Annotated in this window: 187 protein-coding genes, 6 pseudogenes and 1 riboswitch; of the genes and pseudogenes, 90 read left to right on the top strand and 103 right to left on the bottom strand. The window is 71.5% G+C overall.

Features of this window, described 5'->3' with window-relative positions:
• Positions 1 to 129 precede the first annotated feature (129 nt).
• The 8 genes from AB0M88_RS00005 (at position 130) to AB0M88_RS00040 (ending at position 8,623) form a co-directional block, all read left to right on the top strand.
• Positions 130 to 1,359, top strand: a complete 1,230-nt coding sequence (locus AB0M88_RS00005; RefSeq protein WP_364092993.1) for an ABC transporter permease — start codon at positions 130 to 132, stop codon at positions 1,357 to 1,359.
• A 73-nt stretch (positions 1,360 to 1,432) separates the two neighbouring features.
• A complete protein-coding gene (locus tag AB0M88_RS00010; RefSeq protein ID WP_364092996.1) occupies positions 1,433 to 2,143 on the top strand; it encodes a response regulator transcription factor in 711 nt (236 codons plus the stop codon).
• Complete coding sequence (locus AB0M88_RS00015; RefSeq protein WP_364092999.1) at positions 2,140 to 3,954, top strand: HAMP domain-containing sensor histidine kinase; 1,815 nt, start codon at positions 2,140 to 2,142, stop codon at positions 3,952 to 3,954. Before AB0M88_RS00010 ends, AB0M88_RS00015 begins: the two co-directional genes overlap by 4 nt.
• A 118-nt stretch (positions 3,955 to 4,072) precedes the next feature.
• Complete coding sequence (rph, locus tag AB0M88_RS00020) at positions 4,073 to 6,658, top strand: rifamycin-inactivating phosphotransferase (RefSeq protein WP_364093002.1); 2,586 nt, start codon at positions 4,073 to 4,075, stop codon at positions 6,656 to 6,658.
• A gap of 4 nt (positions 6,659 to 6,662) precedes the next feature.
• Positions 6,663 to 7,316: a helix-turn-helix domain-containing protein gene (locus AB0M88_RS00025; protein ID WP_364093005.1), complete on the top strand. Its 654-nt coding sequence runs from the start codon at positions 6,663 to 6,665 to the stop codon at positions 7,314 to 7,316.
• 35 nt (positions 7,317 to 7,351) lie between these two features.
• Positions 7,352 to 7,696, top strand: a complete 345-nt coding sequence (fdxA, locus tag AB0M88_RS00030) for a ferredoxin (protein ID WP_364093008.1) — start codon at positions 7,352 to 7,354, stop codon at positions 7,694 to 7,696.
• Complete coding sequence (locus tag AB0M88_RS00035; protein ID WP_364093011.1) at positions 7,693 to 8,019, top strand: cupin domain-containing protein; 327 nt, start codon at positions 7,693 to 7,695, stop codon at positions 8,017 to 8,019. The genes fdxA and AB0M88_RS00035 overlap by 4 nt, the downstream gene beginning before the upstream one ends.
• A gap of 19 nt (positions 8,020 to 8,038) precedes the next feature.
• Entirely contained in the window at positions 8,039 to 8,623 is a 585-nt protein-coding gene (locus tag AB0M88_RS00040) for a DUF2249 domain-containing protein (RefSeq protein ID WP_364093014.1), read from the top strand.
• A gap of 70 nt (positions 8,624 to 8,693) precedes the next feature.
• On the opposite strand, the gene AB0M88_RS00045 is transcribed toward AB0M88_RS00040, so the two are convergent.
• Together AB0M88_RS00045 and AB0M88_RS00050 are read right to left on the bottom strand one after the other, a co-directional pair.
• Entirely contained in the window at positions 8,694 to 9,119 is a 426-nt protein-coding gene (locus AB0M88_RS00045; protein ID WP_364093017.1) for a hypothetical protein, read from the bottom strand.
• Positions 9,120 to 9,356: 237 nt separating this feature from the next.
• The gene (locus AB0M88_RS00050; protein ID WP_364093020.1) at positions 9,357 to 10,028 is read right to left on the bottom strand and encodes a MerR family transcriptional regulator; all 672 of its coding nucleotides are present in this window, start codon (positions 10,026 to 10,028) and stop codon (positions 9,357 to 9,359) included.
• A gap of 84 nt (positions 10,029 to 10,112) precedes the next feature.
• Between AB0M88_RS00050 and AB0M88_RS00055 the strand changes: the two genes are divergently transcribed.
• Positions 10,113 to 10,589, top strand: a complete 477-nt coding sequence (locus tag AB0M88_RS00055; protein ID WP_364093023.1) for a DUF4188 domain-containing protein — start codon at positions 10,113 to 10,115, stop codon at positions 10,587 to 10,589.
• Positions 10,590 to 11,052: 463 nt separating this feature from the next.
• Here AB0M88_RS00055 and AB0M88_RS00060 read toward each other — a convergent pair whose 3' ends face one another.
• From AB0M88_RS00060 to AB0M88_RS00075, 4 genes are all read right to left on the bottom strand, one after another.
• Complete coding sequence (locus tag AB0M88_RS00060; RefSeq protein ID WP_364093026.1) at positions 11,053 to 13,686, bottom strand: trehalase family glycosidase; 2,634 nt, start codon at positions 13,684 to 13,686, stop codon at positions 11,053 to 11,055.
• A gap of 722 nt (positions 13,687 to 14,408) precedes the next feature.
• Positions 14,409 to 14,864 (bottom strand): leucine zipper domain-containing protein, encoded by a 456-nt coding sequence (locus AB0M88_RS00065; protein WP_364093029.1) that lies wholly within the window; start codon positions 14,862 to 14,864, stop codon positions 14,409 to 14,411.
• 168 nt (positions 14,865 to 15,032) lie between these two features.
• Positions 15,033 to 15,830, bottom strand: a complete 798-nt coding sequence (locus AB0M88_RS00070) for a hypothetical protein (protein WP_364093032.1) — start codon at positions 15,828 to 15,830, stop codon at positions 15,033 to 15,035.
• On the bottom strand, positions 15,830 to 16,144 hold the full coding sequence (locus AB0M88_RS00075; protein ID WP_364093034.1) for a PadR family transcriptional regulator: 315 nt from the start codon (positions 16,142 to 16,144) through the stop codon (positions 15,830 to 15,832). Before AB0M88_RS00075 ends, AB0M88_RS00070 begins: the two co-directional genes overlap by 1 nt.
• A 247-nt stretch (positions 16,145 to 16,391) precedes the next feature.
• Between AB0M88_RS00075 and AB0M88_RS00080 the strand changes: the two genes are divergently transcribed.
• Entirely contained in the window at positions 16,392 to 18,608 is a 2,217-nt protein-coding gene (locus AB0M88_RS00080) for a ricin-type beta-trefoil lectin domain protein (RefSeq protein ID WP_364093036.1), read from the top strand.
• A 64-nt stretch (positions 18,609 to 18,672) separates the two neighbouring features.
• On the opposite strand, the gene AB0M88_RS00085 is transcribed toward AB0M88_RS00080, so the two are convergent.
• Positions 18,673 to 18,948, bottom strand: coding sequence for a GlsB/YeaQ/YmgE family stress response membrane protein (locus tag AB0M88_RS00085; protein ID WP_364093039.1), 276 nt, complete (start codon positions 18,946 to 18,948; stop codon positions 18,673 to 18,675).
• Between the two features lie 354 nt (positions 18,949 to 19,302).
• Between AB0M88_RS00085 and AB0M88_RS00090 the strand changes: the two genes are divergently transcribed.
• Positions 19,303 to 19,791: a DUF6232 family protein gene (locus AB0M88_RS00090; RefSeq protein WP_364093042.1), complete on the top strand. Its 489-nt coding sequence runs from the start codon at positions 19,303 to 19,305 to the stop codon at positions 19,789 to 19,791.
• 17 nt (positions 19,792 to 19,808) lie between these two features.
• Here AB0M88_RS00090 and bluB read toward each other — a convergent pair whose 3' ends face one another.
• Together bluB and AB0M88_RS00100 are read right to left on the bottom strand one after the other, a co-directional pair.
• Positions 19,809 to 20,432 carry a 5,6-dimethylbenzimidazole synthase gene (gene bluB, locus AB0M88_RS00095; RefSeq protein WP_364093045.1) on the bottom strand — a complete coding sequence of 208 codons (624 nt, stop codon included), beginning with the start codon at positions 20,430 to 20,432 and terminating at the stop codon, positions 19,809 to 19,811.
• Positions 20,433 to 20,445: 13 nt separating this feature from the next.
• Positions 20,446 to 20,646, bottom strand: a riboswitch (cobalamin riboswitch).
• A 10-nt stretch (positions 20,647 to 20,656) separates the two neighbouring features.
• On the bottom strand, positions 20,657 to 23,494 hold the full coding sequence (locus AB0M88_RS00100; RefSeq protein WP_364093048.1) for a glycoside hydrolase family 3 C-terminal domain-containing protein: 2,838 nt from the start codon (positions 23,492 to 23,494) through the stop codon (positions 20,657 to 20,659).
• Between the two features lie 218 nt (positions 23,495 to 23,712).
• Here AB0M88_RS00100 and AB0M88_RS00105 point away from each other — a divergent pair, with 218 nt between their 5' ends.
• Positions 23,713 to 25,179: a cytosine permease gene (locus AB0M88_RS00105; RefSeq protein ID WP_364093051.1), complete on the top strand. Its 1,467-nt coding sequence runs from the start codon at positions 23,713 to 23,715 to the stop codon at positions 25,177 to 25,179.
• A gap of 570 nt (positions 25,180 to 25,749) precedes the next feature.
• Here the strand turns inward: AB0M88_RS00105 and AB0M88_RS00110 are convergent.
• The 3 genes from AB0M88_RS00110 to AB0M88_RS00120 form a co-directional block, all read right to left on the bottom strand.
• Positions 25,750 to 27,117: a hypothetical protein gene (locus AB0M88_RS00110; protein ID WP_364093054.1), complete on the bottom strand. Its 1,368-nt coding sequence runs from the start codon at positions 27,115 to 27,117 to the stop codon at positions 25,750 to 25,752.
• A 95-nt stretch (positions 27,118 to 27,212) separates the two neighbouring features.
• Entirely contained in the window at positions 27,213 to 29,009 is a 1,797-nt protein-coding gene (locus tag AB0M88_RS00115; protein ID WP_364093057.1) for a caspase family protein, read from the bottom strand.
• A gap of 2 nt (positions 29,010 to 29,011) precedes the next feature.
• Positions 29,012 to 29,782, bottom strand: coding sequence for a hypothetical protein (locus AB0M88_RS00120; protein WP_364093060.1), 771 nt, complete (start codon positions 29,780 to 29,782; stop codon positions 29,012 to 29,014).
• A gap of 64 nt (positions 29,783 to 29,846) precedes the next feature.
• Between AB0M88_RS00120 and AB0M88_RS00125 the strand changes: the two genes are divergently transcribed.
• The gene (locus AB0M88_RS00125; protein ID WP_364093063.1) at positions 29,847 to 31,679 is read left to right on the top strand and encodes a caspase family protein; all 1,833 of its coding nucleotides are present in this window, start codon (positions 29,847 to 29,849) and stop codon (positions 31,677 to 31,679) included.
• On the opposite strand, the gene AB0M88_RS00130 is transcribed toward AB0M88_RS00125, so the two are convergent.
• From AB0M88_RS00130 to AB0M88_RS00200, 15 genes are read right to left on the bottom strand one after another with little or no spacing between them, the layout of a single operon-like run.
• Positions 31,669 to 32,352 carry a GntR family transcriptional regulator gene (locus AB0M88_RS00130; RefSeq protein ID WP_364093066.1) on the bottom strand — a complete coding sequence of 228 codons (684 nt, stop codon included), beginning with the start codon at positions 32,350 to 32,352 and terminating at the stop codon, positions 31,669 to 31,671. The two genes, AB0M88_RS00125 and AB0M88_RS00130, sit on opposite strands and share 11 nt — an antisense overlap.
• Positions 32,349 to 33,158: a DUF4438 domain-containing protein gene (locus AB0M88_RS00135; RefSeq protein WP_364093069.1), complete on the bottom strand. Its 810-nt coding sequence runs from the start codon at positions 33,156 to 33,158 to the stop codon at positions 32,349 to 32,351. Before AB0M88_RS00135 ends, AB0M88_RS00130 begins: the two co-directional genes overlap by 4 nt.
• A complete protein-coding gene (locus AB0M88_RS00140; protein WP_364093072.1) occupies positions 33,155 to 33,988 on the bottom strand; it encodes a DUF4438 domain-containing protein in 834 nt (277 codons plus the stop codon). Before AB0M88_RS00140 ends, AB0M88_RS00135 begins: the two co-directional genes overlap by 4 nt.
• The gene (locus AB0M88_RS00145; protein ID WP_364093075.1) at positions 33,985 to 35,325 is read right to left on the bottom strand and encodes a TldD/PmbA family protein; all 1,341 of its coding nucleotides are present in this window, start codon (positions 35,323 to 35,325) and stop codon (positions 33,985 to 33,987) included. Before AB0M88_RS00145 ends, AB0M88_RS00140 begins: the two co-directional genes overlap by 4 nt.
• Complete coding sequence (locus tag AB0M88_RS00150) at positions 35,325 to 36,794, bottom strand: TldD/PmbA family protein (RefSeq protein WP_364093078.1); 1,470 nt, start codon at positions 36,792 to 36,794, stop codon at positions 35,325 to 35,327. Before AB0M88_RS00150 ends, AB0M88_RS00145 begins: the two co-directional genes overlap by 1 nt.
• A complete protein-coding gene (locus AB0M88_RS00155; protein WP_364093081.1) occupies positions 36,791 to 37,912 on the bottom strand; it encodes a Gfo/Idh/MocA family oxidoreductase in 1,122 nt (373 codons plus the stop codon). Before AB0M88_RS00155 ends, AB0M88_RS00150 begins: the two co-directional genes overlap by 4 nt.
• A gap of 18 nt (positions 37,913 to 37,930) precedes the next feature.
• Positions 37,931 to 38,857, bottom strand: coding sequence for an ABC transporter permease (locus AB0M88_RS00160; protein ID WP_364093084.1), 927 nt, complete (start codon positions 38,855 to 38,857; stop codon positions 37,931 to 37,933).
• Between the two features lies 1 nt (position 38,858).
• On the bottom strand, positions 38,859 to 39,764 hold the full coding sequence (locus tag AB0M88_RS00165) for an ABC transporter permease (protein ID WP_364093087.1): 906 nt from the start codon (positions 39,762 to 39,764) through the stop codon (positions 38,859 to 38,861).
• Positions 39,761 to 40,582, bottom strand: coding sequence for an ATP-binding cassette domain-containing protein (locus AB0M88_RS00170; protein WP_364093090.1), 822 nt, complete (start codon positions 40,580 to 40,582; stop codon positions 39,761 to 39,763). Before AB0M88_RS00170 ends, AB0M88_RS00165 begins: the two co-directional genes overlap by 4 nt.
• Positions 40,579 to 41,556, bottom strand: coding sequence for an ABC transporter ATP-binding protein (locus AB0M88_RS00175; RefSeq protein ID WP_364093092.1), 978 nt, complete (start codon positions 41,554 to 41,556; stop codon positions 40,579 to 40,581). The genes AB0M88_RS00170 and AB0M88_RS00175 overlap by 4 nt, the downstream gene beginning before the upstream one ends.
• A 58-nt stretch (positions 41,557 to 41,614) precedes the next feature.
• Positions 41,615 to 43,237 carry an ABC transporter substrate-binding protein gene (locus AB0M88_RS00180; protein ID WP_364093095.1) on the bottom strand — a complete coding sequence of 541 codons (1,623 nt, stop codon included), beginning with the start codon at positions 43,235 to 43,237 and terminating at the stop codon, positions 41,615 to 41,617.
• Between the two features lie 27 nt (positions 43,238 to 43,264).
• The gene (locus AB0M88_RS00185) at positions 43,265 to 44,371 is read right to left on the bottom strand and encodes an aminotransferase class I/II-fold pyridoxal phosphate-dependent enzyme (protein ID WP_364093097.1); all 1,107 of its coding nucleotides are present in this window, start codon (positions 44,369 to 44,371) and stop codon (positions 43,265 to 43,267) included.
• Positions 44,368 to 45,117, bottom strand: a complete 750-nt coding sequence (locus AB0M88_RS00190; RefSeq protein WP_364093100.1) for an SDR family oxidoreductase — start codon at positions 45,115 to 45,117, stop codon at positions 44,368 to 44,370. The genes AB0M88_RS00185 and AB0M88_RS00190 overlap by 4 nt, the downstream gene beginning before the upstream one ends.
• Positions 45,114 to 46,019, bottom strand: a complete 906-nt coding sequence (locus AB0M88_RS00195; RefSeq protein ID WP_364093102.1) for a dihydrodipicolinate synthase family protein — start codon at positions 46,017 to 46,019, stop codon at positions 45,114 to 45,116. The genes AB0M88_RS00190 and AB0M88_RS00195 overlap by 4 nt, the downstream gene beginning before the upstream one ends.
• A 27-nt stretch (positions 46,020 to 46,046) precedes the next feature.
• A complete protein-coding gene (locus AB0M88_RS00200) occupies positions 46,047 to 47,036 on the bottom strand; it encodes a D-2-hydroxyacid dehydrogenase (protein WP_364093105.1) in 990 nt (329 codons plus the stop codon).
• 164 nt (positions 47,037 to 47,200) lie between these two features.
• Between AB0M88_RS00200 and AB0M88_RS00205 the strand changes: the two genes are divergently transcribed.
• From AB0M88_RS00205 to AB0M88_RS00220, 4 genes are all read left to right on the top strand, one after another.
• Positions 47,201 to 47,524: a hypothetical protein gene (locus tag AB0M88_RS00205; protein ID WP_364093107.1), complete on the top strand. Its 324-nt coding sequence runs from the start codon at positions 47,201 to 47,203 to the stop codon at positions 47,522 to 47,524.
• An 83-nt stretch (positions 47,525 to 47,607) separates the two neighbouring features.
• A complete protein-coding gene (locus AB0M88_RS00210) occupies positions 47,608 to 48,849 on the top strand; it encodes a hypothetical protein (protein WP_364093109.1) in 1,242 nt (413 codons plus the stop codon).
• Between the two features lie 110 nt (positions 48,850 to 48,959).
• On the top strand, positions 48,960 to 52,379 hold the full coding sequence (locus AB0M88_RS00215; protein WP_364093112.1) for a BTAD domain-containing putative transcriptional regulator: 3,420 nt from the start codon (positions 48,960 to 48,962) through the stop codon (positions 52,377 to 52,379).
• The gene (locus tag AB0M88_RS00220) at positions 52,376 to 53,539 is read left to right on the top strand and encodes a hypothetical protein (RefSeq protein WP_364093115.1); all 1,164 of its coding nucleotides are present in this window, start codon (positions 52,376 to 52,378) and stop codon (positions 53,537 to 53,539) included. The genes AB0M88_RS00215 and AB0M88_RS00220 overlap by 4 nt, the downstream gene beginning before the upstream one ends.
• A gap of 155 nt (positions 53,540 to 53,694) precedes the next feature.
• Here AB0M88_RS00220 and AB0M88_RS00225 read toward each other — a convergent pair whose 3' ends face one another.
• On the bottom strand, positions 53,695 to 54,762 hold the full coding sequence (locus AB0M88_RS00225; protein ID WP_364093118.1) for a serine hydrolase domain-containing protein: 1,068 nt from the start codon (positions 54,760 to 54,762) through the stop codon (positions 53,695 to 53,697).
• Between the two features lie 136 nt (positions 54,763 to 54,898).
• Between AB0M88_RS00225 and AB0M88_RS00230 the strand changes: the two genes are divergently transcribed.
• Complete coding sequence (locus AB0M88_RS00230; protein ID WP_364093121.1) at positions 54,899 to 55,933, top strand: YcxB family protein; 1,035 nt, start codon at positions 54,899 to 54,901, stop codon at positions 55,931 to 55,933.
• Here the strand turns inward: AB0M88_RS00230 and AB0M88_RS00235 are convergent.
• From AB0M88_RS00235 to AB0M88_RS00255, 5 genes are read right to left on the bottom strand one after another with little or no spacing between them, the layout of a single operon-like run.
• Entirely contained in the window at positions 55,914 to 56,723 is an 810-nt protein-coding gene (locus AB0M88_RS00235) for a PaaX family transcriptional regulator C-terminal domain-containing protein (protein WP_364093124.1), read from the bottom strand. The genes AB0M88_RS00230 and AB0M88_RS00235 overlap by 20 nt on opposite strands.
• 4 nt (positions 56,724 to 56,727) lie before the next feature.
• Positions 56,728 to 59,055 carry a bifunctional salicylyl-CoA 5-hydroxylase/oxidoreductase gene (locus AB0M88_RS00240; protein WP_364093127.1) on the bottom strand — a complete coding sequence of 776 codons (2,328 nt, stop codon included), beginning with the start codon at positions 59,053 to 59,055 and terminating at the stop codon, positions 56,728 to 56,730.
• Positions 59,052 to 60,620, bottom strand: a complete 1,569-nt coding sequence (locus AB0M88_RS00245) for an AMP-binding protein (RefSeq protein WP_364093138.1) — start codon at positions 60,618 to 60,620, stop codon at positions 59,052 to 59,054. The genes AB0M88_RS00240 and AB0M88_RS00245 overlap by 4 nt, the downstream gene beginning before the upstream one ends.
• A 14-nt stretch (positions 60,621 to 60,634) precedes the next feature.
• Positions 60,635 to 61,534, bottom strand: a complete 900-nt coding sequence (locus tag AB0M88_RS00250) for an acyl-CoA thioesterase domain-containing protein (RefSeq protein ID WP_364093141.1) — start codon at positions 61,532 to 61,534, stop codon at positions 60,635 to 60,637.
• On the bottom strand, positions 61,531 to 61,965 hold the full coding sequence (locus tag AB0M88_RS00255; protein WP_364093143.1) for a cupin domain-containing protein: 435 nt from the start codon (positions 61,963 to 61,965) through the stop codon (positions 61,531 to 61,533). Before AB0M88_RS00255 ends, AB0M88_RS00250 begins: the two co-directional genes overlap by 4 nt.
• A 78-nt stretch (positions 61,966 to 62,043) precedes the next feature.
• Here AB0M88_RS00255 and AB0M88_RS00260 point away from each other — a divergent pair, with 78 nt between their 5' ends.
• Entirely contained in the window at positions 62,044 to 62,463 is a 420-nt protein-coding gene (locus AB0M88_RS00260; RefSeq protein WP_364093146.1) for a RidA family protein, read from the top strand.
• Between the two features lie 58 nt (positions 62,464 to 62,521).
• A complete protein-coding gene (locus tag AB0M88_RS00265) occupies positions 62,522 to 64,273 on the top strand; it encodes a protein kinase (RefSeq protein ID WP_364093149.1) in 1,752 nt (583 codons plus the stop codon).
• Between the two features lie 4 nt (positions 64,274 to 64,277).
• On the opposite strand, the gene AB0M88_RS00270 is transcribed toward AB0M88_RS00265, so the two are convergent.
• Positions 64,278 to 67,736 carry a ricin-type beta-trefoil lectin domain protein gene (locus tag AB0M88_RS00270; RefSeq protein ID WP_364093152.1) on the bottom strand — a complete coding sequence of 1,153 codons (3,459 nt, stop codon included), beginning with the start codon at positions 67,734 to 67,736 and terminating at the stop codon, positions 64,278 to 64,280.
• A 40-nt stretch (positions 67,737 to 67,776) separates the two neighbouring features.
• On the opposite strand from AB0M88_RS00270, the pseudogene AB0M88_RS00275 reads away from it, so the two are divergent.
• Both AB0M88_RS00275 and AB0M88_RS00280 read left to right on the top strand, forming a co-directional pair.
• Positions 67,777 to 68,058: pseudogene (locus AB0M88_RS00275) on the top strand (Rrf2 family transcriptional regulator); the annotation flags it as partial.
• Positions 68,059 to 68,218: 160 nt separating this feature from the next.
• Positions 68,219 to 68,398 (top strand): annotated as a pseudogene (locus AB0M88_RS00280) (hemin transporter); the annotation flags it as partial.
• Between the two features lie 79 nt (positions 68,399 to 68,477).
• On the opposite strand, the gene AB0M88_RS00285 reads toward AB0M88_RS00280, so the two are convergent.
• Complete coding sequence (locus tag AB0M88_RS00285) at positions 68,478 to 69,842, bottom strand: FAD-dependent oxidoreductase (RefSeq protein WP_364093155.1); 1,365 nt, start codon at positions 69,840 to 69,842, stop codon at positions 68,478 to 68,480.
• Between the two features lie 71 nt (positions 69,843 to 69,913).
• Here AB0M88_RS00285 and AB0M88_RS00290 point away from each other — a divergent pair, with 71 nt between their 5' ends.
• The 3 genes from AB0M88_RS00290 to AB0M88_RS00300 are packed head-to-tail and all read left to right on the top strand — an operon-like array spanning position 69,914 to position 72,167.
• Positions 69,914 to 70,813: an AraC family transcriptional regulator gene (locus tag AB0M88_RS00290; RefSeq protein WP_364093158.1), complete on the top strand. Its 900-nt coding sequence runs from the start codon at positions 69,914 to 69,916 to the stop codon at positions 70,811 to 70,813.
• Positions 70,814 to 70,842: 29 nt separating this feature from the next.
• Complete coding sequence (locus tag AB0M88_RS00295; RefSeq protein ID WP_364093161.1) at positions 70,843 to 71,337, top strand: VOC family protein; 495 nt, start codon at positions 70,843 to 70,845, stop codon at positions 71,335 to 71,337.
• A complete protein-coding gene (locus AB0M88_RS00300) occupies positions 71,334 to 72,167 on the top strand; it encodes a metallophosphoesterase (protein ID WP_364093164.1) in 834 nt (277 codons plus the stop codon). The genes AB0M88_RS00295 and AB0M88_RS00300 overlap by 4 nt, the downstream gene beginning before the upstream one ends.
• 3 nt (positions 72,168 to 72,170) lie before the next feature.
• Here AB0M88_RS00300 and AB0M88_RS00305 read toward each other — a convergent pair whose 3' ends face one another.
• Positions 72,171 to 72,812, bottom strand: a complete 642-nt coding sequence (locus AB0M88_RS00305; protein WP_364093167.1) for a 4'-phosphopantetheinyl transferase superfamily protein — start codon at positions 72,810 to 72,812, stop codon at positions 72,171 to 72,173.
• A gap of 27 nt (positions 72,813 to 72,839) precedes the next feature.
• Between AB0M88_RS00305 and AB0M88_RS00310 the strand changes: the two genes are divergently transcribed.
• Together AB0M88_RS00310 and AB0M88_RS00315 are read left to right on the top strand one after the other, a co-directional pair.
• Positions 72,840 to 73,820: a BadF/BadG/BcrA/BcrD ATPase family protein gene (locus AB0M88_RS00310; protein WP_364093170.1), complete on the top strand. Its 981-nt coding sequence runs from the start codon at positions 72,840 to 72,842 to the stop codon at positions 73,818 to 73,820.
• A gap of 171 nt (positions 73,821 to 73,991) precedes the next feature.
• Positions 73,992 to 75,098: a hypothetical protein gene (locus AB0M88_RS00315; protein WP_364093173.1), complete on the top strand. Its 1,107-nt coding sequence runs from the start codon at positions 73,992 to 73,994 to the stop codon at positions 75,096 to 75,098.
• Between the two features lie 29 nt (positions 75,099 to 75,127).
• On the opposite strand, the gene AB0M88_RS00320 is transcribed toward AB0M88_RS00315, so the two are convergent.
• From AB0M88_RS00320 to AB0M88_RS00335, 4 genes are all read right to left on the bottom strand, one after another.
• On the bottom strand, positions 75,128 to 76,390 hold the full coding sequence (locus AB0M88_RS00320; RefSeq protein ID WP_364093176.1) for a hypothetical protein: 1,263 nt from the start codon (positions 76,388 to 76,390) through the stop codon (positions 75,128 to 75,130).
• 132 nt (positions 76,391 to 76,522) lie between these two features.
• On the bottom strand, positions 76,523 to 76,768 hold the full coding sequence (locus tag AB0M88_RS00325) for a hypothetical protein (protein ID WP_364093179.1): 246 nt from the start codon (positions 76,766 to 76,768) through the stop codon (positions 76,523 to 76,525).
• Positions 76,769 to 76,832: 64 nt separating this feature from the next.
• Positions 76,833 to 77,057, bottom strand: a complete 225-nt coding sequence (locus tag AB0M88_RS00330; protein WP_364093181.1) for a hypothetical protein — start codon at positions 77,055 to 77,057, stop codon at positions 76,833 to 76,835.
• A 572-nt stretch (positions 77,058 to 77,629) separates the two neighbouring features.
• Entirely contained in the window at positions 77,630 to 78,271 is a 642-nt protein-coding gene (locus AB0M88_RS00335; RefSeq protein WP_364093184.1) for a TetR family transcriptional regulator, read from the bottom strand.
• 73 nt (positions 78,272 to 78,344) lie between these two features.
• On the opposite strand from AB0M88_RS00335, the gene AB0M88_RS00340 reads away from it, so the two are divergent.
• Entirely contained in the window at positions 78,345 to 79,310 is a 966-nt protein-coding gene (locus AB0M88_RS00340) for a zinc-binding dehydrogenase (RefSeq protein WP_364093186.1), read from the top strand.
• Positions 79,311 to 79,395: 85 nt separating this feature from the next.
• Positions 79,396 to 79,590 carry a hypothetical protein gene (locus AB0M88_RS00345; protein ID WP_364093189.1) on the top strand — a complete coding sequence of 65 codons (195 nt, stop codon included), beginning with the start codon at positions 79,396 to 79,398 and terminating at the stop codon, positions 79,588 to 79,590.
• Between the two features lie 366 nt (positions 79,591 to 79,956).
• Here the strand turns inward: AB0M88_RS00345 and AB0M88_RS00350 are convergent, their stop codons facing one another.
• The 5 genes from AB0M88_RS00350 to AB0M88_RS00370 are packed head-to-tail and all read right to left on the bottom strand — an operon-like array spanning position 79,957 to position 87,107.
• Positions 79,957 to 82,938 (bottom strand): glycoside hydrolase family 38 C-terminal domain-containing protein, encoded by a 2,982-nt coding sequence (locus tag AB0M88_RS00350; protein WP_364093192.1) that lies wholly within the window; start codon positions 82,936 to 82,938, stop codon positions 79,957 to 79,959.
• 11 nt (positions 82,939 to 82,949) lie between these two features.
• Entirely contained in the window at positions 82,950 to 84,113 is a 1,164-nt protein-coding gene (locus AB0M88_RS00355; RefSeq protein WP_364093195.1) for a glycosyl hydrolase, read from the bottom strand.
• Entirely contained in the window at positions 84,110 to 84,967 is an 858-nt protein-coding gene (locus AB0M88_RS00360) for a carbohydrate ABC transporter permease (RefSeq protein ID WP_364093198.1), read from the bottom strand. The genes AB0M88_RS00355 and AB0M88_RS00360 overlap by 4 nt, the downstream gene beginning before the upstream one ends.
• Positions 84,964 to 85,842 (bottom strand): sugar ABC transporter permease, encoded by an 879-nt coding sequence (locus AB0M88_RS00365; RefSeq protein ID WP_364093201.1) that lies wholly within the window; start codon positions 85,840 to 85,842, stop codon positions 84,964 to 84,966. The genes AB0M88_RS00360 and AB0M88_RS00365 overlap by 4 nt, the downstream gene beginning before the upstream one ends.
• The gene (locus AB0M88_RS00370; protein ID WP_364093204.1) at positions 85,839 to 87,107 is read right to left on the bottom strand and encodes an extracellular solute-binding protein; all 1,269 of its coding nucleotides are present in this window, start codon (positions 87,105 to 87,107) and stop codon (positions 85,839 to 85,841) included. The genes AB0M88_RS00365 and AB0M88_RS00370 overlap by 4 nt, the downstream gene beginning before the upstream one ends.
• Positions 87,108 to 87,289: 182 nt before the next feature.
• Between AB0M88_RS00370 and AB0M88_RS00375 the strand changes: the two genes are divergently transcribed.
• Positions 87,290 to 88,306, top strand: a complete 1,017-nt coding sequence (locus tag AB0M88_RS00375) for a LacI family DNA-binding transcriptional regulator (protein ID WP_364093207.1) — start codon at positions 87,290 to 87,292, stop codon at positions 88,304 to 88,306.
• On the opposite strand, the gene AB0M88_RS00380 is transcribed toward AB0M88_RS00375, so the two are convergent.
• Entirely contained in the window at positions 88,303 to 90,924 is a 2,622-nt protein-coding gene (locus AB0M88_RS00380) for an EAL domain-containing protein (RefSeq protein WP_364093210.1), read from the bottom strand. The genes AB0M88_RS00375 and AB0M88_RS00380 overlap by 4 nt on opposite strands.
• A gap of 257 nt (positions 90,925 to 91,181) precedes the next feature.
• Between AB0M88_RS00380 and AB0M88_RS00385 the strand changes: the two genes are divergently transcribed.
• The 4 genes from AB0M88_RS00385 (at position 91,182) to AB0M88_RS00400 (ending at position 96,589) form a co-directional block, all read left to right on the top strand.
• A complete protein-coding gene (locus tag AB0M88_RS00385; RefSeq protein WP_364093212.1) occupies positions 91,182 to 92,600 on the top strand; it encodes an aromatic amino acid lyase in 1,419 nt (472 codons plus the stop codon).
• Between the two features lie 193 nt (positions 92,601 to 92,793).
• Positions 92,794 to 94,314: a putative Ig domain-containing protein gene (locus tag AB0M88_RS00390; protein ID WP_364093214.1), complete on the top strand. Its 1,521-nt coding sequence runs from the start codon at positions 92,794 to 92,796 to the stop codon at positions 94,312 to 94,314.
• Positions 94,311 to 94,973 carry a prepilin-type N-terminal cleavage/methylation domain-containing protein gene (locus AB0M88_RS00395; RefSeq protein WP_364093217.1) on the top strand — a complete coding sequence of 221 codons (663 nt, stop codon included), beginning with the start codon at positions 94,311 to 94,313 and terminating at the stop codon, positions 94,971 to 94,973. The genes AB0M88_RS00390 and AB0M88_RS00395 overlap by 4 nt, the downstream gene beginning before the upstream one ends.
• Positions 94,970 to 96,589, top strand: coding sequence for a ricin-type beta-trefoil lectin domain protein (locus AB0M88_RS00400; protein WP_364093219.1), 1,620 nt, complete (start codon positions 94,970 to 94,972; stop codon positions 96,587 to 96,589). Before AB0M88_RS00395 ends, AB0M88_RS00400 begins: the two co-directional genes overlap by 4 nt.
• A 2-nt stretch (positions 96,590 to 96,591) precedes the next feature.
• On the opposite strand, the gene AB0M88_RS00405 is transcribed toward AB0M88_RS00400, so the two are convergent.
• Positions 96,592 to 98,139 (bottom strand): GGDEF domain-containing protein, encoded by a 1,548-nt coding sequence (locus AB0M88_RS00405; protein ID WP_364093221.1) that lies wholly within the window; start codon positions 98,137 to 98,139, stop codon positions 96,592 to 96,594.
• Between the two features lie 42 nt (positions 98,140 to 98,181).
• Positions 98,182 to 100,869 carry a TIM-barrel domain-containing protein gene (locus tag AB0M88_RS00410; protein ID WP_364093223.1) on the bottom strand — a complete coding sequence of 896 codons (2,688 nt, stop codon included), beginning with the start codon at positions 100,867 to 100,869 and terminating at the stop codon, positions 98,182 to 98,184.
• A gap of 226 nt (positions 100,870 to 101,095) precedes the next feature.
• Here AB0M88_RS00410 and AB0M88_RS00415 point away from each other — a divergent pair, with 226 nt between their 5' ends.
• Positions 101,096 to 101,794 carry a class I SAM-dependent methyltransferase gene (locus tag AB0M88_RS00415; RefSeq protein WP_364093226.1) on the top strand — a complete coding sequence of 233 codons (699 nt, stop codon included), beginning with the start codon at positions 101,096 to 101,098 and terminating at the stop codon, positions 101,792 to 101,794.
• Positions 101,795 to 101,837: 43 nt separating this feature from the next.
• Here AB0M88_RS00415 and AB0M88_RS00420 read toward each other — a convergent pair whose 3' ends face one another.
• On the bottom strand, positions 101,838 to 102,098 hold the full coding sequence (locus AB0M88_RS00420; RefSeq protein ID WP_364093229.1) for a hypothetical protein: 261 nt from the start codon (positions 102,096 to 102,098) through the stop codon (positions 101,838 to 101,840).
• Between the two features lie 83 nt (positions 102,099 to 102,181).
• Between AB0M88_RS00420 and AB0M88_RS00425 the strand changes: the two genes are divergently transcribed.
• The 3 genes from AB0M88_RS00425 to AB0M88_RS00435 are packed head-to-tail and all read left to right on the top strand — an operon-like array spanning position 102,182 to position 104,468.
• Complete coding sequence (locus AB0M88_RS00425) at positions 102,182 to 103,273, top strand: M20/M25/M40 family metallo-hydrolase (RefSeq protein WP_364093232.1); 1,092 nt, start codon at positions 102,182 to 102,184, stop codon at positions 103,271 to 103,273.
• Positions 103,274 to 103,294: 21 nt separating this feature from the next.
• Positions 103,295 to 103,900, top strand: coding sequence for a response regulator transcription factor (locus tag AB0M88_RS00430; RefSeq protein ID WP_364093235.1), 606 nt, complete (start codon positions 103,295 to 103,297; stop codon positions 103,898 to 103,900).
• 19 nt (positions 103,901 to 103,919) lie between these two features.
• Positions 103,920 to 104,468 (top strand): VanZ family protein, encoded by a 549-nt coding sequence (locus AB0M88_RS00435; protein WP_364093504.1) that lies wholly within the window; start codon positions 103,920 to 103,922, stop codon positions 104,466 to 104,468.
• 101 nt (positions 104,469 to 104,569) lie between these two features.
• On the opposite strand, the gene AB0M88_RS00440 is transcribed toward AB0M88_RS00435, so the two are convergent.
• Positions 104,570 to 105,343, bottom strand: coding sequence for a hypothetical protein (locus tag AB0M88_RS00440; protein WP_364093238.1), 774 nt, complete (start codon positions 105,341 to 105,343; stop codon positions 104,570 to 104,572).
• Between the two features lie 65 nt (positions 105,344 to 105,408).
• On the bottom strand, positions 105,409 to 105,654 hold the full coding sequence (locus AB0M88_RS00445) for a hypothetical protein (RefSeq protein WP_364093240.1): 246 nt from the start codon (positions 105,652 to 105,654) through the stop codon (positions 105,409 to 105,411).
• A gap of 161 nt (positions 105,655 to 105,815) precedes the next feature.
• Between AB0M88_RS00445 and AB0M88_RS00450 the strand changes: the two genes are divergently transcribed.
• Positions 105,816 to 106,952 carry a serine hydrolase gene (locus tag AB0M88_RS00450; RefSeq protein WP_364093243.1) on the top strand — a complete coding sequence of 379 codons (1,137 nt, stop codon included), beginning with the start codon at positions 105,816 to 105,818 and terminating at the stop codon, positions 106,950 to 106,952.
• Positions 106,953 to 107,089: 137 nt separating this feature from the next.
• Positions 107,090 to 107,479 carry a hypothetical protein gene (locus AB0M88_RS00455; protein WP_364093244.1) on the top strand — a complete coding sequence of 130 codons (390 nt, stop codon included), beginning with the start codon at positions 107,090 to 107,092 and terminating at the stop codon, positions 107,477 to 107,479.
• A gap of 78 nt (positions 107,480 to 107,557) precedes the next feature.
• On the opposite strand, the gene AB0M88_RS00460 is transcribed toward AB0M88_RS00455, so the two are convergent.
• Entirely contained in the window at positions 107,558 to 109,462 is a 1,905-nt protein-coding gene (locus AB0M88_RS00460; protein WP_364093247.1) for a carbohydrate-binding protein, read from the bottom strand.
• Between the two features lie 98 nt (positions 109,463 to 109,560).
• Positions 109,561 to 110,727 carry an ROK family transcriptional regulator gene (locus tag AB0M88_RS00465; protein WP_364093249.1) on the bottom strand — a complete coding sequence of 389 codons (1,167 nt, stop codon included), beginning with the start codon at positions 110,725 to 110,727 and terminating at the stop codon, positions 109,561 to 109,563.
• Between the two features lie 109 nt (positions 110,728 to 110,836).
• Between AB0M88_RS00465 and AB0M88_RS00470 the strand changes: the two genes are divergently transcribed.
• From AB0M88_RS00470 to AB0M88_RS00495, 6 genes are read left to right on the top strand one after another with little or no spacing between them, the layout of a single operon-like run.
• A complete protein-coding gene (locus tag AB0M88_RS00470; RefSeq protein ID WP_364093252.1) occupies positions 110,837 to 112,945 on the top strand; it encodes an alpha-galactosidase in 2,109 nt (702 codons plus the stop codon).
• A gap of 3 nt (positions 112,946 to 112,948) precedes the next feature.
• Positions 112,949 to 114,208, top strand: a complete 1,260-nt coding sequence (locus tag AB0M88_RS00475; RefSeq protein ID WP_364093255.1) for an ABC transporter substrate-binding protein — start codon at positions 112,949 to 112,951, stop codon at positions 114,206 to 114,208.
• Positions 114,208 to 115,101 carry a sugar ABC transporter permease gene (locus AB0M88_RS00480; protein ID WP_364093258.1) on the top strand — a complete coding sequence of 298 codons (894 nt, stop codon included), beginning with the start codon at positions 114,208 to 114,210 and terminating at the stop codon, positions 115,099 to 115,101. The genes AB0M88_RS00475 and AB0M88_RS00480 overlap by 1 nt, the downstream gene beginning before the upstream one ends.
• Positions 115,101 to 115,952 (top strand): carbohydrate ABC transporter permease, encoded by an 852-nt coding sequence (locus AB0M88_RS00485; protein WP_364093507.1) that lies wholly within the window; start codon positions 115,101 to 115,103, stop codon positions 115,950 to 115,952. The genes AB0M88_RS00480 and AB0M88_RS00485 overlap by 1 nt, the downstream gene beginning before the upstream one ends.
• A 25-nt stretch (positions 115,953 to 115,977) precedes the next feature.
• Positions 115,978 to 116,940, top strand: a complete 963-nt coding sequence (locus AB0M88_RS00490) for an acetylxylan esterase (RefSeq protein WP_364093261.1) — start codon at positions 115,978 to 115,980, stop codon at positions 116,938 to 116,940.
• Positions 116,941 to 116,979: 39 nt separating this feature from the next.
• Complete coding sequence (locus AB0M88_RS00495; RefSeq protein WP_364093264.1) at positions 116,980 to 117,972, top strand: S66 peptidase family protein; 993 nt, start codon at positions 116,980 to 116,982, stop codon at positions 117,970 to 117,972.
• A 27-nt stretch (positions 117,973 to 117,999) separates the two neighbouring features.
• On the opposite strand, the gene AB0M88_RS00500 is transcribed toward AB0M88_RS00495, so the two are convergent.
• The gene (locus AB0M88_RS00500) at positions 118,000 to 119,922 is read right to left on the bottom strand and encodes a S53 family peptidase (RefSeq protein ID WP_364093267.1); all 1,923 of its coding nucleotides are present in this window, start codon (positions 119,920 to 119,922) and stop codon (positions 118,000 to 118,002) included.
• A gap of 83 nt (positions 119,923 to 120,005) precedes the next feature.
• Positions 120,006 to 120,998, bottom strand: coding sequence for a reductase (locus AB0M88_RS00505; RefSeq protein WP_364093270.1), 993 nt, complete (start codon positions 120,996 to 120,998; stop codon positions 120,006 to 120,008).
• 156 nt (positions 120,999 to 121,154) lie between these two features.
• On the opposite strand from AB0M88_RS00505, the gene AB0M88_RS00510 reads away from it, so the two are divergent.
• Entirely contained in the window at positions 121,155 to 121,613 is a 459-nt protein-coding gene (locus tag AB0M88_RS00510) for a hypothetical protein (RefSeq protein ID WP_364093273.1), read from the top strand.
• Here AB0M88_RS00510 and AB0M88_RS00515 read toward each other — a convergent pair.
• From AB0M88_RS00515 to AB0M88_RS00530, 4 genes are all read right to left on the bottom strand, one after another.
• Positions 121,606 to 122,463: a fumarylacetoacetate hydrolase family protein gene (locus AB0M88_RS00515; RefSeq protein ID WP_364093276.1), complete on the bottom strand. Its 858-nt coding sequence runs from the start codon at positions 122,461 to 122,463 to the stop codon at positions 121,606 to 121,608. The two genes, AB0M88_RS00510 and AB0M88_RS00515, sit on opposite strands and share 8 nt — an antisense overlap.
• Positions 122,463 to 123,353: a fumarylacetoacetate hydrolase family protein gene (locus AB0M88_RS00520; RefSeq protein WP_364093279.1), complete on the bottom strand. Its 891-nt coding sequence runs from the start codon at positions 123,351 to 123,353 to the stop codon at positions 122,463 to 122,465. Before AB0M88_RS00520 ends, AB0M88_RS00515 begins: the two co-directional genes overlap by 1 nt.
• A 69-nt stretch (positions 123,354 to 123,422) precedes the next feature.
• Positions 123,423 to 123,983, bottom strand: coding sequence for a carboxymuconolactone decarboxylase family protein (locus tag AB0M88_RS00525; protein WP_364093282.1), 561 nt, complete (start codon positions 123,981 to 123,983; stop codon positions 123,423 to 123,425).
• Positions 123,980 to 124,813, bottom strand: a complete 834-nt coding sequence (locus AB0M88_RS00530) for an IclR family transcriptional regulator (protein ID WP_364093284.1) — start codon at positions 124,811 to 124,813, stop codon at positions 123,980 to 123,982. Before AB0M88_RS00530 ends, AB0M88_RS00525 begins: the two co-directional genes overlap by 4 nt.
• 130 nt (positions 124,814 to 124,943) lie before the next feature.
• Here AB0M88_RS00530 and AB0M88_RS00535 point away from each other — a divergent pair, with 130 nt between their 5' ends.
• From AB0M88_RS00535 to AB0M88_RS00610, 16 genes are all read left to right on the top strand, one after another.
• The gene (locus tag AB0M88_RS00535; protein ID WP_364093287.1) at positions 124,944 to 125,699 is read left to right on the top strand and encodes an SDR family NAD(P)-dependent oxidoreductase; all 756 of its coding nucleotides are present in this window, start codon (positions 124,944 to 124,946) and stop codon (positions 125,697 to 125,699) included.
• Between the two features lie 90 nt (positions 125,700 to 125,789).
• Positions 125,790 to 126,536, top strand: a complete 747-nt coding sequence (locus AB0M88_RS00540) for an SDR family oxidoreductase (protein ID WP_364093290.1) — start codon at positions 125,790 to 125,792, stop codon at positions 126,534 to 126,536.
• A complete protein-coding gene (locus AB0M88_RS00545) occupies positions 126,536 to 127,510 on the top strand; it encodes a heme-binding protein (protein WP_364093293.1) in 975 nt (324 codons plus the stop codon). The genes AB0M88_RS00540 and AB0M88_RS00545 overlap by 1 nt, the downstream gene beginning before the upstream one ends.
• A gap of 40 nt (positions 127,511 to 127,550) precedes the next feature.
• Positions 127,551 to 128,471, top strand: coding sequence for a 2-dehydropantoate 2-reductase (locus tag AB0M88_RS00550; RefSeq protein WP_364093295.1), 921 nt, complete (start codon positions 127,551 to 127,553; stop codon positions 128,469 to 128,471).
• 87 nt (positions 128,472 to 128,558) lie between these two features.
• Positions 128,559 to 129,527, top strand: coding sequence for a substrate-binding domain-containing protein (locus AB0M88_RS00555; protein WP_364093296.1), 969 nt, complete (start codon positions 128,559 to 128,561; stop codon positions 129,525 to 129,527).
• Between the two features lie 3 nt (positions 129,528 to 129,530).
• A complete protein-coding gene (locus AB0M88_RS00560) occupies positions 129,531 to 130,559 on the top strand; it encodes an ABC transporter permease (RefSeq protein WP_364093298.1) in 1,029 nt (342 codons plus the stop codon).
• 2 nt (positions 130,560 to 130,561) lie between these two features.
• Positions 130,562 to 131,329: an ATP-binding cassette domain-containing protein gene (locus tag AB0M88_RS00565; protein ID WP_364093300.1), complete on the top strand. Its 768-nt coding sequence runs from the start codon at positions 130,562 to 130,564 to the stop codon at positions 131,327 to 131,329.
• Positions 131,329 to 132,534 (top strand): family 1 glycosylhydrolase, encoded by a 1,206-nt coding sequence (locus AB0M88_RS00570; protein WP_364093303.1) that lies wholly within the window; start codon positions 131,329 to 131,331, stop codon positions 132,532 to 132,534. The genes AB0M88_RS00565 and AB0M88_RS00570 overlap by 1 nt, the downstream gene beginning before the upstream one ends.
• A gap of 2 nt (positions 132,535 to 132,536) precedes the next feature.
• Positions 132,537 to 133,055 (top strand): VOC family protein, encoded by a 519-nt coding sequence (locus tag AB0M88_RS00575; RefSeq protein WP_364093306.1) that lies wholly within the window; start codon positions 132,537 to 132,539, stop codon positions 133,053 to 133,055.
• A 27-nt stretch (positions 133,056 to 133,082) separates the two neighbouring features.
• Positions 133,083 to 134,297, top strand: a complete 1,215-nt coding sequence (locus AB0M88_RS00580; RefSeq protein ID WP_364093308.1) for an NAD(P)/FAD-dependent oxidoreductase — start codon at positions 133,083 to 133,085, stop codon at positions 134,295 to 134,297.
• Positions 134,294 to 135,619, top strand: a complete 1,326-nt coding sequence (locus AB0M88_RS00585; protein ID WP_364093311.1) for an FAD-binding protein — start codon at positions 134,294 to 134,296, stop codon at positions 135,617 to 135,619. The genes AB0M88_RS00580 and AB0M88_RS00585 overlap by 4 nt, the downstream gene beginning before the upstream one ends.
• Entirely contained in the window at positions 135,612 to 135,818 is a 207-nt protein-coding gene (locus tag AB0M88_RS00590; protein WP_364093314.1) for a VOC family protein, read from the top strand. The genes AB0M88_RS00585 and AB0M88_RS00590 overlap by 8 nt, the downstream gene beginning before the upstream one ends.
• A complete protein-coding gene (locus tag AB0M88_RS00595; protein WP_364093317.1) occupies positions 135,815 to 136,669 on the top strand; it encodes an NAD(P)H-dependent oxidoreductase in 855 nt (284 codons plus the stop codon). The genes AB0M88_RS00590 and AB0M88_RS00595 overlap by 4 nt, the downstream gene beginning before the upstream one ends.
• Entirely contained in the window at positions 136,666 to 136,932 is a 267-nt protein-coding gene (locus tag AB0M88_RS00600) for a hypothetical protein (RefSeq protein ID WP_364093319.1), read from the top strand. The genes AB0M88_RS00595 and AB0M88_RS00600 overlap by 4 nt, the downstream gene beginning before the upstream one ends.
• Positions 136,920 to 137,309 (top strand): hypothetical protein, encoded by a 390-nt coding sequence (locus AB0M88_RS00605; RefSeq protein WP_364093510.1) that lies wholly within the window; start codon positions 136,920 to 136,922, stop codon positions 137,307 to 137,309. Before AB0M88_RS00600 ends, AB0M88_RS00605 begins: the two co-directional genes overlap by 13 nt.
• Positions 137,306 to 137,836, top strand: a complete 531-nt coding sequence (locus AB0M88_RS00610; protein WP_364093321.1) for an alpha-L-rhamnosidase C-terminal domain-containing protein — start codon at positions 137,306 to 137,308, stop codon at positions 137,834 to 137,836. Before AB0M88_RS00605 ends, AB0M88_RS00610 begins: the two co-directional genes overlap by 4 nt.
• Here the strand turns inward: AB0M88_RS00610 and AB0M88_RS00615 are convergent.
• From AB0M88_RS00615 to AB0M88_RS00625, 3 genes are all read right to left on the bottom strand, one after another.
• Complete coding sequence (locus AB0M88_RS00615) at positions 137,802 to 139,517, bottom strand: hypothetical protein (protein ID WP_364093324.1); 1,716 nt, start codon at positions 139,515 to 139,517, stop codon at positions 137,802 to 137,804. The genes AB0M88_RS00610 and AB0M88_RS00615 overlap by 35 nt on opposite strands.
• A 7-nt stretch (positions 139,518 to 139,524) precedes the next feature.
• Entirely contained in the window at positions 139,525 to 140,106 is a 582-nt protein-coding gene (locus tag AB0M88_RS00620; protein ID WP_364093327.1) for a LemA family protein, read from the bottom strand.
• An 80-nt stretch (positions 140,107 to 140,186) separates the two neighbouring features.
• The gene (locus tag AB0M88_RS00625; RefSeq protein WP_364093330.1) at positions 140,187 to 141,215 is read right to left on the bottom strand and encodes a LacI family DNA-binding transcriptional regulator; all 1,029 of its coding nucleotides are present in this window, start codon (positions 141,213 to 141,215) and stop codon (positions 140,187 to 140,189) included.
• Positions 141,216 to 141,477: 262 nt separating this feature from the next.
• Between AB0M88_RS00625 and AB0M88_RS00630 the strand changes: the two genes are divergently transcribed.
• Genes AB0M88_RS00630 through AB0M88_RS00645 form a run of 4 tightly spaced genes read left to right on the top strand, consistent with a single transcriptional unit; the run spans position 141,478 to position 146,136 of the window.
• Positions 141,478 to 142,833, top strand: coding sequence for an extracellular solute-binding protein (locus tag AB0M88_RS00630; protein ID WP_364093333.1), 1,356 nt, complete (start codon positions 141,478 to 141,480; stop codon positions 142,831 to 142,833).
• Between the two features lie 2 nt (positions 142,834 to 142,835).
• Positions 142,836 to 143,783 carry a sugar ABC transporter permease gene (locus AB0M88_RS00635; protein WP_364093336.1) on the top strand — a complete coding sequence of 316 codons (948 nt, stop codon included), beginning with the start codon at positions 142,836 to 142,838 and terminating at the stop codon, positions 143,781 to 143,783.
• Complete coding sequence (locus AB0M88_RS00640; protein WP_364093339.1) at positions 143,780 to 144,628, top strand: carbohydrate ABC transporter permease; 849 nt, start codon at positions 143,780 to 143,782, stop codon at positions 144,626 to 144,628. Before AB0M88_RS00635 ends, AB0M88_RS00640 begins: the two co-directional genes overlap by 4 nt.
• Entirely contained in the window at positions 144,625 to 146,136 is a 1,512-nt protein-coding gene (locus AB0M88_RS00645) for an alpha-N-arabinofuranosidase (RefSeq protein ID WP_364093341.1), read from the top strand. The genes AB0M88_RS00640 and AB0M88_RS00645 overlap by 4 nt, the downstream gene beginning before the upstream one ends.
• A 56-nt stretch (positions 146,137 to 146,192) precedes the next feature.
• Here AB0M88_RS00645 and AB0M88_RS00650 read toward each other — a convergent pair whose 3' ends face one another.
• The 3 genes from AB0M88_RS00650 to AB0M88_RS00660 form a co-directional block, all read right to left on the bottom strand.
• Positions 146,193 to 146,798 carry a hypothetical protein gene (locus tag AB0M88_RS00650; protein WP_364093342.1) on the bottom strand — a complete coding sequence of 202 codons (606 nt, stop codon included), beginning with the start codon at positions 146,796 to 146,798 and terminating at the stop codon, positions 146,193 to 146,195.
• A 96-nt stretch (positions 146,799 to 146,894) separates the two neighbouring features.
• A complete protein-coding gene (locus tag AB0M88_RS00655; RefSeq protein WP_364093345.1) occupies positions 146,895 to 148,520 on the bottom strand; it encodes an FAD-dependent monooxygenase in 1,626 nt (541 codons plus the stop codon).
• A gap of 49 nt (positions 148,521 to 148,569) precedes the next feature.
• Positions 148,570 to 151,344 (bottom strand): AAA family ATPase, encoded by a 2,775-nt coding sequence (locus tag AB0M88_RS00660; RefSeq protein ID WP_364093348.1) that lies wholly within the window; start codon positions 151,342 to 151,344, stop codon positions 148,570 to 148,572.
• 589 nt (positions 151,345 to 151,933) lie between these two features.
• On the opposite strand from AB0M88_RS00660, the gene AB0M88_RS00665 reads away from it, so the two are divergent.
• The 5 genes from AB0M88_RS00665 to AB0M88_RS00685 are packed head-to-tail and all read left to right on the top strand — an operon-like array spanning position 151,934 to position 156,979.
• Complete coding sequence (locus AB0M88_RS00665) at positions 151,934 to 152,716, top strand: 2-amino-3,7-dideoxy-D-threo-hept-6-ulosonate synthase (RefSeq protein WP_364093350.1); 783 nt, start codon at positions 151,934 to 151,936, stop codon at positions 152,714 to 152,716.
• A complete protein-coding gene (locus tag AB0M88_RS00670; protein WP_364093352.1) occupies positions 152,713 to 153,867 on the top strand; it encodes a 3-dehydroquinate synthase II in 1,155 nt (384 codons plus the stop codon). The genes AB0M88_RS00665 and AB0M88_RS00670 overlap by 4 nt, the downstream gene beginning before the upstream one ends.
• Complete coding sequence (locus AB0M88_RS00675) at positions 153,864 to 154,613, top strand: amidohydrolase family protein (protein WP_364093354.1); 750 nt, start codon at positions 153,864 to 153,866, stop codon at positions 154,611 to 154,613. Before AB0M88_RS00670 ends, AB0M88_RS00675 begins: the two co-directional genes overlap by 4 nt.
• Positions 154,607 to 155,860: an AMP-binding protein gene (locus tag AB0M88_RS00680; protein WP_364093356.1), complete on the top strand. Its 1,254-nt coding sequence runs from the start codon at positions 154,607 to 154,609 to the stop codon at positions 155,858 to 155,860. The genes AB0M88_RS00675 and AB0M88_RS00680 overlap by 7 nt, the downstream gene beginning before the upstream one ends.
• A 12-nt stretch (positions 155,861 to 155,872) precedes the next feature.
• Positions 155,873 to 156,979, top strand: coding sequence for an FAD-dependent monooxygenase (locus AB0M88_RS00685; RefSeq protein WP_364093358.1), 1,107 nt, complete (start codon positions 155,873 to 155,875; stop codon positions 156,977 to 156,979).
• On the opposite strand, the gene AB0M88_RS00690 is transcribed toward AB0M88_RS00685, so the two are convergent.
• From AB0M88_RS00690 to AB0M88_RS00700, 3 genes are all read right to left on the bottom strand, one after another.
• The gene (locus AB0M88_RS00690; RefSeq protein WP_364093360.1) at positions 156,949 to 158,124 is read right to left on the bottom strand and encodes a LuxR C-terminal-related transcriptional regulator; all 1,176 of its coding nucleotides are present in this window, start codon (positions 158,122 to 158,124) and stop codon (positions 156,949 to 156,951) included. The genes AB0M88_RS00685 and AB0M88_RS00690 overlap by 31 nt on opposite strands.
• A gap of 126 nt (positions 158,125 to 158,250) precedes the next feature.
• On the bottom strand, positions 158,251 to 158,922 hold the full coding sequence (locus AB0M88_RS00695; protein ID WP_364093363.1) for a Crp/Fnr family transcriptional regulator: 672 nt from the start codon (positions 158,920 to 158,922) through the stop codon (positions 158,251 to 158,253).
• A 25-nt stretch (positions 158,923 to 158,947) separates the two neighbouring features.
• Positions 158,948 to 160,000 (bottom strand): XdhC/CoxI family protein, encoded by a 1,053-nt coding sequence (locus tag AB0M88_RS00700; RefSeq protein WP_364093366.1) that lies wholly within the window; start codon positions 159,998 to 160,000, stop codon positions 158,948 to 158,950.
• A 118-nt stretch (positions 160,001 to 160,118) separates the two neighbouring features.
• Between AB0M88_RS00700 and AB0M88_RS00705 the strand changes: the two genes are divergently transcribed.
• From AB0M88_RS00705 to AB0M88_RS00740, 8 genes are all read left to right on the top strand, one after another.
• The gene (locus AB0M88_RS00705; protein ID WP_364093369.1) at positions 160,119 to 161,012 is read left to right on the top strand and encodes a xanthine dehydrogenase family protein subunit M; all 894 of its coding nucleotides are present in this window, start codon (positions 160,119 to 160,121) and stop codon (positions 161,010 to 161,012) included.
• Positions 161,012 to 161,488, top strand: a complete 477-nt coding sequence (locus AB0M88_RS00710) for a (2Fe-2S)-binding protein (protein ID WP_364093372.1) — start codon at positions 161,012 to 161,014, stop codon at positions 161,486 to 161,488. The genes AB0M88_RS00705 and AB0M88_RS00710 overlap by 1 nt, the downstream gene beginning before the upstream one ends.
• The gene (locus AB0M88_RS00715; RefSeq protein ID WP_364093375.1) at positions 161,485 to 163,878 is read left to right on the top strand and encodes an aerobic carbon-monoxide dehydrogenase large subunit; all 2,394 of its coding nucleotides are present in this window, start codon (positions 161,485 to 161,487) and stop codon (positions 163,876 to 163,878) included. The genes AB0M88_RS00710 and AB0M88_RS00715 overlap by 4 nt, the downstream gene beginning before the upstream one ends.
• 101 nt (positions 163,879 to 163,979) lie before the next feature.
• Entirely contained in the window at positions 163,980 to 164,801 is an 822-nt protein-coding gene (locus tag AB0M88_RS00720) for an XdhC family protein (RefSeq protein ID WP_364093513.1), read from the top strand.
• A complete protein-coding gene (locus tag AB0M88_RS00725; RefSeq protein WP_364093377.1) occupies positions 164,801 to 165,361 on the top strand; it encodes a nucleotidyltransferase family protein in 561 nt (186 codons plus the stop codon). The genes AB0M88_RS00720 and AB0M88_RS00725 overlap by 1 nt, the downstream gene beginning before the upstream one ends.
• Positions 165,358 to 166,206 carry a MoxR family ATPase gene (locus AB0M88_RS00730; protein WP_364093379.1) on the top strand — a complete coding sequence of 283 codons (849 nt, stop codon included), beginning with the start codon at positions 165,358 to 165,360 and terminating at the stop codon, positions 166,204 to 166,206. The genes AB0M88_RS00725 and AB0M88_RS00730 overlap by 4 nt, the downstream gene beginning before the upstream one ends.
• Positions 166,207 to 166,215: 9 nt before the next feature.
• Positions 166,216 to 167,247: an SRPBCC domain-containing protein gene (locus AB0M88_RS00735; RefSeq protein ID WP_364093381.1), complete on the top strand. Its 1,032-nt coding sequence runs from the start codon at positions 166,216 to 166,218 to the stop codon at positions 167,245 to 167,247.
• A 456-nt stretch (positions 167,248 to 167,703) separates the two neighbouring features.
• On the top strand, positions 167,704 to 168,891 hold the full coding sequence (locus AB0M88_RS00740; protein WP_364093384.1) for a VWA domain-containing protein: 1,188 nt from the start codon (positions 167,704 to 167,706) through the stop codon (positions 168,889 to 168,891).
• Positions 168,892 to 171,031: 2,140 nt separating this feature from the next.
• Here the strand turns inward: AB0M88_RS00740 and AB0M88_RS00745 are convergent.
• The 16 genes from AB0M88_RS00745 to AB0M88_RS00820 form a co-directional block, all read right to left on the bottom strand.
• A complete protein-coding gene (locus tag AB0M88_RS00745) occupies positions 171,032 to 172,042 on the bottom strand; it encodes an ATP-binding cassette domain-containing protein (RefSeq protein WP_364093387.1) in 1,011 nt (336 codons plus the stop codon).
• Between the two features lie 64 nt (positions 172,043 to 172,106).
• Positions 172,107 to 172,865, bottom strand: coding sequence for a hypothetical protein (locus tag AB0M88_RS00750; RefSeq protein ID WP_364093390.1), 759 nt, complete (start codon positions 172,863 to 172,865; stop codon positions 172,107 to 172,109).
• Between the two features lie 84 nt (positions 172,866 to 172,949).
• Entirely contained in the window at positions 172,950 to 173,828 is an 879-nt protein-coding gene (locus AB0M88_RS00755; RefSeq protein WP_364093393.1) for a fructose bisphosphate aldolase, read from the bottom strand.
• A 32-nt stretch (positions 173,829 to 173,860) separates the two neighbouring features.
• Positions 173,861 to 175,483, bottom strand: coding sequence for a methyl-accepting chemotaxis protein (locus AB0M88_RS00760; protein ID WP_364093396.1), 1,623 nt, complete (start codon positions 175,481 to 175,483; stop codon positions 173,861 to 173,863).
• Positions 175,484 to 175,559: 76 nt separating this feature from the next.
• A complete protein-coding gene (locus tag AB0M88_RS00765) occupies positions 175,560 to 177,134 on the bottom strand; it encodes an alpha-galactosidase (protein WP_364093399.1) in 1,575 nt (524 codons plus the stop codon).
• 81 nt (positions 177,135 to 177,215) lie between these two features.
• Positions 177,216 to 178,235, bottom strand: coding sequence for a LysR family transcriptional regulator (locus tag AB0M88_RS00770; protein ID WP_364093516.1), 1,020 nt, complete (start codon positions 178,233 to 178,235; stop codon positions 177,216 to 177,218).
• Entirely contained in the window at positions 178,235 to 179,335 is a 1,101-nt protein-coding gene (locus AB0M88_RS00775; RefSeq protein ID WP_364093401.1) for an acyltransferase, read from the bottom strand. The genes AB0M88_RS00770 and AB0M88_RS00775 overlap by 1 nt, the downstream gene beginning before the upstream one ends.
• Positions 179,332 to 180,540: an O-antigen ligase family protein gene (locus AB0M88_RS00780; RefSeq protein ID WP_364093404.1), complete on the bottom strand. Its 1,209-nt coding sequence runs from the start codon at positions 180,538 to 180,540 to the stop codon at positions 179,332 to 179,334. The genes AB0M88_RS00775 and AB0M88_RS00780 overlap by 4 nt, the downstream gene beginning before the upstream one ends.
• A gap of 5 nt (positions 180,541 to 180,545) precedes the next feature.
• Positions 180,546 to 181,829 (bottom strand): hypothetical protein, encoded by a 1,284-nt coding sequence (locus AB0M88_RS00785; RefSeq protein ID WP_364093407.1) that lies wholly within the window; start codon positions 181,827 to 181,829, stop codon positions 180,546 to 180,548.
• Positions 181,822 to 182,535, bottom strand: a complete 714-nt coding sequence (locus AB0M88_RS00790; protein WP_364093410.1) for a sugar transferase — start codon at positions 182,533 to 182,535, stop codon at positions 181,822 to 181,824. Before AB0M88_RS00790 ends, AB0M88_RS00785 begins: the two co-directional genes overlap by 8 nt.
• Positions 182,532 to 184,175, bottom strand: coding sequence for a GNAT family N-acetyltransferase (locus AB0M88_RS00795; protein WP_364093413.1), 1,644 nt, complete (start codon positions 184,173 to 184,175; stop codon positions 182,532 to 182,534). The genes AB0M88_RS00790 and AB0M88_RS00795 overlap by 4 nt, the downstream gene beginning before the upstream one ends.
• Positions 184,172 to 185,290 (bottom strand): DegT/DnrJ/EryC1/StrS family aminotransferase, encoded by a 1,119-nt coding sequence (locus AB0M88_RS00800; RefSeq protein ID WP_364093415.1) that lies wholly within the window; start codon positions 185,288 to 185,290, stop codon positions 184,172 to 184,174. The genes AB0M88_RS00795 and AB0M88_RS00800 overlap by 4 nt, the downstream gene beginning before the upstream one ends.
• On the bottom strand, positions 185,265 to 186,215 hold the full coding sequence (locus AB0M88_RS00805) for a transketolase C-terminal domain-containing protein (protein WP_364093418.1): 951 nt from the start codon (positions 186,213 to 186,215) through the stop codon (positions 185,265 to 185,267). Before AB0M88_RS00805 ends, AB0M88_RS00800 begins: the two co-directional genes overlap by 26 nt.
• Entirely contained in the window at positions 186,212 to 187,012 is an 801-nt protein-coding gene (locus tag AB0M88_RS00810) for a transketolase (RefSeq protein ID WP_364093421.1), read from the bottom strand. The genes AB0M88_RS00805 and AB0M88_RS00810 overlap by 4 nt, the downstream gene beginning before the upstream one ends.
• 1 nt (position 187,013) lies before the next feature.
• Positions 187,014 to 187,769, bottom strand: a complete 756-nt coding sequence (locus AB0M88_RS00815; RefSeq protein ID WP_364093424.1) for a TylF/MycF/NovP-related O-methyltransferase — start codon at positions 187,767 to 187,769, stop codon at positions 187,014 to 187,016.
• Positions 187,770 to 187,779: 10 nt separating this feature from the next.
• Entirely contained in the window at positions 187,780 to 189,165 is a 1,386-nt protein-coding gene (locus AB0M88_RS00820; RefSeq protein WP_364093426.1) for a polysaccharide biosynthesis tyrosine autokinase, read from the bottom strand.
• Positions 189,166 to 189,309: 144 nt separating this feature from the next.
• On the opposite strand from AB0M88_RS00820, the gene AB0M88_RS00825 reads away from it, so the two are divergent.
• Positions 189,310 to 191,046 (top strand): nucleoside-diphosphate sugar epimerase/dehydratase, encoded by a 1,737-nt coding sequence (locus AB0M88_RS00825; RefSeq protein ID WP_364093429.1) that lies wholly within the window; start codon positions 189,310 to 189,312, stop codon positions 191,044 to 191,046.
• Positions 191,047 to 191,057: 11 nt separating this feature from the next.
• Here the strand turns inward: AB0M88_RS00825 and AB0M88_RS00830 are convergent, their stop codons facing one another.
• The 5 genes from AB0M88_RS00830 to AB0M88_RS00850 are packed head-to-tail and all read right to left on the bottom strand — an operon-like array spanning position 191,058 to position 199,288.
• The gene (locus AB0M88_RS00830; RefSeq protein ID WP_364093432.1) at positions 191,058 to 191,438 is read right to left on the bottom strand and encodes a VOC family protein; all 381 of its coding nucleotides are present in this window, start codon (positions 191,436 to 191,438) and stop codon (positions 191,058 to 191,060) included.
• Positions 191,439 to 191,461: 23 nt separating this feature from the next.
• Positions 191,462 to 192,817, bottom strand: coding sequence for an aldehyde dehydrogenase family protein (locus AB0M88_RS00835; protein WP_364093435.1), 1,356 nt, complete (start codon positions 192,815 to 192,817; stop codon positions 191,462 to 191,464).
• A gap of 60 nt (positions 192,818 to 192,877) precedes the next feature.
• Positions 192,878 to 193,666: a helix-turn-helix transcriptional regulator gene (locus AB0M88_RS00840; protein ID WP_364093438.1), complete on the bottom strand. Its 789-nt coding sequence runs from the start codon at positions 193,664 to 193,666 to the stop codon at positions 192,878 to 192,880.
• A gap of 10 nt (positions 193,667 to 193,676) precedes the next feature.
• A complete protein-coding gene (locus AB0M88_RS00845) occupies positions 193,677 to 198,068 on the bottom strand; it encodes an AAA domain-containing protein (RefSeq protein WP_364093441.1) in 4,392 nt (1,463 codons plus the stop codon).
• A gap of 38 nt (positions 198,069 to 198,106) precedes the next feature.
• Positions 198,107 to 199,288 carry an MFS transporter gene (locus AB0M88_RS00850; protein ID WP_364093444.1) on the bottom strand — a complete coding sequence of 394 codons (1,182 nt, stop codon included), beginning with the start codon at positions 199,286 to 199,288 and terminating at the stop codon, positions 198,107 to 198,109.
• Positions 199,289 to 199,355: 67 nt separating this feature from the next.
• Here AB0M88_RS00850 and AB0M88_RS00855 point away from each other — a divergent pair, with 67 nt between their 5' ends.
• Positions 199,356 to 200,330 (top strand): DUF5937 family protein, encoded by a 975-nt coding sequence (locus tag AB0M88_RS00855; RefSeq protein ID WP_364093447.1) that lies wholly within the window; start codon positions 199,356 to 199,358, stop codon positions 200,328 to 200,330.
• Here AB0M88_RS00855 and AB0M88_RS00860 read toward each other — a convergent pair.
• The 7 genes and pseudogenes from AB0M88_RS00860 to AB0M88_RS00890 all read right to left on the bottom strand — a co-directional run bounded on the left by AB0M88_RS00860 (position 200,311) and on the right by AB0M88_RS00890 (position 206,036).
• Entirely contained in the window at positions 200,311 to 201,513 is a 1,203-nt protein-coding gene (locus AB0M88_RS00860; protein ID WP_364093449.1) for an MFS transporter, read from the bottom strand. The two genes, AB0M88_RS00855 and AB0M88_RS00860, sit on opposite strands and share 20 nt — an antisense overlap.
• 86 nt (positions 201,514 to 201,599) lie before the next feature.
• Positions 201,600 to 201,929, bottom strand: coding sequence for a nucleoside triphosphate pyrophosphohydrolase family protein (locus tag AB0M88_RS00865; RefSeq protein WP_364093452.1), 330 nt, complete (start codon positions 201,927 to 201,929; stop codon positions 201,600 to 201,602).
• Between the two features lie 559 nt (positions 201,930 to 202,488).
• Positions 202,489 to 202,830, bottom strand: coding sequence for a hypothetical protein (locus AB0M88_RS00870; protein ID WP_364093519.1), 342 nt, complete (start codon positions 202,828 to 202,830; stop codon positions 202,489 to 202,491).
• Positions 202,831 to 203,051: 221 nt separating this feature from the next.
• Positions 203,052 to 203,786: pseudogene (locus AB0M88_RS00875) on the bottom strand (IS4 family transposase); the annotation flags it as partial.
• Positions 203,787 to 204,029: 243 nt separating this feature from the next.
• Positions 204,030 to 204,602 (bottom strand): annotated as a pseudogene (locus tag AB0M88_RS00880) (transposase family protein); the annotation flags it as partial.
• 262 nt (positions 204,603 to 204,864) lie between these two features.
• Positions 204,865 to 205,437 carry an HD domain-containing protein gene (locus AB0M88_RS00885; RefSeq protein WP_364093454.1) on the bottom strand — a complete coding sequence of 191 codons (573 nt, stop codon included), beginning with the start codon at positions 205,435 to 205,437 and terminating at the stop codon, positions 204,865 to 204,867.
• Positions 205,434 to 206,036, bottom strand: a complete 603-nt coding sequence (locus tag AB0M88_RS00890; RefSeq protein ID WP_364093457.1) for a hypothetical protein — start codon at positions 206,034 to 206,036, stop codon at positions 205,434 to 205,436. The genes AB0M88_RS00885 and AB0M88_RS00890 overlap by 4 nt, the downstream gene beginning before the upstream one ends.
• Positions 206,037 to 206,075: 39 nt before the next feature.
• Between AB0M88_RS00890 and AB0M88_RS00895 the strand changes: the two genes are divergently transcribed.
• Complete coding sequence (locus tag AB0M88_RS00895; protein ID WP_364093459.1) at positions 206,076 to 206,855, top strand: methyltransferase domain-containing protein; 780 nt, start codon at positions 206,076 to 206,078, stop codon at positions 206,853 to 206,855.
• Positions 206,856 to 207,037: 182 nt separating this feature from the next.
• On the opposite strand, the pseudogene AB0M88_RS00900 reads toward AB0M88_RS00895, so the two are convergent.
• Positions 207,038 to 207,250 (bottom strand): annotated as a pseudogene (locus AB0M88_RS00900) (hypothetical protein); the annotation flags it as partial.
• A 154-nt stretch (positions 207,251 to 207,404) separates the two neighbouring features.
• On the opposite strand from AB0M88_RS00900, the gene AB0M88_RS00905 reads away from it, so the two are divergent.
• The 4 genes from AB0M88_RS00905 to AB0M88_RS00920 all read left to right on the top strand — a co-directional run bounded on the left by AB0M88_RS00905 (position 207,405) and on the right by AB0M88_RS00920 (position 211,072).
• Positions 207,405 to 207,788: a VOC family protein gene (locus tag AB0M88_RS00905; RefSeq protein ID WP_364093461.1), complete on the top strand. Its 384-nt coding sequence runs from the start codon at positions 207,405 to 207,407 to the stop codon at positions 207,786 to 207,788.
• Positions 207,789 to 208,808: an inositol-3-phosphate synthase gene (locus AB0M88_RS00910; RefSeq protein ID WP_364093463.1), complete on the top strand. Its 1,020-nt coding sequence runs from the start codon at positions 207,789 to 207,791 to the stop codon at positions 208,806 to 208,808.
• Between the two features lie 129 nt (positions 208,809 to 208,937).
• Positions 208,938 to 209,666, top strand: coding sequence for a DUF429 domain-containing protein (locus AB0M88_RS00915; RefSeq protein WP_364093465.1), 729 nt, complete (start codon positions 208,938 to 208,940; stop codon positions 209,664 to 209,666).
• Between the two features lie 32 nt (positions 209,667 to 209,698).
• On the top strand, positions 209,699 to 211,072 hold the full coding sequence (locus AB0M88_RS00920) for a cellulase family glycosylhydrolase (RefSeq protein WP_364093467.1): 1,374 nt from the start codon (positions 209,699 to 209,701) through the stop codon (positions 211,070 to 211,072).
• 94 nt (positions 211,073 to 211,166) lie between these two features.
• On the opposite strand, the pseudogene AB0M88_RS00925 reads toward AB0M88_RS00920, so the two are convergent.
• A pseudogene (locus AB0M88_RS00925) lies at positions 211,167 to 211,259 on the bottom strand (integrase core domain-containing protein); the annotation flags it as partial.
• A 135-nt stretch (positions 211,260 to 211,394) separates the two neighbouring features.
• Complete coding sequence (locus tag AB0M88_RS00930) at positions 211,395 to 212,408, bottom strand: aldo/keto reductase (RefSeq protein ID WP_364093470.1); 1,014 nt, start codon at positions 212,406 to 212,408, stop codon at positions 211,395 to 211,397.
• A gap of 87 nt (positions 212,409 to 212,495) precedes the next feature.
• Here AB0M88_RS00930 and AB0M88_RS00935 point away from each other — a divergent pair, with 87 nt between their 5' ends.
• Positions 212,496 to 213,056, top strand: a complete 561-nt coding sequence (locus tag AB0M88_RS00935) for a helix-turn-helix domain-containing protein (RefSeq protein WP_364093473.1) — start codon at positions 212,496 to 212,498, stop codon at positions 213,054 to 213,056.
• Between the two features lie 444 nt (positions 213,057 to 213,500).
• On the top strand, positions 213,501 to 213,671 hold the full coding sequence (locus AB0M88_RS00940) for a hypothetical protein (protein ID WP_364093476.1): 171 nt from the start codon (positions 213,501 to 213,503) through the stop codon (positions 213,669 to 213,671).
• Here the strand turns inward: AB0M88_RS00940 and AB0M88_RS00945 are convergent.
• From AB0M88_RS00945 to AB0M88_RS00955, 3 genes are read right to left on the bottom strand one after another with little or no spacing between them, the layout of a single operon-like run.
• The gene (locus tag AB0M88_RS00945; protein WP_364093478.1) at positions 213,668 to 214,549 is read right to left on the bottom strand and encodes an LLM class flavin-dependent oxidoreductase; all 882 of its coding nucleotides are present in this window, start codon (positions 214,547 to 214,549) and stop codon (positions 213,668 to 213,670) included. The genes AB0M88_RS00940 and AB0M88_RS00945 overlap by 4 nt on opposite strands.
• A gap of 9 nt (positions 214,550 to 214,558) precedes the next feature.
• Positions 214,559 to 215,866, bottom strand: a complete 1,308-nt coding sequence (locus tag AB0M88_RS00950) for an aminotransferase class V-fold PLP-dependent enzyme (RefSeq protein WP_364093481.1) — start codon at positions 215,864 to 215,866, stop codon at positions 214,559 to 214,561.
• Positions 215,863 to 216,657, bottom strand: a complete 795-nt coding sequence (locus AB0M88_RS00955; protein ID WP_364093484.1) for a class I SAM-dependent methyltransferase — start codon at positions 216,655 to 216,657, stop codon at positions 215,863 to 215,865. Before AB0M88_RS00955 ends, AB0M88_RS00950 begins: the two co-directional genes overlap by 4 nt.
• 90 nt (positions 216,658 to 216,747) lie before the next feature.
• Here AB0M88_RS00955 and AB0M88_RS00960 point away from each other — a divergent pair, with 90 nt between their 5' ends.
• Positions 216,748 to 219,552, top strand: a complete 2,805-nt coding sequence (locus tag AB0M88_RS00960; protein ID WP_364093487.1) for an AAA family ATPase — start codon at positions 216,748 to 216,750, stop codon at positions 219,550 to 219,552.
• Here the strand turns inward: AB0M88_RS00960 and AB0M88_RS00965 are convergent.
• Positions 219,527 to 220,675, bottom strand: coding sequence for a DUF6596 domain-containing protein (locus AB0M88_RS00965; RefSeq protein WP_364093490.1), 1,149 nt, complete (start codon positions 220,673 to 220,675; stop codon positions 219,527 to 219,529). The genes AB0M88_RS00960 and AB0M88_RS00965 overlap by 26 nt on opposite strands.
• Positions 220,676 to 220,803: the final 128 nt, after the last annotated feature.

The following is a 220,803-nucleotide window of genomic DNA, read 5'->3' on the forward strand; positions in this document are numbered from 1 at the left end:
GGACGGCACCACGCTCGCGCTGATCACCCACGACCACGACGTGGCCGGCCGGGTGCCCCGGCGGATCGGCATCCTGGACGGGCGGCTGGTGTCCGACTCCGCGGCGGCCGCCGCGGGGGGTGCGCGGGCATGAGGCGTACGGGTGGGAAAGCGGGAGTGGACCGCGCAGCCGCACCGGTCCGCCTGGCCCCGGCCGACCTCGTCGGCCTGGGCCTGCTCGGCATCCGCACCCGGAAGGTGCGCGCCGCCCTGTCGGCGCTCGGCATCGCGATCGGCATCGCCACCCTGGTGCTGGTCACCGGGATCCCCGCGTCGAGCCAGCGGGCGCTCGACCGGAAACTCGCCACCCTGGGCACCAACCGGCTGCAGGTCACGCCGGCGCCCAACCACGATCCGCCGATCAAACTGCCGGCCGAGTCGGTCGCCATGGTGTCCCGCATCGGACCGGTGACGGTGGCCAGCGCGACCGGCGACTTCGGGGTGAACGTCGCCCGCTCCGACAAGACCGGGGCCGGCGACTACAACGCCATCGCGGTGGTCGCCACCAGGACCAACCTGCTGGCGGCGATCGACGGCCGGGTGCGGGCCGGCCGGTTCCTGGACGACGCGATGGAACGTCAGCCGACCGTCGTTCTCGGCTCGGTCGCCGCGCAACGGCTCGGCTTCTCCGGCGTCGACCTCGCCCGGCCGACCCAGGTCTACCTCGGGCGGCACCAGTTCACCGTGATCGGCATCCTCGACCCGGCACCGCTCTCGCCGGAGATCGACCGCTCGGCGATGATCGGCTGGGACGCCGCCGCCCGGTGGCTGCGCTTCGACGGCCACCCGACCCGGATCTACGTGCGGACCACCGACGCCCAGGTGCTGGCGGTGCGCTCGGTGCTGGCCGCCACGGCCGACCCCGAGCATCCGGGCGACGTGCTGGTCAGCCGGCCCTCGGACGCGCTCGCCGCCAAACAGGCGGTGCAGCAGACCTTCAGCTCCCTGCTGCTCGGGCTGGCCGGAATCGCCCTGCTGGTCGGCGGCATCGGGGTGGCCAACACGATGTACATCTCGGTGCTGGAGCGGCGCCGCGAGATCGGGCTGCGCCGGGCGCTGGGCGCCAACCGGGGCCAGGTACGCATCCAGTTCGTGACCGAGTCGATCGTGCTGTCCGCGCTCGGCGGGGGAGCCGGGGTGCTGACCGGCGCGCTGGCCGTCGCCGGCTACGCCACCCTCCAGCACTGGCCGGTGACCATCCCGCCCGAGGCCGCCGGCGCCGGGCTCGGCGGAGCCCTGCTCATCGGCGTGCTGGCCGGGGTTTATCCGGCGGTGCGAGCCGCCCGGCTGAACCCCATCGAGTCCCTGTCCAGTGTCTGAGCGGCGGTTAGGAATCTGTCAGGTCGGGCCGAAAATCCGCTGCGAGACGGGCCGGCGGCCTATCATCGCCGCCATGTGTGCGAGGGTCCTGGTCGCCGACGACGATCCGCGGCACGCCGAGGGGATCCGCCGCTACCTCGTGGCCGCCGGTCACGAGACGATGGTGGTGCACGACGGGCGGGCGGCGCTCGACACCGCCCGCCGGGACCGGCCCGACCTGCTGGTCCTGGACGTGATGATGCCGGGACTGGACGGCTTCCAGGTGTGCCGCACCCTGCGGCAGGAATCCGACATACTGGTGTTGATGCTCACCGCGCGCGGCACCGAGAGTGATCTGCTGCTCGGGCTGGAGCTCGGCGCCGACGACTACCTGACCAAGCCGTTCAGTCCCCGCGAACTGGTGGCCCGCATCCGTACGCTGCTGCGGCGCGCATCCCGCGGCGAGCCCAGCGCGCCGGGCGTTCGGCGGATCGGGCGGATCGGCGTCGATCCGGTCGGGCACCAGGTGACCGTCGACGGCGAGCGGATCGAATGCACCCGGGGTGAGTTCGCGATCCTGGCCGCGATGGCCGAGCAGCCGGACCGGGTCTTCAGCCGGGCCCAGCTGCTGCACTACACGCGGGGCATCGACCGCAGCTCGACCGAGCGGACGATCGACGTGCACGTGATGAACCTGCGGCGCAAGATCGAGGCCGATCCGCGGCGGCCCGAGCAGCTGCTGACCGTGCACGGCGTGGGCTACAAACTGGCGTCCGGCCCGGCTCCGTTTCCCGCGGCGCCGTGAGCCACGACCGGGTGCCGGTGCGGCACAGTCTGGTGACCCGGCTGCTGGTCACCTCGGTGGTGATCGCCCTGGCCGCGATCTCGGCCACCGCCTGGCTCGCCGCGACCACCACCACCCGGGCCATCAACTACGAGCAGGGCGGCGCGGTCGCCGACGAGCGCGCCGTCTACGAGGCGCTGGTCGGCTACGCGGCCACCCACCATGACTGGTCCGGGGCGGCGACCCTGGTCCGCTCGCGGGCCGCCGAACTCGGGCGCCGCGTCACCCTGACCACCGACGACCACCAGGTCATCCTCGACTCGCAGACCGGGCCGGAGCTGCAGAACACCCGCCCGTCGGCGGTGGTCGACCCGCTCGACGTCGACCTCGGCCTGACCGGGGGCACCGAGCACATCGACGAGCGGGCGGTCGGCCCCTACATCCTGCCGACCGAGGACCGGTACGTGCTGAACGAGGTCGCCAAGCACGCGCTGACCTGCTTCAACAAGCTGGGCTACGACGGCGTCGTCAAGGTCGCGCCGACCGGTCGGCCGAGCGTTGTGCTCACCACCGTCCGGCCCCAGGCCGAGGCGCCGCTGACCCGGTCGGTGACCGACAGCTGCGAGTTCGAGCTCGACAGCCTGGTCAGCCCGGCCGAGAAGAAGGCCCTGGAGACTCTGACCGAGCTGACCGCCCGCTGCCTCGGCCTCGGCGACCGCGCCTCCCAGCTGCGCGTCACGCCGGGCTTCGCGGCCTACCTGGGCAGACGGCCGGTCGTCCGGACCGCGCACGAGACGGTCAAGCTGGAGTCGCCCTCGCTGCTCCGGCCGGCCGGGCCGGCCGGCGTCGTGCAGGGCTGCGTCGAATCGGGACGCCGGGCCCAGCTCCGGCCGTACGTGGCGCCCCGCGCGCTGCTGTTCGTCACCGCACCGGGCACCGGCCGCACCACGCTGAGCCTGTCCCGCGGCAGCATCCTGCGGATCGTCGCGGTCACCGGCGCGGTCGTGCTCGCCACCGTCGCGGTGACCGTGCTCGTCGGCCGGCGGCTGGTGCGGCCGCTGCGCAACCTCGCCAGCGCGGCCGAGTTGCACACGCCGGCCCCGGTGTCCACCCGCGACGAGATCGGCCGGCTGGCCCGCGCCCTGAACGACTCGGCCGAACGCCGGGAACGGGCCGAGGCGCAACGCCGCACGATGGTCAACGACGTGGCGCACGAGCTGCGTACCCCGCTCAGCAACATCCGCATCTGGCTGGAGGCGGCCCAGGACGACCTCGCCCCGACCGACGCCCAGCTGCTGGCGATGCTGCACGAGGAGGCACTGCTGCTGCAGCACATCATCGACGACCTCGGCGACCTGGCCGCGGCCGACGCGGGCACGCTGCGGATCGAACCGGAACCGACCCATCTGCGCGACGTCCTCACGCACGTGGTCGACAGCCACCGGGGCGGCGCCCGGGCGGCCGGGGTGCGGCTGGAGCTGGACGTGGTGGGCGATCCGGTGGCGCCGGTCGATCAGGTGCGGCTGCGGCAGGTGGTCGGCAACCTGGTCTCGAACGCGATTCGCCACACCGCGTCCGGCGGCTCGGTGACGGTCGGCGTGAACGGGACGACCATCACCGTACGCGACACCGGAAGCGGCATCGCCGCGGCCGACCTGCCGAAGGTCTTCGATCGGTTCTGGCGGGCCGACGAGTCTCGCAGCCGGGCGACCGGTGGCAGCGGGCTCGGCCTGGCCATCGCGCGGCAGCTCACCGAGGCGCACGGCGGCACGATCGAGGTGGAGAGCGAGCCGGGCCGGGGCACCACCTTCACGATTCGGCTGCCCGTTTAGTCGGCTGCCACTCCGGCCCCACCTCAACATATAACGCATGGGGCGGCTTGCGGCAAGACCCCTGTCATAGCGCAGAATCGTCCCCCGAAGCCACGACCTGCGAATATGGGGGATCTTCATGATCGAGCGGTACGTGTTGGATCTTCGCGAGGTCAGCGAGGCACAGGTCGCCATGGTCGGCGGCAAGGGCGCGCATCTGGGGGAGCTGTCGCGGATCGAGGGGGTGAGCGTGCCCGCCGGTTTCTGCCTGACGACCGCGGCCTTCCGCCGGGTCGTGGCGGAGGCGATCGACGATCAAGTTTCGCGCGTCGACCCCGACGACCGGGCGGCTGTCCGTGCGCTGAGCGCGGAGATCCGGCAGACGATCGAAGGCATTGCCATGCCCAGTGACCTGGCGGACGCGGTCACCGAGGCGCTCGCCCGGTCCGGCGATGAAGCGGCCTACGCCGTCCGGTCCAGCGCGACGGCCGAGGACACCCCGACCGCGTCGTTCGCCGGCCAGCAGGACACCTATCTCAACATCCGGGGCCCGGCGGCGATCCTCGAGCACATCAGCCGGTGCTGGGCGTCGCTGTTCACCGAGCGGGCCGTCATCTACCGGCTGCGCAACGGCTTCGACCACCGGACCGTCCAGATGGCCGTGGTCGTGCAGCGGATGGTGTTCCCGCACGCGTCCGGCATCCTGTTCACGGCCGACCCGGTCACCGCCAACCGCAAGGTGTCCACTGTGGATGCGGGGTTCGGGCTCGGCGAGGCGCTGGTCTCCGGACTCGTCAACCCGGACGTCTTCAAGGTGCGCGACGGCGAGATCGTCGCGCGCACGATCGCCGCGAAACAGCGCCGCGTCGAGGCCGCGCCGGGCAGCGGAACGCGGGTGGTGACGGTCGATCCGCAGCGGCAGCACCAGCCCGCGCTGACCGATGCCGAGGCCGTGGAGCTCGTGCGGCTCGGGCGGCGGATCGAAGCGCACTTCGCAAGCCCGCAGGACATCGAATGGTGCCTGACCGGCGACGGCTTCCAGATCGTGCAGAGCCGGCCGATCACCACGCTGTTCCCCGTCCCGGCGGCCCCCGACGGGCAGAACCGCGTCTACCTCTCGGTCGGCCACCAGCAGATGATGACCGACGCGATGAAGCCGCTCGGCGTCTCCATGTGGCAGCTGACCGCCATGGCACCGATGCTCGAGGCCGGCGGCCGGCTGTTCGTCGAGGCCACCGGGCGCCTGGCCGCACCGGCCGCCCGCGCCGGCTTCCTCGACATGGTGGGCCGGGGCGACCCGCTGTTCCGGGACGCGCTGGAAACCGTCATCGACCGCGGCTTCGTCGCGGAGATCCCGGACGCCGGTCCGGCGGCCGTGCCGGTGCCCGGAATGAACGCCCCGATCGAGACCGATCCGGCCATCGTGGCCGGGCTGATCGAGCGCAGCGAGGCGTCGGTCGCCGCCCTGCGACGCGACGTCGCGGAGAAGACCGGTCCGGCGCTGTTCGACTTCCTGCTGGAGGCGTTCGAGGAGCACAAGCGGATGCTCGGCGATCCGCTGAGCATGCAGGCGATCATGGCGGGGATGGGGGCCACCTGGTGGCTCAACGACCACCTCCAGGAATGGCTGGGCGAGAAGAACGCGGCCGACACCCTCACGTTGTCGGCTCCCCACAACATCACCTCCGAGATGGGACTGGCGCTGCTCGACGTCGCGGACGCCGTCCGGCCGCACCCGGAGGTCGTGGCGTTCCTGCGGGGCGTCCAGGACGACGACTTCCTGGACAAGCTGCCGGCCGAGCCGCGCGACGCCATCCAGGCCTACCTCGACCGGTACGGCATGCGCTGCGCCGGCGAGATCGACATCACCCGGCCGCGCTGGAGCGAACGCCCGGCCACGCTCGTGCCGCTGATCCTCGACAACGTCAAGCTCTTCGAGCCGGGCGCCGCGGCGCGGCGCTTCGAGCAGGGCCGGCAGGCGGCCGAACAGAAGCGGGAAGACGTGCTGGAACGCCTGCGGGCCCAGCCGGACGGTGCCCAGCGGGCCGACGAGACCGCACGGATGATCGACCGGCTGCGTACCTTCATCGGCTACCGGGAATATCCGAAGTACGCGATCATCAGCCGCTACTTCGTCTACAAGCAGGCCCTGCTGGCCGAAGCCGAACGGCTGGTGCGGGCGGGCGTGCTCGCCGAGAAGGAGGACATCTTCTATCTCACCTTCCAGGAACTGCACGACGTCGTACGCACCGGCCGCTCGGACGACCAGCTCATCCGGCGGCGCAAGGACGCGTTCCGGTCGTACCAGGCACTCACGCCGCCCCGGGTGCTGACGTCCGAGGGCGAGACGATCGCGGGGTCGTACCGGCGGGACGACGCGCCGGCCGGCGCCCTGGTCGGCCTGCCGGTCTCGGCCGGCACCGTCGAGGGCCGGGCCCGCGTCATCCTCGACATGGCCGACGCCGACCTCGAAGCGGGCGACATCCTGGTCACCGCGTTCACCGATCCCAGCTGGTCGCCGCTGTTCGTCGCGGTCGCCGGCCTGGTGACCGAGGTCGGCGGCCTGATGACCCACGGTGCGGTGATCGCCCGCGAGTACGGCCTGCCGGCCGTGGTCGGCGTGGCCGACGCGACCCGGCTGATCGCCGACGGACAGCGGATCCGGGTGCACGGAGCCGAGGGCTACGTCGAGGTCATTTCCACGAAGTCCGATTGTGTAAACTGACCGGATGACGGAGGCCGACCCGGAGCGCCCGCGCGGGCGTCGCGCCGAGATTCTCTCGCTGATGCGCGAGACCGGCTCGGCGATGAGCATCGTGGAGATCGCCGAGCGTCTGGACGTGCATCCCAACACGGTGCGCTTCCATCTCGAGACGCTCGTGAGCAGCGGTCAGGTCGCCCGGGTCGAGCTTCCGCCGAGCGGGCCCGGGCGGCCGCCCCAGCTGTTCCAGGCCCATCCGGGCATGGACCCGGCCGGCCCGCGCAACTATCAGTTTCTGGCCGCGGTGCTCGCCGAGAGCCTGGCCGACGGGCCCGAGCCGATCGAGCGGGCGACCGCGGCCGGCGAGGCCTGGGGGCGCCGGATGGCCGGTGAGCGCGGCCTTCCGGCCCGCCCGAGTCGCCCGCGGGCGGTGACGGCGCTGGTCGAGCTGCTCGATGAGGTGGGCTTCGCTCCCGAGGAGGCGCCGCCCGGTCGCCGGCGCGAGATCGGGCTGCGGCGCTGCCCGTTCCTCGAACTGGTCGACTCGCGTGAGGTCGTCTGCGCCATCCACCTCGGCGTGATGCGCGGGGCGATGGAGGCGGTCGACGCCCCGGTCACCGTCGACCGGCTGGAGCCGTTCCAGCGGCCGGACCGTTGCCTGGCTCACTTGGGCGCCCGCTAGTTTTTACAACTAATAGTTGTGTAAAGTCACTCGCCATGGCGTACGTGATAGGTGAACCCTGCGTCGACGTGCTCGACAAGGCCTGCGTCGACGAGTGTCCGGTCGACTGCATCTACGAGGGGGCCCGCAGCCTCTACATCCATCCCGACGAGTGCGTCGACTGCGGGGCGTGCGAGCCGGTCTGCCCGGTCGAGGCCATCTACTACGAGGACGACCTGCCGGCGACACTCATTCCGTACCGTGACGACAACGCCCGGTTCTTCGCCGACGTCCTGCCCGGTCGCGACACGCCGATCGGGTCGCCCGGTGGCGCCGAACGCTTCGGCCCGGCCGGGGTCGACGCCCCGCTGGTCGCCTCGTTGCCCCGGCGGACGCCGTGAACGGGGCGAGCCTGGACGCGCTGGTGGCCGAGAATGTCGCCGTGGCGCGGGCCGCGGAAGCCGGCCGGAGTTCCCACTTGTTGTTCCACCGCCGGTTCCGCCAGGTGCTGCTCGCCTTCGTGGCCGGGCGGGGCCTGCCCGCGCACGACAACCCCGGCTCGGCCACCCTGCAGGTGCTGTGCGGCCGGGTGCGGCTGACGGCGGCCGGCGAGAGCTGGGAGGGCATCGCCGGCGACCTGGTCGAGATCCCCGGGCAGCGGCACGACCTCGTCGCGGTCGAGGATTCCGCGATCCTCCTCACGGTGATTCCTTTTACACAATGACAGGTTGTATAAACTAGGCATGACCGATGTTGAGATCGACGTGCGCAGCATCCCCAAGCCGCAGAAGCACCCGGAGATCTTCCGTGCCTTCGGCGAGCTGGACGTGAACGCGAGCCTGGTGCTGGTAAACAACCACGACCCCCGGCACCTCCGCGACGAGTTCACCGCCGAATTCCCGGACGGGTTCGGATGGACCTATCTCGACCGGGGCCCGAAAGAATGGCGCATCCGCATCACCAAGCTCGCCTCCACGTCGCTGCCCCGCATCCTGGTCGACACCAACACGCTCACCGGCCAACTGCCGGACGTCTCCGGCGCCATCTGGAAACTCCAGATGACCGAGCGCGACCTGGACGCCAACGTCGTCAACCTGAGCGCGGGACAGACCATCGACCGGCACCAGGGCCCCGATCTGGACGTGCTGATCCACGTCCTCTACGGCGACGGCCGACTCCAGACCGAACGCGGCGAGATCGCCCTGGCCGCCGGAATGCTGGTCTGGCTGCCCAAGCGGTCACAGCGCGCGTTCGCCGCGGGCACATCCGGTCTGCAATACCTGTCGGTCCACCCGCGGCGCACCGGGCTGCTGCTCCAACTGGGCTGAGGATTCCGCGGCCATCGCCCCGGGCACGGCAGCGGATGCGGCGCTCAAGGGAGCGGCCGGCCGGTGACAGCTAGGCCGACATCAGGAGTATGCCGCCGGTGACCAGGGCGGCAACCTTGACGACCTCGGTGGCGACGTAGGCATAGTGGCTGCGCGAGCGGGGCGCCGACTCCCCGGCGAGCACGCGGTTCGAGCGGCGGCTCAGTGCCGGCCGGACGGCGGCCACCTGCACGATCAGGACGCCGACCGCAATGGCGCCGGCTGTGCGGGCGCCGGTGGTCACCGGGCCGGCGATGACCGCGACCAACCAGGCGGCGGCCAGCACCGCCTCGACCGTGTTGAGCGCCCGAAACACGAGCCGGCCGATCCCGACCCCGACGGCCAGGGTGACCCCGGGCGCCCGAAACTTCAGCGGCGCCTCGAGAAACGAGATCGCCAGCACCATGCCGAGCCAGACAAAGGTGACCGCGACGGCGGTCGAAGCAGCGGCGGTCATCGGGGGCCCTCCTCGCGTTTGCACAAATGCTACTTGTACAAATGGGGGAGGGGGCGGCACCCCCTCCCCCGGGGCGCAAACGCCTGGGCGGCCCGGCCGCGCGACTGCGGCACCCGGAACGTCGGCGCCCCGCCGGTCGTAATCCGCTGACAACAGCGGCAGTAATCCGCTGACAACAGCGGCAGTGGTGCGCCCGAGGAGCGGATGTCCACGCCGTCGCAGTGCGGGTGGAGACATTCACAGCTTTGTTACCGGCCCGAGGGCCGGCGGCGGCTGGCCCGGCGGCCCGAGCAGGCGGTTCGAGGCGTTCTGCTGGGCGAGCAGGCGCAGGGCGTCGAGGAGGGCCTCGCCGAGGACGGTCCCGATGACGACGCCCTCGACCATGCGGTCCGGGTCCTGCCGGGCGACCACGGCGGCGACCTCGCGGCCGGCGACGAGGGCGGCGGCTTCGGCGTACGTGTCGAGGAGCGAGAGCAGATCGTCCTGACCCAGGGCACGGAATACGCGTACGGCCTCGGCCGCCTGGTCGAGGGCCGGCGACCGGGGGTCGAACTGCCAGCCGAGCCGGTCGAGCAGGGCGGTCACGTCGTCGCGGGCGGCGCGGGTGGCCGGGTCGTCCGGGTCGGTCGGTGCGGCTCGGATCACCGCGTGCTGGGCCGTGCCGAGCAGCTCGATCGGTGAAGTGTCGTCCACGCCGACGGCGGCCAGGACCTCGCGGGCCTTCGCCACGGACAGGCGCCCGACGTCGATGAGGGCGCGGATCAGGCCCAGACGGCGTATGTGGGTCTCGGTGTAATCGGCCTGGTTGGCGGCCGTGGCCGCGCCCGGCGGCAGCAGCCCTTCCCGCAGATAGAACTTGATCGTCGGAATGCTGACCCCACTCCGCCGGCTCAGTTCCGCGATCCGCACGCCAACCCCCTTGCCTCGGCCGTCCTCGTGATGGATAGTAGCCCTATCCGCTACGGATAGCGGCACTATCCATTGGAGGAGATCATGGCCGGCATCGTCAAAGGCCGCATGACCGCCGACATCGAGGGGGACTTCGTCGTCTTCATGATCGGCATGCGCGTGAACAAGCCCTGGAAGCTGCACAAATGGCTGCCGGTCGCCCGGGCCATGGCTCCGATGCTGCGGATCCTGCACCAGCGCGAGGAACTCGGCCTGCTCGGCATGCATACCTGGGTCGGCCCGACCGGCCCGCTGCTGGTGCAGTACTGGCGCAGCCCCGAACACCTGAACCGCTTCGCCTCGGACAGTTCGCTGCCCCACCACGCCGCCTGGCGCGCCTTCAACCGCCGCGTCGGAACCGACGGCGACGTGGGCATCTGGCACGAGACCTACCGGGTCCACGCCGGCGACTACGAGGTCATCTACGGCAACATGCCCCGCTTCGGCCTGGCGCGGGCCGGCCAGCACCTGCCGGTGGCCCGCAAGGGGGAGTCGGCCGCCGAGCGCATGACCAAAATCTAGGGCCGCCTGTTCCTTCATCAAGGGCGGAATGTCCGGCTGACCGAGGATGGAACTGCCGTCGACCATCACGTCGCGCAGAAGCTGCCGCTTCCCGGTGACCGTGCCGAGGGCGACGTGCCCGGCTCTGCCGACGTAAGCAAACACTCGGTTCCCTACGGCGAGGTTTCGCAATGGCTTGGTGGAGAACGGGCCGCCTCCGGCCGACACGTCGTATCGGCTAGCCGGGTATTCGACGATGCGGTCGGACGCGGCGTCGAGTTCGGATGCGACGATGGTCAGCTGCTGGTCCGCGTTGAACGCGTCCGGGATGGCCTGTCCGAAGTGGTCCGCAAAGGCATCGTCGAGGCTGCCGCCGCCTCTTGCGGCGAAGATCTCCGATGCCGATGCGAACGTCACGCTTTGCCATCTCAACCGGCAAAGCCTTACCCCTTAAGGCGTCAGAACGTCGGCCTCCGACGCCCGTCTACTGCACGTAGCAGGCTTTGACCGTCCCCGGCGCGGGGTCGCCGAACACCGTGTTCGTGCACGGTGTGCTGCCGGTGAAGCTGCCGAAGTGGTACCGGCCGTTCGCCCCGAACGCGACCTCGTGGGTGCCCGCGAACGAACACGTGCCGTTCTCGGCCGCGCACGCGGTCCACGATGTGAAGGTCGGCGGCGGCGACAGCAGGTAGCAGGCCTTGGCCGTGTTCGGGGCCGGGTCGCCGAACACCGCGTTGTCGCACGCGGTTCCGCCGCTGCCCAGGGTGGCGAACTTGTAGCTTCCGCCGCCCCCGTAGGCGACGGTCATGAGCCCGCTGTACGAGCACGTCCCGTTCTCCGCCGCACACTGCGGCCATCCCGGCGAGGCCGTGCTCAGCACGTAACACCACTTCGCCACGTTGGGCGCCGGATCGCCGAAGGCCGCGTTGGCGCAGCCCACGTTGCCGCTCGTGGACAGGTAGTTGAACCGGGTGCCGGCGCCGTAGGCCACCACCGACGGGCCGGTGACCGGGCAGACCCCGTTCTCGGTCGCGCAGCGCGACCAGCTTCCGGGCAGTGACCGGTACGCGATCGCCGGCGCCGCCCCCGACGCGGTGTAGCCGACCGTGTAGTTTCCCGGCGCGACCCCGCGGAAGTAGACGTACTGGCCGTCGGTGTCCGCGCTCGCGATCCCGCTCGCCCCGGTGAACGCCGTCCCGTTCCAGGCGACCTGCCCGTTCACGGTCACCGTCCGGTCGCGGCCCCACGTCGGCACCGCGACCACCCCGGTCGATCCGGCGCCGGCCGACGAGTCGACCCGCATGGTGAAGTCGCCCGCGGTGTCGTGGTCGTAGCTGACGTGCAGCCCGTTGAGCGTGCCCTCGACGTGCGTCAGGTCGCCGGGATGCGGCACCACCTGATAGGCGACTCCACCCGGCGCGGTCGGGGAGATGCCGAGCACGCTCGTGGTCAGGGCACCGGTCGGGCCGGTCGACCAGCCGTGGGCGAGGCTGGTGAACGACGGCGCGTACGCGTTGAGCGTCCCGTCGGCGGCGTAGCCCTCCCAGAACGTGCTCGCGGTGCCGAGCGGCGAGTCGAGCATGTAGCCCCACTCGTCGCGGATCAGGTTGAGCGCGTTCACGTCGTCGCCGGCGGTGAAGTGGGCGTACAGCTCGAGCGAGCCGGCGAACGGCGAGATCTTGTTGCCGAATTCGGGTGCCTGCGCGCCGAGGCTGTTCCAGGCGCCCCGCAGCCGGGTCATCACCGAGGTGGCCTGCGCGGTCGAGGCGAGGCCGTACCACACGGCGAGGGAATTGCCGTCCTGCGGATAGGTCGAGCTGCCCGGGTTGTCCGTGTAGGCGCCGGCCGACGCGTTCCACAGGAGGTTGTTGACCGCCGTTTTCACGCTCGCCGCGGTGTTGTTGTAGGACGCGGCGAGCGAGCTGTCTCCCTCCGCCGTGGCGAGTTGGGCGCCGGTGGTGAGCGCGCGGTAGAGCAGCGCGTTGGCTTCGATGTTTTCACCGCCCTGGCCGCCGCGCGCCCAGTCGTTGGTGCCGCTCACGTTCAGCAGGTGGTTGCCGTCGATCTTCGCCGTGATGAAGTTGACGCCGCGCTGGTATTTGGCCCAGATCCCGTCCAGCCACGTCTTGTCGGCGGTGTCGAGGTAGTACGTGTGGGTGCCGATCAGCGTCCACAGGTGGTAGGTGTCGGAGCCGAAGAAGTTGAATTCGGGCCCGCCGTACGGCAGTTCGCCGCTCGGCTGCTGCGAGTTGTACATCGTGGTCAGTGAATTGCGGACCGCGAGCAGGTCGTCGGTGCTGGCGTACGCCGTGGTCGCCGAGACGCCCATGTCGCCCGGCCACACCGAGCGGTCCCGCTTCGCGCCGTCGACCAGAACCTCCGAGCCGACCCCGACCACAGCGTTGTTCTCCCAGCCGGACGACGGCGGAGGCCAGACCCGGCCCTGGTTCGGGTTGATCGTGTTGAGTTGCACGGTGTAGGCGCCCGCGTACCAGATCCGGTTGAGTTCGTCGTCGTTCGAGCAGAAGTAGTTCGGGTAGGCGGCCGGATTCGACGCTCCGGGCGCGGCCGTGAAATTGAGCGAGACGCCGTTGAGGTCGGCGTAACCGCCCGAGTTCAGGAACAGCGTCAGATAGCGGAATCCGCCCCGTTGCTTGTCGGCCGGGACGGTGTAACTGCCGCCGCCGGCCGGCACCGGGGCGAGGAGCGAACCGTCCGCGCCGCCGCCGCTGGAGGCGTCGCTGGCGTTGCCGACGAATTGGGCCGACTCGCTGAAGGCGAGACCGATCGATTGGCCGCTGTCACTGGCTCCGGCGAATCGCAGCGTGATGATTCCACCGACCTCCTTATGGAAGTCGAGGGTGACCGAGGAGCCGTTTCCGGTCAGCCGCGTGGTGCCGCCGGCCAGCACCGCCGACGCGTTGGCGACCGTTCCACTGGTCGCGTAAACCCCGGTCGGGGTCACGGTCCGAGAGGTCGGCGACAGGTTGTCGCCGGCGCAGGCATTGGTGTACGCGGGTGCCACGGCAGCCGGCGCCGGCCCACCGATCAGGGTCAGCGCGCCCGCGGGGAGCAGTGCGAAGGCGGCCGCGAGCAACCGTTGCTTGTAACGTTTCATCAAGAACACCTGGCCATCTTGGGGGAGTCTGGCGTGGAACGAAGCGGTTCATGAATCGTTTCATCGACGGAGATGAACCCGGGAAACCGTTACGGGAGTGTTGCCCCGCCCATTTGCGGATGTCAATAGATGTGGCCGTTCGGGCACGGGCCGGACAGCGAACGGGCAGCGCCGGCAGCCGACCGCAGTTGCTGATCAGCGTCGCCCGGCCAACGGAATCCAAGGCGGCAGTTCCGCTCTCTCCGTTGAGCGCCGTCGCGATGCGGTCGGTGGTCGCAGCTCCGGGTTCGACCTACCGGCCACCGCCGAGGTCGTTGCCGTGGGCGGTCCTGGGTTGTTCTGTCCATATGCGGCTAGCGGATGGTCCGCCGATGGCAGTAGGTGTGTACGAAGGCGGGGCTTTTGCTGGCGTAGGGCCTGGCGTAGGCCCCTTCATCGGTCAGGGTGCGCTGGGGGCGTGTCTTCTTCACCGTGACGCCGAGCTGGGTTCCGGTCGCGGTCCTAGCCGGGACTTGTAGCGGGATCCGTTGTCCGACCGGGCTCGGGATGCTCACGCCGTGGTCGCTGAATCCGGCGTGCGCCCGCCGGGTCTCTCCGGAGGCGTCTGCGCGGTGCGGTTGAGTTTGCTTGTGCCCGGCCGGCGGTGCGCCGGCCGCGCCACTGAGGATGGTGCGGAGTTTCTTGGCGTCGAGGTGGATCAGCTCGTCGGGTGCGGCGTGTTCCTAGCGGTGGACCGGTTCACCGGTGGCCCGGTCCAGGTGGCTCAGGCGGCCGACTTCGTTGCGGTGCAGGATGGCGTGGCAGGTCGAGGCGGCAAGGCTCAGCGGCCCGCCGGGAGCGGCCCGCCGGGAGCGGCCCGCCAGGGAGCGGCTAGCCGGGAGGAGCAGCCCGGGAGGAGCAAGCCCGGGATCGGGCAGGCGGGAGCGGCCAGCCGGGAGCCGATCCGGGCCGGGCCGTTTGCTGCGACGCGGCTGCAGGATCCGGCGTTCGACGGGCGCTGCTATGTGGTGCGGCTGGCTGGACCGGTCGGCCATTGCCGCGGGCCCTTCGCTGCGGTGGCGGTCGGGCCGCCGTTTCGCGGTGGTCACGGCTCGCTGGAGCCGGTCGGCGGCCCGGTGCGGCGGACAGCCGTCGTCAACGACGGACCGTGCCAGGCGCAGTCGGCCGCGTTCGGTCAACGAGGCGTAGGGCGTAGAGGATCTCGGGTGTGGTGTGGAACGTTCGGCAAGCTCCGCTTCACACTCGTTTCGGGAGCTCCGCGCTGTTGCGACGGGGCAGTCGGGCGGCGATGCCGGCCCCGGCGGAGCCCAGCGCGGCGGTGGCGGCCGGTATGAGCAGGAGCAGCATCATCGCCGTGCCGAGGTTGTCGTTGACGGCGTAGGTCGCCAGGTCGGGCAGGCCGCTGCCCGGAAAGTCGCGGAGCTGCCCGGGGTCGTAGGGCCGCCCGCGGTGAGCAGGGTGTCGCCCGCGTAGGCGAGGAAGACGACGAGCCCGGCGGCGAGTGCCGAGAACAGGGCGATCTGATGGCGGACGGCCGTGGTGCTCCTTCGCCGCGCGACGATCGCTCCGGCGGCGAGTGAGGCGATCGGGATCGCGGGCAGCAGGAAGTGGGCCACGGGGATCCCGGCGATGATCCAAACCGCGGCCAGGCCGAGGCCGCCGATCAGGCCGGGCCGGGCGACCGGGCCGCGGCGCGCGAGGGCGGCCGCGATCGCGGTGTATCCGGCGAGCACGGATGCGAAGATCGCCAGGACCGGCCAGGTGCCGGGAAGGGTGAGGATCGCCGGGTAATGCGTGAGGCCGTACGCGACGAGACCCGCGCAGGCCAGTGCCGTGGCGGCCATGAGCCGGGCGGCCAGCCCGGCGAAGTCCGCACGCCGGGAGGGGAGGAGGATCGCGGCGCCCGCGCAGCCGGCGGCGAAGCGCCACCGTTGGCGGCGGTTCCGCATCTCATGCAGTTCGCCGAACATCGCCTCGCCCCACGACGCCCGGTCGGCCGGCAGCGCCCTGACCGCCCAGCCGAGCAGTCTCGACGGGCCGTCGGTGATCTCGGTGGCCGGCCCGCGCCTGCCCCGGAGGCGGGCCGGACGGGCCACCCAGACCAGCAACACGACGACGGCCAGAACTAAGACGAGCGCGCTCATCACGCCTCACTCGGACGGGGCCGGGGGTTCGGCGCGGTGCGGGCGGGCCGGGTCGCGGGGAGCGCGGCCAGGTATTGCAGTCCGGCCGTGCTCAGCCGGTAAAGGTGGCGGGGTGGGCGGCCGTCGGGGCCGCGGTCCCACGTCGCCTCCAGCAGGCCGCGGTCGGCCAGGCGCACCAGGATCGGATAGAGCGACCCGGATTTCAGTCCGACTTCGGTACCCAGGTCGTAGCCATATCGCCAGCTCAGCGGGTCGGCCGCGAGGGCCCGCAGGACACTGATCGCTTGCGCCGATGGAGGTCGGTTGCGCTGCATGGCCGCTAACTCTACTCATGTAGCGTTAACCGTCAAGCTCGGCGGCGACGGCACGCGTCTCGTGCGTTCGGGCAGATACCGGAGTGCGGGCAGGTCGGAGCCTTGACGCACCCGGAACACCGAAGAAACACTTGTTAAACCTTAGTGAGAGCGCTCTCTCAGCGAGTTCCCCCACCGCGCGGCTCGAATCCCCTCTGCCCGAACCCCCTGTGCGACCGTGGGCAGCAAGAAGGAAGTAGGACAGCAGATGGCACTCATCCCTCGATGGCGTCGCCGCGGCTTGCTCGCGGCGCTGGTGCTGGTCGTGGTCGCCGGGCTCGGCGTGGCCGTCGCCGCCCAGAGCGAGGCCGCCGCGATCACCGGCAACACCATCGCCGGCCCGGGCGGCAAATGCGTCGACGTGAGCGGCGACGACACCGGCGTCAACGGCACCCCGGTGCAGCTCTGGGACTGCCAGGCCACCAGCGCCGACCAGCACTGGAGCTGGAGCGGCACCGCGCTGACCACCATCGGCCGCTGCCTGGACGTGACGAGCGGCGGAACCGTCAACGGCAGCCTGCTCCAGCTCTACGACTGCAACGGCACCGGTGCGCAGCAGTGGGTCCAGCAGGCGGACGGCTCGCTCCGGAACCCGCAGTCCGGCCGCTGCCTGGACGCGCCGGCCGGGGCGACCGCCAACGGCACCCGGCTGCAGATCTACGACTGCAACGGCACCGGCGCGCAGACGTTCACGGTCGGGACCGGGACGACGACCCCGCCGCCCACCGGCACCTGCCCGACCTACTCCGACACGCCGGACTTCGGGCCGAACGTGCACATCTATGACCACTCGATGTCCGACGCCGCGATCCAGTCCTCGCTGGACAGCATCTTCAACGCGCAGAAGGACACTAACTCGGCCCAGTTCGGCACCCGCCGGGACGCGGAGATCTTCAAGCCGAGCACCACGCCGTACAACGTCGGCGCGAACATCGGGTTCAACACCTCGATCCTCGGCGCCGGCCAGAACCCCGACGACGTACGCATCAACGGCGCCGTGACGGTGGACGCGTTCAACGCCAGTGACGCCGGCAACGCGACCCAGAACTTCTGGCGGTCGGCCGAGAACCTGTCGATCAACACCCTCGGTGGCACCGACCGCTGGGCGGTCGCCCAGGCCGCGCCGTTCCGCCGCATCCACGTGATCGGCGGCCTCAACCTCTACCCGGCCAGCTACGGCTGGGCGAGCGGCGGCTACATCTCCGACTCCAAGGTCGACGGCAACACCGAGTCGGCGTCGCAGCAGCAGTGGTACACCAAGGACAGCACGCTCGGCTCGTGGAGCGGCTCGAACTGGAACATGGTGTTCTCGGGCACGAACGGCGCTCCGGCCACCAACTTCAACACCGCCGCGGCGGGTCCCCGCTACACGACGCTGGCCACCACGCCGGTGTCCCGCGACGTGCCCTACCTCTACATCGACTCGGCCGGCAAATACCGGGTGTTCCTGCCCTCGCTGCGCACCAACGCGAGCGGCCCGAGCTGGGCCGGCGGCAGCACCCCGGGCTCCTCGCTGCCGATGAGCAACTTCTACGTCGCTCACGCCGGTGACTCGGCGGCGACGATCAACACCGCCCTGGCCAACGGGTGCAACATCTTCTTCACCCCGGGCATCTACCACGTCAACCAGACCCTGCACGTGACCAAGGCCAACACGGTCATCCTCGGGATCGGGTACCCGACGATCATTCCCGACAACGGCGTCAACGCGATGGATGTGGCCGACGTGGACGGCGTACGCCTGAAGGGTCTGCTCTTCGACGCCGGAACCACCAACAGCGACACGCTGCTGAAGGTCGGACTCGCCAAGTCGGGCGTGTCGCACGCGGCCAACCCGGCCACGGTGCAGGACGTGTTCTTCCGGATCGGCGGCATGGTGGCCGGCAAGGCGACCAACAGCCTGGTCGTCAACGCCAACAACACGATCGTCGACCACACCTGGGCGTGGCGGGCCGACCACGGCAGCGGGATCGGCTGGACGTCGAACACCGCTGACAACGGCCTGACCGTCAACGGTGACAACGTGCTCGCGACCGGCCTGTTCGTCGAGCACTACCAGAAGAACGAGGTCGTCTGGAACGGCGCCAACGGCAAGATCGTGTTCTTCCAGAACGAGATGCCGTACGACCCGCCGAACCAGGCCGCCTGGATGAACGGCTCCCAGCAGGGTTACCCAGCGATCAAGGTGGCGTCCGGGGTCACCACGTTCGAGGCGTGGGGGCTCGGCAGCTACTGCTTCTTCAACGTCAACAACTCGGTGGCGTCGGCCCACGCGTTCGAGGTGCCCGCGGTCGCCGGAGTGAAGTTCCACGACATGGCGGTCGTCTCCCTCGGCGGGGTCGGCACCATTTCGCACATCATCAACAACACCGGCGCCGCGGCGGACCCGGCGAACAACAACTCGTACCTGGTCAGCTTCCCGTAAGAACCGGCGCGACCCTCTTGCCATTCATCACCCGGATGAATGGCAAGAGGGAGTGCTGAGGGGGTCAGACGCGACGGCGGCGGCCGACGCCGGCCACCAGGGCGACGCCGACGGCGGCGAGGATGACCTGGATGATGTGCTCGATCCAGTTGATGCCGCTCGTGTGGGCCACACCGATGGCCGAGGCGATCAGGAAGCCGATGAACGCCGCCACGATGCCGATGACGATGGTCCAGAGGAGGCCGATGCTCTGGCGGCCGGGCACGACGAGCCGTCCGAGTGCGCCGATGATCAGGCCGATGAGGATGGTCCAGATGATGACGGCGACAGTGATGTGCATGATGACCTTCAGGGTGTGCGGGGTGTCGAGGACGCCGAACTAGTGCCCCGGCCCGCCCTTGCTCGAAACCTTCACGGTCGTCGCACCCGGGGCGGCAGCTGACAGATCCGTGACAGTTGGCTGCTTGCCGGCCGGGTACCCGCGTGCCGGACCGTGGTGGGCGAGCGCCGGCGCCCTGCTCATGGGGCTTGCGGTGGTCCTCGCCGTCGCCGGGTGGCGGCCCTGGCTCCGCTGCCGTCCGGCTCGGTGACAACTGCCGCGACGAGCGCCGGTGAGCTCCAATGGAGCTGGGCCCACCGGCCCAGCTCTAGCGGAGCTGGGCCGGTGCCCGGGCAGCGGTGGATGGGATCGACGATGCGTGTCTACTACCAGGATTCCGAAATCTCGATCACGCCGTCGGGATTCCGGGGCGGTGAGCGGGCGTACTCCCTGCGCGACATCGAACGGGCCTGGCGCGTACGCCGCCGGTCCGTGGGGAGCAAGGTGCGGAGCGCGGCTCTGGTGATCGCCCTCGTCATCCTGGTGCAGGTCGTGCTGGTCGTGGTCGGACGCTGGGCGCTGGGGCTGGCCGGTGGGGGCACGGTGCTCGTCGTGGCGGTGGTGCTGTTCATCCGCTGGATGATCCATCTGGCGGCCGGCGCGCCGGCTCTCAACGCGGTGGAGGATCTCCGCCGCTACGGCTCGCGCCTGGAGCTGTGGGCGGTCGTCGGTGGGGGCGAGGTGCTGCTGCTCAGCACCGACGACGCGATCCGGCACGGCCAGGTCTGCCGGGCGCTGGCTCGCGCGCTCGCCGATCAGCGAGCCGCCCGGCGCGCCTGGCAGAACCGAAGCCGGGAAATGTAGACCAGCCGCTCGACCGGCTATGAACTGGGCCATCGATCGCGGTGGACCGCCGCCTGCCAGGGGCGGCGCCGCCGCCAGCCGTGCTGTTCGAGGTCGGGGATCGAGTTGAGGTGGCTGACCGGGCCCAGGCAGAGCCACGCCACCGGCCGCACCCGCGCGGGCAGATGGAGCAGCCGCTGGACGAACGGCTCGCGGTAGAACGACACCCAGCCGACGCCCAGGCCTTCGGCGGTGGCGGCCAGCCACAGGTTCTGGATGGCCAGGCAGACCGAATAGAGGCCGGCGTCGGCGATGGCGTGGCGGCCGAGCACGGCCGGGCTGCCGCGGTCCGGGTCGTAGGTGACGGCGATCGACAGCGACGACTCCAGGACGCCGTCGATCTTGATGCGGGCGAACCGGGAGGCGTCGTCGCCGGTCAGGCCGGCGGCGAAGGTGTCCCGCTCGTCCTGGACGTGGCGGTGAAAGGCGGCCCGCAGCCCCGGGTCCTCGACCAGGATGAAGTCCCAGGGCTGGGTCAGGCCGACGCTGGGTGCGGCGTGGGCGGCGGCCAGCACACGCTCGAGGGCGTCTCCGGGAACCGGGGCGCCGGTGAACTGGCCGCGTACGTCACGTCGGCGATGGATGGCGTCGTACAGATACATGGGCAGGCTCCCGCTGCGTAAGAGGCCGCGAGGCCGGTCTTCGGACTCCCGGATCGTCACCTGACCGCCCGCCTTCCCAGCCTTGCGGCCAGTGGCTGCGCCGAAGCGCGTGGACGGAGGCTCCCCGGTCACCGCGGCGGGCCCGTGCCGGATTCACACCGGCTTCCCGATTCTCCCCGCCCGAGAGCGGGGCACCTCGCTGACAATTCGTGCCACCCGGGACTCTACGTGTACAGGTTGAGCTCCGCGATCGACCACCACGACGACGCCGAGCCGGTCTGCGTGATGCGCACGTAACGGGCGGTCTGGCTGCCGAGCGCCGCGGTCACCACGGCCGCGGTGCCGGTGCCCGTGCCGACCGTGCGCCAGGTGCTGTTGTCACTCGACACGTCGATGCGGTAGCCGCGGGCGTAGTCGGCGGTGCTGCCGGCCGAATCCATCACGAGCTTGCTGAACGTCCGGGCGGCGCCCAGGTCGAGCGTGACCGTGTTGCCGTCGGCCATCGGCGTTCCCGAACTCCAGCGGGTGCCGGCGTCGCCGTCCAACATCCGGGCCGGCACATCGGTGGAACTCGACGGCGATGCCGTCGCGGTCCATCCCGTACGGCTGAGCGCCGCCGAGCCCGACGAACCGACCGTGACCGAGCCGGTGAGCCGGATGTCGCGCGACGAGGCGCCGACCATGACCTGGTTGGTGCCGCCCGCGCTGGCCCAGCCACCGCTCCAGTACTGGAAACTGCGCGGGTCGAGGGTCACGGTGACCCGCTGGGTCTGGCCCGGGTTGAGCTTCACCTTGGCGAAGCCGCGCAGGTTCTTGGGCGGCTCGCCGGTGGAGGCGGGCTGTCCGATGTAGACCTGGGGCACCTCGGCCCCGGCCCGTGCGCCGGTGTTGGTGACATCGAACGAGACGGCGACGTTGCCGGCCGCGTCCGGGGCGGCGACGGTCAGGTTCGCGTACGAGAAAGAGGTGTAGGAAAGGCCGAAGCCGAACGGAAAGGCCGGGGTTTTGTTCTGCTGGTCATACCAGCGGTAACCGACGCCGATGCCCTCGGAGTACTGCACGGTGTTGTTCTGTCCCGGCCATTGGGCGGTGGTGTGCGCGGGCACGTCGGCCAGCGAGGCCGGGAAGGTGACGGGCAGTTTGCCGGACGGGTCGACGTCGCCGAAGAGCAGCGAGGCCAGGGCGTTGCCGTATTCCTGGCCCGGGTACCAGCTCTCGATGATGCCGCGCACCGAGCCGGCCCACGGCATCGTGACCGCCGATCCGCTGTTCACCACCACAACCGTGTTCGGGTTGGCCGCCGCCACGTCGGTCACCAGCTGGTTCTGGTCGGCGGGCAGGTTGATGTCGGACAGGTCGCTGCCCTCGGACTCGAATTTGCTCACGAACACCACCGCCAGATCGGCGGCCCGGGCGGCCGCCACCGCCTGGTCGTGCCCGTTCGTGCTCGGCGGCGTCCATTTCTGGCCGGCCGAGCCGTTGCAGGTGCTGATCTGCAACTGGGTGCTGTTGGCCGATCCCGGGGCGGTCAGGCACTTGCCGGACCCGGTGTTGACCAGGGTTCCGCCGGTGGCGGTCCACTTCTGCGCCGCGCTGCCGTTGCAGTCGTACAGCTGGATCTTGGTGCCGTCGGTGGTGCCGGCTCCGACCACGTCCATGCACTTGCCGAGTGCACGCAGGCTGCCGTCCGCGGCGGCGGTCCACGACTGCGCGTTGGAGCCGTTGCAGTCGTAGAGCTGAATCGCGGTGCCGTTGGTGTTGTTGGCCGCCGCCACGTCGATGCACTTGCCGGCGAGCCCGGTGATGCCCGCGCTCGCGGTGCCGGGGGAGTTGGTGACGGTGATGCCGCTGCCGGCCCGGTTCACGATGCCCTGGTAGGGGCTGACCGTGGCGGACGCGTTCACGCTCGCGCTGCCGCCGCCCTGATAGAGCGGCGCGCCGACCACGGCGATGGATTTCGTGGTCGCCGGCACCGGCAGGACGGAGTTGGCGTTCTTGAGCAGGACGCTGCCTTCGGCCGCGACCTGCCGGGCCAGCGCGGTGTGTGCGGCCGAGGTGACGGTCGCGGCCATCGTTCCGGTTTGCGTACGGTCGAAGAGTCCCGCCGCGAACATGGAGGTGAGGATGCGCCGCACGTGGTCGTCGATGGTGGCCTGGGAGACCTGGCCGTTGGCGACCGCCGTGGTCAGGGCATTGCCGAAGTAGGTGCTGCCCGGCATCTCCATGTCGAGCCCGTTGTTGGCCGACGCGACCGTGGAGTGGGTGCCGCCCCAGTCCGAGGTGATGAAGCCGCCGAAGCCCCATTCGCCCTTGAGGATCTGGTTCTGCAGCGGCCCGTTCTCGCAGGCGAACGGCCCGTTGATGGCCGAGTACGAGCACATCACCGAGTCGGCGCCGCCCTGCTTCACCGAGGTCTCGAACGCGGGCAGGTAGATCTCCCGCTCGGCCCGGTCGGAGACGATCGCGTTGTCGGCCGAGCTGTTGCGGTTGGTCTCCTGGTTGTAGACCGCGTAGTGCTTGACTTGCGCCATCGGCCCGGCACTCTGGATGCCCTGGATGTCGGCCGCGCCCATCTGCCCGGCCAGGTAGGGGTCCTCACCGAGGGACTCGAACGCCCGGCCCCAGCGGGGGTCGCGGACGATGTTGATGGTGGGCGCGAGCACGACGTTGGTGCCCTTGCCCCACTGCTCGGCGCCGAGCGTGCTGCCGTACTGCTTCATCAGCGCGGTGTCCCAGCTCGCCGCGCCGGCAACCGGGGCGGCCAGCTGGGTGACGCCGGTGGCGCCGTCGCCGACCCCGACCGGGCCGTCCTGCAGGCGCAGCGCGGGGATGCCGAGGCGGGTGTTGGCCGGGACGCAGCCGGCGTAGCCGCAGGAACCGCCGCCGTGCATCATGGTCAGCTTCTCGGCCTGGGTCATGGCCGCGAGCAGCAGGTTGGCCCGGTCGACCGGGGCCAGCGCGGTGTTCATCCACGGCTGGTCGGCGGCGCGGGCGGGGGACGCGGAGAGGGCGGTGGCCGCCAGGACGGCGGCAGCGATCGCCGCGAGACGTTTTCGAAGCATGGGGAACTCCGGGGGATCGGGGCGGTGCGTCGACGGGGAAATCGACGGTCATCAAGTGGGGAAATCCCAGCATGACTTCTTTTACGCCCCGATGGAAGCGGCGGCGGTTCCGGGACTGCGACGAAGAACTCCATCGGCCGGATGTTCAGGTGACCGTTCCGCGCGGCAAGATGACCATAGATGCCCTCCGGAGAGGGCCCCGCACGAGGCGGTAGGCGATGGCCAGCACACCGACGATGACCGGCACGACGGCCGGCATAGAGCTCAAGGGCATCGAGATCGTCACCGAGCAGGAGCGGTCCGGAACGCCGCGGTCGCTGTTCTGGCCCTGGTTCGCGTCGAACATCTCGGTGCTCGGCGTCAGCTACGGCGCGTTCACGCTCGGCTTCGGCATCTCGTTCGCGCAGGCCCTGATCGCCGGGGTGGTGGGCGTCGTGGTGTCGTTCGCGCTGTGCGGCGTGATCGCACTGGCCGGCAAGCGGGGCTCGGCGCCGACCATGGTGCTCTCGCGGGCCGCCTTCGGGGTCAACGGCAACCGCCTCACCGCCGGGCTGTCCTGGCTGCTCACGGTGGGCTGGGAGACCGTCCTGGTGATCCTGGCGACGCTCGCCACCGCGACCGTCTTCTCCCGGCTGGGCTGGGGCGGCGGCACCGCCACCAAGGTCATCGCGCTGATCGTGGTCTCGGTGGTCACCGTGCTGGCCGGGGTGGCCGGCTTCGCCGCGGTCATGCGCCTGCAGACGGTCATCACGGTGGTGACCGCGATCCTCACGGTCGTCTACATCGTGCTCGCGGCCGGGCACATCCACTGGTCGGCGGTGTCGGCTCTGCCCTCCGGGTCGGCTCAGCAGGTGATCGGCGCGCTGGTCTTCCTGATGACCGGCTTCGGGCTGGGCTGGGTCAACGCGGCCGCGGACTACTCGCGCTATCTGCCGCGTACGGCATCCGGCCGGGGCGTTTTCGCCTGGACGACCTTCGGGGCCGCGCTCGGACCGGTGGTCCTGCTGATTTTCGGGCTGCTGCTGGCCGGCTCGTCGAAGGACCTGTCCGACGCGGTCGGCGCCGACCCCATCGGGGCCCTGACCACGATCCTGCCGACCTGGTTCCTGGTGCCGTTCGCGATCGCCGCCGTGCTCGGGCTGATCGGCGGCGCGGTGCTCGACATCTACTCCTCCGGGCTCGCCCTGCTCACCGCCGGCGTCCGCATTCCGCGCTACCTGGCCGCCGGCGTCGACGGGATCATTATGATCGCGGGAACGATCTACGTGGTCTTCTTCGGCACCAGCTTCATCGGCGAGTTCCAGGGCTTCCTGATCACCCTCGGCGTGCCGATCGCGGCCTGGTGCGGCGTGATGCTGGCCGACGTGGCCCTGCGCCGCCGCGACTACGCGGAGGACGAGTTGTTCGATCCGCGCGGCCGCTACGGCAGCGTGCGCCCGCTGCCCCTGGCGCTGGTCATCGTCGGCACGGCGATCGGCTGGGGTCTGGTCACCAACACGTTCGCGGGCTGGCTCGACTGGCAGGGCTACCTGCTCGGGCCGTTCGGGCTCGGCGGCAAGGACGGCGCGTGGGCCTTCGCCGGGCTCGGCATTCTCGTCGCCCTGGTGATCGGGCTGCTGGGCACGCTCATCGGCAGCGCCGGCCGGATCCGCCGGGAGGAGGCCCGGCTTTCCGGCGCGGCGTGACCGGTCCGCGAGGTCACCGGTGGGTGCGCCGCAACGGTGGTCGAGGAAGAACCGCCAGGCGAGCACGCCCGCGAAGCCGCCGCCGTTCGACTTGCCGGACACGTAGACGCGGGCGGGGTCGACGCACAGTTGGCGCTGGAGCTGGTTGAGGATGTCGCTGGTGAACAGCACGTCGTCGGCGCCGGATGAATAGGGCGCGCCCTGGAACGAGGGCTCGCCGTCGGTGCCGATCGTGCCCTGCGGATAGGCGACGATCGCGTCCCGCCGGTCCATCTGGGTGAGCTCTTCCTGGTACTCGCTGGTGCGGGTACGCCCGTGGAAGGAGAGCTCCTTCCCCGCCCGCCCAGGCGGCCGGTGCGGGGCCGGTGAGCAGCAGCAGTCCGGAGACGGCCGCGAGCAGGAGCTTTTGTCCGACCATGGGGATGGGTCTCCTCTCGTCTCGCTGGCGACGAGATCGCCGAGACCCGGCGGCGGGGTGCCGCCGGGCCTTGCCCATCACTGTGTGCCGGATTCAATCGACGGTTATCGTTGTGTTCATTCTGTCCCCGGCTCGGCCGGTTCGGTCCCGGCTCAGCCGGCGAAGTTGGTGTCCAGCCAGCTGCCCAGGTAGTTGAAGGTCTCGCCGACGGTGTCGCCGAACTCGCCCGGGGTGGTGGCGCAGGCGGTGCACGGGGTGAAGCCGTGCGAGGCGCCCTCGACGAAGACCAGCTTCTTGTTCGTGGTGCCGACCGCGTTCTGGAAGTACATCTCCGAGGGCACCAGCCAGTAGTGGCCGGTCATCGACATGATCAGCAGCGGCGAGCGGATGCCGCGGACGTTGGCGACCGTGGCCGTGTTGGTCGACGCCCAGTCGATGCCGCTGATCGAGTCGGCGGTCACCTTCAGGGCGGGCGCCCGGACCGCGGCGATCGAGAGGAACGAGTTCGCGCTGAAGTCGCCCTTCGAGCGGTCCCAGGCGTTGTTGCCGGCCTGGTCGGCCGACGGCACCCGCACCGAGTCGACGACCTGCGGGGCGCTGCCGTCCGGGTGCTGCGGCGAGATCAGCGGGTACGCGCCCTTGGTGTGGGCGATCAGCGCGGTGTCGGCCTCCCAGATGCGGGCGCTGTCCCGGCCGACCGGCATGGGGGCGTCGTCGGTGTACTGCCCGTTGCCGCGGGCGATCTGCTTCCGCAGCGCCTGGGCCTGGGTGACGAGCTTCGCCTCCCGCTTGCCCTGGGCGGACAGGTAGCGGTTGATGAACGCCGGGCTGTAGGCCGAGTCGCCGTTCGGCTGGTAGCCGTTGGCCGCGCTGAACATGTCGTTCGCCTCGTTGCGGACCCGCAGGTTGTTCTCGTTGGTGACCGAGGCGTCGAGCGCGGTCAGGTCGGAGAACGCGATGCCCGGGATGGCGTCGAGCAGGGCCACGCCGTCGGCCGCGGGCAGGCCGGCCAGGTCGTCGCCGCAGGGGTCGAGACGGGCCGGGTCCTGGCAGGCGACGAGGCCGTTCTGGGCGACGTTCTCGTAGTAGGACATGATGGCGCCGCCGCCGCTCCAGCCGACCAGCACGACCTTCTTCACGGTCGGCAGCGACCGCAGGTAGGTCACGCTGCCGCCGACGTCCTTGGCCAGGTCGTCCCAGTTCGCGGCGGCCTGGTCGGCGTACTGGCTCTTGACGCAGAGCACGGTGAAGCCGCGCTGCGCCAGCTGCACGCAGGGCACGCTGCCGATGAAGTCGTTGTTCTCGTGGGTCAGGAAGAGCCCGATCGACTGGTTCGCGCCGGGCTTCACCGGCTGGTAGAGCGCGCCGATGGCCTGGGCGGGGCCGATCAGCACGGTCGAGGTCGTGTAGGAGCCGGGGGCCGCTGCCGGGGTGCCGGCCTTTCCGGTCGTCGCGGGGAGCGCGACCGAGCCGATCAGGACCAGGGCTGCCGCCCCGATCTTGAGTCTGGACAAGTGCATGTCAATGCCTCGCTGTCGTCGAGGGAGATCACTCGTGCGCACGACGTGACGAGACCCTAACGCTATGATGGTCTGACCATTAGGTCAATAGGGGTCTATGGCCGGCCCGACGGGGGATCCAGATGGACGCTCCAGGGTGAGCGGCCCGAACCGTCCGCGACTTCGAGTGATCGGCTGAGGCGGCGGGCGACCAGGCTGTGGGGCAGTCGTTCGCCGAGCACGATCCGGGCCGCACGGGTACGCCCCGCGGCGAGGAGCCGCTGCGCCCGATCCAGAACGAGCATGGCCGGTTCGTCGTGGGCGAGCGCCGAATCGAAGTAGGCCACCCGCAGGCGTGCGTCGTCGAAGACGACGGCGGCGGTCACACCCGGAACCGCGGGAAGCTGGAGCCGATGCTCGCCGAATCGGAGTTCGAGAACGGTCGTGAGCGGCCCGGTGGGAAACCGTGGGGCCGAGCTGGGTGACCGGAAGACCGCCTCGATGAAGCCATCGGTCTGATGGGCCAGCACCTGCGATGGCTCCGGTCCGCGGACGAGGCAGACGAACTCGTCCGGGTCGACGTCGCCGGTCGAATCACTGGCCAACCGGGCGGCCGCCCCGGCCCAGGACGCCGCGGCCGGGCGGTCGGACGGGTGGGGCAGGGTCAGGTGCAACTCGGTCTCGTAGTCCGCCATGACGTCCAGCGGTTCCCACCGTTCACGGCCGTTGGCGTCGGTGACCAGCACCAGGTACTGACCCTCGGTGAGATCACCGGACAGTGGCGGAAGACCGGCCAGGACCGGCCGGCCGGGAACCGTCCGCACCTCGATCGCGGCCATCGGATCGTCCGCGGTCACCGCCACGATGCCCACGCCGGGCCGGGCTCCCCGCGTCGGATCATCGAAATGCCGGAGAAACCGGCTCCGCGCCCGGAGAGGGAGCATGACGTGCCGGTCGGCGTAGACGTCGACGGCCACGCGGCCCCAGTCGTCGCCGTGGGTTGCTTTCACCACCTGGCGGCGGGGCGGGACGGTGAACCTCGCCGGGGTGGGACCAGGCTGGGTGAACCGAACGGCGTCCGGCTCGGCCGGATCCCAGTGGCTCACCTCGACCAGCAGGTCGGCCGAGGCGGCGCTCGGAGCCGGGTCGACGTCGACGGTCAGGCGCACCGGGCCGAAGTGGCCCTCCGGGAAGCGGGCCAGGACCGGGTCGCGGGCGGCGCCCTCGTCGTGGGGGTCCTGGTCGCGCAGGCGGGCGTTCACGTACGCGACGAGGCTCGACCAGGTCACGACGTACGGTAGGAAGCTGTCCTCGAGGTAGCGCTTCGCGGAATCGCGGCCGGCCAGGCCGTCGAGCAGAGCGGCCGTGAGGCCGCCGCCGCGAGCCCGCCCGCCCGGCTGGGTGGCCTGCAACAGGTAAAGGCCGGGCGTGCGCCGGCCGGCGGTCAGCGGGTCGCGCCCGATGCCGCCGACCTGGAACGGCTCGCGGAAAGGAAAGTTCCGGCAGGCGTCGAGGACGACCACCACCTCACGGAACCGGGACAGCCGCAGTCGGCGCAGCAGATCGTCGACGCCGACGGTGCCCGCGGACGGATCGGCGCCGACGAAGTCGGTGAAGGCCAGCACGTCGGTGGCCAGCGCCGGGTTGAGCGGGTCGGTCCGGCCGCCGTGCCCGGCGAAATAGACGTAGAGCCGGTCCGATTCCACATCGGTGCGCGCGACGAGCCGGCCGATCTCGGCCGCGAATCGCGATCGTCCGGGCGAGAGCAGCAGGGCCGAGTTCTCGGCCGGCACGCCGCCCGCACCGGTCAGCCACGCGTGCATCGCGCGGGCGTCGCCGACCGCGCCGGTGAGGTCGCCGTCGGGGACGTGGGGATAGGCGTCGCAGCCGACGACCAGGGCGTGTGCGGCCATGTTCAGGCCAGCCGGAACTCGTCGCCGGTGAGGAAGGAGTAGGTGTCGTCCTCGTCGCCCAGGCCGCGGATCTCGCCCGCCGCGTGCATCTGCTCATTGATCCAGATCCGGTCGGGGGCCAGGTTGAGCCGGGCCGCCTTGGCCGCGACGGTCAGCGTGGTCTTGCCGGTGAAGGTCATGCGCGACGAACGGTGGCTCTCGACGGTGACCGCGACGTCGCCGCCGACCATCGCCTGGATCGCCGGGATGTCGACGTCGACGCCCTTCGTGCCGTCGCGGACGAACTCGACCTCGAGGGCCCGCGCCCGCAGCGCCCCGACCACCACATAGATCCGGCCCGCGGCCAGCAGGTCGGCGGCGTTGTGCAGGTCGGGCCGGAGGTCGGCCAGAAAGAGCCGGCGGTCGAGCGAGGCCAGGTCGACCCGGTCCGACACCACTTTGGTGTACGAGTAGCGCACGCCGGTCACGTTCTCGCTCTGCACGCTGATTCCCGCGTCGCCGCCCAGGGCCTGGATCAGCGACGAGACCACGTTGAGCCCGAGGCCCAGTTTCGCGGTCGACCCGGTCGCGCCGGAGGTGTCGACCACCGGCTGATCACGATAGACACGCGCCTCGGCCGGCATCGCGAGCACCTCGTCGAGCCGGCTGTAGCGGTCGAGCGACCCGTCCCGGGCGCGGGTGAGCACATCGAACACCTGAACGTCGTGGGTGGGCATCGCGACCGGCAGGTAGTGGCGATCGGGCAGGAACGAGCGTGCGGCGTGCCGGAACATGGAGGGAACCTTCCCCGTGTCCGTCAGATCGTGTCAAGACGACCATCCGGGGGAGGCACCACCGATGCGCAGGGCACTCCTGATCGGAGCACAGACGTACGGGCTGCGGGGGGTCGAGCCGGACGTCGCCGCGATGGCGGCCGCCCTCGGCCCGCTGGGCTTCACCGTGTGCCGCCGCATCGGCCCGGAGGCCACCCGCCGGGGGATCCTCGACGCGTACCGCCGGCTGATCGACGAGACGGGCCCGGGCGACAGCGCCCTGGTCTATTTCTCGGGCCACGGCGGCTTCGTCGAGCCCGGCCCCGGCGAGGCGCCCCGGCCGGGCGACAACCGCCGTCAGTTCATCGTGCCGACCGACTTCGAGGAGTCGGCGCCGGGCGACTTCCGGGGCGTCGGCGCGGTCGAGTTGTCGGCCCTGCTGGCCGAGCTCACCACGAAGACCGGGAACGCCGCGGTGATCCTCGACTGCTGCCACGCCGCGGTGATGTCGCGGGGCGACCTGGGCCAGGCCCGGGTGCGGCAGATCGGCGCGGTGCGGGCCGACCTGGACGATCTACGCCGCCAGGCGCTGGCCGACGGCCTGCGCCTGGATCTGGTGCGGCGCGAGGGCAACGAGACGGCGGTCCGGCTGGTCGCGTGCGCCCAGGAGGAGGCGGCGCACGAGATCCGCCGCGGTGACGGGTCACCGGTTCACAACGGCGTGCTGACGCTGGCGCTGGCGCAGGCCCTGGGCGAGGCGGCCGGCCGGCGGGTGACGTGGTCACGGCTGTTCGGCCGGGTGCAGCACCTGATGCGGATGCTGCTGCCGCATCAGCGCCCGACCATCGAAGGACCGTCGCGGCGGCTGCTGTTCGAGACCGGGACCGAGGATTCGGCCGACTGGCTCTATGTCACCGACACCGGGGACGAGCGGGCGAGCCTGGCCGGCGCGCTGCTGCTCGGGGTCCAGCCGGGCGACGAGTTCGCGATCCGCTCCGGCTCCGGAGACGCCGTCGCCACGCTGCGGATCGATCGGATCGACCCGCGGGCGGCGTCGGGCCCGCTCATCTTCGACGGGCTTCCGGAGCCGCTGCCGGCCGACGCCCGGGCCTACCGCACCCGGGGCATGGCCGCGCGCATCCCGGTGCGCCTGCCGGCGTCGCTGCGGGAGGCGATCGGCCCGGCGGACTTCCTGGCCGGGCCGGCCGAGGAAGCCGCGGTCGAGGTGGTGGAGTCGGCCGACGGCTCGCTGACCATCCACGACCGGATCGGCCCGCTGCACCGCCCTCGCCGGCCCGGGCCGGACACGACCGCGCGCCTGCGGGCCGACCTCAACCGGATCGGCCGCGCCACCGCACTGGCCGGCCTCCGGGACGAGGAACCGAGAGGCAATTTCGACCCGCCGGTCGACATCGAATGGGGGTCGGTGCGGCCCGGCGGCCCGCATTCTCTTCCCGTACGCGGCGCCACCGTGCGAGCCGGCGAACTCGTCTACTTCCGGATCCGCAACAACGCGACGGCCGCGGTCTACGTGTCGCTGATCGACATCGGGGTCTCGTACGCGGTCGGCGTGCTCTCCGAGCTCGACCCGCGCGGCATCAAGGTCGGCGCCGGGCAGGAGTACGTCTACGGCGTGGACGACCTGACCGGCCGGCTGGTCGGCGCGGAGCTGAGCTGGCCGGACGCGATCGACCCGGGTGCGCCGCGCCCGGAGACGATCCTGGTGCTGATCACCGCCGAGCCGCACGACGTGACCGTGCTGGCCCAGGACGGAGTGCGCGGCCGGGGCGGGTCCCGGTCGGCCCTGGACGAGCTGCTCGAACACTTCGGGGCCGGCGGCAGCCGCGAGTTCCGTCGTGCCGCCCGCTACTGCCTGCGGACGATCGAGTTCACCGCCGATCCCGGGGTCACGGGTTGAGGGCCGAGTGGGACTGCAGGACGCCCGCCTCGGCCATGCTGTCGACCGTGCCCAGGTAGTGGTCCTCCAGGGTGCGGATGAAGTCGTCGGCCGAGCCGGTGCGGAACGAGTCGGTGACCTCCTGGTGGCGCCGCACCGCCTCGGTGAGGTCGATGTGCTGGCGGTCGATCGACGACCGCATCAGGGCGCCCATCTGGGCGTCGAGCGTGCGCCAGAGCGCGGCCAGCCGGTGTTTGCCGGCCGCGTCGACGATGCAGCTGTGGAACTCGGTGTCGAGGTCGATCATCGCGGCCACGTCGCCGATCGCGACGGTCGCCGACATCTTGTCGACGACCTCCTGCATGCGGGCGACCACCGGGTCCTTGTGCAGGGTCAGCAGGCGGGCCGCGCCGGCCTCGAGCACGAAGCGGGCGTAGCAGGCGTCCCGGATGTCCTCGTATGACATGCGGGTCACCACGCTGTGCCGCCGGGGCGAGATGTCGACCAGGCCGTCGACGCTCAGCTGGCGCAGTGCCTCACGGACCGTCGACCGGCTGACCCCGAGCTCCTCGGCCAGCGGCGCCTCGATCAGGCGCTGGCCCGCCTCGTATTCGTTGTTGAGGATTTTGCGCCGAAGGACGAGGTAGACCGCCTGCGGGAGGGAGCGGTGAAGGACGTTCGCGGGGTCGGTCATGGCCGGAATTCTAGGTCGTCGGAGCCGATACCTCGGTGCTGGTCGCCCTGGATGTCCACGGACAGTGACTCGCGGGGCCCGCACAGGATCGGCATCAGCCCGGGACCGTGCCCGGGGAGGGGGCTGGCGCCGTGCACGATCACGCCCACGGTGCGCCGGCCGCGGCGGTAACCGGCGTTGTGGCGTACGTCGAGATCGTCGACCGCGACCAGATCGCCCAGCTTGAGCCCCGGGATGTCCTCGGGACCGATCTGCAGGTCGAGGTCCCACATCTGGGCGGGCCGGCCGATCCCGTTGCCGACCACGGCCGACGGGACAACGGCCCGAACCCCGGCGGCGGTCAGCCGGTCGAGGAGCAGCGGCTCGATGTTCATCATCGTGACCTCCGCCGAGGGATGGACGGCCCCCTGCCCGTGGGCCCGGACCAGGATCGGGTCGCCGGGCAGCAGGAGGCGCAGCACGTCGTCGGGGAAGACGACGATCACCCGGCCCTGCTCGCCCCGCTTGCCGAGCACCCGGCCCCGCGCCCCGGCCGCCGCCCCGCCGTGCACGACCGCCTCGTTGCCCAGGCAGGCGAACGCGGTCAGCGCGTGCCGGGCCGCCTGGTCGCGGTGCTCCAGCGTGACGCCGGGCGCCGCGTGGTCGGCGTCGTGCGCGAACACCCCGTCGCCCAGGTGCACGCCGAGCACGATGCCGGCCGTGCCGACCGGGACGTAGGGATGGCCGTCGACGTCGATCAGGTAGGGCGACGACGGCATCGTGGGCGTCTCGACCACGCCACTGAGGTTCATGGCGACCGTTTTCACGATGCCCCTTTCAGAGAGAACGCCGAGGCCGGGCCGGACAGGATCGTCGAGGGCCCGGGCCCGTGGCCGAACAGCCGGCAGTGCCCGGTGCTGATCACGCCGATGGTCAGGTAGCCGGGCCGGTAGCCGCGGCCGAAGCGGTGGTCCTGGTCCTCGAGCGCCACGAGGTCGCCCAGGCGCAGCGACTCCAGGCCGAGCGACAGGTCGTCGCCCTGACCGGCGTAGGCGCCCATCAGGTCGGTGTTGGCGAACTCGGACACCATGCCGGCGCCCGCCCCGACCGCGGCCGCCGGCACTTCTGCCGCGACGGAAACGGAAAGCCGCCCGTCGGCGTCGGTGCGGATCGGCAACTCGTCGAGGAACGACGGGTCGAGGTTCTTGGCGACGATCGACGGGTGGTCGGTCAGGCGCAGGCCCTGCCCGAACGCGGCGACGCTCACCCGGTCGCCGGGCGCGACCCGGGCCAGGTCCTCCTCGGGCATGTCGACCAGGACGTACGCGTGCTGGCCGAGCACCCGCCCGACCGCGCCGGCGGCCGGGCCGGACCGCACGGTGACCTCGTTGCCGACGCAGGTGAGGAACTGCAGCGCCATGTTGGCCCCCTCGCCCGCGGCCCGCACCGAGAGGCCGGGTTCGAGGTGGTCACTGGCGTATCCGGTTGCGGGATCGCCCGCGTGGGCGCCCAGGGTGACGCCACCCATCCCGGGCAACAGGAACGGGGTGCCGTCGGCGTCGACCCGGTAGCCGTGCCGGTCGGCCAGCGCCGGCCACACCTCGCCGGCCAGGATCTGGGTCACCAGGCGGTCCCGGTTGGTGCGAACCCCGCTCACGACGCCGCTCCGAACCGGAAGTCGTGACCCCGCAGGGCCGGCGCGGTGGCCGCGCCGTTCCAGACGTTCATCACCGGCTGGGAGCGCAACTCACGGCCGAGGCCGTCCACGCTCGCGAGCAGATCGAGTACGGAGTGGGTGAAGCGCGCGCCGGCGACCGGTGCCGCCAGCCGCCCGTTCTCGATCAGGAAGCAGCCGTCCCGCGAGACCCCGGTGATCGTGCCGGTGACCCGGTCGACCAGGCGGGTGTACCAGAAGCGCTGCACGTAGACGCCGCGCTCGACGCCGCCGATCAGCTCCTCCTCGGTCTGGTCGCCCGGGCTGAGCAGCAGGTTGGCGGCGACCGGGCGGGGCGGTTCCTCGCGGGCCACGTGCGCGTGCCCGGTCGGGGCCGTGCCGAGGGCATGCGCGGTGGCCAGGTCGGTGACCGCGGCACCCACTCTTCCCTTGTCCAGCAACGCGACCCGCGACTTCGGGGTGCCCTCGAGGTCGAAGCCGATCGGCAGCCCGGCCGGCGCCGTGGCGTCGTCGGCGACGGTCACGACGGGCGCCGCGATCTCCGCCCCCGGGCGGTCGGTGAGGAGACCGACCCCGGCCGCGGCCAGTTCGCCGGCGAAGCCGAAGTCGGGCAGGAAGCCGATCAGCTCGCCGGCCGCCTGCGGGCCGAGAACCACGGTGTAGCGGCCGTCCGGGAGCGGGCCCCGGCCCCGGCCGGCCGTCGCCTCGCGGACCGTCCGGGCGATCGCCTCCTCGATGCCGAGCGCGCCCGACGACCGGTGCAGGTCGATCCAGTGCGAGGTGCCCTCGTCGACGGTGGCGGTCATGCTGCCCGAGGCCTCGGTGGCGAGGGTGTGGTGGGCGACCCCGGCGCTGTTGACGACGGCCATCTGGGTGACCGCGCGGCCGAACATGCCGGCCGCGGCCTCGTTCTGCTTCATCGCGGACGAGGCGTACGCCGCGCGGGCGCCGGCGTCGAACGCCTCGGTGTCCTCATGCCACACCGGCAACCCGGGCGCCGCGGCCGAGGTGGCGATCGTGTGCGGCCCGGCTTCCTTCGCGCGTGCCGCGAGGGCCCGGGCCAGCTCGGCCGCCTTCCTCACCGCCGCGTCGAGCCCGCCGAGCGTGCCGCAGGCGGCCCGGGCCGCGTGGCCGTCGACGATGGCCCGCACGGTGAACTGCGTCTCGGTGATGTTCTGTGGCTGGTGGATCCGGCCGCCGGCGAAGCGCGTGTATTCGCCGGCCCGGCCGAGGAGGGCGATCTCGACCGTGTCGGCGCCCTTGGCGGCCTTGCTCAGGTCGTCCAGCAGCGTGGCCGGATCGACGGGAGGGGTGAACATCAGGCGACTCCGATCCTGAGGTCGCGGACGAGCATGGGGGCGGCGCCGTGGGACAGGAAGCCCCACTGCTTGGGCTCCCCCTTGCCGCACGGGTAGCCGAAGGCGCGGAACTCCTCCGGGCCGGCGACCGCCTCGACCGAGCCCCAGAACCGCGGGGTGATGCCGCCGTACGAGAAGTTCTTCAGCAGGCGGCCGCGGCGGCCGCGCTTGACCTCGTACGCGACCTCGGTGCCGAACTGGAAGTTGAGCCGCTGGTTGTCGATCGACCAGCTGCGGTTGTCGTCGATGTAGTAGCCGTCACCCATCCGTTCCAGCAGCTGGTCGAGGCTCCCGGCCCCGGGCTGCAGGAACACGTGGGTCGAGAAGCAGACCGGCATGTAGCCCCAGCCGTCCGAGCGGGCGGCCCCGGTCAGCGCCTGCCCGGAGCGGGCGGCCGAGTCGCGGCCGGACAGCGTGTTGCTCACGATGCCCTGGTCGATCAGATTGAAGCCACGCGCCGGGGTGCCCTCGTCGTCGAAGGCGAAGCTGCCGCGCGTGCCGGGCACGGTCGGATCCGAGGTGATGGTGACCGCGGGCGAGCCGTACCGCAAAGAGCCGATGTCCTCCGGCCGGATGAACGACGTGCCGGCGTAGTTGGCCTCGTCGCCGAGGATCCGGTCGAGCTCCAGGGCGTGGCCACTCGACTCGTGGATCTGCAGCGACACCTGCTGCGGGCCGATGACCACGTCGGCGTGCCCGGGCGGCGCGACCGGGGCGGTCAGCAGCGCGACCGCCTCCTCGCCGACCCGGGCCGCCTGGTCGGCCATGCTCAGCGACGACAGGTATTCCCAGCCCGCCGCGGCGGTGTTGCCGTGGAACGAGTTGGGGTAGCTGCGGCGCTGCACGTCGCCGTGGCCGCGGGCGGTCACCAGGAGCATCGCGCCGGTCTCGACGAAATGCTGATGCTGGCGCGAGCCCTCGCTGTCGGCGTAGTGCCGGTGCTGCCGCTTGGCGTTGACGCCGGCGTTCACCGCGGCGACCAGTGCCGGGGCGGAGGCGGCGGCGAGCCAGCCGGCGAGCAGTTCATAGCGCCGGGCCGTCGAGACCGCGAACGGGTCCTCGGTCACCGAGGTCTCGTAACTCCCGCTCGACGGTGCGCGAGGCGGAAGCGAGACCGGTTTGCCGTGCCCGGCCAGCGCGACCGCCGAGGCATGCGCGTCCCGGGCGGCGGTCTCGGCGTCGGCCACCTCGGCCAACGGCCGCGCCGCGAAACCCCACTGGCCGTCGACCAGGACTCGGACGCCGATGCCGATGTTCTGCTCGATGCGTTCGTCCGGGTCGCCGCCCAGGCTGATGTACGACCGCATCTCCTCGGCCTCGATCAGCCGCACGTCGGCGAACTCGGCCCGGCCGGCCGCGTTCAGCGCACTGTCCAAAATGGTCCGGGCCGCCGAGTCGTCGGCCAGGGAACCCCACGAGTGGGCGCTCATGCGGCGTCCAGCGGCAGGTCGACCCACGAGCGGGTACGGAAGGAACGCTCGTACGCGTTGATGGTCTCCTGCACCAGCGCGCCCTGCGCGAAGTCGCCCTGGTTGGCCGCGTCGCCGGACAGGATCTCGGTGGCGAAGTCGGCGCACAGGCAGGAATAGAAGAGGAAGTCCCAGTCCTCCTGCGAGCTGCCGCCGGCCGGGAAGAACTCCGGCGGGATCTCGCGCTCGACGAACTCGACCTCGTTCCTGGTCGCGGTCTTGATGGTCTGGCAGATGCCGAACTCGTCGACCAGCCGCACGATGATCGCGCCCTCGGAGCCGTAGACGCGGGCCTCGATGCCGGGGAAGTTGCCGACCGTCACGTACGAGGACTGGATCGACGCGAGCATGCCGTTGGCGAACTCGCCGATCCACATGTCGCCGTCGTCGATGTTCAGGCGCTGCATCTGGCCGGTGGCGCGGACCATCCGCTCGGGGACGAAGTTGCGCATCGTGCCGACGACCGACTGGAGTTCGGCGCCGCTCCACCAGTGCATGATGTCGATGACCGGGGCGCCGTAGCCCTCGATCGACGAGGTCGCGATGACATCCGGGTCGGCGTCCGGGTCGACCTGGCGCATCGGGGTGGCCGGGTCGATCCACTGGCTGTTCTGCTCGTAGCCGTTGAACATGTACGGCTGCCCGACGAAGCCCGAATCGATGAGGTGCTTGGCGTACTGGACCGCCGGCGCGTAGCGGAAAGTGAAGCCCAGCTTGGTCTTCAGGCCCTTCGACTTGGCCAGCTCGGAGAGCGCCCGGGTCTCGCGGTAGTCGTGGTGCACCGGCTTCTCGCACAGCACGTGCTTGTCGGCGGCCAGCGCGGCGGCCGAGATCTCGTAGTGGGCCTGGTTCCCCGTTGCCACGTCGATCACGTCGATGGACGGGTCATTCAAGAGGGCGCGGTAGTCGGTCTCCAGCTTGCGGACGCCGAACTTCTCACCGGCCGAGGCCAGCGCGGCGGGATCGGTGTCGGCGAGGGCGACGACCTCGACCCGGGGGTCGCGCTGCCAGCCCGGAATGTGCGCTCGCTGAGCCCATCGTCCGGCGCCGACGACGGCGACGCGCAGCTTTTCTGACATGAGGGGTCCTTTCGTGGGTCAGCGACGGACGCGCGGGTCGATCGCCGCGTAGGCGAGGTCGACCAGCAGGTTCATCACGACGATGAAGAAGGCCGCGAACAGCACGGCGCCGGTGATCATGGGGATGTCGAGGGTGCTGATGGCGTCGAAGGTGAGCTTGCCGATGCCGGGCAGGCCGAACACCGACTCGATGACGACGACGCCGCCGAGGAAGTAGCCGAGGTCCATGCCGAGCATGGTCAGCAGCGGGCTGAGCACGTTGCGGAGACAGTGGCGCAGGAGCACGACCCGCTCCGGCATGCCTTTGGCCCGCGCGGTCTGGACGTACGGGCTGCGCAGGGCTTCGAGCATGTTGGTGCGGGTGATCCGGGCGTACCAGGCCGCGCCGCCGAGGCCGAGCGTGAACGAGGGCAGGATCAGATAGTTGATGAACGGCGACGCGTAGCCGCTGAGCGGGAAGACGCTGCTCTTGTAGGCCAGCGCGTAGAGCAGTAGCAGCCCGACCCAGAACGGCGGCGCCGACAGCCCGATCAGTGAGGCGAGCGTGGTCGCCCGGTCGAGCAGTCCCTTGGGCCGGTACGCCGCGATGATGCCGACCGGCACGCCGAGCAGCACCTCCCACAGCACGCCGAGGATCGCGACCGCCGCGCTGACCGGCAGCGCGCGGAAGATCTCCCCGCGGACCGACATGCCCTGCAGGGCATAGCTGGTGCCGAGGTCGCCGTGCAGCGCCTGCTTGAGATAGATCCAGTACTGGTAGCCGATCGACCGGTCCAGGCCGAGCTCGTGGTGGATGGAGGCGACCGTGGCGGCGCTGGCGTTCGGGCCGGCGATCAGCCGGGCCGGGTCGCCCGGCACCACGTGGGTCATCAGGAAGGCGAGCGTCACCACACCGAACAGCACGACGATCGCCTGCGGGAGGCGGCGCAACAGGAAACGGCTCATGTCAGCGGCGCTCCGTCGCGGTCGGGTCGAGCAGGTCGCGCAGCCAGTCCCCGACCAGGTTGAAGGCCAGGACGGTGAGGATGAGGCAGACGCCGGGCGCGAACAGCAGCCAGGGCGCGATCTGGAAGTACTCCTTGCCCTGCTCGATCATCTGGCCCCAGGACGGGTCGGGAACCGGCACGCCGACGCCGAGGAAGGAGAGTGAGGCCTCGATCAGGATCGACGAGGCGACGCCGAGGGTGGCGTACACGATGATGGTTGGCACCAGGTGCGGGAACAGGTGCTTGCGCATGATGCGCCAGTGCGACAGGCCCAGGGTGCGGGCGGCCACGACGAACTCCCGCTCTTTGAGCGAGAGCACCAGACTTCGTACGATCCGGGCCAGTGCCGTCCAGTAGATGAGCGCGATGACGAACACGACGTTGCGCGCGCTGGGCCCGGTGACCGCGATGAGCGCGATGCAGAACAGCAGGATCGGGAACGACATGACCACGTCGGTGATCCGCATGAGCACCGTTTCGGTCCACCCGCCGAGATAGCCGGCGACGAGGCCGACCAGCACGCCGAGCACGGTCGCGAGCCCGTTGGCCAGGATGCCGATGACCAGCGAGACCCGTGCTCCGTAGAGCAGCCGGCTCAGCACGTCGCGGCCGTTCGGGTCGGCGCCGAGCGGGAAGTGGCCGCCCGGCCCGACCGGGGCGCCGTTGGCCTGCAGGCCGTCCGGATAGGTGGCCAGCGGCGGGTGCGGGGCGAGCAGCGGCGCCAGGATCGCGGCCAGCGCGAGCAGCACCAGCAGGACGATGGAGATCAGGGCCGGCCAGTCCCTTAGCAGGCTGCGCAGGGCGCGGCGGCCGAAGCCCGGCAGCGCCGGATCCGCCGTGACCGGCACGTCGAGCGGGGCGGTCATCGCGGGCCTCCCTCGGGGTCGGTGTGGCGGCGCCGGCGGCCGGCGCCGGGTTCCGGGATCGCCGCGATCAGCTCCCGGGTGTACGGGTGAGCCGGCTCGGCGAACACCGTCGGGCCGGAGCCGCTCTCGACGATCCGGCCGGCCCGCATGATGGCGATGTCGTCGGCCATGAACCGCAGGGTCGACATGTCGTGCGAGATGAACAGGTAGGCCAGCCCGTCGGCCTCCTGGAGGTCCTTGAGCAGGTTGAGGATCTGCGCGCGGACCGACACGTCGAGCGCCGACACCGCCTCGTCGCAGACCAGCACCTGCGGCCGGACCGCGAGCGCGCGGGCGATCGAAACCCGCTGCCGCTGGCCGCCCGAGATCTGATGCGGGTAACGCCGGGCGAACGCGCCCGGCAGCCCGACCCGGTCGAGCAGTTCCCGGGTGCGGACCGTGTGGTCGGGGCGGGCGACGCCGGCCGCGGTGAGCGCCTCGGCGATGTTGTCGCCCGCGGTCAGCCGCGGGTTGAGCGAGTCGTACGGGTCCTGGAACACCATCTGCATGTGCCGCCGGAACTTGCGGAGCGCCCCGCCGCGCAGCTTGGTCACCTCGTGGCCGCCGATCAGCACGCTGCCGGCCGACGACTCGACGACCCGCATGAGGGCCCGGGCCACGCTGCTCTTGCCGGAGCCGGACTCGCCGGCCAGCCCGAGGGTCTGCCCCGGCTCGATGGTGAAGCTGACGTCGTCGACCGCGGTGAAGACCTCGTGCCGCAGCCCTTTGCCCGGCCGCCGGTAGCGCACCGTCAGCCCGGCGACCGTCACGGCGCTCATGCGGCCTCCTCGGTCAGGGGAAAGTGGCAGGCGGCCAGGCGGCCCGGTGCCTTGGGTTCGAGTGCGGGATCGCTCGTGCGGCAGAGGTCCTGTACGCGCGGGCAGCGGTCGGCGAACGAGCACCGGCCGGCCGGCACGTCGCCGAACGGCGGGGCGCCCGGGATGGCCGGCAGGCGACGGGGCAACTCGCCCCGCAGCCGGGGAATCGAGTCGAGCAGCGCCCGCGTGTAGGGATGGGCGGGCCGGGCGATGATGTCGTCGGTCGGGCCGGATTCGACGACGCGGCCGGCGTACATGATGAGGAGCCGGTCGCAGAAGCTCGACACCACGCCCAGGTCGTGGCTGATCAGGATCGTCGCGGTGCCGTGCCGCTCGGTCAGCTCGTCGAGCAGGTCGAGCACCTGGGCCTGCACGGTCACGTCGAGCGCGGTCGTCGGCTCGTCGGCGATGATGAGCTTGGGCGTGCAGGCCGCCGCGATCGCGATGCACACCCGCTGCCGCATACCGCCGCTGAAGGCGTGCGGATAGTCGCGCAGCCGCCGCTCGGCGTCGGCGATTCCGACCGTACGCAACAGGCGTGCGGCCTCGCCGCGCGCCGCCGACCGGGACAGACCGCGATGCCGGCGAAGTCCCTCGGTGACCTGGGTTCCGATGCGCAGCAAGGGATTGAGGCTGGACATCGGGTCCTGGAAGACCATGGCGATCTCGGCGCCGCGCCAGTCCGCGAGCTGGGTGGAGTCGAAGGTGAGGACGTCGGTGCCGGCGAAGCGCACCTCGCCGCCGACGTCGGCCCCCGGCGGCAGCAGCCGCATCACCGCCTGCGCGGTGACCGACTTGCCGGAGCCCGACTCGCCGACGATGCCCACCCGCTCACCGGCGGCCACCTCGAACGAGACGCCGCGCACCGCGGAGGAGCGGCTGCCGTCCCGTCCGAAGCCGACGGTCAGCCCGTCGACCTCAAGTAGCGTTGTCACATCGAGTCCTCGGGGGTTGGGCCCCCGGCCGGAGCCATCGCTCCGGCCGGGGGAGCGGTCAGCGACTGGCGGTTCCGGTCGTCTTCCAGTAGTTGGTCATGTCCCAGCCCCAGATCGGCTGGGAGTGGTAGCCGCCGACCGTCTTGCCGAAGACCTCGGTCTTGGAGCCGTAGTAGAGCGGCACCACCGGGTTGTCGGCGAGCATGGCCTTGGTGGCCTGCGCGTAGATGGTGTTGGCCGACGCGACGTCGTTGGCCGCGAGCGCCTTGTTGACCAGGTCGTCCACGTTCTTGTTGCAGTAGAACGAGTAGTTCTGGCCGTTCGGGATGGCCGCCGCGCAGGAGAGCAGCGCCTGATAGAAGTCGCTGCCGTCGGGGTAGTCGGCGACCCAGAAGGTGAGCGTCATCGGGGCCTTGCCGGGCGTGCCGGCCAGGCTGAAGAACGCGCTCTGCTGGATCGGCTTGGCGTCGACCTTGATCCCGATCTTGCCGAGGTCCTGCTGGAGCTGGGGCAGCAGCGCGGTCCAGGGCGAGGTGTTCCAGGAGTACATCGTGGTCGAGAACCCGTTCGGGTAACCGGCGTCGGCCAGCAACTGCTTGGCCTTGGCGATGTCCTGGTCGTGGACCAGCTTCTCCTGCGTGTAGCCGGTGATGCCGGGCGGCAGGTATTCGTTGGCCACCGAGCCCTGGCCGGCCACCAGCTTGAGCAGGAACGAGCGGTCGAACGCGTACGAGACCGCCTCGCGCACCTTCGGGTTGTCGAAGGGCTTCATCTGCGTGTTCATCGTGACGTAGTAGGTGGAGGGCTTCACGATGGTCTTGATCTGCGGCTTGAGCGACACGTCGTTGGCGACCGAGAGATAGTCGGCGGCCGGGATCGGGTCGCCCATCAGGTCGATCGTGCCCTTCTCCAGCGAGAGCAGCTGGACGTGCGGGTCGACGCCGAGCTTCTCGACCACCTTGTCCACATAGGGCCGGGGCGCGTCCCAGTACTTCGGGTTGCGGTTGACCACGATCTCCTGGCCGGGCGTGAAGTGGTCCATCACGAACGGGCCCGAGCCGACCGGCTTGCTCGCGCTGTCCGTCTCGATGACCGACGCGTGGGGCATCGCCAGCACGTACTTGAAGGCGCTGTTCGGCGCGGTCAGCTTGATCTGCAGGGTCGAGTCGTCGACCGCGGTGATGCCGCTGAGTGCGCCGGTCGGGCTCTTGGCGTACGCCGCGGCGCCGTCGATGCCGGTCCAGAAGCTCTGCACCGGCGACTTGGTGGCCGGGTCGAGAATCCGGTCGAACGAGTAGACGAAGTCCTTGGCGGTGACCGGCTTGCCGTCGCTGAACGTCATGTTCGGGCGGATCTTGATGGTGTAGGTGAGGCCGTCCGCGCTCACCTCGGGCATCGCGGCCGCGGCCTGCGGGGCGATGTTCATCGTGTCGCCGGTGTAGTCGTACAGCCGGTCGTAGAGCATGCGCATGTTGTTCCAGCAGGTGGCGTCGTAGCACACCGCCGGGTCGAAGGTCTTCGGGTCACTCTGGTAGGCGACGGTCATCGTGCCGCCGTACTTCGCGGTGCCGGTGCTGCCGCCGGACGCGGTACCGGTTGTCGTGCTGTTTCCGGCGCAGGCGGCGGTCAGGGTGACCGCGCCGGACAGCAACGCCGCCAGGATGAGCTTGCGAGCAGCCATCCGGGCCTCCTTCTCAGGTTGGGGGCTTTACAACTGGGCGATGTCGTTCAGGCCGCGGACCACGTGTTCGGTCGCGGCGGCGAGGGAAAGCCGGAGGTGCCCGGCGCCGGCGGACCCGAAGGCCTCACCGGGCGCCACGGCTGTGCCGGTCTCGTTCAGAAGGCGCTGGGCTTCCACGTCGCTGGAGACCCACAGATAGAAGGCGCCGGCCGGCCGGGTGACGGCCAGACCCAGCCGCTGGGCCGCGGCGAGCGCGACGTCGCGGCGTTCGCGGTAGGCGGCGCGCATGACGGCCACACACTGCTGGTCGCCGGTGAGCGCCGCGATCGCGGCGTGTTGCGCGATGGTGTTGACGCAGGAGGCGGTGACCTCCTGCACGCGGGCCAGTCCGGCCGCGAGTTCGGGGGAAGTGACGGCGTAGCCGACCCGCCAGCCGGTCATGGCGTAGCTCTTGGAGAGCGAGAACACGGTCACGTGGGAGACTTCGGGCGCCGCGACGGCGAAGGTCGGCGCGGGATTGTCGAGCCAGAGCTGGTCGTAGCACTCGTCCGAGATGACGGTCAGGCCGTGCCTCGCCGCCCAGTCACCGAGCTGTCCGAGCTGTTCGATCGACCACTGGTAGCCGACCGGATTGGACGGCGAGTTGATGAGGATCGCTTTCGTCCTCGGGCTCGTCCTGGTTTCCAGCTCGTCGTAGTCCGGCGCGAAATCCGGGGAGAGGCGGTAGGGGCGGGGCACGGCTCCGAGGATCGTGGCGATCGTGCTGAAGTTGGGCCAGCCCGGGTCGGGCACCAGGATCTCGTCGCCGGCCGAGAGCAGCGTGCGATAGGCGGCGAAGAGCCCGCCGACGCCGCCCGCGGTGACGACGACCTGTTCGGGTGTGACGCCGGGAAAACCGTTGTCCCGGGCCAGTTTCGCGGTCACGGCCGCGCGCAGGGCGGGCAGTCCGGCGCTCGGGCCGTAGCGGGTCTGCCCGGTGCGGGCGGCCCGGTCGGCGGCCTCGACGACGTGCGCCGGGGTGTCGAAGTCGGGCTCGCCGAACTCCAGATGCACCGCGTCCGGGCGGGCCCAGGCGGCGTTGGCGACCGCGCGGATGCCGGATGCGGGCGTGTTCTTCACCTCGGGCGATGTCACGTGAGGCTCCGCATCATGCCGCCGTCGCACGACAGCAGGCTCGCGGTCACGTAGGACGCGGCCGGGGAGGCGAGGAATCCGACGACGGCGGCGAACTCCTCCGGCCGGCCGTAACGGCCGGCCGGGATCGAGGAGATCGAGGCGGCCTTGACTTCGGCCGCGCTTCTTCCCGTCCGCTCGGCGGCTCCCCGATCCAGCGCGGCCACCCGTTCGGTGTCGATCCGGCCCGGCACCACGCCGTTGACCGTGACCCCGTCCGCCGCGACCAGTCGCCCGACCGTCTTCAGCCAGGTCGCGAGGGCGGCCCGCCCGGCGTTCGAGTAGGACAGCTCGGGCAGCGGCTCGCGGACGCCCGAGGAGAGCACGGCGATGATGCGGCCGAAGCCACGCTCGCGCATTCCCGGGAGCAGCCGGGTGGCCAGGTCGATCGGCGTGACGGTCAGCAGCTGCAGTGCGGTGCGCCAGGTGTCCGGGTCGGTCCGGTCGGCCGGGGCCGGCGGAGGGCCACCGGCGTTGAGCACGCAGATGCCGGCCGGGCCGGCCGCCTCGGCGATGCGTTGCGCCGCACCGGGATCGGACGCGTCGGCGACGACGGTGTCGACCGTGACTCCGCGGATCTTGTCGGCCGCCCTCCGCAGGCGCTGTTGATCGCGGCCCCAGAGCAGCAGGTCGTGCCCCTCGGCGGCCAGCTTCTCGGCGATCGCGAAGCCGAGTCCCGAGGCGCCGCCGCCCACGACGGCCTTCACAGCTCGAGCGCTTCCGGCGCGGGGACCAGGCCGACCCGGTCCAGCACGTCGTCGAGGTCGGCCAGGGTGGCCTGGTCCGGCACCGGCTGGAGCGCCCGCGTGCGGGAGGTGTTCAGCACACCCCGGCGGCGCAGCACCTCCTTGCGGATGCCGAGGCCGACTCGCTGCTGCCCCTCGAAGACGAGGTACGGCAGGAACTTGTCGTTGAGGCGCGCGGCCGTGGCCCAGTCGCCCTTTTCGGCCGCGAGGCGGATCGCCCGCAGAATCTCCGGATAGGCGAAGCCGGTCATCGTGCCCGCCGCGCCGCGCCGCAGCTCGTTGTAGGCGCTGACGCCGCCGAGGCCGCCGAAGACGGTCAGGCCGGGGCGCTTCTCGAGGAGCCTGGTGATTTTCGGCGGGGTGGGCGGGTCTTCCAGCTTCACCGTCTCGGCGCCGCACGCGTCCAGCGCGGCCAGCAGCGCGGATACCGGCATCGTCACGCCGGTCGCGGCCGGCTCGTCCTGCACGATCACCGGCACGTCGAGGTTTCCGGCCGCCGCCCGGTAGAAGGCCCCGATCGCGTCGGTGTCCTTGAGCAGGGCCGGCGCCGACACCATGACCGCGGTGGCGCCCGCGGCGACCGCGCGGCGCGCGTTCGAGGCCACGACCGCCGCCGACGGCGCCGAGCACCCGACGGCGAACGGGAGTACGCCCCGGGCCGCGTCGGCCACCGTGCCGAGCACTACCTCGCGCTCGCCCGCGGTGAGGTCGGCCGCCTCGCCCATCACGCCGAGGATCGTGATGCCGTCGGCGCCCCAGCGGGCGGCGGCGGTCACCAGCCGGGTCAGGCTCTCACGGTCGACTGCGCCCTCGCCGGTGAACGGCGTCGGGCTGATGTACCAGGTGCCACGCAGGCTGCTCATGTGATCTCCTCAGGTCTTCGATGAGGCTCAGTAGCCGCGGTCGCGGTGGTAGCGGTTGCGCAGTGGTTCGCCGGCCCGATAACGGCGCAGGTTGTCGAGGAACAGGTCGGTGAGCGCGGCGTTCTCGCCGTCGACGGTCGAGGCCGAGTGCGGCGAGACCAGCACCGAATCCATGTCCCACAGCGGCGACGCGTCCGGCAACGGCTCGACGGCGAACACGTCCAGCGCGGCGCCGGCGAGATGACCCTCACCGAGCGATTCGATCAGCGCCTGCTCGTCCACGACCGGGCCTCGGGCGATGTTCACCAGGACGGCACCGGCCGGGAGCAGCCTCAGTTGCGCGGCTCCGATCAGGCCCTCGGTCGCCGGAGTCAGCGGGCAGCAGAGCACGAGCACGTCGGTCTCGGGGAGGAACTCGTCGACGTTCTTGTCGCGGGTCACCTCGATGACCCTCGTTCCCAGCGCCTTGAACGTGGCGGCGACCTGGCGGCCCATCCCGCCCAGCCCGACGACGGTCACCGTGCGGCCGGCCAGCCGGGTGGTCGTGTAACGCTCCCAGTGGTGGGCCTTCTGCCGCCGCTTCAGCTCGGGCACGCCCTTGATGAAGTGCAGCGCGCCGGTGACGGCGAACTCGGCCAGCGGTACGGCGTGGATGCCCGCGGCGGTCGTGAACTCGATGTCGCTGCGGTCGAGCCCGGTGCGCCGCACGAAGCCGCCGATGCCGGCGCTGGTCGCCTGGATCCACCGCAGTTTCGGCGCGCGCCGGGGGAGATCGGCCGGGCGCTCCCAGTCGAAGTCGAACGCGACGTCGGCCCGGGCGAGCAGGCCGGCCCACTCGTCTTTCCGCCCGGCCGTCAGCTCCGGCTTCCGGCCGCCGTGGTCGCTGCGGTATTGCGGCACCGGGAGGAGTTCCGGCTGGTAGAGCACGGTGAGATCGGGGTCGGACGCGGCGATGCGCTCGACGAGGGCGGGTTCCAGGTAGCTCGCGACGAGGACCGTGATCGGCGACACAGGCATGCTGGGAACCTTAACTGTCGACCGCCGATTGTCGACCGTCGACAGTCAGCCGTAACCATTCCTTTACCAAACGTGGTTGTTTGCTACCTGTCCGTGGCGCCGAGTCCGGAATGACCGACCGGTGGAACTCCGAAGATGTCAGTCCGGCTTGCTACGTTGCGCACGTGACGGTCGAGGAGCGGTTCGAGCAGCTGGTCGACGGGTTCGTGGGTGTCGACGGGGTCACCCCGCCCGCGCCCGGGCAGGGCTTCGGGTCGTCGGCGCTGAAATACCGGGGCCGGATCTTCGCGATGCTGGTCCGGGGGCAGCTGGTCGTGAAGCTGTCCCGGGGCCGGGTGACCTCGCTCGTCGAGGCCGGTGAGGGTGCGCGGTTCGATGCCAACAAGGGGACGCCGATGAAGGAATGGTTCGCGCTTTCCGAGGGCTCCGGGATGAGCTGGCCGGGCCTCGCCGACGAGGCACTCCAGCACGCCGGCGGCCGCCGATGACCGGGGGCCCCGGCGGACGGCCTCCGGGGAACCGAAGCGGAGGCGGTGCCCGAGCCGGGCGTGGAGGCGGCGTCGCCGGCGGTGTGGCCTTCGCGGCCGCGGTCGGCGCCCTGGCCGGTCTGACCCTCGGCGGGCGGCGGAAGGGCCGGGCCGCGGTCGTCGGCGCGGCCGCGCTCGCGGCGACCGACCTGGTGGCGCGGGCGACCCAGCGGCCGAACGAGATTCCGGCCTGGTGGTCGCGGGTCGTCATGAGCGGCGCGCTCGCGGCCCCGGCCGGCTGGGCCGGTGCCAAGGTGACCAAGGCCGGTCCGGTCGCGGTCGGTGCGGCCGCCGGCGCGGTGGCCGGCGGGCTCGGTCTGCGGCCGCAGAAAGTGCTGCTGGGGCCGGTCGTCGGCGCGGCCGTGGGCGCCGCGTGGCACCTGGCCGCCGGGCGGGCGGCGCCGCCGGGCGCGGTCGCGGCCGGCGCCGTGGTCGGCTTCCGGGCGCTTTCGGCCGCGCTGTTCCGCGATCCCCAGGTGAGCCTGCTGGCCGAGCGGGTGCCGGCCGAGCAACTGCCGTTCGTGGTGCCGCTGGAGGCCCGCACCGGCTATGTCGGCACGAGCTATGTGCGTCAACTGGCCGAGGTGATGGGCGGGAGATATCAGGCCGACGCGGCCGACGTCGGGATCGTCGCCTCGCTCGACGACCTCGCCGGTCCGGGGTTCGACCCGGCCGGGGTCGATCCGCTGGTGCGGGAGTTCTACGAGCACACCACCCGCTTCCGGCTCGACATCGTGCCCGAGTGGCGCCTCTGGGTGCGGCCGGGCTATCTGCTCTATCGCACGCTCGTGGCCCGCCGGCTGGGCCAGGCCAACGTGCCGATGAACCAGCGCGAGACGCTCCGTGGCGTCCGCAGCCGGATCGACACGATCACCCCCGACGGCACCGACCTGATCGGCGTCCGCGGGTGGATCCGCTCGTTCGCCGACACCGACGAGCCGATCTACGTCGGGATCTACACGACTTACCGGCACGAGGGCCGGGGTTACGTGAGTGTCGGATTCCCGGTGCCGCAGGGCAACTTCACCGCCACCCTGCTACCGCTGCCGCGTCCGGGTGGCGGTCTGATCCTGACCAGCCGGAGCGATCTGGCCCACCCCGGGCACTACATGTCGTACGTAGAACCCGAGACCAGGGAGCTGACCACGCTCGCCGTGCCCGGTTTCGCCGAGCAGCTCGACGTCTATGCCGAGGACGGCGAACTGCGGGCCGAACACGCTTTTTCGGTCTATGGCCTGCCGTTCATGGTTTTGCACTACACAATTCATCGCAAAACCGCGGCGTAGCGCGACAGGTTAGCAAGGTCGTTCCACATCGGCCGGTCTGACCTCGATCGACCCGTCGCATGCCCGACTCTACCGCTCGTGAGTCGTGTTCGGATGCTTACTGTCACCGGGTGCCCAGCCATACCGAGGCAGTTCAGGTGCGGTTGCTCGGCTCGGTCGACGTCGTCGTCGGCGGTGAGGCCCGACCTCTCCCCGGGCTGCGACGCAAGGCGCTGCTGGCCGCGCTCGCTCTCGAGCGTGGCCGCATCGTCAGCGCCGACCGTCTGATCGACATCGTCTGGAACGACGAGGCGCCGGCCGGCCGGGCGAACACGCTGCAACGTCACATCTCCTATCTGCGGCAGATGGTCGGGGGCCGCGACGCCATCGTGTCGCGCCCGCCGGGCTACGTGATGGATCTGCCGCCCGGCTCGGTCGACACGGAGCAGGCGGCGAGCCTGGTGCAACGCGCCCAGCAGTCGGCCGATCCGGAGGGTCGCGTCCGCTGGGCACGGGAGGCGCTGCGGCTCTTCCGCGGCGCGCCGCTGATCGAGGTGAACGACCTGCCGTGGCTTCGGGAGGAGGCGCAGCGGCTGGACGGGCTGCGGGTGCAGGCGGTCCGCGCGATGGTCGACGGCCGGCTGGCGCTCGGTCAGCACGCCGAGCTGCTGCCCGAGCTGGAACGCCTGGTCAGCGAATATCCGCTCGACGAGCACGTGCACGGTCAGCTGATCCTGGCGCTGTACCGGTCGGGGCGGCAGACCGAGGCGCTCGACGCGTACGGAAGGCTGCGCCGCACGCTCGGCGACGAGTTCGGCATCGAGGTCAGTCCCGAACTGCGCCGCCTCGAGACGGCGATCCTGCGGCAGGACGCCGAGCTGACCCCGCCGGTCAAGGCGCCGGAGCCGGTCCGCGTGCCGTCCCTGGGCAGCTCCCCGCTGATCGGGCGGGAGCGTGAGTTGACGGCGCTCGAGGGCATGGTGGAACGCGCCGCCGGCGGGGCGGGCGGGGCCGCCTTCCTCGTCGGTGAGGCGGGCATCGGCAAGACCCGGCTGGTCGGCGAGGTCGCCCGCTATGCCGAGGAGCGCGGCCTGCGGGTGTTCCGGGGCCGGGCCGCGCTGCCTCAGGTGCCCTTCCGGGCGTTCACCGAGGCCCTGCAGTCGGCGGTGCGGCGCTTCGGTCTGCCGGCCGACGAGACGCTGCCGGCCGACGAGACCCTGTTGCCGTACCGGTCGTCCCTGGCCCGTCTGGTGCCGCAGCTGCGCGAGATCGACCCGGCCGATCCGACCGGGTCGCCGGTGATCCTGGCCGAGGCGGTGCTGCGGCTGCTCACGGTGCTGGGCGGGGGCGACGGCTGTCTGCTGGTGCTGGAGGACCTGCATGACGCCGACGCGGACACCCTCGCCGTCGTCGACTACCTGGTCGACAACGCGCACGCCGAGCGGTTCCTGCTGCTCGGCACCTGCCGCCCGTACCCTCGACCGGCGCTCACCGTGGCCCGGTCGGCCCGGCGGCGCCGCGCGGCCCTTCTCGCCGAGCTGTCCCGGCTGGACGGGGAAGACGTCCGTGAGCTGGCCGCGGGCTGTCTCGGCGTGGCCGTCGGCGACGTGCCCGAGGCGGTCGTCGAACGGCTCCTGAGCAGCGCCGACGGTGTTCCGTTGCACGTCGAGGAACTGCTCGCCGGGTTCGCCGACGAGGGCACGCTGAGCTGGGCCGGCGGCCGGTGGGAGGTCCGCGGGCCGGTCGGCTCGGCGGTTCCGCCCAGCCTGGGCGAGACACTGGCCGCGCGGGTCGACCGGCTCGGCCCGGCCGCCCGGGGCGTGCTGCGGGCCGGGGCTCTCTTCGGCCGGCAGTTCCCGGCCGCGGCGGCCGGTGCGGCGGCCGGGCTCTCCGAGCCGGAGCTGCTCGACGGCCTGACCGAGGCGGTCACGCATCAGCTGGTGTCCATTCAGGACGACGACCAGTGGTACGCGTTCCGCCACGCCCTGACCGCCGAGGCGTTGCGCGCGACCATGCTGCCGACCGAACGCGCCGGTCTCGCCCGGCAGGCGGCGCAGTTCCTGGCCGCGCCCGCGGTCGGCCGGTTCTACGGCCGCGACCAGATTCTGGCCGAGCTGTGGAACACGGCGAGCGAGCCCGCGCGGGCGGTCACCCGGCTGGCCGCGGCCGGGCGCCAGGCCGCCACCCAGGGCGCGGTCGCGACCGCGATCGTCCTGCTGGAGCGCGCCCTGTCCATGGTGGACCGCGACCTCAGCGGCGAACTCGCGGCCGACCTCGGCGAGGCGCTCATCGACGCGTACGCTGCGGCGGGGCGCATCGGTGACGCGTACGCCCTCGGGGAACGCCTGGCCGGCGGCGTGCTGCCGGCCCGCAAGGCCTCGCTGCACCTGCATCTCGCCGACGTCGCGACGGCGGCCGGCGACTGGATCGAGGCCCGCCGCGAGCTCGGCGAGGCCCGGCTGCACGCCGGTTCCGGCCCGGCCCGTCCGCTGGCCGCCCGCCTCGACGCGATCGAGGCGCAGATGACGATCGGTGACGCGGCGCTGCCCGACCGGCTGAGCCGGGCCCGGCGGCTGGCCGACCGGGCGCTGGGGACCGCGGTCGAGATCGGCCGGCCCGAGACCTCGTGCAGCGCGCTCGACACGCTGGGCCGCTGCGCCCGGCTGCGCGACCTGGCCGAGGCGGACGTGCTCTACGAGCGTGGCCTGACCATCGCGACGGCCCACGACCTGAGCGGCTGGCGCATCAACTTCCTCTACCAGCTGGGCACCGACGAGGGCATCCGCAACGGCGACCCGCGGCGCCTGGTCGAGGCGTTGTCGGTGGCGCGGCAGGCCGGGGCGGTGATCACGGCCCTCGACATCGAGCTGGAGCTGTCGGTGGTGCGGCTCTGCCGGGGGGAGACCGCGGTGGCCGCCGAGGGCGCCGCCCGGTGCGAGCGCGACGCGGCGCGGCTGCGGCTCGACCACATCCGGCTGGAGGCCCTCGGCGTACGCATCATGGCCGCGGCCCACCAGGGACGCCGGACGGTCGTGGCCGAACTGCTCGAGGCGTTCCGCGCACTCGGCGGCGAACAGGACGACCTGGCCAGCGCGGTACACGGCTTCGGCGTCGCCTTCTGCCACCTGTGGCACGGCGAGCCCGGGCCGGCCCTGGCCGAGGCCGACCGGGCGGCCGAGCAGGAGTCGCGGCGGCCCGCGGCGTACGTCTCCTATCTGCACGGGCCGCGGCTGTTCCTCGCCGTGCTGGCCGGCCGGGCGGGCGCCGAGGAGTGCGCCAAGGTGGCGTCCTCGGCCCAGGCCCAGGCCCGCTGGAACCGCCAGTTCCTGCCGCTCGCCGAGGCCCTGCTCGCCGGCCGGGACGGCCGCCCGGCCGACGCCGAGGCGGCGATCGCCGGCTTTCTCGACCTGTCCCGCCCCTACCCCCTCGCTCGTCGTCTCGGACTCCGGCTCGTCGCGCCCGACGCGGCGGCCGGCGGCTGGGGTGAGCCACATCGGTGGCAGACGGAAGCCGATTCCTACACGCACGATCCAGTGAGGAGCCAAGGATGAGAACTCGCATGGCCGGAGCCGCGGTCGCGGCTTTCGCACTCGTCGCCGCCGCGGGGGCGGCGACGCCCAAGTGGAACCTGTTGCCCGCGGTTCCGTTGCCCGCCGGGGCCGGCAGCAGCCAGCTGCAGGCCGTCACGGTCGTCTCCCCGCATGACGTGTGGTCGGCCGGTGCCTGGTGGGACAAGACCGACGTGCACCCGCTGATGACCCACTGGGACGGCGCCGCCTGGACGGCCGCCGATCTGCCGGCGCTGCCCCGGAACACCTATCTGGGCGGGGTGGACGCCCTGGACGCGAAGGACGTGTGGGCCGTCAGCAGCGTGCTGGGCAACACCGTGGCGAGCACCCCGAGCCTGCTGCACTACGACGGTTCCTCGTGGCAGACCGCGCCGGCACCGGCGTTCCCGGCCGCGACGGCCAACGACCTCGACGGCCTCGACATGCGCACGGCCGACGACGGCTGGGCGGTGGGGGAGACCTCGACCGCGACGCTGCCCGCGCCGACCGCGCAGCCGCTGATCCTGCGCTGGCAGGGTGGCAAGTGGAGCGGCTCGCCGGTGCCGAAGTCGGCGGCCCCGGGTGGTCTGGTGGCGGTCGCCGCGGCCTCGGCCGACGACGTCTGGGCGGTCGGAACCCAGGCCGGACTGGCCTCCTCGACCCGCCTCACCCACGGGCTGGTGATGCACTTCGACGGCACGGCCTGGTCGACGGTCGACCTGCCGGCGCCGCTCGGCACCTCGCTGAACGCGGTCGCGGTCGCCGGTCCCGGCGACGTCTGGGCGGCCGGCGAGATCTGCGGGGCCGGCTGCCGCGGGGCGGTCTGGCACCTCACCACGGCAGGCTGGCAGCAGGTGCCGACGAACGGCGGCACCGACCTGCTCGCCCTCGTCGCCCCGGCACCGGACGACGTCTGGGCGCTGGGCTATCAGCAGCTGGCCGGCAACGCCAAGGGCGACCACGTCGAACACTGGGACGGCAAGCAGTTCACGACCGAGGACACCGGCCTGCCGCCGATGACCGGAACGATCGGCAACAACGGCGAGCTGGGCTCGGCCACGCCGATCTTCGCGGCCGACAACGACCCGGCCGGCGGTGAGCTCTGGGCGGTCGGCTGGTCCAACCCGCCGTCGATCTCGCCGCGGGTCATCCACCGCGGCTGAACCGGTTTCCGCGCCGCTTCAGGACCGTTTCAGCCCCTCCTGCGACGGTGGCGTCCACGCCGCGAAAAGTGGCGGGCCGGCCGGGAGGGGGGTCGGTCCTCTGATGAGGTCACCCCTAACCGGACGGGGGGGTGACCTCATCGGCGCCTGTCCACTCATCCGCACACGGCCGCCTCGACGCGGTCGTCGACGTCGGTGACCATCTGCTCGGAGGTCGGGAGCCCGGTCACCGCGATGACCGCGGCGCGACCGTCGGTCGTGACCAGCTCGCGGGTCTCGAAGCCCTGGATGTCGCCCCCGTGGCCCCAGGCGTAGCCGCCGCAGGACAGCGGGTAGCGGGCGAGGCCGAGGCCGTACTGCCAGTCGCCGGTGGGCTCGAAACCGGGCGCGGGCACGGTCGTCATCATGGCCTTCTGCTGGGCGGGCTCGAGCAGCTTGCCGCCGACCAGAGCCTCGAAGAACGCCCGCAGGTCGCCGGGGGTCGAGACGATCTGGCCCGCCGACCAGCCGAGGGACGGGTCCATGTCGGTTACGTCGACCCACGGGGAGCCCGGGGCCACCGCGACGTAGCCGCGCGGATGGGTACCGCGGATGCGCTGCTCGCCGACGCCCGGCCAGTACGTGTGGCGCAGCCCGAGCGGCTCGATGACCCGCCGGATGATCTCCTCGCCGATCGGGCGCTCGGTGACCTGCTCGACGATGAGGCCGGCGAGGATGTAGTTGGTGTTGCTGTATTCCCACTTCGTGCCGGGCGGGAAGCCGGCCGGCCGGGTGAACGCGGCGTCGAGCAGCCGCCGCGGCTCGTAGTAGGAGTGGGCCTTGTCGACCAGGTCCTGCGGCCGGGTGAACAGCACGTCGTCGTAGTCGGGCAGGCCGCTGGTCTGCTGCAGCAGCTCGCGCACGGTGATTTCGCCGCCACCGGGCACGACGCCGGGCAGGTAGTGCTCGACCGTGGCGTCCAGGTCGATGCGGCCCTCGCCGACCAGCTGGAGCACGACGACCGCGGTGAACGTCTTCGTGTTGCTGCCGATGCGTACCTGGCCGTCGCGCGGAACCCCGGCCCCGGCGGTGTAGTCGTGGACGTGTCCGTCACTGCCCCGAACCGACGCCAGCGCGCCGGGGAAACCGTCCTTGGCGACCAGGTCGCCCAGCGGGCCAGGTGCGGACGGAACGGCGAGAACGGTCGCGGTCAGCGCGCCGGCGACCAAGCGTGAGAACAGCATGGGACCTCCTCGAAGGAATCGGTTGAACACCTTCGATCCTTCGGGAGCGCGCCCTCGATGAGGATCCCGCCTGCTGCCCAAGCCGGGTACAGCCTGCGCTACCGGGCCGCCGGAGGCCGGTCCTATGATCTCGGCCGTGCATGTCGAGTTCACGTTTGTCCGGAGCGCGGAGTTCTTCCGGCGGCAGCTGTCTCCCTTCGTGAGTCAGAAGCTGGCCTTCACCCGGACCGCCGCCCTGGTCGCGGTCTTCGCGTCGGTGGCCGTGCCGATCGCCACCCAGGGCAGCCGGGAGGGGATCGACTTCGGCGTCGCCCTGCTGATCATGGGCGGTCTCCTGCTGGCCGGCGCGTTGCGCCGGCGCAACCGCATGCTGCGGATCCCCGGCTCGATGCTCGCCGAATGCCGCTGGCTGCTCACCGACGACCGGCTGGAGCTGGGGACGCCGGACACCCTCACCCGGCTGTCCTGGTCGCGGTTGCGGCTGGCCCGGGTCCTTCCCGACGCGTACGTGCTGGCCGCGGCCGAGGGAGTGTCCGTCGGCATCCCGCGCGAGCCGCTCAGCCCGGCCGACGACGCCCAGCTGCGCGCGCTCCTCGACCGCCTCCCGATCGTGGCGGCGGCACCGCTGCCGGCCGAACCGCTCGCCGGTGACCGCACGCCGATCGTGTTCACCTCGAGCCAACCGGCTCTGCCGGTCGGCGCGCGCCTCCGCGCCCTGCGCCGGCGCGCGCTCCGGCCGGCCGGCATCGAGTCGGCGGCGGCCGGGTTCGTCCTGCTGGCCGCCGGCTGGATCGCGGGCACCGTGCTCGACGACCCGATCCTGGTCGGGCTCGGCGTCTCCTTGGGCGGGGCTGCGCTGGTCGTGGCCGTCCTGGCGTGGCTCCTCGGCCGGCCGGCGCCGCGCGTTCCGGTCGGCGAGCCCCGCCGGTTCACCATCACCGACCAGGCGATGCGGGCCGACGGTGGCGGCCGGTCGATCCGGTGGAACTGGTCGGTGGTCACCCGGCTGGAGGAGTGGCCCGAGACCTACGTCCTGTACGAGGACGAGCGGGCCCAGTTCCCGATCCCGCGCGACACCCTGACCCCCCAGCAGGAACAGGACCTCCGAGTCCTCCTGGACGAGCGCGGGCTTCCGGCCGTCGACGGGCGCCCTACTGTCGTACGCCGATGAGCGGCAGCGCGTGCTCGTCGGCCGCCGGGCGCAGGTCCTTGTGCAGCGAGTCGAAGAGCCGGCCGGCGGCGACGCCGTTCCAGCCGGGCGGCAGCAGGTCGAGGGGAAGGCCCGGGTCGCGGTAGGGGAGGCGGCGCCACTGGGTCAGCATCGGGACATAGGTCCGGAAGGCGTCGAGCGGGGTTTCGGCGGCGGGCACACTGTCGTAGCGCTGGAGGAACTCGTCGTAGAGCGCGGCCAGTTCGGCGAGGTTCCACCACTGGCGCACCTTGGCGGTCAGGTCGCCGAACGCCAGGTGGTGGCCCGAGAAGACGTCGACGTAGGCGGACAGGCCGCGCCGCTCGATCGCCTCGCGGACCGGTTCGAGGAGGTGGCCGGGGGCGACCCAGACGCCGGCCGTCACGGTGCCGAAACCGAGGCGGGTCAGGGTCGTGCGCAGCTCGTGGCGCTTCTCGCGGTCGGACTCGGGGACCGAGAACACCACGACGACCCAGCCGTCGCCGGTGCCCGCGCGGTCGTGCTGGAAGATGCGGACGTCGCCCTCGGCCAGCAGGCGCAGCGTGGGGCCGGCCGGCGAATATCCGGCGATCCCGGCCCTCTTCTCGCCGATCAGGATGCCGCGGCGTTTGAGGCGGGAGATCGAGGATCGTGCGGCCGCGCCGTCGACGCCGAGGTCGGCCAGCAGCGAGACCACCGCCCCGATCGGCAGCCAGTTGTCGTCGAGCCGGGCGTACATGCCGAACAGGGTGATGATCCACGGCGTGGGCCTGCCGGGTTCCGCCGCTTCCACCGGATCACCCTACCGGCACCCAGCGCACGTGCACATTTCCGGCGCCGGCCCGGAGCAACGCCAGCCGGGGCGGGATCTTGTCGGTGCGCGACGAGGGCGGCTTGCGGCGGCCCGCCTCGAACGGCTTCGGCCATTCGGCGGCCGGCCCGCGGTATTCCTGCTCGGCCGCCGCCTGAAGGGTCCACTGCGGGTTGTAGAGATGCGCCCGGCCCAGCGCGCACAGGTCGGCCCGCCCGGCCAGCAGGATCGAGTTGACGTCGTCGTGCGACGAGATGGCGCCGACCGCGATCACCTTGACCCCGGCCGCGGCGGCCACCTCGTGGCGGATCAGGTCGGCGAACGGGGTCTGGTAGGAGCGGCCGTACGCCGGCTTCTCGTCCTTGACCACCTGGCCCGACGAGACGTCGATCGCGGCGGCGCCGTGCGACACGAAGGCCCGCGCGATTTCCATCGCGTCGGTCGCGGTGTTGCCGTCCGGCGCCCAGTCGGTCGCCGAGATCCGCACGGTCAGGGGCATCGTCGAGGGCACCGCGGCGCGGACGGCGTCGAACACCTCGAGCGGGAAGCGCAGCCGGTTGGCGAGCGACCCGCCGTAGTCGTCGGTCCGCCGGTTGGACAGCGGGGAGAGGAACGACGAGAGCAGATAGCCGTGCGCGGCGTGGATTTCGACGAGGTCGAACCCGGCGTCCACGCCTCGCCGCGCGGCGGCCACGAAGTCGGCGACCACCGCGTCCATTTCGGAGCGGGAGATCTCGCGCGGGACGTGCGCGTCCACGCCGTACGGAATCGGAGAGGGACCGACCACCTCCCAGTTGCCCTCGTCGAGGGGCTCGTCCATGCCCTCCCACATCAGCCGGGTCGAGCCCTTGCGGCCGGAATGGCCGAGCTGGAGCCCGATCTTCGCGGTCGTGCGGCCGTGCACGAACTCGGTGATGCGGCGGTAGGCGTCGCGCTGCTCGTCGGTCCACAGGCCGGTGCAGCCCGGTGTGATCCGGCCGTCGGCCGAGACGCAGACCATCTCGGTCATGACGAGGCCGGCGCCGCCGAGGGCCTTCGAGCCGAGATGCACCAGGTGCAGGTCGTTCGGCAGGCCGTCGCAGGCCGAGTACATGTCCATCGGCGAGACGACGACCCGGTTCTTCAGCTCCAGCGGGCCGATCCGCACCGGCTGGAACATCGCCGGTACGACGGCGGCCTGATTCTGCGAGCGGGCGAAGTCGGCCTCGATGCGGGCCGCGAACTCCTGGTCGCGCTCCTTGAGGTTCTCGAAGGTGATGCGGCGCGAGCGGGTGAGCAGGTTGAAACAGAACTGGGCCGGCTCCTGGGCGGCGTACATGCCGATGTTCTCGAACCACTCGAGCGAGGCCTGGGCGGCGCGCTGGGTCGACTCGACGACCGGCTTGCGCTCGGCCTGGTAGGCCTCCAGCGCGGCCTCCACACACCGCTGCTCGTGCAGGCAGGCGGCCAGGGCGAGCGCGTCCTCCATCGCCAGCTTGGTGCCCGACCCGATCGAGAAGTGCGCGGTGTGCGCGGCGTCGCCGATCAGCACGACGTTGCCGTCGTGCCAGCGCTCGTTGCGTACGGTCGTGAAGTTGATCCAGCGCGAGTTGTTGGTGAGAACCCGGTGGCCTTTCAGCTCCCCGGCGAAGATCTCGGCGATCCGGGGGACGGTGTCTTCGGAGGAGTCGTCGAAGCCGGCCCGGCGCCAGACGTCCTCGTGCATCTCGACGATGAAGGTGGATCCGCCGGCCGAGTAGGGATATCCGTGGATCTGCATCGTGCCCCAGTCCGTCTGCTTGACGATGAACTGGAACGCCTCGAAGACGAGGTCGGTGCCGAGCCAGATGTACTTGTTGCGGCGGCGGTCGAGGGACGGCCCGAACGCGTCGGCGTATTTGGTGCGGATGCGGGAGTTGACGCCGTCGGCCGCCAGCACCAGGTCGTGCGAGGCGCGCAGGGTGTCGACGTCCGGCGCCGGCGTACGGTAGTGCACCGTGACGCCGAGCTCGGCCGCCCGCTCCTGCAGGATGTGCAGCAGCTCCTTGCGGCTCATCGCGGCGAATCCCTGGCCGCCGACCGTGAACCGGTGGCCGTTGAAGTCGATGTCGATGTCGGTCCAGCGGGCGAACCGCGCGGCCATCTGCTGGTAGATGGCCGTGTCCGCGCTCTCGATGCCGCCCAGGGTCTCGTCGGAGAAGACGACGCCGAAGCCGAACGTGTCGTCGGGCGCGTTGCGCTCGAAGACCGTCACCTCGTGGGCGGCGTCGAGCTGCTTCATGAGGGCGGCGAAGTAGAGACCTCCGGGGCCGCCGCCGGCGATGGCGATCCTCAACTGGGGGTCCCTTCGACGATCCGGCGCAGCATGAAGTGCTGGAGCTTTCCGCTGCTGTTGCGGGGGAGCACCTCGATGAAGCGGACGTCGCGCGGGTATTTGTAGGGCGCGAGTTGGTGCTTCACGAAGTCCTGCAGCTCGGCGACCTTCTCCGCGTCCTTCCTGACCCCGTCCTTGAGGACGACGAACGCGCAGACCACCGAGCCCCGCTCGGGGTCGGGGCGGGCGACCACCGCCGCCTCGACGACGTCGGGGTGGTCGTCGAGCGCGGCCTCCACCTCGGGGCCGCCGATGTTGTAGCCCGACGAGACGATCATGTTGTCGGTGCGGGAACGGTAGTGGAAGTAGCCGTCCTCGTCCCGCAGGAAGGTGTCGCCGGTGACGTTCCAGCCGTTCACCACGTACGCCTTCTGCCGGTCGTCGTCGAGATAGCGGCAGCCGACCGGCCCGATGACCGCGAGCCGCCCCTCGACGCCCGGCCCGACCTCCTCGTCGTCCGGGCCGAGGATCGTGGCGCGGTAGCCGGGCACCGGCTTGCCGGTCGCGCCCGGCCGGATGTCGTCGCCGGCCGCCGAGATGAAGATGTGCAGCAGCTCGGTCGAGCCGATGCCGTCGATGACCCGCAGGCCGATCTCGTCGCGGAGCCGCGTCCAGACGCTCTGGGGGATGTGCTCGCCCGCGCTGACGCCGGCCCGCAGCCCGGCCAGTTTCGACCCCTGGCCGGCCTTGAGGATCTGCTTGTACGCCGTCGGAGCCGTCGCCAGCACGGTCACACCCTCGCGCTCGACGAGATCGGCGAGCTGAACCGGGGTCACGGTCTCGGTCAGCAACGAGCAGGCGCCGGCGCGCAGCGGGAACACGACCAGCATCCCGAGCCCGAAGGTGAACGCGAACGGCGCGGAGCACGCGACGACGTCGTCCGGCGTGAGCTTCAGGAAGTTGCGGCCGAACGTGTCGTCGATGGACAGGATGTCGCGGTGGAAGTGCATCGTGATCTTCGGAGCGCCGGTGCTGCCCGAGGTCGGGCAGAGCAGGGCGACGTCGTCGGCGGAGGTCTGGACGTCGTCGAAGGTTTCCGGTCGGCCGTCGGGGAAAGCGGTCACCAGCGGCAGATCGGGGGCGGCCGCGACGACGTCGTCGACGAACCGGGGATCGACGATCGCGACCCGGGGGCGGGTCTTGGCGATGATCGGGGCGAGCTCGCGGGCCCGGATGGCGGCCATCGTCGCGACCACGATGCCGCCCGCTTTGAGCACACCGAGCCAGGCGGCGGCGTTCCCCAGGGTGTTGGGAGCGCGCAGCAGCACGCGGTTTCCGGGTACCAGACCGAAGTCGTCGACCAGCAGGTTGGCGATCTGGTTCGCCCGCTTCCGGAGTTCGCCGTACGTCCACACCTCGCCGCCGGGCGTGCGCAGGGCGGGACGGTCGGGTGCGGCACGGAGAAGCTCGGTCGCGGCGTTGAGCCGGTCGGGACCGTCCGGCGCCTCGATGGTCGGCCACAGGTGATCCGGTGGGAGGTGGTCGCGCGCGAACGTGTCGGCATGCGCGGACGGTAAGAGGTCCATGGACGTCCTTCCACTTACGACGCGCGGATCATTCCTTCCTGCGCGACGGTGGCGAGGTGGTGGCGATCGGGGGTGAAGAAGCGGCCCGTACCGAGGCCGCGGCCGGCGCCCGCGGCGCCCGCCTCCTGCAGATAGAGCAGCCAGCCGTCGGCCTCGCCCGGCCGGGGTGGCCGGTGGAACCACATCGAGTGGTCGAGGCTGGCGGTGACCAGCCCGGGCCGGGCCCACGGCAGATCGAGCGTGCGCAGGACGGGCTCGAGGATGGTGTAGTCGCAGACGTAGGCCAGCGCCGCGAGGTCGCGCTGCTCGTCGGTCAGGCCGTCGACCGGCCGCAGCGGGTCGAACGGCTTGACCCAGACCGCCTGGTGCGGCGCGGAGCCGCCCTCGACCTCCAGATAGACCGGGCCGGGCACGTGGCGCATGTCGAAGCCGCGGCCGAGCGACCAGTAGGCCTTGGACTCGTCGGTCATCGTGCCGCCCTTGCGGTCGGCCAGGTAGTCGGCCGAACTCGGCAGCGTCTCGGGGCCGGGCAGACCGGCCGGGAACGCGGCCTCGTAGGTGCCACTCTCTCCGCCCGAGGTGAAGTTGGACAGCGAGGCGTAGACCGTCTTGCCGTGCTGGTAGCCGCGGACACCCCGGGTCGAATAGCCGCGGCCGTCGCGCAGCACCTCGACCTCGTAGCGCAGCTCGGCGCCGATGTCGGCGGGCCGCAGGAAGTAGGAGTGGGTGGAGTGCAGGGTCTTGCCGTCATTGACCGACCGCATGGCCGCTGCCGTCGCTTGCGCGACGAGATCGCCGCCGTACGCCTTGGGCCACGGGCAGTCCTGTGTCGTGGCGGTGAAGGCGAGGTCGGCGTGCTCGGGCTCGCACGGGGTCAGCCGCAGCGCCGCCGTCAAGATGGCCGACGTGGTCACGGGCGCTCCAGCCAGTCGCGCAGCGAGTTGTCCGGCACGTCGTCGAGGTTGACCACGATGTTGTCCGGCGTGCGCGTGGTCATCCAGGTCAGCGGGCGGTTGCGGTCGAGGTTGCACTCGACGTGGGGCATGTGTGGCGGCACGAAGACCCAGTCCCCCTCGGACATGTCGATGTAGTCGTCGAACTTGTCGCCGAAGTAGATGCGGGCGCGGCCGGAGAGCACGTAGCCGCCGGTCTCGGCCTCGCCGTGGTGGTGGGGGACCGAGCGGAAGCCGGGTTCGTTGCTCACCTTGCCGAACCACAGCCGGGTGGCCGGGGTGTGCTGGATGCTGACGCCGGAGATGCGGGTCGCGCCGCCGGACTGCCCGGCGCTGTCGGGCTCCTGGCCGCCGCGGGTCACCACGGGGATGACCGGTTCGGGTGCGTCCATCGTCGGCTCCTCATCGTCGAGGCTGCGTGTATGTTGTTTTTCTCACGACCGTCACGAGACGTCAATAGGAGGCTCCTGATGACTCCGGTCGCCGTCAACCCGGGTTCGCTGGCGAAGCCCAGCGGCTATTCGCACGGCACCTTGATCGGCAACACGCTGCATCTCGGCGGCCAGACCGCGCTGACGCCGGACATGAAGATCGTTCCGGGCGGCATCGTCGAGCAGTTCCGGCAGGCGTTCGGCAATGTTCTGACTACTCTTCGTGAGGTTGGCGGCGAGCCCGGCGACCTGGTCAGCATCACGATTTATCTAACTGACATTCCCGACTATCAGGCACACGGCCGGGAAATCGGGCGGGCCTGGCGCGAGCTCGCCGGCCCGGTCTATCCGGCTATGGCGGGAATTGGGTGCACCGCGCTCTGGCAACCCGAGGCGATGATCGAGATCCTGGGTGTCGCCGTGATTCCCGACGACCGGCTAGTCGCGCCCGAAAGTTAAAGATTGAGTAGTATCGTTCGGGCGCGATCGTGACCGAGCGTATCCGGGGGCAGCATCCATGAGGGGGCAACTGCGGCCGACCGACCCGCGTCGGCTCGGGCGATACCGCCTGGAGGCGCGCCTCGGGCAGGGCGGCATGGGCACGGTCTATCTCGGCCGGAGCGACGAGGGACGGCCGGTGGCCGTCAAGGTCATCAAGGCCGAGCTGGCGTACGACCGTGAGTTCCGCGGCCGCTTCCGCAGCGAGGTCAACCGGGCCCGGCAGGTCCCGCCGTTCTGCACGGCCGAGGTCATCGACGCCGACGCCGACCACGAGACCCCCTACCTGGTCACCGAGTACGTCGACGGCCCCAGCCTGGCCGAGGTGGTCCGAGAGCAGGGGCCGCTGACCGGCGGCAGCCTGCACAGTGTGGCGGTCGGGGTGGCGACCGCTTTGGCCGCGATCCACGGCGCCGGCGTCATCCACCGCGACCTCAAGCCCCACAACGTGCTGTTCGCGCTCGGCACCCCCAAGGTGATCGACTTCGGGATCGCCCGGGCGTTCGAGGCGACCAGCCAGCACACCGCGACCGACCAGATGGTCGGCACCGTGGCCTACATGGCGCCCGAGCGCTTCGACACCGCGACCGACCGCGCGCTCGGCCCGGCGGCCGACGTGTTCGCGTGGGGCGTGGTGGTGGCATACGCGGGCACCGGCCGCACCCCGTTCAACGCCGACTCGCCGGTCGCGACGGCCGCCCGTATCCTCACCCAGCCGCCCAACCTGGCCGGCCTGCCCGAGCCGCTGCGCGAGCTGGTCGCGGCGTCCCTCGACAAGGACCCGGTCCGGCGGCCCACCGCGGCCGACCTGCTCGACCGCCTGGTCGCGACCGGCGCGCCCGACCCGGCGGCGCAGACACTCGCGACCCGGGCCGCCCAGCAACAGCGGGCCGCCGCGGCCGCCTCGGTTGGCCAAGGCGCTGCGGCGAGCGGCTCGCACAGGGATCCGGCCGCGGCGTGGGGCGGCCCGGCGGGAGGCGCGCCCGAGGCGGGTACGGCCACGCGGACCACCTCGCGGCGTTGGCGGCGCACGGCGCCGGCGCTGACGGCCGTCGCCGTGGTCGGCGTCGCGGTGGCGCTGTTCGCGTTCACCCCGGTCCGCGACCTGCTGCCGGCGACCGGGTCACCGGAACCGGAACGGAGCCTCCCGGCGGCGGTCGGCGCTCCCGGGCCGATCGCGAGCGCCTCGTCGGATGCCGTCACCTCGCCCAGCATCGGCCCGTCGCCCGGCCTGGTGACTTCGCGGAGGACCAGCTCGGCCCCGAAACCGGCCGGGGACGGCGGCGGCGTGACGGTCACGGCGTCTCCGGCGACCAAGGTGCGGCTGTGCGGCAACGGCGACATCGGGGTCGCGATCTCGGCCCAGAACGACGACACGACCGTGATCGGCACCCAGCGCGGGCTGGTCAACGTCGTCAACAAGTCGCACACGTCGTGCCGGGTCGACGGCCGCGCCTTCTTGCGCCTCTACAACGCGGCCGACGAGCGGGTCGACGTGCCGACCAAGTCGGTCAGCGAACCGGGCCCGGCCATCGACATCACGCTGCGGCCCGGCGCGGGCGCCTTCGAGGGCATCAAATGGCAGGCCTGCGACATCGCCGACTCCGACTGCCCGACCGGCAACACCATCCGGGGCAGCCTCGTCTCGTCGGCCGACGGTGTGGTCGCCGACCTGGACGGCTTCCCGGCGCCCGAGGACAGCCGCATCACCATGAGCTCCCTCCAGCTCGGCACGTTGCAGCCGACCACGGAGGGAGTCGTGGCCTGGTAGCCGGTCAGCCCAGACGGAACCGCTGGGCCGCACTCGTATTGCAGTCGTAGATCTCCAGGGCGTCGCCGGCCTGCTGCCTGTTGCCGGGATCGTCGAGGCAGCGACCGGACTGCGGGTTCTGGAGCGTGCCGTCGGCCCGGCTGGTCCACACCTGCGAGCCGGTCCCGTTGCAGTCGAACAACTGCACCGGGATTCCGTTGGCCGTGCCGGCGTTGGCGACGTCCAGACACTTGCCGAAAACCCGCAGAGTGCCGTCGCCCGGGGTCGAGAAACGCTGCGCGTCGCTGTTGTTGCAGCCGTAGAGCTGGACCGCGGTCAGCGATGACGGGTCGGCCCCCGCGATGTCGGCGCACAGCCCACCCGGCCCGCTGACCGGTCCCGGCGGCAGCCGCCAGAGCTGGCCGTCGGTGTGGACGCAGTCGTAGATCTGGAGCTGCGCGGCGCCCGGCGTGGTGTTGGAGTCGGGCACGTCCAGGCAGCGACCGGAGGCGGGGTTGAGGAGCGTGCCGTCGGCCCGGCGGGTCCACAACTGGGCGGCGCCGGCGGTGCACGAGTTGGTCGTCACCAGCGCGTGGTTGGCGGTGCCGCCGGCGGTGAGGCAGCGGCCGAGCACGTGCACGGTGTTGTCGGCCGCGTAGGACACCTGCTGGGCCGTGCTGTGGTTACAGCCGTACACCTGCACCGGCTGGCCGTCGGCCGCGGTCCCGCCACGGACGTCCAGGCAGAGCCCGCCGACTCCGATGGCCTCGCCGGCCGTCGGATTGTCGGTGGCGGTGCCGCCGAGCGCGACGGTGTGGGCCGAACCGGACGCCAGCTTCGCCGTGGTCACGGTGACCGTCCGGCTGTCCTTGTTGTAGGCCCAGGCCGTCTCCGGGACCTGCACCCCATCGACGGACACGGCGGTCGGCGCGGCACTGCCGCTCACGCGCAGGGTGTACGCCCGGGACGCCGGAGCCCCCGGGAACGTGCCGGTGGTGGCCCCCACGGTGAAGGTCCTCGCACTGTCGCTCCAGGACAGTGGAGTCGTCGTGGACCCGCTGTTTCCCTCACCCGCGTCGGCGTACAGGGAGAAGGTGCCGTTGGCACCGGCCGCGACGTTCACGGTGAGCTGATCCCCGACACTCTGTTTTTGATTGTGGACGTAGTCGGTGCGGGTGGGCACGAGGCCGCCCGCCTTGACGAGCACCGGCATCCGGTCGAGCGGCGCCGTCATCGTGACGGTCGACGGACCGGTGAAGGAGGCGCCGGTGAAGTAGTCGTTCCACGTGCCCGGCGGCACCCACACCGAGGCCGAGTTGCCGGCGCTGGTGATCGGGGCGACCAGCAGGTCGTCGCCGTACATGTATTCGCCGGTGGCCGAATAGGCCGCCTCCTGGCCCGGATAGTCGAGGTACATCGGCCGCACGATCGGCAGGCCGGTCTGATTCGCCTCGTGCGCCATCGTGTACGTGTAGGGAACCAAGGCCTCGCGCAGCCGCAGGAACTTCTCGGCGCTCGCCTGCGCCGCCCCCGGATAGTCCCAGGGCAGCCGGTCGCCGTGGTCCGAGTGCAGCCGGTCGACCGGCTGGAACGTCGCGAACTGCACCCACCGGGCGTACATGGCATCGTCGAGGTGGCCGCCGTGGAAGCCACCGATGTCGTGGCTGACGTTGGAAAGCCCGGCCGCCGCCTCTCCCGCCGTATAGCGAACCTCGTACGCGAGAGTGTCCCAAGTGGAGTAGGTGTCGCCGGTGAACGCCAGCGAGTTACGCCGCTCCGACCACGGGCCGGAGGCGAAGCTGGTGCTGTCGCCGGTGCCGTGCTCGGTGCCGCCGATCCGGCTGAACGCGAAGCCGCGCAGGCCGCGGGCCCGGTCGTGGTCGGCGTAGGCCTGGTTGATGAGGTTGTCGGCGCCGATGTGCGGGTCGGACGAGATCGACGCGCCGCAGCCGCCGCAGTAGTCGAGCCACCACGCGCGGACGCCCTGCTGCTCGAACGGCTGGTGCAGGCCCTGATAGGCGGCGAGGTGGGCCGGGTTGGCCCAGTCGAAGTAGTGCGTGTGGCCGTCCGACTGCACGGGCAGGCCGCCGGCCGCCGCGTTGGCGCCCGCGAACTTCGGGTCGGTCTGGTCGATCTCGGGGTGGACGTTCATGCTGACGTCCAGGCCCATCTGCCTGGTCCAGTTCAGGAAGCCCTGCGGATCGGGGAACAGGTCGGTGTTCCAGTTCCAGCCGTCCCACTCGACCGGCTTCTTCCAGTCGGTGTCGACGACCAGCCAGTCGATCGGCGTGAAGTTGTTGCGGAAGGCGGGCAGCAGCGTGTTCTGGTAGTCGGCGGTGCTGTAGCCGTAGAAGCGGGAGAACCAGACGCCGTACGCCGACTGCGGTAGCAGATCGATGCCGCCGGCGAGCTGATTGAGGTCGTTGAGCGCCTGCTTGTAGTCCTGGCCGTACCCGAAGAAGTAACCGTCCTGATAGGGCTGGGCGCCGTGGCTCGGCCGGTCCTTCAACGGAAGCAGCGCCGTACGGGTGTCGTCGAGCAGATACCAGCCGCCCCGGTTGAGGACGCCCGGGTGCAGGCTCTGCGGCAGCCCGCCGGGCAGGTTGTCGAGCGAGCGGTACCAGCCGCCGAGCTGACTGTTCGGCCCGGCGCCGTAGCCGGTGGTCAGCAGATCCGTCGCGGCGGCGGGATATCCGCTCTTCACCACGGCCAGACTGTCGACGTTGACCCTTCCTTCGCTGGCCGAGTCCTGGTTGACCGCGACCGTGTTGACGCCCGCCCGCAGGTTGACGGTGACGCTCGCCGTCGACCAGGTGTCCCAGGACCCGGTGGGCGGCAGACTGAACTTGGGTCCGGCGGTTCCGTTGACGTGCGCGGTCAGGGCGCGGGTCGCGCTCTGGTTGTCGCTGCCGACCGCGTTGGCGTAGCGGATCGCGAGCTGCCAGGAGCCGGCGGCCGGCACGTCGACGTCGTACTGGACGCCGCTGCCGGTGCTCTCGAACCCGGCCGCGAACCCGTTGCCGGTGAAGCCGGTGTGGTCGTAGCCGGTCGAGGCACTGCCGGTGAGCAGCGCGTTCTCGGCCTCGCAGGCGGTCGACGCCGCGCAATAGGAGGGGAAGCGGGGGTGCGCGGTCGCGCCGGTCGAGCCGACGACGACCGACAGGTTGGCGGCGGTGAACGGGCCGCTGTTCTGCTTGTAGCGCAGGGTCAGCGCGCTGGTCTTGATCTCGCGGTAACCGTCGCTCGTCACGTCGGTCGTGTAGGCGGGCGGGGCGAACGACCGGTTGATCGCGTTGTACGTGGTGGCGTCGTTGAACACGCCGTCGCCGGCGTACTCGGTGCGGATGAGGGTGGGAGTGAGGACCTGGAAGCGGGCGTTGCCGTCGATGACGGCGGCGGTGGCGGCTTTCGCCGGGCCCGTGGGGACGAGGATCACGGTGGCGGCGAGGACACCTGCCGCTACGGCCGAGCGGGAGAGGCGCATGCTGACATCAGACCACTTTCCATCGATGGAAATGGATTTTATGGCCGTGCGTCCCACCATTTGTGTCCGTAGTGACCCTTCCCATAAACAAGACTCCGTTCCCCGCCACCACCTCGCCAAGGTGGTCCAGCGGCTGCACCACCTGGGCTTTCTGGAGACCGTCCGGTGCCGCAACGGCGGCGTACGCCTCATCCCGACCGCCCGCGACGCCTCGATCGGCGCCGTGGTACGCGATCTCGAGGGCGCGACCGAGGTGGTCGAGTGCGAGGGCGAGGCCTCCTGCCCACTCAACCGGGGCTGCCGCCTGCGCGGCGCGCTCCGGATGGCGCAGGAGGCGTTCTTCGCCGCGCTCGACCCGATCACGGTCGGCGACCTGGCCGCACCCGCTGCGCGCCGACGTGCTCGCCGGCGGCGCCCGCCTGCGCACTTTCCGCCACCAGGTCTGGTACGAGCAGCCCGGCTCCCACGAGGGCTCCGAACGGGGCCGCATCGACCCGGATGCGATCCCGCTCCACCCGGACGCCGAGGTCTACCTCTGTGGCCCGGTGCCGTTCATGCAGGCCGTCCGGGCCGGCCTGCACCGCCGGGGCGTCCCCGAGCACCGCATCCGCTACGAGGTCTTCGGCTCCGAGCAGTGGCAGACCATTCCCGTCCCCGCCTGACGAGGTGCCGTGACGATATCGGGGTGTGCGGGCTCGCGCCGGCTTCCAGCGTCTACCACCATGTCCGAGGGGCGCCTGGTCACCGCACGATCGTCGCCAGCACCTCGTTGAAGCCCTCGGTAGTGCTCGGGTGGGTATAGATCGCGTCGCGCAGGGTGGTCGCCGTCGTGCCGGTATGCATGGCCAGCGCGACCGTGTTGATGAGTTCCTGGGAGTCGACGCTGAGCAGCGCCGCGCCCAGGATCTCGTCGGTCGAGGCGTCGATGACGAACTTCATCAGGCCGCGCACCTCGTCGACGATGCGGGCGCGGGGCATCGCCGCGGTTGCCGCGACGGACTTGGCCGCCACCTTGACCGGCCGGCCGATCGCCCGGGCCTCGGCCTCGGTCAGGCCGACCCGGGCCAGCGGCGGGGTCATGAACAGCGTGTACGGCACCGCGACCCGGTCCGAGGTGGAACGCCGGCCCGAGCCCGTGATCTGGTCGAGCACGATCCGGTAGTCGTCGAGCGAGATGTAGGTGAACTGCGGGCCGCCGTTGACGTCGCCGATCGCGAAGATGTGCGGCCGGCTCGACCGCAGGTGTTCGTCCACCTCGACCGCGCCGTGCGATGTCGTGCGCACACCGGCCTCGGAGAGCCGCAGACCGGCGGTGTTCGGCACCCGCCCGGCCGCCGACAGCACCGCGTCCACCTCGAGCGTCTGCGCGACGCCGTCGACAACAAAGTGGACGGTGCCGTCGGAGACCGACGTGATGTGCGCGCCGGTGAGGAACGTGACGCCTTCGTCCTGGAGGATCGTGGTCGCCTCGGCCGCGACGTCGTCGTCCTCCCGGGAAAGGATCCGGCTTCCCTTTTCGAGCACGGTCGTCCGCACGTCGTAGCGGGCCAGCATCGCCGCGAACTCGATGCCCTGATAGCCGCCGCCGATGACGGCGACCCGCTTCGGCAGGTCGGGCGAGACGATCAGGTCGGTGCCGGTGAGCAGGCGCGTGCTCTCGCGCAGCCCGGGAATGTCGGGGATCGCGTTGACCGCGCCGGTGTTGATGACGATCGTGTCGGCCGTGATCTCCAGCCGGCCGTCGCCCGCGGTCACCTCGACCCGCTTCTCGTCGAGGAAGGCCGCGGTGCCGGTCACCACGGTGACCGAGTCGAGCGAGTCGAGCATGCGGAAGTTGTTGCCGCGCAGGAACGAGGTCAGGTTGGCCGTCCACGCCACGGAGTCGGCGAACCACTCCCGCGGATCAGCGTCGTCCGGCCGGCCCGACGCGCGGTGGATCAGCGCCTTGGTCGGCACGCAGCCGATGTTGATGCAGGTGCCGCCGTACATCAGCTCGGACTGCTCGACCATGACGACCCGCTTGCCCTGACGGCCGAGGGCCGCCGCGAGTGTCTTGCCGCCCTTCCCGAAGCCGATCACCAGAAGATCCGCGTGCATAGCGTCCATGTCATCCAGGCTGCGTGACGAGGGATGATCCGACAAGACGGCTGAGAATCAAGTATCGTCGAGATCGGCTCATGGACGCGATCAGCAAACTCATCCGCGTGGCCCGCCCGGAGGGGGCGGTCGATGTCCGCTGCCTGCTCGCCGGCGCCCACGTTCTCGACAACCCGCCGTGCCGGCCACGCCGGGTTCCCTTCCACCTTCTGCTGTCCGGCCACTGCGTGGCCGAGGTCCGCGGCCGCACGCTCGAGCTCCGCCCCGGCGACGTCCTGGTTCTGCCGCGTGGCTGTGGCCACCGCGTGCGGGTCGTGGCCGACGGCCCGCCCAGCCCGTTCGTACGCCACGTCGGCGGCTCGATCGCGACCGAGCGCGGCGACGACGAGCCGGTCATCGACCTGTTCTGCGGCCACTACACCTATCAGCCCGGCGCCGGTGAGCTGCTCTTCGGCGGCCTGCCCGACATCGTGCACGCGTCCCTCGGCGTCGGGGAGGGCTCCCCGCCGCGCCTGCTCGGCGAGCTCATGCGCAGCGAGGCCGACCTCGACGGCCCGGGCGCCGGTGCGCTGCTGGCGTCGCTCTGCGAGGCGCTGCTCGCGCTCGCCCTGCGCGGGGCGGCGAGCGATCCCGTCCCGCCCTGGACCGCGGTGACCGATCCCGGCCTGCGGGCGGTCGTCGACGCCGTCGCGAGCGAGCCCGGCCACCACTGGACGATCTCGGGGCTGGCGCGCATCGCCGGGGTCTCGCGGGCCACGCTCGTACGCCATTTCTCGGCCGCCACCGGCATGGGCGTCGCCGAGTTCCTCGGCCGCACCCGCATGACGATCGCGGCCGACCTGCTGACCGGCACCGACCGGGGCCTCGCCGACATCGCCGGAGCCGTCGGCTACCGCTCGGCGTCCGCGTTCGGCAAGGCGTTCCGCGAGGCGACCGGCAGCACGCCGGCCCAGCTCCGGCGGGCGGGCGACCGCCGCTAGCGTGCGGCGAAAGCGGTAGGCTGCGAACCGTGTCCGATGACGCTGCGGGGCGGCCGGAAGGGCTGCGTTTCCTGTCCGGGATCATCCTGGTGTCGGCCGAGCCGGCCCGGCTGGTCGCCTTCTATCGCGACCTCCTCGGGGTGCCGCTGGTCGAGGAACAGCACGACGACACCGAGCTGCACTGGGCCTGCGAGCTCGGCGACGTCCACTTCGCCATCCATCCCGAGGCCGACTACCCGGGCGAGGCGCTCGGCGCCGGCGCGGTGAAGATCGCGCTCATGGTGTTCGAGATGGACCGTCTCGTCGCGTGGCTGAGCGGCAACGGGATCGAGCCGCTCTATCCGCCGGTCGCGTTCGGGGAGTCGTCGCGCATCACCGCGGTCCGCGACCCGGACGGCAACACGGTCGAGCTGACCGAGCTCGGGCCGAGCTGGCTCGACCACCTGAAGTCCCACCGGGCCGCCGGGGGAGACCTGGTGGCCCACTGGAGCGGCCGGCCCGCGTGGCATCATCGACCCACGTGACGGCTTCTCTGCTCGCGGTCAGCGACCTGCACGTGTCCTACGAGGAAAACCGGCGCATCGCCGACCGGATCGAGCCGGGGTCCGACGGCGACTGGCTGATCGTGGCGGGGGATGTCGGCGAGATCTTCGGCGACATCGAGCGGACCCTGCGCGGGCTGCGGGAACGCTTCGCCCGGGTGATCTGGGCGCCCGGCAACCACGAGCTGTGGACCCACCCGCGTGACCCGATCCAGTCGCGGGGCGAGCAGCGCTACCGCGAGCTGGTGCGGATGTGCCGGGACAACGACGTCGACACCCCGGAGGACGACTACCCGATCTGGGCGGGCCCGGACGGCCCGGTCGCGGTCGCGCCGCTCTTCCAGCTGTACGACTACACGTTCCGCGCGCCCGGCACGCACACCAAGAAGGAGTCGCTCGAGAAGGCGTACGCGGCGGGCGTGGTCTGCACCGACGAGATGCTTCTGCACCCCGACCCCTATCCGGATCGGGAGTCGTGGTGCGGGGCGCGTATCGCGTACACGGAAAGCCGCCTCGAAGCGATAAGCGTGCCCACCGTCCTGGTCAGTCATTGGCCGTTGGTGCGGCAGCCGACCGAGGTTCTCTATTTTCCCGAGTTCGCGCAGTGGTGCGGCAGCGAGCGGACAGCCGATTGGCACGTGCGCTTCCGGGCCGTGGCCGCGGTCTACGGGCATCTGCACATCCCGCGCAGCACGGTCTATGACGGGGTGCCGTTCGAGGAGGTGTCGCTCGGCTATCCGCGCGAGTGGGGCCGGCGCGGTGGTGAGCCGCAGCCGGTCCGCAAGATCCTCGACGGCGCCGCCGGAAGCTGAGGGTCAGCCGGCCGGCACCGCGATCGCGGTGAGGATCAGGCCCTCGCCGGCCATCCACCGGCCGTCGAAGCCGGTGGGGCCGCCGGTGGCCAGGATGCGGGCGCTGAACGTGCCCGCCGACGGGTCGATGTCCAGCTCGGCCTCCTCGAAGCCGAGCCACCGCGAGGTCAGCGGGAACCACGACTTGTAGATCGACTCCTTGGCGCTGAACAGCAGCCGGTCCCAGCGCACCGCCGGATGCTCGCGCAGCAGCTCGTCGATGTGCGGGCGTTCGCCGGGCCGGGTGACCGTCTCGAACACGCCGTCGGGCAGCGGCTCGTTGGGCTCGGCGTCGATGCCGATGGTGGTGAACGATTCGCGCGGGGCCAGGACCGCGCCGCGATAGCCCGCGCAATGGGTCATGCTGCCGACCAGGCCGGCCGGCCACCGGGGCTGGCCGCGCTCGCCGCGCAGCACCGGCGCGGGCGGCCGGCCGAGCTCGGCCATCGCCCGGCGCGCGCACCAGCGGGCGGTCGTGAACTCCAGCCGGCGTTTCTCCACCGCCTTGGCCACGAGCGCCGCCTCCTCGGGGAACAGGGTGGCGCCCGGCGGATCGATGAACGTGTCGACCGCGACCGTGCCGACCGGCAGAATGGACTCGATCACGCTGGGATCCTATCGATTGGTGGCCCTGTGGAGGTCGTGCTCGGCATTGATGTGGGTGGCACCGGCCTGCGGGCCGCGCTCGCGCCGGCGTCCGGTGAGCCGGTTCCGATCGCCCGGGCCGGTCACGCGACCGGCCTGCGGCGGGGAGCCGGCGGCCTCGACGGCGTTGTTCCCGCGGCGGCCGCGATCGCCGCCGAGCTGCTGGCCAGAGATGAGGCCGGAGATGAGGCCGGGGGCGAACACCGGGTGCGCGCGGTCGCGCTCGGCTGCGCCGGCGCCGCCGACCTCGGCGACGAACTGCGCGTCCACCTCCCGGCGGCCCTGCGGGCGGTGTGCGGACCGGCCATTGTGGTCGTCGCGTCCGACATGGTCACCGCGTTCTTCGGAGCCCTCGCCGGCTCGCCCGGCGTGACCCTGTCGGTCGGCACCGGCGCGGTCGCGTTCGGTGGCGATCTGGCCGGCGAATGGCGGCGCGCGGACGGCCGGGGCGATATTCTCGGCGATCTGGGTGGCGGGGCCTGGCTCGGCCGCGCCGGGATGGTCGCCGCGCTGCGCGCGTCCGACGGGCGCCGCGGTGGCTCACCCGTGCTGCTCCGGCGGCTTCTTTCGGCGTACGGCGAGCCGGCGGCCCTGATCCGTGAGCTGAACGGCCGCACCGACCGGGCGGCTGTCCTGGCCGGTTTCGCCCCGGCCGTGCTCGACGCCGCGCGGTCCGGCGACCCGGCCGCGTTGGAGATCCGCGCCGAGGCCGGCCGGCACCTGGCCGACACGGCCCTCGCGGCCCGGCCGAGGGGGCTGGCCGGGCGGGTGGCCCTGACCGTCGTCGGTGGACTGCCCGACCACCACGCCGACTTCCGCGCCGAACTGGTCGAGCGGCTCGACCCCGGCTTCGCGGTGCGGCCGGCCGCCGGGCCGCCGGTTGACGGAGCGTTACGGCTGGCCGCGGACGCGGCGGCCGGCCGGGTGCCGCCCGGACTCGCCCACTACGGGGTTCAGATGTCCGGATGACGGTCCGTTCCGGACATTGCCGGAATGGTGCGCCCGATCGACCCGGCCCGGCGACCCCTCGTACGGTATCGGGCTCCGAACGTCCTCAGCTCAGCGTGATCTCTCGCGGACTCATCGTGTCTCCTGCAAGCTTCAACCACCGACAGGATGCGATCGCGAAAGGAGCGCTCGGTGACGACTACCGACATTCGAGCCCACCGGCGGGTGCTCAGCGGCGGCAACGCGGGCACGATCTACACGACCCGCCAGAAGCGATCGTCTTCGGACACGATCCGGCCGCTAACCCCCGAGCGGGCGGTCGACCGGCTGCGCGAGCTGGCCGCGGCCGGGCGGCTGTCCGACGCCGCGGCCGAGGGCCGGCCCGATCGCACCGCGCTGGTCGGCGCGGCGTACACGCTGGTCTGGCCGATCGTCTACAGCCAGGTGACACGGCGCTTCGAACGGCAGCGCGGGCACCACGGCTGCGCGGCCGGGGTGGCCAACCTGCTCGACGAGTGCCTGGACCGCTTCCACGACGACGTCGAAGGCGTGGTCGACGACCTGCTCACCCACGCCCACAAGCCGATCCTCAACGTCGAGGCGTGGGTGTCGTCGCGGGTCGGGGCGGCGACCGTCAACGCGTACCGCCGGCGGCGCGGCAGCCGAGGCGCCCTGCAGCGGCCGCGGCTTCCCGGCTGGCTGGCCGGCGAGCTCGGCCACGACCGCTGGCTGGGCGCGCTGGCGGTCAACATCCTGGTCTGGGTCGGGGTGGCCGGCACCGCGGGCTGCGAGTTGTGGCCGCTCGACGCGTGGGCCCAGGAACGCGGCGCGACGACCGGCGACTGGTGGGGCAGCGATCCGGCCGCCGTGGAGCGTGACATCGTGCGGGTGCTCGCGGCCATGCGGACGCGCCCGGAGTGGTACGAGTCGTTCGTCGAGCGCCCGCTCGGGGCCAAGCAGACGCCGGTGGTCGCGGCGGCCACCGACGTCTACGGCGAACCGGTGGCCCCGCTCGACCTGGGCGATCCCGACCGGCGGATCGACGGCGAGCTGCACCGGCTGGCCCACAACGCCGTACTGGTGATCGGTGACCGGATCCGCCGGGGCGAGGCGGCCGAGGAGGTGGTCGCCGAGGTGATCCGCACCGTGTTCGGCGGCTCGGTCACCAGCGCGTTCGACCAGGTGCCGCACCGCGACGCCGACCCACTGGGCGGGGTCACCGGCGCGCTCGTCGATCGCGACCGGCTGGCCCGGATCACCTCGACCGCGCTGTCCATTCTGGGTGAGCGAGACACCTGATCCGGCTACCCGTCGGGGCCCGGGACTAGCTACCTAGCCCCCGGGCCGACGTAGAACCAGCCGCGCTCGACGAACTGCTTCTCCGGCAGGTCGACGACCATCTCGTGGAAGTCGCCGGCCCGCGGCGGTTCCACGGCGTGCTCGATGACGTCGCGGTAGAGCACGTCCGGCAGGCCGAGGACGTAGCAGGCGGCCGGGTTCTCCTTGACCGCCGCGCGCAGCGGCGCGCTGTCGAGGATCCGGTGCACCGCGATCGCCGAGGTGCCGACCCAGCCGTTGTCGCCCTCCTTCACCAGGCCCCGGTGCAGGGCGACCCGCAGCCGCATCCGCTCGTCGGCCGGCATCCCGGTGTCGCGCTCGACCAGCCGCGCGCCCAGCTCGTGCAGCAGGCCGGGGATGACCTTCGACTCGTCGATGCCGACCGGCAGCACGGTGAACTGGCCGTCGCCCTGCGGCTGCGGACGCACCGCGCGGTCGGCGATCCCGGCCGCGCGCCGGGCCCGGCCGAGCACCTCGACCAGATCCCGCTGGAGGATCTCGGTTTCGAGATTGGACCGCCGGCTGTAGCTGACCACGTCGGCCGCCACGCAGAGCCGCACCGCGGCCCCGGCGGTGGCCTCGGCCGGGGTCAGGCTTTCCGCGAACGGGATCGCTTCGGAGAGTACGGCGCTCCGCCGCCCGCCCGGCCCGGCCGTCTCCACCTGGGCCGACAGGGTGCCGGTGACCTCGGTCGCGGCGGACGGGATCTCGAGCACGGCGTGCACCGCGTACGTGCGGGCGCGCGGCTCCTCGTACGCCCAGCTGAACACCGGGGTCTGCAGGCCGGTCGTCCACGCCCGCGGCGCGCCGGGCCGCCCGAACAGCCGGCGCAGCCAGCCCGCCCGGCCCCGCGCCGCGGCGACAGTGCGGGCGGCGACCGGGGAGGACGGCTCGATCGCGTCGCCGACGTCGACGAGACCGAGCGCGTCGGCGTCTTCGGGCAGGTGCACCGCCCGGCGGCCGGTTCCGGCGAGGGTCACCTTGAAGCGGGCCCCGGTGTAGTGGCGGCCGGCGGGCGGCCGGTCGAGGTCGAACGCGAACAGCGCCCCCACGTACCGCAGGCCGGCCGAACCGGCTCGCCGGCGCAGGCGGGGCGGCAGGTCGGCCGGGGAGACCTCGTAGAACAGGGGATGGCCGCACCGGACACCGGACCCGGGCTCGTCGGACAGCGGCGGGACGCCCCGCGCGGACGCCTCGGTCAGCTCGCCGTAGGCCAGGATCTCGTCGTCGCGCAGAAACTGCTCATCGGACACGCCAGGAACTGACGGACAGCACTACTTCCCGGGGACCGGTGACCAGGCCACGCCGTACCCGTAGCCCTCGCGCAGACGGCCGCGGGCGTTCCCCGGACGCCCGGTCGTCGCCGAGGCCGGACGAGGGTGGTATCAGCCCTGCTCCACGACGGCGCCGCCCTTTCCGCCCTGGTCGAGCCGGTCCTGACGATCGTGGACCGACTCGCCGAGCAGGCGGCCACGGTCGGCGATCGTGGCGTCGATCGCCGCCCGGGCGTGGCCGCGCTCGCGGGCCGCGCCGAGCGCCGACCGCAACTCCGACTCGAGCAGGGCCCGCAGCGCGTCCACCTGCCCGCCGGTCAGCTCGCCCGGCGGGGCCCGTCTGGTTTGATCGTTCATGATCACCGATCCTTGCCGATTACGCACCGTCCCCACGTACTGACGGACGAGAAGCGGGCCTGTCTTATTGGGCCACCTTGGCCATCTCGCGGATGGCCACGGCGGCGCGGACGAAGGTGTTGTCGGCGAGGTCACCGATGGTCTCGATGCCGAACGCCTGGCGGAGGCCCTCCGCCTCGGCCTCGTCGATGCCGGACAGGGCGGAGACCGGTGCGCTGACGAGATCGGTGACGGAGCTGGACTGATATTCGGGGTCGAGGACGGCGTCGAGGTTCACGGAGACGGCCATGCTGATTCCTCCCGTGGTCGGCACGGTCCACTCCGGACCGCTACTCGATGCTGTCATGCGGTCGCGATCAGTCAAGTCGGGCCGAAAGAAACGGGCGGCCTTCGGTTCCGTATGGTCGTGACCGTGCGACGGGTTCACGCCGACAGTCTCGGCGCCTGGCTGATCAAGGGCAATGCGGATCGGGCCGACCTGATGGGCCGGTTCGCCGGTGAACCGCGGGTGACCCGGTGGTGCGTGCAGCCGAGCTACCGACTGGACCTCATGCGAGCGGGCCAGCCGGTGCTGTTCTGGGCCAGCGGCAGCCGTCGGCGCGACGTCCCGTACGGGATCTGGAGTCTCGGCCGGCTGGCCGGCCCGCCCGAGCGGGAGGACGCGGACGGCGGCTGGTCGGTGCCGCTCGATCTGGTGGTCCTTCCCCGAGCCGGCCCGGCTGCGGCGGGAGGTGCTGCGGGCCGACGACGAGCTGACCGGCCTGGAGGTGTTCCGGCAGCCTCAGGCGGCGAACCCGTCGTTCGTCACCGTCCGGGAGTTCGCCGCGATCGCGCGGCTTCTGGCCGCCTGACGTCGAGTCCTCACGGGCCGGCGAGGCCGGTTGCCGAGGCCTTGAGGAGGTCGCGCAGGCGGGGGGCGAAGTCGAGCGCGACGTGCCCCCACTCCGGCACCTGGTCGTAGAGCGCGGCCAGCGTCGGCGTGGGGTGGGCCAGCTGCCACAGGTAGGCGGACAGGGCCAGCGCGGTCGCGATCAGATCCTGCAGCTGGACCGGGGTCATCGTGCTCGCGGCGGCCAGCGTCGCGACGATCTCGTCGTGGGCGGCGAACGCGTTCGTCTTGTAGCGGTGGGCCCGCTCGAGGGCGACGTCGCCCTCCAGCGTCAGCGGCACGTGGGTCAGCAGGTCGCAGAAGACCGGCAGCCCGGTCAGGGTGGTGCTCAGCGTCGCCGCGGTGGCGGCCGGGGCCAGGCCGGTGCGGTCGCCGACCTCGGCGAGGACGGCGTCGCGCCACTGGCCCCAGCCGCGCTCGGCCAGTTCGAGCAGCAGTTCCTCTTTGCTCGCGTAGTAGCGCCGCACCCCGGTGCGATGCAGCCCGGCCCGTTCGGTGACCGCGGCGAGCGTCACATAGCGGACGCCGCCGAGCTCCTGAGCCAGGCCCTCGGCCGAGGCCAGCAGGGCCTCGGATCGCCGTGCCTTGTCGTCCGCCGACCGTGCCCGCTGCATTCCCGGAGCATAACGCACGTCGTGATGCGCTATGGTTAGCGCATCACGAGGTGCGTTATCTAGGGAGGGCGCTGTGAAGGCCATACAACTCACCAGCTTCGGCGGTCCCGAGGTGCTCACGCCGACCGACCTGCCGGATCCGGAACCCGGCCCCGGCCAGATCGCGATCGACGTCACCCACGCCGCGGTCGGGCTGGTCGACGTCTACATCCGCCAGGGCCTCTACCGGGAACGGGCGGGGCTGCCGCAGCCGCCGTACGTGCCCGGTCTCGAGGTCGCGGGCACGGTGCGCGCGCTCGGCGACGGAGTCACCGGCTTCTCGATCGGCGAGCACGTGGTGTCGCTCTCCAACAACGCGACCGGCGGCTACGCGACGGTCTATGCGGCCGCCCAGGAGCGGGTCGTCTCGGCGGAAGGCATCGACCCCGCGCTCGCGGTGGCCGTCCTGCCCAACGCGATCATGGCCCATGTCGCGCTCACCCGGGTCGCCCGCATGGCGCCGGGCGAGAACATCCTCATCCACGGCGCCCTGGGTGCGCTCGCGGCGGCTTTCCCCGGCATAGCCCGCAACCTCGGCGCCGGCCGGGTGGTGGGCACGGTCCGCGGCGAGCGTACGGCGTCGGCCGCGGCCACCCGGCTCCCGTACGACCTGGTCGTCGACTCGAATCGGCTGCCCGACGAGAAGTTCGACGTCATCATCGACCCGGTCGGCGGCGACGTACGTACCCGGAGCCTCGACCGGCTGGCCCCGTTCGGGCGCATGCTGCTGGTCGGCAACGCGAGCGGCGACTGGGACAACCGCCTGCCGAGCAACCCGATCTGGCACGGCAACCTGGTGGTGGCCGGCTTCAACTCGGGCGGCTACTTCCCGGCCCACCCCGACGTGATGGCCCCGGCCGCCGAAGCGGCCCGACAGGCCGTCTCGGCCGGACTGGCCGACGTCGAGATCGAGGTGCTGCCCCTGGCCGCCGCGGCGACCGCCCACGAACGCCTGGAGAACCACTCGGCGAACGGCCGCCTCGTCCTGGCCACGGCCTAGCTCGGCAACCTAGGCCGGAAACCGGAAAGCGTATTTTGAAGCCGGCCACCTACGAACCGAGAATTCGTGACGGTGAAATCAAAGGATGTCGCAGACTTCCGGCGCTAAGTTCTCGGGCGTGGCCGGCACTCTGCGGCCGATGTTCAAGGGTCGGCTTGGTCATGTGCTGCTCGACCGGGACCTTCTCGAGCGATTTGTCCAGTTCCTCCGGGCGGCGATGGCGGGCGAGGGGGAGCAGAGGTTCGCGTTCGACCACGCAATCGATGTGCATCTGCGCTAGCTGATCGACGACGCGCCGGCGGCGGCCATGAGGGAGGTTGATCCTGAACTGGTCACCATGGTCCAGGAACGATATGGCGTCTGGCTCGACCGCTGACGTGTGAACCAAACACGCGAAGCTCCGGCCGGAGCTTCGTCGTTTACCGGCTGGCCGAAGGGCTGCGGGAAGGCTCGACGTGGTGCGGAACGGGTATGGCCTGCACGGTCGCGGTGGCTCGGGGTGGGCAGCAGCGCTGCTTGGTGAGGATCGCGCGGCCACGGCAGGTTGGGGCATCGGCGAAGGAGCGGCAGCCGATCGGAGCGAGCCGTGGTTGCCTCGGGGCGAACGGTGGCCGGCCTGGAGACGAAAGGCCGGCCACCGGGAGTCTCAGCGGCTCAGGCGTAGTGTTCGCACCTCGAACGGGCTCAGGGACAGCGGGATCTCCGAGCCCGTGACGGCCACCTCGTCGTCGAGTGGCCTCTCCAGCAGTGACACCGTGACGGTCTCGCGGATCGGCACGTGTGCGGTCAGCGTGCCGACCGCGCGGCGGCCCAGGGACTCGTAGAGGCGGACGATGATGTCGCCGCCGTGGTCGTCGGCCAGCTTGACGCTCGACAGCAGGATGCCCTCGCCGGTGACCGAGACCAGGGGCTCGAACCCGTGGTCGCCGGTCACCACGCGCTCGGCCAGGTTGAGGTCGAGACCGGCCGCGGTCGCGTCCGCGATCGAGGAGCCGATGACCAGGCCGTAGGCGCACGTCTGCCGGCCCTGGTCGGTGTCCGGGTCGGGGAACCGGGGCGCCCGCAGCAGCGACAGGCGCACGGTGGTCGTGACCCCCTGGACCGGGTCGGAGTCGCGGGTCAGGTCGTAGCCGTAGGTCGAGTCGGTGACCAGCGACGCCCCGAAGCCCGGCTCCTCGACGTGCACGAACCGGTGCATCGACGCCTCGAACTTGGCCGCCTCCCAGCTGGTGTTGGTGTGCGTGACCCGCTTCTGATAGCCGAACTGGGTCTCCGCCGCCACCTGCTCGGCGCGTACGTCGAACGGGAACGCCACCTTCAGGAACTTCTCGGTCTCGTGCCAGTCCGTTTCCTGGGCGATGTGGAGCGTGCGGCTGCCGGCGGCCAGCGAAATCGCCTGCCGCACCCGGGATTTCGAGAACGAGCGCTCGACGACGACCCGGCCGTCCTCGACCCGGATCGAGTCGGCGTCGAGCAGATCGGTGATCCGGTTGCGATAGAACCGGTCGACGTCCCACGCGTCCCACATGTTGGGGAAGTCTTGGTGCAGCTGCAGCAGATTAGCCGGTTGGCCGGCGGCGATCGCGTCCCGCCCGGTGGACAAGTCGATCGCCGAGGTGATCAGCCCGTCGGCCGAGATCGTCACCGAGACGAGTTCGTTGGCCAGCACGAAGCCGCCGTCCCGGGCTTCCGGCGTGATCAGAGCCGGCCCGGAGTGACGCCGGGCGGCGAGCCCGGGCACGCCATGGCGGGCCAGCGGCGCCGGGTTGAAGGCGATCGGAACCGAGCCGTCACCGGCCAGGACCTGGGTCGCGGTCGCGATGACCGCTTCCGCCCGGTCGTGGATCTTCTCGTACGCGGTGACCGCCTCCCGGTGCACCCACGCGATCGACGTGCCCGGCAGGATGTCGTGGAACTGGTGGAGCAACGTCTCTTTCCACAGCGCGTCCAGCTCGTCGTACGGATAGGGCGCCCCTGCCCGCACGGCCGCCGTCGCCGCCCACAACTCGGCCTCGATGAGCAGGTGCTCGCTGCGCCGGTTGCCCTGCTTGGTCCGGTGCTGGCTGGTCAGTGTGGCCCGGTGCAGTTCCAGATAGAGCTCGCCCACCCAGACCGGTGGATGCGGCAGTTCGGCCGCCGCGTCGGCGAAGAACTCGTCGGGGTGCTGCCACCGCACCCGCGGGCTGCCCTCGAAGTCGGCCAGCCGCCGCGCCCGCCCGGTCATCTCGCGCGTGGTGCCGCCTCCGCCGTCGCCGAAGCCGACCGGTGCCAGCGACCGCGTCGCCAGCCGTGACTCCCGGAACTGCCGGGTGGCCTTGGCCAGTTCGGCCCCGGACAGCTGCGAGTTGTAGGTGTCCATCGGCGGGAAGTGGGTGTACACGCGCGACCCGTCGATGCCCTCCCACAGGAAGGTGTGGTGGGGGAACTTGTTGACCTGGTTCCACGAGATCTTCTGGGTGAAGAACCACTCGAACCCGGCCCGGCGCATCAGCTGGGGCAGCGCGGGGGAGTAGCCGAAGCTGTCCGGCAGCCACACCCCCTTGCACTCCACGCCCAGCTCGTCGCGGAAGAACCCCTGCCCGTACGTGAACTGTCGCACCAGCGCCTCGCCGGTCGGCATGACCGTGTCGCTCTCCACCCACATGCCGCCGACCGGAATGAACGTGCCCTCGCCGACCGCCTTGACGACGCGCTCCCAGACCTCGGGGCGGTGCTCTTTGAGCCACGCGTACTGCTGGGCGCTGGACATCGCGTATTTGAAGTCGGGTTCCGTCTCCATGAGCGAGGTCATGCTCGACGCCGTGCGCGCCACCTTGCGGATCGTCTCGCGGATCGGCCACAGCCAGGCCGAGTCGATGTGGGCGTGGCCGATCGCCGAGACGCGGTGGGCGCTCGCCTCGGCCGGTGAGGCCAGCACCTCGGAGAGCACGTCGCGGGAGATGGCGGCCGTGCCCGCGATGTCCTGCAGGTCGAGAACGTCCATCGCGTCGTCGAGCGCCTGCAGGATCCGCATCCGCCGAGGAGCGGTCTCCGGCAGGGTCGCCTGGATCTCCAGCAGCACATCGATGTCGAGGGCGAGCTCGTAGGTAACGAGATCGAGCACCGCGAGATCCATCCGGCGGACCTGGTAGAGCGGCCGGGGCGACGACGTCTGGATGTCGCCTTCCTGAGTCGGCAGGAACGGGTGGTAGTCGAGCAGCACCGGGTTGGACGCGGCCTCCAGATAGAGCTCGACCTCGGGGCTGTCGACCGGGATCCACTGGTTGCGCGGGTTGATCGACTTCACCGGGCTGCCGTCCGGCCGATAGACCAGCGCCTCGGCCTGGAAACCCGGCATGTTGCGGTCGAACCCGAGGTCGACCAGCACCTCGACGTGCTTGCCCGCCCACGAGGGCGGAACCGTGCCGCGCAGCCGGAACCACGTCGTGCCCCACGCCGGCCCCCACGACGACCCGGCCGTGAACGGCTCGTAGGAGAGCGCGAGCCCCTCGGCGGGCGGGATCGGCTCGCCCGGCAACGCGTGAGCCGCTATCTCGAGGGGCGCTGACAGGGGGTGGACCGCGGGCAGGATGCGTTCGTTGAGGACGCGGGTCGCGCGTCCGACGGTGAGCGGGATGTCGTCGTGCACGGGGGTCCCTTTCAGCTGTGCGAGGCGAGCGTGATCCGTGGTCCGGGGCCGTCGCCGGCCGCGTCGAGCCAGGCCCGGTAGAACTCTCTCCGAGGCCCGGCCGCGGCGCGGTGGCCGTAGACAGTGTCGTCGAGGGGCAGTGTCGGCACGGTGTCGGCGATCGACACCTCGCCGCCCCTCAACCGGGTGATCATCTCGGCGAACCGCCGGCCGGTCGGCTTGAGCTGCCCGTCGCTGGTGAACAGCCCGAGGTCGTACTCCAGCTCGGGGAAGTCGAGCAGCTCCCGGCCGACGTCGTGCGAGCACCACCAGGTGACGCCGTAGAGCCCGTCGACCGCGGCCACCCGCCGGAGCGTCTCTTCCAGAAATTGCGGACCATCATCGACGACATTGGTCGGTGCGCCGACTTCCTGCAACCAGACCGGGCGGTCCGGCTCGGTGTGCCAGGCGGCGGCGAGGCGGCAGAGATATTCGGCGTGCCGCGTCGAGCCGCGGCTCAGGCCCCCGTACGCCTGTGCGGCGCCATTGAAAACCCAGGAGTGCGTGATCGTCGCGTCGCCGTGGTCGACCGCGTGCCGGGGCTCGAACGGCTGGGTGTCGTCGTACCAGGCGGCGTCGTACATCGCGTGCGTGAGCAGCACGCCGGCCGGCGCCTCGGACCGGGCCGCCGCGGTCAGCCGGCGCAGCCACTCGGCGGCTCCGTCGGGGGTGACCGGATGGGGCGACGGGTGCGGCGCGGCCGCGAACTGGTTGATCTCGTTGCCGAGCGTGATGCCGAGCAGGTTGGGCCGGTCGGCCACGGCCGCCACGAGCCTCCGCACGTATTCGCAGAGCGAGCCGACGACCGCCGGATCGGTGAACATGTTGCGGCGGTGCCAGCTCTCCAGCCAGGACGGCACGAAGTCGAAGCTGGAGAGGTGGCCCTGCAGCGCGTCGACATTGACGTCGAGGCCGAGGTCGCCGGCGATGTCGACGACCGTGGCCACGTCGTCGAGCGCCGTGCGCCGGATCACGCCGCGGTTGGGCTGGACGAGCGGCCACAGCGGCATCAGGCGGATGTGGTCGACGCCGAGCCCGGCGATCGCGGTCAGGTCGCGCCGGGTGTCGGCGGGGGAGAAGTCCAGCCAGGAATGGAACCAACCGTGGGAAGGGGTGTAGTTGACACCGAATTTCACCCTTTGACTCCACCCTCCTCGACGCCTTTGAAGAAGTACCGCTGCAGCACGCTGAAGATGACCGCGATCGGGATGAAGGCGATCATGGTGCCTGCCGCGATCATGCGCTGGTCCTGCACGAACGTGCCCGAGAGATACTGCAGACCCACCGTGAGGGTGTACTTCTCGGGCGTCGTGATGACGATCAGCGGCCACAGGAAGTCGTCCCACGCGCCGATGAACGCGAAGATCGCGACCACGGCCACGGTGCCCCGTACGGCCGGCAGGGCGACCCGGATCAGCCGCTGCCACGCGTTCGCCCCGTCGACGATCGCGGCCTGGTCGATGTCGTCGGGCAGCATCCGGAAGGCGTTGTAGAGCAGCAGCACGTTGAGCGCGGCGACCATGCCGGGCAGCGCCACGCCGAGCAGCGAGTCGGCCAGGCCGATGTCCCGGACGGTCACGAACTGCGAGATGATCGTGACCTCGCCGGGCAGCACCAGCGTCGACAGGAAGAGGCCGAGCACGATCCGGCGGCCGCGGAAGCGCAGCCGGGCGATGGCGTAGCCGGCCAGGGTCGCGAAGACGATGTTGCCGCCGACGGTCAGCGCGGCCACGATCAGCGAGTTGCCGATGTAGCGCCAGACCGGCACGGCCTCGGCGACCCGGGCGTAGTTGCCGAGCGTCGGCTGGTGCGGGATCAGCTGCGGCGTGGTCGTGTAGATGTCCTCGCCCGCGCCCTTGAGTGAGGTCGACAGCTCCCAGAGGAACGGCCCGACCGTGATGATCAGGACGAGGATCAGCAGCGCGTAGCGAAGCGCCTTCTCGCCCGGGCCGGCGGTCCCGATCGCGGTGAAACGGCGCCCGCCGCTCATCGCTCACCCCGGTTGTTGAGGCGGGCCAGCACGAGCATCGGCACGAGCGTGACCACGAACAGCAGCACGCTCAGCGCCGACCCGTAGCCGAGGTCGCCGAAGAATCCGCCGGTGTACTGCTGGATCAGCATGACCAGCGAGGAGTCCTCGCCGCCCGGGCCGCCCTTGCCGCCGGTGAGGATGAACAGTTCCGAGAACACCCGCAGGGCGGCCACGCTGACCAGGATCGCGACCAGGAACATCGTTCCGCGTACGCCCGGAACCGTGACCGAGAAGAACCGGCGCACCGGGCCGGCCCCGTCCATCGCCGCCGCCTCGTGCAGGTCCTTGCGGACGTTCCCGAGGGCCGCCAGGTAGACGATCATGTAGTACCCGAGGCCCTTCCAGACCGTGAGGCTGATCGCGCTGAGCACGACCAGCCAGCGGTCGGTCAGGAAGGGCAGCGGATGCTGCAGGACGTGCATCGACCGGGCCACGTTGTTGATCAGGCCGCGGTCGTCGAGCAGCCAGGTCCACATCAGGCCGACCACCACCGCCGACGCGATCACCGGCACGTAGAACGCGGTGCGGAAGAACGCGATGCCCGGCAGTTTGCGTTCGACCAGCACGGCCAGCAGGAGCGGCAGCACGGTCAGCAGCGGCAGGCAGACGACCATGTAGACCACGCTGTTGAGCAGCGCGCTCCACACCTGGCTGTCGTGGATCAGGTCGGTGTAGTTGCGGGCACCGACCCAGTCCACGTTCCCGCCGAGCGGCCTCGCGTCGGTGAACGACAGCCGCAGCGTGTTGATCGACGGCCAGACGCTGAAGAGCAGGAGCCAGGCCAGCGCCGGGGCGACCAGCACCCACGGAGTGAACCAGCGGTGTGCTCTCACTTCTGCCGGGACAGCATCTGGTTGAGCTTGGCCACCGCGTCGTCGAGCGCCTTCCGGCTGGTCACCGAACCCTTCAGCGCCAGGGCGATCTGCTGGTCGAGGATGGTCTGCATGTCCTGGTTCAGCTCGTACGGCGCGAGCGACTTCGCCGTCTTCAGCTCGTTGAAGGCGAGCACCCGGGCGTGCGCCAGCTCGCTGCCGTCGTCCTTGGCGAAGTACGGGTCGGAGGCCGACGCGCTGGTCGACGGGAAGATGTTGACCAGGTGGCCGAACTTGTTCTGGTTGTCGGCGTTGGTGACCCACTCGGCCAGCGCGGTGGCGGTCGCCAGGTGCTTGCTCTTGGCCGAGACGCTGACGCCCTGCACGTACAGCGGCGGGGTGTCGAGGGCGTTGGTGACCGCGACGTTGCCCTTGAGGCTCGGGTTGTCCTTCTGGAAGTCGGCCAGGCCGGTCGCGCCGCCGGTGCTCCAGGCGACCTTGCCCTGGGTGAACAGCTTCGAGTTGCCCTGGTAGTCGCTGTTGAGGACGCTCGACGGCAGGTAGCCCTTCTGGAAGGCGTCCTTGTATCGGTCGACCAGCGCCGCCGCCTGGTCGGTGTTGAACACGAACTTCTTGCCGTCGTCGCTGAGGATCGGGATGCCGGCCCGGGTGAAGTCGGTGGCATCCGGCTTGCGGCTCATCAGGAAGTTGTCGGGGCACTTGGCGTGCATGGTCGCGGCCTGCGCGAACAGCTCGTCGGTGGTGGCCGGTGGTTTGGCCGGGTCGAGCCCGCACGCCTTGAACTGCTTGGTGTTCCAGTAGTCGAGGTCGGTGTTGAGGTACCACGGGTAGGCGTAGACCGCGCTGCCCAGGCCGCTGTATTTGTAGGCGTCGATTCCGCCCGCGACGTAGGTGCTGTCGAGGTCCACCCCGGCGCCCTTGCTGACGTCCTTGAGCAGGCCCTGGCGGGCGAGCGGGAGCGCATAGTCGGGCGGCAGGTTGATCACGTCGGGGAGCGTGTTGGACGCCGCCTGGGAGAGCACCTTGTCGGCGTAGCCGTCGCCCGGCTGGTCGAGCAGCTGCACCTTGGTGCCCGGGTATTTCGCCTCGAACCCGCTGATCAGCTGGTTGAGGTAGTCGGTGAACTTCGGGGTCAGGGCCCAGGTCTGCAGCGTGACCGTGCCGCTGACGCTGTCGCTTGCCGGTTTGTCCCCGGATCCGCCGCAGCCGGCGAGCCCGAGGGTCATGGTCGCCAACACGGCGACGGCGGCGTGCCTGATTCGCATGGCTCCTCCTGTGGCGGTCAGGGGTCGGTTCAGGGGCCATCGTGGGCAACTAAAGCGATATAGTCAATGACTTACATGCATCGATCATTAACTTGTTTCGCACCGATGAAGTTCCTTGTCAACGACGCGATCCGAGCACTATGGTGCGCTCTAAACCGGTGTATCCAGCTGAGAAGTGGGCCGTGGCCAATCGTCCGACGATCGCCGACATCGCGAAGCGCGTCGGAGTCTCGCCCGGCGCGGTCTCGTTCGCCCTCAACGGCCGGCCCGGAGTCAGCGAGCAGACCCGCGCGCGCATCCTCGAGGTCGCCCGCGAGATGAACTGGCGGCCGCACCGCGCGGCCCGCGCGCTCGGCGGATCACAAGCCGGGGCGGTCGGCCTGGTGCTCGCCCGCGACCCGCGCACGCTCGGCTCCGAGCACTTCTACACCCAGATCCTGTACGGCATGCAGGAGGCGCTCTCGGCCCGCTCGATCGCCGTCCAGATGCAACTCGTCCGCGACACCGACGCCGAGATCGCCCTCTACCGCGACTGGGCCTCCGAGCACCGGGTCGACGGCCTGGTGCTGGTCGACCAGCAGGTCAGCGACCCGCGCATCGAGATCGTGCGGGAGCTGAGCATCCCGACCGTGACCCTGGGCCTGCCCGCGTCGGCCGGGCTGCTGTCCAGCGTCTGGGCCGACGACCACGAGGCGATGACCACGATCGTCGACTACCTGGCCGCCCTCGACCACCGCCGCATCGCCCACGTCGCCGGCCCGCCGATCTATCAGCACACCGCCCGGCGCATGCAGGCGCTCCGCGAGCACGCCGGCGCCCGCGGCCTCGAGGCGAGCGAGTCGCTGCCGACCGACTTCAGCGACGCCCAGGGCGCGGCCGCGACCCGCGCGCTGCTGTCCCGCCCCCGGCCGCCGACCGCGATCGTCTACGACAGCGACCTGATGGCGGCGGCCGGCCTCGGCGTCGCGCTCGAGATGGGCGTCCCGGTCCCGCAGGCGCTCTCGATCGTCTCGTTCGACGACTCGGTGCTCACCCGCATCGTCCACCCGGCACTGACGTGCCTCTCCCGCAACACGTACGCGCTGGGCGCCCAGGTCGCCGAAAGCCTCCTCGAGGTGATCGCCGACCCGTCGTCGCTGCTCAGCGTCCGCACCGAGACGCCACGCCTGGTGGTGCGGGGCAGCACGGCCCGAGCCTAGGGTCCCCACCCGGAAACGCCGCTCAGGAAGGCCTCCAGGTGCTCGGCGAACATCGGCCGGCCCAGCAGCGCGCCCTGGCCGAGGCGGCACCCGGCCGCGCGTACGGCGTCGAGGTCGGCCTCGTTCTCGAGGCCGTCCGCGATGATCTCCAGGCCGAGCCGGCGCCCGAGCGCGACCGTCACGTCCATGACCGCGCCCGCCTGCGAGGTGTCGAAGACCTCGCGGTCGATCTTCAGCAGGTCGATCGGCAGGATCCGCAGCCGGCTCAGCGACGTCGGCCCGGCCCCGAAGTGGTCGATCGCCGTACGGATGCCGTCCGCCCGCAACCGGCCCAGCTGGCCGGCCAGGTCGTCGGCCGGCGGCTGGGCCGGCGATGCGGCCGGCGAGGAAGCCAGGTCGCGCTCGGCGACGCCGATGACCAGGGCGGACGGCGGGATCTGAAAGAGCTCGAGCGCGTTGTGGAGCCCGGCCTGGAAGGTCGGGTCGGAGAGCGCGCGCGGTCGCACGTTGAGGGCCAGCCAGAGCGACTCGTGCCGCTCGCGCCAGGTCAGCAGCAGGCGGCACGAGCGGTGCAGGGCCCACTGCGTGACCTTGCCGAGCAGGCCCAGATCGTCGGCCAGCGCCAGCAACTCGGGGCCGGGCACCGGGCCGAGCGTCGGATGCCGCCAGCCGACCAGCGCCTCGACCCCGACCGCGCGATCGCTCGACAGGTCGACGACCGGCTGGAACGTTAGCTCCAGGGCGCCCCGCGCGACGGCCTGCGGAAGATCCTGCTCCAGTGTCGACCGGCGGAGCAGCCGCGACTCCATCTGCTCGTCGTACCACTCGGCGGCGCCCGGCGGTCCCGAGCGTACGGACCGAAGCGCAAGCACCGCTTGCCGGATGACCTCGTCGGTGCCGGTCTCCGGCACCAGGTCGGCGAGGCCGGCCCAGGCCGAGAGATGGGCGATCGTGCCGGCCGCCGTGTAGGGCACGGTCAGCGCGTTGACCAGCTGACTGGCCAGCAGATGGGCGCGCACGGCACCGCACCGGGTCAGCACCGCGAACCGGTTCTCGCCCAGCCGGGCGGGCACGTCCGCGGTCTCCACCCCGGTCCGCAGCCGGCGGGCCGCCTCGGCCACCACCACGTCGGCCAGATCGGGCCCGTGCACGTCGCCGATCGCGGTCAGCCCGCCCAGCTCGATGACGATCACCGCGCCGGCGTCCGGGATCAGCTCGCCGGCCCGGCGCAGTCCCTCGCGGTTGGCCAGGCTGGTCTGCGGGTCGAGGAACGTCGCCTGCCGCAGTGCCTGCTCGAGGTCGCGCAGGTTGCCGACGTCGCGCACGTGCACGACCAGGCTCCGGCCGGGCCCGGCCGGATCGGAGCCGTTCGTCGTCCACTCGGTCTCGCGCCAGCGGCCGAAGCCGTCCCGCAACCGCACCGGAAGGCTCTCCCCGGTCTCCTCCCGCGACATCCGGGCCAGCAGATCACGGTGGACGGCGTCGGCCTGATCGGGATGGACCAGCGCCGAGACCGTACGCCCGAGCACGTCCTGATCGGACAGTCCGAACTGCCGGGCCGCGGCCGGCGACTGCCACCGCACCGCCAGGTCGGCGTCGAGGACCATCGCCACGTCGGCCGAGCCGAACACCAGGCTGCGCAGCCGGTTGCCCTGGTCGGTGAGGTGCACGGCGTGCCGTCGCAGCGTCAACGCCGACACCCACTCCCGGGCCGCCACCGCGGTGATCCCGATGACGCCCACGACGATCGACACCGAGTCGAGGCGGCCACCGTTGACCAGGTGCAGGATCGCGGCCAGCGCCGCCCCGAGCATCGGCACGGTGAGCAGCGGCAACCCGGCCGGTGGCTCGCCTCCGGCGGGCGGGATCGCTCGGACGTCGGGCCGGATCCGCACCGAACCGTGCCAGAGCAGCGCGCCAGCCGCGTTGCTGGCCGCCGCGGCGGCCAGGGCGGCGATCGACGCGTTCGGCTTCCCGGCGTAGTCCTGGGCGATGACCAGCGCGGTCAGTGCGACCAGGGCGAGCGCCGCACCGGGCGCGCACCACTGCAGCGCCGACCGGTGCCGGACCGCGTGCGCGCCGGCCACCGCGACCGTCGCCGCCGCCCCGCCCCCGACGATCAGCGCGGTGACCGCCGCACCACGGGCCGGGTGGCCGCTGAACATCAGCAGCCAGACCGGGAAGACCAGACAGGCGCTCACCCCGAGCGCGTCGAGCCCGAACCGCAGCCGGGCCAGCGGGTCGCGGCGCTGATGCGGCCGCAGCACCGCCGGCACCAGCAGCCCGGCCACGAAGAACAGGCTGACCAGCGGAATCTCGGCCGGTAGCGGCACCCCACCGGCCACCAGCGCATCGGGGACGACGAGGGCGGTGACCCCGCTGGCCACGCCGGCCAGCGCCAGGATGACGAGCCCGCCGGCCAGGGCGACCGCGCGGGCCCGCGGCCCGGCCGACCGGCCGGTCACCACCGCCCGCAGCATGAGGGCGGCGAACACGGCCGGTCCGGCGGTCAGCAGGCCGGCCGCGGCGGCCGTCGGGAGCAGCACCAGCGCGACGACCACGACGGCGGCGGTCGCCAGGGCGGAAATGACGGTGATCGCCGGACGGGGGGTTTCCATCGGCTTCATTCCAGTGGGTCCGAGGGGTGGACAGGGTGGTGCTGAATCGCTCAACGACCCGCCGCCGCGAGGGTTACGGCCCCCGGGCCAGAAACCGGCCGATCAGTGGCCACCACTCTGCTCGGTCAGAGCGGACGGAACAACAGGAATCCCTGATCATGGTGAGCCGCTCGAGGGTCATACCGGTGCAATAGACCACGAGCCGCCAGGGGGCGAGGGCCGGCGCGCTGTCCCGTCCCGCGACGTAGGGTTTCCGCATGATCATCCGACGGCCGGAGGATCTCGACCTCCGCGTGATCGACCGGGTCGCCCGGGGCGTGGACCGGATCTCGCTCGCCCCCGCACTGCTCGACGAACTCGGGTCGAGGCGGGCGGCGATGCTCGCCGCCCTGCGCGGCGACGAGCCGGTGTACGGCGTCAACACCGGGATGGGCGCGTTTTCGGGAGTACGCCTCGACGCCGAGGCGCAGGCCCAGCACCAGAACACACTGATGCTGGGGCGGGCCGTCGGCTCGGCGCCATGGTTACAGCGCGTGGACGCCCGTGCGGTTGTGGCGGCGCGCCTGCGTACGCTCATGCATCCCGCGGCAGGCGCCTCGCCGGACCTCTGCCTCAAGCTGGTCTCCCTCCTGGATCTCGATGTCGTGCCGGCCGTGCCGGCCCGTGGCTCCGGAGCCGCGGGCGAGATCATTCCGCTCGCCCACCTCGGCGCCGCCCTGATCGGCGCCGGCGAGTTCGTGGTCGCCTCGCCGGCCTTCGAACCGCGGCCGTTCGAGGCCAAGGAGGGCGTGGCCTTCCTCGAAGGCGTGCCCGGCCTGACCGGCATGGCCGCCGTGGCCTGCGGCGCGGCCCGGGCGCTGATCTCAGAGGTGGTGACCGTGTCGGGCCTGGAACAGGCGATCGTCGGGGCCAGCCTCGACCCGCTGCACCCTTCCCTGGGACGCGGCGACGACCAACTGGCCCGGGTGTCGGAGGCGCTACGGACCGCCCGCGGGGACGCACCGGCCCGCGGCCTGCAGGCACCGGTCTCGTTCCGGGTCACGGCCCCCGCCCTGGCGGTCGCCCTGCGGTCGGTCACCGCTCTCGAGGAGGCGGTCGGCCGGGCTCTGGACACGGTGACCGACTCCCCGGCATATCTCGAAGGCCGCTTCGTCGGAACCGCGGGCTTCGCGGGAACCGAACTGACCGCCGCCTGCGGCACCCTGACCACCGCGCTGGTCCACCTGGCCGAACTGGGCGCCACCCGTCTGCACCGGCTGCTCGACGACGCCCGCACCGGCCTGCCGCGCCAGCTCGCCGACACCCCGGGCCGCCACGCCGGCATGGCCACGGTGCACAAACGGGCGGTCGGGGTGGCCCACCGGATGCGGCGGTTCGCGGTGCCGGCGCTGGTCGGGTCGATGGAGACGTCGCTGGGGCAGGAGGACGTCCAGAGCTTCACCTTCGAGGCGGCGGAGTGCCTGCGGGAGGCCCTCGACGGGCTGCGCGAAGTGGTCGCCTGCGAGCTGCTGGCGGTCCATCAGGCCGGGTTGCTGGGGGCTGTGCTGCCTCCGGCCGGCCTGGTCGACGAGGCGGCCGGGCTGCTGCCGCCGGGCACCGTCGACCGGCCGTTCGGCCGCGACATCGACACCCTGACCGGGCTGCTCCGCGGCCGCCGGGATCAGGCGAGCGGCTGAGGAAGCCGGCCGGTCACTCCGGCGGGGCGGGGATCCTGCCGGCGGACGGCCAGGCTAGGGAAGACACCTGGGCAACGCCGGTTGATCGGGAATAGGTCGGTCATTTGCCCTAAAAGGGCCGCCCTTCCTGCCGAATGGGGCGGATGACAACCGGAAGAGGAGACGCACGATGCCGGCCCGCCATCGCCCCGGGATGACCGGGAGCCGTTTGCGCTCCGACGGCGGCTTCACGTTGCTCGAAGTCATGGTCGCGATGGCCGTCATCAGCACTGTCATGCTGTCTCTGGCCCCAGTGTTCGTGACCACCACGCGGGTCAACCACCAGCAGAGCGATCGGCAGGCGGCCATCCAGGCCGCCGATGACGCGATGGAGCGCGCCCGGGCCATTCAGGTGAGCGCGCTGCTCACCAACCGGGACCAGCAAAGCACCATCGACCAGGCTGTGGCCGCGCCGGCCGAGGTGCAGGAGTTGCTCGCCGGCGACAAGGACAACACGGCCGTCCTGAGCATCCCCGAGCAGGCCAAGCTGTACCTGGCGTGGGACGGCGCCGCCGCGCCGGGCGCCGGCACGACGGCCGCCCTGCCCACCACGTTCAATCCGCTCATGCTCAGCGGAGTCCAGTACAAGCAACAGTGGTTCATCGGCAAGTGCGGTCGCGCCACCCCCGCCGAGGACAACCTGCCGGAGGACCAGGTCCGGCCGTGCCAGGCCGGCCAGACGGGCAGCGGCTACACGCCGCTCTACCGCATCGTGGTGGCGATCGGCTGGACCGACCGGCTGTGCCCCGCCGGGTGCACGTACGTCACGACGTCGCTGATCAGCAGCACGACCGATGAACCGGTGTTCAGCATCCGCGACTCGATCCAGCGCGTGAAGATCACCTCGCTGTCCGGCCCGCAGACCAACGACATCTCCGTCCCGCTCAGCCTGCCGTTCACCGCCAGCGGTTCGGGCGTCTCCTGGAAGGCCACCGGCTTGCCGACCGGCCTGACCATCGACCCGGTCAGTGGCGTGATCAGCGGAACGCCGACCGCGGCCGCGGTCTTCAACGCCTGCCAGGTGACGGCGACGGACGCGAACGCCCAGGAGGACTACTACTCGTTCAGCTGGGTGATCAACAACCTGCCGACCATCGTGGCCCCGGGCAACATCAGCACCCCGGGCAGCGTGGCGTACTCGAAGACTTTCGTGGTCACCAAGACCACCGGCACCGCGCCTTACACCGGCACCGCGCCGTACACCTGGTCGTGGTCGGGCGTCCCGACCGTGACCTGGACAACCGGCACACCGGGCGGCCTGGCGATGGACCCGAACACGGGAATCGTCTCCGGCACGCCGAACGTGGCCGGCAGCACCACCGTCACGGTCAGCGTCACGGACAAGTTCGGCCTGGTCGGCAGCCGGGCCTTCACCTGGACCGTGGCGCCGCTGTCGGTGAACAGCTTCACCGTGCCCACCAACTCGAAGGTCGGTACCGCGATCACCCCGATCACGGTGACCGCCGCCGGTGGCATTCCGCCTTACCTGTCCTGGAGCGCCACCGGACTTCCCAACGGCCTCACCATCAACTCCGGCACCGGCACGATCAGCGGCACCCCGACCCTGGCCAGGAACCCCTTCACGAATGTGGTCATCAGCGTGACCGACTCGTCGGCCGATGCCGGGTCGCAGACCGCGAGCCGAGCCCCCTTCAGCTGGAAGGTGACGCCATGATGCGGCCGCTGTCGCGCCGGGCACCGGTCCGCGAGGACGCCGGCCTGACCCTCGTCGAGGTCATGGTCGCCATGGGCGTGATGTCGGTCGTCATGGTGATCGCCACCACTGCCATCACCCAGATCTACCAGTCGGTGAACGAATCGGAGAACAGCTCCGAGGCCCAGACGCAGGTCACCCGGGCCTTCGCCCGTCTCGACCAGGAGATCCGGTATGCCCGGGCGATCAGTACCCCGGCTGTGCTCAACGGCGACTACTACGTCGAATACCTGATAAGCGCCGACAACGTGGACACGTGCGTGGAGCTGCGCCTGCGGACGTCGACGAACGATCTGCAGCGCCGGCAGTGGACCAAGAGCGCGAGTGCGCTGACTCCGACCAGCTGGACCACGCTGGCGGCCGTGGTCACCTCCGGTGTGCCGTTCACGACGATTGCCGCGGACCGGGACACGCTGACCGGATTCCGCTTCCAGCGGCTGCGGCTCACCGTGAGCGCGGTGCTCGGCGGCGGTACCGGCAGCGCCTCCAGCACCAGCGGGGGTTCCACCCGTCAGACCGACGTCACCTTCACCGCGCTCAACGCCACCGCCGGCAAGAACCCCAACGGCAGCGATCCGAACGCCGCTACCTGCATTGAAGCCAGAGGAATTGCGTCATGAGACGACTCGACGACCGCGGATCCATGCCGCTCGCCCTCCTCGTGGTGACTATCGGTATGGGATTGAGCGCGACCCTGGCCGCCATGGTGATCACCCAGGTGCAGACCGGCGACTTCGACGCCCGGCGGGTGCAGGCGCTGCACGCCGCCCAGGCCGGCCTCGACGTCGGGTTGGCGGCCGTTCGCGGGGCGGTGGACTCAACCGGTGTGGGCGACACCGCGCTGCTCCCGTGCGGCCCACTCGAGGGCACGCTCGGCGACGGCACCACGCCGTCGTACCGCGTGACGATCAACTATTACGGCAAGGACCCGCAGGGCAAACCGTGGACCACGGACTCGCTGGGCAATCCCGTCCCGCCCGCCGACGGCGGAATCGACTGCGCGCATGCCCGGGTCAAGGACCCCGGCCCCGCCTTCGTCATGTTCGACTCGGTCGGGAGCGCGGCGAAGGGGGCGACGGCCGAGCGCGAACTGCGCGGCACCTACGTCGTGCACACCGACAACACCAACATCTCCGGTGGCCTCGTCCACGTCTCCGGCACCTCGAAGGACCTCTGCTTCGACGCGGGCTCCGCCGAGCCGGGCGCGGGGGCCCCGCTCACCGTTCAGCTGTGCAACGCCGGCGGCACGTCGCAGACCTGGGCGTACAACGAGAACCTCCAGTTCGTCCTGGTCGCCTCGCAGACTCCGGCGCGTCCGTTCGGCATGTGCCTGGACGCCGGCGGCTACCCGCGGGCGGACTACACCAAAGTTACGATTCCGGTGCTGCTGCAACCGTGCCAGAGCGAGACGCCGGCCCTGTATCGGCAGATGTGGAGCTTCAATGACAGCGCGCAACTGGTCGGCAGCAACGTCGGCGGTACCAACACCGACGGATACTGCTTCAACCTGCAGCAAGCCGACACGGCCGGCAGCGCCGTCATCCTCACCAAGACCTGCAACGCCTTCGCGGCGGACGCGAACGTCGGGGCCGGCCAGGCGGCGTCGCAGAAGCCCGGCAAATATGTCGGTCAGCTGATCAACTACAACCAGTTCGGCCGTTGTCTGGACGACACCGGCCAGAAGCAGAACGCCCCGTTCATGATCGCCTGGCCCTGCAAGCAGAACCCGAACCCGGCCCTGGTGCTCTGGAACCAGCGATACGTCCTGCCCGCGCTGCCCTCGGTCGCGGATCCCACCGTGGACCGCACCGACGCCAACCATGTCACCGGCACCATCGTCATGACGTGGCCCAACCCCGGCGCCCCGACCGCCACACCCCCCGTACCCGCCTCCAACGACGCGTACTGCCTGTCCAGCCCGCTGTCCGCCACGCTGTACCAGTACGTCACGACGAAACCCTGCGACGGCAGCAACGCCCAGCAGTGGACCATCTACGGCCACACCGAGCATTACGCGACGAGCTACACCATCGTCGACAGTACGGGCCTGTACTGCCTGCAGCCGCGTGACCCGACAACCACGACGCCCGACCTCTATCAGACCGTCAACCTGATCAGCAAGATCTACGTCGGCCGGTGCAGCGGTTCGACGCTGCAGAAGTGGAACGCCGACAAGAACGTGGTCGACGCGATGGCCCTGAAGGACGTCACCGAGACCCCCAAGAAGACCGATTAGCCTCAGGCGGCGCGGGCGGCCGTGCCGGAGGCGCACACCTCGACGCCGTCGCCGCCCGAGCGCTTCACCGCGTACATCGCGGCGTCGGCCCGGATCAGGGTGTCGCGCAGCTCCAGCGCCGGGCCGTCGGCCACGCCGATGCTCACCGTCGCCGGGCAGTCGGGCAGTTCGCGGACCGCGCGTACCATCCGGCGGGCGATCTCGGCGCCCGTCGCCGAGCCGACTCCCGGGAGCAGGGCGCCGAATTCGTCGCCGCCCAGCCGGGCGATCAGGTCTTCCTCGCGGGCCTGGGCGGCGAGCGCGGAGGCGATCGCGCGGAGTGCGTCGTCGCCGGCCGCGTGGCCCCGGGTGTCGTTGATCTGTTTGAACTTGTCGGTGTCGATGACCAGCACGGTGGCGCGGCCGCGGGCCTCCTCGACCGCCCGGTCGAAGGCGCGCCGGTTGGCGATGCCGGTCAGCGGGTCGAGGTCGGCCGCCCGGGCCACCTGCTCGTGCCGGGCCCGGAGCGCCTCCAGGTCGCGGATCGTCTCGGCCGCGTGCAGCGTCTGCTGGCGCTGCAGCCAGAGCGTGGCCGCGAGGGCGTCGCCGTAGGCGAGGGTGCTGCGGGCGTCCGGCGAGCCGGCCTTGGTCAGCAGTACGGCATAGGTGCGGTGGGTGCTGGCGGTGACCAGCCAGTCGGCTTCGGGCGGCAGCTCGGCGACCGCCTGCCGCATCACCGCGAGGGCCTCGTCGGAGTGGCCGGAGCGGGACAGGGCGACGCCGTAGAACGGGCGGCAGTAGGCGAGCAAGGCCGGGCTGATGCCGCGGTCCTGCAGGAGCGGCATCAGCCGGGAGATGGAGCGGGCGGCCCCGCCCGGGTCGTGCCGGTCGGCCCGCGCGCAGGCGGCGGCCAGCAGGGCCATGTCGCGCCACGTCGCGGCGTCGGCCCCGGAGGCCTCGTCGGCCGCCTGGAGGGCGTATTTCTCGGCCGTCGCCGTGTGGCTCTCGGCCGCCTCCACCTGACCGACCTGGTAGAGCTCGAGGGCCCAGCGCAGGTGCATCTCGGCCAGGTTGAACAGCCACATCGAGCAGTTGCCGTTCTGTTCCCGGTCGGCCGCGCTCATCGCGTGCGCGGCCCGGAACTGCGGCTCCACCAGCTCGTAGAGGCGTAGTTCGTACCAGCCGATGGCGATCGCGACGGCCGCGTTGACCGCGGCGACCGGGTCGGACCCGCCCGAGGTGAGCCGTTCCGCCGCCACGAGGTCGCGCAGCGAGGCGTCGATGTCGTAGCCCGCCGGGTCGGACGCGCCGAGCTTGAGCCGCTCGGCCGCCCGGGTGCCGAGCGCGCACGCCTGCCAGCCGCGGCTGCCCTCCCGGACGGCCGCGGCCAGCATCGGTTCGAGCGCGGCGAGCGAACCCGACGGGTCGGCCTCCGCGATGTAGGTGACGACGTTGACGAAATGGTGGGCCGCGCACGGATCCGCCGCCAGCAGATCAATGGCGACGGCCCGCACCTCGAGCGCGTCCCCGGCCTGGGCGCGCTCGAGCAGGTGCACCACCTGTCGCGACATGTCGCCTCCTATCGGCGGCACGCCGGTTTTCTGCAGGAGAATTCAGGAGCGCGTGAACACAGGCATCGTATCGAGTGTGGTGGTGACCTGGGCGGTGGTTCCGCCCGGATGGACCTCGCCGGTGAAATAGTCGGTCCAGGTGTTGCCGGGCGGGAACCAGACCGAGGTGGTGACCGCGCCCGTTCCGGGGGTGGTCACGGGCGCCACCAGGAAGTCCGGGCCGTAGAGATATTCGGCGCCGGCCAGGGCATATGCCTCCTGCTGGCTGGGGTACGCGAGATACAGCGGCCGCGCGATCGGGAGGCCGGTGGCGGTGGCCGTCTTCGCCGCCGCGTACGTGTAGGGCAGCAGCTTCTCCCGCAGGTTGAGGAACTTCTCGGCGCTCGCCTTGGCGGCCGGGCCGTACTGCCAGGGCAGCCGGTCGCTGTGGTTGGAGTGCAGCCGGTCGATCGGCTGGAAGGTGCCGAACTGCACCCACCGCGCGTACAGGTCGTCGGGGAGCTTGGTGCTGCCCGGCTCGGCGCCCGGCGACTGGTTGAGGCCCTGCGTGTGGCCGCCGATGTCGTGGCTGATCGCGGCCAGCCCGGTCGACGCGGACTCGCCGGGAGTGTAGCCGACCTCGTACTGCAGGGTCTCCCAGTCCGAGATCGCGTCGCCGGTGAAGTGCAGCGTGGTGCGCTTCTCGGCCCACGGCCCGGTCGGCACCGCGGTCGGGCCGCCGTAGCCGCCCGCCTGCAGCGAGCCGTAGCCGCGGGAGAACGCGAAGCCGTTGCGGTCGGCGTACTGCTGGTTGATCCACGAGTCGGGGGTGACGCCGGCCAGGGTCGACTTCGAGCTGTCGCAGCACCAGTCGAGCCACCAGAAGTCGACGCCGTCCTGCTCCATCTGCTGGTGCAGGTTCATGTACGCCTGGAGCTGGTCCGGGTCGCCCCAGTCGAAGGTGTAGCAGTCGGGGCCGGAGTTGCAGCCGGTCTTCGCCAGTTTCCCCTTGGCCGTCGACTGGGCTTCGGCGAATTTCGGATCACTGCCGAGGATGCTGGGGTGGATGTTCAGCGTGGCGTGCAGCCCCTGGGCGTGCAACCAGTCGAAGAACGCCTTGGGGTCGGGGAACTTGGCCGGGTCGATCTCCCAGCCGTTCCACTGGTCGGGCGTCTTGAAGTCGGTGTCGACCACCAGCACGTCGAGCGGCACGCCCTCGGACCTGAACCGCGACACGATCTGCTCGAACTGCGCCGCGGTGCGGTCGTAGTACTCGGAGTACCAGACGCCGTAGGTCCACTGTGGGAGCAGCTTGGTCGGGCCGGTCAGCGTGGACAGCTCCCGCAGCGCGCGGGTGTAGTTCTGGCCGTAGCCGAACACGTAGCCGTCCTGCTCGCTCTGCGGGCGCGGGGCCGTGGTGGCGAGGGCCGACGCACTGTCGTCGAGCAGCGTCCAGCCGTCGGCGTAGAGCAGGCCGGGCTGGGTGAGCGCGCTGCCGTCGACGCCGTCCAGGCCGCGCCGGTAGCCGCCGAGCGGGGCGTGCGGCGCGAGCAGCGGGGCGGCCGGCATCACGACGGCGACCGTGTCGATGTTGACGTTGCAGCTGGTGTCGGCCGGGCACTGCAGGGCGACGGTGTTGGTGCCGGCCGACAACGTGACCGGAACGCTGACCGTGCGCCAGTAGTCCCAGCCGCTGGTCGGCGCGAGCGTCGCGGTCACCGGCGCGCGGCTGCCCGCCTGCACGGTCACATCGCGCGACTGCACCGGGCCGCCGCCCGCTCTGCCGTTGGCGTACCGCAGTTGCAGGCGGTAGCTGCCGGGGGCGGGAACGCCGGTGACGGTCAGGGTGTCGGCGGCGCCCGCGTGTTCCAGGCCGGCGAGGAACGCCGTACCGGAGAAGCCGTTGTGGTCGGCGGCGGCCTTGGCCCCGCCGGCCAGGCTTCCGGTCTCCGCTTCGCAGAGACCGCCGAAGGCGCAGGGTTTCGGCGCCGGTTGCGCCGGTTTCGGGTACGCGTCGCCGGGCCGGACGACCGCCAGGCTGTCGATGTTGACGTTGCCGGAGTCGGTGGCCGTGCGCTGGATCGTGACCTCGTGCCGCCCGCTGGGCAGGCTGACCGGCAGCGTGGCCAGCGCCCAGGTGTCCCACGAGCCGCTGGGCGGCAGCGTGAGCTTCTGCCCGGCGCCGCCGTCGACGGTGACGGTCAGCGTGCGGGTCGTGTTCTGGCCGTCGCCGCCCTGTGCGTTGGCGTAGCGGACGTCGAGCTGGTAGCTCCCGGCGGCCGGGGCGGTGACGCCGAAGCTCAGCGCGTCGCCGGTCGACTGGAAGCCGGCCGCGAAGCCGCCCCCGGTGTACCCACTGTGGTCGGTGGCGACCGACGGTCCGCGCAGGGCCATGCTCTCGGCCTCGCACAGCGTGCCGAAGGCGCAGTCGGGAGTGCCGTGGCCGGCCCACGGCGCCGCGTCGACGGTCTGCGACCCGCTTCGCAGCTGGACGGTGAGGTTGTCGGCGGTGAACGGGCCGGAGCCGGTCTTGTAGCGGAGGGTGACCGAGCCGGTATCGATGGTCAGCCAGCCGCCGGCCGTGGTGCTGGTGAACTTCGGCGGGCTGAACGCCGAGCGCCCGATCACGTTGAAGGTGCTCGCGTCGAGAAAGTGACCGTCCGGCGAGTATTCGGTCCGGATCAGTGTGGGGGAGAGCACCTCGAAGCGAGCGTTTCCAGCGACGACATCGAATCGTCGGGCCGCGTTCACCGGCGCGTTGCTAACTATGACGAGGCTGCATGCGATCAAAAGGGCTGCAAGGCCGGCGGTGAGTCGTCGTCGGGGCAACGTCGTCTCCTCTCCAGTTGTGTATGACAACGCTGTCACCGAGAAAAGAAGATTGTCAATGAGTGGTTCTCGGGAGTGCCCGTTTCCGCCCCTTGAAGTCGATCTTCGCGCTACTCTCCGTCACGACACAGCGAACGGAGATTGAGTAGTGGAGTCGACCCTGCTCCGGCAGATGACCGACCTCGAAGAGGGCCACTGGTGGTTCCGCGAGAAGCGCGCCATCCTCGCCCGCGAACTGCGCCGGCTGGACACCCCCGGCCGGGCGCTCGACATCGGCGCGGCCGGCGGCGGCAACACCACGGTGCTCAAGGAGTTCGGCTGGACCCCGGTCGCGGCCGACTTCTCCGAGACCGCGGTCGAGATCGCCAAGAGCCGCGGCTTCGACGCCGTCCAGGCCGACATCCGCGACCTCCCCTGGGAAGACGGCGAGTTCGACCTGCTCACCGCGTTCGAGGTGCTCGAGCACGTGGACGACGACGCCAAGGCGGCCGCCGAGTGCTTCCGGGTGCTCAAGCCCGGCGCCACCGCGATCTTCACCGTGCCGGCCGACATGAAGCTCTGGTCGACCCACGACACGGCGTGCGACCACTTCCGCCGTTACGACCGCGAGGGCTTCCAGTCGCTGCTCGAGGGCGCCGGCTTCGTCGTCGAGACGCTGTGGAGCTGGAACGTGCTGCTCCGCCCGATCGCGGCCTGGCACCGCAAGCGCTCCGAGGGCAGCGACATCGACGAGCGGCCGCCGGCCCTGGTCAACGCGGCCCTGTCGACGATCGTCAAGGCGGAGCGTTACCTGCCGGTCAAGAAGATGCCCGGCGTGTCGCTGATCGCCCGCGTGCACCGGAACTGACCCTGGGCGTCGGGCCCGGAACGGCCTCGGCCGGCGGGACGGCTCACCCGCGTACGTGGGGAGCCGCCGCCGGACCGGCGGCCCGGCGCCATTCCCGGTCCCAGCCGTCACAGGCGTCGTCCGCCGCCTCGGCCAGCTCGTCCAGCAGATCGGGCCCTCGCTGGCCGACATCGATCGTGCCGCCGATCAGCCCGAGCATCGCCGCGCAGTCCCGGCCGAAGCCCTTCACCATGCGGTCGGCCCGGGTGAGATGCCCGCAGCGGGCGCAGCGCTTGAGCGGCCGGGCCGGCGAATCGGGAAACATGATCCCAGTTTGCCGCCGCCGGCCCCGCTTTTGATGTTTCCGCGCCGTCGGCGGTCCGGCTCGGCCGGGCCTACGCTCGGCGGGTGGTGGAGTACGCGGTCTCCGAGGCCCTGCTGCGGCTGCTGGCGGTCAGATCGACCGCGGACCGGCCGGGCGACCTGCTCGGCGCGCTCGAACTGGTGCTCGGCGTCGTCGGCCCGGGATTCACCGTGGAACGGTTCGAGTCGGGCGGCAAACCCTCGGCACTGGTCTATGCCGGGCGTCAGCGGCCACATTTCCGGGTGCTGTTCAACGGCCACCTCGATGTTGTGCCGGGCTCCGGCGAGCAGTTCCGGCCCCGGCGGGCCGGGCCTTTGCTGTACGGGCGGGGCACGCACGACATGAAAGCCGCCGCGCTGATCCTGGCCGAGGTGTTCCGCGACACCGCCCGGGACCTGCCCTTTCCCCTCGGGCTGCAGCTGGTCACCGACGAGGAGGTCGGCGGGTACGACGGCACGGCCCATCAGGTCGAGCAGGGGGTGAAGGCCGACTTCGTGGTGATCGGCGAGCAGAGCGGGCTCCGGGTGGTCGCCGAGTCCAAGGGGATCGCCCAGGTCCGGCTGGTCGCGGACGGGGTCGCGGCCCACGCGGCGTACCCGTGGCTGGGACGCAACGCGCTGGTGGTGCTCCACGCCGGAGTCGCCGCCGTGCTCGGCCGTTATCCGGCGCCGGAGGCGGAGGAGTGGCGCACGACGGTGAACCTGGCCCGGATCGAGACCGGCAACCGGGCGGTCAACCAGGTGCCGGCCGACGCCACCGCGTGGCTCGACGTGCGGTTCCCGCCGTCCGACCGGTCGTTCGCCGGCCGCCCGGCCGACGAGATCGCGGCCTATCTGAGCGGACTGACCGGTCTGGAGGTCGTCGTGGACAGCCTCGGGGCGCCGCATTCCGCCGACCCCTCGTCGGCCGATGTCGCGCGGCTCCAGGCGTCAGCGGCCGCGGCCGGCTTCTCCGGGGCGCTGCTGCGGAAGCACGGGGCGGCGGACGGCCGGTTCTATTCGGCGCGGGGAATCGACGCGGTGATCTTCGGGCCGGGCGGGGCCGGGCAGCACGGGCCGGACGAGCACCTGGACCTGCGGACGCTCGAGCCGTATCGAGCGGCGTTGATCGATTTCCTGCGGCGGGTAGCCTCTTGACGGTAAAGGGGGCGGGGTGCCGTGATCCGGGTTCTGATCGCCCGCAACAGCGGATACTTCGGCGTCGAGGTGCGGGTGCTGCTCAGCGCGCAGACCGACGTCGAGATCGTCGGCACGCTGCCGTTCGACAGCGCCCTGGCGTCGGCGGCGGAGCCGATGGCGCCCGACGTGATCGTGGTCGACACCGAACTCATGGTCGGACAGGTGCTGCCGGTCGCGGCCGAGGTGCGGGCCCGCATCCCGTCGTGCGCGGTGCTGGTGCTGTGCGACCCGGCCAAGCCGGGCATGCTGCCGCCCCGCCGCCGGGGCCGGCAGGTGAGCTTCCTGCTCAAGGAGGCGTCCCCGGCCTACCTCGCCGACTCGATCCGGCGCCTGGCGGCCGGGGAACGCATCGTCCACCCGCGCCTGCAGATGGCGTCGCTGGCCACCCAGCGCGACCTGAGCACGCGCGAGCTGGAGGTCCTCGCCCTGGCCGCCGAGGGCGACTCGGTCAGCGACATCGCCCGCCGGCTGTCCCTGTCCGGCGGCACGGTCCGCAACTACCTCTCCGCCGTGATCACCAAGACCGGCGCCCGCAACCGCATCGACGCGATCCGCATAGTCCGCCGGGACGGCTGGCTCCACTGACCGTTACGCTGGTTCGTTGATGCCGCAGCTGGAACTCCCGACCGTCCTCGGCCCCGGCTGGGCGCTGCTGGTCCTGATCGCCTACCCGTTCACCCTCCTCGCGATGCGGCGGCGGGACCTCCGCCGGGTGGCCCTGACCGGCGCGCTGTACCTCTACACCACGGCGGTGATCGCCGTGACGATGTTCCCGATCCGCGTGGTCCCGTCGTCGTGGCGCGCCGGTGAGCACTGGTGGGACGTGCTGCGGCTGATCCCGTTCGTGGTGCCGCCGGTCGGGTTCGCGCTGAACATCGTCATGTTCATGCCGCTGGGTGTCCTGCTGCCGCTGCTGTGGCCGCGCACGGGGACGGTTCGGCGGATCTTCTGGTGGTCGCTGGCCGCCAGCGCGACGATCGAGTTCAGCCAGCTGGCGATGTGGGTGGTGCTGGGCAACCGCCGCATGTGGGACGTCAACGACCTGTATTCCAATTCGGTTGGCGCGGTCTTCGGCTTCCTGCTGTTCCGCGCCTTCTTACCCGCTGCTGCCGCCGCCGAGCCCGCCTCGGCGGCGAAGTCAGAGGCCGCCTGAGCGGCCCGGTTCGTCCGGGCCCTCGGCGGGTGGCGGCTCAGTCGTCGTCGGTTCGGCCGGGGGCGCTGAGGTCGAGCTGGTGGAGGGCGGGCCGGCTGGGCTCAGGTCGGTGTCGGGCCGTCGGGTGGCGCGTTCGGGGAGGGTGGCGGGTTCAGGGAGGGCGGCGGGTTCGGGGAGGTCGCCCAGTCCGGCGGCTCGGGCAGGGCGGCCGCGCCCCGGTAGGCGGTTACCGAGCGGGGCCCGTGCTGGGCCCGCCAGATGCGCAGGTGGCCCTCGATCTCGGCCGGGTCGTCGAAGGTCGGGCGGGCGACGTGCGGGCGGCCGACGTGCGGGCGGCCGACGTGCGGGCGGCGCAGTGTGAGCAGGGCGGCCACCGCGCCGGCCAGCAGACCGGCCGAGGTGCCGATCACCAGCTCGCACCACGGGGAGGACGACGACGGGTGGGCCGGGACGGTCGCGGGGGCCAGGACGGTCAGGCCGACGTGGAGGGCCGGTTCACGGTCGGCGCCGTAGGCGGCCAGGGCCCGGGCGGCCGCGTTGGCCACGGTCGCGGAGCGGGCGGCCGAGCTCGAACGGGCGGTCACCTCGATGACCGGCGAGGCCGGGGACGCCGAGGCGGTCACCTCGTCGAGTCCGCTGGGGTCGGCGCCCAGCAGGACCGCGGCCTGGGCGAGGACGGGGCCGCTCGTGGCCACCCGGCCGTACACCGGGGCGTAGGCCACGGCCGCGTCGCCGGTGGTGACCACGTAGGCCCGCGCGGTGTATTCGGGCGGGGCCTGCACGCCGTACGCCAGACCGGCGGAGCCGCCGATCAGCGTGAGCGAAAGCACCAGCCCGAACCGGCCGATGGGCCGGCGGAGCAGCGGCGGGGACATGCCGGAAATCGTGGCAGCCGCCCGGGTGACACCGAAAGTCGCAAATGTCACCGAGAACGTGAGGGTTATTCGAATAGGTCGTGCAGGCGCGGCGGGGGAGGCGGGCTGTGGCGCCCCCGGTTGGGCGGCGGCGCCGAGGCCGACGCGGGCGACGGCCGGGCGGTGGCGAGCAGGGCGTGCACGTGGGCCCGCGCGACCAGGCGGTCGGCCTGCTGCTCGGAGGCGACCTTCGACGCTTCGGAGAGCAGCCGCTCGGCCTCGGTGTAGTGCTCGCTGGGTGTCATCGAGGCGCCTCCGCGGATCGCGATCAAGACTTCATGATCCCAGTCAACTCCGCCGGGCGGAGATCGTCCACCGTGGGTCCCCCGGTCGGAAAGCGTGATCGACCGAAAAAGAAAAAACGCATCTGAACTATCGAGAATCACGCTCCGTACCCGTGTGTAAGCGGAACGAGAGGCACGGGGGAACGGACATGACGACGAACTGGTGGGAGCGGCAAGGCGACCTGATCATGCGCAGGCCGTTCAACGAGTGGACCTTCACCCACATGAACTGGGTGCTGCCGACCGAGCGGATCGCCAAGGGGCAGCCCAACCCGTTCCCCGAGGAGCCCGCTGACCTGGGCCTGCTGACCTACGGCGACGGCTACAACCTCGACGACCTGCACCGGCGCACCAACACGACCGCCTTCGTGGTGCTGCGGGACGGCATGCTCGTGCATGAGGCGTACCCGGGAGCCTTCGCCCGCCCGGGCGCCCGCATGCAGCTGTTCTCGGTGTCGAAGTCGGTTTTGTCGATCATGGTGGGCATCGCGCTCGCCGAAAAGCTGATCGCCGGGGTCGATGACCCGGTGAGCGCCTACCGGCCCGACTTCCGGGGCACCGCCTATCAGGACGTCACGGTCGCCCAGCTGCTCGACATGACCAGCGGGGTCGGTGACCTCGAGGTCTGGGACGTCGAGGACAGCGGCATCAAGCGCTTCGAGCGGGCGGTCGCGGGCGGCGGCGACGTCGTGGAGATCGTGAAAAGCGCGCGGAGAAGCGCGACCAAAGGGGAGCGCTTCAACTATTCGACCTTCGACAGCCAGGTTCTCGGCTGGGTTCTCGAGGCGGCGACCGGCGAGACGCTCGCCCGCTACGCGAGCCGCAAGCTGTGGCGGAGGATCGGGGCCGAGCGCGACGCCTACTACTGGCTGACCCGGCGCAGGCCGCGGACCGCGATCGGCGCGGGGTCGCTCAACGCGACCGCGCGCGATCTGGCCCGCCTCGGCCAGGTGATGGCGGACGACGGCCTGGCGGCGGGTGAGCGGGTGGTTCCGGCCGATTGGGTACGCCGGAGCCGGGTCCCGCGTCACGGCGTGGGCACGCTGGGCCCGAGCGGATATCCGCACTACGGGTACGCCAACCACTGGTGGACCCTGGATGACGGCGCTTTCACCGGCGTGGGCGTTCACGGGCAGTATCTCTACGTCGACCCGGCCGCCCGCGTCGTGATCGTCAAGTGCAGCGCCTGGCCCACGCAGGACGACCCGGCCCGCGACAAAGAGACCATCAGTGCCCTGAAAGCGGTCGCGGCACACCTGTCTGCCGGCCGGTTGATCAGGACTTAGCCGAAAGTATTACCGCGAAAAGGGGGTTGGCGCCCCGATCAGGCGACGGTTTTCGAGATCTGGCGGAAACCGTCGCGACAACCTGGTCTCCTCAATCTCAGCAAGACCGAAATTTCGGAAATTTGAGGAGAAATCTGATGAACCGCATCACGCGTCTACTTGCCATCGCCGGCATGGGTCTCGGTGCCGCCGTCGCGCTCGCCGGCCCGGCCCAGGCGTCCACCGCCGGGGCCTCGCACCAGGCGTCGGCGTCGGTCAAGGCGCACTGGGGCGACGACCGGGTCGTGAGCTACTTCGACAGCCCGCGCATCTGCAACACCGTCGGCCGGATCGGCGAGGCCCAGGGCCGCTGGGACGACTACAACTGCTTCTACGCCGGCGACGGCGACTGGGCGCTCTCGGTGTCCGAGAACAACTGGGACAGCTGGAACCGTCCGTTCATGGTCAGCGGCCACCACTTCGACGGCCGCTGGAACAACTTCCGCGGCTTCGATCACCGCGGGCACCGGGGCCACCGGGGTCACTGAAGTCAGCTGAAGTCAGCTGAATAGATGAAGCGGGTCACGCCCTCCCCAGAGCGTGACCCGCTTCCTATGTGGAAAGACCTATCGGGGCGACGTCGGCACCTGGATCGCGTCGACGTCCGGGGAGTAGACGGCCGAACTGCTGTCGATCTCGACCGTGTTGATTCCGGCGTTCAGATGGAGCGGCACGGTCGCGGTGGCCGGCCGGTCCCAGGCGCCGCTCGACACGAAGCCCAGCGTCACCGGCGACTGCCCGTTCGCGGAGACCGTCGCCGAGCGCGGGTCGCCACTGACGTACCGGATGTCGACCTGGTAGGTGCCGGTGCGGCTCACCTTGACGTTCTTGAACTGCAGCGCCCCGCCGTTGTACAGGTTGCCGACCTTCTTGCCGCCCGAGCAGTTCGCGCAGTCGGCCACTCCGGCGCCGTTGACCGCCGCGTTGGCCGGGCTCTCCGCCTCGTACGCCGTCACGCCCGGGCCGCTGTGCCGGGCCGGGGTGACCTTGTAGAGCATCGTGCCGTGGGCCGGGACGGTCGCCGAGATGCCGCCGTCGGCCGAGCCGAGGTCGCGCTGCGCCCACACGTCGCGGACGCCGGCGCGGCCGCTGAACCCGAGGCTGGTCCAATTGGCCGACACCTGGGCCGGGAACGAGCCCATGTTGAACAGCGCCACCGTGTAGGAACCGTCCTTATTGGGCGCTCCCCAGACCTGCGCGGTGCCGTTCGGGGTCACCGGTCGTGCGGCGACGCCCTGCTGGTCGATGGCGATGACCTCACGATTCGTGAGGAGAGACCGCCCGTACGCGTCGAGCTGCGAGATGTCGTCACCGGTGTAGAGCGGCGCCGCCGAGATCGCCCACAGGGTCATGTACGCCCGTCGCTCGTCGGGGGTGAGACCGTCGACCTCGCCGTTGCCGACGTCGAGCGAGTCGAGGTCGTTCCAGCCGCCGGGACCGGCCCACGGCTGCCACGCCGGCACGTCGTCCCACCGGATCTTGACCGAGTTGTTCCAGGTCACCAGCGTGTTGCAGTAACACTCCACGTCGGTGTCGATGCGCCAGCCGTTGGAGTTGGCCTTCCAGTCGGCGGCGTAGCCACGGTCGAGCGACCACGAGATCAGGAACCGGATCGGACGGCCGGTCTTGGCGATCGCGGCCTTCCACGCCTGCACGTCGGCGACGTTGTTGTAGTTGTCGCCGCTCTTGAACGAGCCCGGGCCGACGCCGTCCAGCTTGAGGAAGTCGAAGCCCCAGGACGCGATCAGCGCCGCCTGCGAGTCGATGTACTTCTGCGCGCACGGCTTGCTGAAGTCGATCTTGTAGCCGATGTCCCAGCCGTTGGTCGTCCGCAGGTCGGGGTAGACGATGTCGCCGGTGGTGCAGCCGGGCGCGTCGGCGATCGGCGTCCTGCCGTCGTTGTAGGCCGGGATGTCGAGGCCGACCGCGAGGTAGATGCCGGCCTTGAGGCCCTTGCTGTGGATGTAGTCGGCGACCGGCTTCATCCCGTCCGGGAAGCGCTGCGGCGACGCGATCTCGCGGCCGTTCCCGTCGAAGTGCAGCGCGTCCCAGCCGCCGCCGGTGATGTCACGCGACCAGCCGGCGTCGATGTTGATGTACTGGTAGCCGTACGGCTTGAGGTTCTCGGCGACCGCGTCGACCTGCTTGAGCAGGTTGTCCTGGGTGAGCCAGCTGCCGCCGCCGTCGGGGTTGAGACCGGGCCGGGTGGAGGACTCCATGCTCCAGCTCGACCAGCCCATCAGCGGCGTGTCGGCGACGCCGGCCGAGGCCTGCTGGGCGGCCTGCGCCATCGCGCTGGACCGTTGGGCGGCGGACGGGTCCTTGGTGACCCGGCCGGGGTCGGTCGCGGTGCTCGACGGGGTCGGTTTGGGGAACGGCTTGCCGGTCGGGGCCGCGTTGGCCGGGGTGGCGCCGAGGGTGAGCGCCAGCCCTGAGCCGAGCACGGCCAGAGCGATGCGAGCGGGTCTCACTGCTGAACCTCCAGGTGAGCAGGGGGTGTCGCCCGTCCACAGGCGGGCCGCCGGGGGGCGACGGCCCGACTGTGGACGAACTTCAGAGGGAGGAAGGCTTAGGGGAGCGGAACGATTCGTGACTGGATGCTGACGGCGGCGGCCCCGCGCGCCCACTCCTCGAACGGCAGGGGCCGGATGGAGAGCGGGCAGTCCGCGGCCGCCCCGAAGGCCTGCCGCTCGAAGCCCGCCCGGATGGACGTCTCGAAAAGGTCGTAGGCGGCCAGCCCTTCGCCGGACACGACGATCCGGCTGGGGCCGACCAGGTTGGCGACCGCCGCGATGCCGAGCCCGATGGCCTCGCCGGCCCGGGCGAACACCGCGGAGACCCCGGGATCCCCGCCCCGGGCCAGGGCGACCGCCTCATCGAGGGACAGGGAAGGCCGGGCGGTGACCGTGCGGGCCTGGGCGACCAGCGGCTCGGTGCCGGCGATCGCCTCGACGCAGCCCCGCCCGCCGCAGTAGCAGAACGGCCCGGCCGCGTCGACGCTGAGATGACCGATCTCGCCCGCCACCCCGTGGCCGCCGGCGACCAGCCGCCCGTTGACGACGAGCCCGCAGCCGATCCCGGATCCGACCGTGACCAGGGCGAACGAGTCCGCCCCGGCCCCCTCGCCGAACCAGTGCTCGGCCGTGGTGAGCGCCTTGACGTCGTTCTCCACGGTCGCCACCAGGCCGGTGGCGTCCGTGACGAGTTTGGCCAGGGACACGTTGTGCCAGCGCAGGAAGGGTGAGTAGCGGACCAGCCCGGACTGGCGGTCGACGTCCCCGGAGACCGCGAGGCCGATCCGGCCGGTGCGCTCGCGGTAGACGGGATCGTCCAGCAGACCCGAGACCAGCGCCGCGATCGACGCGATCACGTCGTCGACCTCGGCGCTGGCCAGGCGATGGTGGGCGACCGCCCGCACCTGGGCGGACAGGTCGCACACCACACCGATGAGCTCGTCGCCGGTCAGCTTGACACCGACGAAGAACTCCCGGTCCGGGCAGACCGACAGGGGGGCCGCCGGGCGGCCGGCGCCGGGGCCGGTGCGCTCGGTGGCGGCGTGCTCGGTCAGGTAGCCGGCGTCGATCAGGGGCCGCGCCGCCTTGGTGACCGCGGCCGACGAGAGCCCGAGCTTGCGGGCGAGGCTCACCCGGCTCTGCGGGCCCTCGATGACCAGCGCGGTCAGGATGGCCGCGGCGGCCGGGGACGCGGCGAGAACGGCGTCGTCTACCGGAGACATGTCCGAAAGCTAGGACGAATAATTAACTTCGTCAAGTATTGATTTCTGAGAATCCGCGGCCATAGCCTCCGTCATCGACACGACATCCACGTGTAACCGCGAGGACTGCATGCCCGCTGCCGTTGAATTCGAGCCCCACCGCCGCCTCTGGCTGCTGACCGGGCCGTCCACCTCCTACGCCGTCCGGCTCGCCGCCGACGACGGGGTCCGGCACGTCCACTGGGGCGAGCCGGTCACCCTGGACCAGGCGGCCGAACTGGCCGACCGCGACGAGCGGACGCCCCACCCGGCCGCCAGCAGCTTCGAGCACGGCGTCGGGCCCGAGGAGCTGCCCGTCGAGGGCGGCCCGCGGTTCGGCCCGGCCGCGCTGCGGGTGCGCTTCGCCGACGGCACGAGGGCGGTCGAATGGCGCCACACCGGCGCTCGCGTCGAAGCGGAAAGCCTGCGCATCGACCTGGCCGACCGGCACTACCCGCTCGCCGTCGCGCTGCACTACCGGCTGGCCGGCGACGTCCTCGAGCGCTGGACCGAGGTGACCAACCACGGCACCACCCCGATCGCGGTGCTGCGCTGCGACTCCGCCGCGTGGACCGTCCCGGCCGGTCCGCGGCACCGGCTCAGCCACCTGGTCGGCGCCTGGAGCAGCGAATTCCGCCTCCAGCGGGCCGATCTCCCGACCGCCGAGACCGTGCTCACCAGCCGGCGCGGCGTGACCAGCCACCACGCCAACCCGTGGCTGGCGATCGACGACGGCACCGCGGGCGAGGAGCACGGCGAGGTCTTCAGCGCCGCCCTCGCCTGGAGCGGCAGCTGGCGCATCACCGTGCACCGCGACCCGTCCGGCCGGGCCGGCTTCACCGGCGGCTTCGGCCACGAGGGCCTGAGCTGGACCCTCGCGCCCGGCGAGACCCTCGAGACGCCGGTCTTCGCCGGCCTGCACACCCGGTCGGGGTTCGGCGGGGCGAGCCGGTCCTGGCACCGATACGTACGCGACGAGATCCTGCCCGAAACGCGGGAGACCCGTCCCGTGCTCTACAACTCCTGGGAGGCCACCGGCTTCGACGTGGACGAGGCGGGACAACTCGCCCTGGCCGCGCGCGCCGCCGGCCTCGGCGCCGAGCTGTTCGTGATGGACGACGGCTGGTTCGGCGCCCGCACCAGCGAGCGGGCCGGTCTGGGCGACTGGACCCCCAACCCGCATCGCTTCCCCCGCGGCCTGGCCCCCCTGGCCGCCGAGGTACGCCGGCTCGGCATGCGCTTCGGCCTGTGGCTCGAACCCGAGATGGTCAACCCGGACAGCGACCTCTACCGCACGCACCCCGACTGGGTGCTGCACATGCCGCACCGGCGGCGGACCGAGATGCGCCACCAACTGGTGCTCAACCTGGGCCGCCCGGACGTCGCGGCCTGGACCCACCAGTGGCTCGACGCGCTCGTCGGCGACCTGGGCCTCGACTTCCTCAAGTGGGACGCCAACCGCCCGTTCACCGAGGCGGGCTGGCCCGGCCACCCCGACCCGGACCGGGTGCACCTGGCACACACCCGGGCCGTCTACCAGATCATGGACCGGCTCCGGGCCGACCACCCCGGCCTGCGCATCGAGTCGTGCGCCGGTGGCGGCGGCCGGGCCGACCTGGGCATCCTGCGCCGCACCGACCAGGTGTGGCCGTCCGACAACACCGACGCGGTCGACCGGATCGCGATTCAGCACGGCTTCGGCCAGCTGTTCCCGGCCCGGGTCATGGGCGCCTGGGTCACCGACAGCCCGAACGTCACCACCGGGCGGGTCATCCCGCTGCGGTTCCGCTTCCACGTCGCGATGGCCGGCGTGCTCGGCCTCGGCGGGAACCTGACCGCGTGGACCACCGAAGAACTCAAGGAGGCGGCCGGTCTGGTCGCCGCCTACAAGGTGGTGCGACCGGTCGTGCAGCACGGCACGGCCTACCGGGTGAGCGGCGGCGGAACGCTCACCGGCGTCCACTACGTGCTCGGCGCCGACCAGGTGATCCTCGCCTGGTGCCCGAGCCGTCCGTACGGCCACACCCCCGGGCCGTTGCGGCTCACCGCGGTCGACCCCCAGGGCGTCTACCGCGATCTCGATACCGGGGCGACGCACTCCGGGGCGGCCCTGCTCACCAGCGGCCTGCCCCTCGACCTTCCGGCCGGCGATCACGCGAGCGTGCTCGTCCGGCTGACACGCATCGACGACTCGGAGTAGATCATGAGCTATTCACGCCGTACGGTAATCAAGGGTGCCGCCGCTCTCGGCGCGATACCGATTCTCGCCGCCTGCAGCGGCGGCAAGCCGCCGGCGAGCGCCGACAGCAAGGCCACCTCGCTCGGGTCCGGTCTCGCCGACGCCGTGCCGAAGTCCGGCATCCAGGCGATGGTCGACGGCTTCCAGAGCTCGTCCGGCGATACCGTGCGCCTCAACGTCATGCCGCGCGACCAGCTCGTCAACAACATCAGCAGCTACCTGCAGTCGAACCCGGAGGACGTCGTCACCTGGTTCGCCGGCTACCGGATGCGCTACTACGCGGCCAAGGGCCTGCTCGCGCCGGTCGACGACGTGTGGGAGACGATCGGCAAGAACTTCGGGGCCGGCCTGGCCGACGCGTCGTCCAACGACGGCAAGAAGTTCCTGGTGCCCAACTACAACTACCCGTGGGCCGTCTTCTACCGCAAGAGCGTCTGGCAGCAGCACGGCTACCAGGTGCCGGCCACGTGGGACGCGCTGATCGCGCTCTGCACGCAGATGAAGAAGGACGGCCTGAGCCCGATCGCCTTCGGCGACAAGGACGGCTGGCCGGCCATGGGCACCTTCGACTACCTCAACATGCGCACCAACGGCTACCAGTTCCACGTCGACCTGACGGCGCACAAAGAGTCGTGGAGCTCGCCCAAGGTGCAGGCGGTCTTCGACCACTGGAAGCAGCTGCTGCCCTTCCAGGACACCGGTTCGCTCGGCGCGACCTGGCAGCAGGCGGCCCACAACATGGCCAACAAGAAGTCGGGCATGTACCTGATCGGCACGTTCCTGCTCCAGGAGATCACCGACAAGTCCATCGTGGACGACCTCGACTTCTTCCCGTTCCCGGCGATCGCGGTCGAGGGCACCGACGCGATCGAGGCGCCGATCGACGGGTTCGTGCTGTCGGCCAAGGGCAAGGACAACCCGGCCGCCAAGGCGTTCCTCAAATACCTGGGAACCGGGGCGGCGCAGGACGCGTACGCCTCGAAGGACCCGTCCAACCTGCAGACCGCGGCCGACGCCGACACCTCGACGTTCTCGCCGATCCAGAAGAAGGCGGCCGAGATGATCGCCCAGTCGAAGAACGTCAGCCAGTTCTTCGACCGCGACGCGCTGCCCGCGATGGCGACCAACGTGATGATCCCGGCGCTCCAGAGCTTCCTCAAGGACGGGAAGATCGACCTGAACAGCATGGAGACGCAGGCCAAGACGCTGTACGCCTCAGCCTGATGGCGGGTCGTGTCCGTCGTCTCACCGGGGGCGACAAGGCGGTGCTCACCGTCATGGTGGCCGTCCCGACGCTGATCCAGGCCGTCCTGATCTGGATCCCGACGCTGCTGTCGATCGGCTTGTCCTTCACCCACTGGAACGGGCTGGCCATCTCCGACATCAAGTCGGCCGGGTTCGGCAACTACCGGTTCGCGCTCGAGGACTATCCGCCGTTCTGGCCCGCCATCTGGCACAACGTCATCTGGCTGGCCTTCCTGGCGCTGGTCGCGACCCCGCTCGGCCTGCTGCTGGCGGTGCTGCTCGACCAGCAGATCAAGGGCACCCGGATCTACCAGAGCATCTTCTTCACCCCGGTGATGCTCTCGCTGGTGCTGGTCGGCATCATCTGGCAGCTCGTCTACGCCCGCGACGAGGGCCTGCTCAACAACCTGCTCGGCACGGCCGGGAAACCGAGCGCGGTCGACTGGTTCGGCGATCCGCACGTGAACCTGTGGGCGGCGCTGGTCGCGACCGGGTGGCGGCACGCCGGGTACATCATGATCCTCTATCTGGCCGGGCTGAAGGGGCTGGACCCGACCCTGCGCGAGGCCGCCTCGGTCGACGGGGCGACCGGCCGGCAGACGTTCTTCCGGGTCGTCTTCCCGGCCATGCGCCAGATCAACATCCTGGTCGTGGTCATCACGTTCATCGAGGCGCTGAGAGCCTTCGACATCGCGTGGGTGATCAATCACGGCACGAACGGGCTCGAACTGCTCAGCATCCTGGTCATCCAGAACCTGGTCGGCGAGGGCCAGGTGATCGGGGTCGGGTCGGCGCTGGCCGTGCTGCTGCTGATCGTCTCGCTGATCCCGATCGTCATCTACCTCGTGCGTACGTTCCGGAGGGCCGAGTGATGCGTCGCCCGCGCTATGGAACCCACCTGTTTCTGCTGGCCATGTCGGTGCTCTGGCTGGCCCCGCTGCTGTGGACGCTCTACACGTCGTTGCGGCCCAAGGCCGACACCGACAAATACGGCTACTGGAGCCTGCAGGGATCGTTCGGCTTCGGCAACTACGCCACCGCCTGGACCCAGGGCCGGCTGCCGACGTACTTCGTGAACTCGATCTACATCGCCGTACCGGCGGTCATCCTCACGCTCGTGCTCGCGTCGATGATGGCGTTCGCGGTCAGCCGCTTCACGTGGAAGTTCAACGTCACGCTGCTGATCCTGTTCACCGCCGGCAACATGTTGCCGCCGCAGGTGCTGGCCGCGCCGCTGTTCGAGATGTTCAAGCACACCCCGCTGCCCTACCAACTGAGCTCCTCGGGGTCGCTGCTCGACACGTACTACGCGGTGATCGCCGTCGAGACCGCGTTCCAGCTCGGCTTCTGCACGTTCGTGCTCTCCAACTACATGAAGACGCTGCCCGGCGAGCTCACCGAGGCGGCGCTGGTCGACGGGGCGGGGGTGTGGCGGCAGTTCCGGCGGATCGTGCTGCCGCTGACCCGCCCGGCGCTGGCCGCGCTCGCCACCCTCCAGGTGATCTGGCTGTACAACGACTTCTTCTGGCCCCTGCTGTTCATCCAGAGCGGCGACCGGCTGCCGATCACGACCGGCGTCAGCAGCCTGCAGGGGCAGTTCCTCATGAACTACAACCTGATCGCGGCCGGGGCGACGATCACCGTCATCCCGACCCTCGTCGTCTACCTGGCGTTGCAGCGGCATTTCGTCGCCGGGCTGACATTGGGCGCCAGCAAGGGGTAAGAATGATCTTTTTAGGGGATGCCTGATGGCGCAATTCGACCTGCCGGTTGAGCAACTTGCCGCGTTCAACCCTTCCGTCGCCGCACCGGATGATTTCGACGAGTTCTGGAAGTCGACGCTGGCCGCCGCCTCCGGGCACGATCTGGCAGCCACGTTCACGCCGGTCGACGTGCTGCTGCCCGAGGTGAAGGTCTACGACATGCGCTTCGCCGGCTACGCCGGGCAACCCGTCGCGGGCTGGTTCCTCACCCCGGCGGCCGGGGGCGGCCCCCGCCCCTGCGTGGTCAACTACATCGGGTACGGCGGGGGCCGCGGCCGCCCCCACGAGTGGCTGGTCTGGCCGGCCGCTGGCTACTCCGTGCTGGTCATGGACTCGCGCGGCCAGGGCGACGGCGACACCGACGACGTGCCCGGAGTCGGCGTCCAGCACAAGGGCCTGATCACCCGGGGCGTGCTCAGCCGCGACGACTACTACTACCGGCGGCTGTTCACCGACGCCGTACGGGCGGTCGACGCGGCCCTGACCCGCCCCGAGGTCGACCCGTCGCGGGTCGTGGTGGCCGGCGCCAGCCAGGGCGGCGCGCTCAGCCAGGCCGTGGCCGGGCTCCGGTCCGACCTGGCCGGCGCCATCATCGACGTGCCGTTCCTGACCCACTTCCGGCGCGCGACCGAGATCACCGACGCCTACCCCTACCGCGAGCTGTCGGACATGCTCCAGACCAACCGCGACCGGGTCGACGACGTGTTCGCCACGCTGTCGTACTACGACGGCCTGCACTTCGCCGCCCGCGGCACCGCCCCCGCGCTCTACACGGTCGGCCTGATGGACGACATCTGCCCGCCGTCCACTGTGTACGCCGCCTACAACCGTTACGCCGGACCGAAACAGCTCCAGGTCTGGCCCTACAACGGCCACGAGAGCGGGGCAACCTTCCAGCCTCCGGTCAACCTCCGCTGGCTGCGCTCGCTGTTGACGCCGGCCGTTTAATCCGTAGCGCGTCGTCGCCCGCCTGGGGACACTGCGTCGGTGCTACCTGAACTGCTTCGACCTCGTGCCCTCCGGCCGGGCGACCTCGTCGTCATCGCCGCGCTGTCCGGGCCGCTCCCGGCCGCCTACGAACCCAACGTCGAGCGGGCGGTGGCCGTGCTCGAGCGGATGGGATTCCGCGTGCGCCGGGCACCGCTGCTCGAAGCCGGGCGCCACCGTTGGTGGAGCGCGGCGACGCCGGCCGAGATCGCCGCGGAGCTCAACGGTCTTCTGCGCGATCCCGAGGTGCGCGCGATCATCGCGAACGACGGCGGGCAGACGGTGCTCGGCTACCTCGACCTGATCGACGTCGAGGCGGTCAGGGCCGACCCCAAGCCGATCCTCGGCTACAGCGACATCTCGCTGCTGCACCTGGTGCTCTATGCCCGCACGGGTCTGGTCGGGTTCCACGCCGACATGGCCACCCCGGGCTTCGGCGGGCATTGGCCGGCCGCGCCGGCGTCCCGCCAGGCCGAACTGGAGAAGCTCTACTCCCGCTTGCTGACCGGCACCGAGGCGATCGGCGCGCTGCCGTCGAGCCCGTCGTGGGAGTGCTGGCGGCCCGGGCGGGCCGAAGGCCGGCTGATCGGCGGGGTGATCAATCGCATCGTGCTGGCGCAAGCCACGCCGTACGCGCTGCCCCTCGCATGGTTCGACGGTGCCGTGCTGTTCTGGGAGGAGATCGGCGGCCTGGCGTCCTACGTGTGGAGCTATCTGCAGGTGCTGCGGCACGCCGGCATTCTCGATCGGATCTCCGGCATGGTCGTCGGCACTCCGCGCGACATCGCCGGACTCGAGGCGCCCGGCGCGTCCCCGACCCTGGCCGAGATCGTCCTCGACGTGCTCGGGGACCGCGACATCCCGGTCCTGGGCAACGTCGACATCGGACACGCCGGCCCGAATCTGCCGATGCCGGTCGGCATCCGCGTCGCCCTTGACGCGCGGCAGCGGACATTGTCGCTGCTCGAACCGGCCACCGGGCCGGTCGGCTGAGCACCGCCGACCGGCCCTCGTCACCGATCAGTCGAAGGCGGTCACGAACGAGTTGGTCGGGGTGCCCAGGCCGGTCACGTCGTCGAAGCCCGGGGTCACGCCGAGGCCGAAGTCGATGCCGTGCGTCGTCAGGCACGGCTCCTCGTCGGCGGTGCCCTGGCAGTACTTCGTGCCCACGCTGACCGGCGGGTCGGCCGGGTCGACCGGGCGGATGTCGTGGAGGGCCCCGGTGCCGGCCAGCCGGTAGAGGGCCGGGTTGACGAAGCCGAGCGCGTGCCCGCTGGCCTGCTTCGCGTCGGCGAACAGGGCGGCCAGCAACGGTGACGAGCCACTCGTGCCGCCGCCCGCCGGCTGTTCGGAGTAGACCGGCGGGCCCGGTTCGGGGCCGCCGTCCGACGGGCCCGGCTCGACCGGCGCCAGCTCGCTCGGCGCGGTGTAGCCGACCAGCCAGAAGGTTCCGGCGTCGGCCGCGACATCCGGCACGACGCGGGCCCGGGACGAGCCGGCGATGCCGCGCTGATAGGACGGCTGGGCGATCCTCTTGCTGAGGCCGCCGCCGGAACCCATGTCGAACGTGCCCGGCGGATTCGAGCCGAGCGGGGTGACGGTGTCGCCCCAGCCCCACTCGGCCTGCCGCGTGCCGTCAGCGCCGATGGCCAGGCTGGTGCCGCCGACGCCGGTCGCCCAGGCGTCCGAGGTCGGGTAGGGCACCATCGGCGGCTCGCTGGTGCCGGAGGTGCCGTCGCCGTAGTCGCCGGAGGCGAAGTTCATGCCGATGCCCTCGATCGCGCCCTGCTGCAGCATGAGTTCCCAGGCGGCGATCAGCGCGGGCGAGGTGTCGCCCTCGATGCCCGGCCACGAGTCGGACACCACGTCGGCGAGGTGCGAGTCGACGACGCGGGTGTGGGCGTCGAGGAAGTCCCAGTAGGTGTAGTTGCAGCCGGCGCTCACGAAGACGACCTTCGCGTCGGGCGCGATGGTGTGGACGGTCTCCACGTCGAGGGCCTCTTCGGGGTTGTCGCCGTCGGGCCACTCGCTGCAGTCGAAGTCGGGCGGCAGGTTCTCGGTGTACTGGCCCGGCTTGAACCCGGGCAGGCCGTGCGCGGCGAAGAACTCGTCGGCGTCGGCCAGCATCGTCGGCACGCGGGCGTCGAGCACGATCGCGACGGTCGCGCCCCGGCCGGTGTAGGGGCTGCCGGTCACGCCGTACGCGGACCGCATCTGCTGCGGCGTGTAGCCGCAGGTCTCGGTCGGCGCCGAGGTGTGCCCGTAGGCCCGCGGCACGCTCACCCGGTGCTCACCCCAGTAGTGCGAACAGGGAAAGGCCGCGGGCTCGGTGGCCCGCACGGCCGAGGGGCGGCGCACGGCCGCCTGCGGTTGGGGTCCGTCGACGTACGCGGTGAGCCCGTCGACCGACAGCACGGCCGGGCTGAGAGTGGCCGGCACCGACATGTCACCGGCCGGCGCGACCTGATAGGACGGGAACTTGTCGTCGCCCTGCCGGTAGGTCTTGAACGTGGTGGCGAACGCCGCGGCCGCCTGCGCCACGGTCGCGTCGACGGCCAGGTAGTGGGTGGTCCCGCCGGTGACCGTCATGCCCTGCCCGGTCAGCCACGCGCGTACCGCCGAGATCTGTGCTTCGGTGACCCCGTACCGCTGCCGGTACCGCGCCGGCGTCAGGTAGTGGGCGTACGCCGGGTTCGAGGGTTCCGAGACCGCCCGCGCGGTGCGTACCCGTCCGGCCGTGTCCCGGCCGCCGAGGAACACCCGGAACTGCAGGTGGGTGCCCGGGTCGGTCGGCACGACGTCGCCGGTCACCGGCCCGGCGAGCGGCGACGGCAGCGTCACGCGCCCGGTCGGCACCGGCGAGGCGTACGCCGTCCCGGCCCCTCCCACCAGCGCGGCGACCGCGACGCCCACGACCAGGCCGCGCCACGACCACCGGCGCATCGGTTCATGAGATGTCATGCCCTTGAGACGCGAGTGGACGATCGATCTGTGGCCTCCGGCCTCGTGTCTCTCGGCGCGGCGGCCTACGCCCCGCCGAACGCGGCCAGCAGGGCCCGCTCCCGTTGCGGGCTGAGGCCGGCCTTGCGGGGCCGGTCGAGGCCTTCCGCCCGCTCGTAGGCGAGAACGTCGGTGACCAGCCCGGCCCGCTCCCGATGGCGCAGGCCGGCGGCGACGGCGGCCGCGCCGGTGCGGGCCGACCAGCCCTCCCATCCCGGCTCGACGCTCCACATCGCCAGCGAGTCCTCGCCGCCGTACTGCTCGACCTCCTGGTCGACGAGCCATTGCCGCGGCACGCTCACGACGGGCCCGGTGTGCCCGCCGATCCGCCGGCACAGCTCGACCCATTCCCCGAACGGCACGACGGGGCCGACGACGTCGTACGCGCCAACGGTGCCGCGTTCGGCGCAGTCGAGGATCCAGGCGGCCTGGTCGCGGACGTCGACGACCTGGGTGGGCAGGTCCGGGGTGTCCGGCACCAGCATCGGTTCCTCCGGCGACCGGGCGGCGCGGGCGACCCAGGCGCCGGACCGTCCGCTGCGGTCGCCCGGGCCGCCGATCAGACCGGAGCGGGCGACGAGCAGCCGGTCGCCGAGCGCGGCCGCACTGGCGTCCTCGCAGGCCACCTTCGCCTCGCCGTAGAGTTCCCGGCCGGCCTCGTCCTGGTCGGTGGGTTCCCGCAGCGGGAACGACTCGTCCGCGCCGGGCGTGTCGAAGGCCGCGTAGGCGTTGCCGGACGACACGTACGTCCAGTGCCCGGCCCGGTCGGCGAGGGCGGCGAGCGCCCGCTTCACGAAGCCGGGTTGCCAGGAGACCTCGACCACCGCGTCCCACGACTGGTCGCGGGCCGGTTCGTAGGCGAGCGGATCGCGCCGGTCGGCGGCGATCAGCCGGGCGCCGGGTGCGGGCGGGCCGCTGTGGCCACGTGCGAGGCACGAGACGGTGTGACCCCGCCCGACCGCCTGCCGGGCGACCTCCCGGCCGAGCCACTGGGTGCCGCCGAGGATGAGGATGTCCATCGGCCGAGTCGATCAGTGGGCAGCCGGTTCCCGCAACCCGGTTCGCGGCCGGCGTAAGCGAAAGCGGTGATAGCCGCCCGTCGATGGACGGGTTCAGAGCCGATCCGTGACATTACCGTGGTCAATCCGCCGCGGGCGGTGACTAGCGTCCCGGGCGTGACCACCATGCGGCCGCGCGGCGGCCTCAGCAACGTCGGGCTCGGCGTCGTCATCGGCGTGGCCGTCGCGCTGACGCTCGGGCTGCTCGGGCTGCTGGCGATCCCGGTGTTCGGCTTCTTCGCCTGGTGGCGTCTGGGCCCCGACGTCGACGACGCGAAGGCGGCCGCCGACCACTACCTGGCGCGCCTCGAGGCCCGGGACGACGCCGGCGCCTACGCCCTGCTGTGCGGCGACGCCCGCCACGCCACCACCCGGGACGCCTTCACCGACCTCGTCGACGCCGGCCCGCGCCCGGCCTCCCACACCGTGGCCGACGGCAGCTTCGCCGACGAGGCCGGCCACCACGCCGACGTGGTCGCCTATCTGGCCGACCGCTCCGGCCCGCGCCGCCGGCTCGAGCTCACCCTCACCTACGCCGACCGCAAGTGGAGCGTCTGCGGCGCCGACCTCATCTAGGGCCCTGAGCGAAGGTCTGGCGGAGCTCGCCGACGCCGTCGAGGCGGCTGATCAGGGTCTCGCCCGGCCGGAGGAAGCGCGGCGGGGTGCGGCGGTTGCCGACTCCGGCCGGCGTGCCGGTGAAGATGAGGTCGCCGGGCAGCAGCGGGCAGATCGCCGAGATCCGGGCGACCAGGTCGTCGATCGGGAAGATCATGTCTCCGGTACGGCCGGACTGCAGGGTCTCGCTCGTCGATCCGTTCAGCAGCGTCGACTCGAATCGGATGTCGTCGCGGTCCGGGAAGGCGTCGGGGGTGACCGCCACCGGTCCGGTTGGGCCGAAGCCGGGGAACGACTTGCCGAGCGAGAACTGCGCCGGCCGGCCCTGGGACTGGGTCAGCCGCTCGGACAGGTCCTGACCGCACGTCAATCCGGCGATCGCGTCCCAGGCCGCCGCCCGCGGGATGCGGTGTCCGCCGGCGCCGATCACCGCGACGACCTCGATCTCCCAGTCCACATTGCCCGGCGGCAGGGCGACGGTGGTGACCGGGCCGGTGACGCAGCTCGGGAACTTGGTGAAGACCAGCGGCGCGTCCGGCGGGGTGAAGCCCGCCTCGGCCGCGTGCGGCCGGTAGTTGAGGGCGACGGCGAAGACCTGGCGCGGGTCGGGCACCGGCGGTCCGAGTTCGGCTTCGGTGACCGAGACCGCCCCGGACCGGTCGGCGGTCGGCGCCCACGCCCGCACCTCGTCCCAGCGGGCGAGCGCGGCGCGGGCGCCGGACGGGAGCGCCCCGCCGGAGGCGGTGGCCACGTCGAGCGCGCGGCCGTCGGCCACCAGGACGAGGCGTCCGCCGAGCGTGCCGAACCGCATCAGCCGACCGTCTCCGAGTACAGGTCCGTGGTGTATGGCGGGGTGTCGTGCGCCGCGCTCCACGGCACCACCCGGTTGCGCAGCACGCCGATGCCCTCGATCTCGGCCTCGATCTCGTCGCCCGGCCGCAGATAGAAGTCGAACGGGTCGGGCTGCACGGCGGCGACCCCGGAGATGGTGCCGGTCGTGATGATGTCGCCGGCGCTGTATCCCTGCGCCGAGTGGTGCGCGACCAGGTGGGGGATCGAGATGACCATCTGGGCGGTGTTGCCCTGCTGGCGCACCTGACCGTTGACCTTCAGCCGCATCGCCAGCTTCTGCGGGTCGGGGATCTCGTCCTTGGTCACGATCCACGGTCCGATCGGGCAGAACGTGTCGATGCCCTTGGAGAACGAGAAGACGCCGGACTTCATCTCCTGCCGCTGGATGTCCCGGGCGGTGATGTCGTTGAAGATCAGGTAGCCGGCGATGTGGTCCTCGGCCTCGTCCGGCGAGAAGAACTTTCCGGCGCGGCCGATCACGATCCCGAGCTCCAGCTCGTAGTCGAGCTCCTTGGTCAGGCCCTCGGGATAGACGATCGCGTCGTCCGGCCCGATGATCGCGTCGACGTTCTGAAAGAACACGATCCCCTTGTGCACGGGATGGGACCAGTTCACGGCCTGAAGCTCGGTGTGGTGCTCGGTGAAGTTGCCGGCCGTGTGGAAGAACTTCTTCGGCACGATCGGCGCGCGCAACCGGACCGCGGCCCGGTCGAGCCGTTCGCCGGTCTCGTCGACCCGGCCGCCGCGCTCGAAGAACTCCCGCGTCGACCCGCAGGCCAGCTCCACCACCGTGTCGCCGTCCAGGCGGCCGACCCGGCCGTCGTCGAACGTGACCAGCTTCATCGCCATCACCGCAGCTCTCGGAATGTGAAAGTCGATTACGTCAAATGGAAGCGTGCCCCGGCGGCCCGCATGGTGTCAAGAAACCCGGAAGACCCGCAGCTGCATGGCCAGAGCCTGGTAGTAGCCGGCGATCGTGAGCAGCTCGAACACGCCGGCCTCGCCGAGCATGCCGAGCGCCCGCCGGTATTCCTCGTCGTCCAGATCGCGCCGGACGACGAGCGCGTGGGCGGTCGCCGCGACCACCCGTTCGAGCTCGCCGGCGAGAGCCTCGAACCGGCCCGTGCGCAGCGCGTCCAGCTCGTCGCCGGTCAGCCCGGCGTGCCGGCCGATCGGCTCGTGGGCGGCCCACTCGAAGGCGGCGTCCGCGGCGACGGCGGTGACCAGGATCGCGATCTCGCGCGCCCGGTCGCTCAGCGCCGTCTCGTAGCGCACGGCCGCCCCGAGCGCCTGCCACGCGAACCCGAGCCGGGGCTGCAGGAGGAACGCGTTGAACGGCCCTTCCAGCCCGCCGTCCGCGTCGACCAGCGGGAACAGCTGTGGCCCCTGGGCGCGCCGGCCGCCGGCGACCGCGGCGTAGACCGCGCGCTGGTCGTCGTCGAGGTCGGCCGGGGCGAGCTTGCCGAGCCGCGCCGTCACAGGCCGGCCGCCAGCTGCGAGATCTCGGCGCACGTCGCCAGCAGCACCGGCTTGAGCTCGCGCACGATGCGCTGGGTCGACCAGTCGCGGGCCTGCACCGCGAGGTTGACCCCGGCGATGACCCGGCCGCCGGCGCCGGTGATCGGGGCGGCCACCGAGCGCAGCCCGTGGGCCAGCTCCTCGTCCTGCAGGGCCCAGCCCTGGTCGCGGATCTGGACCAGCTCCTGCCGCAGCTCGTCCAGCGACACCTTGGCGTTCGGGCCGTGCTGGCCGGGGAACGAGGCGTCGGTGATCCGCTCGACCAGCTCGGCCTCGTCGAGCCACGCCAGCATCAGCTTGCCGATCGAGGTGTGCACCGCGGGCAGCGTCGAGCCGACCTGGATGTTGGCCGTGACCAGGTCGGAGTTGCGCAGGCGGATCAGGTAGAGCACCCGGTCGCCGGTGAGCACGGCCAGGTTGACCGTCTCGCCGGTGGTCTCGCCCAGCCGCTGCAGCCGGGGCGTGGCCAGCGCGACCAGGTCGAGGCTGCGCAGCGCGGCCCCGCCGAGGGTCAGCGTGCGCACCCCGGGCCGGTAGTCGCCGTTCGGCAGATGATCGAGGTAGCCCTCGGCGGTCAGGGTCATCACCACGCGGTAGACCGTGGGCATCGGCAGCCCGGACGCGACGGCCAGGTCGCTCACCCGCCAGGTGGGCCGCTGCTCGTCGAAGAGGCTCAGCAGTCGCAGCCCCTTGGCGAGCGCCTCCACCCGGTATTCCGGCTTCTCGCCGCCCGCGGCCGGGCTCGCGGTGCGAGTGGCGACGGGCGTGGGATTTCGCCGACTGGCGGCCATGGATCACCTTCTCGAAAACGGATTTCACCGACGGCGCCCAGCTTAAGGCGTGCCTGGACAGTCCCCGGTGGCTGGTCTAGCTTACTGGATAGTGACTTTCGCAGGCCGAGAATACAAGCGTGAGGTGCCCATGGACTGGTTGTCACTCTCCGGCCGGCCGACCCTCGTCGCCGGGGCCGGCGGTCTGGGAGGCGCCAGCGCGGCCGGCCTCGCCATCCAGGGCGCCGCGGTCGTCCTCGTCGACGTGGACGAGGAGCGGCTCGACGCGGTGGCCCGTACGGCGAAGGAGGCCGGCGGCACCGTGCGGACCGTCGTCGCCGACCTGCGCTCGGCGGACCGCTGCCGCGAGGTGGCGGCCGAGGCGGCCGGGCTGGTCGGCGTGCCGCAGATCTTCGTGCACGCGGTCGGGCGCAACGTGCGGCGGCCGGTGCTCGAACTGGGCGACGACGACTGGGCGGACATCGTCGAGCTGAACCTGTCCACGGCGTACTGGCTCGGCCAGGCGGTGGGCGGCCAGATGGTCGGCGCCGGCTACGGCCGGATGACCTTCGTGTCGTCGGTCTCGGGGCTGCTCGCGCACGCCGACCACGCGCCGTACGCCGCCAGCAAGGGCGGTCTCAACCAGCTCATCCGGGTGATGGCCCGGGAGTGGGCGACCCGGGGCGTGACCGTCAACGCGGTGGCGCCCGGCTACATCGAGACCGCCCTGACCAAGGACCACCTGGATCGGGACGGCAACCGGGAAGCCCTGGAGAGCCTGGTCCCGGCGCGCCGGCTCGGCGTGCCCGAGGAGGTCGCCGACGCGGTCACCTTCCTCTCCTCGGACCGGGCGCGGTTCATCACCGGCCAGGTTCTCTATGTCGACGGCGGCCGCGTCCTGGTCTGAGAGAGTAACTCCGACAAATCACCCCGAAACGGAGGACCACCCGTGCCACTCACCCCCCTCCCCGTTCCTCGCCGGTTCGAAGGCCGGTCCGTGGTTGTCACCGGCGCCGGCACCGGATTCGGGGCGGAGATCGCGATCCGCGCCGCCCGGGAAGGCGCCCGGGCCGTCGGCGTGCACTACCGGTCCTCGAAGGCCGGTGCCGAGGCCACCGCCGAGCGGGTCCGCGAGGCCGGTGCCGAGCCGGTCCTGCTGCGCGCCGACATCGTCGAGTGGGCGCAGGTCGCGGCCCTGGCCGACGAGGCGTTCACCGAGCTCGACGGCGTCGACGTGCTGGTCAACAACGTCGGCGACGTGGCCCGCGAGCAGATGTCCTGGCGCGACATCACCGAGGAGTCGATCGACCACGTCCTCGCGGTCGACATCAAGGGCACCATGGCCTGCATCCACGAGTTCGGCAAGCGAATGCTCGAGCAGGGCCACGGCGCGATCGTCAACATCGGCTCGACCGTCATCGTGCGGGGCAGCGCCCGCGCCCCGCAGTACGCGGCGGCCAAGTACGGCCTGCTCGGCGTCACCAAGTCGTACGCGCACGCGTTCGCCCCGACCGTCCGGGTCAACGTGTTCGCCCCCGGGTTCATCGAGACCGAGGCGACGCTGGGCCGCAAGGACTGGAAGTCGGGCCGCGGCGACCAGCTGCGCGAGCTGACGCCGATGGGCCGCATCCCGGGCCCGGCCGAGCTGGCCGGCACGGCACTGTTCCTCGCCACCGACGACGCGAGCCACATGACCGGCGGCTACCTGGTGGCCGACGGCGGCTACAACATGGTCGGCGCCTGATGTCCGCCCACCCCCGCGATCTGCCGCTCGCCGAGGCACGTGAGCTGGTGCAACGGGCCGTGGACAAGGCCGAGCAGCTCGGACTGCGCGGTGGCGTCGCCGTGGTCGGCGCGAGCGGTGCGCTGATCACCGCCTCCCGGCTCGACCACGGCGGCCCGGGCGGGATGGCGCGCGCCCGGTCGAAGGCGTGGATCGCCGCCACCCAGCAGATCACCAGCACCGAGCATCTGCACCGGATGACGACGCTGCCGGCGCCCATCTCGGCCGGGTTCGTGGGGGTGAGCCCGGAGGCGATGTTCCCGGGTGCGGGCGGGATCCCGGTGCGGGACAAGGACGGCGTGGTGGTCGCCGGGGTGGCCGCGTCCGGGGCGACGGTCAGCCCGTTCCTGCCCGAGGGGGTGGCTCCCGAGGCCGTCAGCGCCGCCGGCGAGCCGGCGAACCCCGAGGACCTTCTGATCGCGTACGCCCTGGACATCGCGTACGTGGGACAGCACGGCGACGACGCGGCCCGCTGGCGGCAGCGGTTCGGCGACCTGGTGGTGGCGCCGGAGAGCAGCCTCGGCATGCGTCCCGCCCCACCCGCCGCCGCGCAGTACGAGCTGGCCTGGGCCAAGGATCTGTGCGACCGGGTGCTGGCCGGGGCGCGCCGCCGGGGCCTGCGCATCAGCGTGGCGGTGGTGGACCGCGGCGGCGATCCGATCCAGCAGGACCGGATGGAGGACGCGCCGGCCGGCGGCGTCGACATCGCCCTCGGCGTGGCCGCGGCGGCCGCCCGCTTCGGTGTCCCCAGCGAGCGCCTGACCGAGTGGTACGGCGGGGCGATCACCGGCCTGAACCCGGTGCGGGTGCTCGGCGTCGCGGGCGGCCTGCCCCTGGCGGACGGCGACCGGTTGGTGGCCGGCCTCGGCGTCGGCGGTGCCGACCCGGCGGAGTGCCGGGCCCTGGCCCAAGCGGTGACAGCGGCGACGCCATGAGCGACTCGGAGCGCGGGGCGGCGGCGACAGGGACGACGCCATGAGCGACACCCGGATCGCGGTGCTCGGCTGCGGCGCGATCGGCAGCCTCTACGCCGCCCACCTGGCCCGCGTGCCGGGCGTCGAGGTCTGGGCGGTCGATCCGTGGCGCGAGCACGTCGAGGCCATCGAAGCGGGCGGTCTGACGGTCACCGGCCAGGCCGACTTCACCGCGCCGGTGCACGCCCGCGCGAGCGCCGCCGAGCTGCCGCGCTGCCACCTGGGCATCGTGGCCACGAAGTCGCTGCACACCCGCGGCGCCGTCGAAGCCGCGAGGGAGGCACTCGCCGGCGCGGCCGTGGTCAGCGTGCAGAACGGGATCGGCAACGAGGAGCTGATCGCCGAGTTCGTGCCGCGGGTCATGCGGGGCACCATCGTCACGGCCGGCGCGGTCACCGCTCCCGGGACCGTCCGTTACGACGCTCCGGGCGACTCGTGGTTGGGGCCGTTCGAGCCGAAACCGGCGTCCGCCGAGGAGATCGCGCTGCTGGCCGGGCTGCTCGACGAGGGCGGCCTGAGGACCCACGCGGTAGCGGACGCTCGTGGTCCGCAATGGACGAAGGTCGTCTTCAATGCGGCGACCAGCCCGCTGGCCGCGCTGACCGGGCTCACCGTCGGCCAGGTCTGCACCGATCCGGCGCTGCGGGCCCAGGTGGGGATCCTGATCGACGAGGCGCGCGCGGTCTGCGCGGCGGCCGGCATCGTGCTGACCCGCGACCCGGCCGAGGCGGTCGAGGAGGCGATCCGGGAGGCGTTCCGGCACAAGCCGTCGATGCTGCAGGACGTGCTGGCCCGGCGCCCGACCGAGGTCGACGTGCTGAACGGCGGGATCGCCGCCGAGGGCCGCCGGATCGGGGTGGCCACGCCGGCCCACGACGCGATGGTCGCGCTGGTCCACGGCCTGCAGAGCTCCTGGAATTAGCCATGGACATCCTTCCGGGTGTCGTTTACGTTTCTCGCATGCAACACCGAAAGTAGTTTTCACTAGGTGAAAGTCGGGAGTCCGGCCGTGAGAATTCACCCCACACGCCCCGCGGGCGCCATAGTCGCTCTGCTGGTGCTGGCGTCCTGCAGCCACGCCTCGGATTCCGGCGGATCGGCCGCCGGCCAGGCCGCGGCCCTCCCCGAGACCCTGGTCTTCTCGCCGCTCTCGCTCGCCCCGCCCGCGCTCAAGGGACTCTCCGAGGGCGTGAAGGGCTACGCGAGCGGCAAGGGCTGGGAGGTCATCGTCCAGGATCCGAACTTCGACTCGAGCACGCAGACCCAGCAGCTCAACGAGGTGCTCAGCTCGGGCCGGGCCGGGGCCGGCTGGATCATCGCGGTGGCACCGCCGTCGATCCTGCCGATCATCAGGACGGCCCAGTCGAAGGGCATTCCGCTACTGGTCAACGGCCGCCCCGACGAATACGGGTTCGCGGGCCCGCAGCCGGGCATCACCTTCGACTACGTCGACTACGCGGCCGGCGGCAAGGCCCTCGGCGAGCAACTCGGCAACTGCGTCAACGAGAAGATGGGCGGCCGGGCCGACGTGCTGGCCGCCCAGAGCTCCGAGGGGCAGGCCGGCAAGAAGGAGTTCGAGGAGGCCGCCGCGGCCGCGCTCAAGGCCACCGCGCCGGGAGCCACGATCGTGCAGAGCGTGATCGCCAAGGACCGGGCCGGCGCCCAGACCGACGTCGGCAACGTGTTGCAGGGCAAGCCCGGCCTGAGCGCGGTGCTGGCGTCCAACGACGAGGGCGCGCTCGGTGCGATCGGCGCGTTCGCCGCCGCCGGCAAGACCCCGCGGTGCGTGACCGACTTCGGCGGCAACGACGAGGTGCTGAAGAACGTCACCACCGGCAAGATCTACGCCTCGGTCGCGCTGCAGTTCCAGGCCGACATGACCCAGTCGTTCGACACGCTGGTGAGGATGCGGGCCGACCCGAAGGCGAACGGTCAGGTGCTGATCGTTCCGCAGAAGGTCCTGACGGCTAAGGACTGAGGAATGACGGTGACTGCCGAAACGCCGGTCGCGACCGCCGGGCCGGAGAAGGACCCGGCCGGCGTCCGCTGGCTCATCTTCGCCCGCGACCGCGGCATCCTGGTCCTCTGGGTGCTGCTGCTGGCCGGCTTCAGCGTGTGGGCCCGTCCGTACTTCGCCAGCCTGGACAACGCGATCCTGATCGCCAACGCGGCCGCGCTGACCGCCATCTTCGCGGCCGGCATTGCGGTCGGGGTGATCTGCGGCGCGCTCGACCTGTCGATCCCGGGCACCGCGGCGATGGCCGGCTGCGTCTGCGGATGGCTGATGACCCACGGGCTGCCGGTGTGGCTCGGGATCCTCGCCGGGCTCGCGGTGGGCGTCGTGGTCGGGCTGGCGAACGGGCTGATCGCGCTGCGCGGCTTCAACCCGATCATCGTCACGATCGGGTCGTTGTCGGTGCTGTCCGGGCTGGCCGCGGCGCTCGCCGGCGGATACACGATCCCCAGCCTGACCGGGCTGACGTTCCTCGGCACCGACCGCTTCGCCGGGATTCCGGCCCCGGTCTGGGTCGTGGCCGCGCTGTTCCTGGCCGGCACCGCGTTCCTCACCCGCACGCGCGACGGCATCCGGCTGATGGCGGTCGGCGGCAACGCCGAGGCGGTGCGGCGGTCCGGCATCCACGCCGACCGTTACCGGGTGCTCGGCTTCGTGGTGAGCGGGTTCTGCGCGGCGCTCGGCGGGCTGGTCACGGCCGCGCTGGTGACCGAGGCCAACCCGGCCGCCAACCCGGGCATCATCTTCAACGCGCTCACCGCGGTGGCCCTGGCCGGGGTCTCGCTCAGCGGCGGCCGGGGATCGCTGCCGCGGGTGCTGGTCGGCGCCCTGATCCTCGGCACGATCTCGAACGGGCTGACCATCAAGGGAATCGAGCCGTACTGGGCCACCGCGGTCACCGGCCTGTTGCTGCTGGCCTCGCTGAGCCTGGACAAATGGGTGTCGACCACGGTCTCCCGGCGGCTGGTCGCGGCCGCGCAGAGCGGAAAGAGGTAGCCATGGCCCGGGCATTGGAGCTGCGCGGCATCGACATGCACTACGGCTATGTCCGCGCCCTGGACGCCATCGACTTCGCGGTGCACCCGGGCGAGGTCGCCGGCCTGCTGGGCGACAACGGGGCCGGCAAGTCGACGCTGCTCAAGGTGATGTCCGGGGTCCACCAGCCGACCAGCGGCACGATCCTGGTGCACGGCGAGCCGACCGTGTTCAGCTCGCCGAGCCGGTCCACCGCGGCCGGGATCCAGATGGTCTATCAGGACCTCGCGCTGGTCGACGCCCAGGACATCGCGACCAACCTCAACCTCGGCCGCGAGATCCTGCGCAAGGGTCCGCTGGGCCGGCTCGGGTTCGTCGACCGCAAGGCGCAGCGCAGGCGGGCGGCCGAGGAGCTCGACCGGCTGGGCGTGCGGACGGCCGTGGTGACCCGCCCGGTCGAGATGCTCTCCGGCGGACAGCGGCAGGTGGTCGCGCTGGCCCGGGCCGCGACCCGGGTCACCGGCGACCGCAACGGCGTGCTGCTGCTGGACGAGCCGACCGCCGCGCTGGGCTACGAGCAGACCCGGCAGGTCGAGGCGCTGATCCGGCGGATGGCCGAGCACGGGGTGGCCTGCGTGCTGGTCACCCACAACCTGCCGCTCGCGGCCGGGGTGTGCGACCGGATCGTGGTGCTCAACCGGGGCCGCAAGGTCGCCGACGTGGCCACCGCGGAGACCGACAACGACCAGCTGGTCGGCTGGATCACCGGGGCGCGGGGGTCGATGTTCTGATGGGCTTCCTCTGGGGCGTCGCGACGTCGGGGCATCAGACCGAGGGCGGCAACACGACCAGCGACACGTGGTTCGCCGAGCACGTCACGCCGACCGCCTTCCGGGAACCGTCCGGCCCGGCCTGCGACGGCTTCCACCGCTGGCGCGACGACCTCGACCTGGTCGCCGGGATGGGCCTGTCGGCGTACCGGTTCTCGGTCGAGTGGGCGCGGGTCGAACCGGTCGAGGGGGAGTTCGCCGAGGCGGCTCTCGACCACTACGCCGCGATCGTCGACCGCTGTCTCGAACTGGGCCTGGCGCCGGTGGTGACGTACAACCACATGACCGCCCCGCACTGGTTCGCCAGGCGCGGCGGGTGGCTCGATCCCGGCTCGGCGGAGGTGTTCGCGCGCTACTGCGGCGTGCTGACCGACCACATCGGTCAGTCGATCGCCTACGCGGTGACCCTCAACGAGCCGAACCTGCCCCGGCTGCTGTCCTGGGCCCCGATCCCGGATGCCGTCCGCGACCTGGAACGCGCCACCCTGGATGCGGCGGGCCGGGCGGCCGGCGTCGAGCGCTACCGGCTGGCCAACGTCGCGCTGCCCGAGGAGTTCGACGCGCTCGAGGACGGGATGGCCGCCGCGCACCGGGCCGGCCGGGCGGCGATCAGGTCCCGCCGCCCCGATCTGCCGGTCGGGCTGAGCCTGGCGGTGGTCGACGACCAGGCGGTCGGCGAAACCAAGATCAGAGATCGAAAACGAAACGACGTGTACGCCCGGTGGCTGCGCCTGGCCCGCGACGACGATTTCGTCGGGGTGCAGAACTACGAACGCGCCCGCTACGACGCCGACGGTTTGCTCCCGGCCGGGGACGGCCCGCTGTTCTCGGACGTCCACCCGTCGTCACTGGGCAACGCGGTGCGCTACGTGCACGCCGAGACCGGCGTCCCGGTGTTGGTCACCGAGCACGGCCGGGCGACCGACGACGACACCCGCCGGGCGGCGTTCCTCGAACCCAGCCTGGCCGGCCTCCACGAGGCGATCCACGAGGGCGTGCCGGTGCTCGGATACCTGCACTGGACGCTGCTCGACAACTTCGAGTGGATCTTCGGTTACGGGCTGAAGCTCGGCCTGGTCGAGGTCGACCGGGCGACGTTCGCGCGGACACCGAAGCCGAGCGCGGCCGAATACGCCCGGCTCGTGCGGCAACACCGGGGCGGCTGAGCGTGCCCGCGCCTCATCACTTCGGATACTGGGTGCCGGACCTGGCGGCGGCCGTCGAACGGGCGGCCCGCACGCTCGGCATCGGGCCGTTCCTGGTGCACCGGCACGTCGTCTTCGATACGTTCCGGATGGCCGACGGCACCGAGATCACCGACCCGGCGTTCTTCGATCACACCGCCGCCTTCGCCGCGTGGGGACCGGTCGTGCTCGAACTGGGCGAGGTGCACTCGATCGACGGGAGCCTCGCCGCGGCGTACGGAATCGGTTTTGACCGCATCGGGCACGTCTCGTGGGTGACCGAAGATCTGGCCGCCGAGGGCGTGCGGCTGGAAGCCGCCGGCTGCCGGCCGATCCACGAGGCGGTGACCGGCGCGGTCCACGTCGCCTGGTACACCGGCGGCACGCTCTTCCCGCACCCGATCGAACTGCACCGGGCCGGCCCGCCGATCCTCGGCCTGCACGACCGGCTGGCCGCGGCGGCCCGCGGCTGGGACGGCCGCGATCTGAGCTTTTCCATCTGAAACCGAGTGGAACTGAGGAGTCTTGCCGTGATCCGACCGCTGCACGTGCTGATCGCCGGAGGCGGCCTGTCCGGCCTCGGCGTCGCCCAGGGACTGGTGAAGAGCGGGCACACCGTCGAGGTCTTCGAGCGGGACCGCGACCTCAACCGCAAGCAGGGCTACTACCTGCACATGAACGCGTTCGGCGGCGAGGCCCTGCGCGCGCTGCTGCCGGACGACCTGTTCGCGCTCTACCAGGCCACCTCGCGGGTCACCTACGAGCGGCGGGAGTCGGTCGTGCTGCACGACCACTTCGGTGAGCTCAGCTCGCAGCCCCACCTCGGGCCGCCGAACGAGGGCGAGATCCCGCACACCGGGGTGCACCGCCGGACGCTGCGCCAGATCCTCAGTGCCCGCCTGGGCGGCGCGCTGCGGGTCGGCGCCCCGGTCACCGGCTACACCGAGGACGCCGACGGGGTGACCGTCACGCTCGCCGGCGGCGGCATCGCCCGCGGCGACCTGCTGGTCGGCGCCGACGGCATCCGTTCCGTCGTCCGGACCCAGCGGCTGCCCGAGGTGCCGGTCATCCCGGCCGGCGTGCGGGGCATCGGCGTCTACGGCCGCGTGCCGCTCACCGCGGAGCTGCGCGAGATCGTGCCGGCCAATCTGATGGACGGCGTCGTGATCGCCGTCGACCGGGCCGGCAGCCGGATGCTGGTCGGCGTCTTCGACCCGCGGCAGCCGGTGCACGAGGCGGCGAAGCGGATCGCGCCGGACGTCACGCTCGACCCGGTCGGGCCGTACATGATGGTGTCGTGCAGCGTCGCCCCGGGCACCGAGGTGCCGCCGTCGGCCGAGTGGACCGCCGAGACCCCGGCGATGCTGCGCGACTCGATGCGGCGGGCGGTGGCCCTCTGGCACCCGGCCGCCGCGGAGATCGTCGGCCGGATGGACCTCGACTCGATCTTCATGATCCCGTTCGGCTTCATCGTGCCGGCCGGGACCTGGGAGCCGTCCCGGGTCACGCTGGTCGGCGACGCCGCGCACGCGATGCTCCCGACCCTCGGCATGGGTGCCAACCTGGCCCTGCGTGACGCCGAGAAGCTGGTCGAGCAGCTGGTCCGGGGAACCGATCCGGTCGCCGCGATCGGCGGGTACGAGAAGGACATGCGCGAGGTCGCCTACCCGTTCCACGCGATGACCCTCGACCACGACAAGAACTTCGGCGGCGGGGCCCTCGCCGAGTCCCATGACGCCGGATGATCCGCCGCGGCGACCCCGGGTATGAGCGGGCGCGGGCCGGCCGGATCTTCAACGACCGGCGCCCGGACCGCTACCCGGCGGCGATCCTGCTCGCGGAGAACGCCGGCGACGTGGCCGCCGGAGTGCGCCTCGCCCGCGCGGAGAACCTGACCGTCAGCGTCCGATCGGGCGGCCACTCCTGGGCGGCGTGGAGCCTGCGGGACGACGCGCTGCTGATCGACCTCGGCGGCCTGAACCGGCTCGACTACGACGAGACGACCGGCGTGGTCGTGGCCGGGCCGGCGGTGCGTGGCGGCCTCGACCTGTCCCCGTTCCTGGCCGAGCACGGGCGCGCGTTCCCCGGCGGCCACTGCCCGTCGGTCGGGCTCGGCGGCTATCTGCTGCAGGGCGGCCAGGGCTGGAACGGCCGCCGGATGGGCTGGGCCTGCGAGAGCGTGGTGGCGGTCGACGTGGTCACCGCCGACGGCTCGCTCGTCCGCGCCGACGCGACCCAGCACAGCGACCTCTATTGGGCGGCTCGCGGTGCCGGCCCGGGCTTCCCCGGCATCGTGACCGCGTTCCACCTCCGGACGTACGAGGCTCCGGCCGTCATGTGGCACGACACCCGGACGTTCCGCCCCGGCGACGGCCCGGTCCTGCTGGCCTGGCTGCACGAGCTGCTGCCGGCGCTGGACCGCCGGATCGAGCCGGTCCTCGCGGCGACCCGGCTGCCCGGCGAGCTCACGCTCCTGCTGCACACCACGGTCATGGCCGGCTCGGACGACGAGGCCACCGAGCTGTTGCGGGTGTTCGCCGAGGGGCCGCTGGCCGGGAAGGAACTCAGCCAGATCACCGGGCCGACCTCACTGGCCGAGGAGTGCGCGGCGCAGGACACCCAGAGCCCCTCGGCTCATCGGTACGCCGTCGACTGCACGTGGACCGACGCGCCGGCCGGCGTCCTGGAAGCGTTGCTGGGCCGGCTCTGGAGCGAGCTGGACACCGAGCACTCATTCTCGATCTGGTACGGCTGGGCGCCCGACCGGGAGCTGCCCGACATGGCGTTCTCGGTGCAGGGCAACGTCTACATCGCCACCTACGCGATCTACTCCGACCCGGCCGACGACGAGCGGTACCGGGAGTGGGTGCACGCGCGGACGGCGGACATCGCGCGGCACGGCGCCGGGGTCTATCTCGGGGACACCGACTTCAGCCGGCGGCAGGACCGGTTCCTCTCCGGCGAGAACTTCCGGCGGCTGGAGGAGATCCGGGCGCGGCGCGATCCGGACGGCATCTTCGCGTCCTATCTGACCGCCGACGCGGCCGGGCTGAACGTCCATGGCTGAGCCGCGCCTCGACCACGCCGGGCTCTGCGTGCGGAGCCTGGAAAGCGCCGCGGACTGGTACTGCGCCGCGTTCGTCGGGCTCGGCGCGCGACCGGTGATGACGCCGCGGCCGTCGCCGGAGCCGGGCGTGCGGATGGCGTTCGTCGCCGACCCGGAAGGCAACCTGGTCGAGATCCTGTCCCGAGGAGCACACCCATGAAGGTTCTGGGGCTCGGCTGCGGCCAGCCCGGCGGCAGCGCCGAGATCCTGCTGACCGCGGCGCTGCGCGCGGCCGGGGACGCGCAACTGGTCCGGCTGACCGACCTGACGACCGACGACCACCGGTGGTGGCTCTGGGAGCGGCTGGTCGAGTGCGACGGGCTGATCGTAAGCACACCGATCATCAACCGCACCGTCGCCGCCCGGCTCAAGACGGTGATCGACTTCCTGCTCGGGCCGAACGCGGACGCCGCGATCATCGAGCACCTGGTCGAGGTCCGCCGGAGCGGCGCCGAGCCGGCCGTCCCGTTCCGGGTCGACGAGCGGGTGCTCAAGCCGCGGGTAGCCGGCCTGATCGCGGTCGGCGGCTCGCTCACTCCACAGTGGAAGACGCTGGCTCTCCCATTGCTGCACACCACCGTGTTCTCGATGCACATGGCGGTGGTCGACCAGGTGGCGTACGGCGGTGCCGGCACGCCACGGTCGATCCTGCTCGACGAGGCGGCGCTGGAGCGCGCGGCGCGGCTCGGCGGCAATGTGGCGTCGCAGCTCGGGGTGGCGTTCGACGACGTGCGCTATCTGGGACCGCCGGGACTGTGCCCGATGTGCCACCTCAGCGTCGTCGAGCTGAACGGCACCGCGGTCACCTGCGCGACCTGCGGCAGTACGGGGGAGTGGGCGGACAGCACGATCCGGTGGACGGATCTGACCACGTCGGTGATCTCGATGGCCGAGAAGCGGGCGCACGCCCGCGAGATCCAGGAGACCGCGGCGGCTCAGGCCAAGGCGCGGGGCGAGATCGACGCGCGGGCGGCGCGCTTCGGGACGTACGAGCACGTGGTGCGGCCGTGATCCCGTGCGGGCTGCGCGTCGAACACCTGGATCATCCGCTGGGCATTCACACCGCGGCGCCCCGGTTCTCGTGGCGGCTGCCTGAGGGTGTGGCGCGGCAGGAGGCGTACCGGATCCGGACCAGCAACGGCTGGGACACCGGCCGGGTCGACAGCGACCGCAGCCTGCTGATCGCCTATGACGGCCCGGAGCTGCGGTCAGCACCAAGTGGCTGCGGGACGTGGCGGCCGACCAGTGGGCCGACGGGACGGTGGCGAACATGAGCCCGTGCCCGCCCGCCGAGGGCCCGGAGTCGCCGATGGCCTGGCTGAACGGCTCGGCCGGCTGGGGCGACGCGGTCGTGATCGTGCCGTGGGAGCTCTACCGGCAGTACGGCGACGAGCGGATCCTGGCCGAGATGTGGCCGGCGATGGAGGCCTGGATCGGCCGGGCCGCGCGGATGGCCCGCACCCGGCGGAACCCGGCCCGGACCGTTCCCGCGCCACACGAGGAGTTCCTGTGGGACAGCGGATTCCACTGGGGTGAGTGGCTGGTCCCGGGGGTCGAGGAGCACCCGTCCCCGGACGCCGACCACAGCGACGTGGCCACCGCCTACCTCGCCTACTCGGCCGGGCTGATGGCGCGGATCGCCGTCTGGTGACATTGATCCGTTCGGCCGGCACCCACCTGGCCACCGGCTTCCTGGCGACCCCGCACCTGCTGCCCGTCCTGGCCGACACCGGCCACGACGAGGTCGCCTACGACCTGCTGTTCCAGGACACCGAACCCTCCTGGCTGACGATGATCGACCGCGGCGCGACGACGATGTGGGAACACTGGAACGGCGTCGACGCCGACGGGGTCGCCCACGGTTCGCTCAACCACTACGCCAAGGGCGCGGTCGTCTCGTTCCTCCACCGGTACGTCGCGGGCCTACGACTGGTCGAGCCGGCCTACCGCCATTTCCGCGTGCATCCGCACCCGGGCGGCGGCCTCACCTGGGCCGAGGCGGTGCACGACTCCCCGTACGGCCGCATCGAGGTCCGCTGGGACGCCCACCCCGCCTTCGTTCTGACCGTAACCGTCCCACCGGGCTGCACCGCCGACGCAACCCTCCCCGACGGCACGACCCAGCGCCTCGCCCCCGGCGTTTCTAGGTTCGGAGACGGTGCGTCGCCTGCTCCATGAGCCACGGCAGGGCGGCCCGGGCGACCCGGCCGTCGCCGGTCAGGTTGGCGACGACGGTGGTGTCGCCGGTGCGGTAGACGCCGATGTCGCCGTTGATGAAGAAGCCGCCCGGGTGCCCGACGCCCCGGGAGGAGTTGAGGCGCCAGGCCAGCCGGCCGCCCATGCCCGACACCGACTGCACCATCAGCAGCGTCTTGCCGTTGTCGGCCGCGCAGTAGTGGGTGCCCCACGGGATCGGTGAGGCGGTGACCTCGCGCCCGAACATCTGGGCGACGTCGGAGGCCGGGAACAGCGACGGCCGTTCGGGAACGGCGACCGACGCCGCCGGGGCCACCGGGGCGACCGGGGTGACGTCGCGGGTGCGGCCCTGCCCGACCACGGTCAGCGTGACCACGCGGCGCGACCAGGGCCGGACCGCCACGGTCACCGTGTCACCGTCGTGGCAGGACGTTGCCGAGGCGATCGGCACACCCCACGCCACCGTGCGGTCGGCCGATCCGTCGTCGATCGCCAGGTAGTCGAGCCACGGCACCGGCGGTTCGTCCTCGCCGCCACTGCGCGACTTCCAGTTCTCCCGCCACAGCACCTCGCCGGTGATCTCCCGCGTCATGGCCAGGTCGAGGCCCGCCCGGATGAGCAGGTAGACGCCGAACAGGAGAAGCACCAGACCGGGAAGGGGGGACCAGGACGAGAGGAACCGCAGCAACAGCCCGCCGGCCACCGCGACGATCAGCCCTCGGATCACCTGCGACGAGGTGGGCCGCCCGTAGCGCGGCCAGAACGAGGGATATCGCACCCGCACCCGGTGCCACGTGCCGCCGAACGACGACCACACCAGCCTCTTGTCGCCCATCTCGAGGTCGAGCACCGCGCTGGCGAGCCGGGTCGCCCCGACCGCCGCGCCGTAACCCAGGTAGCGGTCCCAGATCGCCACCGACGCGGGCGGCAGCTCGTCGAACTGGTCGTGCCCGCGCAGCCAGTCGCGTACGCCCAGCCAGCGCGCCGCGACCTCGCGGCCGGCCGGGGTGTCCCGTTCGCCCATCGCCCGCCCGGCGACCGCCGAGAGGATGCCGAAGGCGAGGAGGCCCGCGCCGAATCCCGGCTTGTCGTCGTCGGCCCGGCCGAGGCCGTAGTGCACCGCGGCCAGGCCGATGATCACGCCGGCCGCCGCGGCCGAGAACACCAGGAGGGTGACGACGCCCTTGCCGAAGCGCCGGCGGGACAGGCCCGCCGCGCGCGCCTCGTCGACCACCGCGGTGCGCAGCCGCGAGTTCCACGACTTCGACTCGGCCTCGTTGCGGAAGGTCAGGGCGGTGATCGGGACAACCCCGCCGACGGCGAGGCCGCGGATCCGGCTCAGCACCTGACTTTCGTACGGCCGCAGACCGCTCGCGTCCGGTGCCACCGCCGGCACGTGCACCGTGGTCTGCATCGGGTCGAGCCCGGGCTGGCGGAGCTCGAAGAACTTGCGGGCGGCCAGGTCGAGCAGCGTCGACTCGGCCGCGTCCTCGGTCAGCGACCACCGGCCGACCAGGAAGCTGACCAGGGCCGGCGACTCCGGGCCGAGGTCCATGGTGGCCGGCGCCGCCGGCGGCAGTGCCGGGCGGGTCGCCACCCGGCACATCGCGTAGATTCCGGACCAGACGGCAAGCGTGGCGGCGACCGCCACAAGATCGATCATCGCCGGGTCAGAACCGCACCTGGACCGGACCGCGCTCCTCGCCGGCCGCCTGGAAGAACTCGCGGGCGCGGAAGCCGCCCAGGCCGGCGATCAGGTTGGTCGGCAGGGTCTGCGCCGCGTTGTTGTACGACTGGACCGCGCTGGTGAAGAACTGCCGCGCGTACGCGATCTTGTCTTCGGTGTTGGCCAGCTCGATCTGCAGGGCCGCGAAGTTCTGGTTGGCCTTGAGGTCGGGATAGGCCTCGGCGACCGCGATGAGCCGGCCGAGTGCCTGGGTGAGCATGCCTTCCGCCTCGGCACGCTGGGCCGGGCCGCCGCCCTGCGACATGTTCATCGCGTTGCCCCGGGCCGCCACGACGGCGTCGAGGGTGCCGCGCTCGTGGGCCGCGTAGCCCTGGACCGTCTGGACGAGGTTGGGAATCAGGTCGTAACGCCGCTTGAGCTGCACGTCGATCTGAGCCCAGGACGCGTCGGCCTGGTTGCGCAGCCGGACCAGCCGGTTGTACGCCGCGATGATCCAGATGATTACCGCCAGGATGACGATCAGCAACACTCCTCCGACGACCGAAGCCGTCGCACTACCGCCCATGTCAACCCTTCTGATGCCGGGACGTCCCTATGTCACGCAACTTAGTGGTGACGCACAACACCAGGGGATTGACCGAACGGTTATGTCATAGCGGCTCCGCCCAGGGTGCTTTGCCGGGCGATAAGCCGGTGTCGGGCGAGCAGTTCCACGCCGGCCACCGGTTCGCGGCTGCCGATCCGCATGATCAGACGTTCCACCGCCATCTGGGCGATCGCCTTCTTGTCGGGCGAGATGGTGCTGATCGTCGGCCGGCCGTACCGGCCGTCCTCGATGTCGTCGTAGCCGATGATCGCGACATCCTCGGGCACCCGGACGCCCCGGGCCAGCAGGGTGTGGATCGCCCCGGAGGCGACCAGGTCGCTGTAGCAGAACACGGCGTCCGGCGGGTCGTCCCGGTCGAGCAGGGCGGCCATCGCGGTCGCGCCGTCGATCCGGTTGAACCGTGGCGTGCCGATGATCAGTGACTCGTCGACCGGCAACCCGGCCGAGGCGTGCGCCTCGCGGAATCCCTCGGTACGCCGCTGGGCCGCCTCACCGGTCGGGTAGGGCTGGTCGCCGATGGCCGCGATCCGCCGCCGCCCCAGCGAGATGAGGTGGTCGACCGCGTCCCGTGAGGCGGCCACGTCGTCGATGCCGACGTGGTCGAAGACGCCGTCCGACCGCCGCTCGCCGAGCACGACCAGCGGCAGCGTGCTGTCGCGGACGGCCAGGTCGTCCTGGGAGAGGCCGAGCGGGCTGATGATCATCCCGTCGAAGAGGAACCCGCGCGAGCCGCGCCCGATCAGCTCGCCCTCGTGGCGCGGGTCGCCGTCGGTCTGGTCGATCAGCACGTTGTAGCCGCCCTTGCGGGCCGCCGGGATGATCGCCTGCAGCAGCTCGGCGAAGTAGGGCGTGTCCAGATAGGGCACGACCACGGCGATCTGCCCGGACCGCCCGTTGGCCAGGTTGCGGGCGAGCACGTTGGGCCGGTAGCCGAGCTGGGCGATCGCCTGTTCCACCTTGGCCCGGGTGGCCGGGGTGACCTTGGCGTAGCCGTTCACGACGTTGGAGACCGTGCGGGGCGAGACTCCGGCGAGATCGGCGACGTCGCGCAAGGTGGTTTCGCGCATCCCGCGCCTCCCAGAGGTGTGGCTGATTGTAACGACGGTATTTCCGCGGGATTGCCTCTTGCCAGAGCCGAACGGCCGGGGCATAGTCCTTTGCAGCGCTGCAATCGGAATCTACCCCACACTTCACGGCGAGTGGTGAGCTCCCCCTCCCCCTCTTCAATGACATCACCCAAGCGCGACGGCGGCCCACCTTCAGTGACGCGCCGTAATGACGCATGCCCGTCGAAGCGCTTCCGCCGAGGCCCCGATGGAGGCCGGAAGTATGCGAATTTCCCAGTTGATGACGATCGCCGGAACCCTCTCCCTGGTAGCCGGCCTGGCCGCCTGCGGGGGCGGCAAGGACAACGCGTCGGCCGACCGGCCGAAGCCCACCAACTGCACCAACAAGATCGTTCACGAGGACGCGGCCCGGGTCTCGGTCTGGGCCTGGTACCCGAACATGGCCAAGGTCGTCGACAACTTCAACAACGCCCACACCGACGTGCAGGTCTGCTGGACCGTCGCCGGGCAGGGAGCGCCGGAGTACGCCAAGTTCCAGACCGCGATCTCGGCCAAGAAGGGCGCCCCCGACGTGGTCATGCTCGAGGCCGACCAGCTGGTCGGCTTCGAGATCCAGGGCGCGCTGGTCGACCTCAGCCAGTACGGCGCCAACGACGTGAAGGCCAACTTCAGTGCCGGCGCGTGGAAGGACGTCTCGCAGGGCGGCGCGGTCTACGCGATCCCGATCGACGGCGGCCCGATGGCGATGATCTACCGCACCGACGTCTTCAAGAAGTACGGCATCACCCCGCCCAAGACCTGGGCCGAGTACGCCGCCGACGCGGCCAAGGTGCACGCGGCCGGCGGCCCGGCGTTCGGTGACTTCGGCAGCAACGTGCCGGCCGCGACCACCGCCCTGATGATCCAGAAGGGCGCGAACCCGTTCGTCTACGACCTGCAGGACAAGCAGAACATCACCGTCAAGCTGGACGACCAGGCGACCAAGGACGTGCTCTCCTACTGGGGCGACCTGGCGACCAAGAAGGAGGTCGGCACCGTCGACCAGTTCACCACCGACTACATCGCCGGCGTGGTCAACGGGAAGTACGCGACCTACATCTCGGCCGCCTGGGCTCCCGGCTATCTGACCGGCGCCGGCGTCGGCAAGGGCGCCGAGAAGGGCAAGTTCGCGGTCGCGCCGCTGCCGCAGTGGGATCCGGCCAACCCGGTCTCGGTCAACTGGGGCGGTTCCACCTTCGCGGTGACCAACCAGGCGGCCGACAAGAAGGCGGCGGCCGAAGTGGCCAAGGGCCTGTACGCCGACGAGCCCTCGCTGACCGACGGCTGGCAGACCCAGACGATCTTCCCGCTCAACCAGAACGTGCTGAAGTCGGACGCGTTCGTCAACGCCAAGGTCGACTTCTTCAGCGGGCAGACCGCCAACAAGGACATCTACATCCCGGCCGAGAACGCGTACAAGGGCTTCACCTACAGCCCGTTCACGGTCTACTACTACGCCCAGCTCCAGGCCCAGATCGCGAAGATCAACCAGGGCAAGACGACCGGCGCCCAGGCGGCCACCGACCTTCAGCAGATCATCGTGAAATACGCCCAGAGCCAGGGCTTCAAGGTCAGTTGACGATGGCGATCATCGAATCGGCTCCGGCGGACGCCGGCGCGGCCCACGACGTACGGAAGGGCGCCGCGTCGGGATCTTCCCGGCGCGGCGCCGTGGGGTGGCTCTTCATCCTGCCCTTCCTGGTGGTGTTCGCCGCGTTCCTGGTGGCGCCGCTGGTCTACGCGGGCTATCTGAGCCTCTACACCAAGGGCCTGGCGACCGGCACGACGTTCGCCGGCATCCACAACTACACCCGCGCGTTCACCGACCCGTCGTTCCTCAAGGGACTGTGGTTGGTGGTGCGGTTCAGCCTGGTCGTGATCCCGCTGCAGATGATCGTCGCGCTGATCGCGGCGCTCGTGCTGGACGAGGTCACCGGCCGGCTGGCCCGCTTCTCGCGGTTGATGATCTTCCTGCCGTACGCGGTGCCGGCCGTGATCGGCGCGCTGATGTGGGGCTTCCTGTACAGCCCGTCGTTCGGCCCGCTGCAGCAGATCTCCGGCCTGTTCAACGTGCAGGCCCCGTTCCTGCTGAGCCACGGCAACATCTTCTACGGCCTGCTGAACGTCGTGACCTGGCAGTGGTCCGGCTACTACATGGTGATCCTCTACGCCGCGCTGAAGAGCGTCGACTCGACGATCTACGAGGCGGCCCGGATCGACGGCGCGTCCGGCCGCCAGATCGCATTCAAGATCAAAGTTCCGATGATCTCGTCGGCGTTCGCGCTGATCATCGTCTTCTCGCTGATCGGCACCCTGCAGTTCTTCACCGAACCGCAGGTGCTCGGGCCGATCGCCAACGGCTCGGTCACGCCCGACTTCACGCCCAACATCTACGCGTTCAACCTGGCCTTCACCTACGCCCAGTTCAACTACGCGTCGACGATCTCGTTCTCGCTCGGCTTCGTGGTGTTCCTGGCCGTCGGCATCTTCATGTTCGCCACCCGCAAACGAGGGAGCCTGTTCACGTGAGCCCGCCCCGCCATGTCTGGGCGAAACTTCTGCTCCTCGCCCTGATCTGCTACTTCCTGGTGCCGGTCTGGTGGCTGGTCGTGGCCAGCACGAAGAACGCGCAGGGCCTGTTCTCGGGCTCGGGCGCGCTCTGGTTCCACGGCTTCCACCTGTTCGGCAACCTCAAGGACCTGTTCACCTACAACAACGGCGAATACCTGCACTGGCTGGGCAACTCGGCGCTCTACGCCGCCACCGGCGGCATCGGCGCCACGATCATCTCGGTGCTGGCCGGGTACGGCTTCGCGAAGTTCGGCTTCCGCGGCCGCAACGCCGTTTTCGCCCTGGTCCTCGGCTCGGTCATGGTGCCGCTGACCGCGCTGGTCATCCCGACGTTCGTGATGATGAGCAACGCCGGGCTGACCGACACGATCTGGGCGGTCATCCTGCCGTCGCTGCTCAGCCCGTTCGCGGTCTATCTGATGCGGGTGTACGCCTCCGCCTCGGTGCCCGACGAACTGCTCGACGCGGCCCGCATCGACGGCGCCGGGGAACTGCGCACGTTCGTCCGGGTGGCGCTGCCGCTGATGCGGCCCGGCGTGATCACCGTGTTGCTGTTGTCGGTGGTCGCCACCTGGAACAACTACTTCCTGCCGCTGACCATGCTGTCCGACTCCAAGCTCTACCCGCTGACCGTCGGCATCGGCCTCTGGGAGCAGCTGGCCAGCAGCAACAACGGCGGCGGCACCTCGGTCTGGGGGCTGATCATCACCGGCTCCCTGGTCTCCATCATCCCGTTGATCATCGCGTTCCTGACCCTGCAGCGGTACTGGCAGGGCGGGCTGTCCGTGGGGAGTCTCAAGTGACCGATGCCCAGATCCGCCTGGACCCGGGCTTCACCGTCGCACCGGTGTCGCGCCGCACCTTCGGCAGCTTCGTCGAGCACATGGGCCGCGGCGTCTACACCGGCATCTACGAGCCCGGCCATCCCACCGCCGACGCCGACGGGTTCCGGCAGGACGTGCTCGACCTGGCCCGCGAGCTGGGCGTGACCGTGGTGCGCTATCCGGGCGGCAACTTCGTCTCCGGCTACCGCTGGGAGGACGGCGTCGGGCCGCGCCCGGGCCGGCCGGTGCGCCGCGACCTGGCCTGGCACAGCCTGGAGACCAACGAGGTCGGCGTCGACGAGTTCATGAGCTGGGCCCGCAAGGCCGGGGTCGAGGTCATGTACGCGCTCAACCTGGGCACCCGGGGCGTACAGGAGGCCCTCGACGTCCACGAGTACCTCAACCACCCCGACCGCACCCACCTGGCCGAACAGCGCCGCGCCAACGGGGCCGACGAGCCGTACGGGATCCGGATGTTCTGCCTCGGCAACGAGCTCGACGGCCCGTGGCAGACCGGCCACAAGACCGCCCACGAGTACGGCCGGCTGGCCGGCGAGACCGCCCGGGCCCTGCGCAGCGCCGACCCCGACCTCGAACTGGTGGCCTGCGGCAGCTCCGGCTCGTCGATGCCGACGTTCGGGACCTGGGAGTCCGAGGTCCTCGAGCTCACCTACGACACGGTCGACTACATCTCGGCCCACGCCTACTACTGGCCGACCAACGGCGACATCGGCAGCTTCCTGGCCTCCGCGGTCGACATGGACCACTTCGTCAACAGCGTGGTCGCCACCGCGGACAGCGTCGGCGCCCGGCTGAAGACGGCCAAGCGGCTGATGATCTCGTTCGACGAGTGGAACGTCTGGTACCAGGACGCCCACGAGGCCAAGCAGGCCACCGAGTGGGAGGTCGCCCCGCGGGTCATCGAGGACACCTACAACGTGGCCGACGCGGTGGTGGTCGGCAACCTGCTGATCTCGCTGCTCCGGCACAGCGACCGGGTCACCGCGGCCTGCCAGGCCCAGCTGGTCAACGTCATCGCGCCGATCCGCACCGAGCCGGACGGCCCGGCCTGGCGGCAGACGATCTTCCACCCGTTCGCGCTGACCTCCCGGCTGGCCAAGGGCGACGTGCTGCGCGTGGAGATCAGCGCGCCGACATATCTCACCGACCGCTTCGGTGAGGTGCCGCTGCTCGACGCGGTCGCCACCCACGATCCGCAGACCGGCGACCTCACGGTCTTCGCGGTCAACCGCCACCTCACCGAGGGCCTGGACCTGACGGTCCCGGTCGCCGGGTTCGGCCACCCGATGTCGGTCGCGGAGGCGTGGACCCTCACCGATGAGGACCTGTACGCGGTGAACACCGTCGACCATCCCGACCGGATCGTCCCGCACCCCACGGCCGGGGTGACCGTCGACGGGGGAGTGCTGAGCGCGACCCTCCCGCCCGTCTCGTGGAGCGCGATCCGCCTGGTCCGGGCCGGCTGACCGGTACGGAAAAACGCCGGGTCACGCGATCGCGTGACCCGGCGTCGGAAGGATCTTTACCGGGCGGCGTGCCGGAGCACGTCGGTGAGGCGGCCGGCCGAGCGCATCCCGGCCAGCTGGCCGTCGTGCAGGACGGTCAGGTCCTCGACCGCGCAGGCCGGCGGCGTGTGGCCGACCGCCGCCGCGAGCGCCGGATTGAGCCGCGCCCACGCGGTCAGCGCGTCGATCAGCGCGGCCTCCAGGCACTCGTGGGTGGTCTCCCCGCCGAGCGGACGCGCGATCAGCTGCTGCCGGTAGGGCCAGAACGACCACACCTTGGTCTCGTCGATCAGCTGCTCGACCGGGTCGGTACGCAGGTAGCGCAGCGCGATCTGCATCGTGTCCGGCCGGCTGTCGGCGATCAGATCGTCGACCATGCGGTGCCGGGCGTGGGCCCCGGCCACCTCGTAGAAGGTGCTGCGGCAGCCCCGCGGGCGGGCCGCCGCCACCACGCTCTTCCAGGTGAGCGGGTGACCCGGCCGGGAGGCGAGCAGCTCGGCGACGGCCTGGTAATAGACGACCTTGGTCTGCCAGTGATTGCGCCGCGGTGACTTGTTGTCGGCGAGCCGGCGGTGCCACCTGCCGATGACGGTGTAGCTCAGGTCCTCGATCGTCGTTGACATCGCCCCTGTCCCTTTCGGGTTGTGACCGGTCCAGCGATGTAGAGACTGTCTGGAGCAGGGGCACTGCCGCATCACGTGTTCACGCGATAAAGGCCTTCAGTCGTTTTTAGGGCGGCGGGCGGGGCGGTCGGATGGTTGGGGATGGCGGCCGGTGACCACGTCCAGAACGGCCTCCCAATCGGACGGTGACCGGTCGGCATGCCACGCGACGTGCTGGTCCGGGCGGATCAGCACCAGGCGGCTGGCCCAGCTCGCGCGGACCGCGGCGTCGGCGAGTCCGAAATAGGTCATCGGTATGCCCCGCCCCTCGGCCGCCGCGACCAGCGGCTTGCCGGCCGCCTGGTCGGTGAGGTCGACCAGCGTGAACTGGGGGCCGAGCCGGTCGAGCAGCGGCTCGCCGCCGGCCAGCCGCACGGCCGGCGGCCGCACCCCCGGGCGTACGCCCCGGCGCGCGGACCGGAGGCCCGGTGTCTCCTGCCAGAGGATCGGGGAGCGGGGATAGGCCCCCGAGCCCGCCGTGCCGGCCGGATCGAGCTGGGGTGGCTCCTGGAGCACGAAACGGGCCAGGAAATCGGCCGAGGCCCCGCCCGCGGCCAGCCGCCCGAACCGGCGCCGGGTCTCGACCGCCCGCACCAGCAGTTCCCGGTCGAGCAGGGCCTGCCGCCGGCGCTCGCCCTCGTAGCTGGCGAGCAGCGCCGGGCCGGCCCAGCCGTGCACCGCCGCGGCCAGCTTCCAGCCCAGGTCGATCGCGTCCCCGACGCAGGTGTCGACCCGGCTGCTCGGTGGGTGGAACCGGTGGGCCGACTGCCCGGCCAGGAACGTCGTGCCGCGCCGGAAGTGGCTGGCCACCCCGAGGCCGTCATCCCACTGGACGACGCCGAGCAGGTCGGGGCCGTCGAGGTCGATGCCGAGCCGGTCGCGCAGCAGGCGGGCCGGGTCGGTCGCGGCCGCCTCGTCGCGTTCGAGCGGCACGTGCGCGACCCAGGCGTCGGCCGGGGAACGCCGGCTCAGCGTGATGCCGCCCGCGATGATCATCGTCGGGCCGGGGCTCTCGGTCTCCCGCGGCCCGGTCTCCAACGGATAGTGGAAGGCGATGCTCAGGTGGTGGCCGGCCGGTTCCAGTTCGTCGACCGAAACGCCCAGGCAACGGCGTACGGTGCTGTGCGCGCCGTCGCAGCCGGCCAGGTAGTCCGCCTCGATCAGGTGCCGGGTGCCCGCCTCGGCGTCGAGCGCGGTCGCGACCGTGCCGCCCGGCTCCTGCCGCAGGTCGGTGCAGGTCCAGCCGGTGCGCAGGTCGATCCGGGGGTGTGCGCGCACCGCGTCGAGCAGCGCCGAGGTCAGGTCGGCGCTGGTGAGCAGCAGGTGGGGCTCGACCAGCGCGTCCTCGTCGGTGGCCAGAGAGTAGGCCCGGGACAGCTCGGCCGGCGACGGCAGGTTGGAGCTGAGCACCGGGGCCTGGTCGAGCCGGCGGCTCCAGAGCACGTCGACCGGGCACGTGGGGTCGACCGCCGCCGCGCGTACCCGGTCGGCCAGGCCGAGCCGGCGCAGCAGCTCGACGCTGCGGCCGTCGACCAGGGTCAGGTCGGGGTGGCGGGGTGGCCGCGCGGCCCGCTCCAGGACCACCGTGGACACCCCGTGATGAGCGAGTTCGAGAGCCAGGAGGCAGCCGGTCACCCCGGCGCCCACAATGAGCACCGGCGTGCGGAAGACAGGCGTCGTCATCGATTGCACCTCCGGTGCACATACTCGTCGGGCGACTATCCCGCGCGCATCACGTAGTCGAGCTATTTCGTGCCCGTTCCCGCGCGACGACGGTGGCCAGTTCCACCCGGCGTCCGATGCCCAGCTTCGAGAAGATCTTGCGCAGGTGACTGTCGACGGTGTGCTTCGACAGGAACAGCCGCTGTGCCACCTCGACGTTGGTCAGCCCCTGGGCCACCAGCAGGGCGACGTTGCGCTCGGCCGTGGAGAGCTGCGGGAGGAAGGCCGGTGGCGCCGGTTTGCGTTTGACCGGGCCGCGCCTTCTCTCCAGTCGCTCCTGTGCCTGGCGCGCGCCGCAGTCGACGGCCAGGGCCAGCGCCTCGTCGGTCCAGGCCCGCGCGGTCGCCGCGTCGACCCCGGTCCCGGCGGCGTCCTCCAGGGCGGCGGCCAGGGCGAGCGGGCGCGGGGTGGCGCGGAATCCGTCGACCGCGGCCCGCAGGCGTACGGGATCGCCGTGCAGCAGGCCCTCCGCGTGGTCGGCCGCGGCGGCCGCCGAGCGGGAGGCCGGGTTGCGGCCGGCCAGTTCGCGGGCGGCCCGGGCGGCCAGCGCGGCCCGGGCCCGGTCGCCGGCCGACAGGGCCAGCATGACCAGCGGGCCGGCCGCGGCGGGGTCGGCGGCGAGCAGCGCGGGCCGGGCCGGCATCGCGTCGTAGAGTCCGGCGACCAGCGCGACCGCCTGGTCGGGGGCCCCGGTCGCGGCGAGCAGCAGCGCCTGCGGCCAGAGCACGTCCTCGGGCGCCGCGGTGATGCCCCGCTCGGTGAACCGGCGCATCCGGGCCAGGCAGCTCTGGGCGGTCTCGAGGTCGGCGCGGAGCACGGCCAGGCGGACGAGCGAGCCGAGCAGCGGAACGGCCAGCTGGTTGGCGGTCTGCGCCTCGGCCGTGCTGACCCCGGCATCGGCCTCGGCCGCCGCCTCGTCGAGCCGGCCGCGGGCGCTGAGCAGGGCGGCGTTGTAGTAGTGCCAGAGCGGCTGGGCCCAGTTGACGCCGAGCCGTTCCGACTCCTCGCGGCCCCGGCGCAGCGTGATGCCGGCCTCGTCGAGCCGGTCGAGCGAGGTGAGGGCGCTGCCGAGCCAGATGCGGGGATGCCGGTGCCGGGCGGCGCCGCCGCTGCGGTCGGCCAGGTCGGTGGCGGCCCGGGCATGGGCGTACGCGTCGTCCAGCCGGCCCTCGGCCTGGGCGACCAGGGTGCGCGCGGTGCGGCCGAAGACCGCGGCGCCGTGCTCGCCGCCCGCGCGCCCGAGCCGGTCGGCCTCGGCGCCGGACGCGTCGGCGGCCGCCAGATCGTCCACATAGACCAGGGCATGGGCCCGGATCGCGTGCAGACCGGCCCGCAGCCCGTCCGAGATGCCGTGCAGGCCGAGGCCGCGGTCGGCGTATTCGACCGAGGCCCGGTTGTGCCCGGCGTGTTTGCACGCCTCGGCCAGCCCGAGCAGCAGGGCGGCCTCGTTCTCCGGGTCGAGGCCCGCCCGCAGCGCCTCTTCGCCCAGCGTGCGGGCCTCGGCGACCCGGGCGGCGGAGGCGAGCAGGCCGACCGCCTCGGCGGCCAGGGTGGGCCGCTGCGGGTCGTGCTCGCCGATCGCCCCGAGCGCGTGCAGGATCAGGTCGGCCGCGGTGGCCGGGGCGACCGCCGCGACCTCGGCCGCCGCGTCCCGCAGCGACTTGACCGCCTCGGCCGAGCCGGAACGCCCGCCCTGCAGCAGGTGCTCGGCGACCTCGCGGGCCGGGCGGTGCTCGTCGCGGGCGATCGCGGCGGCGTCGCGGTGCAGCTGCTCGCGGACCGCCCGGCGCAGGCCGTTGTAGACGGCCTGGCGCACCAGGTCGTGCTTGAACGACAGGCCGTCGATCTCCTCGGTCAGCAGGCCGGCCGCGGTCGCCTCGTCGATCAGCGGGAACAGCTCGGCCGGGTCGCGCCGCATCAGCCGGGCCGCCGCCTCGATGCCGAACGGCCGCAGCGGCACCGAACCGGCCTGCAGCAGCAGCCGGGTGTCGGCGCTCAGGCTGTCGAGGATGTCGCGCACCGTGTTGACGAAGCTGGACGGCAGATCGTCGCCGATCACGGTCGCGGAGTTGCTGTTGATCACCAGCTGGCCGGTCCGCCGCAGCGCGGTGACCAGCTGCTCGACCCGCAGCGGGTTCCCGCCGCAGCCGGCCGCCAGGGCGAGCACGGTGTTGTCGACCTCGGTGCCGACCCGCTCGGCGCACAGCGCGGCCACCGCCGGGTCGCCGAGCACGTCGAGCCGCAGCGGCTCGGTGCCCCGCCGGCTCAGCCAGTCGAGGGTGTCGTGGCCGGTCGAGTCGCTCTGCCCGTCGCGGGCCGCGAAGATCCACCGGACCGGGAACGACTCCAGCGCCGGCACCAGCTCGCGGAAGGCCAGCGCGCTCAGCTCGTCCATCCAGTGGGCGTCGTCGATGACGATCAGCAGCGGCCGGCGGGCGGCGAAGGTCTCCAGCGAGGCCCGCAGCTGCTCGAGCACCAGGTAGGAGTCGACGTGCCGGTCGGGCCGGCCGAGCCAGCCGAACTCGCCGGTCGGCGGGCTGCAGTTGCGCAGCGCCCCGGCGAGGGTGACCAGCGGGGCGGCCAGGTCGTGCTTGAACGCCTCCCGGGCCGCGACCGCGATGCCCAGCTCGTCGGCGATGTCGCCGGCCGCCCGCAGCAGCCGCGACTTGCCGATGCCGGCCGGGCCGGTGAGCACGTGGCAGCCGCCCGCGCCGGCGGCGGTGTCCTCCAGCGCCCGCCGGATGGTGGCCAGTTCGGCTTCGCGGCCGAAGATGTCGTCCTTCACGACGGCACCCCGGGCGCGACCGGGCCGGCCGCCGCGGGGCGGTCGGCTGCTGCGAAACGGCAATAGCTGCTCAGAGCGATCTCCATGGCGGCGTCACGGATGTCTGAAAGTATCTGGCGGACCGATCCGGCCGATCTCGTCGATCGGCGAATGACCCTTTCGGACAGTCGTGCGCCCCGACCGGTGGCTCGGTGGCGGCCGGATCTCCACAAAGTGCGGGGGCTTCGGCGCGCATCTTGACATCAGCCGTCGGGAGAATGCCAGTCGATCATTTCTTCGACCGCGGGCACGATCACCCGACCGGCGGTCACCCGCCCCCACAAGTCACCCGTACGGGTGACCGCCGGGCCCCGGAAAGACAGGCACGCCAACGGTTCCTGATTGGCGCCGTCCAACCCGGACCGAAGTGCGCACGTTCACACACCATTTGACGTCGGTGAATGTCGCCAGGCAACTTCCCACTCGTGCGGGACTACTCGCTCGATCGCCTCTGACCTGCACTTCTCGTATACCTACTCATTTGAGTAGTAGGGCCGCCCGACTCCCGCCGATAGCGTGCGAACTGATTCACGGCAAAAGGGGGAAAGCGGTGCTCGGCAACGAATCCGGTGGCCGTCGGCGACGCCTCGGCCGCCTTTACCGGCACGATCCGGCACGACTGCTCGTCGTGCCGCTCGACCACGCGATGGCCTCCGGGCCGATCGGAACCGACCTCGACGACCTGGCCGGCCGGCTGGCGTCCGGCGGGGCCGACGCGGTGGTGCTGCACAAGGGGGCGCTGCGCCACATCGCCGCCCACCGGTTCCGCGACCTCGCCCTGGTGCTGCACCTCAACGCGAGCACCGGCCTGGCCCCCGACCCGGACGCGAAATATCCGGTGGCGACCGTCGAGGAGGCGCTGCGGCTGGGCGCCGACGCGGTCAGCGTGCACGTCAACCTGGGTTCGGCGACCGAGGACCGGCAGGTCGCCCACCTGGCCGCGGTGGCCGGCGACTGCGACCGGTGGGGCGTGCCGCTGCTGGCCATGATGTACGCCCGGGGGCCGGCCATCGCCGACCCGCGCTCGCCCGCCGTCGTCGCCCACGCCGTGACGGTCGCCGCCGAACTCGGCGCCGACCTGGTCAAGACGCCACTTCCGGACGACGAGGCGGCTGTCGTCCGGATCACCGCCGGCTGCCCCGTCCCGGTGCTGGCGGCCGGCGGTGAGGCGGGCCGGCCCGACGCGGTCCTCGCCGCGCTGGCCGGCTCGCTGCGCGCCGGAGCCGGCGGCGTCGCGGCCGGGCGCCTGATCTTCACCGCCCCCGACCCGGCCGCCGCGATCCGCCACCTGGCCACCCTGGTCCACGGCCGAACCCCGGCGGTGATCCGATGACCGCGACTCCCGAGCCGAACGCGGCTGCCAGCCCGGCGGCGCGCGGCCGTAAGCAGTGCTGGCTCGACCTGCGTGACCTGCCCGACTGGCGGACCGCAGCTGCCGAGGAAGCCCTCCACCAGCGTTTCGACGCCGTGGTCGCCTCCGACGTGGCCGACCTGGCCCCGCTGCCGCCGACGATCAGGCGGGTGCTCGCGCCGGCCGGGCCCGACCTCCCGGACGACCTCGGCAACGCCGACCTCGTACTGGTGGACCCGGCCGTGCACGGTGACCCGGCCGCCCTGAAGGGCCGCTACCCGGACGTGCCGATCGGCGGCCGGCACGAGGTCACCGACGCCGCCAGCCTCGACGTGGCCTGTGACGGGGTACGCCACGACCCGGTGACGCTGATCCGGTTCCGCGATCCGACCAACATTCCGATGGAGATCGTGCTCGCCGCCGCCGACGGGGCGACCGGCACCATCGTCACCGCGGTCGACCGGGTCGAGGACGCCGAGGTGCACCTGGCCGTCCTGGAGCACGGGCCGGACGCCGTGCTGCTCGCCCCGGCCGCGCCGGGCGACGCGACCCGGCTCGCCGAGGTCGTCCGCTACCGCCCGGCCGACCTGCGGCTGACCACGTTCACCGTCACCGCGGTGCGGCACGCCGGGCGGGGCGACCGGGCCTGCGTCGACACCTGCTCCTACCTGCGGCCCGACGAGGGCATCCTGACCGGGTCGCGCTCGCGGGCGCTGCTGCTCTGCGTCAGCGAGACCCACCCGCTGCCCTACATGCCGACCCGGCCGTTCCGGGTCAACGCCGGGGCGGTCATGTCGTACACGCTGGCCGGGCCCGAGCGGACGCGCTACCTGAGCGAACTGGGCGCCGGCGACACCGTGCTGGCGGTCGGGGCGGACGGGCGCACGCGGCGGGTGACCGTTGGCCGGGTGAAGATCGAGACCCGGCCGCTGCTGAGCATGGAGGCGGTCGCGCCGGGCGGCGAGCGGGCCAACCTGATCGTCCAGGACGACTGGCACGTGCGCGTGCTCGGGCCGGGAGCAACGGTTCTCAACTCGACCGAGCTCAAGCCGGGCGACGAGATCCTCGGCTACCTGCCGGGGCGCGACCGGCACGTCGGCTACCCGATCGACGAACAGTGTTACGAGCAATGAGCGTCTTCGACTTCCACGCCCGGCTGGTCCCCGGGGGTGACGGCCGGCTGCTGCAGGCGATGGACCGGGCCGGCATCGACCGGGCGGCGGTCAGCGCCGGTGGGCTGATCGGGCTCGACGAGCTGTCGGTGCAGATCACCTACGGCGGCCGGGTCGAGACACCGGCCGACAACTCGGCGGTTGCCCAGGCGTGCGAGCGGTCCGGTGGACGGCTGCTGCCGTTCTACTTCGCCGATCCACGGCGCGACGTCGACGCGTACCGGAAGGAAGCGGAACATTTCCGCGGCCTGGAGATCTCCCCGGCCGTGCACGGATTCCGGTTGGACGAGCCGGCCGTGGCCGAGCTGGTGGCGATCGCCGCCGCGATGCGGCATCCGGTCTATGTCGTCACGACCGGGCGGCCCGGCTGCCGGCCGGCCGACCTGGCCCGGCTGGCGTTCGAGTTTCCGCAGGCCGTGCTGGTCTGGGGGCACTGCGGGCACACCGGGCTGGAGATGGCCGGGCTGGCCGAGCTGGCGCCCCTGTCCAACGTGGTGGCCGAGCTGTCCGGCTGCCTGACCGTCACCGCGCGCACCGCGATCGACCGGCTCGGGGCCGGGCGGGTGCTGTTCGGCACCGAGTTCCCGCTGCAGCACCCGGCGGTCGAGCTGGCCAAGTGCGCGGCGCTCGGGCTCGAACCGGCCGACCGCGACCGGGTGCTCCGGACCAACGCGTGCCGCTTGCTGGGGGAGGACACGACATGGTGAAACGCCCGCACCTGGGGGACTGGACCGACGCGGTGGGGCTGCGGCGCCTGCAACAGGCGCAGCTCGCGCGGACGCTGGAGGCGGCCACCCGGTCGCCGTTCTATCGCAAGCTCGGCCTGTCGCCGCTGGAGGACATGCCGCTGACCACCAAACAGGACCTGCGGGACGCCTACCCGTTCGGGATGCTGGCGGTCGACCGGTCCGAGCTGGCCACCTACCACGAGTCGAGCGGCAGCACCGGCGCGCCGACCGCGTCCTACTACACCGCCGGCGACTGGCTCGACCTGGTCGACCGCTACGCCCGCAAGCACGTCGGCATCGAGCCGTCGGACACGTTCCTGGTGCGGACGCCGTACGCCCTGATGATCACCGGGCACCTCGCGCACGCGGCGGCCCGGTCCCGCGGGGCGACCGTGGTGCCGGCCGACAACCGGTCGCTGGCCACGCCGTACTCGACCGTGGTCCGGCTGCTGCACGACCTCGACGTGACGGTCACGTGGTCGCTGGCCGCCGACACGCTGCTCTGGGCGGCCGCGGCCGAGCTGGCCGGGCTCCGCGACTTCCCGGCCCTGCGCGCCCTGTTCGTCGGCGGCGACCCGCTCAGCCCGGCGAAGCGGTCCCGGATCGAGCAGATCTGGGGCGTGCCGGTCGTCGAGGAGTACGGCGCGACCGAGACCGGCAGCCTGGCCGGCCAGTGCCCGTACGGCCGGCTGCACCTGTGGGCCGACCGGGCGATCTTCGAGGTGCTCTCGGGCGGGCGTCTGCTGCCGGCCGGGCGTGGACAGCTCGTGGTCACGCCGCTCTACCGCGAGGCGATGCCGCTGCTGCGCTACAACACCGAGGACGAGGTCGAGGTCTCGCTCGGGGACTGCCCGTGCGGGTGGGCGCTGCCGACGGTGCGGATCCTCGGGCGCACCGCGTTCGCGGCCGGGGAACTCACCCAGGTCGGCGTCGAGGAGCTGGTGTTCGGGCTGCCCGCCGAGTACGGCGTGCGGTTCTGGCGGGCGCGGCCGGCCGGCGACCGGCTGATCATGCAGATCGAGGTCGGCCCGGAGCACGCGCCGGCGGCGGCCGCCGCGCTCGGTGAGGCGGTCGGGGCGGCGTACGGAATCGAGGCCGGCATCGAAACGATGCCGCCGGGTTCCCTCGTGCCCCTGGGGTTGTTGACCGCCGGGCCGGAACTGATGAAACCGCGCGGGCTGTTCGCCGCGGGCGAGGACTGGGATCGCGCCCTGCGGTACTACTGATCGGGAGTTCGGATGAGGATTGTCGTGGCCGGCGGCGGAATCGGGGGCCTGGCGCTGGCGATCGCCCTGCAGCGCCGCGGGATCGACTGCACGGTGCTGGAACGCGACCGCGTGCTCAGCTCGGCCGGCGGCGGCCTGCAGCTCTCACCGAACGGCACCGCGGTCCTGCGGCGGCTCGGGCTGGGTGCCGCGCTGGACGGCGCCTTCCGGCCGGCCGGCCGCCAACTGCGACGCTGGCGCGACGGCGGCCTCATCAGCCGCGTCCCGCTGGGGCGGGACGCGCTCCGGCGGTACGGCGATCCCTACGTCACCGTGCGCCGTTCCGTGCTGCGCCGGCTGCTGTACGACGTGGTCGCCCCGCGGGTGCGCCTGGGCCGGGCGGCGACCGCGCTGGCCGGGACCGGCGTGACCCTCTCCGACGGCTCGTTCGAACCGGCCGACGTGGTGATCGGCGCCGACGGCCTGAACTCGGCGGTCCGCCCCTACCTGATCGCCGACCCGCTCCGGTTCAGCGGGCACATCGCCTACCGCGCCGTGGTGCCGGCCTCGCTCTTCTCCACAGTGGACGTCACCGTCTGGCTCGGGCCCGGCCAGCACTTCGTGTGCTATCCGATCGGCGACGGCCGGAGCCTCAACCTGGTCGCGACGCTGCCCGCGGCCGTGGCCCCGCCGCCCGCCCGCGGGGTCCGCGCCGACGAGCTGCTCGCCGCGTACACCGGGTGGGACCCGACCGTGCGGGGCCTGCTCGCCGCGGCCGGCTCGTTCGACCGTCATCCCCTGTTCGAACGCCCGGCGCCCGGCCCGCGAAGCTGGGGGCGGATCGCCCTGCTCGGCGACGCCGCCGTGCCGATGCTGCCGTTCCTGGCCCAGGGTGCCTGCCAGGCGCTGGAGGACGCCGAGTCGCTGGCCCGCCACCTCGGGAGCCCCGGCGGCCTGACCGCCTACGCGGCCGAGCGCCACGACCGGGCCGAGCAGGTCGCCGCCGCCTCCCGGGCCGGCTCGCACAACAACCACCTGGCCGACGGCGCCGCCCAGCGACGGCGAGACCGGCACCTGGCCGGTCTCACCCTGAGCGACATGGACTGGATCTATGCCCCGCCCGGGCGGGTGCCGGCGTGACCGCGGCCGGTCAGGCCGGCCAGCTCGACCCGCGAGCTGATGCCGAGCTTCTGGAAGATCTGGCGCAGGTGGTAGTTGACCGTGTGGGGCGAACGGTTGAGCCGCCCCGCGATCTGCTGGTTGGTCAGCGCCTGTCCGGCCAGCTCGGCGATCTCGCGTTCGCGCACGCTGAGCACGGTCAGGTCGCGCAACCCACCCCGGCGGGGCGGCGCGGCCGGCGGGTGCGAGCGCCGGGGCCCGGTACGCGGTTGCTCGCCGCGCAACGCCGCCACCACCGGCCGCGGCATCGTCGCCTCGACCGCGGTGCGCACCAGCTCGTGCCGGAACGCCAGCAGCTCGGTGTCCCCGTCCAGCAGCCCGGCGGCGATCACCTCGTCGAGCGGCGGCAGCAGGCTCACCAGGCCCGACCGCATCAGCCGGGCCAGCCGGGCGAGCGGGAACCGTCCGCGCAACGCCGTCGCCGCCTGCACCAGATGGCGGGCGGCCGGCGAGAGCGCCGCCACCTGCCGCCGCAGCCGGGCCTCGGTACGCCGGGGAAGCCGGGTCGCGGTGAGGCCGATCCGCGCGTCCTCGACCCGCAGCATCTCCTCCTCGCGCAGGCCGGTCAGCAGATCGGAGAGCGCACCCGGGCGGCCCGCCGCGACCCGGCACAGCGTGAGCAGGCCGTCGCCCGGCAGCCCGCCCAGTTCGGACGCCACCAGCGCCGCCACCTCGGCCGGGGTGAGCGGTGGCAGGCGGATGTGGTGGGTCTCCGCGCCGAGCAGGTGGTCGGCGGCGAGCGGGTCGGCCTCGATCCGGCCGGTGACCATGACCAGCACCGGCACCGTCTCGGCCAGACGGTCGAGGGCGGGCCACGCACCGGGCTCGACCCGATGCGGATGGTCGCAGGTCAGCAGCATCGGGCCGGGCTCCCGGCGGGCCCGCTGCAGCAGCCGCCGGGCCCGGTCGGCGGTGATCCAGCCGGCCTCGCCGACCGTACGCCAGCCGCGGTCCCGGGCCCGCACCGCGATCTCGGCCAGCAGACGGCTCCGGCCGCTGCCCGCCGGCCCCTCGATGACCAGCACGGACGGCTGGCCGGCCGGCAACTCCTCGAGCACCTCGAGCGCCTGCCGGATCTCCTCGTCGCGTCCAATCAGAGACACCATGGCCCCTCCCTCGCAGTGTCCGGTAGTTGCGATGGTGAGCCCCGGTTCTTCCGGGAACCTGCTCGAATCAGGTGATCTGGCGAGGCGGTCGGATTGACGACGGCAGATCGACCGGGCCGGCCCGGCTCAGATCGACGAGGCCAGCTTGGCCAGGCGCACCGGATCCAGCAGACGGATGCGGCGGTAGCCGGTCGTGATGAGCCCGGCGTCCCGTAGGTCGCGCATCGCCTTCTGCACCGTGGCCTGGCCGATCGCGATCATCGCCGCGAGTTCGGGCTGGCTCAGCGGCACCGTCAGCTCGACCGAGCCGTCCGGCCGCTCCCGCCCGCACACCTCGGCGATCTCGGAGAGCAGCCGGGCCAGGCGGATGTGGGCCGGGAACGCGGCGAAGTCGGAGCGCCGCCGGTTGGCCCAGCGCAGCTGCCGGGCGACCGCGCCGGCGATCAGGCGGGCCGCGTCGGGCCGGTGACCCAGGAACCCCTCGAACCGGGCCTGGGAGAGGATGCCCGCGGTGACCCGGCCGCAGGCGGTGACGGTCGCGTTGCGGGGCTCGCCGGTGAGCGCGCCGATCTCGCCGACCAGCTCGCCGGGGAGCCGGATGCCGAGCAGCGTCTCGTGGCCCTCGACCGCGGTGGTGACCTTGACGAAGCCGCCGAGCAGCAGGATCACGTGGGTGTCGGTGCCGCCCTCGCGGATCAGCACCTGGCCGCTCTCGAATCGTTTGCGGCTGCTCTCGGCCACCAGCTCGGCCACAGCGGAGGGCGGGAGGCTGCCCAGGAAAGTGCCCTCCGTGGTCACACGGCAATCCTAGGTGGCCCGTGTCTTATGTGGTGCCGTGGATCGGCGTCTCCAGCTCGGACAACGGGAGTCCGGTTCCGCCCCACGAGCGGGCGACGATCTCGGCCGCGATCGCGACCGCGGTCTCCTCGGGGGTACGGGCGCCCAGGTCGAGCCCGATCGGCGCGGACAGCCGGGCCAGCGCCTCCTCGCTCACGCCGGCCTCCCGAAGTCGCTGCCTCCGGTCCTCGTGGGTGCGGCGCGAGCCCATCACGCCGACGTACCGGGCCCGGGTGCGCAGGGCCACCTCGAGCAGCGGGATGTCGAACTTCGGGTCGTGGGTGAGCACGCAGAGCACGGTCCGCTCGTCGACCGGGGTCGAGGCCAGGTAGCGGTGCGGCCAGTCGACGACCAGCTCGTCGGCGTCCGGGAAGCGCTTGCGGGTGGTGAAGACGCCCCGGGCGTCGCAGACGGTCACGTGGTAGCCGAGGAACCGGCCGATCCGGGCCACCGCCGAGGCGAAGTCGATCGCCCCGAAGACGATCATGCGGGGCGGGGTGGCGTACGACTGGACGAACACCGGCACCTCGCACGCCCGGACCGTGCCGGTCGTGCCGGCCGCCAGCATCCCGGCCACCTGCGCCGCCGCCGAGTGGTCGACCTCGGGATCGCCGAGGCTGCCGGTGGCCCCCACGGGCCAGACCACCAGCTGGGCGTCCTCGACCGAGGCCGTGGCGACCGGCCGGCCCTCCCGGATCGCCGCGATCACCTGGTCGATATCGGTCAGCGCGGAGTCGGGCTGGATCAGCACCTCGATGGTTCCACCACAGGTCAGGCCGACCTCGAACGCTTCGTCGTCGCTCACCCCGTACGTCTGGGTCTGCGCCTTTCCGGTGCGGAGCACCTCTTCCGCCGCCGCGTAGACGGCGGCCTCGACGCATCCGCCGGAGACGCTGCCCAGCACCTCGCCCTGATCGTTCACGGCCATCGCCGCACCCGGTTGCCGAGGCGCCGAATGCCAGGTGCGCACGACCGTGGCCAGCGCGAAGGCATAACCGGCGGAGCGCCAGGCGGCCAGGCCGTCCACGATGTCCCGCATAGTCGCACCATCCGTGATCGCCCGGTCCCAAGTCAACGGCGAGTTAAGAGATCGCTTAGGTCGCTGTTGACTTTGCCGCAGGTCGGCGCAAGATTCGGCGAAACCCCGGAGGTGCAGCATGCAGGTGCCGGCTCCGTTCGAATACCAACGCGCCACGAGCGTCGACCACGCCATCGGGCTGCTGGAGCGGCTGGGCGACACCGCCCGGCTCGTCGCGGGCGGGCACAGTCTGCTGCCGATGATGAAGCTCCGGCTGGCCAATTTCGAATATCTCATCGACATCAACGATCTGCACGGCGAGCTGGCCTACATCCGCACCGGCCCCGGCGAGGTACGCATCGGCGCCCTGACCCGGCACCGTGAGCTGCTCGAATCGGACGAGCTGGCGGCCGCGTTCCCGATCTTCCGGGACGCCGAGCGGGTGATCGCCGACCCGGTGGTGCGCAACCGGGGCACGCTGGGCGGCTCGCTCTGCCAGGCCGACCCGTCCGAGGACCTCTCCGCGGTCTGCACCACGCTCGACGCCAGCTGCGTGATCCGGGGCCCGGGCGGGGCCGAGCGGGTGGTGTCGATGGAGGAGTTCCACGTCGGGCCGTACGAGACGGCGGTCGGCGACGGCGAGATCCTGGTCGAGGTCCGGTTCCCGCGCCGCGACGGCGGAAGCAGCGCCTACGAGAAAGTCGAGCGCCGGGCCGGTGACTGGGCCGTGGTCTCGGCCGGCGCCGCGGTCTGGCTGGCCGGCGGGGTCATCACCGACGCCCGGGTGGGGCTGGCGGCGGTCGGCCCCAACACCACCGGCATCCCCGAGATCTCGGACGCGCTGCGCGGGCGACCACCGGGCGAGGACCTCTTCACGACCGCCGGCGAGATCGCGGCCCGCACCTGCGACCCGGCGACCGATCAGCGCGGAAGCGCCGACTACAAGCGCCACCTGGCCGGCGAACTGACCCGGCGCACTCTCCGGAAGGCCGTCGAACGAAGCCGATTTGATCAAGTGGGGAGCGCATTCTGATGCAGGTCACGATGAGCGTCAACGACGTCGAGGTCACCCGGGAGATCGAGGGCCGGCTACTGCTGGTGCACTTCCTGCGCGACGAACTGGGGCTGACCGGCACCCACTGGGGCTGCGACACCAGCAACTGCGGCACCTGCGTCGTCTGGCTGGACGGCGAGCCGGTCAAGTCGTGCACGGTGCTCGCCGCGATGGCCGGTGGGCACGAGGTGCGTACGGTCGAAGGGCTGGCGCGAGGTGCCGAGCTCGACCCCGTCCAGCAGGGTTTCATGCAGTGTCACGGCCTGCAGTGCGGGTTCTGCACGCCCGGCATGATGATGACCGCCCGGGCCCTGCTCGACCGCAACCCCGACCCGACCGACGGCGAGATCCGTGAGGCGATCAGCGGCCAGATCTGCCGCTGCACGGGATACGCGACGATTGTCCGATCTGTGCGGTGGGCGGCCGTGCACGAGGCTTCCGAGGTGGCGCGATGACGACGACGCAGGACGCCAAGCTCACGGCCTTCGAGGACAACGACCACAAGCCGCTCGGCCACGGCCGCATGCTCCGCAAAGAAGACCCGCGTTTCGTCCGCGGGCGCGGCCGCTACACCGACGACGTGCAGCTGCCCGGCATGCTCCACCTCGCCATCCTGCGGTCCCCGTTCGCCCACGCGCGCATCGTCGGCATCGACACCAGCGCCGCCGAGGCCTCGCCCGGCGTCCGGGCCGTCGTCACCGGCGAGACCCTGGCCGGTCTCGGCCTGGCCTGGATGCCCACCCTCTCCAACGACGTGCAGGCCGTGCTCGCCACCGACAAGGTGCGCTTCCAGGGCCAGGAGGTCGCCTTCGTGGTGGCCGACAACCGGTACGCGGCCCGCGACGCGCTCGAGCTCATCGACGTGGAGTACGACGTGCTGGAACCGGTGATCGACGCCCGCCGGGCGCTCGAACCCGGCGCCCCGGTGATCCGCGACGACCTCGAAGGCAAGACCGACAACCACTGCTTCGACTGGGAGACCGGCGACAAGGAGGCGACCGAGGCCGTCTTCGCCCGGGCCGACGTGGTCGTCCGACAGGACCTGGTCTACCCGCGCGTGCACCCGGCGCCGATGGAGACCTGCGGCGCGGTCGCCGACTTCGACCCGGTCGAGGGCAAGCTGCGGCTCTGGTCGACCACCCAGGCCCCGCACGCCCACCGCACGCTCTACGCGATCGTGGCCGGCATCCCCGAGCACAAGATCCAGGTGATCTCGCCCGACATCGGCGGCGGCTTCGGCAACAAGGTGCCGATCTACCCCGGGTACGTCTGCGCGATCGTCGGCTCGATCGTCACCGGCAAGCCGGTCAAATGGATGGAGGACCGGTCGGAAAACCTGATCAGCACCGGTTTCGCCCGCGACTACATCATGCGCGGCGAGATCGCCGCGACCCGCGACGGCAAGATCCTGGCGATCCGTACGCACGTGCTCGCCGACCACGGCGCGTTCAACGGTACGGCCGCGCCGGTCAAATATCCGGCCGGCTTCTTCGGGGTGTTCACCGGCAGCTACGACCTCGAGGCCGCGTACTGCGACATGACCGCGGTCTATACCAACAAGGCGCCCGGCGGGGTGGCGTACGCGTGCTCGTTCCGCATCACCGAGGCGGTCTACCTGGTCGAACGGATCGTCGACTGCCTGGCCGACGAGCTCGCGATGGACCCGGCCGAGCTGCGCCTGCGCAATTTCATCCGGCCCGAGCAGTTCCCGTACGAGAGCAAGACCGGCTGGGTCTACGACTCCGGCAACTACGAGCCGACGATGAGGCTCGCCATGGAACTGGCCGGCTATGCCGACCTGCGCCGCGAGCAGCAGGAGAAACGCGAGCGCGGTGAGCTGATGGGCATCGGCATCGCGTTCTTCACCGAGGCGGTCGGGGCCGGCCCGCGCAAGCACATGGACATCCTCGGCCTCGGCATGGCCGACGGCTGCGAGCTGCGGGTCCACCCGACCGGCAAGGCCGTCGTCCGGCTGTCGGTGCAGTCGCAGGGCCAGGGCCACGAGACGACGTTCGCGCAGATCGTGGCCGAGGAGATCGGCATCCCGCCGGACGACATCGAGGTGGTGCACGGCGACACCGACCAGACGCCGTTCGGCCTCGGCACGTACGGCAGCCGGTCGACCCCGGTCAGCGGCGCGGCGGCCGCGCTGGTCGCCCGCAAGGTCCGCGACAAGGCCCGGCTGATCGCCTCCGGCATGCTCGAGGTCTCGCCCGACGACCTGGAATGGGAGAAGGGCTCGTTCCACGTGGCCGGCGACCCGGGCCGCGCGGTGACCATCCAGGACATCGCGATGAAGGCACACGGGGCCGGTGACCTGCCCGAAGGGCTCGAGGGCGGGCTCGAGGCGCAGATCGTCTACAACCCGCCCAACCTGACCTATCCGCACGGGGCGTACATCTGCGTGGTCGACGTCGACCCGGGCACCGCGGCGGTCAAGGTCCGGCGGTTCATCGCGGTCGACGACTGCGGCACCCGGATCAACCCGATGATCATCGAGGGCCAGATCCACGGTGGCCTCACCGACGGCGTCGGGATGGCCCTGATGGAGATGATCGCGTTCGACGAGGACGGCAACTGCCTCGGCGCCTCGCTGATGGACTACCTGATCCCGACCGCGCTCGAGGTGCCCGACTGGGAGACCGGCTTCACGGTCACGCCGTCGCCGCACCACCCGATCGGGGCCAAGGGCGTGGGGGAGTCGGCCACCGTCGGCTCGCCGCCGGCCATCGTCAACGCGGTCGTCGACGCGCTCAAGCCGTTCGGCGTACGGCACGCCGACATGCCGCTCACCCCGTCCCGGGTCTGGGACGCCATGCAGGGCCGGGCGAACCCGCCGGTCTAGGAGTCGTTCCCATGACGCTTTCCGCCTCACGTTCAGTCGCCTCACGTTCAGTCGCCTCAGGTTCAGCCGCCTCAGGTTCAGTCGCCTCGCGGATCCAGGAGCTGACCGCCTCCCGGAAGCCGTTCGTGCACGCCACCGTCGTCCGGGCCCAGGAACCCACCTCGGCCCGGCCCGGCGACGACGCGGTCGTCCTGGCCGACGGCTCGATCGAGGGATTCGTCGGCGGGGTGTGCGCGGAGAGCTCGGTCCGGGCCGCCTCGCTCGACACCCTGGCCTCCGGAGACTCCCTGCTGCTGCGGGTGCTGCCCTCGTCGTCCTCCGATTTCCCGGCCGCGCCGGGCGCCCTCGTCGTGGTCAACCCGTGCCACTCCGGCGGAGCGCTGGAGATCTTCCTGCGCCCGGTGCTGCCCCGGCCGCTGTTCGGGGTGGCCGGGCAGACGCCGATCGCCCACGCGGTCGCCGAGCTGGCCCGCTACCTCGAATTCGAGGTGGTGTCGGACGGCGACTACGCGGGAGCGGCCGCGGTGGTCGTGGCCGGGCTGGGGCGGGACGAGGAGGCGGCGCTCCGGAGCGCACTCGACGCGCGGGTCGGCTATCTCGCGCTGGTCGCCAGCCGGAAACGGGGAGCGGCGGTGCTCGACGGCATGGACCTGACCGACGAGGAGCGGGCCCGGATTCACACGCCGGCCGGGATCGACATCGGGGCGCGTACGCCCCCGGAGATCGCCCTGTCGATCCTGGCCGAGGTGGTCCGGGCCCGCCGGACCGAAGGTCTGGCGGCCGCTGTCGCGCCCGCGTTGCCGCCGCAGGCCGTCGACCCGGTGTGCGGAATGACCGTGGTGGTCGGGCCGGACACGCCGCACGCCGGTGACCACTGGTTCTGCTGCCAGGGCTGCCTCGACACCTTCCTCGCGGCGGCGTGATGGGGATCGCCGGTCTGGTACTCGCCGCCGGAGGTTCGCTTCGACTGGGTTCGGCCAAGCAGCTGCTGCCCTATCGCGGCCGCACGCTGCTCGACGCGACATTGGACATGGCACGGGCCTGCGGATTTTCCGAATTGCTGGTCGCGCTGGGCGGTTCGGCGGCGCAGGTCCGCGAGCGGGCCGACCTCAGCGGCTGCTTCGTGGTCGACAACCCGGACTTCTCGACCGGCTGCGGGTCGTCCATCCGCTCGGCGATCCCGCACGTCACGGCCTCCTCGTTGGTGCTGCTCCTCGGCGACCAGCCGGGTGTTTCCCCGGACGCCGTCCGTCGCGTCGCCGCGGTGCCCACGCCGATCGGGATCTGCTCGTACGCCGACGGCCTCGGACATCCCTTCCTGTTCCGGCGGCCGCTGTTCGGCTCTCTCACGTCGCTGCACGGCGACAAGGCGGTGTGGAAACTGCTGCACTCAGGCCGCTATCCGGTCACTTCGGTGCCCGTGGACGGCCCGGTGCCGATCGACGTGGACACATGGGCCGACTACGAGCGGCTGCTCTCGTGATCGACTCACCGGCCGGCGTCCGCTCCGCGCTCGACACCGTCGACTATCTCGTCGACGACGGCCTCGCGATGGCCGTCTTCCTCTCCCTGCGGCTGGGGAAGCCGCTGCTGCTGGAGGGCGAGCCCGGCGTCGGCAAGACGGCGGCGGCCAAGGCGTTGGCTTCGAGCTTGGGCACACCACTGATCCGGCTGCAGTGCTACGAGGGCCTGACCCCGGGCGAGGCGCTCTACGAGTGGAACTACCAGCGCCAGCTGCTCGCGATCCGGCTCGCCGAGGCACGCCACGAGAAGCTTGCCGACGCCGACCTGTTCACCGCCGAATTTCTCCAGGACCGGCCGATCCTCCGCGCCGTACGCCACCCCGGCCCGACCCCGCCCGTCCTGCTCATCGACGAGATCGACCGGGCCGACGACGAATTCGAGGCGCTGCTCTTCGAATTCCTCGGCGAGGCCTCCGTGACCATCCCCGAACTGGGCACCTTCACGGCGATCACCCCGCCGGTCGTGGTGCTCACCTCCAACCGCAGCCGCGACCTGCACGACGCGCTGCGGCGCCGGTGCCTCTACCACTGGATCGAATTCCCGACGCTGGACCGTGCGGTCGAGATCGTGCGGCGCGCGGTGCCGGGCGCGACCGGCCCGCTGATCCGCAGCGCGACCGAACTGATCGGCCGCATCCGCCGCCTCGAGCTGGACAAATCGCCCGGCCTCGCCGAGACGATCGACTGGGTGTCGGCGCTGGCCGCCCTCGGCGCCACCGACCTCGCACCCGGCGACGCGCTGCGCACCCTCGGCGCCATCGCCAAAACCCCCGACGACCGGCGCACGATCGCCGAAGCCTTCTGAGGAGACGCCGTGAAGATCACCAACGAGTTCACCGTGCACACCCCGATCGACGAGGCCTGGAAACTCCTCACCGACCTCGAGGCGATCGCCCCGTGCATGCCCGGCGCCGTCCTGACCGGGGTGGAGGACGACACGTACAAGGGCAAAGTGAAGGTCAAGGTCGGCCCGGTAGTCTCCGAGTTCGCCGGCACGGCCCGCTTCCTCGAAAAATCCGACACCGACCACCGGGCATCGATCGACGCGAAGGGCCGCGACGCCCGCTCGGCGGGCAACGCGTCCGCGGTGGTGACGGCGGTGCTGCGCCCGGCCGGCGACAGCACAACGGTCAGCGTGGACACCGACCTGAAGATCTCCGGCAAGCTGGCCCAGTTCGGCAGCGGCATGATCAAGGAGGTGTCGAGCAAGCTGCTGGCCCAGTTCGTAGCCAACCTGGAAGCCAAACTGGCCACCGACACCGCCTCTGCTGCACCGGCCGCCTCCGCCGCACCGCCCGTTTCCCCCTCGGCCGCGTCGCCCGTTTCCGCCTCTGCCGCGTCGCGCGCTTCCCACGCCGTTGTGTCGCCCGCTTCCGCGTCTGCCGCGTCGTCCGCTTCCGTTTCCGCTGCGTCGCCTGCCTCTGCCGCGCCGGCCGCTTCCGTCTCCGGTCCGCCCGGGAGCGCCGAGGCCGCAGCCGCTTCCTCGGCCGCCGCGGTGGAAACCGTCCCCGACACCGCGGTCTCGCCGGCTCCGGTCTCGCCGGCTCCGGTCTCGCCGGCTCCGGTCTCGCCCACCCCCGTCAACGGCGCTACGCCCACGTCAGCGGTGACAGCCTCGGCGTCGGGAGGCGGCGTCGTGCCAAAATCAGCGGCGAAGGCCCAGTCACCGGGCAACGGCACCGCACCGACGTCGTCGGCAACGGTCCAGCTCACACCGCAGCCCGAACCGGAGCCGCTGGACCTCCTGAGCATGGCCGGAAGCTCGGTCTACAAGCGACTGATCCCGCTGGGCGTCGTAGTCGTCGTCATCGCCGCGATCATCGCCTGGCTGATAGGGCGTCGCTGATCGCTCTCGGGCCGCAGGCGCCGTTTCGGCCGCCGGTGCCGTTTGGAGCGCAGGCAGGGTGGGGCCGCAGGCGGGGTGGCGCCGCAAGCGGGGTGGGGCCGCGGGCAGCGTGGAGGCGCAGGCATGTTGGAGGCAGGCTGGAGGCGCAGGCAGCTCGGGTCGCACGCAGCTCGGGTCGCACGCAGCATTGAGGGCGCAGGCAGCTCAGGTCGCACGCCGCTTGGGGCGCAGGCAGCTCGCTCCGCACGCAGTTCACGCCGCAGGCAGCTCGGGCCGCAGCCAGCTCGAGTCGCCCAGGGCTTAGCCGCACGCGACCTCAGTTGCACGGGGCAGGCCGCACGCGACCCAACTCCCACGAGGCCTAGCCACACAACCCCAAGTCACACTCGAACCCGGCCGCCCGGGGCCACCCCGGTTTCGATTCTTGCGGAAAAATGGAGATCGTGGGGGTCGCCTGTGGATAACCCGGTACCGGTAATCTTCCGCGGCGTCGACCGTGCGGCCTTTGCCGTGTCGTTCGCCGGGAAGTTGCGGAACGCGGGCCTCGCGGCCGGCCTCACCGAGACCGGTGACCTGGTCGGTGCGCTGGAAGTCTGCACGCTCGACAGTCCCGAAGCCGTCTACTGGGCACTGCGCGTGGCCACCGTCCGCCGGCAGCCCGATCTGGCCGTCTTCGACCGGGTTTTCGCGGCGGTCTTCACCGACGTCCCGCAGCTTGCGCTGAACCGGGGCACCGAGCCGCCCGGCAACCGCCGCGACGACGTCCATGTGCCGGTGAAGGCCGACACCGAGCGTGCGGCCGACGGCGGCGGCCTGCCGTGGGCGACGTTGCCCACTCCGGTGGCCGCGGCGGTCGGCCCGGCGGAGGGTCCGAGCGTGCCGCTGCTGCGTCCGAGTGCCCTTGCCGCCCTGGCCGAGCGGCCGTTCGAGGACCTCGACGCGGCGCAGATCGAGCAGCTCGGCGCGGCTCTGCGCGACGAGCTCACCCGCTGGCCGACCCGCCGCACCCGCCGCCACGAGACCAATTCGGCTGGGCGGCGGCTCGCCCTGCGAGCGACGGTTGCGCTTTCCCGGCGTACGGCGTGGGAGCCGGTCGAAATCGTCCGGCAGCGACCCATCCGGCGTCCTCGCCGAGTTGTGCTGCTCTGTGACGTCAGCGCCTCGATGCAGGCGCAGGCGGCCGCCTACCTGCATCTCATGCGGGCGTTCACTACGGTGGCCGACGCCGAGGCGTTCGCGTTCGCCACCGGGCTGACCCGGCTCACCCCGGCCCTGCGCCAGACCTCGCCCCGGCAGGCGATCACCCAGGCCACGGCGGCGGTGACCGACCGCTTCGGCGGCACCAGGATCGCCGCCAACCTGAGCACCCTGCTCGATTCCCACCACGGCAACACGCTGCGCGGTGCGCTGGTCATCGTGGCCTCCGACGGCTGGGACACCGACCCGCCCGAGCGCCTGGCGGCGACGATGGCCCGGCTGCGCCGCCGCGCGTACCGGATCTTGTGGCTCAATCCCCGCGCCGGCGCACCCGGCTTCACCCCGCGGGTGGCGGCCATGGCCGCCGCCCTGCCCTTCTGCGACGCCATGCTGCCGGCCGCGACCTTCGCCGACCTGGCCGCCGCCGTACGCCACCTGCGAAAGTGACGCGCGGAACCTGTGACGGTTTTCGTGGAGGGGGCGGCTCCTCGCGATCGAGGCTGCTTGGATCTGTTACGGGCGAGGCGCGCCGGCCGGCCGTCGTCACGGCGGCCTGTGTGATGTTGGCGCCGGGTGGCCCGCTGTTCGCCGGCGAGACCCACCTGGCTGGGGAACGGTTCTTCAAGGTCCCGGTGCCGGCCGGCGACGTGTGGTTCTTGGGGGCGCGGCGTCGCCTTCCGGTGGCTGGTCGAAATCGTCGGAGTCTCCGGCGGCCGCGCTGGCCGTGCCGGCGTTTCTCAGGCTGAAGTGGGAGTGGGCGGTCAGCTGGACCTTCGGCCTGACGGCATCCCTGAGCGCCGTCGGCCCCGAGAACGTCGACCCCCAGCTCAGAGCGGTGTGGCCCGTGTGGCTGGACACTGTCCTGACGGCGACAGCCGCGGTCTTGCTGATCGGCGCCCCAGGTGGGGGTACCGCGAGAAGCTCCTGTGACGGCGCCCGCTGAGTCCTCCCCATAGATGCCGACCACGACAACATGCCACAGTTGATGCACACTTCTGCCGAAGGCAGTGAGCCCGCCCGCACGCCTAATGCAACTATTGGCGCAACACTGAAACAAAGACACGCCGACATTCACCTTGTTGCCGACAGAGACAATTTCGGTGATTTATTGACCGAATGCAAGGGCATTGTCTCGACGATTTCGAGGGCATGGTGTTTGTTCGTTCGGTGATTGTGTTATTTGGACCGAGGTTCATCCCGCTGTTACGGCTGGGTGATTCTGGTCGATGCCGGCCGGGTGGTGCTCGCGCGAGGGTGCGCGCTGCACGCGGGCCCGTGTCGCTCGCGGGGTGAGCGGTGCAGTTGCCAGGGTGGGTGGCGGCGCCCGGGTGCCGGTCGGCGCCGATGGGATCGGTCGGCCGAGCCGGCATGGCCGACCGGGGAGGACGTGCCTGATCTGATCGGCGGGACCGGCCCGGTCGGCGGAGCGACCTGATCCGAGGCGCTGCGCGGTCTGACCGCAGGCAGCGGCCGACCACGCCGGCCTGGCCGGCATGGCTCGGTCCTCCTCTGTCTGCCGCTCGCAGCACTCGACCCGATCAGCCGGATTGGCCCGGTCGGCGGATGTGGCCTGGTTTGCGGATGGGCCTGGTCGGCGGATGTGGCTTGACCGGCGGAGGTGGTGGTTCCAGCAGGAGCGCTCTCACTGGGTGGAGCGGTCTCACGGGCGGGATCGACCTCACCGGCCGGAGCGCTGTCATTCGCGGGAGCGCTCTCACGGGCGGGAGCGCTTTCACGGGCGGGACCGACCTCACGGGCGGGACCGACCTCACGGGTAGGACCGACCCTATCGGCCGGAGCGCTCTCATCGGCTGGACCGACCTCACCGGCCGGATCGACCTCACCGGCCGGATCGACCTCACCGGCTGGATTGGCCTCGCCAGGCTCTGCGGCACCAGGGAAGACGAAACCCCGGCTGAGGGAAACGTTTCCGCTCGACACCTGAGCCGGTGGCCGGTCGGTGTCGGCTGGCTCGGGCTGCGGGACCGCGAGCTCGGACGCCCGGGAGCTGCCGGTGCGGTCGGCCGGCGCGACGACGTCACCATAGAGACGCAGGTTCATCGCCCGGCGGCCATGACGCTGCCGCAAACTCCATTCACGATGCCGCTCATGCTCGCGGCGAAACTGCTCAGCCGCGGGCGAATAATTGCGCGCCGCAGTCCGGTCCCGCCAAGACGCCACTTGCGACCGGGGAAAGAACTCGAGCTGCGCCATAAGCTATTTTCCCGCACCCGGATGGAGAAATGTCAGCCCCACCGGCGTGTCGATCATGCCAAATCGGTGCCGCGAAATGGATCACCAAATAGCGGGCTGGCGCCAAGCGATTGTTACCTTTGATAGCCGGGTCCGGCGGCCGTCGGGTATCGAGGCGATCGCCCGTGGATCTGGACGTGGGGTCGATTTCGGCCGCAGCCTCGGTGAGCGTGTCTGTGGCAGCGAACTCGGCTGCCAGGCGACGGCCCCGGTCCGCATGAACCAGCTCGATGATTGTCCTGGTCGTCCCGAGGGGGCGCAGAAGCGTCAGCCGCGCCACCACGCCCTGGACAATGGCCAGGATGCTGCCGAGACGTTCGACGCCACGAGCACGTTACAAGAAGCCGCCGGACTGGTGGGCCCACAGGGAAGCGTAAAGCCCGCCCTCGTGGAGAAGCTCGCGGTGAGTGCCGGAGGCCACGACCCTGCCCTCGTCGAGGACCACGATCCGGTCCATGCGGGCGATCGTCGACAGGCGGTGGGCGATCGCGAGTACGGTTCGCCCGGCCATCATCCGCTCCAGTGATTCCTGGATCGCCGCCTCCACCTCGGAGTCCAGGGCCGAGGTGGCCTCGTCGAGGATCAGGATCAGGATCAGGATCGGGGCGTCGCGGTGCAGGGCCCGGGCCAGGGCGATGCGCTGCCGCTGGCCGCCGGAGAGGCGGACGCCGCGTTCGCCGACCTGCGCGGCGTACCCGGAGCGGCCGGCGCCGTCGCGCAGAGCCTGGATGAAGCCGTCGGCCGCGGCGGCCCGGGTGGCCGTCGTGATGTCGCCGGTGCCGATGTTGTCGTGGACCGACCGGTTCAGCAGGGTCGCCTCCTGGCTGACCATGGCGATGCGCCGGCGCAGGCTTTCCTGCGTGACCGTCGTGATGTCCTGTCCGTCGATTTCGATGGTGCCGGCCTCCGGCTCGTAGAACCGCAGCAACAGGTTGGCCAGGGTGGACTTTCCGGCGCCGGAGCGGCCGACGAGGCCGACCCGCTCGCCGGCCCCGATCCGCAACGTCACGCCGTCAAGGCCGCCGACAGCGGCTCCGCCGACAGCGGCCCCGCCGACAGCGGCCCCGCCGCCGCCGGCAAGGGCGCCGCCGGCAAGGGCGCCGCCGTAGTGGTGGCTCACCCCCGTGAAGGTGATCTGGCCGCCGGTCACCTTGAGTTCGCCGGCGTTCGGCCGGTCGGCGATCACCAGCGGCTGCGCGATCGTGCCGAGCGACTTCCGCAGCACCCCGAGGGCGCCGAACAGCGCGGACACCGCGTCCAGCCGCCATTCCGCCAGCGGGCCGATCTGGAAGCTCAGCGCCACCGCCGAGGCGATCAGCCCGATCGGCGCGGCCCGATGCGCCACAGCTCGATGCCGTAGCCGACCAGCCCGGCCAGCAGGAGACCACCGAGCGCGGACATCGTGATGTTCATGGTGACCTCGAGCCGCTGGACCGCCAGGTGGGCCCGGCGGGCGGCCTCGAACACCCGCCGGGCCGTCGCGCGCTCGGCGGTGTCGTCGGCGAGGAGGGCCAGGGGTGTCGGCGTTCGCGTACGAGTCGACGAGCAGCCCGGTCAGCGCCGAGTCGGCCTCCTGCTGCCGGGCCGACGCGCTGCGGTAGCGCGGCACGATGAACCACATCAGGCCGGCGTAGCAGGCGGTCCACAGCCCGATCGGCAGCAGCAGCCGGGGATCGGTCGCGGCCATCAGGAAACCCGAGCCGATCACGTACGCGACGATGTACGCGATCGCGTGCACGCCGGAGTAGAACACGCTGGTGGTCGCCTCGCCGCCCGGTCAGGTCGCGCCGGAACCAGCCGACCGGCTGCCGGGCGACGTGCCGGTGGGGCCGCCAGGTGGCGAGGGTCAGCAGGTTCGGTCGGAGGACCAGGTCGTCCAGGCCCTCGTGAGTGAACTTCAGGGCCGGTCGCACGACCAGCACGAGCAGCCCGGCGCCCAGCAGCTCTCCGCCGTGCCGGGCGAGGAGCGTGGCCGGGGTGGTGGCCGTGAGCAGGTCGACGACGTGCCCGGCGTACCAGATCAGCCAGACCTCGATGGCCGCGCCGGCCGCGGCGAGCAGCACGGTGGTCGCCAGGACCGCCCGGAACGGCCGGGCGGTGTCGAGGAGGTAGGACCCGACGGTGTTTTTCAGTCCCCCGTCGCGAGCGAACGGATCGATGCGGAACAACCTGGCTCGGTGCTTCAGGCACGAGGCTAACCGCGCGGGCGGCTCACGCGCCGCCGATATTCGGCGTCCGATTCCGTACGCGGTTCAGGTCGTCGACGCTTCGTAGATCGCGGTGATCGCGGCCGCGAGAGTGCTGTCGAACGACGAGTCGGACTGGTCGCGGTGCAGGTCCTGCACGAGCGCGCGGGAGAAGCTCGCGATCAGGCTGTGGTTGCGGGCCAGGCGGGTGTCGGCCTCCTCCTGGCTGTAGCCACCGGACAGCGCGACCACCCGCAGCACCGCGGGATGCCCGATCAGGTCGGCGTAGAAGTCGTCGACGGTCGGGATGGAGAGCTTCAGCATCACCGGCGAGTCGAGCGGAAGACGGTCGAGGATGCCCTGTTTCAGCAGTTCCTCGGCCTTCTCCTTGTCGGGGCTGTGGATGTCGACCTCGGGCTCGAGGATGGGGACGAGGCCGGCGGCGAGGATCTGCTCGGCGTACCGGAACTGCTGGTCGAGGATCGCGGCGATGCCGCCGCCGTCGGCGTGGCTGATGAACGAGCGCATCTTGGTGCCGAAGACCCGGCGCCGGCCGGCCCGCTCGAGCAGCCCGTCGAGCCGGGTGAACGGTTTCATCAGGCGTACGCCGTCGGACTCCTCGGCCAGGCCCTCGTCGACCTTCACGAACGGGACGACGCCCTTGCGTTCCCACAGGTATTGCGGGGTGGGGACCCCGTCGACGTCGCGGTCCATGGTCTGCTCGAACAGGATCGCGCCGAGGATGCGCTCGCCGGTGAAGGCCGGTGACGTGATGATGCGTTCCCGGAACGCGTGCATGAGGTCGAACATCTGCTCGTCGTTCGAGTACGCCGACGAGGGCACGCCGTACGACTCGAGCGCCTTGGGGGTGCTGCCGCCGCTCTGGTCCAGCGCGGCGAAGAAACCGGCGCCGCCCGCGACCTTCGTTCGCTGCTCCTGATCCATGCCTCCATCCTGTCACCGCCGGCGCGGCGGCGTCAGGCGCGGAAGCGGGCGACCGCGCCCTTCAGCCGGTTGGCGACCTGGGCCAGCTCATCGGCTGATCGTTTGGTGTCTTCGACACCGCGGGCGGTGTCCCGGGCGGCGGACGCGACCCCGGTGATGTTGGCGGCGATGTCGGCCGAGGCGGTGGCGGCCGCGTTGACGTTCCGGTTCATCTCGGCGGTGGTCGCCGTCTGCTGGTCGACGGCGGAGGCGATGGTGGCCTGGAAGTCACTGATCCGTTCGATCACCGCGGCGATCTCGGTGATCGCCTCGGTGGCTGCGCTCGCGTCGGCCTGGATGGTCTGCACCCGGTGGCCGATGTCCTCGGTGGCCTTGGCGGTTTCCTGGGCGAGGTCCTTGACCTCGGTGGCGACGACCGCGAAGCCTTTGCCGGCGTCGCCGGCCCGGGCCGCTTCGATGGTCGCGTTGAGGGCGAGCAGGTTGGTCTGCTCGGCGATCGAGGTGATCACGTTGATCACGTTGCCGATCTCCGAGGAACTGGTGCCGAGCTTGGAGACCGTGACGGTGGCCGCTTCCGCGCTGTGCACCGCGGACGTGGCGACCTGGGCCGCTTCGCTCGCGTTGATGGCGACCTCCCGGATCGACGCGCCCATCTGCTCGGAGGCGGCCGCCACGGTGCGCACGTTTTCCGAGACGGTGCCGGCGGCCTGGGAGACGACGTCGGCCTGGGCCGAGGTCTGTTCAGCCGCGGCGGCGATGTGGGTGCTCGTGGTCAGCAGGTGGTCGGAGGAGTCGTTGAGGGAGCCGGAGCTGCTGATCAGCGTACGTATCACGTCGCCCAGGCCGTCCAGGGCCTGATCGAGTTCGGAGGCCATCCGGCCGAGTTCGTCGCGTTGACGGACATTGGCGCGCGTGGTGAGGTCTCCGGCGGACAACGAGCCCACCACCGTGGAGACGCGTGCCAGCGGCCGGGAGACGAGCCGGGTCACCAGCATCGACAGCGCGACGGCCAGCGCGACGCCGACGCCCAAGGTGATGGCCATGTCGCGGATCGCCGCCGCGGACGCCTCCTGCGCTTTTTTCTGGACGGCCGAGCTGCGCGTTTCGATGGACTTCGCGAGCGCCCCGGTCACGTCGACGATCTTGAAGTACAGGTTCCATGACGGACCCATGATCATGGCGCGGGCCTGGACGATGGCCTGCGGGGTGTTCCGCCGGTAGGTCGCGGCGATCTTGTCGTCCTGGGCCACCAGCTGCTCGAACATGCTCTGCAGGGAGGCGAGCTGAGCCCGCTCGGACGCGGTCAGGTACTGCGTGTGGGCCGCCGCCAGGTTGGCCTTGATATCGGCGACGATGCCCAGGAAGCCCTTACGGTTGTCGGTCTGCGGATCGACCGCCTTGGCGCCGCCCCAAAAACTGGCGTCCCAGGCGTAACTGATCTGATAACCGCTGAAGTCGGCGTTGTTGGTCTTCAGCGTGTCGATCTCGTGGCCGACGACACGCAGATCGGCGAGTTGCTGCACCAGATGCCGCTGCGTGGTCGTCGACCGGTAGCCGGTCGTGGCGACCGCCAGGGTCACCACGACCAGAACCGTGGCCAGGATCGTCAACTTCGTCGTGACCTTGCGGTCCGCTAACCAGCCTGTCAGATGCATCGTGTCCAACCCCCGTGCCGGCCTCTTCTCCTAATCATCTGCTCTTTGCGGGCCGTGCGGGTGAGGAACGTGTGGATCAGCGCAGCTGCCAGTCCTGGTTCGAGCCGCCGTTGCACGTCCACAGCTCGGCCAGGGCACCGTTGGCCCGGCCGGCGTCGTTGTTGCCGCCGGCGATGTCGAGGCAGAGCCCGGACTGGACGCCGGTGATGGTGCCGTCCGGATTGAGCCGCCACTGCTGGTTGGTGCCGCCGTTGCAGGTCCAGAGGGTCACCGGGCTGCCCGAGGCGCTGCCGTTGGCGTCCAGGCACTGGGCGCCGTTGTAGACCCGCAGCTCACCCGCCGCGGTCGGGGTCCACTTCTGGTTGGTTCCGGTGTTGCAGTCCCAGATCTCGGTCTTGGTGCCGTTCGCGGTCTCGTTGTTGTAGACGTCGAGGCAGCGGTTGGCGACCGCGCTGACCAGCTGCTTGGTCACGCCGACACTGGTGCCGCTGCCCGGCGAGACCCGGTACGCCACCACGCCGTGTCCGGGCACCGAGGCGCTGATCGAGCCGGTGGTCGTGGTGACCACATTGGACCACAGGTTGGTCAGCCGGTATTGCGAGGACGCCGCCATGCCGGCCGCCGAGGCGGAGGTGGAGACCACCGCGGCGCCCGCGTTCTCGTTGAACAGCGTGACCGCCACGTCGCCGTTGGCCAGCGGCTTGGCCAGCACGTCGAGCCCGCCCGACGACGAGATCTGACGCCCCTGCACGCCCCGGGAGTCCTGGTCGACCCCGATCACGTTGCCGTTGCGGTAGATGCCCAGCGTCTGCGGGGTCGCGCTGCGCAGGTCGGCGCCGATCAGCAGCGGCGCGGCCATCGCCGACCAGAGCGTGAACTCGGACCGGTCCTCCCGATAGGACATGCCGTTGCCGATCTCCAGCATGTCGGGGTCGTTCCAGGCGCCCTTGGAGGCGTACGGGTAGAGCCCGACGTTCTGGTGGTAGATCGACAGCATGCTGCCGTAGTTGGCCTGGATGTCCCCGGTTGTACGCCACAGGTTGCCGGTGCCGGCGCCCCACGTCCAGACGCTGTCCTCGCCCCACTCGCAGAGGCTGTAGACGATCGGGCGGCCGGTGGCGGCCAGCGCGTCGCGCATCGCGTTGTAGCGGACCTTCCAGTCGACGCCCTGGTTGTTGCAGTTGTCGTACTTGAGGTAGTCGACGCCCCAGGCGGCGAAGTCGGCCGCGTCGGTGGTCTCGTGGTTGAGGCTGCCCGGGTAGCCGGCGCAGGTGGCGGTGCCCGCGCTCTCGTAGATGCCGAGCTTGAGGCCCTTGCCGTGCACGTAGTCGGCGACCGCGGTGATGCCGCCGGGGAACTTCGCCGGGTCGGGCACGAGGTGGCCGCTGGAGCTGCGGGACTTCGACATCCAGCAGTCGTCGATGTTGACGTACTGGTAGCCGGCCGCCTGCAGGCCGGCTGCGGCGATCGTGTCGGCGGTCTGCTCGACCAGTTGAGCGCTGATGTTGCAGCCGAAGGTGTTCCAGTCGTTCCAGCCCATCGGCGGGGTGAGGGCGAGACCGTTGCCGAGGGCGGCGGCCGGGGAGGCGGGGATGAGGACCGTGGCTACGAGGAGAGCCGCGGCAGCGAGGACGTGGCGGACTGAGCGCATTCGTGCACCTCGATGTGTGTCCGTGTAGGAACACGTCTCATTAGGTGCCTTAATATGGACTCTCGTCAATAGAGCGAGCGATTAGCTCCACAGAGTTACATGAACGGACGGCTTGAAGTGCCCGACGTTGACCCCGGTGCCGCGCATCATCGCCTGGATCGCCCGCGGCGTGGACGCGAACCGGGCCAGCTCGGACGCGGCCGACGGCGCACCCTTCTCGGCCAGGGTCAGGGCGTGCCAGACCGCCTCGACCGTCGCCTGGGGACCGGCCAGCTGCACGAGCCGGCCGGCGCGTACGTCCGGAGCGACCGCGAAGGTCGGCGCGGGAGCGACGCCCTTGCCTCTCTTGGCCTCCTCGAGGGCGGCGGCGTGACTCTGGAAGATCTGCTGATGGTCCTCGGGGATCGCGAGCCGGTGCAGCAGAGCCTGCACCGCCTCGGAGGAGGCCGCGGCCGACGGCCCGAGCAGCCACGTCTGCTCCCGGAGCCGGCCGGCCGAGGCCGGAAGCGGCGGGGAGGCCGGAGCCGCGAGCGGCTTGCGAGGTGAGGGCACGAGCGTGGGCCGGGGTCCCGCGAGCGGATGGTCGGGTGCCGCGACGAGGACCAGACGGTAGTTCATCATCGGCCGCGCGAGCACCGCGTCCTCCGACACGACCGTGGGCAGCGGGCCGATCGCGATGTCGATCGCCCGGGTCAGCAGCAGGGTCTCGAACGCGGCCGGGTTGCGCACGCTCAGCTCGACGTCGAGGTCGTCGGCCCGGCTGGCGAACAGCTCGATCAGGCCTGGGGCGCCGTGCTCGGCGAACAGGCTCGATGCGCCGACCCGCAGCATCCGCCGCCCGCGCCCGGCCGCGCTGACCTCGAGCACCGTGATGTCCTGCAGGCCGAGCATCTCGGCGGCCCGGCTGGCCAGCCGCAGGCCGCCGGGGGTGAACGCGAGGCCGGCCGCGGTGCGGGAGAACAGCTGGTCACCCAGCTCCTTGCGCAGCTGGCCGATGTTGAGGGAGACCGCCGACTCGGAGACCGCCAGCTCGTGCGCGGCCTGCTTGACCGAGCCCAGCCGGACCACGGCCGAGTAGGCCCGGAGCTGGGTGGGGGTCATCACACCTGAAATGTATCGCGCGCGATCGGCGCCGGGCGACGGGCGAAGAAGCCGCGTAGCCGTCGTTCGGCGGGTCGTTCGACGGCGATGTGGAGAAGATGTGCGGCGCCGACGGAGGCGGCCAGCAGTCCGATCGCGAGGGCCAGATCGGCGGTGTGATCGAGTTTGTGTCCGGCCACGCCGGCCTGGAAGGCCGTGATCAGCGGGACGTGGATCAGATAGAGGGCGAATGAGCGGTCGCCCAGTGCGACCAGGGTGCGCGATCGCAATAGTGTTTTTTCGCCCCTGATGTCGGCCGTTGCCGCCGCTGCGATGATGGCGAACAGGAAGGGCAGCAGCGCCGAGTCGGCGAGGATTCTCGGTATCGCTCCCTCACTGTCGTGCGGAGCGAACCTCAATAGCGCCACGTAGACGCAGGCGCCACCGGCCACCGGGACCCAGGTCGGCCACGGTGCCCGCCAGCCGCGCCGGACGGTCAGGGCGAGGAGTATGCCGAGCGAGAATTCGCCGAGCCGGTAAAGAGGGTTCAGGTAGAGCAGGAATCCCCATGCGGTATCGGGGACGAGGAGAACAACAGCGAGCGCGGCGGCCGCCATCATCGCGATGGTCACGGCGGTGAGGCGGCGCAGGTGCTCCTGCTGCCATCGAGCCACTCGGATCAGAACCGGGAACAGGGCGTAGAAGAAGGCTTCCGCTCCGAGCGACCAGGATGGTCCGTTGAAGGCGTAGTGCCAGGCCGGGCTGGGGATCCAGACGTGTGTGCACGTGAGCACGAACGGAAGCGCACCCCATACCGGTGTTCCTCCGGAAAGATAGATAACGGGAATGGCGAGTGCGGTTACCGTGGCGTGCGGGGGCCAGATCCGGGCGAATCGGCGGCCGTAGAAGCGGCGGGCGGTGTCGCCGGGCCGGGCCGTCCAGGCGAGGACGAAGCCGGACAGGGCGAAGAAGAAGGCGACCGCTACGTATCCGAGGCTGGCCGTCTGGCCGATGAGATTCGGCAGACTGAATTGCAGGCTGAGGTGCAATATCACGACCGCCGCGGCGGCGAAGAACCGAAGGCTGGTCAGGGAGTTCAGGCGGTTCGCCGGTGTCGTCATGGCTGCGGCCCATCGCGACCGGCGGGGCGGACCGTGGCGAGAACCAGCAGGATCCACATGAGCCGGGCGTCGTAGTAGTCGCCGGAGAAGAGCGAGGCGCCGCCGACGAAGACGCCGCAGTAGCCGGCGGCCCGGGCCTCGAGCGACCGCTCGGCCCGGGGCACCTTGGCGAACTCGTGCCGCAACGTCACCCATGCGTTGATCAGGAGGAACAGGCCGACGATGCCGCCCTCGGAGGCGACCGCGAGTGGCAGATTGTGCACGTACCGGTCGTATTCGCCGAGGCTGGAGACGACGCTGAAGCCGTTCACCCCGGTGCCCAGGAAGGGCCGTTCCAGGAACAGGTGCAGGGCGTACTTGAACAGTTCACTCCGGCCGGAGGTGTAGCCCTGCTGGAAGGTCTCGGTGACGAAGCGCTGCTGCACGAAGGCGCCGATCGCGCGGCCCGCGATCGCCCAGGTGACGCCGGCCAAAGCGATCGTCGCCAGGACCGGCTTGGTGAGGCTGCCGCCGCGCTTCCCCAGCTTCTGCAGCGCCGAGGGGAGCGCGAGCACCAGTGTAATGATCAAGGCGACCAGGCCGCCGCGGGAGCCGGAGGCGAGCGCTCCGGTCAGGAACGCCGGCAGGCCGAGCAGCCAGATGGGCCGGCGCCGTCCGCGGAAGTAGAAGTAGACCGACGTGAACGCGCCGATGACCATGATCCGGACGAACACGTTGGGGCCACCGCCCGGCACCGCCCAGCGGCCGTTCGCGCCCCGGCCGAAGCCGGCCGCCGCGACCAGGAAGTAGAGCCAGGCGGTGACCTGGAAGCAGCCGAGGGTCAGCTCGACGACCCGGTCACGGTCCCATTCGGCCAGCATGACGTAGATGAAGACGAGGATCGCGACGCAGGTCAGGTCGATCATCGCGGGGCCGACCACGGCGTTGCCGGGCGCCCACGTGGCCGAGACGATCTGGTAGCCGATCAGCAGCAGGATCGCGAGCAGAGTGCCGGTGCCGGTACCGGCCGGGCGGTGACCGGACTGGTTCAGTTCGAGCGCGAAGCTCATCAGCAGGATCGCGAACAGCGGCACCCGGACGTCGTTGAGCAGCAGCGGCAGGTCGAAGCCGAGCCGGTCCAGGGTGAACCGCCCGGCCAGGGTCACGAGGAAGGCGAGCACGACGACCACGCCGGGCCGCCGCCGGGTGTCGGGAATGACCGTCATCGAGGTCATACCGACCGGGCCGCCATCGCGCGGACCAGCACGAGATAGCCGGCGACGCCGAGCGTCGCCGCGGCGAGGACGAAGGCGAGAACGGCCGCGAACGGAGGGTGCATCACCAGCCGGAGGGCGTACGTCAGCGGCACCTCGACCGCCAGCGACCCGACCAGCAGCCACGTCGTCATCGGCATGTCCTGCAACGCGTCGAGCGTCGGCCGGATCGCGTAGAACATCGCCACCGGCACCGCCGCGAACATACCGAGGCGCAGCACCGGCCCGGCCGAGGTGAACTCGTCGCCCAGGAACCAGCGGACCAGCACCGGCGCCAGCAGGACCACGGTCGCGCCGATCAGCGCCGCCACCGCACCGGCGGCGAACGGCAGTACGAGCAGGCCGCGGTGCATCGAGGTGCCGCCGCCCGGGTTATGGAAGATGCTGCTCAGCCGGGGGAGCAGCACCGGCGAGAGCATCGCGAAGACCGAGCAGACCAGGGTCACGGCGGAGGTCATGAAGCCGACGTACCCGGCATCGCCGGCGCCGGGCAGGGCGTTCGCCACGGCGAACGTCGGAAAGGCGAAGAGCGCCGGGAGCGCCAGGTCCCCGGGCGTACGCCCCAGGCCGTACCGGACGAGCCGCCGCAGTGACGCCTCGCCGTCGCCGGGTGGGGCGTCCGGGGATGGCCGGGTGACCGCGATCGCGCAGCCGGCCGCACCGAGCATCCCGAACCCCTGCAGCACCAGGAACGACTCGATGCCGGAGGCGAGGAAGAACGCGACCACCGGCACCACCGCGAGCCCGGCCAGCGAGGTCGCGTTGGCGAACGCCACCTGCCCGGTACCCCGCAACGCGGCCACCGAGGTGGCGCACAGGCAGTTCCCGGCGAGCATCACCGTGATCGCCCCGACCGCCGGCCGGCCGTCCAGCCCGAGCAGGTCGGAGAGCGGCTGGGCCAGGGCGTATCCGGCGATCGCGACCATCGCGATGATCGCGACCTGGATCGCGAACGCCCGCCGGGCCAGTGTCGCCGCCCGGGCCCCGCAGCGCGGCAGGTAGCGCTGGAGTCCGGTGCTCAGCCCGGCCGTCGCCAGCGGCTGGACGGTCGACACGGCGCCCCGCGCGATCTGGTAGAACGCGAACCCGTCGACGCGGCCGCGGGCGGCGACCAGGTGGAAGAGCACCAGCTGGAGTGCGAGCGACGACCACTGCACGGCCACCGAGGCCAGGTAGTCGTGCCGGATCGCGGCCGGTACCGAGTGCAGCAGCGACCGCAGCCGTCCGGCTGCCTCAGACATGAACCTTGGCCTGCCGCAGCGCCCGCTGCAGCAGCTCGTCGATCCTCGGATGCCCGAGCACGGCGAGCGCGGTCAGCCAGAGGATCCGCAGGTCGACCCGGAGCCCGTAGTGCTCGACGTAGGCCAGCCCGAGGGCGATCTTGCGCGGCCGGATCAGCTCGTCGTACGCCCGGTCGGGGTCGGCACCGGCGATGATGTCGCCCTCGAAGCGGAAGACGATCGAGGCCCAGTCGGTGATGCCCGGCCGCACGTCGAGCAGCCGCCTCTCGCCCTCGGTGTAGCGGGCCACGTCCCATTCGACCTGCGGGCGGGGGCCGACCAGGCTCATCTCGCCGCGGAGCACGTTGACCAGGTTGGGCAGTTCGTCGAGCTTCCCGCGGCGCAGCCAGCGCCCGGCGCGGGTCAGCCGCGGGTCGTCGGCCGCGGTCGAGTCGCCGCCGAGCCGGCCCGCGTCGACCACCATCGTGCGGAACTTCAGCATCGTGAAGGTGGTGCCGTGCCGCCCGACCCGGGTCCCGCGGTAGAACACCGGGCCGTGATCCTCGCGCCGGATCCGCCAGGCCGCGACCACGGTAAGCGGGGCCGTGGCGGCGAGCGCGACGGCGGCGACGGTGACGTCGATGGCCCGCTTGACGACGTCGTATGCACCGGCCCGCGTGCCGGCCCGGCGCCCGGTCGCCCGCTTGACGACCTGGTAACCGGTCATGGACGGTCCACCGAGTAGACGTAGACCCGGGAGCCGACGCCGCGGTGCACCGAGGTGTGGCCCTCCAGCCGCGCGCCCGACTTCTCGTAGAACCGGTGTGCGCGGGTCAGCTGGTCGCCGCTGACCGCCTTGACCGCGGTCTCGCCCTGCTCGGCGAACCATTCCATGAGCCGGGCCAGCAGCTGCTCGGCGACGCCCCGGCCGCGCCAGGCCGGCTGGACGACGACGTTGATGACCTCGGCCCGCGGCAGCTCGGCCGGGGCGGCCGACGGGTAGCGCAGGGTCTCGACCGCGCGCCGCAGACGGGCCGGGCTGAGCAGCCGGGGCAGCAGCACGCGGACGGCCGACGGCCAGCGCCGGAGCGCGAACTCGCGGTAGAGCGCCGAGGTGTCCCGGCAGCCGGCGATGTAGCCGATGGTCTCGCCGCCGGGCGCCAGCGCCACGAACATCTTGCAGTGGCGGCTGGTCGCCACGTGCCGGTAGAGCAGGCGCAGGGCCGGTTCGCCGAGCGTGGACAGGAAGCCCTCGCGGACCCCGTCGCGGTGCATCCGGGCCACGGTGGCGATCTGAAGGCGGGTCAGCGGCCCGTCGGTGAACCGGACGTCGCCCTCCTGTAGGGGCGCGTCCTCCGGCTCGGCCGCCGGCAGCGGCGCGGCGATGCCCCAGACCGAACCGGCGCCGTAGACGGTGTGGGTGACCACGAAGGCGACCGGCATCGCCACCAGCAGGCCCGGATCCCGCCTACGCCAGGCCAGGTGGGCGGACGCACCGAGTACGGCACCCGCGTACGTCAGCAGGCCGGCGCCGGTGAGACGGCGGACGACCACCGACCGGGGTGAGAGGGCGAGGCCGGCGGCCGAGCCGGCGACGAACGCGAGCGGGACGAAGTTGCGCCACCCGCCGATCCAGCGGCCGACCAGGCGGCTGGCCCGGAACGGCCAGTAGCCGGCCTCGAAGATCCAGGAGCCGTAGTCGCGCAGGCTGCTGCGCGCGTAGTAGGTGCAGACGATGTCCGGGATCAGCAGGATCTTGCCGCCGGAGGCGCGGAGCCGCTGGTTGAACTCGCGGTCCTGGGCCCGGGTCAGCTTTTCGTCGAAGTAGCCGATGCGGTCGAACACCTCGCGCCGCCAGCAGCCGCCGAAGACGGTGTCGATCCACTGTGGCTCGGACACCCCGACCCGGTGTTTGGCGTTACCGGCGGCCAGCGGATGCATGATCGACAGCGCGAGCGCCCGGCCGAGCAGGGTGTCGTCGCGCGGCAGCGACTTCAGGACGCCGCCGACGTTGTCCGCCTCCGGATGGGCCAGCAGAGCGAGCACGCACTTGCGCAGATAGTCGGGCTCGTAGAACGCGTGCACGTCCATCCGGACGACGATCTCGCCCCGGGCCTGCCGGATGGCCAGGTTGAGGCCGTCCGGCTTGCGATGGCCCGGGTTGTCGAGCATCCGCAGGGCCGGGTGGGCGGCCGCGTACCGCCGCAGGATGTCGCGGGTGTCGTCCTCGCTCATCCCGTCGACCAGCAGGATCTCCAGCCGATCCGCGGGATAGGTCTGCGCGAACAGTGAATCCAGGAACTCGGCGATGAACCGGCCCTCGTTCCAGCACGGGATGACGACGGTGACCAGCGGGAGATCGGTCATCGGCCCGATCCTCCGAAGAACCGGTGGATGCTCCCGGCCACATACTCGACCTGCCAGTCCTCCAGCTCGGGGTTCATCGGCAGCGAGAGGACCCGGCGGCAGAGGCGCTCGGTGTGCGGCAGCTGCCAGTGGTCGAGGCCGAGGCCGGGCTGCCGGTGCAGCGGAACCGGCCAGGAGATCAGCGTCTCGATGCCGTCGTCGCGCAGGTGCTCGGCCAGCGCGTCCCGCCGGTCGGCGGTGACCGGGTAGTTCTGGTAGACGTCGAAGCGCCGCTGGTCGGCGTCCGGCCCGACCGGAATCTGCAGGTCGGGCAGATCGCGCAGCATCTCGTCGTAGCGGGCGGCGAGCGAGCGCCGGCGCTGGATCCACTCCGGGAGCTGCCGCAGCCGCCAGTCGAGGATCGCCGCCTGCAGGTTGTCGAGCCGGCAGTTGTAGCCCCAGCCGTCGAGGTCGCTCTTGCCGACCCGGCCGTGGTCGCGCAGCGCGAGCAGCCGGTCGGCCAGAGCCACGTCGTCGGTCAGCACCGCGCCCGCGTCGCCCAGCGCGCCGAGCATCTTGGCCGGATAGAACGAGTACGTGCTGGCCAGCCCGAACGTGCCCGCGGTACGCCGTTCGAACGCCGCGCCGAGCGCCTGGGCCGCGTCTTCCAGCACCACCGCCCCGACCTCGTCGGCCGCCTTCTGCACCGCGTGCATGTCGACCGTACGGCCGTTGAGGTGCACCGGGATGATCACGCGGGTCCGTTCGGTGACCAGCTCGCCCAGCTGCTCGGTGTCCATCAGGTGGTCGCCGCCGATGTCGGCCAGCACCGGCTTGGCCCCGCGCAGCACGAACGGCGAGAGCGTCGCCACGAACGTGTGGGCCACCGTCACGACCTCGTCGCCCGGCCCGATGTCGAGTGCGTGCGCGAGCAGCCGCAGCCCGTCCGTGCAGTTGCTGACCCCGACCGCGCGGACCGAGCCGACGAAGCGGGCCAGGTTGTCCTCGAAGTCGTGCAGCTGCTGCCGCAGCATCAGGTCGCCGCGCGCGATGGTGTCCTCGATGACCGGCAGCAGTTCGTCGCGCTGGCGGCGCCACTGCTGCGGGTAGTCAACGAACTTGACTCGCCAGTCCACGGCTCGCCTCCCTGTGGTCGAGCACGCGCCGGCTGATCGCCTGCGGATCGAGGCCGTGCGCCGCGCGCAGATAGTCCTGGTCGCCGACGAGCGAGAAGGTCCGGTTGGGCAGGCCGATGCGGACCAGCGGAACCCGGTCCGGCCACTCGGCCAGGGTCTCGGCGATGGTGCTGCCCAGGCCGCCGACGATCGAGTGCTCCTCGATGGTCACGATCGCCTCGTAGCGCTGGGCGGCGTCCTTCACCGCGCACACGTCGAGCGGGTTCAGCCAGGGGAACGACCGTACGTCGACCGGCAGTCCCGCGGCCTCGAGCAGGTCGGCGGCCTGAACGGCCACGTCGAGGATGCCGCCGGTCGAGAACAGCACGACCGGGCCGCCGCGGTCGCGGACGAGCACCGACTCACCGCGTACGAGGGAAAGCGGTGCCGGATGCACCGGGCTCTCGCCCGCCTTGCCCAGCCGCAGATAGGCCGGCCCGCCGTTGGCCAGGAGGTCGGCCATGACCGCGCCGGTCTCGACCGGGTCGCCGGGCGCGGCGACCGCGATGTTCGGTACCGCCCGCATGATCGCCAGATCCTCGGTCGCGTGATGCGACATCCCCAGGGCCCCGTACGCCATCCCGCCGCCGACCGCCACGACCGTCACGTCGGCGTGGTGGTACGCGATGTCGTTGCGGATCTGCTCCAGGCACCGCAGCGTGGGGAAGTTCGCGATCGAATAGGTGAACACCCGGGCCCCGCCGAGTGCGATCCCGGCCGCGATCCCGGCCATGTTCTGCTCGGCCACCCCGACGTTGAGGAACTGTCCCGGGCACGCCTCGATGAACGGCTCGACCACCCGGAACCCGATGTCGGCCGTGATCAGCACGAGGTCCGGGTCGCGCCGGGCGGCCGCGGTGAGGTCTTCGAAGAACCGTGTTCTCACAGCGCACCCACTTCTTCGAGGGCCCGGCGCAGCTCGTCCTCCGAGGCGTGCTGGTAGTGCCACGCGATGTCGTTCTCCATGAACGAGACGCCCTTGCCCTTGACCGTGTGGGCGAGCACGCACCGCGGGTTGGTCGGCGACAGGATCGCCAGCGCGGCCGTGAGCTGGTCGTGGTCGTGCCCGTCGACCTCGATCGTGTCCCAGCCGAAGGCCCGCCACTTGTCGGCGAACGGCTCCAGCTTGGCCGTCGCCTCGGTCGGGCCCATCGCCTGGAGCTTGTTGTAGTCGACGACCGCGACCATGTTGTGCAGGTCGTGGGTGTGCGCGAACATCGCCGCCTCCCAGACGCTGCCCTCGTCGCACTCGCCGTCGCCGAGCAGCACGTACGTGCGCCACTGTTCGCCGCGCTGCCGGGCCCGCCAGGCCAGCCCGGCCGCGACCGACAGCCCGTGCCCGAGCGACCCGGTCGACAGCTCGACGCCCGGCACCCCGACGTGGCTGACGTGCCCGGAGAAGAACGACCCGTTCTGGTAGTGCTGGTCGAGCAGTTCGGTTCCGAAGAAGCCGCGCTGGGCCAGCACCGCGTAGAGGGCGGCGCCGGCGTGACCCTTGCTCATGATGAAGCGGTCCCGTTCGGCCCAGTCCGGGGCCTTTTCGTCGACGCGCAGAACGATGTCGTAGAGGACGGCCAGGATGTCGGCGCACGAGAGCGCCGAACCGACGTGTGAGCTGCGGCCGCCGCTGGTCATGCGGAGGACATGCTCCCGTACCGCCCGGGCGGTCTCGGTCGACGACATGTCAGATCACCGCGTACCCGATGTAGGGGTCGAACTCGAACCGCCGCAGCTCCAGCCGGTTGAGGCCCAGTTCCTCCCGGGCGGCCGTGGTCTCGCCCGGCCAGAGCGGGTTGTCGAGCTCGTCGAAGGCCAGCACCGCGCCCTTCGGCATCCGCGGCACCAGGTGCTGAAGCGCGACCTTCGTCGGCTCGTAGAGGTCCAGGTCGAGGAAGAGCAGGCTGACCACGAGATGGGGGTTCTCGGCGACGAACGCCGGGATCGTCTCGGTGACGTCGCCCCGGATCAGCCGGGCCTTGGGCAGGTGGCCGAGGAACCGGTCGGAGTCGTAGATCTCGAGCAGCCGGTTCAGCTCGTCGTAGCTGTCGGCGGCCAGGTCGCCCGGCGCCGCCCCGGTGGTCGACGGCAGGTCGGCCGCCGACACCGCCGGGAAGCCGCCGAACGAGTCGAAGCCGTACAGCCGGCGGGTCAGGTTGGTCGGCTCCAGGGCGGCGCTGAGCTGGGCGAAGGTCATGAAGCCGGCGCCCCGGAAGACGCCGCACTCGACGATCGAGCCCTTCACCGGCAGCACCAGCTTGAACAGCTCGTAGAGGGCGGCGAACCGGGTCACCTGGGCCCGCCGGGCATAGCGGGCCATGCTGGCCAGCCGGGTCGGCAGGTCGTCCGGGCTGCGCTCGAAGACCTCGGCGATCCGGCCCGGGACTCGTCGCTCAGCCTCGGTCTGCAAGCCGCCCGGGGCGCTGGTCGGGGTGGGCGTCACGGGTCCTCCTTCAGCGTTCGGTGGATCGGGCGCTCGGAATCTTCGGGGCTTCCTCGGGTGCCGGCGCCTGGAATCTCGGGAACGCCTCGTCACCCTTGGCCGGCACCATGTTGAGGACGCCGCCGAGGATCCGGGCGTTGACCGCGTGCAGCGCCCGCACCGCTCCGGTCACCTGGGCGCTCTTGGTGCGCCGGGCGCGGGCCACGAACAGCGCGCCGTCCGAGCGGGCGGCGATCACCGCGGCGTCGGTCACCGGCAGCAGCGGCGGGCAGTCGAAGATCACGATGTCGAACCGGCCGCGCAACTCCTCGACCAGGTCGGTCATCCGGCTCGAGCTGAGCAGCTCGCTCGGGTTGGGCGGGGTCTGCCCACTCGACAGCAGCCACAGGCCGGCACCCCACGGCTGGAGCACCTCGTCGAGCGCGACCGCCCCGGTGAGTACGGTGCTCAGGCCGGCCGTGTTCTCCCGCCCGAGGAACGTGGCGAGCCGGGGGTGCCGCAGTTCGGCGTCGACGATCAGCACCCGGCCGCCCGACTCGGCGAACAGCAGGGCCAGGCTGCACGCCGTCGCCGAGCGGCCCTCGGCCGGAACCGCACTGGTCACGGCCACGACCTGGACCGGGCGGTCGGCGTCGGCGTACTGGAGGTTGGTGCGCAGTCTTCGCAGCGCCTCGGCCCGGACCGACTGGGCGTCGGAGACGAACGGGCCCGAGCGGCTGGGAGCGCTGGTGTCGATCGGCACCCGGGCCAGCACGGGCGCGCCGATCAGGGTCTGGAGCGCCTCGGCGGTGCGCAGGCTCGAATCGGAGACCTCGCGGGCTACGGCCAGGCCGGCCCCGACCATCAGGCCGGCCAGGCCGGCCAGCGAGAGATTGTTCATGATCTTCGGGGACACCGGGTCGGGCACCAGCTCCGGTCCGGCGACGACCTCGACCCGTACGGTCGGCTTCGTCGCGTCGCCGGTGTTCTCGAGCGTGCCCACGACCTTCTCGAACAGCGGGGTCAGCGCCGTGACCGCGTGCAGGGCCCGGGCGCGCGACTGGTCCTGCACGCTGACCACGAGCATGACCGTGTCGGCCACCGTCTCCGAGGTGATCTGCTGGACCAGGTCGTCGCGGGGGATGCCGAGCCCCGGCGTGGCGGCCAGCGGCACGATGATCCGGTCGCTGGTGAGCAGCGCCGCATACGATTTCAGCCGGGCCTGCGAGAACATCGAGGCCGGATAAAGATCGGCCGCCTGCGCATTCGGCGTGGTGAAGAAAAAGGTGACGTCGGCAGCGTAGATCTTGGGCATCCGGAAAGTCACCACCAATGCAACGGCCAGCGCGAGGACAATGGAGGCCGCCACTATCCACCAGTGCCTCCTGGCGACACGGATGTAATCGCGTAGGCCCACGCCAGACCTCCCGGTGCCGTGGCTACGGTCAACATAAGCCCAGGTCGAACCGGCGATACCGGAATCAGGAAATTCGGTTCGCTATCGGCCCGACTGATAAAATCCACCTGCCACAATTAGTGCCTCTTGGGTCGGGAGTTGCTGATGTTTCTCACCGTCCTTCCCTTTTTCGCCGACGCCGTGGCGTGGATCGCCGGATTACTCGCGGCCCGCCATTTTTCTTTCGTCACGGCCGCCTTCGCGATCGTTCTGCACGCCGGGGTCGGACACGCGCACCACCTCTACCGCGGCCGGCATCCGGTCGGCAGCTTCGAGGAGGTCCGGGCGGTCACCAGCACCGTCGTCACCACCGGGGCGCTGCTGATCGTGCTCGACGCGCTGCCGGCCCACCGGCCCGTGCCCCTGGACGAGCCGGTGCTCGGGGCCGCGGTCGCGCTGGTGCTGATGCTCGGGGTGCGCTACGTGTGGCGGCTGCGGGTGGCGAACCGTCAGCGGCCGGACGAACGGAGCGCCGCGCCGGTGCTGCTCTTCGGGGCCGGGCGGGCGGCGACCGTGCTGGTCCGGTCGATGCTGCACGACCCGGCCGGGCACTACCTGCCGGTCGCGCTGCTCGACGACGACCCGGCCAAACGCAACCTGCACGTGCACGGCGTGCCGGTGCTCGGGCGGCGCGACGACCTGGCATCGGTGCTGTCCCGCACCGGCGCCGGCACAGTGATCCTCGCGGTGGCGAACGCCGAGGCCGACCTCGTCCGCGACATCCGGGACCTCGCGGTGGCGGCGGGCGCCGAGTTCAAGGTCGTCCCGTCCGTACCGGAGCTGATGGACCACCCGGTCGGCGTGCGCGACATCCGCGACGTGCAGATCACCGACCTGCTCGGCCGGCACCAGATCGACACCGACCTCGGCGCCATCGCCGGCTACCTCACCGGCAAGCGGGTGCTGGTCACCGGGGCCGGCGGCTCGATCGGCTCCGAGCTGTGCCGGCAGATCCACCGGTTCGCCCCGGCCGAACTGATGATGCTCGACCGCGACGAGTCGTCGCTGCTCGCGGTGCAGCTCTCGATCGACCCGGCGGCCCGCCTCGACGACCCGGCGGTGATCCTGGCCGACCTGCGCGACGCCGCCCGGATCAAGGCGATCTTCGACGAGCGGCGGCCCGAGGTGGTCTTCCACGCCGCCGCGCTCAAGCACCTGGCCCTGCTGCAGCGCTTCCCGGGCGAGGCGGTGCTGACCAACATCCGGGGCACGCTCAACGTCCTCGACGCGGCGGCCTCGGTTGAACGCTTCGTCAACATCTCCACCGATAAAGCGGCCAATCCGGTCAGCGTGCTCGGCGCGTCAAAACGGATCACCGAGCGGCTGACGGCCGACGCGGCCCGCCGCCGGGCGGGCACGTTTCTGAGCGTACGGTTCGGGAACGTCCTCGGAAGCCGCGGCTCCGTGTTCACGACGTTCAGCGCCCAGATCGCCGCCGGCGGGCCGATCACCGTGACCGACCCCGAGGTGACCCGCTACTTCATGACCATCCAGGAGGCCGTGCACCTGGTCATCCAGGCGGCGGCCATCGGGCAGGGCGGCGAGGCGCTGGTGCTCGAGATGGGCAAGCCCGTACGCATCGCCGAGGTCGCCGCCCAGATGGCCGCTCTGGCGCCGTCGCCGGTGGAGATCCGGTACATCGGGCTGCGGCCGGGCGAGAAACTGGCCGAGGAACTGTTCGGCGCGGGCGAGGTGGACCGGCGCCCGATCCACCCCCTGATCTCCCACGTCTCGGTGCCGCCGCTGCCGGCCACCAGCCTCAGCACCCTCGACCCGTCCGCCCCCGACCTGGCGGCCCGCCTCGACGCCCTCTGCCACGACGTCCCGGCCCTGGCCGCATAGGGCCGGCTGTTCTACAGTGGGTCGAGGCGGCGCTTGAGCAGGCAGAACTCGTTGCCCTCGGGGTCGGACAGGACGTGCCAGGGCTCGTCGCCGGACTGCCCGATGTCGGGCCGGCCCGCCCCGAGCCCCAGGAGGCGTTCGAGCTCGGCGCCCTGATCGCGGTCGGTCGGGTTGACGTCGATGTGCAGGCGCGGCTTCCCCGGCTCCGGCTTGTCCCGGCGGCTGAGGATGATCGTCGGCTGCGCACCGCCGAACCCCGCGCGCGGGCCGATCTCGAGGCTGCCGTCCTCTTCGCGATCGAGCACCACGAAGTCGAGGACCTCGCACCAGAAGCGGGCCAGCACCTCCGGGTCGCGGCACCCGAGCACGAGTTCACTGATCCGAGAAGCCATTGACGAAACCTACCCGACCGGTCCTAAGCCACGTAGCGGGTCTGGAAAGCGCTGTAGCCGTCGAGGCCGGTGGCGCCGCCCTCGCTGCCGAGACCGCTCCACTTCATGCCGCCGATCGGGAACGTCGGTGACAGCGCGGTGTGCGTGTTGATCCAGCTCACCCCGGCGTCGAGGCGGTCGGCGACCGCGACCGCGCGCTTCTCGTCCGCGCCCCAGACCGAACTGCCGAGACCCCGCATGCCCGCGTTGGCCCACGTCACGGCGTCGTCGACCGAGCGGTAGCCGACCACCGGCAGGACCGGCCCGAACTGCTCCTCGACGACCAGCCGCTCGCCCGGGTCGACGTCGGTGACGATCGTCGGCGGGTAGAAGTAGCCGTCGTTGCCCGGCCGGGTGCCTCCGGTGACCACCGTGGCGCCGTGGGCGCGGGCCTCGTCGACCAGCTCGGCGACCCGGTCGCGCTGGGCGGCGTTGTTCAACGGGCCGAGCTGAACGTCCGGAGAGTCTCCCCGACCGACCCGGGCCGCGGTGGCGAGTTCGGCGAAGGCGGCGACGAACGCCGGCCGCCGCTCCTCCGGCACGAAGATCCGTTTCGGGGCGACGCAGGCCTGCCCGTTGTTGTTGAACGCCCGCCAGAAGATCTCCTCGGCCACGTCGGCCGGGTCGACGTCGTCGAGCACGACCAGCGGGTCGTTGCCGCCCAGCTCGAGGGTCAGCCGCTTGAGGTCGCCGGCCACCGCCCGGGCGATCGCCCGCCCGACCTCGGTCGACCCGGTGAAGCTGATGCCCCGCACCAGCTCGTGCCCGGTCAGCCGGCGTCCGACCTGGTCGCCGCCGGTCACCACGGTCAGGACGCCGGGCGGCAGCACCCCGGCCAGCAGCTCGCCGACCCGCGCGGTGGCCAGGGGCGTGTACGGCGACGGCTTGAGCACCACCGTGTTACCGACCCGCAGCGCCGACGCGACCTTGGCCATCGCGATCAGGACCGGGAAGTTGTTGGGGGCGATCGCCGCGATCACGCCGAGCGGCCGGCGCTCCAGCGTGGCCCGGCCGGGCAGGTGGCTCGGCAGCTCCTGAGCCGGAAGTTCCAGGTCGGCGTAGTAGCGCAGCCATCCGGCCGTGCCGGCCAGCTCGCGGTGCGATTCGGCGAGCGGCTTGCCCTGCTCGGAGGTGAGCAGCGGCGCCAGCTCGCCGGCCGCCGCCTCGATGACGCCGGCGGCCCGCCGCAGGGCCTCGCGGCGGCGGGCCTCGTCGAGGCGCCATTCGCCGAACGCCCGCCGCGCCGCGGTGACGGCCTGATCGACCTGCTCGACGGACAGGTCGGGCACTTCGGCGAAGGCGGTGCCGGTAGCGGGATTGATCACCGGAAGATGGGACATGCGCCGACGCTAGGCCCGCCGGCCGCGGTTATCGTCGCCCAGCCAGGTCCAGGACCGGCGTCACATGCGCCGCCCGGCTGATTCGAGGAGGGGCATCGGGCCGCCGGCCGGGGTCATCACGACCAGGCGCTGGCCCGGGGCGCTCGCGATCTCGAGGGTCTCCACCGCCATGTCGAGCGCGCCCGCGACCGGGTGCCGGAACCGCTTGACCGGGCGGCTCCCGGCCACCACGGACCGGTCGGCCCAGGCCGAACGGAAGAAGTCGCTCGTCGCACACAGTTCGGCCACCAGGCGGGCCGACGCCGGGTCGCGGGGCTGGTCGCCCTCGCGCCGCCGGAAGATGCCGATGTGCTCGGACACGAGCAGGGCCCACTCGTCGCCGAACAGCGCCTTGGCCCGGTCGGTGAGCATCCAGCGGAGCGCGTTGGGCGGGTCCTCGGGCATCCCGTAGAGCAGGCGGCCGGCGCGGTTGAGGGCGAGGATGTCGAAGGCCGGCCCGAGCAGGAAGGCCGGCGTCGCGCCGAGCGCCGCCATCACCCGCCGCGTCTCCGCCCGGACGGTGCGGCCCGGCGTCGGTGGCGGGGCCGAACCGGCGAGTCCGCGCAGATAGACGCGTTCGGCCTCGTCGAGGCGCAGCACCCGGGCCAGCGAGTCGATCACGCCGGGGGAGGGTTCGGTATGCCGGCCCTGCTCGATCCGCGCGTAGTAGTCGGTGCTCAGCCCGGCCAGGCCCGCGACCTCTTCCCGGCGCAGCCCGGGAACGCGGCGCCGGCGCCCGGCGTGAAGCCCGGCCTCGACCGGCGACATCCGCTCGCGCCGCGACCGCAGAAAGTCGCCGAGGGCAGTCATGTCCCGAAACCTATCTCGCGGCGACCGCCGGGAGCGGGTCGCGGGCCGGGACCGGCAGGGCGACCGCCTGCTCGACGGCTCTGCGGAGCCGCTCCTGCTCGGCCGCCCGCTCGGTGTGCCAGGCGGTCGACCAGACCCGGTGCAGGTGCCAGCCGAGGCCGCGCAGCACCTGGTCGCGGAGGCGGTCGCGGTCGCGGGCGGCCGGGTAGGCCCGGTAGCCGGCCCCGTCGCACTGGATGCCGATCGCGTAGCCGCCGCCCGGGTGCGGCACCGCCAGGTCGACCCCGGTGCCGAGCCGCACCGGGAAACCCCACGACTCCAGGGCCTCGCGTACCGACTCCTCGAACGGCCGCTCGGCGGCCGGCCGCACCGGGTGGGTCACCGGGGCGCCCCGCTCGGCGTAGTCCAGGTAGCCGGCCAGCATGCGGACGCCCTCGTTGTCGCTGTCCGGGATGTCGCGGGCCCGGATCGAGGTGACGATCTCGATCCGGGAGCGGGCCCGGGTGATCGCCACGTTCAGGCGGCGCCAGCCGTTCGGCCGGTTGAGCGGCCCGAAGTTGGCGCTGATCTTTCCGGCGTCGTCGAAGCCGTAGCCGATCGAGAAGATCATGACGTCACGCTCGTCGCCCTGCACCGACTCCAGGCTCTTGACGAAGAACCCGCGGAGCCGGTCGTCGCCGTGCAGGTCGCCGAGGCCCGCGAGGTCGACCGCCCGCTCGATCGCCTCGGCCTGGGCGATCGAGAACGTCACCACGCCCAGCGACTGGTCGGGCCGGGTCGCGAAGTGGTGGGCGACCCGCTCGGCGACCCGTTGCGCCTCGACCGGGTTGTCGCGGCCGTTGCTGCGCCGGTAGACGCCCTTGACCGCGAAGACCTCGATGCCCTCGGTGCCGGTCGCGCTCGGGAACGTGGTCAGGCGGCCGTGGTAGAACTCGCGGTTCGAGTAGCCGATCAGCGACTCGTGCCGGCTGCGGTAGTGCCAGGTCAGCGGCAGCCCCCGGAACGACCCGCACGCCTTGGCCAGCTGGAGGATGGACGGGAAGTCGGTCACGTCGGTCTCGGCCGGCTCGTCCTCGACGGCCAGGGCGTGGTCGAAGAACGAGGTCGGCGGCAGCTGCCGGTCGTCGCCGGCCACGATCAGCGCGCCGGACCGGTAGATCGCGGCGATCGCGTCGGCCGGGGTCACCTGCGAGGCCTCGTCGATGATGGCGACGTCGAAGCGGAGATCGGACGGCAGGTACTGGCTGACCGAGAGCGGCGAGACCAGGAAGCACGGTTTGAGGGCGAGGACCGTGGCCCGGGTTCGCGCGATCAGTTCGCGTACGCCCAGGTGGCCGGCCGTCTTCATGGCCTCGCGCCGGAGCAGCGAGGTCTCGCCCGGATCGGCCGTGAGGCCGGCGTCGAGCCGTTGAATGATCTCGGCCGGAGCCGTCGCCACCCGGCGGCTGTCGAGGCGGCGGAACTCGGCCACCAACTGGTCGCGGTCGGCCGCGTGCAGCGGGCGCAGGCGGGCATCGGAGCGGATCACCGCGTCGGCCCAGGCCTTCCGCAGCGCTCCCGGGATGGCGGCCGGATCGAGGTCCGGCTCCACCTCCAGGCCCAGTTCCTCGAGTTCGGCGCGGGCCGCGAGGTGGGCGAACCAGTCCTCCGGGCCGGTCGGATCGGCTCGCAGGTCGCGCAGCGCCCGGCCCGCCCGGTCGTAGTCGTCCCAGTCCGCGTTCCGCTCCGGGCCGAACGCCTCCCGCAGCCGCTCCCGGGCCTGCGCCCACGCCGTGGCGGCCCGGGGCAGCGCCTCGTCGGGCCGCGCGGCGGCGAGGGCGGCCGCCTGCTCGGCGGTCAGCGGCCCGCCGTTGAGTGTGCGCGCCGCGTCCGCCCAGGCCAGGGCGTCGTCGAGCGACTCGGCCTTCCCGACTAGAGGGGTCAGCCGGGCGATGTCGTCGGCCAGCGTGTCGCGGGCCTCGGCCACCCGCCGCCGCAGATGGGCCAGTCGGTCCACCTCGGCCAGGTCCAGATCGCGGTCGACGGCGGCGCCGAAGGCCCGGATGACCCGGGCGGCCTCGCGGAGCGGCTCGACCTGGGCCCGGAGGCGCGAGATCGACTCCTCGATGCCGTCGGCCGGTGGTCTCGTGGCTTGGAGCTCCTCGCGCGCCTTGGCGGCCAGTCGCTGCAGCTCGGGGTCGGGGTCGGCGGCGCAGACGTACCGGGCGACCGCGGCACGGATCGAGGGCGGCGAGAGGCGCAGGGCCTCGGCGGCGGTCCGGGCGGCCTCGTCGAGGGCGCGGAAGTCGGTCGCCACGCCGTGCCAGAAGTGGCCCAGCACCATGGCGTAGGCCTGTTCGGCGGCGGCCAGGTCGCGGCGGGCCCGTTGCCAGGCCACCGCGACGCCCAGGCGGGCAACGGCCTCCTTGGGGTCGGCGGCCGGGAGGACGAAGGCGGTGACGGCCTTCCGGTCGCGGCGGTAGGCGCTACTCCATTTGCTCAGGCCTTTGTGGTGCTGGGCGAAACGGGCCGCGAGTTGCTCCAGCGGCTGGTTCAGGATGGCTTCGGCGAAGTAGGGACGGGCCCGCATCTCGACCGCTACCAAGGCTTCGAGGCAGCGTCTGAGGGCGACGGTTCCGCTCTGGACGCCGGCGAGCACGCCGTCGGCGAACCAGAAATGTTCCGGGCGGTTCTTCGTTCCGCCGAGCGCGGCCAGCCGGGCGATGCGGTCGAGGTCGGCGAAGGTTTCCACCGGCGGGATGCCGATGGCCGCGGTGATGCGGTCGAAGTCGGCCTTGTGGCGCTCCCAGCGGTCGGCGTCCTCGGCGCAGCGGCGGGCCAGATTGTCGGCGGCGTCGGCGGTGAGAGTCTCGTCGACGGCCGGCAGGTCACCGGTTTCCGGCAGGTCGGTCCAGGCGACTCCCGTCCGGGTGCGGACGGAGTCGCGGGCTCTCTCGAAGGCGGCTCGGGCGCGGGTCAGCTCCTGGGCCGCTTCCTGGGCCGGTTGCAGGCTCGGGGCGGTGAGCCAGTCGTCGCGGACGCCGGGCGGGCGGCGGGCGGCGTGCGCGGTCAACGCGGCCAGGGTGGTGGCTTTATCCGTCCCGTCTGCCCCGAAGGCGGTGGCCAGGGCGGCGTTCCGGCGGATCGCGACGGACAGGAGACTCAGGGCGTGTTGAGCGCCGGCCAGCGATTCGTGGATCTTCCCGCTCTTCACTCCGCGCCACGCGAAGTCGGGTTTCGTCACCCGCCAGGTCTCTTTCAGGCGCTCGGCGGCGCCGGCCGCTCTCTCCAACTGGGCGGCGGTCAGGCGGCCCGGATCGGCGACCGGAATCGGGATATCCGTGGTTTGGCCGAGCACGTCGTGCAGCCGTTCACCCAGGGGCTGGCGGATTTCGTTGACTGCCGCGGCGTACGCGGAAAGCTGTTGGCGCCGCTGGCGCAGGCGATCGTCGGATTTCCCGATTTCCGGCGGGCTCGCAATGCGGTCGCAGGCGGCCGCGAGGGCCGTCGCGACCTCCTTGCGGCCGGCCTGATGGCTGTGGAGTTCGAGCAGGTAGGGGTCGAGGCCGGCGTCGGCCAGCCGGTTGCGGACGACGTCGAGGGCGGCCGCCTTCTCCGAGACGAAGAGGACCTTCTTCCCGGCGTGCAGCAGGCAGGCGATCATGTTGGCGATGGTCTGCGATTTGCCGGTGCCGGGCGGGCCGTCCATCACGAAACTGTGGCCGTTCGTCGCGGCCGCGATACAGGCGCGCTGGGTGGCGTCGGCGTCCAATACCAATGGTGTGGTCTCGGGGGGCGCCAGGTCGTCGATGTCGGCCGGGGCGATCGGCGTGAAATCGAATGTCCGGTCCGGCCCGGTTCGGGCGAGGGCTCTGATAACCGGGTGCCGGAGGATTTCGTGCTCGTGGTCGAGGAGGTCGCGATAGGCCGCCTCCTTATGGAAGGTGAAGCACGACAGCACGGACACCGGTTCGACCCGGTCTCTGGTTGACAAATCGGGCACAGGCTCATGGAGTTCCCGCAGCCGCAGCGCGAGCGCCGGATTGACCACCGCCTCGTCGATCGGCGTGACCAGCCCGTTTTCCACCGCCACCGGAATCAGCACCAGCGGGCTGACGTGCTCCGCTTTCTCCTCGTCGTGCCAATGCAGCAATCCCGCCGCGAGATGCAGAATCCGCACGCCCCGATCGAGATATTCCTGCCTCGCCTTCTTGACCAGTTGCCGCAACGCCGGGCTGTCCTCGACCGGCCAGCTCTCGCCGTTTTTGAGCCGCTCGACCAGCTCGGCGGCCGGCGGGTCGGCGATTTCCACCGCACTCGCCCGCGCCGGCTGCAAATGCAGGAGACGGCTGGTGCAGGTGAGGTCGACGAGGCAATCCCGCCAGGCCTGCAACGCCGCTCGCACCTGCGCGTCGTCGCCCATAACCCCGATTGCAGCACGCCGGCTGCCATATTGGCCGGTTAATCCCGTACGGCGTTCGCCGCCGGCGCCCGCACCCGGTTCTGCGCCGCCGCCGGAATCATCAGCAGCACCGCCAGCCCGGAGACCGCGATGCCGAGCCCGGGCGAAGTCACCTCGGCCAGCGCGCCGAGCGCCGCCGGGGCCAGCCCCTGGGCCGTCATCAGCCCGGCCGACAGCAACGCGAACGCCTGCCCGGCCCGCCCCTCCGGCACCGCATCCAGGAACGGCCGCTGCAGCCCGACCGAATAGGCCGTCCCCACGCCCGCCACGACCAGCAACGCCACGGCGACCGCGAGCGGCAGGCGCAGCTGCAGGGCGATCAGCGGCAATCCCAGCACCACCAGCAACCACGGCACCCAGCGCAGCCGCCGGCCCGGCGCTCTCCGCCCCAGCGCGTAGTTGCCGGCGACCATCCCGACCGGCACCGCGGCCATCAGCGCACTGACCGTTCCGGTCGCGTACCCCCGGCTCCCCGCATAGGCCACGAGCAGCGACTCCGCCCCGGCGCACATGGCCGGCGGCAGCCATTGCAGCAGGAACAGCCGCCGGACCGTCCGGTCGCCGAACAACTCGATGCTGCCCGTCAGCCCCGATCCGCGGCCTCGCCCGGCCGGCAGCCGTGGCACCTTGAAGACGGTCACCAGCACGGCCGCGAAGCTGCATCCGGCCGCGGCCAGGAGACTTCTTTGTGCTCCCAGCAGACCGAGCAGGACGCCGCCGGCGGCCAACCCGGCCAGCTGGGCGGCCGAGGCGGCGATCGTGAACAGCGAACGCCCGAGCACGTACGCATCCCCGTCGAGCAGCGAAGCGAGCGCCTTGCCGCCGGCCCCGTAGGCGACCGGCAGGAAACACGCGACCAGCCCGACCAGCAGGAGCGCCGGCAGCACCGGGATCCGCGCCGCCCCGAGCAGCACAGACAGGGCTGTCTCGAGCAGATAGCCGGCCACGATCAGCTCGCGTGGTCCCCTCCGGTCGGCGAGGGATCCCAGCAGAACCCCGCCGAACACCTGCGGCAGGAACCCGGCCCCGAACGCCAGCGCGCTCAGCAGCGGCGAGCCCGTACTCGAGTAGACCAGTACGGACAGCGCGAAAATCTGCAGCGAATTGGCCACGATCGCCGCCGTCCGGGCGACGAACAGCCCGGCGAAAGCGGGCGTCGCGAGCACCTGGCGGTAGGTCATGCGCCAGACCGTGCCCGAGCCGCCGGGAGGAGAGCCAGAGTTTCGGTTCAGGCCGTAACCTCGAACCATGTTGCGCCTGGACGCCGGGGCCGAGGACCTGCTGCACAGCCGGTTCGCGCTGTCCCCGGCCTTCGAGCTCACCTCCCTGCTCCGCCGCCTGTCGAGCGGTGTCCCGACCGGTTGGTCGTCCGCCCTCACCGACCGGCTCCGGCCCCGCTTCGAGCGGCTGCGCCGGGAAACCGCCCTCGACGCGATCCTGGCCCTCAAGCTGCCCGGGTCGGGCGCGACCTTCATCGCCCCGCCGCCCGACCACGCCGGCCAGACCTTCGCCGACGACCTGGCCCGGATCCGCGCCACCCCGCCCGCCGAGGCCCGCCAGGAGATCGACTACTACCTCCAGCGGCGCCGGGACGACCCGGCCAGAAAGGTCCTCACCGACCCGCACGCCCTGACCCACCTGGCCGACGCCATGGAAGCCGCCTGGACCGAACTGCTCGCCGACGACTGGCCCCGGGTCCGCACCGTCTGCGAACGCGACGTCGTCCACCGCACCACCCAACTCAGCCGGGCCGGCTGGTCGGCCGCCCTGGCCGGCCTGGCCCCCGTGGTCCGCTGGCGCGACGGGGGCATCGAACTTCCCTCCGTCTCGACCCGCCGGATCAGCCTCGACGGCGCGGGCGTCCTCTTCATCCCGTCGGTGTTCATCTGGCCCGACGCGGCCGCTCACCTGGACCCCGGCCGCCCCAAGACCGTCATCTACCCGGCCCGCGGCGCTGCCACCTGCTACGAGCCCGCCGAGTCGCCGGTGCCCGATGCGCTGGCCGCCCTGCTCGGCCGCTCCCGGGCCCGGCTGCTGCTGGCCCTGGCCGACCCCGCCACCACCACCCAACTCGGCTACGGCCTCGACCTCCCGCTCGGCACCGTCGGCGACCACCTCACCGTTCTCCGCCGTGCCGGCCTGGTCCGCCGGGGCCGGGTGGGCCGCTCCGTCCGCTACGAACGCACCGCCCTGGGCGACCGCCTCACCGCCCCGGCCGACTGATCTCGATTCGCCGGAGCGCCGGCACCAGAATCGGCACGAGCATCGCGACCGCGGCCACCCCGCCGCCGGTGACCGCGATCGCGGCGGTCCCGAACGCCGCGGCCAGAAACGGGGTCGCCAGCTGCCCGAGCGGGATCGGCGCGGTCGACCAGAACTCGTCGTGGGCACCGACCCGCGACAGCAGCCGCTCCGGGATGTGTGTGCTGTTCACCGTCATCCACACGACGGTGAACAGTTCGGTCGCCGCCCCGGCCACGAAGGCCGTCGCGGCCAGCCAGAAGGTGTTCGCCCCGGCGCCGAGCAGCACCAGCGGAACGGCGGCCAGCGACATCGCGGCCAGCGCCACCACCATCGGCCGCCGCAGCGTCAACCTCACCATCACCACGCTCGCCAGCAGCCCGCCGACCCCGCGGACGCTGAGCACCAGCGCCCAGCTCTCGACGCCGATCGTGGCCTTCGCGATGACCGGGCCCAGAATCTGCCAGACCCCCCGGTTGACCGTGTTGAAAACGGCGAACGCCAGCGTCACCACCCAGATCCACGGATGGGAGCTGAAATAGCTCCACCCCTGGCGCAGCTCACTGAATTTCGACGAGCCGCCGACCACCCGCGGGGGCAGCGACATTCGCGCGAAGAACGCCGCCGCCACCAGAAACGAAACGGCGTCGACGGCGATCGCCCAGCCGCCCCCGACCGACGCGGTCAGCAACCCGGCCACCAGCGGGCCGACAATCCGGGTGAGGTTGCCGGCCGACACCAGCAGCGAACTCGCCCGCTGCAACCCGGGCCCGGCCGCCACATTGGGGACGATGCCGCGCAGCACCGGAATCGTGAGCCCCTGAAAACGCCGTTGAACACCGAGAGCGGCACCAGAAGCACCGGATTCCCCCGGGTCAGCAGGAGAAAAGCGACCCCGGACTGCGTGACCCCGGCCCCCAGACTGGCCAGGCACAGCACCAGGTCGCGCCGGTAACGGTCGGCGACGCCCCCGCCGAGCAGCAGCGTCGCGACCATCGGCACCAGCGCCGACGTGGTGACCACGGCCAGCCAGCGGCCGCTGTCGGTCAACTGGAGAACCCCGAAAGCCAGCGCGACCGGCGCCATCGCACTGCCGGTCAGCGAAATCGTCTGCCCACCGAGAAACCACCGGAAGGCGGGGGAGCTGCCCGGCACAAGGGGCCACCCTGCCAGCCCGTCAGGCCACGTTCAACCGATTTCGGCCGGCGACCACCTCACCGAATTCGAACCCCAGCCCCGCGTGCGCTCGGCTCACCGATTGTCGCCGCTTCCGCCGAGCACGCCCCGGCCCTGGCGGCTGGCCAACTTGGCCAGGTTGGTCGTGGCGATATCGTCCAGCGACAGGTCAAGATAATCGGCGAGCACCGCCGCATACCAGAGCACATCACCGAGCTCCTTGGCGATATCGGCCCGGTCGATCCGTGACTCGTCGCTGTCGGCGTCCCGCACCCACTTCTTGAACTTCTCGGCAACCTCTCCCGATTCGCCGACCAGCCCGAGCACCAGATGCAGCAGCTCGTTCTTCTTGTCCCGCGGGGCGGCCGTGCGCAGGGCGCCCCGCTGATAAGCGTCCAGTTCCACGGCTGACCAGTATGGCCGAGACCCGCTCACCGGCTGCGCGACGGGGCCCAGCGGCAGCGCTGCCAGGGCGCCGCTCGGGCGCCTTGATACGCCTTGTCATCGAACGTCATCACGGTCGCGCTGCTCAGCGCGCCGATGATGCCGTGGGTGGGGGCCGGCCCGGCGGGGTCTGCGATGACCCGCACGTCACGCCGTGATGGCGATGTTTGCCCGGGTGATGGGACTTCTGATCGGCGATTCGGTCGGGGCGAGTTGCCGCCCCGGATCGTGTGTGCGGTCAGCGGATCCTGGTCATCGCGCGGTAGCGGCCAGCAGGGCCTTGGCCTCGCGGACGCATCGCCAGGAGGTCGTGATACCGATGGCGAATCGAGGTCTCGTAACTCGATGCGAACGTCGCTCAGCGGCGGTCTTTGGGGCGTCAGCCGGCCAGGTCGATGTTGTGGAGGGCGGCGATTCCGGCGGCGGTAACGGCGAGGGTTCGGCCGCAGGATTTTGTAGGTCGTCGAGCGGGCCAGGGCGTGTTCGACGCGGGCGCGGGTTTTTTGCGGTGCCCGCTGTTCTAGTCCCAACGCCGTTCAGTTAGGGCGTTGGTGGGGATGTCAAGGGTCTGGGTTGATGATGTCGATGCTGGTGGTGGCTTTGTAGCTGCGTCGGTCGATGTTGGGCCGCGAGCTTGGTATTTGCTGTTGGATCGTTTGATCATGCGGGTTTTCACCCGGGTCCGGCGGTCGGGTAGCAGGTCGGCGAGGACGTTGGCACCGATGGCGCCGACGAGGTCGATGACGGTGCCGGTGATGACACCGGCGGCGTGCACGAGTTGGTCGCGGGCGGTGTTGAGGGCGGTGGTGAAGCTGGCCCGGTCGGGATCGAGGCCGGGTCGGCTGTCGGCGGCGTCGACCATGGCGATGCGCAGGAGCTGGTAGGTGACCAGGAGCGCGTGGATCTCTTGGTCGATGCCGTCGGGGGTGCGGGAACGGAGTACGCGGCCGCCGAGGATGCTGGATTTTGAGTTCGAGGTAGGCGGTCTCGATCTCCCAGCGTTCGTGGTAGAGCCGGACCAGTTCGGCGGCGGGATAGCGTCCGGGGTCGAGCAGCGTGGTGAGTAGCCGGTAGTCGCCGGTGCGGGTGCCGGCGGTGGTGGTGATCGCGATCCGGGCTTCGACGACTCGGATGTTCAGATCGCCGATATGAGACAGCCAGGACCCCGTCGTTCAGGCGGCGGGTGATCGCCAGTTTGCGGTTGGCCTTGGCACGGATCAGCAGGTGCGCGCCCGTCTCGGCGATCGTGGTGAGCGGGTCGGCGGCGGCGTAGTTGCGGTCGCCCAGCAGCAGCATTCCGGGTTGCAGATTCCTGACCAGGGCGCGGGCCTGGTCGATTTCGCCGACGCTGACCGGGTCGAACACGGCGTCGACCAGTGATCGGGTGCCGCACGTCAGCAAAGCACTCAGCCGTAGCTGGGGATAACCGGAACTGCCGTTGGTGCAGCGATGCTTGGTGAATCGGCGGGTGTTCGCGGGTGAGTCCGCCACGACCAGCATGGTCCCGTCGACAACGGTCAGCAGCAGGCCTCTCCAACGCACCTGCGCGGCGGAGGTGACAGCGGGTCCACGCAGCAGATCGAACAACGCCCGCATCGGGGCCGGGCCGAGCCGTTGCCGGGCCTGACGCAGCGCGGAACCGGTGGGTGAGGTGATCGGCAGCTCGTGCAGGGCCGCCGTCAGCCGCGACCACACCTGCCGGTAGCCGAGATCGCCGAACAGGCATGCCGCCAGGAGCAGATACATCACGACCCGAGCCGGCAGCAGCCGAACCCGTGACTGCAGACGGCCGGTCGCGGCCAGGACATCATCGACCATCTCGAACGGCACCAGACGCGTCAGCTCACCGAGATGTCCGGGTGCGAACACCCCCGCGGCTACCGTCACCGTCCGAGTTATGGCAATCTGATCGGCCAGCGGAGCTCCCGGTTCAAAGGGCGTCTTAGAGTGACCACCCTCTATACCGGAGCTCCGCTGCTTCGTCTCCGCGACACGCTTGACACCCCGTCACACCGCCTAACTGAACGGCGTTGGTTCTAGTCCTGTTTCCAGGCCGGGAGTTTCGCCGCCGTCGCGGGGCTTGCGGTACGGGATGATCACTTCGGGGTTGCCGTCGGCCATCACCTCGCGCCCGGCCAGTTTTCGATCGATACCGCTGGTGCGGTAGATGATCGTGTCGTTGCGGTTGCCGGGCAGCGGGTCGCCGAGGGCGGGTGTTGGCGTCGATGGTGACTTGCGGGTTGGCCGAGTAGCGGTAGTTCTCGCCCCGCGGGGCGAGCCGGTGGTCGCGGGTGGAGACCGAGGCGCCGTCGACGATCGCGACCTGGCCTTTCGGCCGGCGCCGTGCCGGGCCAGCGCGAGCAGCAGGGCCAAGGTGTCGATCACGCGGTGAGCCGCGGAGTGCGATACGCCCGAACCGGGGCCGATCTGGCGCATGGTCAGGTTCGTGCCGGTACACGGCCACCGGTAACAGCCGATCGGGCAGGGTGAGCGCGCAGGGGCGTCCTGGCCGTTCATCGGCGATCGTGTCACCGCCGCGGCGTGCGACCAGCCGTACGAGGCGGCGGAACCGGCTCGGGCGTAGCCCGGTGAACGGGTGATCAACTCCGTACGAGAGGCCGGGAACACCTGCACCGGGGACTTGATCAACCACTGTCCGAATCAGACGATCATCGGGTTGCGAGATATCCTTCAGGCGGCTCGGGCCGAGGCGCCGCCATCGGGATCGGTGCTGGTCATGGTGGGTGTTTCGGGCTGTGGGCCAGCGACGGAGCGGCCGGGCGACGCTCGGGCCGAATTCCCTCCTCCGACGCCGGGATCCGCGACGTTGTCGCTCGACGAATCGAGCATCGGGGTGTTTCGGGTGCTGAGTGCCGTTGCGGTCGGGGGTGGAGCGCTATGTCACCGGGTGGCCGTAGCGGCGGGACAGCGGCGTGAGGTCCGGCTCGCCGTATTCGGTTACCAGGGCCGAAAACCGGGCGGTGTGGGCGGCGCCGAAGCGGCGCAGGCTTTTTGCGTACGTCGGGGCGGTCACGAAGACGGGCGGAGTGCTTTTGGTGTGGAACTTGTCGGCGTACATCAGTAAGCGCTCCTCGCCGGAATCGGCGAGATAGTCGGTGGCCGGGAGTGGCAGTTTTTGGGCGAGCACGTCGTCGCGGGTGATGCCGACGCCCGTGTGGTGGGCGCAGAAGCGGGCCAGCACCGGCGAAAAGCCGCGCGCCAGCAACAGTTTTTCGCCGAGGATGCCGTGGCGGATGTATTCGGAGCCGGCGAGCAGGTGGACGCCGATGTCGTGCAGGAGGCAGCCGGCGCGCACGAGTTCGGCGTCGACGTTCAGATTGTTCGCCTCGATCAGTTGCGCGGCGAGCGTCCACACGATCTCGCAATGCGTATAGACGAGATCGAATGCCTCCGCGCTCGGCGCGAGTTCCTTGTGCAGCGCCCGGATCTCGTCGGGAGTGGGTGTCACCGGGGCGCCCCGTCCCACCTCCAGTCTTCCCGCGGGACCGGGCCGCGGCCGGTGACATCGAGCAGCGTTTCCCACGGGTCGCCTCCGGCCGGCGCGTCCGGGAAGAGTCGTCGCAGGGCGCTCGCGCACAAATCGGCCGGCGGAGTCCAGGAAAAGCCGAGGCCGCCCGCGACGTCATGCATGTGCGTCAATACCTCGACCACGCTCATCGCCGCGAATCCGCTCGGGTCGGACGGCCCGTAATTGTGGAACGAGATGCGGTCGGCCGGGGTGGTCGCGACCATGGACGCCAACAACGCCCCGCACGCCTCGAAAACGGAGATCAGCCCGGACGGCCCCTCGGCCTTGTCGCCGTAGATGGCCAGCGGCGGCCCGCCCTCGCGGTGATATTTCCAGCCGAACGGCAGATAGGTGGTCCGGGCCGACGGCGCGGCGCTCAGCTGAGCGGCGTACGAGAAAAGGTCGTCACACATGTGCTCGACTGTCTCCCAGCACGTCCACTCCAGCGTGCCGGCCGGCACCTGCCAGTCGAGGCCGGCCGCACCGGTCAGCACGTCCCGGGCCAGCGTCACGGTCCTCGTCACGTCGTCGGCGTTCACCGGGCGACCATATCCGCTCCGCTGTCCTACCGTGGGGGCATGACGGCGGACCTGTTCGACGCGACGGCCATGTACGAAGAGGACTACCTGCACTTCTTCGCCTCGCTGCAGGGCGGGCCGCCGACGCACGGGCCGGTCGTCGGCACGGCCTACCCGGGCGCGTCCGCCGCTGCCGACCTGGTCTGGCGGCTGCTCGATCTGCGGCCGGGCGCGGAGGTTCTCGACCTGTGCTGCGGTCACGGCGCGCTGGCGAACGAGCTGGCCGCCCGCGGCTGCCGGGTCACCGGCCTCGACTCGTCCGAGGTCTTCCTGGCTCGCGCCCGCGCCGACGCCGGCACCGAGGTCGAGTACGTCCCGGGTGACATGCGCCGGCTCCCCTCGGACTGGACCGGCCGCTTCGACCGGATCGTCAACTGGACCACGGCGTTCGGCTACTTCGACGACGACGTCAACCGGGGCGTCCTGGCCGAGATCGCACGGGTTCTCCGCCCCGGCGGCCGGGTCGCCATCGACCTCGACAATCTCCCGAAGTTCCTGGCGTCGTATACCCCGTCCCGCATCACCGCGGCGCTGCCCAACGGCGACATGCTCGTCGACCGCAACCATTTCGACCCGCTGACCGCCCGCTTCGAGGTCGAACGCACCGTCCTGCGCGACGGCCGGGCCCGGAAGCTGACGTTCGTGAAGCGGCTGTTCGGCTTTCCCGAACTCCGCGACTGGCTGACCGCGGCCGGCTTCACCGACGTCTCGGCGCACGGCGAGGACGGCGAACCGCTGACGATCGCGCACAACCGCATGGTCGTCACGGCTTCGCGATAGATAGGGACACGCCGTGATTCGATAACGGGGCGCCCTGAGAGGCGCCTTATGACGGTTTGGGCGTCTCGCCAGGTTGGGTGGTTTCGTCGGTGGCTCGGCGGGTCAGGTTGTCGATCATTGCGATGCGGATCATGGTGGCGGAGGTTTCCGGAGGGTTTCGTAGTCGCGGGCCAGTCGGCGATGTTGTCGCTGACACTGGCGGCGGTGACGATGACGGCGAGCAGTGGGCCGAGGGTGTCGGTGATGATGCCGCGTTTGCGGCCGACGATTCTCTTGCCGGCACGGCCACCGACGTCGGCCTCGGTACGGGCTCGGCGCCAGGCGGTCAGGCGGCTCTCGATCAGGGCCCAGCGGGCGTCGGACAGGTCGCTGGGATAGGCGGCGCGAGGGGTCATGTAGTGCAGGTAGCGTCGCTCATAGGAGACACCTCATACGTGAAGTGCGTCGAATCCCTCACGAACCTGAATCAGGCACTGTCGAGGGACTAAATCCGGTCGTAGTGGCACGGTCGAATGGCTACGGCCTGACGGAGAAGGACGGGGTGGGTCTTTGACCAGCCGCATCGGCGACATGATTGTCGACTGCCGTGATCCGGAAACAATGGCCGCGTTCTGGTGCGGGGTGCTCGGCTATCGGACTTTCGCGCGCGACGGGACCGGGGTGGCGATCCGCGGGGCGACGGTCAGTCCGGACATTCTGTTCATTCGGGTGCCCGAGTCGAAGGCCGGTAAGAACCGGCTGCATTTCGACGTCTGCCCGACGGACCAGAGCCAGGACGAGGAGCTGAAACGGCTGCTCGACCTGGGTGCCACGAGGTCGAGCATCGTCGGCAGCGGTTCCTGGGTGGTGCTGGAAGATCCGGAGGGCAACGAGTTCTGCCTGATGGCGAAGCGGATCCCGGCCGAACCGGCTCCATTTCATGACGCCTGGTGAGTGACCATAACCGCGGAAACCGCGTCCGCTGTCGCGCCGGCCGGCCGCCGGGCCCGGTGCGTGCCCTCGGTTTGTACCGTCGCGGGGGTGATCAAGGTTGCGGTGGTTGGGGTCGGGAACAACACGTCGGCGCTGGTGCAGGGGATTGCGTTCTATCGGGAGAGTGGCAGCCTCGTCGGCATCCGGCGGCCCGAGGTGGGCGGGATCGGCGTCGGTGATGTCGAGGTGGTGGCGGCGTTCGGGATTTCCCGCGACAAGGTGGGCCGGGATCTGCACGAGGCGATTTTCGTGCCGCCCAACAACTTTCCGCGGATCGGGACCTCGTTGCCCGTTTCGGAGGTGACCGTCGAGCGCGGCCTGGTCGACGCGGCCGACGTCGAGCGGGTGGTGGCGGCGTTGAACGGGGCCGAGGTCCTGCTCTATTCGGCTCCGAGCGGGCGGCCCGCTACCGCCTGCGCCTATGCCGAGGTCGCGTTGCGTGCGGGGGCGGCCTTCGTGAACACCACCTCGGATCCGGTGGCGCGGGACGCGGCGTTGCGGGCACGGTTTGAGGAGGCGGGGCTGCCGCTGATCGGGGACGACCTGGCCAGTCAGTTCGGCAGTTCGGTGGTTCACCGGGCGCTGCTGCGGCTGGTCGAGGAGCGCGGGCTCACGCTGGTCAGTTCCTATCAGGTGAATCTGGGCGGGACCGAGGACTTCCGCAATCTGGTCGAGAACCCGAACACCAAACAGCAGTCCAAGCTGAACGCCGTCGGCTCCGACAAGGTGCACATGGCGCCGCTCGGGTTCATGCCGCAATTGAAGTCGGAGAAGGTCGCCCATCTCAACATCGAGGCGCAGGGCTGGGGCGGGACCGAGGTCAGCCTCGACGTGCACCTCAAGGTGCACGACCCGAGCGGGGCCGCCGGCGTCAACATCGACCTGGTCCGGTTCGCCGCCGACGCGCTGCGGAACGGTCGCGGCGGTTATCTCGAGGAGGCGGCCGCGCTGTTGAAGTCGCCGCCGGGAACGCTGACCTGAGCTCATGAGCCGGCGGGCCGGCTGCGGCCCGGTGTTGCGGCCAGCGGCCGGACCGTCGAGTCTGCACGGCGGCGAATGCTTTGGGGGACGGCGGTCGGCGTACGCAAAAAGAGGGAGAGAAAATGGGCGATGTTGACCCTCGGGGTTGATTTGGCGGCGGCCGACGAGCGGACGGCGCTGGCGGTCGTCGAGTGGCGTGCCGGTGCGGCGGAGGTGCGGCGGCTTCAGCTCGGGGTGAGCGATGACGAAATCGTCGCGGCGGTGGCGGAGGCCGACCACGCCGGAATTGACGCGCCGTTCGGGTGGCCGGTGTCATTTACGTCGCTGGTCGGTGATCACGCGCGGGGGACAATCGCATTGCCGGACGCGGGCGAGTCCACGGCACAATGGCGTCGGCGAATGGTTTATCGCACCACCGATGAGGTTGTGCGGGCCGAGACCGGGCTGATTCCGCTCAGCGTTTCGGCCGATCGCATCGCGCATGCCGCATTCCGGGCCGCACTTTTACTGACCCGGCTCGCCGACGCGGGGATAAAGGTCGACCGAACCGGAGAAGGCCGCGTGGCCGAAATATATCCGGCCGCTTGTCTGCGCCGGTGGCGATTGACACATCGGGGCTACAAAAGGGGCGAAGGCCACGGTTTTCTGGTCGACGATCTGCTGGCCGCGGCGCCGTGGCTCCGAACCGGCGCGCTGATCCGGGAAAGCCACGACGCCTTCGACGCGGTGATCGCGGCGCTCGGGGCCCGGGCCGTCGCACTCGGGCATTTCCGGCGTCCCACCCCCGGCGAGCGGCCGGTCGCCGCGGTCGAGGGCTGGATCGCGCTGCCGACATGCGACCTCGGCGATCTGCCTTGACAGCGTTGTCAGACCGCCGATGTACTGGGCCGATGGAGAAGATCCGCACCCGTGGCAGTTCGTTCGTCGACGGCGAGGGGCGGCCGCTGCGGCTGCGCGGGCCCGGGCTCGGCGGCTGGCTGAACATGGAGAACTTCATCACCGGCTACTCGGGCAACGAGGCGCTGATGCGGGCCGGCGTCCGTGAAGTGCTCGGCGACGACCGGTACGAGCTGTTCTTCGACCGGTTCCTGACCTCGTTCTTCGGTGAGGCCGACGCGGCCCTGCTGGCCTCGCGGGGCATGAACTGCGTGCGGGTGCCGATCAACTACCGGCATTTCGAGGACGACGACCGGCCGTTGGAAATCAAGGAATCCGGTTTCCGGCACCTCGACCGGGTTATCGAGTCGTGCGGCCGGCACGGAATTTATACGGTCATCGATTTGCACGCGCTGCCCGGCGCGCAGAACCACCACTGGCACTCCGACAACCCGACCCACGTGCCGGCGTTCTGGACGCACCGACATTTTCAGGATCGGGCCGTGCACCTGTGGGAGGTGCTCGCCGACCGTTACAAAGACAACGGCTGGGTGGCCGGGTATAACCCGGTGAACGAGCCGGCCGACGAATCCCGCCGCGCGGTCGGCCCGTTCTATGAGCGCGTCGTCGGCGCGATCCGGGCGGTCGACCCCCGCACGACACTGTTCCTCGACGGCAACACCTATTCGACCGAGTTCGACATCTTCCCGGCCGAGCCGTGGGACAACACGGTCTATGTCTGTCACGACTATGCGCGGGCCGGCCTGGCCCGCACCGGCGACTATCCCGGCATGACGGGCACCGACTTCAGCGACAAGAGCACGCTGGAAAAGAAGTTCCTGGAACGCACCGAATATTCGCGCCGAACCGGCACGCCGATCTGGGTCGGCGAATTCGGCCCCATCTACACCGGCGACGAGCGGATCGACGCCCAGCGCCGGGTGCTGCTCGACGACCAGCTGGAAATCTACCGCCGGCACGACGCGAGCTGGTCGATCTGGACCTACAAGGACCTGGGCCTGCAGGGCCTGGCCTATGTGAAACCGTCATCGCCCTATCGGCAGAGGTTCGGTGACTTCGTCGCCAAGAAGGACCGGCTGGCCGCCGACTCGTGGGGCAGCGACCGCGTCGGCCCGGCCGAGGTGACGGTGCCGTTCCAGCAGATGATGGCGCGCGAATTCCCGGACTTCGACCCCTACCCGTGGGGCCTGCACGACTGGACCCGCACGCTCATCAACAATCTGGTTATCGCCCAGCCGCTGGCCCACGAATACGCCTCGCTGTTCCGCGGCCTCGACGAGAGCGAGCTGATCGCGCTGGCCGACTCGTTCGCCCTGGAAAACTGCGCCGAACGCACGCCGCTCCTGGAGACTCTGCAGAACGACTGAAGCGGACGGCTGGAGCCGCGATCGCCGGTGCTAGATGTGATGCCCGGCCAGGTTGTTCAACCGGGTGTGGGGCCTGTGGTGGTTGGGCGTTCTGCGAGGTGTAGAGCTTGGCGATGGCCCAGCCGTCGGCCAGGGTGCGGTGGAAGCGTTCGGTCTTGCCGTTGGTTTGTGGCCGGTGAGGGCGGGTGGGGTTGGAGTGCTGGTTGTGCGGTTTTGCGGCGGTGGCACCCCAATCGTCTTCGACGATCAGGTTAAGTCAGCGCGACGTTAGCGTGGGACATGGTGGTCGCACCTCCTCGACCAACGTCCCCACACATCACAGCTAGACCGAGGTCGCGTGGTGCTGGCCGTTGGTCGGTGGCACCACGGTGAACTGGCTCGCGGTCGTCAAGCGCGCGGAAGCCGGCTCCGGCAGGTCGAACGCGAGCCCGGCGAGGCCGGCGGTCAGCTGGGCGGTGGTGCGGGGTCCGAGGATGACCGAGGTGATCGAGGGCCGGCGGGCCAGCCAGGACAGGGCGACCGTGGCCGTCGTGGTGCGCAGGTCGTCGGCGACGGCGGCGACCTCGTCGGCGATGTCGAAGTGCCGGGTGGCGAGCAGGCCGGCCACGAAGGAGCGGGCCGTGGGGCCGGGCATGTCGGCCCACTGGGCGAGCCGGGATCCGGGCTGGGGCGGGGTATCGCGACGGTACCGGCCGGCGAGCACGCCGCTGCCGAGGGGACTGTACGCGAGCACGCCGAGTCCCTGCTCCCGGCACGTGGGCAGGATTTCGGCCTCGATCGCGCGGGCCATGACCGAGTAGTTGGCCTGCAGGCTGACGAAGGGCGTCCCGTGGCCGCGCTGGGCGGCCCATTGAGCAGTGACGATGCCCGCGGCGGTGAAGTTGGAGCAGCCGAGGTAGCGCACCTTGCCCGCGCGGACGAAACCGTCGAGCGTCGCCATGGTCTCGTCGGCGGGTGTGTCGGGGTCGGGCAGGTGGCACTGGTAGAGGTCGATGTAGTCGGTGCCCAGGCGGCGCAGGCTCGCGTCGAGCGCCCGGGTCAGGTGGGCTCGGGACAGGCCCCGGTGGTTGGGGCCGCTGCCCTGGGGTCCCGCCGCCTTGGTGGCCAGGACGACGTCGGCGCGGCGGGCGGCGATGGCCCGGCCGACGACTTCCTCGCTGGTGCCGCCGCGGTAGATGTCGGCGGTGTCGATCAGGTTGTGGCCGGCGTCGAGGAACGCGGCGATGATGCGGTGGGCCTCGGTCTCGGAGGTCGGCGCCTGCGGGTCGGTGCCGAAGTTCATCGTGCCCAGCGCGGCCGCGGAGACGCGCAGGCCGGATCGTCCCAGTGTCGGCATGGTGCCCCCGTCTAGAATCGGAATTGTGATTCCGCTTGAAAATACGGAACCTGGATTCCGATTGTCAACGGGGCGGAGGGCTGGGACATGATGCGGTCGGACGCGGCCCGCAACCGGGTCAAGGTGCTGGAAGCGGCCGAGGCCGTGCTGGACGAGCAGGGACTGTCGGCCCGGATGGACGAGATCGCCCGCCGGGCTGGTGTGGGCGTCGGGACGCTCTACCGGCACTTCGCCACCAAGGAGGCCCTCTATCAGGCGATCGTCACCGCGCGCGTCGACGCGCTGTTGAATCAGGCGGCCCGGCTGCGCGCGACCGCCGATGCCGGGAGTGCCTTCTTCACGTTCTTCGCCCGGATCGTTGCCGACGCGGGGCGGAAAAAGGCGTTGACCGACGCGTTGCACGGGGCCGGCATCGATCTCAAGGCCCAGCAGACCGGCCAGCAGGCGAGCATGCGCGCGGCGATCACGGAACTGCTCCACGACGCTCAGCGCGTGGGCACGGTGCGGTCCGACATCGAGCTGCCCGAGGTGCTCGCCCTGCTGAGGGGGGCCAGCATGGCGGCCGAAACCGGCGACTACCCCGGCACGGTCCTCGACCGGAGCCTGAGCATCCTCTTCGACGGCCTCCGCAGTGAGCCGGGCGCATGAGACAGCCAACGGCATGAGCTGGGGCCGGGCGCATGAGACAGCCAACGGCATGAGCTGGGGCCGGGCGCACGAGACAGCCAACGGCGTGAGCCGGGGCCGGGCGCATGAGACGGCCTGCGCCGCCGAGGCTGAGCTGGGCGCATGGGAGACGGTGCAAAGGGACCGCGTGACGGACCGATCGGGCCTACGCGTTCCCCGGCTCCCGGCGACGGCCGGCCGGATGCGGGCTGTCGGCATGGCGACACCTCGGGCCCGGCCGCGCTTCGTCGTCGCGGGGCTGGAAGTGCGCGTTGCCCCTGGGCAGGGGCCGGGCGGGAACTAGCGCCGGCCTCGCCACCGAGGCCGCCGCGGGCGGGAAATGGGTTGGCGCACGAGGTGAACCTGATCGATGGTTTCAGCGTGTGAGGAGCATGTTTTCGCCGGATTGCCGGGGGGCTGGTGGCCATGCGAAGGAACCGAAAGCCGACCGCCGATGAGGCGGCCATCATTCTGGCCGCCGTGGCGCGGGAGACGAAGTCGTACACCGATCCGAGAGCCGAATATCCGCTGGCCGAGAAGGCGCGTGAGGCGCGCCTGGCCGGGGCCGACCGGCGCCGCTGGCGGCGCTCGCATTAGGACCGCGACGTCATCGCGGCCAGCGCCGCCCGGGTCTGCGCGTCCGGGTCGGGGCCGAGCGGCCGCAGCACGACCGTCGACGCCCCGGCCGCTTCCAGCTCCGCTATGCGGGCGGGGAGTTCGGAGGCCGGCCCGGTCAGCCCGAAGACCGAGGAGGGCGGCACGCCGAGCCACGCCGCCTGGCCGGCGATCGCCTCCCGGGTGACCGACGCGGCATGGGCCGGGTCGTCGTCCACGCGCAGGAAGGCGAAGACGATCAGCTCGTGGGCGGGGCGGGAGCCGGCCGCGACCCCGCGCTCGATGTGACCGCGGGCGTCGTCGATCGCGGACGGCCCGTGGCCCTCGGCGATGATCGTGCCGTCGGCGACCCGCCCCGACAGCTCCAGCGACTTCGGCTGGACCACTCCGGTGACGATCGGGGGGACCGCGGCCGGCGGGTGCACGAGCTTGACCCCGTCGATCGTCACCTCGCGGCCGTGCAGCGTCACCGGCGAGCCTTCGAGCAGGCCTCGGACGGCGACGATCGTCTCCTCCAGCAGCGCGAGCTTGCGTGGCGTCGAGGCGCCGACCTGGGCCATCCACTCCGGCACCCCGTGCCCGACGCCGGCGACCAGGCGGCCGGGGGCCGAGCGCTCGAGCATGGCCAGCTCCATCGCCAGCAGCGCCGGGTTGCGCAGCGCGACCGGCGCGATGCCGATGCCGACCCGCAGCCGTTCGGTGGCGGCCAGTGCGAACGCGGTCGACGCGATCGCGCCCGCCCACCCGAGGTCCTCGACCACCCAGAGGTCGTCGGCGCCGAGCGATTCGAGCAAGGCCGCATAGCCGGTGAGCTCGGACGGCGGGCGGTCGCGGTCGAACATGAAGCCGATCCGGATCATGGCCGCAGCCTACCCGGCGGCGACCGCCTCGACCGCCCGGTCGACGTCCTCCTCGTTGTTGTAGACCGCGAAACTCAGGCGGCAGCTGGCCGGCGGGTCGAGGCGCAGCGCGTGGTGGGCCAGGGTCGCGCAGTGGCAGCCGGCCCGCGCCTCGACGCCCCGCTGGTCGAGCGCCTTGGCCAGGGTGAACGGGTCGGTTCCGGTCCGGTTGAAGGCGATCAGCGGGGCCCGCTCGCGCGGACCGTAGATGGTCAGGCCGTCGATGGCGGCCAGCGCCCGGTGGGCCCGGCCGGTCAGCTGGGCGGTGTGGCGGGCCAGGCGGTCCATCGTGCGCTGGGTGACCGCGTACGGGAAAGAGCCCGTGCCGCCGAAGAGCGGCCGTTCCGAAGAGGCCGTGAGGTCGGCGAGTAGTCGCAGAGCCTGGGCGGACACGATGACGCCGAGGATGTTCGGCGTGCCGGCCGAGTATTTCCAGGGCAGGTCGTTGTAGTCGACGTGGTCGGGGAAGACGCGGCCCTCGGCGATCATGTCGCCGCCGTAGAGGAACGGCCGGCCGTGCCGCAGCAGGTGTTCCTTGGCATAGAGCACGCCGACCCCGAACGGCGCCAGCATCTTGTGGAACGAGAACGAGAGGTAGTCGACGTCCTCGCGCTGCACGTCGACCGCCCGGCCCGGCACGAGTTGGGCGCCGTCGATCAGCAGTCGCGATCGGCGCTCGCCGGTCGGCTGGAGGTAGCCGCTCGCGTCGGCGATCCTTCGCAGGATCGCCAGGTCGGGGCGGCTGCCGGTGAAGTTGGAGGCGCCGGTGCAGCAGATCAGCTTGGTGTGCCGGTCGACCAGGGACGCGAGATGCTCCAGGTCGACGTTGCCGTCGGCGTCGAGGCGGGCCGGCCGGCACTCCACGGTCTTTCCCAGGCGGGGCAGGATCTCGTGGGTCAGCGCATACCAGGGCACGAAGTTGGAGTTGTGCTCGAGCATCGTGGTGACCACGTTGTCGCCGTGGCGGAACTCGGTGAGCAGCGAGTACATGACCGCGTTGTGGGCCTCGGTGGTGTTGCGGCCGAGCACCAGGCAGCGGCGACTGGGCGCGTTGATCCAGCGGGCGATCGTGTCGTACGCGTCCTCGAACAGATCCGTCGTCCGCCGGGAAGCCGTCGACTGTCCTCGATGGACGTTCTCGTACCACGGGATCAGCTCCCGATAGAGCTCGACCAGTTCGCGCGGTGGCTGGGTGCTGGCGGCGTTGTTGGTGACCACGCGGCCGGTCCGCGGGAAGTCGAAGTGGGCGCGGATCCGCTCGACGTCCAGGCCGGTCATGGTCTGGTCTTCCAGATGCCGGCCATCAGCGGCCACAGCATCGGCCGGTCCGGGTCGCCGGCCGCGTCGTCGGTCAGCCGGGCCAGCGCCGCCTCGGCCTTGTCCCGGGTGGTGACGCCGTTGGCGATCGCCGACGGGAGCAGGCTGCGCAGGACCTGGCCGAGCATCACGCCGCCCTGCGAGAGCGGGACCAGGAGGCCGGAGACGTCGGTGCCGTCGGGGGTCCCGACGCCCGCCTCCTTGAGGAAGGTGGACAGCCGGAGGCCGGCCCGGACGTCGCAGCCGGCGGCCGTGAACGACTCGATCACCAGGGCCGCGACCTCGTCGACGCCGGGCGCGGCCGGGACGCAGCAGGCCGAGGTGAGGTCGTAGTCCTGGATCACCAGGTGGCCCCCCGGGGCGACGGCGTCCCAGAGGCGGCGCACGACCTCGACCCGCTGGGGCAGATGGAACAGCAGGAGGCGGGCGAAGACGAGGTCGTACCGGCCGGGGATCAGGTCGCGGGTGATGTCGCCGAGGAGGATGTCGCAGTTCTCGCTCCGCAGGTCACTGGCGACGACCTCGACCAGGGCGGGATCCGAGTCGAGCCCGGTCACGTGGCCGGCCGGCCCGACGCGCCGGGCGAGCAGGCGCACGGTCTCCCCGGGTCCGCATCCGACGTCGAGGCAGCGGGCGCCGGCGGGCAGGGCGATCCGGTCGAGCAGGCGGGCGGTGGCGGTCTCCCAGATGCGGGCCTGGGCCCGGAGACGGTCGTATTCGGCGGTTTCGCGGAGCAATGAGTAGCTGGTCATGGCAACGATGCTCGGCCGGACGGCCGTTTGTTGCGTCGTGGAGGCGACCACGAGGTTTCGCCTGTCGCCGACCGGACGTACCTTCGGCCCATGCCTCGCGTGTTGCTGCAGCGTGACGCGGAGATGGCCGCCCTCGGGCGCCACCTCCGCGAGGTGCGGCAGGGCGCGGGCCGGGTCATGGTCGTCTGCGGTCCGGCCGGCATCGGCAAGTCGAGTCTGCTCGCCGCGGCGGCCGACGCGTCCGGGCTGCGGGTGCTGCGGGCCAGTGGCAGCCCGCTCGAGCAGGACGCGGGCTGGGGCATCGCGCGGCAGTTGTTCGCGCCGCTGCGGGACAGCTCGTCGTGGACGGGCGCGGCCGCTCCGGCCCGCCGCGCCCTGGACGCCGACTTCTTCGAGCCGGCGCTGGCCGGCGACGCCATGCACGCGGCCGCCCACGGGCTGACCTGGCTCGCCTGCGGCCTGGCCGACCGGGCGCCGACGCTGCTCGTGGTCGACGACGTGCACTGGGCCGACGCGCCGTCGCTGCGCTGGCTGGTCCAGTTGAGCCGGCGGCTGGGCGACCGGCCGTTGGGGGTGCTCGGCGCCGTACGCTCGGGCGACCCGCCGGCCTCGCCGGGCCTGCTCGCCGAGCTGCTGGCCGCCGCGTCGTCGGCTCCGGTGCGGCCGTGCCCGCTCGGCCCGGAGGCGGTCGCCGCCCTGGTCGGCCTCCGGCTGCCGGCGGCCGGGCCGTCGTTCGCGCTGGCCTGCCACGCGGTGACCGCCGGCAACCCGTTTCTGCTCGGCGCCCTGCTGGCGCACGTGGTGGCGGAGGGAATCGAGCCGACCGACGAGATGGGGGCGCGGCTCGGGGCGTTCGGGCCCGAGCAGGTGGCCCGCGTCCTCGACCGCCAGCTGGCCCGGCTGCCGTCCGGGGCGGGCGATCTGGCGCGGGCGTTCGCGGTGCTCGGGCGCGCGGTCCCGCTGCGGCAGGCGGCGGCGCTGGCCGGCTTGGACCCGGCGACGGCCGCGCTGACCGCCGACCACCTCGGCGAGGCCGGCCTGCTCCGCCGCACGGCCGAACCACCGTGGCCGGCCGCGGCCCGGCTCGGCGGGCCGGCGCCGGCCGACCGGGGCACGTATGCGCTTGTTCACCCGCTCGTGGCGGCCGCCCTGCACGAGGGGATGGCGCCCGGCGAGCGGGCCCTGTGGCACGCCCGCGCGGCCGGGGTTCTGGCCTCGGAACGGGTCGACCCGGAGGTCGTCGCCCTGCATCTGATGCGGACCGAGCCCGCACGCGACCCGGCGACCGTGCGAGCACTCCGCCGGGCGGCCGAGCGGGCCGGCCGGCGCGGCGCGCTGGAGAGCGCCGAGGCGTTCCTCCGGCGGGCGCTCAACGAGCCGCCCGGCGAACCCGGGGACGAGGCCGAGGTGCGAGCCGAACTGGGACTGTTGCTGGCCACACAGGCCGGGCCGGAGGCGGCCGGGCTGCTGCGCGAGGCGCTCGACCTGGCGTCCGATCCGGAGCGCCGGGCGCGGCTCGCGCTGGCCGGTGGGCGGGCGCTGGGGCTGGCCGGATACTTCGACGACGCGTTCCGGCTGTGCCGGCGGGGGCTGGAACGGCCGGACGGGGTTTCGCCGGTGCTGCTCGGGCGGATCGAGGCCGAGCTGATCGGAAACGCGTGGACCCGGGCCGGCTGGCTGGGGGAGGCCCGGCTGCGGCTCGCTTCGCCCAAGGCCGATCAGCTGACAGCGGTCGGCCGGGTCAACGAGGCCTGGATCGCCCTCTACGACGGGCGGCCGGTCGAGGAGACCCGGGCGTTGCTGGACGGCGCGAACGACGACGAGGAGGACCGGGACTCGATTCTGGGCACCTCGGCCACGATCGCGATGATCGCCTGCGGTGACCTGGACGAGGCGCGGGCGCGGTGCGGGGCGCTGATCGACACGGCCCGGGAGCGGGGGTGGCTGATCGCGCTGGCGCACGGCGGGTTCCTGCGGGCGATGGCCGAGGTGCCGGCCGGGCGGATCGACGAGGCGGCCGAGGACGCCCGGATGGCGTACGAGTTCAAGAAGCACAGCAGCCCGCCGATCGCGATGATCTGGTCGCTGCTGCCGCTGGCCGACGTGCTGATCGAGCAGGACGAGCTCGACGAGGCCGCGCGGGTGCTCGATCAGGCGGTGGCGGTCCCGGGCTCCCTGACCGCGCCGATGCTGTGGGAGCGGCGGGGACGGTTGCGGCTCGCCCAGCACCGGCCGGCCGAGGCCCACGAGGCGCTGGTCCGGGCGGCCGGCGAGTGGCAGGGGCTGGGCATGCTGCATCCGGCGATGGCCACGTGGCGGGTCGACGACTGCTTCGCCCTGGCCGAGCTGGGCGAGATGCGGGCGGCTCGCCGGCTGGCCGGCGAGCACCTCGCGAGCGCCCGGCAGGTCGGCGTCCAGGGCCCGATCGGGGCCGGGCTGCGCGCCGCCGCCCGGGTCGGCGAGCCGGTCGAGAACCTCACCGCCGCGGTCCGGCTTCTCGACGGCAGCCCGTTCACGCTCGAACTGGTCCGGGCCCTGGTCGACCTCGGCGCGGCCAAACGCCGGGCCGGTCACCGGGCGGGCGCCCGCGAGCCGCTGACCCGCGCCCTCGACCTGGCCGCGCGCGGCGGCATGCGCGCGCTGGCCGACCGGGCCCGGGCCGAGTTGCTGGCGGCCGGCGCGCGTCCCCGCCGCACCGCCTGCTCGGGCTGGGACGCCCTGACCCCGGCCGAGCGCCGGGTCGCAACCCTGGCCGCCGAGGGGTGCGCCAACCGGGAGATCGCCCAGCAGCTGTTCGTGACCCGCCGGACGGTCGAGACCCACCTGACCCACGTCTTCCAGAAGCTCGGCGTCGCCACCCGGGCCGAGCTCACAACGACGCGAGCCGCCCGCTGAGGAACGCCCGCTCGGCCTCGTTGTCGGTCAGCGCCAGCGCCTCCCGGTAGGCGTCGGCCGCCTCGGCCGCGCGGCCCAGCCGGCGCAGGAAGTCGGCGCGGGCCGCGCTCAGGTAGCCGTAGGTGGCCAGCGACGGCTCGGCGAGCAGCGGGTCGAGCGCGTCCAGGCCGGCCTGCGGGCCGTCGCGGAGTCCGATCGCGACGGCCCGGTTGAGGTCGACGACGGCCGAGCCGGGCCAGAGGCGGCGCAGCATGTCGTAGAGGGCCACGATCTCGGACCAGTCGGTGTCCTCGAAGGACGGAGCTTCGGCGTGGACCGCGGCGATGGCGGCCTGCACGGCGAACCGGCTGGGCGGTCCCCTCCGCAGGGCCTCGGCCAGCAGGGCGCCGGCCTCGGCGATCAGCGAACGGTCCCATCGCGTACGGTCCTGATCGTGAAGAAGGCGCAAGGCGCCGTCGCCGGAAAGACGCGACGCCGAGCGTGCGTGATTGAGCAGCAGCAGCGCGAGCAGCGCCGTGACCTGGGCGTCAGCCGGCATGAGAAGGTGTAGGAGCCGCGCCAGGGCGATCGCGCCGTCGACCAGATCGCGCCGGACGACCTGATCGCCGGCCGGCGGAGCGTGGCCCGTGGTGAAGATCAGATGGACGACGTCGAGCACCGCACCGACGCGCTCACCGAGCTGCTCGGGCGCGGGCACGCGGTAGGGGATGCGGGCCGCGGCGATCTTCTTCTTGGCGCGGGTGAGGCGGGCCGCCATCGTGGGTTCCGGCACCAGGAAGGCGCGGGCCACCTCGGCCGTGGAGAGCCCGCAGACGAACTTGAGGGTGAGCGCGACCTGGGTCTCGCGGGCGAGCGCGGGGTGGCAGCAGGTGAAGATCAGCATGAGCCGGTCGTCGGGGATCGACGGCGTCTCGATCACCAGGAGGGGCAGCCGCCGCCGCATCGCCTCCTCGCGGCGCAACACGTCGAGGGCCTTGTTACGCGCCACCGCCGACAGCCAGGCGCCCGTCCTGTCCGGCACACCGTCGCGCGGCCACGACTCCAGTGCCTTCGCGAACGCCTCCTGAGCACACTCCTCGGCGAGGTCGAAGTCCCTGGTCAGACGCACGGTCGTCGCCAGCACCTGCGCCCAGTCGCGGGGGGGGGGGGCCCCCCCCCCCCCGCCCCCCCCCGGCGACGGGCACCCGGGTCGGCGGCCGGCCCCGGGGCGCACCCCCCGTGGCCGGCCCCCCCCCCCGGCCCCCCCCCCCC

The sequence above is a fragment of the Actinoplanes sp. NPDC051411 genome (assembly GCF_040682075.1).
Classification (GTDB): domain Bacteria; phylum Actinomycetota; class Actinomycetes; order Mycobacteriales; family Micromonosporaceae; genus Actinoplanes.

What these genes read in the sequence shown, in the direction of transcription:
- AB0M88_RS00105 (WP_364093051.1), top strand. Translation starts at nt 23,713, where the DNA reads ATGGCCAGCACACCGACGATGACCGGCACGACGGCCGGCATAGAGCTC.
- AB0M88_RS00635 (WP_364093336.1), top strand. Translation starts at nt 142,836, where the DNA reads ATGGCGATCATCGAATCGGCTCCGGCGGACGCCGGCGCGGCCCACGAC.
- AB0M88_RS00560 (WP_364093298.1), top strand. Translation starts at nt 129,531, where the DNA reads ATGACGGTGACTGCCGAAACGCCGGTCGCGACCGCCGGGCCGGAGAAG.
- AB0M88_RS00690 (WP_364093360.1), bottom strand. Translation starts at nt 158,124, where the DNA reads ATGGTGTCTCTGATTGGACGCGACGAGGAGATCCGGCAGGCGCTCGAG.
- AB0M88_RS00620 (WP_364093327.1), bottom strand. Translation starts at nt 140,106, where the DNA reads ATGGGCGGTAGTGCGACGGCTTCGGTCGTCGGAGGAGTGTTGCTGATC.
- AB0M88_RS00915 (WP_364093465.1), top strand. Translation starts at nt 208,938, where the DNA reads ATGTTGACCCTCGGGGTTGATTTGGCGGCGGCCGACGAGCGGACGGCG.
- fdxA (WP_364093008.1), top strand. Translation starts at nt 7,352, where the DNA reads ATGGCGTACGTGATAGGTGAACCCTGCGTCGACGTGCTCGACAAGGCC.
- AB0M88_RS00245 (WP_364093138.1), bottom strand. Translation starts at nt 60,620, where the DNA reads ATGGACCTCTTACCGTCCGCGCATGCCGACACGTTCGCGCGCGACCAC.
- AB0M88_RS00480 (WP_364093258.1), top strand. Translation starts at nt 114,208, where the DNA reads ATGGCGGGTCGTGTCCGTCGTCTCACCGGGGGCGACAAGGCGGTGCTC.
- AB0M88_RS00130 (WP_364093066.1), bottom strand. Translation starts at nt 32,352, where the DNA reads ATGACCGACCCCGCGAACGTCCTTCACCGCTCCCTCCCGCAGGCGGTC.
- AB0M88_RS00630 (WP_364093333.1), top strand. Translation starts at nt 141,478, where the DNA reads ATGCGAATTTCCCAGTTGATGACGATCGCCGGAACCCTCTCCCTGGTA.
- AB0M88_RS00455 (WP_364093244.1), top strand. Translation starts at nt 107,090, where the DNA reads ATGAACCGCATCACGCGTCTACTTGCCATCGCCGGCATGGGTCTCGGT.
- AB0M88_RS00950 (WP_364093481.1), bottom strand. Translation starts at nt 215,866, where the DNA reads ATGACCGGCCTGGACGTCGAGCGGATCCGCGCCCACTTCGACTTCCCG.
- AB0M88_RS00440 (WP_364093238.1), bottom strand. Translation starts at nt 105,343, where the DNA reads ATGTCCCCGCCGCTGCTCCGCCGGCCCATCGGCCGGTTCGGGCTGGTG.
- AB0M88_RS00170 (WP_364093090.1), bottom strand. Translation starts at nt 40,582, where the DNA reads ATGAGCGCCGTGACGGTCGCCGGGCTGACGGTGCGCTACCGGCGGCCG.
- AB0M88_RS00435 (WP_364093504.1), top strand. Translation starts at nt 103,920, where the DNA reads ATGCCGCAGCTGGAACTCCCGACCGTCCTCGGCCCCGGCTGGGCGCTG.
- AB0M88_RS00360 (WP_364093198.1), bottom strand. Translation starts at nt 84,967, where the DNA reads ATGAGCGGCGGGCGCCGTTTCACCGCGATCGGGACCGCCGGCCCGGGC.
- AB0M88_RS00855 (WP_364093447.1), top strand. Translation starts at nt 199,356, where the DNA reads ATGTTGCGCCTGGACGCCGGGGCCGAGGACCTGCTGCACAGCCGGTTC.
- AB0M88_RS00380 (WP_364093210.1), bottom strand. Translation starts at nt 90,924, where the DNA reads ATGGAAACCCCCCGTCCGGCGATCACCGTCATTTCCGCCCTGGCGACC.
- AB0M88_RS00765 (WP_364093399.1), bottom strand. Translation starts at nt 177,134, where the DNA reads ATGCGCTCAGTCCGCCACGTCCTCGCTGCCGCGGCTCTCCTCGTAGCC.
- AB0M88_RS00700 (WP_364093366.1), bottom strand. Translation starts at nt 160,000, where the DNA reads ATGCGGGACATCGTGGACGGCCTGGCCGCCTGGCGCTCCGCCGGTTAT.
- AB0M88_RS00370 (WP_364093204.1), bottom strand. Translation starts at nt 87,107, where the DNA reads ATGCGAATCAGGCACGCCGCCGTCGCCGTGTTGGCGACCATGACCCTC.
- AB0M88_RS00520 (WP_364093279.1), bottom strand. Translation starts at nt 123,353, where the DNA reads ATGGCGATGAAGCTGGTCACGTTCGACGACGGCCGGGTCGGCCGCCTG.
- AB0M88_RS00835 (WP_364093435.1), bottom strand. Translation starts at nt 192,817, where the DNA reads ATGTCCCATCTTCCGGTGATCAATCCCGCTACCGGCACCGCCTTCGCC.
- AB0M88_RS00475 (WP_364093255.1), top strand. Translation starts at nt 112,949, where the DNA reads ATGAGCTATTCACGCCGTACGGTAATCAAGGGTGCCGCCGCTCTCGGC.
- AB0M88_RS00120 (WP_364093060.1), bottom strand. Translation starts at nt 29,782, where the DNA reads ATGTTCCGGCACGCCGCACGCTCGTTCCTGCCCGATCGCCACTACCTG.
- rph (WP_364093002.1), top strand. Translation starts at nt 4,073, where the DNA reads ATGATCGAGCGGTACGTGTTGGATCTTCGCGAGGTCAGCGAGGCACAG.
- AB0M88_RS00870 (WP_364093519.1), bottom strand. Translation starts at nt 202,830, where the DNA reads ATGGTCGACGCCGCCGACAGCCGACCCGGCCTCGATCCCGACCGGGCC.
- AB0M88_RS00650 (WP_364093342.1), bottom strand. Translation starts at nt 146,798, where the DNA reads ATGTCAACGACGATCGAGGACCTGAGCTACACCGTCATCGGCAGGTGG.
- AB0M88_RS00810 (WP_364093421.1), bottom strand. Translation starts at nt 187,012, where the DNA reads ATGTCGTCGACCGAGACCGCCCGGGCGGTACGGGAGCATGTCCTCCGC.
- AB0M88_RS00930 (WP_364093470.1), bottom strand. Translation starts at nt 212,408, where the DNA reads ATGCCGACACTGGGACGATCCGGCCTGCGCGTCTCCGCGGCCGCGCTG.
- AB0M88_RS00325 (WP_364093179.1), bottom strand. Translation starts at nt 76,768, where the DNA reads ATGAACGATCAAACCAGACGGGCCCCGCCGGGCGAGCTGACCGGCGGG.
- AB0M88_RS00565 (WP_364093300.1), top strand. Translation starts at nt 130,562, where the DNA reads ATGGCCCGGGCATTGGAGCTGCGCGGCATCGACATGCACTACGGCTAT.
- AB0M88_RS00585 (WP_364093311.1), top strand. Translation starts at nt 134,294, where the DNA reads ATGATCCGCCGCGGCGACCCCGGGTATGAGCGGGCGCGGGCCGGCCGG.
- AB0M88_RS00055 (WP_364093023.1), top strand. Translation starts at nt 10,113, where the DNA reads ATGGCCGGCATCGTCAAAGGCCGCATGACCGCCGACATCGAGGGGGAC.
- AB0M88_RS00200 (WP_364093105.1), bottom strand. Translation starts at nt 47,036, where the DNA reads ATGCCTGTGTCGCCGATCACGGTCCTCGTCGCGAGCTACCTGGAACCC.
- AB0M88_RS00405 (WP_364093221.1), bottom strand. Translation starts at nt 98,139, where the DNA reads ATGTCGCGACAGGTGGTGCACCTGCTCGAGCGCGCCCAGGCCGGGGAC.
- AB0M88_RS00100 (WP_364093048.1), bottom strand. Translation starts at nt 23,494, where the DNA reads ATGCTTCGAAAACGTCTCGCGGCGATCGCTGCCGCCGTCCTGGCGGCC.
- AB0M88_RS00385 (WP_364093212.1), top strand. Translation starts at nt 91,182, where the DNA reads ATGATCATCCGACGGCCGGAGGATCTCGACCTCCGCGTGATCGACCGG.
- AB0M88_RS00570 (WP_364093303.1), top strand. Translation starts at nt 131,329, where the DNA reads ATGGGCTTCCTCTGGGGCGTCGCGACGTCGGGGCATCAGACCGAGGGC.
- AB0M88_RS00420 (WP_364093229.1), bottom strand. Translation starts at nt 102,098, where the DNA reads ATGTTTCCCGATTCGCCGGCCCGGCCGCTCAAGCGCTGCGCCCGCTGC.
- AB0M88_RS00940 (WP_364093476.1), top strand. Translation starts at nt 213,501, where the DNA reads ATGCGAAGGAACCGAAAGCCGACCGCCGATGAGGCGGCCATCATTCTG.
- AB0M88_RS00060 (WP_364093026.1), bottom strand. Translation starts at nt 13,686, where the DNA reads ATGAAACGTTACAAGCAACGGTTGCTCGCGGCCGCCTTCGCACTGCTC.
- AB0M88_RS00335 (WP_364093184.1), bottom strand. Translation starts at nt 78,271, where the DNA reads ATGCAGCGGGCACGGTCGGCGGACGACAAGGCACGGCGATCCGAGGCC.
- AB0M88_RS00270 (WP_364093152.1), bottom strand. Translation starts at nt 67,736, where the DNA reads ATGCGCCTCTCCCGCTCGGCCGTAGCGGCAGGTGTCCTCGCCGCCACC.
- AB0M88_RS00535 (WP_364093287.1), top strand. Translation starts at nt 124,944, where the DNA reads ATGGACTGGTTGTCACTCTCCGGCCGGCCGACCCTCGTCGCCGGGGCC.
- AB0M88_RS00255 (WP_364093143.1), bottom strand. Translation starts at nt 61,965, where the DNA reads ATGGACGCACCCGAACCGGTCATCCCCGTGGTGACCCGCGGCGGCCAG.
- AB0M88_RS00705 (WP_364093369.1), top strand. Translation starts at nt 160,119, where the DNA reads ATGCAGGTGCCGGCTCCGTTCGAATACCAACGCGCCACGAGCGTCGAC.
- AB0M88_RS00550 (WP_364093295.1), top strand. Translation starts at nt 127,551, where the DNA reads ATGAGCGACACCCGGATCGCGGTGCTCGGCTGCGGCGCGATCGGCAGC.
- AB0M88_RS00595 (WP_364093317.1), top strand. Translation starts at nt 135,815, where the DNA reads ATGAAGGTTCTGGGGCTCGGCTGCGGCCAGCCCGGCGGCAGCGCCGAG.
- AB0M88_RS00290 (WP_364093158.1), top strand. Translation starts at nt 69,914, where the DNA reads ATGGACGCGATCAGCAAACTCATCCGCGTGGCCCGCCCGGAGGGGGCG.
- AB0M88_RS00330 (WP_364093181.1), bottom strand. Translation starts at nt 77,057, where the DNA reads ATGGCCGTCTCCGTGAACCTCGACGCCGTCCTCGACCCCGAATATCAG.
- AB0M88_RS00010 (WP_364092996.1), top strand. Translation starts at nt 1,433, where the DNA reads ATGTGTGCGAGGGTCCTGGTCGCCGACGACGATCCGCGGCACGCCGAG.
- AB0M88_RS00265 (WP_364093149.1), top strand. Translation starts at nt 62,522, where the DNA reads ATGAGGGGGCAACTGCGGCCGACCGACCCGCGTCGGCTCGGGCGATAC.
- AB0M88_RS00450 (WP_364093243.1), top strand. Translation starts at nt 105,816, where the DNA reads ATGACGACGAACTGGTGGGAGCGGCAAGGCGACCTGATCATGCGCAGG.
- AB0M88_RS00145 (WP_364093075.1), bottom strand. Translation starts at nt 35,325, where the DNA reads ATGTTCACCCCTCCCGTCGATCCGGCCACGCTGCTGGACGACCTGAGC.
- AB0M88_RS00045 (WP_364093017.1), bottom strand. Translation starts at nt 9,119, where the DNA reads ATGACCGCCGCTGCTTCGACCGCCGTCGCGGTCACCTTTGTCTGGCTC.
- AB0M88_RS00085 (WP_364093039.1), bottom strand. Translation starts at nt 18,948, where the DNA reads ATGCACATCACTGTCGCCGTCATCATCTGGACCATCCTCATCGGCCTG.
- bluB (WP_364093045.1), bottom strand. Translation starts at nt 20,432, where the DNA reads ATGTATCTGTACGACGCCATCCATCGCCGACGTGACGTACGCGGCCAG.
- AB0M88_RS00790 (WP_364093410.1), bottom strand. Translation starts at nt 182,535, where the DNA reads ATGACCGGTTACCAGGTCGTCAAGCGGGCGACCGGGCGCCGGGCCGGC.
- AB0M88_RS00840 (WP_364093438.1), bottom strand. Translation starts at nt 193,666, where the DNA reads ATGACTGCCCTCGGCGACTTTCTGCGGTCGCGGCGCGAGCGGATGTCG.
- AB0M88_RS00165 (WP_364093087.1), bottom strand. Translation starts at nt 39,764, where the DNA reads ATGACCGCCCCGCTCGACGTGCCGGTCACGGCGGATCCGGCGCTGCCG.
- AB0M88_RS00795 (WP_364093413.1), bottom strand. Translation starts at nt 184,175, where the DNA reads ATGACCGATCTCCCGCTGGTCACCGTCGTCATCCCGTGCTGGAACGAG.
- AB0M88_RS00515 (WP_364093276.1), bottom strand. Translation starts at nt 122,463, where the DNA reads ATGCGGTTCGGCACGCTCGGCGGACGCCTCGTCCTGGTGGCCGACGGC.
- AB0M88_RS00685 (WP_364093358.1), top strand. Translation starts at nt 155,873, where the DNA reads ATGAGGATTGTCGTGGCCGGCGGCGGAATCGGGGGCCTGGCGCTGGCG.
- AB0M88_RS00945 (WP_364093478.1), bottom strand. Translation starts at nt 214,549, where the DNA reads ATGATCCGGATCGGCTTCATGTTCGACCGCGACCGCCCGCCGTCCGAG.
- AB0M88_RS00590 (WP_364093314.1), top strand. Translation starts at nt 135,612, where the DNA reads ATGGCTGAGCCGCGCCTCGACCACGCCGGGCTCTGCGTGCGGAGCCTG.
- AB0M88_RS00465 (WP_364093249.1), bottom strand. Translation starts at nt 110,727, where the DNA reads ATGTCTCCGGTAGACGACGCCGTTCTCGCCGCGTCCCCGGCCGCCGCG.
- AB0M88_RS00670 (WP_364093352.1), top strand. Translation starts at nt 152,713, where the DNA reads ATGACCGCGACTCCCGAGCCGAACGCGGCTGCCAGCCCGGCGGCGCGC.
- AB0M88_RS00680 (WP_364093356.1), top strand. Translation starts at nt 154,607, where the DNA reads ATGGTGAAACGCCCGCACCTGGGGGACTGGACCGACGCGGTGGGGCTG.
- AB0M88_RS00530 (WP_364093284.1), bottom strand. Translation starts at nt 124,813, where the DNA reads ATGGCCGCCAGTCGGCGAAATCCCACGCCCGTCGCCACTCGCACCGCG.
- AB0M88_RS00780 (WP_364093404.1), bottom strand. Translation starts at nt 180,540, where the DNA reads ATGACGGTCATTCCCGACACCCGGCGGCGGCCCGGCGTGGTCGTCGTG.
- AB0M88_RS00955 (WP_364093484.1), bottom strand. Translation starts at nt 216,657, where the DNA reads ATGACCAGCTACTCATTGCTCCGCGAAACCGCCGAATACGACCGTCTC.
- AB0M88_RS00400 (WP_364093219.1), top strand. Translation starts at nt 94,970, where the DNA reads ATGAGACGACTCGACGACCGCGGATCCATGCCGCTCGCCCTCCTCGTG.
- AB0M88_RS00395 (WP_364093217.1), top strand. Translation starts at nt 94,311, where the DNA reads ATGATGCGGCCGCTGTCGCGCCGGGCACCGGTCCGCGAGGACGCCGGC.
- AB0M88_RS00625 (WP_364093330.1), bottom strand. Translation starts at nt 141,215, where the DNA reads ATGCGCGAAACCACCTTGCGCGACGTCGCCGATCTCGCCGGAGTCTCG.
- AB0M88_RS00490 (WP_364093261.1), top strand. Translation starts at nt 115,978, where the DNA reads ATGGCGCAATTCGACCTGCCGGTTGAGCAACTTGCCGCGTTCAACCCT.
- AB0M88_RS00760 (WP_364093396.1), bottom strand. Translation starts at nt 175,483, where the DNA reads ATGCATCTGACAGGCTGGTTAGCGGACCGCAAGGTCACGACGAAGTTG.
- AB0M88_RS00935 (WP_364093473.1), top strand. Translation starts at nt 212,496, where the DNA reads ATGATGCGGTCGGACGCGGCCCGCAACCGGGTCAAGGTGCTGGAAGCG.
- AB0M88_RS00155 (WP_364093081.1), bottom strand. Translation starts at nt 37,912, where the DNA reads ATGTCAGAAAAGCTGCGCGTCGCCGTCGTCGGCGCCGGACGATGGGCT.
- AB0M88_RS00715 (WP_364093375.1), top strand. Translation starts at nt 161,485, where the DNA reads ATGACGACGACGCAGGACGCCAAGCTCACGGCCTTCGAGGACAACGAC.
- AB0M88_RS00470 (WP_364093252.1), top strand. Translation starts at nt 110,837, where the DNA reads ATGCCCGCTGCCGTTGAATTCGAGCCCCACCGCCGCCTCTGGCTGCTG.
- AB0M88_RS00775 (WP_364093401.1), bottom strand. Translation starts at nt 179,335, where the DNA reads ATGACGACACCGGCGAACCGCCTGAACTCCCTGACCAGCCTTCGGTTC.
- AB0M88_RS00845 (WP_364093441.1), bottom strand. Translation starts at nt 198,068, where the DNA reads ATGGGCGACGACGCGCAGGTGCGAGCGGCGTTGCAGGCCTGGCGGGAT.
- AB0M88_RS00075 (WP_364093034.1), bottom strand. Translation starts at nt 16,144, where the DNA reads ATGCAGCGCAACCGACCTCCATCGGCGCAAGCGATCAGTGTCCTGCGG.
- AB0M88_RS00850 (WP_364093444.1), bottom strand. Translation starts at nt 199,288, where the DNA reads ATGACCTACCGCCAGGTGCTCGCGACGCCCGCTTTCGCCGGGCTGTTC.
- AB0M88_RS00675 (WP_364093354.1), top strand. Translation starts at nt 153,864, where the DNA reads ATGAGCGTCTTCGACTTCCACGCCCGGCTGGTCCCCGGGGGTGACGGC.
- AB0M88_RS00390 (WP_364093214.1), top strand. Translation starts at nt 92,794, where the DNA reads ATGACCGGGAGCCGTTTGCGCTCCGACGGCGGCTTCACGTTGCTCGAA.
- AB0M88_RS00150 (WP_364093078.1), bottom strand. Translation starts at nt 36,794, where the DNA reads ATGAGCGCCCACTCGTGGGGTTCCCTGGCCGACGACTCGGCGGCCCGG.
- AB0M88_RS00225 (WP_364093118.1), bottom strand. Translation starts at nt 54,762, where the DNA reads ATGCTGTTCTCACGCTTGGTCGCCGGCGCGCTGACCGCGACCGTTCTC.
- AB0M88_RS00830 (WP_364093432.1), bottom strand. Translation starts at nt 191,438, where the DNA reads ATGGCTTCTCGGATCAGTGAACTCGTGCTCGGGTGCCGCGACCCGGAG.
- AB0M88_RS00545 (WP_364093293.1), top strand. Translation starts at nt 126,536, where the DNA reads ATGTCCGCCCACCCCCGCGATCTGCCGCTCGCCGAGGCACGTGAGCTG.
- AB0M88_RS00960 (WP_364093487.1), top strand. Translation starts at nt 216,748, where the DNA reads ATGCCTCGCGTGTTGCTGCAGCGTGACGCGGAGATGGCCGCCCTCGGG.
- AB0M88_RS00125 (WP_364093063.1), top strand. Translation starts at nt 29,847, where the DNA reads ATGCGCAGGGCACTCCTGATCGGAGCACAGACGTACGGGCTGCGGGGG.
- AB0M88_RS00755 (WP_364093393.1), bottom strand. Translation starts at nt 173,828, where the DNA reads ATGGATCAGGAGCAGCGAACGAAGGTCGCGGGCGGCGCCGGTTTCTTC.
- AB0M88_RS00920 (WP_364093467.1), top strand. Translation starts at nt 209,699, where the DNA reads ATGGAGAAGATCCGCACCCGTGGCAGTTCGTTCGTCGACGGCGAGGGG.
- AB0M88_RS00080 (WP_364093036.1), top strand. Translation starts at nt 16,392, where the DNA reads ATGGCACTCATCCCTCGATGGCGTCGCCGCGGCTTGCTCGCGGCGCTG.
- AB0M88_RS00655 (WP_364093345.1), bottom strand. Translation starts at nt 148,520, where the DNA reads ATGACGACGCCTGTCTTCCGCACGCCGGTGCTCATTGTGGGCGCCGGG.
- AB0M88_RS00115 (WP_364093057.1), bottom strand. Translation starts at nt 29,009, where the DNA reads ATGGCCGCACACGCCCTGGTCGTCGGCTGCGACGCCTATCCCCACGTC.
- AB0M88_RS00005 (WP_364092993.1), top strand. Translation starts at nt 130, where the DNA reads ATGAGGCGTACGGGTGGGAAAGCGGGAGTGGACCGCGCAGCCGCACCG.
- AB0M88_RS00070 (WP_364093032.1), bottom strand. Translation starts at nt 15,830, where the DNA reads ATGAGCGCGCTCGTCTTAGTTCTGGCCGTCGTCGTGTTGCTGGTCTGG.
- AB0M88_RS00195 (WP_364093102.1), bottom strand. Translation starts at nt 46,019, where the DNA reads ATGAGCAGCCTGCGTGGCACCTGGTACATCAGCCCGACGCCGTTCACC.
- AB0M88_RS00895 (WP_364093459.1), top strand. Translation starts at nt 206,076, where the DNA reads ATGACGGCGGACCTGTTCGACGCGACGGCCATGTACGAAGAGGACTAC.
- AB0M88_RS00505 (WP_364093270.1), bottom strand. Translation starts at nt 120,998, where the DNA reads ATGGACATCCTCATCCTCGGCGGCACCCAGTGGCTCGGCCGGGAGGTC.
- AB0M88_RS00285 (WP_364093155.1), bottom strand. Translation starts at nt 69,842, where the DNA reads ATGGACGCTATGCACGCGGATCTTCTGGTGATCGGCTTCGGGAAGGGC.
- AB0M88_RS00180 (WP_364093095.1), bottom strand. Translation starts at nt 43,237, where the DNA reads ATGGCTGCTCGCAAGCTCATCCTGGCGGCGTTGCTGTCCGGCGCGGTC.
- AB0M88_RS00160 (WP_364093084.1), bottom strand. Translation starts at nt 38,857, where the DNA reads ATGAGCCGTTTCCTGTTGCGCCGCCTCCCGCAGGCGATCGTCGTGCTG.
- AB0M88_RS00485 (WP_364093507.1), top strand. Translation starts at nt 115,101, where the DNA reads ATGCGTCGCCCGCGCTATGGAACCCACCTGTTTCTGCTGGCCATGTCG.
- AB0M88_RS00785 (WP_364093407.1), bottom strand. Translation starts at nt 181,829, where the DNA reads ATGTCTGAGGCAGCCGGACGGCTGCGGTCGCTGCTGCACTCGGTACCG.
- AB0M88_RS00710 (WP_364093372.1), top strand. Translation starts at nt 161,012, where the DNA reads ATGCAGGTCACGATGAGCGTCAACGACGTCGAGGTCACCCGGGAGATC.
- AB0M88_RS00825 (WP_364093429.1), top strand. Translation starts at nt 189,310, where the DNA reads ATGTTTCTCACCGTCCTTCCCTTTTTCGCCGACGCCGTGGCGTGGATC.
- AB0M88_RS00040 (WP_364093014.1), top strand. Translation starts at nt 8,039, where the DNA reads ATGACCGATGTTGAGATCGACGTGCGCAGCATCCCCAAGCCGCAGAAG.
- AB0M88_RS00110 (WP_364093054.1), bottom strand. Translation starts at nt 27,117, where the DNA reads ATGCACTTGTCCAGACTCAAGATCGGGGCGGCAGCCCTGGTCCTGATC.
- AB0M88_RS00345 (WP_364093189.1), top strand. Translation starts at nt 79,396, where the DNA reads ATGTCGCAGACTTCCGGCGCTAAGTTCTCGGGCGTGGCCGGCACTCTG.
- AB0M88_RS00500 (WP_364093267.1), bottom strand. Translation starts at nt 119,922, where the DNA reads ATGCGCCGGTGGTCGTGGCGCGGCCTGGTCGTGGGCGTCGCGGTCGCC.
- AB0M88_RS00615 (WP_364093324.1), bottom strand. Translation starts at nt 139,517, where the DNA reads ATGATCGATCTTGTGGCGGTCGCCGCCACGCTTGCCGTCTGGTCCGGA.
- AB0M88_RS00725 (WP_364093377.1), top strand. Translation starts at nt 164,801, where the DNA reads ATGGGGATCGCCGGTCTGGTACTCGCCGCCGGAGGTTCGCTTCGACTG.
- AB0M88_RS00220 (WP_364093115.1), top strand. Translation starts at nt 52,376, where the DNA reads ATGAGAACTCGCATGGCCGGAGCCGCGGTCGCGGCTTTCGCACTCGTC.
- AB0M88_RS00770 (WP_364093516.1), bottom strand. Translation starts at nt 178,235, where the DNA reads ATGACCCCCACCCAGCTCCGGGCCTACTCGGCCGTGGTCCGGCTGGGC.
- AB0M88_RS00260 (WP_364093146.1), top strand. Translation starts at nt 62,044, where the DNA reads ATGACTCCGGTCGCCGTCAACCCGGGTTCGCTGGCGAAGCCCAGCGGC.
- AB0M88_RS00090 (WP_364093042.1), top strand. Translation starts at nt 19,303, where the DNA reads ATGCGTGTCTACTACCAGGATTCCGAAATCTCGATCACGCCGTCGGGA.
- AB0M88_RS00025 (WP_364093005.1), top strand. Translation starts at nt 6,663, where the DNA reads ATGACGGAGGCCGACCCGGAGCGCCCGCGCGGGCGTCGCGCCGAGATT.